Raw genomic sequence first — 230,686 nt, forward strand, 5'->3', positions numbered from 1 at the left:
AAATCAGTGAAGCCAAAAAATACTACACTTGATTGGATAAAATTTAAAAGGCTTGGGATTTCTTTTGATATTCAGAAGGAGTTATTCCCATTAGGTTCTTAAATTGCCTATTGAAGTTGGTGATGGTATTAAATCCGCATTGATAACAGATGGTGGTGATTTGTAATTTTCCTTCAATTAGAAGTTTGCAGGCATTAACGATTCTGATTTCGTTTAAATATTGTGAAAATGATTTATGAGTTTGTTTTTTGAAATATCTGCAAAATGAATTTGGGGTCATATGAGCTATTGAAGCTATTTCTTTAAGCTCTATTTTTTTGTCATAATTGCTGGTCAAATACGTAATGATTTTGGCAATTTTTTGCTTTTCTTCTCTTCTGAAAAAAGCAGCTTGTGTCTCTCCACATAAAAATTGAAAATTTTCATTCTGGGATAAAGTATGAAGTATTTCAAGTATTTTAATAATTCTTAGAGCACCATTGTCCTTTACCAGATCAATAAAGAGATTATGGATAAGGCTCTTTTTGGGGACAGAAAATTTTATTCCCCTATTAGATTGATATAAAAGGGATTTGATTTTTTTCATTTCACTCAGTTTCATGAAACCCTCTCCTAAAAAATCTGGCTCAAATTTAACTACAATAACATCGACACTTTCTGTAATCGAATTTTTCAAATAATATTCGCTATTATTTTTGAATAGGTGCGGTAAATTGCTTCCTATCAAATATAAATCTCCAGGATTAAAATGATGTATCGAGTTACCCACATATCTGGTACCAGAACTCTTTAAAAAATAAATAAGCTCCAGTTCTTTATGAAAATGCCAATCTTCCTCAATACAAGGAATAGTATCTCTCCTAACTAGGAAAGACTTATCGGGTATCGGATCATTTTCTTTATATGTAAGTCTCATTATTAATTAGGAGTTAAGAATTGGGGTAAAATGAAGGACTACATTATGAGGATAGTGTATTTAACCTTTATTTAATGCTAAAAAATACAAATTTACGTACTCATCAAAATTTCTGGTTTCAAAATTTCAATAATTTTTGTTAAAAATGGTACAAATAATTCATAAAACTACCTTCAAAATTGTAAAAACAGGAACAAGGTTAAGATAATGTATATGTGAGGTAAAAAAAGTTCACCATTTTTTCATTTAATGATTTAATCTTGTCTTGATTTTAAAAAAAAGTAAAATTTTGGTAAAAAAATGATGACTTTAAGTTGATGCAATTTATGATGATCTCATTTTGCATATTTTAAGTACATCAAAACCCGAAGGACACAAGAATTAATTGATAGTAACACATACATTATGAATGCTAAACCTAATGCATCACCTAAGAGTACTTTTTTAAGTTTTATTTTTATATTTTTATTAGGGGTGTTAAACATATCTGCTCAAGAATTAATTGAGGGAAAAATAGTAGACGAAGGAAATATTCCTGTTCCAGGAGTTAATATTCTTATCCAAGATACAACAAACGGAGTAGTGTCAGACTTTGATGGTAATTTTAGTATTACCGCTTCACCCAATGATATATTAATTGTTTCTTATTTAGGATACGAAACTCAGAGTATTTTGGTGGAGGATCAGAAAAGTATTACCATAGAATTAATAGCCGATTCTGAGGAACTTGAAGATGTTATTGTTGTGGGTTACGGTTCTGCCAAAAGAAAAGATTTATCAGGATCTTTTTCTACTTTGAAATCGAAGTCTTTTGAAAATCAACCGTTATCAAGGCCTGAAGAAGCATTACAAGGTAGAGTCTCTGGTGTTTCCATTCAAAAATCTAGTGGAATTCCAGGTTCACAAATAAAAGTAAGAGTTCGAGGAGTGAATTCTGTAACAGGAAACAATGCTCCTTTGGTAGTGATCGATGGTGTTTTTGGAGGCAATTTACAAAGCCTTAATCCTGCAGATATAGAGTCTATTAATGTATTAAAAGATGCTTCGGCTTTGGCGATTTATGGTTCTAGAGGTTCTAATGGTGTAATATTAGTGACGACCAAAAGAGGAAAAGGAAAAACCAAAGTAAGTGTCGAAACATTTACAACCATTTCTGAAGTGTCTAGGTCCATTGACAGGTTAAATTCAGAACAATTTGCACATTTCAAAAATGAAGAAAGAATCAATAATGGTAACGCTCCAATCTTTAGTGATGCAGAAGTAACAAATTTTGCCACCAATCCAATTGATTATGAAGACGCAATTCTTAGAGACGCTTTTGGTACGAATACACAATTATCAATTAGTGGCGGATCGGATGACTTTAATTATTTTTTGTCTGGCAATTATGTAAATCAGGACGGTGTTGTTATAACAAATGATTATGAGAGATATTCATTACGATCTAATATCAAAACTAACATTTCTGATCGGTTGTCTTTAGGAGTAAATATTTTTGGAAGCAGGGAAACTGATATAAATAATCCTAATTCTTTTGATAGAGTAACAGGGAGTTTACTAACAAGAGCTATCACTTATGATCCCACTACTCCCATACATAGCGGGAACGAAGGTATAAATGATGGTTTTAATATTGAATCATTAAATTCATTTGCCAATAATAGACCAAATCCCATTGCAGCTTTAAACCGAAGCAAACGAGAATTTATTACCGATAGATTAAACGCAAATATTGATTTTAAATATAAAATCACAGATCGTTTTACATATAATTTAATCGTAGGATTAGCTACGATAAATAACACTTTACAATCTTTTATTATTGACGGTGATAACTCAACTCCAGATGCTGTAGGTCATACTACGGTAAACTTCAATAACACAAGAGTCACTAATCATCAAGTCAGTAATATATTCAATTACAAAAACAATTTTGGTAGTCATGCCTTGGATGCTACAGCGGTATATGAATTCCAAGGATCTCGTTCTGAAAGCAATTCATATAGTACTGCTGATGTAACTATACCTGGTTTTTTTGTAGGAGGAGATGAAGGTAATCCAGACGACCAAAGGTTTACTAATGGAGGAGGACAAACAGCAATCCAATCCTTTTTGGGTAGGATAACCTATAGTTATGACAATAGTCTATATTTAACCACTTCACTTAGAGTTGATCAATCCTCTAGGTTTCTAGAGGATAACAGAACGGGGTATTTCCCTTCTATATCTTTAGCTTATGGATTTGACAAGCTGATAGAAGACAGCAAGTTTGATAATTTGAAACTTCGAGTGAGTTGGGGAGAAGTAGGTAGCCAATTCATATCACCACTTGCGAATCAAGCGGGTGTGCTTAATGTATTTCCGGCAGTTACCTTTGATGGAGTTACAGCAGTAATTGGAAATAGGTTCTCCAGAGCAGCAAATCCCAATATCACTTGGGAAACTACAGAACAATGGAATGCAGGAGTTGATGTTGGTGTATTAAACAGGGTTTCATTATCACTTGATTACTTTATAAAAAACACTAGAGATCTTCTCTTGGTTAGTCAACTCCCAAATTCTAATATAAATTTTTCCAGTAATGTTGGAGAGGTAAAAAATCAAGGATTTGATATCACTTTATCTGGAGATATCATACAAAATGATGATTTTATCTGGAACTCGAGCCTAGCACTTTCATATGTAGAGAATGAGGTTATTGCACTTAATGACGGACAGGAACAAATTGTAGGAAATATCCAATCAATAGATGGAACAACAAACCCCATAAATGTTATACGTGAAGGATTGCCATTAGGACAATTTTATGGATTTGTATTTTTAGGCACCTGGAAGAGCACCGATAATATACCAACAAGACCTAATGGTACACCTTTATTTCGACCAGGTGATGCTAGATATCTTCTTGATGAAAATAACCGTCCAATGTTACAGCCTCTTGGTAGTGGTATCCCTAAAACCACTTGGGGACTTAATAATACAATTACTTACAAGAATTGGGATTTAAATATCTTTATTCAAGGTGCACATGGTTTTAAAGTGTTTAATCTGGTAGAAGGAGCAATCAATGGACAAAGAGGCGCTTTTAGAGACAACTTATCATTCAACGCCCTTAATGCTTGGACTTCAGAAAACGAAACCGACGTTCCAAGATTAGGAAGTAATACTTTACTTAATTCTAGTCAGTTTGTAGAAGACGGAGATTATATAAGATTAAGTAATCTTACCATTGGATACACTATAAAAGATTTGTTTGGGGCACGAACCAAATTCTACATCGGTGGCCAAAATCTAGCAATTATAACAGATTATAGTGGTTATGATCCAGAGGTAACATCCACACCAGGTAACCCTTCGTCGGCCAACGTAGATGTAGCATCCGGTATAAACATTGGAGCAATACCGACTCCAAGATCCTATACGTTAGGAGTGAAATTTGATTTTTAATTCAAAAAAAAGAAAGATGAAAAAAGATAAGAAAAACAAGATCTTTATGAGACTCATTTTCGGAATTGTAGTATTTGTAACAATAGGTACGGTAAATTCCTGTGCAGAACTAGATCCTGATTTAACAGAGTTTAGTGTGCCACCAGAATCTTTTGCTAACCTTGAAGAATTACGTACTAGTGTTTTTGGTTTATATGGATTGGTAAGAACGGCAGCCGTTTTTACTACTTTTTATGCCCCTAGTTGGGCAGGTGATGATATCACAACACATTCAGGATTGAATAAAGGAGATTTTAGAGAATTTGATCAGAGAAATGTAAACGCAACCAACGCAAGGTTGTTAAACAACTGGAGAGGAATGTATAATGTGATTAATAACACAAACATCATTTTGTCCAGAGTAGATGCGTTGCTCAATTTTGATACAGTAGATCAGGATGAGCTTTCCAGATTATTGGGAGAGGTTTACTTTTTAAGAGGAATGGCCTATTATCATCTTTCCAGAACTCATGAAAAATTACCATTGGCTTTATCGAGCCTTCCTGAAGCAAATATAACTGCGTCGTCTCGACTAGATGTTTTTATGCAGATTGAATCTGATTTACTTGAAGCAGAGTTGAGATTACCAATGATTAATGCAGATATTACAGCAGTTGGAGTCGAAGGAGCATCAAGAGTAAATAGAGGTTCTGCAAGGGCATTGTTAGCTCGATTTTATTTGGATTGGGCAGGTTTTCCATTAAATGATAATTCTAAATATAGCGCTGCTGCAGAAATGGCAAAAAAAGTGATGGATGAAAGTGGAGCACATGGTTTCGGATTATTGGAAAATTTCCAAGATTTATGGAAATTAGAAAATAGATTTAATAAAGAATCGTTATTTACTATTGCTTATAACAATAGTGCGAGAATCAGAAACTTAAAATTTAATAGAGTTGGTTATCCCGGAGAAACCCCATTTAGAGGTTGGGATGAAACATATGGTGAAATAAAGTTCTTTGAAGATTTTCCAGAAGGAACCAGAAAAGAAGCAACATATAGAATGGATATAGATTGGAAGAACCTGAGCCTTCAAAAAAGCCCAATTTTAGCAAAAATAACAGGCCCTCCAGGAGATTTACCGATGACTGGTGCTTGGCATTTTACAGAGCGCAATGATTTTTATATGAGATATGCAGAAATTCTTTTAACATATGCAGAAGCTTCTGGTCGATCGGGAAATATAACGACTGATGCCTGGGAAGCTCTGAATATGGTGCGCAGGAGAGCTGCAGGTTTACCATATAATACACCTGTTACAAGTCCTGTTCCGCAACTGGATTTAGAAGGAAATGAAATACCGGGATTAGTCTATGTAGATATAACCAGTGGAGATTTAGCTGAATTAGCTTTTACTGAACGAAAATGGGAATTTGCGGGAGAATATTTAAGATGGAACGACTTGGTAAGAACACAAAGGGTGGAACAGGCTTTAAACAACAGAACTCCTGCAACTTCTATGAGCAATGACGGAACCTTACTTCAGGAGATTAACTTAATAGAAGGTAGTTTGGGTATCGATAATTATTTTTCTCCTTTGCCACAGGTGATTGTAGATGAGAACCCCAATTTAATAAACTAAACTCTCTTTTTTTATAGATTGTAGTTATAAAGGATCTAAAATAATAAACAGAGGGCTACTTTATTCCTCTGTTTATGTTTTAGAAATAGAATTAATTAATCAATCTTATGACCAACAGGTCACTTTTGTAAGTGATGTATAATATTAGAAAAACATTGTTTTTGGCAATAACAGTACAACAACCAATATTTATCGAAAAAAAATGTCTCGACTTTTTATAAAATACCCTTTACTTATTTTACTTATCTGTTTTTTTACTAACTGTAATCAAGAAGAAAATAGTTATAACAAAGATGCTTTACACAAAATTGAAGTATTGCAAGGGTTAATACAAAAAGCTCAAAATAAATCATTGGATGTAACCCGAGAAGAAACTACGTTGTGGTTTGCCAAAGAGTTTCTAAAGTTCGCTAATTGGGATGAAACGAATAGAGATGCAGTCGAGAAATTATTCGGATATTATCAAAAATATGAAGAGGATAAAGTAAAATTAGCAAACGAATTACCGGATTTTGAAAGAAAAAAAGTCATTGAAATTTTAGACGTAGCGATTAAGAATTTAAAAGATCTTATAGATGACAATATTACAAGAAGGGCTGCTCAAAAAATAGATTGGCAAAATATTGAGGTAGAAGACAATACTTTGACAAACAATGGGAGGCCGGTTTTTTTACATGATTATTTCTCCAAAACTGTTGGAGCTCCGTTAACAGATAACAATGTCTATAATGATCATTTGGGAGCAATTTATCATACAGGAAGCCATTTATACGAAGTAAATCAAGATAGGCCCAGTAACCCATATATGCTTAATGAAGATGGTACTTTTGATGAAAAACTTTTGAGCTATATCACAGAAGTACCTGATACCAATATTGGTTTTCTATTGTTTTGGAATATGGGAGTGCCGGATTGGATGAAAAAGAAAGAGCCCGAAATTGGCAAGGGGAGATCCTTATTTACCGGATTTGATATAGATAACCCTTTGGTAAGAGACGTATGGAGTAAAGTAATCAAAAAAACAGGAGAGGTAACAAAAGATAAAAAAGTAACACAATTAGGATATATTTTATCAAACGAACCCCATTGGTTTTCAGAAAAAGGACATTGGACCTATAATTTTCTGGAGATGAATTCAATTTCATCTTATACTTTAAACAAATTTAGAGTTTGGCTTTCCAAAAAATATGATGACGAGATTAATACATTAAATAAAAATTGGCAAAGCAATTTTAAAGATTTTGATGGTATCGATATTGAGATCCCAATGGACAAAGCCAAGCGAGGAACTCCAATCTGGTATGACTGGTGCAGATATAATATGGATAGAGGTACAGAGTGGTTCACCTTTTTGCAAAACGAATTAAGATCTGTAAACCCAGATGCAGATACCCATATAAAAATAATGGCAAAATTATTTGTAGATGATTATCGGTCGCACGGGGTGGATTATGAAGCACTAACAGAATTGACTTCGATGATAGGGGATGATGCAAAAATAACAGGAGGTAGAAACTACCGTTCCCAAAAACCAGAAAAATGGGAAGAAAATTATGCGTTTTATTGGAATGAATTAGCGCATTCTTATGATTTCCAAGAATCTGTTTCTCCTCAAAAAATACACATTAATTCTGAAGGTCATTTTTTATCTACTTCCGGATGGAGGGAGTTGGATACACCCGTGGATTATGTGAGGAGTAGTTTTTGGTTGGCGACTTTACATGGTATGGATGTAAGTTTGTCTTGGTTTTGGGCAAGAGACCCTGATGGTTCTCCAGAAGATCGATTGGAAGGAGAATTAAACTTTTTTGATCCTGCATTAGCGGGTTCTTATGCCGGTTCGGTCAATATGCAACCGCATGTGGTCAACGAAGTTTCACAGGTTATGTATGATTTGAATAGCTTCTCTGAAGAAATTCTAGCACTTCGTGATCAGCGAAGACCGTTGAGGTTATTTCATTCAGAGACATCAGCTATCAATAAAAAGTATCACATGACAGAACATTCAGAACTATATGAATCGCTATACTTTGAAGGATTAACTCTTGGATTTGCAACGGAAAAAATTATCCAAAAACAAGACCACAGTAATTGGGATGTCATTGCGATTTATAAGACCGAGTATGTAACGGATAGTGAATTTTTGGCATTACAATCTTACTTGGATCAGGGCGGAACTATTATTATTGATAGTACAAATAGTTTGTCTAAAAATGAATATGGACAAATACGTGAGGAACGGTTAACATCAGGTAACGGAAATTTAATCTACCCCAAAGAAAGTAACCTGAATGCTTTTAAGGAATTAACCCTATCAAGTGTTACCAATAATATATCCAATATTAAAATTAAGGAAAATAACAGTTCTGGTCATAAAAGCTGTACTTGGCGAATAAGTGAGGATCCAAAGGGTAAGGGGTATATTATGACTATTATTAATTTGGGAAAAACTACAGCTGATTTGAAAATTAGTTGCAATGATAGTAGAGAGTTGAGAGTGGTTAATATGCTAAATGGTAGTGAACTGGAGTCAAGTTTTAAATTAGAGTCCAAAGGAGTTTTGCTTATAAATATTACCAAAGGAATATAAAATTCAATGAAAAAACTATGCTTTTTCCTGATCATACTCGATATAGTTTTGATAAGTAGTTGTCAAAATAAAAAAGTGAAACATCCGTCTTCTGAAGTGATAAATAATCAGGTACTACCACTATCCGATCAAGAAAATAATGGGAATTGGTTATTGAATGAAGAGGTCAGCGATGAATTTAATGATTCGGAAATTGACGAAGAAAAATGGTACATAGTAGGTAAGTTTAAAAATGGAAAACCGTTTTATAAGCACCCGGATAAACCCCAAAAAAAAGTTTGGAAAGGAAGAGCACCTTCACAGTTTTCTGGTCGAAATTATCGTTTGGAAGATGGAATTTTAAATCTTGAAGTGCGATGGGAACCTGATTTTCCTTTCAGTAAAGAAATTAGAGTGCCTGTTTTAGGAGAAGCAATGCCTTATGAAAATATAACAACAGCTTGTTTTATTGGTAGAAGAGAATTCAAATATGGATATGTCGAGATACGTAGCAAATCTGCCGATACACAAGTTACCAGCGCTTTTTGGTCTACTGGTAAGGGTATTGAAATGGATTTTTTTGAATCTTTTGGCGATGGAGTGGGTCCAGATAAACAACATCTGGATAGCGAGTTATGGTGGTCTATAAGAGATTGGAAACAGCTAAGAGGGAAACCTACTTACACAGAACGAAAAGACATTGGTTTTAGAATGGCAGAAGATTTTCATGTATATGGTTTCGAATGGAATGAAAAAGGAGTAAAATACTATGTTGATGGAAAATTATTATCTGTGATAAGTGCAGAACAAGTGACCAAATGGGCCAAACAGAATAGAGATGTGGACGAAAATTATAATGGTTATGTAGCCAAAGTTCCAATTCATCTATGGTTAGATATGGAAATTTTTCATTGGAATGGATATCCAAAAAGTAAAGAAGAATTAGAAGTAAATAGCCCAGATGATCAAAAAGAGGATGGAGTTGTAGATTATCAAATAGATTATGTTCGGGTCTGGCAAAAACAAGTATAAATAACCTATTTTACTAGGATTAATATGAGTAGAGAAAAAAGAAATGCATACATATATGCAACAATTGTAGCGTTAGGAGGCTTTGTGTTTGGTCTTGATGCGGCATTAATTTCTGGCGGATTTAAGTTCATTACCTCCGAGTTTAACTTGAATGATTGGGAAGTTGGGGCTATAGGTTTCGGTCCTGGGTTGGGGGTACTCATTGCGTTACCATTATCAGCTTGGTCCAGTAACCAGCATGGTAGAAAAAAAACACTGCAAGTCATAGCCTTACTTTATATCGTTTCTGCGGTTGGGTCTGCTTTGGCGACATCGTTTATAACGCTTTTTGTAGCACGTTTTTTAGGAGGATTAGCTTTTAGTTCTATTACATTGGCTTCTATGTATATGGGTGAAATTGCTCCAGCTAATGAGAGAGGTAAGCTGGTTTCTATGTTACAAATTAATATTGGAATAGGATTTTCGGCAGCATACTTTATCAACTATTGGATTTTACAACAAATGTCATCTGATGCGCAATGGGTACAAGTCATAAATTTGACTCATACCGGGTGGCGGTGGATGCTGGGGATAGAGATTGTTCCTGCTTTGATATGGTATATTCTATTATTTAAAATCCCTAAAAGTCCGGCTTGGCTTATTTATAAAAACAAGGTCGATGAAGCTAAAAAATCCTTGTTAAAAGTTTATGCACTAAGTGAAGTCGAAGGACATGTTTTGGAGATGAAAGAAAGTGTAGAAAACTCAAACAGCAATAGATCAATAGGTTCCCAATTGTCAGAGATTTTTGGTAAACCTATGAGGATAGTACTAATTGTTGGACTTACTTTGGCTATAGTGCAACAATCTACAGGTATAAATGCTATTATGACCTATGCTTCTACGATGTTTGAGCAACTGGGGCTGGGTACAGATGGTGCTTTTGCAAGTGCGATATGGTTAGGTGTTATTGGATTAATAGCGACAATTTTATCCTTGGTTTTGATTGATAGAATAGGAAGACGTCCTTTGGTGATCGGAGGGCTAACCTGGATAATTTTAAGTTTAGCAATATGTGCATATGGTTTTAATACGGCAACCTATACAATTACCAAAGAGGCTATTGCCAAAATGGACACTATTCCTGAGGTTGAAAAACTGAATATCTTGGTAGGAAAAGAATACGGCAATGATATTGAATTCAAAAAAGCAGTTAAAGCCATAATGGGAAACAAGTCTGCACGAGATAATTCAAGCGTCTTTTTGAAGGAGTCTGCAAATATCAATGCGCTTTTGATTTTATTAGGAATCTTGAGTTTTGTTGCAGCATTTAATTTTTCAATTGGGCCTATTATGTGGGTGTTGTTTTCAGAAATTTTTCCGATCTCCTTACGTGGGATAGCAATACCTTTATTCGCCTTAGTTTCAAGCTCAGTAAGTGCTTTGGTGCAATTCTTTTTTCCCTGGCAACTGAGTAATATGGGAGCAAGTACAATCTTTATTTTCTATTCGGGTATTGTATTTCTAGGTTTGATTATTCTTTATAAGTTCTTACCAGAGACCAAAAATTTAACAATAGAAGAGATTCAATTAAAACTTCAACGAAAACAATAAAACCAATGCTAATTACTGGTGTAGAAAAGGTTACAGGGTGTTAGCGATCTAAATAATAGTATAGTAAAGCAGCAAAAAGCCTTGTTTAAAGGATTTTCTAATCTGAAATGGAAACAAAAATAGAAAAGCGATTATAGATTTAAGAAGATAGTTTTGATCCTGTTAGTATATTAAAGAACAGCCTCTATAACCAAGAGGCTGTTTGTCTTTTGTAAAGGAAAGAATATATAGTTAATTACAGTTTGGATAGCTGCCAGAAACTTGTTGAATACTATTCGGGCTATTGCTGCATTTTGGTTGTGTGTTATCTGTTATGTTTTGAATAAATCCACTTGGGAAATTGTTCCATCTTTGATTGGTGATTCTTACTCCATCTCCAATGCTTATACCTCCAGAGGGACCTATATATTCAAATCCTCTAAACAAACCAAAACTTGATCCTGGATCCGTCATTTTATTCCACTGATTACAAGGAACAAATTTCAGATGTTTTTGTTTTAACTTAGCTTTAGTCCCATACTTAGCTTCTACATTGGTAGCTGTTGGATTAACAAATTTTCCAGCTCTCAAATTTCCAATTTGACTTCTTATATACTGAGATCTATTCGGATGATCCAAAATTTCTGGAGATAGATTTACGGCCCATTGAGTACCGTTATTTCGTTTAAAGGCATTTTCTCTAAATGCATTGCCAGAAAATCCTGAAAATTGAGATTTCACAAAATTTTGAAACTGTATTTTACCTGCATCAGTAAGAGGAAAAGCTCTTTGTGCATCAAATATAGACAGGGTTCCCTCATCATATCTAATAGTAAAGCCTGAGCTATTACTGGTAATTCTTCTTGCAGTCACTTTTCCGTTTTGTGCAAAATGAGGAGATAACATCAACGAGGATAAACCTCTTGTATTATGAATGCCGTCTGCAAAAATATCCTTAACACCTCCATCTTTGGTTCCATTTTTCACATCGTTTTTCATAGACCTATCATCGGTCTCTAATCGCAAGGTAATCCCACCTTCGCATCTGAGGTTTTTAAACAAAACATTACTGCAATTATAAGTTTGAACTAAACCATATCCTGTATGGGAACCAGTTTGACTTATATTTTCTATGATCCCATTTTTGGCTCCTGGCTTTCTTTCGGATGCTCCAGAAACATGAATCATCAGTATTGAGTTTAATATACTTCTGCGATCTTTGATATCAAAATTTGCCAATCTAAAGTTGTCAACACGTCCTACACGGGCAGCGGCAATAAATTGATTAGTAAATCTGGAATCACACATGTCTATTGTAAACCGGCCATCTTTACTAATGATACTAACATTTTGCAATCGTTCTCCATTTCCACTCGCACCAATATTAAATATAGCCCCTCTATTCAAATCAGGTTGAATAATGGTACCTGCAGCTATTTCTAAATGAATGTTAGATTTTAAAACAACTTTCCCCCATGTATATGTGTTCTGAGGAATTTCTATGATGGCGCCATCTCTTTTGTTCTGATTAATGAAAAGATTCAGATCGGCGCTCGTAGATCCAGTAAATACTACTCTTTTTATGTTGGAAGGAGGAGGAGTGTAAAAGTTGTTTCTCCTAAAAACAGACCCCATTTTCCCTTCATCAAAGGTTTCTGAAGATATATTTTGAGTGTCTATTTCTTCAATTTGATCAGGTGAACAACTGATAATTGTCAAAAAAATGAGTAATAAACATGTGTTTTTTATAATTGATTTGGTATTCATAATATCAAAATTTTTGATCGTAAATTTTAAATTATGGCACAATGCATCCCTTGTTAGTATGTTTTAATACACTGATTAATAGTTTGTTAAAATTTGAGTAAATTATGGAATAGAACAGTTTAGATATAGAGTGAGACTCTATTCTAATTTAACATGGGTGCATTATACCTGTTCAGTATTTACGGTTTTAATTAATATAAGTTTGTGTTAAATTAAGTTTTGAGCAAGTCGACATTGCAATTAATAATTGTGTAAAATTATTTTAAAAAAGTAATGATCTATAAAATTCTATTAACCCTGATAAGCACTATTTTAACCTTCTTTATAGGGGCTTTATTTTAATTGTTAATTGACAATTAAAAATGTTATCAAAATCTAAAAAAACAATGTTTTTGATACAGAATTGTTTGTCATAATGAAGTAATGTGTTCTTGTTAATATTTAAAAAGAACTGTTACAAAAAATTGAATTTCCTAATTACTAGTTTTGGATAACAATTGATCTATACTCACTACTGTCCGAAATCCAATATGATCTGTAGAGGAGTCTGGAGAAGCATTCATTCTGGCCGAAGACCTATAGCTTGCACAGTATGTATCACTGCATAAAAAAGATCCTCCTTTAATAATTTTTTCGGTTGCATATGGATTAGATGGGTTTAAAGGCTTTGATGCACCTTTTGGGTTTACTGTAACATCCTGTTGGCTGATTTCTTTGTAATAATCAACATTATACCAATCTGTTGTCCATTCCCAAACATTCCCTGCCATATCATAAAGACCATATGAATTAGAAGAGTAAGAACCAACATCTGCCAGGTACTCTGTACCATCTTTTTGATCATTGTATACGGGAAACTCACCTGTCCAAGTATTTGCATTCTCTGTTAGTGTAGTGTGATCATTTCCCCAGAAAAATATGTCGTTCTCTATTCCTCCACGTGCTGCATATTCCCACTCGGCTTCTGTTGGTAACCTTTTTTTAGCCCATTTGCAATAGGCCAAAGCATCTTCAAATGCAATATGGACTACGGGTTGGTTGTCTTTACCCTCTATAGAACTTTTGGGACCAGAAGGATGTTTCCAGTTAGCTCCTATGGTCCAATTCCACCATTGCGCATAATTTCTAAAATTAGTTACCGAAGATTTGGTTTTATGAAACACAAGGGAACCGGGTTGCAAAATAGAATTGTGCGGACGAGGAGTATTGGGCGGTAGTTGTAGTTTTAGTACTTCCCAATTCACCGGTCTTTCGGCAAGGGTTATATAACCAGTTGCCTCCACAAATTTCTTGAATTGCGCATTGGTTACTTCTACAGTGTCCATAAAAAATCCCTTTACGGCAACTTTATGTCTTGGCTTTTCATGATTCATAGCCATAGTATCATGATCCACGGCGCCTTGATAGAACTCTCCGCCTGGAATCCATTGCATTCCATCAGGAATAGATGTCCCTTCAGGGATTTTGGTAATTAAGTCAAAGCTTTTAGAAGTGGTTTTTTCTTTTTTATTAAAATCTTTTGGAGAGAATGTTTTTATTTCTTTTTTACAACTAAATAGTGCGCAAATTCCCAATAAATAGAACCAGATCAGTTTAATATTAAATATGTATATTTTAGATTTAAATATCGAAGTAGATATTCTTTCCGATTGTGATTGGTTATACATGAAATTATTAATGTTGAGTTTTGCGTAGCAAAATTAGAGTTCTCTTTCTAATCATTGCTTCCATTATATAAAAATTAGCAATACTTTGATTTTTTTTTTATTGATTGCATAAGTTAAGTACTCGAATTGCAGTGGTTTTTAAAACTGCTAAGATCCTATTCCATTTGGGATAATGGGCATCTATATTATTTCAGGTGTGACATATTTATTTACTAGCCATGTTTCCTTTCCATCCTCTATTAAATTGTTCTAATAATTTTGTAACTATTTCGGGTTTTTCATTTGCTATATTAACAGATTCTTCAGGATCACTAATGTGATCGTAAAGTTCTAAAAACACCGGAGGCTTTTCTTTATCTGTATAATCTTTCCAAACAATTAATCGATGGGTTTTGGTTCGCATTGCATATCCCATCAGGTTGTTTTCAAATAGGACTCTATCCCATTTTTCTTGTTGTTGGTTTTTAATCTTTTCTTCCACCTCGACAATAAGAGGGCCGAAATAAGTTTCACGCATTCCTTGTGAAAGAGGATTTGCTGCCCATTCTCGAAGTGCCGGAGAAGGGAATTGGCTAAACGCTGCTTTTTTCCATTCCATATTTGGGTTTTCTAGAAGTGGAACAAAACTTTGCCCTTCCAAATGTTCTGGTGGATGTAAACCAGCTAACTCTACCAGAGTAGGATACATATCGACCAACTCTACCAGTGCTTCTGTGGAAGTACCTTTATTGCTTTTATGCATATTAGGTGTATTTATTATCATAGGTACACGAGTAGAAATTTCGTAGTTGGTAGCTTTACCCCAAATTCCCATTTCTCCTAAATGCCAACCATGATCGCTCCAAAGTAAAATAATAGTATTTTCCCTTAGGTCAAGTTCTTCTAAAGTTTGTATTACTTTACCTATTTGCGCATCGATATAGGTAACCGAACTTAGATAGGCATGTTTTAATATTCGGGCAAGGGAGTCATTGATTTTTCCTTTTTTGGGAATACCACTTCGTACGCGCAATTCAAAAGAAGGGTGCAACCCCATGGCAGCTCCATTTTCTGGACCTTTCGTTTGAGAAGATAATTTTATGTTTTCTGGAACATACATATCCCAATATTTTTTGGGAGCTAACCAATCCAAATGAGGTTTTTTGAAACCTACTCCAAGGAAAAATGGTTTGCCAGAATTTTTTTCTTTAAGTTCTTTTAAAGTTTCTCTGGCTAGTAGTGCATTATATCCATCTTCGTAAAAGTAATCAGCAACATCTGCTTTTTCGTACGCGGGACCTTTCCCTAATCCTTTGCTCGCAGCATCCTTTCCATATTTGGCAATCATATCGGCTTTATTCTCTTTGTACATCTTTTGATTTTCTGGAAGAGCAAATCCACCCGGAGTTGTTTCTCTGGTAAATTTCATTCTCTCCAAAGCGGGCTCTCTACTCCAAGAAAGCTCAGGATCACTAAAAGATGGTTTATGATATATTTTTCCTATTTGAATGGTTTCATATCCGTTGTTTTTGAAATGTTGGGGTAAGGTGATAATATCAGGGTTAACATCTCTGAAATAGGCATAATTCTCGACTACTTTAATCGTTTCTGGTCTTGAACCGGTCATTAAACTTGCTCGAGATGGACTACAAATAGCCTGTTGTGTATAAGCCTTATTAAATAATAAACCGTTCGCCGCCAACGAATCAATGTTTGGAGTAATTGCAATTTCAGAACCATAACAACCCAACTCAGGGCGTAAATCATCTACGGCAATAAATAAAATATTAGGTTTAGTTTCTTCTTGTATATCCTTTTTTGAAAGTTCCTTTTGCTTGCAACCTCCAATGAGTAATAATAAGAATGCAAAATGAAATAATTTCATCAATGATTGATTTATGTAATTAATTGTTTCAGCACATGAGTACTACAAAGAATGTATCAAGCGAAAATAGGTAATGATGATCAATCTTAGAATTCATGAATTACCTTATGTATACACTAAATTAACTTTCCTTATGGCATCCATTATGATTTCATATTAATTTTAACGAAACAAAAACTTCAATCTATATAAAAAGAGGTATGCATATAGAAAAAAGAAAGGTAGGCTATAATAATGAAAAAGAGCTTTTACTATTTGAACTATCGAATGATAATAACATAAAGGTTAAAATAACCAACTATGGGGCAACAATAACTTCTATAGTGACTCCTGATTGCAACGGGAAGTTGGAAGGAATTACTTGTGGTTTTGATAATATAGAGACCTATTTTTCGGAAAACTATTTGAAACACAACCCCTATTTTGGAGCCACAATAGGAAGATGTGCATCGCGCATATATAGAGGAGTGTTTGAGATAGAGGGACAAAAATATCGATTACCAAAGAATGATAGAGGAAATCATCTGCATGGTGGATGGAAAGGGTTTGATAAAAAAATGTGGGAAGCAACTTGCAGAGAAGAAGATGGTCAAACGTATCTTGTTATGATATTACAAAGTTCTCATATGGAAGAAGGTTATCCAGGTAATGTTTCTATTGCCGTAGAATTTCATTTGAACAATGCTAACGAACTAAGCATTTCATATCATGCGGGGACTGATATGGTTACACCAATATCGTTGACAAATCATACGTATTTTAACTTATCTGGTTTTGCCGAAAATGTAGAGCATCACCAGGCAATTATTTATTTGGATCACTTATTAGAATTGAGTGACTTGGGTATAGCTAATGGCACTATCGTCTCATTAGATCAAAAAGATGAAGATTTTAGAATAGGAAAAGCAATTGGGACTATGATGAAAGCTTTGGAAAAAGGATGTTATCATTATTATTTATTCGATAATAATTTTGAATTGACTAAAATGGCTTCGTTTTTTCATCCCACTAGTAAACGAGCTCTAGATGTTTCTACAACAGAACCAGGAATGCTTTTTTACACCGGATATTTTATTTCTGACCAATTAAGTCGTGAAAATGGTGACCAAATATGATAAATTTAAAGGTTTTTGCTGCGAAACCCATAGATATCCTAATGCACCAAACCTAGAAAATACACCAAAAGGAATTACGTATCCAAATACTCCATATACAAGTAAGACCGTTTTTAGGTTTTACGTGGGTTAAAGGTTTTTCAATATTTTCTATTAGATTTCTTCACAGCTTGTTATACACTATTTATATAATTTTAATGCTCTAAAACGCTCTTGTATCTGATTAGCAGGAGCATCTTGATTTTTAGCAAATAGGTAAAATAGTGCTATAGTAAGTTAATTTTCAGCTCATTAGAATGTGATTGTCACCCTAGTTTTGCTCGCAATATTTAACATAAACTCAATTACTTATGAAAAAAAATGTTGCAATAGCATTGTTGTTGTTTCTTATGATTATCGAACTACGAGGACAACAACCTGTAGAAACTATTAATCCTGATGACACCTTTGTTTTGGTGGGTGATATGTCGGATGAATTTGATAACGGTGGAATTAATTGGTCTCAAAAATGGGAACAAACTAATAATTTGCCCAATATCGCGGCTTGGAATTTAACCAATCAGGCCAACGTTGCCAGAGGAGAATATTTTAACAGAGGTTCTGCAAAAATTACCGCCAGATATAATGGTGTAAATCCTGACGGAACTTCTATCGCTGTAAATGGGAAATATTACAACTCGGGATGTCTCCAATCCAAAAAAGTACTACCTGTAAATTTTGAGGGATATATTGAAGCTGTTATCAGAGGGGCAGACATCGACAATCCAAACCCACATCCTTTTAATGGTGGTGTTGACCGCTCAAGAGGATTGTGTCCTGCTTTTTGGTTATACAGTAAGTTTTTTGATAACAATCCAGCAGATGGAGGTGTGATCTACACCGAAATTGATATTCAGGAACTACAACAGCATGATTTCTACAATGGAGTTCAGGATGGGGTAGAAGATACAGAATCAAATCTGCATATTGCTTTTAAAAACGGTAATGGAAGAAGATGGGTGAGACCTAAACAAAATCCAGATGAACAATTAAATAAGTATCCTCTTGGTTTTGATCCTAGAAAAAATTGGCATACCTATGGGTGTGAGATTACTCGTGATGAGATTCATTTCTTTGTTGATGGTAAAAAAATAGGGAAGACTTTAAAAAATACACATTGGGGAAAATTACCAATGCGTGTTATTATGTCCTTAGGTATGAGAGTACCCTTTGTTGATTTTGGAGGCAACGCTTTTACATCATTCGATCCACAAGGTGATTATCCTAATAATCAGCGATTACAAACATTGGCAGAGAGAGCGAGGCAACAATTAGGAGAACTGCCAGAGTCTATGTATGTAGATTATATAAGAGTTTGGAATAAAACTACCACAGGAGCAAATATTCCACCTCAACTAGTAATTACTAATCCTAAGTCTAACGAACAATTTGATGCTGGGCAAGAAATTTTAATACAAGCAAATGTTTCTGATACGGATGGAAGTATTTCTAAAGTAGAGTTTTTCGATGGAACTCAACTTTTAGGAACACGAGCAAGTTCTCCGTATCAATTTGGGTATACATCCGCTCCAAATGGAAATAGAACGATTAGAGTTGTAGCTTTTGACGACAAAGGAGTACAAACCGAGAAAACGGTAACTGTTATTGTTAATTCTTCAAATCCTGACCCTAACCCTGGCGGTGAATTTTATATTGTAAATAGAATGTCTGGAAGAAAACTTCGTCCTGCTAATGATAAAAATGGAGCAAGTATCAAACTTTCACCAGCTCGTAATATCAGTAATTGGGTAAAATGGAGAAAGATAAATACGGATAATGGTTGGTTTTATTTGCAAAATGTAAAAACAGGAAAATACTTTATACCTCAAGCAGCAAATGGATCAGATGGTACTACCTTGGAGCAGCAGCCTAATACATTTGTTGGAGCTTGGACACAATGGAAAGAAATGCCTTCCAATTCAGGATATGTGTTTTTAAGAAATAGAGCTTCAGGGAAATATATAAGGCCTAAAACGAACAAGATAAATAGTTTGATTGAATTAAGACCTAGTTCAGAGATTACTAATGCGACTCAATGGAAACTACAAGCTGTAGGTAAGACAAATCAAAAACTTAGTACAAGCCTTGCAAATTTGGATTATATGATCAAGGTGTATCCTAATCCTACTGAAGATTACGTGACTCTGACACTCAACAATTTCAAAAGTGATGATGTAGAAGTTACGGTCGTCGATATCTTAGGAAGTGAGATTTCTATACCACAATCAATTGTAGACAACAGAATGATGCTTGACGTTAGTAATTTGAGTGGACTATACGTATTAAAAATACAAGCGGGTACTCATACCTTTTCAAAACAATTAGTCATAAAATAATTGATTATGAGTTCGGTATATGATATAGAAATGTGGTGAAAACAATCTTTTTTCATTGTGAAGCTTCATCTTACTCAAATTATTCTCAACAAAACAATGAAAATTGCTTGTTTACTATCTTACAACCTTAAAAATTATACCGAACTCTTTTGATTTGTTGTTACTATAGTTTATTAAATTAGAAAGAGAACAAAGTAGGAAGTAATGATTAACAAAAATGTAATGAAATACAAATTTATTTTTACCAGTATTTTTTTAGTGACACAACTAATTATTGGTCAACAAAAACCTAATATCGTATTACTTTTTGCTGATGATGCAGGGTATTCAGATTTTGGTTTTCAAGGAAGTAAAATTATGAAAACACCTAATCTGGATAAGTTGGCTCGTACAGGTGTAATTTTTTCTCAAGGGTACGTTACCGATGCGACTTGTGGACCATCCAGAGCTGGACTGATAACTGGTCGGTATCAACAAAGATTTGGATATGAAGAAATTAATGTCCCAGGATATATGAGCAAGAACTCTGCTTTATTAGGTGATGATATGGGATTACCATTGAATCAGGTGACTATGGCAGATTATTTAAAGAAACTTGGATATACCAATGCTTTGTTTGGGAAATGGCATTTGGGTGATGCGGATAGGTATCACCCGTTAAAAAGAGGTTTTGATGTATTTTATGGTTTTAGAGGAGGAGATAGGAGCTATTTTGAATATTCAGATCCTTCAAAAATTCATCATGATAAAAGAATGGAACGCGGTTTTGGGAATTATGAAGAACCGAAATCCTATGTGACAGATTTGTTAGCCGATGAAGCTGTCAATTTCATAGAAAATAATAAGCATACCCCTTTTTTTGTAATGCTATCTTTTAATGCTGTTCATACACCTATGGAAGCTAGAAAAGAAGATTTGGAAAAATTTCCAAATCTTAACGGAAAGCGAAAAGAACTTGCAGCCATGACTCTTGCTATGGATAGGGCTTGTGGAAAAGTTTTGGATAAACTTAAAGAACTTGGATTAGACAAAAATACTATTGTTGTATTTTCTAATGATAATGGAGGGCCCACAGACAAGAATGCCTCGGATAACAGACCATTGAGTGGTACCAAATCCAATCATTTGGAAGGAGGACTAAGAGTTCCTTTTATCCTGAGCTGGCCTGATAAAATTGATAAAGAGATATTATATAATCATCCTGTTAGTACACTGGATTTGTTACCTACCTTTTATAGTGCCGCGGGTGGAAATCTTGGGGATCTAACCAGAATAGACGGTGTAGATTTGTTACCATTCTTGATTCACAAAAATACAACAGGTCGGCCGCATCAAGAATTATTTTGGAAAAAAGACGTAAGAGCTGTTTTAAGGGAGGGAGATATGAAATTGATCCGTTTTCCGGATAGGCCAGCAGAATTATATGATTTGTCAAAAGACATTTCTGAACAATACAATTTAGCACATCAATACCCAGAAAAAGTTAAGGAGATGTTCAAAAAGATATTTGAATGGGAGCTAACCCTAGAACGACCTCTTTGGCTTTTAAAAAGGAAATTTGAAAAATATGATATTGATCGTATGGACGTCTATAGAAATGGTAGTTTAAAAGATTGAAGAAGTTTTAAAAGTAGATTATTTTTATCAAGCATTATTGGCTATTGTTTTTACTATTTTTTCTCAATTTTTCTTACAAAATGAAGAGCCCACGACGATAGTTGTGGGTTTCTTTTTAGATAAAAAGAGGAACCATCTGATTTTATGTAAATATCTTTTTTTAGGGACTCTTATTTTTTTTGATTTTCTACACACCGATTCATACATCATTGTTCTTGAGTATTGGACAGCTTAAAATTCGTAACAACTAATTACTGATATTATAAATTGATTAATAATATTCTAAAGGTAATAAATTAACCTGGAAAACTAAATTATACCCTAAAAACATTATTGATATTGTTATGGTGAAATAAATGCTTTGTCAAAGGTAAAATAGTTTGGTCTTATGATAATTTGATGCATGCTGTGTGTTTTTTTTGAGACTACTTTTGTTTCGTTCCCTATAATAAACTTAACAATGCGAATTATTTTATTGTCCCCCCAAATCTATCTGAAAAGAGTAGTTGAATATTGTTTCTACTCAAAACTTGAATTAAGCTTGAAAAATTCTGGTATATGCTTGAATATGGTTCTAAATTCAAAACCCTGTCATCACATTACTAAAATTGTAGAATAGAGCTTTATTCCTCTTACATTTTTTGGAATTTAGAATACTTCACAAACAAAATTAAAGGACCAAAAAATACAAGGTGCTTCTTTGCCTTTAAAAATGTAAACATGTGGTCTTTTTTAGTCTTGATACAATTAAACTTTAATAATTCTTAAAACCTAATTAACTATTTAAAATGAAAAAAAAATATTTTTTAAACCTTTTTGCGATTTTATTTATTATTAGTAATTCCATCGGTCAAACTTTTAATGAAAAAACTTTGGAAGAAAGAACTCGTCCATATGGAGAAGCAGACAAACCTAATATATCTTGGAGAATACGTTGGGATAGATCAGATTTATTCAATAATGATCATTTCCCTGATTCCAACTTTAAATACGATACAAGGAAATGGGCAAAGACCCCCGAAAATGTTCAAAGTTGGGTTTGGCGTAATAACCAAAATATTGAACAGAAAAATGGGTCTTTGTATATAACAGCGAGGTATAACGAGTCTGGTTTTCCAGAAAATAGAGTTCCATCAGGCTGTGTAGATGGAAGTCCATCATCTACTTTAGTTCCAGTTAGGTTTTCTTCTGGTATGTTGAGAAGTACTACTCCTGATTTTATCTATGGGTATTATGAGGCAGCTATAAAAGGGAGCGATGGTTTTCCTGGGGTTTCACCAGCATTTTGGTTATATAATTCCATAAAATCGAACTCAACTGTAGGTAGGGTTCGTTATTCTGAAATCGACATTGTAGAACTTACTCAAGAGGGGATAAATGAGGAAACAAGAAAAGTAATGGATCACAACTTACATGCTATTACTACGGCATCTACAAGGCAAAAATTTGATACTTCTCTTAATCCACCGGTTGGAGCTTTTATTCCAGCAGTAGATCAAAATGGAGGATTGGCAGTAGGCCCTATTGGTAGTACAACAGGTAGAAGGTGGTGGAGACCAAAACAAAACACTGCAGCACAAAGAAATGAAACACACGAATTCGAACCTAGGGATATAAATATATTTGGTTGTTTGGTTACTTCTCAGGAAATAGTCTGGTATGTAAATGGAAAAGAGATTGGGAGAAAGCCAAATATATTGTGGCAAAAAGAATCTGATTTGTCAAATCCGATGAGAATTACATTGTCTTTAGGAATCAGAGCACCTTATAACCAATTTTGCAGTAATAGATTTGTAATGCCGGATCCTTCAATTTTAGAAAGAGCGAAGAATTTTTTTCCGCAGACTATGCAAGTTTTATATGTTAAAGTGTTTGAACCAATTAGCGATCTCTCCCCCAAAGTTTCGGTAACCGATGTGGTTATAAAGCAATCAGAGGTACCTTTACGAGTTGGTGGAAATACCATACTAACACCTGTGATCAGTCCTAAAGAAGCTACGAATAAAAACTTTACATTTTATAGTGTTTCAGGTATGGATGTTGCGAGAATAGATGCCCATACAGGAATTGTGACAGCTTTAAAAAAAGGTTCTGCAACTTTTAGGGTTATTACAGAAGACGGAAATTTCTTTAACGACATTACCGTTACAGTTGAGGGAAATCCAAATCAAACTAGAAATGTAAATATACCTATACCACCTGGTTCAGCTGGTTTAGCACCTTCTGATCCGGATAACATGGATAATTTTAATTGTACGGATGTATCTGTTTGGAAAAAGTCTGATATATATGCAATAGGTGATAGGGTAAAGTTAGAAGGTACACTATATGAATTAGTGTCAAGTAATGGTAAATGTAGACCGGGTGGAAACTCTCAATGTTCAATAGCTCAATGGAAAGAAATTGGTCATTGTGAGCAACAAAGAACAGAAACATTATCAATATTGCATAAGCAAAATGAAATAGAGGTATATCCAAACCCTACTATTAATATCGTTAACATCACCTCCAGAAAGGGGTCCTTTGTTTCAATTCTTAATTCAAGTGGAAAAGAGGTGTTCAAAGAAGTAAACAAAGGTGAAATCAATTCTTTTAATACTTATGGTCTACCTAAAGGTTTATATATGGTTAAGATCGAAAATGAAAACGAAGTTGTAACTAAAAAACTTATCATAAAATAAAATGTAATTTTAGAGATTCAATAAAACATATATTTACTTCTAACAGATTTAGGTAGTTTAATTGTATAGAAAAATATCTTCACGATCTTTTGAATTGTGAAGATATTTTTATTATTACAGTTTTAGGTAATTCGGTATTAAATCTATTGAAGTTATTATTATGGAAATAACAATAGTGGCATATCGGCTCACGAAACATTTAAAAAACGATTGTCTTCTATTAAGGTAGTGATGCAAAGTCAGGACAATAGATAGTATGATATTTTAGATTCTGATGATTATTATCAATTTCAGGGAGGAATGACAACTGCTGTAAGTACAATAAAATGTAGTCAACCAGAAACGTATTTTGAATATCATTCTAGACCTGAAAATCCAAAAGTAAAATCTTTAAAAGAAGAATTACTAAAAGTGTTTAGATCTCGAGTAGTGAATCCGAAGTGGATAAAAGGGATGCGAAAGCATGGCTATAAAGGAGCTTTTGAAATGGCTGCTACTATGGACTATCTTTTTGCTTATGATGCCACTACCAATTTATAAGATTCAGGTATTAATAAAAGTAAATAAGAGTATAACTTTTATGAAGCTACTATTAATGTTGAGTAGGTTTTTATAAATGTTTCTAATTCGAGTAAATTGTCAATAGAAAGGTTAAATATTTCAATCTCTCCCGATAATGTCACTCATCATTTACTATTAGGAACTTCATATCAACAATTTTAATCTTTATAAAATTTGATTCATCAAAATTCTTTTTATTATAAATTAAGATATAAGACTATAAGCTTCTTTCTGTATTATATTACTCATAGTCTTATTTATTAACATAATAATTTAACAATGAGTAATATAATAACATATTGTAGAGTCTCTACAGATGAACAGAAAATGCAGAGATTTAGTCTTTACTAGTCAGAAAGAACGCTTATTGGACTTTGCCAAAAAAGCAAAACACAAAATTTTGAAACATTATGAAGAAGATTATTCAGCAAAAACATTTAATCGCCCTATATGGAAAAAGCTAAAAGAGTATTGTAATACACATCATACCATTGTTGATAAAATAGTCTTTACAAAATGGGATAGATTTTCCCGTAATGCAAAACAAGCTTATCAAGAAATAGATTGGTTTGAAAAACATGAAATTGAAATATATTCAGTTGATAATCCATTGGATTTAAGTTTGCCAGAGAGCAAAATCATGCTTGCAGTCTATCTAACTTTATCTGAAATAGAAAATGATAGATTATCAATACGAGTAAAAGAAGGCTTAAAAAAGGCAAATAAAGAAGAATGTTGGACCGGAAAATCTCCATATGGATATACCTAATTATCGTTTACCAAATAATCAATCCACTTTGATACCAGATGAAAATGCTCGTCATGTTTTAGATATATTTTTGTTACTATCAACTGAAAATATAAGCATAAAAAAGGCTTGGCTACAGATGAGAGAAAAAGGTATGACAATATCTTCTTCACAGTTTTATGAGTTGATAAAAAAACCTGTATATATAGGAAAGGTTATGCTGAAATCAAATAACAATCAAAAAATTGAAAGTATTGAAGGACTGCATCCTCCAATAATACTAACTTCTTTATTTGAAAAAGTTCAAGAAAAATTAAGTTCTATATCAAATGATGATTTAATTAAAAAAGGCTCAAAAAACTATCTATATCCTCTTCGTGGATACATCAAGTGTTCTCAATGCGGTAAAGTTTTGACAGCAAGTGCTTCAACAGGAAGTAATCCTAATAGAAAATATCATCATTATCATTGCAGAAAAGGTTGTAAAGAAAGATTCTCCGTTAAAATAGCTCACGATCTTTTTGACAATTATTTAAAAAAGATCAGTATTGATCTAAAACAGTTTGATAATGCTAAAAAGAAAATAAAGAGAGAAATTCAAGAACAAGAACAATCTTTGGAGGAGGATAGGCTAAAAATACAAAAGCAAATAACCAGGATTCGAGATATAATATCTCAAGCAGAAGATAGATTTTTTGAAGGATTTATGGATCAAGAAACGTTCAAAAATTCAAAGATAAGATATCTACAAAAAATCAAAAATCTTGAAGACGAAATACTAAGATTAGATAATTTTGATTGAGTATTTGAATTTCAAAATAGAATAGAAAAAATAAAAACATTCATCGATCTGCCTAAAAGATTTAAGGAAGCTGATTTTAAAGAAAAAATAAGTCTTCTTAAATCAGTCCTAAGCGAGAAAGTTACATTATTTTCTTAAATAAATATAAATTACATATTTTCTAACCCAAATCGGAGGGTTTGAATTTTTATACATTGAAAATTAGATAGTTATATAATTTAAAAAAATATAACTTAACTGGATTGAGTTCGAACCAAAATAGAGGTAAGTGATTGATTTTTATATAAATAAAAAAGAGATAAATGTTAAATTTATCTCTTTAAGTGACCTCGGTAGAATTCAAATCTGCAACTGATATATCAATATTTACAAAGGTTATGCTAAATTCTATATTTTATGTTGACGATTTGTGAACTAGAACCTATTCAGGTATTTTGATAAAGCCTTTCGTTTTATAAAAGTAAAAATTTATTTATTCAAATTTAATAACAATCTCTATTTGAAATAGAATTCTTCTATAAATTGTATCGATCGCCTTTTCATATTAATAACAAAAATCAAACGAGATTGTATTTTTGTTTAACTTTTTTGTTTTTTATTTAAACAATTTTTATATTTATTTACGATTAGTATTTGTTGTACAATTTAAACATGTATGAAATTATGAAACTAATAGAAAATGCAATAGAGTTCGAAAATAGAAAAATGTCCAACATGACGACAAGTGATAGAGTTGCTGCTTCTAGGGAAGCTAAATCTTTAATATTAAGTATTAATGAGATTTATAAAAAAACAAAAGATTCAAACTTAATGGATCTTATGAAGCGTCTTACCGAAAAGAAAAGGAAGATAGAGAAACGACTGAAAGGTGTTCCTAGTTTAACTTAAAACAGTTATATTATTTGACTAAAATCCATATATTCATATATAGATTTTTTTAGATTTATTATATTTCCAGTCTGTATTGACCTAATTTCTGGTTTATGTAAGTCTCATAACCATTTCTTTCGTTTAAAAAAATATAGTAATCCAAAGAATATTATTATCATTACTCCCCAGAGTATATGATAGCTATATTTATAACGGAGCTCTGGCATGTGATCAAAGTTCATACCATAAACACCGGCAATAAATGTTAGAGGTATAAAAATCGTTGCTATTATAGTTAAGGTCTTCATGACTTCATTCATTTTGTTATTAATATTTGTCATATACATTTCTGTAAGCCCCCACAACATCTCTCTATATATTTCTATGTTCTCTAGTACTTGTAATGTATGATCTAATAAATCATTTAAATAATCTTTAGTTTTGGAGGTAATTTGGATATTTATTTTTTCTAATTTACTGATCACTTCTCGAAGCGGAAGGATAGATCTCCTGATTTTTAATATCTCTTTCTTTAGATTTTGTATTTCAAGAGGCAAATCTTTTGCACTAATATTATTGAAAAGTTGTTCTTCAAGATATTCAATTTTTTCTCCTAATGCTTCAATAATTAAGAAATATTGATCAACTATGGCATCCATAAGTGCATATAACAAGTAATCAGCTCCTTGAGACCTAATAATACCTTTATTATTTCTGATCCTTTCTCTTATAGTATCAAAAACATCTCCTTCTGCTTCTTGAAAAGAAATTACGTATTCATCTCCAAGAATTAAACTTAGATGTTCTATTTTAAGTTTTTTGTCTTTATCATAATATAGCATTTTGAAAACAACAAATATGTATTCTTCGTACTCATCTAATTTTGGTCTTTGATTAATATTTGCAATATCTTCCATGATCAGTGGATGTAACGAATAGTGTAGCCCAATATTTTTGAGTGCTTCTGTGTCATTTAATCCATTAATGTTTATCCATGTAACAGAAGTATTTTTTTTATGTTTGAAACTATCTTCGATAAGATTAAGGTTAATTTCTTCAATTTCTGTTTTTGTATAATTAAAAACATCAATATTAATCTCTTCAATAGTTTTGTTACCTGTATACACAATAGTTCCAGGAGTTAATCCTATATTTTTTTTAACTCTAGATTTTCTTGACATTTTTTAAATTTTATTAATTGTTACGAAGAGCACTGATTAGTTCTTTTTTATTCATTTTAGATCTGTTAGGGATTCCTATTTTTTTTGCTTGTTGATAAAGTTCTTTTTTGGTTCTAGTTTCATAACTAGAAGCTTTTCCTCCTCTCTTGCCACTATCAGGTGTATTTGCAATTCGGGCTGCTTTTTCTTTACTATATCCTTTATTTACCAAAGCTTCATACTGGTCTTCATTTTTAATATTAGATCTTCCCATATTTCTTGTTTTATGATTTTGTATAAATATGAACTTCTCGTTGGGGAAAAGGTATAGAAATATCATTTGATTCTAATCTTTTCTTTGCTTCTTCTATAGTGTAAAAGTGAATTGACCAAAAATCTTCATTATTTGCCCAATACCTGATTGATAATGTAACAGCACTTTCTCCTAATTCAGCTACTAAAATTTCTGGAGGGGGATCATTGAGAACACTTTCTTGATTATTAATAAGATCAGAAAGAATTTTTTTTGCTTTATAAATATCACTAGAATATGATATACCAATATCTATTTTATCACGTCTCTTTCCTTCTACAGAGTAATTAATAATATTATCGTTTGATAGCTTACCGTTGGGAATGATAGCTAATTGATTTCCAAATGTTGTGACTTTTGTGGTAAAGATGGAAATTTCTTTGACAGTACCTGATATTCCCTGTGCCTCAATAAAATCTCCTATTTTAAAAGGTTTAAAGAAGAGGATAAGTACACCTCCTGCAAAATTAGCCAGAGAACCTTGTAATGCTAGTCCAACAGCTAATCCTGCCGCACCTAGTATAGCTACCAACGAAGAAGTTTGTACACCAAGTTGCGTGATCACTAAAATGATTAGTAATACCTTTAATCCAATATTGATCAAATCATATAAGAATTGTTCTAGAGTTTCGTCATAGTCTTTTTTTTGGAAAAATTTACGTAACAGCCTACTGATAATTTTAATTACCCAAATCCCTATAATAAAGATAATAATCGCAGAAATGAGACCAGGAATAAAATCCCATAACCATTTTAAAAATAGTTCCCAATTTTCTTTTGTCAATCCAAAGTTTTCCATGAAATTGTATATAATTATTGATAACAAGAATTCTATTAAAATACCAATTTGGATTCAAATGTTTCAGACCATTTTGATACTCTGCTAATTGCAGGCTGCAAAGTAGCAAAAACTTCGAATTGTCGACCATACAAAGAAGTATTGTTTTGTAAATTACCTAATTGTATAGTGATCTGTGTTTTGAAGGTTACGATTTCTTTTTGTATTTCATCAGATTTTATTAAAATATTTTCTTTACTCAAAAAATCATCTTTTCTCTTACCATTTACTACTCTCAAAATTGTAGTCTCATCCCAATTGTAAATGACCACTGGTACATCTTTTTCACCATTTATATCGTAAATGAAGAGATGCAACATATATTCCATATTATTTAAAATATCAAGAGGATGAAATTGTACTTTGGTATTCACTAAAATTTTATTTTTTTTATTGTCATCTACCTTGATATACTCTGGTACTTTGTCTAAAGTGACTTCTATAATTTTTGCCATTACAATATTTTATTTTTAGTTAAATTTTATGTTGTTGATTTATTGTCTTATTAGTAAAGGTTAAATATGATTTTAATCATTTTTAACAAAAGAGGGAAACAATGTTCCCTCTTTGTTTGATATTACCTTATAGGTTGTAATTTATTTTCTCATCACGATAGATCCACCGAGAGTTTTATCTTTTTTTATAGTTTCAGGATTTCCAAAAACTTCTACAGTTCCTCCTGCTGTTACATTAGCATCTACGTATTCTTTTGTGTTTACGAAAGCTTTTCCTCCTGCGAAAACGGTTACTTCGGCCCGGTTTGATTGTAAATCTTTTGCATTGTATTGCCCTCCGGTTCGTATTATAACTTCTTGATTTGGAGCAGAGCCAGAGATTTTTATTTCTCCACCGGAAACAGCTTTAGAATTAAGGTTTTTTGTATCTATCTTCAGATTTACTTCTGCACCCTCTTGTGCTTTTACAGTTAAATATTTTGATTCTATAGTATCTTCAGATGAAATTTTAGCTTTTTCATTAGCGTCTACCAGATTTAATGTTTCAGAGTGATAGATTTTTACATTTGTTTCTTTTCCATCTAGCATATTATCGATTTTCATTCTCACTTTTAAGAGTCCATCATTATTTACTATTGAAACTTTATCAGTGTCTTTTCCAGAAATTATAGCTTTGTTTTCTGAAGATTTAATAAGTGTTACGTTGATGGCATCAAATACTTTAATTTCATCAAAAGATCTTAACTCTTGTGTTCTTTTTTGTGCTGAAAGTATTATAGGTAAGCATAATACAAAGGTTAATATTGTCTTTATCATTTTCATTTATTTTTAATTATACATTATTTATTGTTACTCAAAATTAGGATAGATTAATATTATATAGTATCGCTATTCATAGTAATATTAATCCATTTCATGATTGTATCATTTAAAAAATTCTGAGATAGATTCCCGATATAATTACACCAATGATCAGTAGGATAAGAGTTATAATAATAAATCGCGCTCCTACTTTTGTTTTTGTGTTATCTTGTAAAATGTAATCCTCTCTTTCTTCATTTTTCTTTTTTATAAATTTCATTTTTCAATTTTATTTATTTTAATATTCATGGCATAGCAATTAGAATTGCTATATTTTTCTTTCTTTAGAATTTAGTTTTGAAAACAAGTGATTTGTTTTTGATTATTTTAACTATACAGGGGTATACATAATCAAGTAAAACAGTGAATTTCTGTTTCGTTTTTAGTGTTTGTAAAATAGTTCTAACGAACGTATACTGTTTTTTTATTTACAAACTCTAGTATACCTTCTTTAGAGAGTTCTCTTCCGTACCCAGAGTTTTTTGTGCCTCCAAAGGGTAATCTAGGATCTGACTTTACCATTTCATTAATGAAAAAAGCACCATCTTCGATCTTATCGATTTGTTTTCTGGCGTTTTCTATGTCTTCTGTAAATAGCATTGTTCCTAATCCAAATTTGGATTGAGAAGCTAATTGTATAGAATGTTCTCGATCCTCTGCCTTTGTAAAAGCGGCAACAGGACCAAAAACTTCTTCGTCGAATACGGGCATACCGGGAGTGACGTTTTCTATTATTGTAGGCTCAAAAAATGCTTTTTTATATTTATTACCTATTACTACTTTTGCACCCATTTTTAAGGACTCATTTATTTGTTCCTGTAATTCTTTTACAAAATCTTCTTTTGCAAGAGTGCTGATCTCTGTTTTGGGATCAGTAGGTGCTCCAAATCGTAGTTTTTGTAATTCAGATTTGAATTTTTCTACAAACTCATCATAAATTTCTTCAACAATAATGAAGCGTTTTGCAGCAATACAACTTTGACCAGCATTTTGCATTCTGGCATTTACTATTGTTTTTATATATTTATCTAAATCAGCATCTTCCCATATTATACAGGCATTGTTTCCACCGAGTTCTAAAACTGTTTTTTTTAAGTGTTCTCCTGTGATTTTTGAGATCGCTTTTCCTGCCTTTTCGCTACCCGTAAGGGTTACTGCTTTTATATTTTTATTTTCAATTATACTTCTAACTTGTTTGTGTGATACTAGAACTGTCTGGAAGCAACCTTCTTGATATCCTGCGGTTTCAAATACTCTTTGGATCGCAAGAGCACATCCTGTTACATTATCAGCATGTTTTACTAATACCGTATTTCCTGCTGTAAGTGTTGGAATTGCAAACCTCAATACTTGCCAAAAAGGATAGTTCCAAGGCATTATTGCCAAAATAACGCCCATTGGATCGTAACTGATAAAACTTTCTTGTGCTTCGGTTTTAATTATATCATCAGAAAGAAATTGTATGGCATTTTCTTTATAAAATTCGATTAACCAAATACATTTTTCAATTTCAGCAATACTCTCCTTATAAGGTTTACCCATTTCATGAGTTATAAAATTGGCACATTGCTCTTTTTGTTCTTCCAGAGTTTTTTTGAGATTATTTAATTTATTAATCCTTTTATCCAAGGAAATACTTTTCCAGGTTTGAAATATTTCTGCAGATTTGTTGATCGTCTCTATAACCTGTTCTTCGGTAAATCGCTTATATTCTTTTAATATTTCTCCTGTAAATGGATATATAGTTCTTATTATATTAGACATGTTATCTTTCTTTTTGTTTTCTTAAAATTATGAGTTCTCTTAGGACTGGATTAACGCTTTTAATACAATTTTTGATTCTTTTACTCGGTAATCATTTACGTTAATATCCTTATGATTTGAGTTAAATAGAATGCTTGATTTTCAAGAAATTTGAGTAAGAATCATAAAAAAATAAAAAAATGAGTAACAATAGTAATACAGTATTAGGAATATTAGCAGGAACAGCAATTGGGGCTACTCTTGGAATTTTATTTGCGCCAGACAAAGGAGTAAACACTCGTAGGAAAATAGTTGATGAAGCAGCCAATACAAGAGATAGGATCGCTGATGGAGCGTCTGACATAAAACATCAAGTAGTAGATACATTATCAACAAAAAAAGAAACTCTTGATGACCAATTAGAACACATAGTTTCTGATGCAAGCCATAAGGCCGAAGATTTGATAACTTCTCTTGAGAGTAAGTTGGAAAGATTGAGAGCAAAAACTAAAAAATTACAAAAGTCATAATGGGAGTTCTAAAGGCGATACAAGAAACATCTGATAAAGCTCTTAATTCTGGAGAAGCTTATATAAAAGTTTCTCAAGAATATTACAGACTTAAAGCTTTTCAGCAACTGGCAAGAGCATTCTCTTTTTTGAGCAAATTGGCCGTAATTGGCGGCCTTTTTTTTCTTGCCTTAATATTTTTGACGGTATCAACGGCAATTTGGTTGGGTGAACTTATCGGAAGTGTTTCTTTAGCCTGTATGTTGATCTCTACAGGACTGTTTTTGTGTACTCTATTATTATACTTTACTCGAAAACAAATTGATAAAATTATAATTCGCAAAATGTCTAAAGAGTTTTTTGATTAATCATGAAAAAAACATATTCATCATTCAAAGAGATTGAAAGAGATTTACAAGCTCTTAATCTTCAACGTAAAATATCATTTGAAGAAATCAAAGTATTAAAATACGAATTGAAGGAGGATTTACAACCTTATCAATGGCTTTCTACTATAATGAATTTGATAAAAAAATATGGTGTTCTTTACCTTCTAAAGCGACTTTTTAAATCATAAAATTTGATTTAGAATTTATGCTTGATGAGAAACTTCTTCTACCGGCAATTCAGCTCTGTTTTTAAATTCATTAGGACTGATGTCGTATTTTTCTTTGAATATTTTAGAAAAATAACTTCTACTACTAAATCCGATTGAATATACGATCTCAGAAATATTCATTTCTGTCGTAGCTATTAGATCTCTAGCTACTTCTAATCGAACATGTCTAATATATTCTGTTACCGTTTTTGCATATAGCAACTTAAATCCTTCTTGCAATTTGGCTTGAGGTAATCCTGATTCTGAGGATAATTGCTCTAAAGAATAATCTTTTGCCACATTGTTTATTATTTTTTTAGCAAGGTTTCTTATTATTTTAAGTTCACGTTTCAATAGGGTAGTGGGGAGCACTTCTTCTTTCATAGCACGATCATGCTGTTGTATATGCATTGATAAAATTTGATATATCATACCTTCTATCTGCAAAATACGGATCATACCTTTTTGCTTTACTTTGCGCAAGGCTGCGATTTTGTCTGCCAATTTAAGATTAAAGGTTCCAAAATAAGCAAAGGTATTTTCATGATCAGTATCCATAAAAACTTCGTAAAGCTTTTTATTGAGTTGAGATACATTATTAAGTCTTTTCTTGAGGTATTGTTTCCTGGCAATTTGAATAACATTAATTTCTAGTTTTTCATCTTTTGGTAAGTATCCATAGTTATGACCACCATCTCTACTGGTAATAATTACAGATTGAAATTGTTCAAGTTTTCTAATTTCAGATTGATAACCAAATCGATGTCCACAATATCCGGTAAGGCAATATGCAAAATGTATTGGATTATATTCTGAAGCATCCATAATGAGAATAAAGTTCTTGTGAAATCTAATATCATATTCCAGAAGATTTACACCCCAATCAAAAGTTATAAAACGAATACTACCATGAGCATTCAAATTGTTTACTGTAAGTGTATATTCTCCCCATCGTTCTTGTATAGTTCCACCGATTACCTCTTGTATTTGTCTTACAGTGCCTTCGGTACTTTTAGCATTTATTGGGATCTCTATTGCTTCTTCTAGCGTTGTCATCATGGATAATAGAATTTTTGGTTGCTAATGTTTTGTTTATTTCTTTTGTAAAAATACTAAACAAAAAGAAGATTTGTTTTAATAGTACCTATAAATGTTTGTTAATCACATAATATTCTTTATTTGCAAAATACTGTTTTTTAAGTTTTTATAAGCACAAAAAAAGATTCTTCTGATTAAGAAGAATCTTTTCACAAAAACAAATTAAATATCAATCATTATAATCCTAGATAGAGTCAAATTCGTCTACATAGAAAAAATCTTTGTCCTCGTTATTCACAAAGTAAACACCTTCTCCAAAAATATATTCCATATTTTTATCATCAACTAAAACCATAAAACCTCTTTCTGTTGGTTTTAGTTCAAAACTATCTTTGGCGTCTTTGATATACCTTAATACTATATATTTGTCATAATCATCATACTCATCACTATCTACATATATAAGTTTTGTTACCTGTTGAGTTGATGGTATACGTTCTTGATTTACTTTTTTCTTATCTTCTTCATTTAATTTTACATTAGATTCAGCAGTTTTATAGATCGTGATTTTGTATGGAACTGTATTGCCATCCTTTTTAAAATTAAAAATCTTCGTAGTTTTTGTTTTTTCTATTTGTTTATTGTTTTGTGCTACAATACCTGTGATTGTAAATACCAATAATGTCGTAAATAATATTTTTAACTTTTTCATTTTTCTAATTTTTTTAATTAATACTACTTATGCCTGTTTAATCATTGATGTACCCAATTGATCTGCCGTATTTTTATACCAGGCATTAAGCATCCAACTTAATTTTTCTAATTCTCTTATATAAGCTCCTATCATATCTATAGTACCCTCATCACCTGCTGTTTCTGCATGTTTTAAAATTACTCGCATTTGTGATAATAGTTTTTTATGATCTTCTAATAATTCCTTTACCATTTCTGTATCTTTCAGTAAAGGAGAAATTTCTTTTACAGTCGCCATGTTAATATATTCCTGAAATTGACTAACCGGGTGATGCTGTAATGTTAAAACGCGCTCTGCTATCTCATCAATCTTTACTTTTGCATCGTTATACAGTTCTTCAAATTTTTCATGAAGGTCAAAAAAATTCTTACCTAAAATGTTCCAATGAAATCCTCTCAGTTTTTGGTAGTATAGATTGTAATCTGCCAAAAGTATATTTAGTTCTAATACTACAGGTAAAAGTTTTTTCTCGTTCATATTCAAATAATTCATGATTCTGTTTTTAGGTTTATGTATAAGAAACGATTTCTTATTTGTCTGATACAAAGATATAATGAGGTGTAATTTCCCTTTTGCTCATATGCCATTAATCTTAACTCTATTATAAATAGTATTGATATCTACCTTTATATAGCAGCTATCTATATTCCGGATTCTCAAAGTTCCAGCGAGTACCATCATCCCATTCTGTTCTAGAATTACCGTAAGCAGGATATCCTTGATACGTTTTGAGCATTTTTGCTAAATGAAGTAGGTTATAAGTAGTAAATGTTGTATTTCTGTTGGTAAATTCATTGTTTTTTGCGTTGGATTCTTTATCCAAATAGCTTGGTCCCGGACCTACTTCTCCTATCCATCCACAGTCTGCTTGTGGCGGGATGCTAAAACCCAAATGTTGTAGTGAATATAATATACCCATTGCCGAATGCTTGATCCCATCCTCGTTACCGGTTATAATACATCCCCCGGCCTTGCCATAATATATGTATTGTCCTTTGCTATTGGTTTTGTCACTCATCCCATATAACCTTTCTATAAGTTTTGTCGCTATAGAAGATTTTTCTCCTAACCAGATGGGAGTTCCAATAACTAGTATATCGGCATCTATTATTTTACTGTAGATTTTATGCCATTCGTCTTTTTTTTTGCCTTGTTCAGTCATATCCGGTAGTAGCCCATGTGCTATATCATAATCTGCAAATCTTAGGTATTCTACTGTAACGTTTTCTGATTTCATGATTTGCATAGAAACCTTCATCAATCCTTCTGTATGGCTTGTTGTGCCTGATGTTTTAAGGGTGCAATTGATATATAACGCTTTTAATCCTGAAAAATCATTCTTTTCTTTCTTATCCATTTGTATTACGATTTGTGATATAAAAAATGATTTTAAAATTGTTTAATTTGAAAACAATAAAAGAGTGCTATCGATGCAAATGTGTGCTGTATTGCTATTTGATTATTGAATTATAAATACGATAAAGCCAACTTCTTAATTTTATATGATCTACACTTAATAATATGTTGTGAGCTTACCTTAAAAAGAGTGATTTTCTTAAAGTGTTTTTCAATATTATACTTGTATTTTATGTTAAAAAAAAGTTCTTAGATCAAATATTTTTCTATGTTTGTCAATTGTTAAAATTAAGTTAAATAAATAAAGTGTTTTACGTATGAGTATTAGAAATCAAATTAGTATTGAAATCGCAGAAGAAGTTATCGAATCTGTATTAGAAAAATTACAAGAGTGCAAAAACGAACTTGCTCCCTTTTTGCAAGCGCTTACCGATGCCGATCGAAGAGGAATGCTCAAACTTGGTGATAGATCTATCCCTACGGTACAAAAAGTAAAATCGTATGTAGATACTAATCCAGAGTTTTTACCGGGGTACATGAGTAAAGAAGAATTCTTGAAGGATGAAAAAGTAGTTACACAATTATCACCGGTTGTAAATATCCTTAGACAACTTACCTCTGATGTAAGTGATACCCAAATGTTGGCGGGTAGCGAAGCTTTTCAGGCAGCATTATTGTATTATGGACAAGTACGCGAAGCAGATCAAAAAGGGGTAACTAGTGCAAAACCTATCTATCAGGATTTAAAGCAACGTTTTTCTAAAAAGAAATAACAATTAGAGTTGTATGATTATCAAAAAAGCCACTTGATAGTGGCTTTTTCTCCTTTTTACCTAAAACAACATACTAATTAAGTACGTTCACCTACTTTATAACTACTTCTTTCAACTTATTAAGTATTATGATCATCTTTATGTATTAATTTTTTAACTTATGAAGTACTAATTACTCCTTAATAAGTTAAAAAATTAACAAAATAAGAACTTCTATATACTTATTTTGTTTGTCAATACTTTCTTGGATCTGTACCTTGATCTTTATTACATGTCGTTTTCTTATCTAATTCTGAGTATAGATCTCTCAAATTGATCTTACTCTATATCGTTAGGAACATCTCTTCCATTCCTCTTTTGGTGCTTACTTCTGCAATTTGTATAATGTGGTTATGTTCATCCAGCAAAAATGTAGTTGGGGTGCTATCGATTTGATATTCTGCAAATGTTTGTAAATCGCCAGAGGTAAGCGTAAAGTGGTAATTTTTGTCTTCTTGTGTTTTTTTGATGTCTTGCACAGTGGTATTAGCTTTGACTACAATAACCTCAAAGGCACCATATGCTTTTGCAAAAGCGTCTAGTTCTGGGTAAAAAGCCTCACAATGCTCACAACTATTTTCTGCAAATACCAATATTTTTTTCTTCTTAGACAATTGTGCTAATCCAAAGGTATTACCATTTTTATCTTTGGCCTTGATTTCAGGAGCGGGGATTTGAGGTTCTTGACTATTAGTATCTAAATGATCTATAGGATTGTGCTCTTTTGTAGACAATTTGTGTAGTTGAGCTTTTGTATCTTTTAGAGAAAGACTTAAATCGACAATTGTATATATAGACAATATGATAACTATAGTGAAGGCAATGCTTATACCATAAATACCTTTATTTTTATTCTTTATCATGATTGATGATAATTTAAAATTTAAAAACTCACCTTTAATATACTGCTCTGGTAGATGTAGATGATCAAACCAGAGCAGCTTTTATGTGTTTTATTAAGCTATTGACAATTTTTTATTTATCAGATCTTTGTCACTAGAGATCAGTACAATTTTCTCTTTCTATTTCATATTTCCAGAAGTTACTTTTTACATTAAAGGTAAAAAACTTCCTCTTTTCTTTGAATGCAGGAGGAAATAGTTCCATAGCTTTTCCTTTAGCTTCAGAAAAAATACGTCTTCTAGAATTACCATTTCCAACCGTTTGATCTCGAACTATATCACCCTCTACAGTTGTTGTGATTTTATAGGTAATATCTTCAATAAAATTAGTTGCCAAAATTCTGAAATCACAACGCTTACCTTTAGGAATAATATCACCTGCAGTAAATATGATATTATCGGTCTTAGTTTCTGCAGTGGTTTTGATCGTTGTTTTGCTTTCTCCTAAGGTTTGTCCCTGAGTAATTTCACCTGATATTCCGAAAAAAGTTCCGATCCCACTAGCACCAAGTGTGGTCTCAATAGTTAAATCTTTGGATTCAGATTTTTCTATAGATGTTTGTACAGTTACTGCTCTATTAAACGCGTCTTGACCATCCAAGTTTATATTTCTGTCAGGTCTTCCATTTTTGTTTAGTATTGTTACAGTAATAGGGCCTCTTACTCGCTTTCTGTCGGTATTTGTTTTGCTACGTGTCAATACCCATTTTGCTGAGGGTCTACTAATAGGTGATACAGCAGGAGAAGTATTAGATGAGAATTGTCTATTAGCAACTCTAATACTTGTGTAATTGTTGGCTCCACTACCCGGAGCACCAAAAGCCTGAGTTACTTTAAAATTAATATTTCTACTTCTATTTAATACTGCGGATAACGCATCTCTGCCCATCCCATTTTTATTAAGGTCTTTTTCAGTAATAGGAAGTGTTCTCGTAATTCTCTGTTTTGCTTCGTTCTCAGCTTCTGCATCACGCATTGCTATGTAATCATCAAAAGGTATTTGCTTACCATCTTTGATGACAAATCCGTTTTCAAAAGAAGAGTCTGCAGGAATTTCGATAGATTCTCCACTTTCCTCTAAAGGAACTTGATCAGTCGTTTCTTCATTTTCACAAGAGACTATGCTCAAAGCAGCGAGCGATAGCATTATGAAACAATGTTTTGGTTTTAAGTTAATCATTATGATTTGTGTTTAATTAATTACTTCTTACTCTATTACATAGGGTTTTCAGATTCGCACCTTTTGTGTTGATCAACAGTATAAAATTATTGCACATTGGTAAAACATTATGATAAAGTGGGTTGACAAAAGGTATACATATTAGGTATGCAATGAGTAAGCATTAAAAAAGCAGTATATTTAATACACTGATAAATAGATGTTTAAGATTGAAAAGGATTGTTTTGTTTAAATTTAATAGAGCGATAAAGGGGATTTATACAAAGTAAAACGTTATACTAATAACTAATGTTAACAAAATTATATCTTAAAACCATGCACTCACTTTATCTAATAAAATGTAATACAGTTTTTTTTTCTTCTACCTCTACAATATTTGTATCACGACATATTAAATAGTTTTTATAATACAATAGCTCGTATAAAAAATTAGATCATTTTTAATAAAACCAACTGTTTTTATTCACATAGGTGAATCATAAATACATATACAAATCATATTTTAGGACATCATTATATGATTGTCAAAAAATAATTCAATACTCTTCTTTTGACGTCTAAGGTGTGTACCGTGGGCTAATACTACCTGTATATGTATATATAATTACTCGATGTTGAATACTTATTTTTTCAATTTTAAAACACATTTATTACACAAAACCTTAGACTTTATGAGAGATCTTTTTTTAATACTATTTATTTTTTATTGTTTTTTTTCGAGTATTGCTCAAACTAAGAAAGATACTACTCTTTTGGGGAAACAATTAGATAGTTTGTTACAGCTTGATTATAATGCGTATAGTATTGAGGATTATCAATTGTATCAGGATATTTTTAGCAATTCTAAAAAAATACATTACAAAAGAGGTGTTCTAACTTCACTATTAAGTATCATTTGGTATCAAAGTAACCAAAAGAGCATTGATAGTGTTCTCTATTATAGTGAACAATTTGAAAAATATGAGGCCATTCTACCTGATCATAATTTATATCTTGACTATTTAATAAATAATGGTAATTTATTTTTATATGCATATGGGTTGCCTGAGCTTGCTTTGCCTTATTTTATAAAAGCTTATGAAAAAATTGATAAAGATGATGTAGGAGAAAAAGCTGATTTAACCACAAAAATAGCAGATTGTTATATCCAAAAAGGGCAATACGACCTTGCCATCTCAGAAGTAAAAAATATCTTGGCCGATACGATATATCTTGACTTTCGTTTTAAATTAAAAATTAATGCCACATTAGCTATGGCCTATCAACACAAAAAGCAACCAAAACTGAGCACACCCCTATTAGCCGATATTCTTAACATTGCAACAAAAAATGGAGACAGTGCCTACTATACATATGCTAAATTGTATCAAGCATACGATTACTATCTTAATGAACAATACCAAAAAGCTATAGATTCACTACATGCTAATTATAAATTACTACAACACTATTTTCAGCCCGGAGTTCCTACCCATCATGAATTCTTGTCAAATGCTTATGGTAAACTAAAAAATTATACTCATGCTGCGCAATCTATGCAGAGAGCAATTAAACAGGAACGATTATTAAATGATCTCCCTAAGTATTACACAGATTTGGCAACATATTATCAAAAACTGGGTAAAAAAGATTCGGTTTGGTTAGCACTACAACAAAAAAATGAGATTGTTGATAGCATTAGACAGTTAGAAAAAAAAGTATTTACGGATTATTATGATACCAGAATTGAGTTGATAGAAGAATCACATGAAAAAGTAAAAATAGAAGCATCTCAATCACAATTATACTCAAAGAATACAGCACAAAAGCAGTACATTATTATTTTGATTATAAGTATTTTACTTCTTACTGTGGTAGTTGTGGCCTTAATGCTGTATAAAAAATATGATCAGTCTAAAGAAAAGATAAATCTTCTCGAAGAAAATGAAAAGAAGTTATTAAAACAGCATATAAAAACAAAAGAAGATGAGCTATCTGCTACATTAATGATACAAGCTAAGCAAATACAAAAATTGAAAGCCGCAAAAAAGGAGTTATATACCAATATTGAAACTAATAATCCCGAACAACTTAAGAAGTCTAAAAAATCTTTTGATAAGCTTATTAAAAATATGACTTGCGAAGATGTTTTTTCTGATCGTCTAGAGTCTCAATATCCGGGTTTGGTATTAGAACTTAAAGAATACTGCCCCGAGCTTTCAAAGAATAATATCAGGCATTGTTTATTGGTAAAACTAGGGCTTTCTCTAAAAGAATCTGCTAATTTATTGAACGTAGCCACAAATACTGTAAAAACAGCTAGATATCGTGCAAAATTAAAGTTAGGGTTACCAGAAGAAGTTTCTTTAGAAGAGTTTCTAAAAAAAATTGAAAGTAAAGAACCTCGGAGCCTTTAAATCTCGATTATCGAGTGAAAAATATTCTAATTATCAGTATCATAATAATCCATAAATACTTGTTTTTAACTAGTTAATAGATCAATATCAAAACAGTCAATATAAATTGTAAATGCGCACTATATATATCCAAATCCATTATACTTTTGAAACATAATACAAAAAGAGCTGCCTATCATTACTGTGAAAAAACTTGAACATTAACGTTAGAGCAAATGTAATATAAGTTAACAAGCAGCTCTTTTTTGAAGTTTAATTTTATTAAAATCAAATACAATGAAAAAAATTATAGGATTAGTATGTATAGCATTAGTAATGAGTAATTGCGATGTGCAGCAAAAAAAAGAAGCAAAATTGCCTGAGGTAGATGTAGATGTTGATACAGAGGCTGGTCAACTCCCTACTTTTGATATCGATTGGGCAGATGTAAATGTAGGGACAAAAACAAAGACGGTAAAAATACCCAAAGTTGTTGTGGTCATGGAAGAAGAAGAGGTGGAGGTTCCATATTTGGACGTAGATATGCCAAACTCGGGAGAAAAAGAAGAGCTTACCCTTACTGTAGAAGCAGAGGTAATAGATAAAGAACATACTATAGAAATAGAAGAAATTATAGCTACCAATGATAAGCTATATGTAGTTTCAGAACTCAAAGAAAAAACTCAAAGCCTCGGTGATAAAAAAATGAGAGTCTCAGACAGAGTGATATTAAATGCCCCTGATCTAAATGTGAAACACATCATTAAGGGAGAGAAGCCTAATCGCGTATTTAACGATCAATATAAATATGTACAAGATATAGACGCTTTTAAATCAGGCTTAGCAAACTCTAAAGTTATTTATAAAAAATAGAAATTCCATTTCATAAATAGGTGTAGTTAACTTTAATTGTCAAAAATGGCCTCAGTCTTCATACGAGTGGGGTCATTTTGTTTTAACATGTTATAAAAATGGTTGAGAGTAATCTTAATTTACAATTCTTATCGAGTATAATAAAAACTCCGGAGACGGTCATCGATCATTTTGATTTGATCTATACCAATACACATCAACTTGCAATCAAACGGTGCAAAGTCAAAAAAGGATTTAAATATGTTGTCAACAATAAACCACTACAAAATAAAAATGACCTTAAAAGAATACAGGAATTGTCCATTCCACCAGCTTGGGAAAATGTAAAAATATCAACGGTTGCAAACGGTCATTTGCAAGCTGTTGGCTTTGATGCTAAAAAAAGAAAGCAATACAAATATCATTCGCTATGGCATGCGATAAGAAATCAAACTAAATTTTATAAGATGGTTGCCTTTGGTAAAAGGTTACCTATCATAAGACAACAAGTTGATATTGATTTGGAACAGAAGGGTTGGCCCAAATCAAAAGTTTTGGCTTTGATTATAAGATTAATGGAAGAAACTCATATTCGAATAGGCAATGATCAATATGCAAAGCGCAATAAAACATATGGATTAACAACGATGCGAAACCGACATGTAAGATTATTTAAAAATACTTTAAAATTTGAGTTCACCGGTAAAAAAGGGAAGAAGCATTCTGTTACATTACGCAATAAAAAACTTGTGCATCTTGTAAATAAATGTGAAGAAATCCCTGGTTGGGAGTTATTTCAATATTATGATGAATATGGAGAAAAACATAATGTAGAAAGTGCTATGGTCAATGATTATATTCATAATACCTGTGGAGAGATTTTTACCGCTAAAGATTTCAGGACATGGGCTGCTACCGTAATCTTTTTTGAGTATCTAAGAGATGTAGGTATAGCAAAAACTCAAAATGAAAGGGATAAGAACATCTTGAGAGGATATGATACGGAAGCAAAGGAGTTGGGGAATACAAGAAATGTTTGTCGTAAATATTATGTACATCCTGCAGTTATGCATGCTTACAAAACGGGAGTCATAAAAACTACATTCGATATCGCAGACTCTTTATATAAGAATGGGTCTTTTTATTCGGTTTCTGAAAATGCAATGTTAAAGCTATTAGAGGAGTATACTCCCAATTTTTTAAAATAAGTAGTAATTAAGAAAAAATAAATATGATGAAAGAGAAATTAATCAATGCATGGAATAAAATGACAGAAAAATTAGAATCTTGGTTGGATGCTATAATTATGCACCTACCCAACATTCTGATTGCAATATTTGTCTTTTGTATTGCACTTTTTGCATCAAAATATATTAGTAGGTTGGTAGTGAGGTTATTAGATAAAAGTAAATTGCAAAAGTCGATGAAGAATCTAATAGCCAAATTAATATCAATATTGGTCATACTAATTGGGTTGTTTTTGGTTTTAGGAATTTTGAATCTAAGCAAGGCACTTAATACTATTTTGGCAGGAGCCGGTGTTGCCGGTTTAGCTGTTGGTCTTGCTCTGCAAGGGGCATTGGCAAATACATATTCTGGAATTATTTTGTCATATATCAAAAATCTAAAGTTTGGGGACTGGATAGAAACTAATGATTATGAAGGAGAAGTGGTAGATATTGATCTTAGAGTAGTTACTATAAAACAAGTTGATAATAATTTGGTATATATCCCTAACAAGTTGGTTGTAGAAAACCCTATTAAAAATTATTCTACCACATCTCAATCAAGGGTAATTTTAAAATGTGGTGTTGGATATGGTTCTGATTTGAGATTTGTAAAAAAGCTGACGATCGATACAATCGTTTCAAATTTTGAAGCTGTCAAAGAAAAAGATGAGGTTCTGTTTTTATGGAGAGAATTTGGAGATAGTGCTATAAACTATGAACTTCGATTTTGGATTAATTCTACTTCAGCCTTAGAAGTAGCCAAAGCAAAAAGCGAAACAATAATGCTCATGAAAGAAGCATATGATGCTAATGATATTAATATCCCTTTTCCTATTCGAACTTTGGACTTACCTGAAAATCTTAGTGTTCAAGTAGACAAATAGAGATACATAGCTTATTCGGTAATTTAATTTTTTAGTATAAAATTATAGCAATCATGTTGTGATGAAAGAGAAAAAAATTAGCCCTACAGTCATACGACAAATTTTTATGTTACTATTAATCTTTGTAATAGGTGGACTCATTTTTAAAGAAATGAGTCCCTATTTATCAGGGATTTTGGGAGCTATAACAATTTATGTCCTTTTAAGAAAATGGATGGCTAAATTAATTTCAAAAGGTTGGCATCCAGACTTGTCAGCTGCCCTTTTACTAATAGGATCATTCGTAGGAATTTTAATGCCTGTTGCAGGAATTATCTTTATGTTAGGTAATAAAATAGGAGAAGTAGCACAAAATCTAGAAAAAATTATTGATGTTATAAAAGAAAGATTAGACTCATGGCAAACACAAGTAGGATATGATTTGAGTTCGCAGATGGATGCAAATGCTGTTTCAAATTGGTTAACTGAGAATTTACAAAATTTTGCAGGAGATACATTTGACATTATGATATCAATAGGGATCATGTATTTCTTATTGTATTATATGTTGACAAATAGAAGGATGCTAAGAGAGTCATTATTTGAGTATATACCTATAAACGATACTAATCTAAAAATTATAGGTGATGAGAGCCAAAAAATGGTGCGATCTAACGCAATTGGGATTCCGCTAGTAGCTCTTGTACAAGGTGTAGTGGCACTTATCGGTTTTTTGATTTTCAAAATAGAAAATCCTTTGTTCTGGTTTGTCATAGTAACTATTGGTTCTATGATTCCCTTTGTAGGAACTTTGATTGGCATTTTACCTGTTTTTATTATTACACATGCAACAGGAAATACGTTTCAAGCATGGGGTATTTTAATATATGGGATACTTGTTGTCGGTTCTTCTGACAATCTAGTGAGACTATTTGTGTTAAAAAAATTAGATAATGTTCACCCAATAATTACAATGATAGGTGTCATTGTAGGTGTACCTTTATTTGGGTTTATAGGCCTAATTTTTGGCCCTTTATTGATAAGTCTTTTTTTGATTGTTGTAAAGATTTACAAATCAGAATATGGTAAAAACATGATAGAAGGAGAAGAAAAACTATAACAAATTCTTTTGAGCTACATCTCGTAGCAAATGTGTCACTCATCATTAAAAAGTTCCCTTATTTTTATTGTATTAATTATTTATATTATGGGTAAAAAAGAAATTATAGAAGCGTTTGTCGAGTGTGCTGCTCATTGTAGAAATTGTGCATATTCATGCCTTAAAGAAGAAGAGATAGATGATCTTAAAAACTGTATTACTATTAATACGCTTACAGCTGAGATCGTTGAGAAGATGGCATTAGGGATTTCTACTTCTTCTGATGCTGAAGAAATGGTTATCAGACATTGTAGGAGTCAAATTTTGGCATGTGCAGAAGAGTGTGAAATTCATGATTATGCATATTGTAAAGAATGTGCAATAGCGTGTAAAAAGGCGGTAACTGTTTGTGATAGTTATCTTTCGAAATAATATAATAAATACTACTTTAGTTAATTTGATAAGTAGTCCAAAGTACGATACTCTTGTGATCCATTTATGTTTTTTATGGGAGTCTTTTTTGTTGATAGTATATTTAAGATTTTATTTCCTTTTATACTCTGAAAAATTAAAAAAGTCATTATTCTTACTACTACCTCTAAGACATCAATAGGATATAGCCTTTCTTCTAGTATGATCAAACACTTATCAATCATTAATTGATCTTTTGACAAGCAGATTTGTAATATAGCGGTGTCATTATTTGATCTTAAATTTTGATTTGATTCTTCAAAAATCTCATTTATATTACAATTACTTGATGCATTGTAGGATTGATCAGTTTCTACAACTTCTAAAAATTCATTTTTAAATCTATTGCGTTGAGTACTTTGGTAATTTAAGAATCTGGATAATTCGGCTTTGTCCAGTTTTTCTGCTCCTAAACAACAAAATTGTTCTGAAACATAAATCATTTGCAAAAGTTCCTTTATTTCTGCCCGGTATTTCATATTTAATTTGGTGACGGTAATTGCTGCAAGTTTCAAAAACTCGTCGACTTTTTTTTGCTCTATCAGAGTAAGTTTTAACTTTAAAAAAAGCACCTTATTTATATAATATTTAAGGTTTTGTTAAAAGTGTAAATGAGTTAACTTTTACTTTTTTTGAACTAAAAATGATGCTGCTGTCTGTATACTTTTATAGTGTAATTATAAATTAGATTCATGGAGCTTCAATATCTACTAATTTTTGTTTGTGGTTTTGCTGTAGGAATTATTATTTCAGTTACTTCAAACACTTTCAAAAATCGTTTTAATAAAAAGTGAGGTATCTTATTTATAATTATGCAGATGTAAAATGGTAGGCATCCATAAAAAAACTACTTAATAATTTTCAAAAAAAGATTATGAAAACGTACACTGAAAAAGTTGGAACAAAATTAAATGATTTACTTGAAAAAACATATGACGCAGAGAAAGGATATCGGAAAGCTGCAGAAAACGTAAAACACACGGCACTCAAAAACTACTTTAATAATAAAGCTCAAATGAGAGAAAAGTTTGGTTACGAACTCAAAAGCGAGATCGTATCATTTGGACAAGAACCAGAACAGAGTGGTAGTGTTACAGGAAACTTTCATAGAGCATGGATGGATGTTAAATCATTTTTATCTAGTGATAATGAAGAATCTATGTTAGAAGAGGCAATAAGAGGTGAAAAAGCATCTGTAGAAGAATATGACGAAGTTCTTGCTGAGACGTCTTTACCACCAAGTACTCAAACGATCTTGTCACAACAAAAAAATAAGATCGAAGAAGATCTTTCAGAAATAAAAACTTTAGAAGATTTGAAATAATTTAAAAGGATTAAAAAGACGCATTTTATTTAAAAAGGTGAGAGGTTTTTAATTATTGATTAGTTGTAGAGAAGGTTTGAATAGAATATATTAATTTTATAAACAAAGAGGTCGTAATTGGGGGTCAATTGAAAAACCTTACTATTCCGACCTTCTCTTTTTTATTTATTTTGCTTTTTAGCCTTTTTTTGAACCTCTTCAAAGTCAATTTCATTATCAGCTGTTCCTTTAAAAGCTTTTATCCATGCATTTTTTATTATATTTTTTGTCGTAATCCAAACACTGGTATTTATATCATCTAAATTTCCTTCGAATGGAATTTTGGTGGCAAGAGTATTGTTACCATGATTTTTCAGAACGAATTTGAAAAAACCTACAAAGCCTTCCCATAAAACCTCTAGAAAACTATCTTCTTTGCTTATAATTTTAGAGTCTTTCAGCATTGGTTTAATATACCCTTTTAGATAACTATCTGCAATGGCTATTTCACTATAGACATCATAAGTACCTTCTTTGAAGTCGATGCCAGCATAATGATTTGTAAGATCGTTTAAAGATGTTGCATCCGCATTTTCTAAAGAAAATGTAATATCAATATCAGGAACTTTTTTTACCAAATCCATGCTGCCCTCCAGTTTCACGTCACCTTTTCCTATAGATTTAGCTTCGGCATAAATAGAAGAAGGAAGTTCTCTTTCTGTACGTAATACATTTCGAAGATTCTTAGCATTAAAATTGATTTTATAGAGTTGTAAATCTATATTTGGATTTGCAGCTAATTGTACAAAAGCAATTTTTCCATTCGATACTTGTAATGTGTTGATATTTATTGGTACGAGTTCTGTTAAAGCTTTAGTCCAGTCTTCAAGCTCTGGATCTTCTGTGTTTTCTTTATTTTGATCTTCAAATACATATATGATTTCTGGGTTTGTTAATGCAATTTCACTAACGATTTTACCTTTAAAAAGGGATTTCCACTCTATTGATATATCCGTTTTATGAAAATTGAGAAAAGGAACCTGGGATCCGGCGTCAACTTTATTTAGATATAAATTATTTATCACATAAGCTCCTCTAATTAGTGAAATATCTATGTCTTCTACTTGGCCATAATAACCCGGGATATCCTCTAGTACCTGATTGACATAATTTTTTACAAAATAAGGTAACAGTAACCTAACAGTTATCAGTAAGACTACTATAAATAATAAAGCAATGTATTTTTTTTTAAACGGCATATTAGTTTAATCTTATGTATTAATATAAATATATAGGCGGGGACAGTCCCTATATTTTGAAAATATAATACTACCTATCTAAGTATAATACAGTAAATGATAGTAATGTTGACTCATTTGCTAGATATTTAGCATTTGATAATTTAAATTATCATAATTTTTTAATAGCGGCAATGATTAGATGAATACAGTTATTACAATGTCTTAAGTTGAATTATTTTTGAATCAGTTAGTTAAAATAAAATCATATAATTAAACTTTTAGTATGAAAATGAAATTAGAAAGAGATGTGCTAGAAAAACTAAAAATTGTCTTGAGTAATACTATACGTATGGTCGAAATATACAAACTCGCGAGAGATCTCTCTGATCAGGTCGATATACATGCATTTTTTGATAGAAAAGTGAAACAAAGATTGAAATTCTTGAAAAAATTTAAACTAGAATCATATAAATACTTTAGTGTAAATGATTATTTCTTTAAGTCAAGTTTGGATAACAGTAATCAAATCAACAAAAAAAACTTTTTCACAAAAAAAGGGCAAACAAATGCAATCAAAAGATGTATAGTTTTTGAGAAAGAAATAGCCGAAGAATACGAAGATCTATTGAGAGAAAAGAAAATACCTCCTATTCTAGATACGATGCTTATTCTTCAATATCAAGAAATACAAAATTCTATAAATAGGTGTGTCCTTTTTTATAATCGCTTATGTAATAGTGAAAGTGAAGTCTAGAACTTATGTATTAGTAGTTTTAGATTTATACTCCTTTGGACTAAACCTGTATTTTTTCTTGAAAATTTTACAAAAATAGCTTCGACTTGTAAGACCTACGGAATATACAATTTCTGAAATTGTCAAATCTGTTGTTTGGATTAATTTTTCGGCTTTTTCTAAGCGTATATTCCGTACATAGTCTGATACTGTTCTATCGAACATAAATCTAAAGCCTTCTTGTAGCTTTGCAGGAGACAATCCTGAAGCTGCACAAAGTGTTTGTATGCTATGTTGTATTTCTGGATGTTTTTTGATGAATTCACTAACTTTTGAAATTCTTTTTAACTCATCTTTTAATAATCCGCTAGTATTTGAATTATTTTCTATGTCGGCGTAAAATTGCTCTATATGCTTAGCTAAGACCAAATAATACCTACCTTTAAGAGATAATAATTTTGAAATTTCATTATTGTATTCTGCGTTTACAATTAATTTGAGTTGTTCGGCAATTTTAAAATTATAGCTGCCTAAATGAATATATTTTGGCTTTTTACTAATACATTGTAAGAATATTTGAAATTTTTTACCAAAATGATTTTCCTTAGTCTTAAACTCATTGAAATATTCGTTTACATTGACACAAATTAGATTAAAAACGACGTGAAGCCCTTTTTTAATGATAATACTACTGTTTGATTCTTTATGACTTCGTACTACTACTGTTTGAAATTGGTCTATAAAACTTACTTCTTCAGGATTCTTAAAGATATGAGAACATTTACCGTTTAAGCAATATAAAAATTGTAAGGAGTCTTCGGCAATTGGATCAATCGATATTTCTATATCTTGACTAAGCAGAATATCAAAATTTATAACCTGTAATCCATATTGTAATCTTGTGTACTTAATTTTACCATCTCCTATTCGATGATCTAAACTTATATTATGATTAGTTTGATTATCATTGTCATCACTTTGCCATATGTTTAGCAATGGGTGCAATATGACAGGAATACTCTTTGAACTAACAGCCAAATTCTTCATGATATCTTTATAGAGTATTAATTATTAAGTGATTGTAAAATGATTTTTACAAAAGTAGTTGTTAATGTAACCTTTGTTTAACTTTTTTGAGATTTTCTATGACTCAATCGAACTAATCGTCAGACAATTGTTATTTTTTAAAATATTAGATTATCAAATGCATTATTATTTAATGTAAACAAGACAATGTTTTTGAGATATATTTATTTTCTTGCACATAGATAAATAATATGTACAAAAAGCTTTCAAATATTGCAAATAGAAAGACCATAGAACGAGAAATGGGAGTTAATTTCAAATTTCCTCGTCTATATTCTCCTAGTCATATTATCGACGGTGAAAAAGAATCTACGTTGTCTATAATTACTATGGATGATCCTGACTCATTATCTTTTGGTATTTGGGGGTTATTGCCTGATCAATATGAGGATGATTGGGAGGATTTTCAGAAGGTACATAATACTTTGAAAGTATCTAGAAAAAAATTGGAAGTCAATAAAATATTTCAGGAGCCTTTTGAAGAAAGAAGATGTTTAATTGTAATTACCGGTTTTTTTATCTACCATCTCTATTCGGGATCTTTATACCCTTATTATGTGTATTCAAAAGAAGAAAAACCTTTTTGTCTGGCAGGAGTTTATAATGTTTTAGAGGATGGTTTTATTACTGTTTCTCTAATTACGAAAGAGTCTAACGGGATTATAAAGAAAATTCAAAACCTTAATACAGATATGCCTGTTGTAATTTCTAAAAGATTTTATAATACTTGGCTCAATAATAATGTAGACAAATTAGAATTAGATAATATTATTGAAACATCTAGCACAGAAAATTTAATTGCACATCCTATAGCTAAAGAATTTTTTAAAAATGATATTTTGTACGAATCTATGTTAGATCCTGTACTTTATAAAAATATACCAAAGGTTTAGATTCTGGAACCATGATTTAACCCCTTTATTTCTTCTTTTAATGAGCTTATTTCAATATTGAGGGTATTTGCTATGATTCCGTACCTTAAACCTAATCCTATCATCAAAAAATCAGATAAATAATTTTGTGCTGATTGTAGATCATTAAATATAAACAATCCCCCAATATATTCTGTCTCTTCATTATAGTGACAGAATAAAGAAACCAACCCTTGTATAGATGCTATTTCTTTATGTCTTTGTTTTTTAACATAATTGAATTCTTTTGCATTTAATGAAGATTTGAATTTAATATTAATCAACGTTTTCTCTTTCAATATATGATAACTGATTTTTATTTTTTAAGAAACAAAAAGTTTGAATCTTATGTTTTAAGTACTTTATTTATTTTTCAGGGTAATTGTTCGTTTTTAGTTTTTTACGATACTCTGTGGGTAGCATTCCATAACGTTCAAAAAAGATTTTAGAAAAATAGCTCCTACTTTTGAAACCTATATTATACACTATTTCTGAAATAGAATCATTTGTATTTTTGATGTAGTCTCTAGAAATTTCTAATTTTAATTGTCTAATATATTCATTAACTGATTTAGAATATAAAACTTTAAAACCTAACTGAAGTTTTTTGGGAGTTAGCCCCGCTTTCAAGGCGAGAGATGCTATAGATAGTGGTTCTGATATGTTATCTATTATATAACCGGATAAATCGTTTATTTTTTTGATATCTGATTTTGATAGAGACTCGGGCAATGTTGATCCTTTTTCATGGTTATGGTGCTCCAACATCTGCATTGCCATGATCAAGTTAAGTTGCCCTTCTATAGATAGCGTTCTAACAATTCCGCTATCATTATTTTCTTGTAACTGTTTTATCTGATCAGCAATTTTCAAATTATAATTTCCGAAATGATTAAATGTAGAATTAGAACTATCTTTAAAAGCAGATAAAAGAGCTTTATTTAAGAAAGACAAGTTGTTGTTTTTCTTTCTAAAGTATTGTTCTTTCAAAATGTAAATGAAGTTAACTTTAATTGCAATTCTTTTAGGAAACATATAAGTTTCTTTAGAATTTTTGGTTGATGATATTATGATGTTTTGGTAACGATCAAGAATGATTTGTTTATCGTGTTCTGAGTTACTATAATTAAGGTTTCCTTCTGACACAAATATAAATTCTATTGGGTTTGTATCTGTCAACTTGAACGTAATTTTGATATCTTCCCTAAAGTTTACGTCATAATCGATAAGAGAAACGCCCCAATCAAATCCTATACTGCGAATCGTTCCTTTTCCAAAACTATTTTCAAACTCCAATTCATATTCTCCCCAGCGCTCTGTTAATTGACCACCAAGATGTATATTAAGCTGTTTTAGAATGTCTACATTATCAATACTACCAATCGTGATTTCGTACATACTAAAAAATTAATTCTAAATTTTATGATTTGTACAAAGAAATTAGATTTGTAATAAACAGATTAACAATATTGAAATTTATAATAACACTTTTGATCGCCTTTTTATCTTATTAAGAAGATTCTCTTTTTATAATAAGTGATAGAAATTATTATATTCATAATGAAGATATTTGTATCAGGCTGATTTAGAATCACCTTTTTGATTGCGGACTTGATCCAGATACTGTTTAGGATTTACACCATATTTTTTTTTAAATAATTTTGCAAAATAACTTCTCGAATTAATACCCACCTTGTAAGTGATTTCTGTAATATTAAGATCTGAGGACTCTAATAACTCTTTTGCTCTTTCAATTCTATGATTTCTAATAAACTCGTTTACAGAAGATTTAAATAATTGTCTAAAACCATTTTGTAATGTGTTTTGATTCAATCCAACACGTTTTGCTATGTTTGCTATATTGTCTGTTTTTTCAATCTCATTTTTAATGATCGATACTGCTTCTTCAATACGTTCTATAGTAGCTTGTCTTAAAATGATCCGTTTGTCAGGATCATTTAAATCATCTAGATACTGTTGCAATTGATGGGTTAATATTTCATAAGCTTTACCTTCAAGATAAACTTGACGCATAAAACCAGATAATTCACAGTCTATAAATTCTGAGATGAATTTAGAAATTTCTAAACTATAATAATTTTTGTAAAAGAAATCATTTACACCATTGACATCTCTAAAGAGTTCAATCAAGTCCGTATTCATATTAGGAAGAAAGGACTCAATTTTTTCCTCAAATAATTTTCGATTAATTTCCAAACTAAAAATACAAATAGGTGTGTTTGCGGGGATTTTAAAAAAATGATGATTCCCAAATTTATTTGATATGATTGTGTTTTCTAATCTTTTAATTTCTTGAAATTCGAGATCTTTGGAAAATCGATGGTAAAAAGAAGATTCCCTATTAAAAATAATTTTCAACGGGTTTAAAACATCTTTTTCTAATTCAAAATAGAAATCTTTTTCAAGCAAATAATCTGTCTCTAGGACTCCAACTCCAAAATCAAACTCGTAAGCTTTTACATAACCTTTTCCTAATTCTTCCGGCAATCTAATGCAATATTCATGGGGGTTTTGTTCATAATCAATATCTAAATTTTGAGCCATATCTACTATTACTCTTTTTACGTCAGAATCGTGGATATTAATTTTTCGTTTCATTGGACTTGATATTACATGTTACAAGATACTTTATTATTACAAAATGACAGAATAATATCGATTCAAAAGCAAAGGAGTTAATATTATTAGTGATATGGTCAAAGACTAAACTCATATTTACTGAATTTTGTTGCATAATGATTTGAGAAACAAATCCCTCTAGAAGAGGTTTTTACTAATTAAATAAACACATTATGTTACGTTACACAATTATTTTTATAGTTTTAGCCATAATAGCTGCTTTCTTTGGATTCGGAGGTATTGCAGCAGGGGCAGCAAGTATAGCAAAAATATTATTTTTTATATTTATAATATTGTTTGTATTATCTCTAATTTTTGGTAAAAGATTTAAAGCATAAATAAAAAAATCATGAAAAGAAAATTTATTACAGTTCTATCTATAGTATTTATATCAATAATAACATTAAGCTGTAGAGAAAAGAAAACTACCGGTGAAAAAATTGAAGACGCAGTAGAAGACGTAGGAGAGGGCATAGAAGACGGAGCCGAAGAAGTAAAAGACGCAGTAGAAGATGCGACTGATGATAATTAATTGAAAAAGAAAAATCTATGATTACAAATCGGACAATGATATATTATTTATTGTCCGATTTTTAGTATATAATAAAAGGTTGAAAATGAAAAAATACAAACTCACTCCATCAAAATTTTTTACAAATAAGAAAGTATTAAAACTCATTATATCCTTATTTATAGCTCTATTTATGGCAATGTGTGTTTACATTATTATTATACTTGAAAGAGTTTGATTTAGGTTCAGCGTAAAGTACTTGAAGCATTGGAACATTAATTAGAGAATTAATCTTCCTGATCTTTTGTAAATTTGAGAAAATCAGAAGGTGTATCCAAAATATAAAAACTATTTTTTATTATTAAAATAGAAAATTTAATCAACTCTGGATTATTGACAATTATTTTTAACCAATCTTGATTTTCTAACTTAATTTCTTTATTGAAATTCTTTTTAAAATCAGGATCTTCTTTGTTAATTAATTGGTTAATTTCCAGACCTAGTTCTTTTGAAATTTCTACCCATTGAGTAGGAGTGATAGAAGTTTTTGAAGAATCAATTGTTCTAACTTCTCTTTTTGAATCAACTACATAGCTGTAAATTTGTTTTCCAACGGAAGTTTCAGAATTATATATTAATGTGATTTGATTTTTATTTGTAGCAAAAATTCCCATAATAGTTATATTTTAAATATCAACCATAAAATTAAATTGTTATAATGTCATAGAGTAATTCAATTCAAATAGATGTTTGCTTATTTACTAATACGTTAATCAAAACAATGATTTTTTTTCTAGTAGTCTACACAGTTCTAACGTCAATATCGATTTTACATATTATTTTATATGGCTCAAGACCTGTTAAATCACTTAGTTGGTTGCTGATTGTCTTAATTTTTCCGTTTGTTGGAATTTTGCTTTATATCGTTTTTGGGATTAATCGTAGACGGTTTAAGTTTTTTAAGCTTAAACAAACGATGCGAAGAAGAATGTATAAAGAAAGATTTAGTGATTACGACAATAATGAAGCAACTGCTATTCGCTTAACAAATAAAAGAGATAAAAAACTAGCAAAATTATTGAGTAAAAGCTCTGAATTTTCTGTTAAATCAAATAATCAAATTGAAGTATTACACAATGGAGTAGATACCTTCAAGAGAATCTTTAAAGAACTCGAAAAAGCTCAAAAATTTATTCATCTGCAGTATTATATATTTGAAAAAGGTGAATTACTTGATCAGTTGTTTGCACTATTTAAAAGAAAAATAAAGGAAGGGGTAGAGGTACGAATTTTATATGATGCAATAGGTAGTTATTCTCTTAGGAAAAAGGAGATTGAGAAATTTAAAAATATTGGTGCAAAAGTATATCCTATCTTGCCTTTACACTTCGGGAGTGTTTTGTATACTTTAAATTATAGAAATCATAGAAAAATTATTGTCATTGACGGAATAGTTGGGTTTACAGGAGGAGTTAATATTTCTGACAAATATATAAAACCTCATTCAGAGCTTGGTATTTGGGACGACACCCATTTATATCTAAAGGGACCTGTGGTAGATAGTTTGCACAGAGTATTTATAAAAGATTATTATTTTGCAAGTGACAAAGAGTTATTACTAAAAAACAAGTACCTACCAAATATTGAAAATTGTGGTGATATCAATGTACAAATTGTTGCGGGAGGACCAGACTCTGACCATCCCTCAATAATGCAACAGTATATAAGCATGATTAATTTAGCAGAAGAATATATTTACATTTCAAACCCTTATTTTATACCCAACAATGCCATGTTAGAATCACTTAGAATAGCAGCTTTGAGTGGTATTAATATTAAACTATTAGTACCTCTAAAGTCTGATTCTTGGTTAGCCAAGTATAGTATGCTTTCTTTTTTTGAAGAATTGTTATCTCTAGGTATAGAAATATATCAGCAAAAAAATGATTTTTTGCACAGTAAAGTTATAGTAATGGATGGAAAAGTGGCTTCGGTTGGTTCAGGTAATTTTGACCATAGAAGTTTTGAGCATAATTTTGAAACCAATGCACTTATTTACAGTGAAAAAGTAGCAAGAAAGATTTGTGAAGATTTTATTAATGATTGTAATAGTAGTGAGTTATTGCAATATGAAACCTATAGAACAAGATCATTAAGAATGAAATTGTCAGAGGGGATAGCTAGATTTTTTAGTCCCCTTTTGTAATTTGTAATGATTTATATTATTTCAAAATTGGATTATCATATCTTAATTTTTGTTAAATAAGATTTATCCTTTTTTTTTGAGTTAAAAACTCTGCTATTCGAGTTCATACCTATGGTTTTCCTCAAGTAATTTTGGAGCATTAAACTTATAAATTATATTACAAATGAGGAATTTTATCTTATTAGCATTAGCTTTTTGTTCAACATTTATTTACGCACAAGAGAGTTTAGAAAAAACAACAAGATTTGGTGTGCGTGGGGGACTTAATTTTTCTACGATCACAGGGGATGATTTTGAAGATCCAAAGTCCAGAACTAGTTTTTATGCAGGATTAGTAGCAGAAACCTTCATCTCAGAAAAATTTGCATTACAGGGAGAGGTGTTTTATTCTGGTCAAGGTTTTGATATTGAAGAAACATCTATAGCCGGAGTTACTGTAACACCAGATGCAGAGTTTCAAATCGATTATATTCAAGTACCATTACTAGCAAAAATTTATATTGTAGAAGGACTTAATATTCACGCAGGGCCACAGTTTGGTTTCAAAATAAACGAAGAATTTGATACAGATCCAACAGCAGATGGAGGAGATTTTGATACAGATCGTATCAAAGACTTTGATTTTCAATTGGCAGCAGGAGCAGAGTTCAAATTGTTGAGTAATTTCTTTATTCAGGCACGATACACATATGGACTTTCAGAAGTAATCGAAGATACCGATGCACACAACTCAACCTTCTCTGCGGGTATAGGTTTTATGTTTTAACACACGCTCAGCAATACATATCAAAAAAGAGACTACCTTTTTGGATTGTCTCTTTTTTTGATATGGATTTTACGTTTATAAAACGTGCATAAGCCTGAGAAACTAATCATCAGGATGAATTGAATGTACAATCTCTTGGATATATAATGATTTAATTACGTTGCATCATTTGGAAGGTTTAGAAAAGTAAAGAATCATATATTCTTCAAGTATTACTGTGATCACAAGAGAAAGCGTTATGATTTTTCTAAAAATTGATTGCTCCAGAAAATACTTTTCCAGAGCAATCTTCAATTGTTTAAAAAATTAAGTGATTATAATTTTCTACAATTAACTTTTTCTACTTTATAACTAAAGAATTGATTCTTAGCTTGAAAAGTTTTAATAACTTTATTATTTCTAAATTTCTCAGGTAGAGCAAACCATTCTGCAGCATTATCATATCCAGGTCTATTGAAAAAGAAAACATTAAAAAATTGAAATGCCGGAGCTCTATTACCAAAAATAGTTCCTTCTCTATCTGGATAAATACTAATTCTACCTGCAACATTCATTCTAAGATCATATGTAGTAACCGTTTCAATTTTTTCTTCTAGAAGCCTGAAATCACATACAGAGCCAGGCGGAATCGTTTTGTTGCTTTCGAAATTAATTTCTACCGATTCTGTTTGTGAACTTATTGTTGTAGTTTCATTTTCTTTACTGTAATCAAAAGTTTTACTCGCTGAGCCTCCAAGATTAAATATTCTTATTGGAAAGCCAACAGATACTTCTACTGATGCTGAACCACCAGATGACCTTGTATTTGAAACACTTTTTTCTATAGTTTGTGATCGCGTTCTTTTTCCTAGATTTCCTGCTTCTCTGGGTTGATTTCCTGGATTAACTTTTTCTACTTGCGCTATAACACTTGGAGGACCTAAACTAACTCTTCTTACATCTCCAACACGTCTTCGAGTAAGTCTCCAATTAAGTTTTGTATTTTCATTTGATCTTCTTCCTCCTTGACCAAATGTCTGTTCATTAATTTCTGCGGTGAGTATTCGCCCACTAAGCGCTGTTCCTGCTGTACGTTGTAATCTGAAAAAAAGTTCATCACGTACAGGAAGAATGTTCTCTTTTAAAAGTTTGTTTAAATCAGACTCTGGCATTTTTTTAAGAAAAACATTAGACTGCTTTGATAAATTCGTATTATTAATATCCATCAAGTAGTCACTTTCTAATACTTTTTTTCCTTTTTCATTTATTACAAAAGCTTCTTCTTCTTCAATTAATTCTAGATTTTCACTTTCTTCTGTAACTTCCCCTTTTTCACAAGAGATGACTCCAATTGCTAGAATTAAAAGCCATAAGTACATTTTCGGTTTTAAAATATTCATAATGATTTGTATTAGTTAATTCTGCCTACTCTTTTTAAAGGTTTTCGGCTTGCCCTATTTTAAGTTGATCAACACTTCTAAATTAGTTGGGATTTTTTGATTTGAATAAAAAATGAGGTAGTCAAGAGGTAAGCATATGAGGTTAGCAAAAGGTTAGCAATGAGGTAAATAATACACACAAACAAAGAATAAGTTATTCATTTTCAGAGGTTATTACAATAATCTCATTTTTGTTTAGAAATATATGAGAGGTTTTAAAAATAAAAACGTTTCTATGATTTGTACTTTTAAACCTTACACTTAAAACCTTAGTGAAATCAATTTTTATTTTTACAAGCCTATTCTTCATTTTTGGCCAAGCCGTATTGTACTCCCAGAACACATTTTATCAGAAAAATCTGAGAGATTGATAGTATACAAAAACTATTTGTATAAGATTCTATTTCATCGGGAACCGAAATTCAAAAAAAACAATTGGAAAGATCTATTAAATTATAATATCCGGAAGGAATGTCCAGAGCATAATTAGATTTAATCTGGAAGGTTTAGGAAAGTAAAGAATCATATATTCCGCAAGTGTTACTGTGATCACAAAACTGTTCAGACATTTTAGAAAGAAGCCATTCCTTATGAGATCATTATTAAACGATTTGAATCAAATATAATAAAAGAAAAAAATGAACTTTACCTCTCAAAAACTAAATATTATGGAAAACGTATTAATTGCAGGAGCCAATGGAGGCGTAGGAAAAAGAATTGTAGATCTTTTGGAAATCTCAGAACACTACAAACCTGTTGCAATGATTAGAAGAAAGGATCAAAAGAAACAGTTCGAAAGTAGAAATATAGCTACAGTAGTTGCAGATTTAGAAAAAGACATTTCTGGTATTACTGAAGGAATTGATAAGGTAATTTTTGCTGCTGGTTCCGGAGGCAAAAAAGTTGTAACTGTGGATCAGGAAGGAGCAAAAAAACTAATAGATTTAGCCGCCAAAACTCAAATTAAAAAATTTGTCATGCTTAGTTCGATGGGAGCAGATTCACCCGAAGATGTTGATAAATTAAAAGAGTATTTGAGAGCAAAGCACAATGCTGATGAATACTTAAAAAGGAGTAATCTAAATTTTACGATTGTAAGACCAGGAAGTCTAACGGATAAACCGGGAACAGGTAAAATAATTTTAGATTCAAAATTGGAGAATTCTGGTGAGATAAGCAGAGATGATGTAGCAGAAACCTTAGTGAAATCACTACAAGATGAAAATGCTCATAATTCTATTTTTGAAATTTTGGAGGGAGATCGCTTAATTTCTGATGAAATACAAAAAGTATCATCAATTTAATTTAAAGACCAGGTCGTTCTAAAATCAAAAGTACCGCGATATTGATAATTTCTTAGATTTTTAATTTAATCCCCCCTCTTATATATAAACTATTTTGATCGTTTACCGTTAAAATATCTTCTTGATTATCATTGCGTAATCTAATATCGTTAATGATAGTAAAACCGCTATATATATAAAACACTAAATTTTCGGTTATATAATACTCATATCCTAAACCTGCTAATGCAATCGTCATAGAAATGTTGTTAGCAGTCCTAGATTGTTGCGTATCAGGTGATGTAAAAGTTCGATTATTTTGGATATTTGCAAAAAAGCCATCAAGAGTAACAAAACTTTGAAAAATACTTTTTTTGCTCAAATAGTATTTAATATTTGTTTTGGGAACACCTAGTACAAAAGACCAATTTGTATGAAATCTACGATAATAATTTACAAAGGGAAGCGGAAAGGGTCTCCCGGCTGTAGTCGAATATCTTAATCCTAAAATGAGTCTCCATGGTTTAGCAAGGTTTTTCTCAGTAACATCTTTAACAAAATAAAAGGAACCTGTAAACAGTAGATCATCATTTTTTAATCCTTCTCCTTCAAAATTTGACGCGACAATTGTTCCTAATTGAGCCGCAAATCTCCAGTTGTTTTTCAGTTTAAAAGTATATCCCAGACTTGCCTCAAAAGAACTAAAACGTTCTAAATTACTAGTATCAAAAGAAGTACTATCCCTATATATAAAATTTACATTTCTATATTCTATGCCAGGGACTATGTAACTATCATTGTCATTTAGTTTTATAGGGACCTGTATAAACGTCCGAAATCTTCTGAAGGAGTTATCACTATTTTTTTGTGGAAAAAAAGTATACTCTACGCGTGCAAGATCAGATAACTGAGAAAAGACAATTGTATTTTTTAGAAAAATTAAAATAATGATATATCTCATACAGATTTAAAATTTAAACATAAACGCAAAAGAGAATCGAGCTCCATCTTCTCCTGTAAATAGATTTAAAGTACCACTAATGGCATCTGCACTATTAATCCAAAGTCCGCCTCCTATATTATTGTGCCATTTATCATTATCTCGATTGCGATTACTTTTGAGCCATACTCTACCGGTATCGGCACCAGCAAAAAGTCCAATTTGTATTGGTAATACCCTTGTTTTGAACTGATCGAAACTATATCTTATATCTAGACTTCCTGCTAATGATGACTGTCCAGAGAAACGTTGATTTCGATATCCACGTAATAAGTTTTCTCCTCCGAGTTGTGCAGATTGATAAAATTCATATAAACGACCAATGTTAAATTGACTTTGCGCAGCAGTTTTTAATACCCATTTTCTGTTTCTTGATAAAGAATTGTAGAATCCTAAGTAAGATTTAATATATCCAAAAGATCTTTCTGTATGATCAATATTCATTCTTCCTCCAATATTAAAATCAAATTTCATCCCACGAGTTGGATTTATAGTTATATCATAACTCTCATATTGATATATTGCATCTAAACCAGTAAACCACTTTCTATTAAAAAACTCTGGATCATCAGAACTTACCTCATTTGAAATAAAGCGATTAGCTGTGTTATCTGCTTGTATTCCTTCAACAGACAGATGATATTTAAAAAGGCTACCAAATCTTCCATTTTTTATTGCTCCAATGGCAATGCTATAAGTACTCAATTTTACACGATTATAATCAAAGCCTAATTTATCTTGGTTATTTTCTGAAGCGTTACCGAATCCAAAAAAATTAACTGCAAAATTAGGACTAGTATATTTACCTTCTAAGAGTAGATTATAGTTTCCTAAAATACCTGCAAATTCACCTTTGTATCCTACATCGAATCCCTGAGTAGCAAAATAAAATCCTGTGTTGATTTTATGCTGTGTTGTAAACGGATTTTGATAGAAACCCTTAGAAGTAATAATTGTTGAGGCTCCTATCTTCACCCCATCATCTGGGTTAAATCCTATAGTTGGAAGAACAGAAGTCGTCGTGATAATATTCTCATCTTTGTTAAACAGATTAATATTATATCTATTGGTTAATTTTATACCAGCACCTCCTTTCCTTTTAAAGGTATTAGGTTTACTTTTATGATCATAAATCTTTACTTTTCTACCTTTTTTGATATCATAGACGTCATTGTTCTGTCCTCCTATAATTCTGATTTTAATTGGTCTCTTTGGAGTTCCGTAGACTTTAAATTGGTCATCATCATCTAATCCATAAATCCATATTTCCTTGGTATCTTTTTTATTATAAATTTGACTACTAATAGTGTCTGCTTTTTTCCCATCTTTTATTCTAGAAATTGTAATTTTAGTATTTCCATCATTTTGACGTTCGATATCAATAAAATCATCTTTATCAGTCCCGGTAAGGATAATAAGATCTGATAAATAATCATAATAGCGATTTGCAATATTTTTAAGGTTATCTCTTCGTCCCTTTAAGTTTTCTTTTATTATTTTTAAATCTCTTCCTTTAGCTTTGGGTGGAATGTTCTGAAAAGCTTTTTCAATGTTTTCATCAGAAAGATTTTTTTGAATATATTCTGCTTGTTTTGTCCATTCTTCTCTCTTACTATTTCTGATGAGTGTTCGGTCTAACCTAGTAGCAGCAATATTCATCCATTTTACATTTTTTAGTTCTTTGTCGTATACTTGAAACTGATTGGCAAAGCCTAATATCCCTCGTAGTGCTCCCATAAAACCACCATCAAAATTCGAAAATGCCTGATCTCGATCTCTCGGGATTGGTTTGAAAATATGATCTCCATTACCCAATTTAAACTCTGCCCAACGCCATTGATCTTGATGACGATCCCAATCGCCGATCAACATATCAAACAACCTTGCTCTTATATAAGCAGATTCATCAATTTTGTATTTTTCATCCCTTCGTAATCTTTCATAAACATCTGAAGTACTTTCTATATCATCTGGTTTGCCAAAAGAAGAAAGGTTTTTGTGGTGTTCTTCGGGTCGCTCAACAATCATGTATAATTCATTTCCATGATCTAGGTTGTATTTTCCCAGGGCTCTTTGTTTGGGAACATAGTAAATTTTGGGATTGGTATGATATACACCTATAGCATCCGATAATTCAGGAATTACCGTGAAAATATATGGATGAGAAGCAGTATAAAAATCTTTCAGAATATCCTCTGATATAGTGTTCTCAAGAGATTCTTCGATGTAGTTATCTTTGAACATTGTTGATTGCAAGAATTTGACCCCACTTTTTTTCAGGGCTCTCATGTTAAATTCTCTTCCGTCTTTGGTTTTGAGCCTTACAGACCTTGTTTGATGTCCCCCTCCTTTACGGACTACTTCCATACCACCATATAAAGTATCTAACATAGCAACTTTGGCTTTAATTTTTGTACCATAAAGATCACGATAATGATCTCCCCAGATGCTTTCGTAAAATTCTGTTCTTTCGGTAGATTCAGAATTATATACAGATGCATCTACCACATTTTGCTTTATAAGGGGAAGGTCTTCCAGATCGTAACGGCTTTCGGGTTTAAATACTTCTTTTTTGTAAATCAGTTGGGGCTCATTGTTATTATTACCAAAGTAGGATACCCAGGATGAACCATCTTTATAGATATCAAGTTTGGCAAAGCCTTGACCTGTATAAGCAAAAAGTCCGTCATTGCCCAATGTTGCATACGAACTTTTAGAACCTGCTCCCGAAACAATTTGTTTAATGCCTTCATGTTCTATATATTGTAATGAGTGTTCATGACCTGAAGCAAATATGACTTTTTCTGCTCCTTTAGCTAGTGTTTCTAACCTTTTGACTAACGATTTGTACTGTTTATTTTGATTGTCTTGTATAGAAATAGCGCCTGAAGTTCTTATTTGCATTGCTATCGAACCTAAGACTGGCAAAGGAACTTTTTTTTGAGATGGGAACAGATGTTTTGCAAGCCTGTATTGCCCACCATGAGATCCATTAGTATATAGCGGGTGATGTAATGCAAAGAGAATGGTTTTATTTTGATTTTTTTTGAACTCACTTTCTACCTCTAAAAACATAGCTTCTCTTGTTTTAATCTCAGGACAATTATCATTGATTGTCGGATGCTTGTCCCAATCTTGTAGATACCATTGTGAATCTAAAATTATTAGTTGAATGTTTTTTGTAATGCTTATACTTTCTAGAGCACATCCTACTTTAGGTCTGAAAAGCTTTTTGTCATCTAGTTTATTTTCTACATACTTTTTTTCTCTTTCTAGGCCTTTTATTCCTTCATTATACCAATCATGATTACCAGGGATAAAGTAAGTTTGTCCTTCAAATGTCTCTACAGATTTAATCTGGGCATCTAATCGATGTTCTGCAATAGCTCTATCTTTTTCTACTTTTTTGGGCATGCCATCAGGATAAATATTATCACCCAAAAAGATTACATGATCATTCTTTTGTTGGTTTCTCTCTAAATATTTCTCCAACATAAGTAACCCCGGAGCACTTTTACCAGGTTTAGAATAGCCAGCGTCACCGATAAGATAAAATGTCCTTTCGATTTCACTATCCTGTTTTGACAAAGTCTGATCAAATGGTTCTTTATATTTTGGTTTGTAGGTCGCACAGCCACCTAGTAATACTATTAATAATATGAACGAGAAATATTTATAATTCATTAATTTTTTTATTTTTAAATCGTTTGAGAAACAAAATGTTCCCATTCGGCAAATTTTTCTTCAGACATTACTCTCTCCATTTTTACTTGTCCACCTTTTTTCTTTTGTGTACCATTCCATTCAGAGAAGATATGTACAGGAATTTTAGTAACAATAAGTCCTTTTAAAGCTTTACCTCTAGCTACTTTATAATTTTTGTTTGCACTTTTTAGGTTTTCATCCAGAGTTTTAGCCAATAGTTGATCGCTAACATCGCTATCTGTTCCCAAATACCAATGATGATAAAATTCATTATCTATTTTGGTAGCGGCTAGTGTAAATTCTGGGATTTCTATATCAAATTTTTCTTCAACTTCTTGCAGTGCAGTATTCATTTTATGAACAGAAAGTTGTGATCCAACAACATTGAGAAAAAATTTTGTTCTTCCTGTGATTCTAATTTCTGCTCTTTTTATATCTGTAAATTCAATTGTATCACCGATGACATATCTCCATGCACCAGAAACTGTACTTATTATGAGTACATAATCTTGATCTGTTTCTACATCAGCCAAAGTAATACATGGAGCGCTTTGTTTTAATGAACCATCAGAATTGATATATTCTGGTTTGAAAGGAACAAATTCAAAATATATTCCATTATCAGTTATTAGTTTCATAGCATCAGTATCTGGACGTTCCTGATAGGCTATAAATCCTTCTGAAGCTAAATAAGTGTCTATAACAGTAATTGGATGTGCTAACAGTTTATTAAAACTTTTTTCATATGGGGAAAAAGCAACTCCACCAGATGTATATACTTGTAGATTAGGCCATATGTCATGGATATTGTCAACATTATGGTAATCAATTACTTTTTGTAACATCAATTCCATCCATGAAGGGATCCCACTTAGTGCTCCAATATCCCAATCTTTGGCTTTCTCTGCAATACGTTGAATACGGAGGTCCCAATCATCAATTTTAGCAATTTCTTTTCCTGGTTTGTAGTACCCTTCAAACCAGAAGGGAATATTACTAGCACTAATGCCACTGATTTCTCCCTCTAAATGATCATCATTTTCTTTTAAATCAGTAGAACTTCCTAGCATCATAATTTCTTTCTCAAAAAAAGAAGCGGGGAGATCAAAATTTGACAGTGCTTCTACTTGCTTAATACCTGCTCTTTGGATAGCATTTAACATATCATCCGTTACAGGTATTCTTTTACTTTTTTTTCCTGTTGTTCCTGAACTAAGTGCAAAATAGTCTGGTGTTCCTGGCCAAGTGACATTTTCTTCTCCATCGATTACTTTATGCCACCATTGATCATACAATTGATGATAATCAAAATAAGGTACTTCTTTTGCAAAATCTTCTTGAATCTCATCTGATTGAAGAATGAGTTCGAAACTATATCGTTTACCGAATCTAGTATTAGATGCTTTTTTTAATATATTATAAAGTGTTTTTTGTTGTGCTTCGACATGATTAGGTTCGGTCGATAAAGCTCCTTTTAGTTCGATAGCACCTTTTATGATTGATCCAATTATTTTCATATTATTTTATTTTGAAATGATGGGGTTAGCTACTTTTTCTGCAAGATCTATTTCTGCAAATGCCAAAATAAATGCAACTACTGAAAGGATAATTCCCGCAGTAAAAACTACATATGTAATCTTAAGTAGTGCATATTTTTTTTTAAGTACTAAACCTAAGAGATAGAGATCCTTAGTCAACATTTTGTAAACATATTTTTTGTCATTAATAACTTCGTCAATAGCTTCTTGGTAAAGATCATAAGGCATTTTAAAAAAGTTTCCGAAGAATAATAAGTTTACATTTTGTTTTTTTATTTGCTTTTTAGTGAATTCTCTTCCTGTCACTTTGGGCTGAGTAGACATTATAGAAAGTATTATAGATGCAACACTAAACAAAACTAATATTAGACTTGGAATCATTAAATGTTTGTTTGAAGGCGCATCTAATTTTGGAATCAAATTAGCTAATGCCAAAGAAATAATGATAGCATTAATAGAAAGTAATATATTGGCTTTGGTATCTGCAATATCACTTAACTTAATATGGTTTCTTAGTGTTACTCTAAATAAGGTTTGTATTCCTCTTTCAGGACTTTCATCTTTGTATTTTACTTTTAACTTAGCTTTTAAATTTTCTTTTTGTTGTTTCTTTTTTTGTTTTTCTTTTTTTGAGAGAATATTTAGTAAGTTTTTATGTTTTTTAGGTTCCCAATTTTCTACTGCATATCTAGTATAGTAGCGATGGTTTTTTGAAAGTAATTCTATATTTTCTTCCCTCCATTCGCTAGACGAATAGATTTTTTTTTCGCAAAATTTTAATTCATTACGTAGAAGCTCACTTACTTCATCAAAATAGTCTTTAGCTAGATGTGAATTGTCTGCATCTTTAATGATTTCCTCTAATAGGTTATTAGGTTTTGAGTTAAATTTAGTTGCAAGGATGCAATTTTTTATGCTAATTATTTTCTCTTCATTAACGTTATGTTTTCGTAAAAAAATTTCAGCGATTTTTACACTTTCTTGTTCATGTTCATTTGCATTTTCAACATATCCTGTATCATGAAACCAAGATGCTAATAAAATAATTTCCTTTTCTTCTTCAGTAATTTCTATATTACTTATTATTTCCTTTGAGGAGGTTATAACTCTTTTAGTATGTACATAATTATGGTACAAATATGTCTTTGGAAGATTATTTTTTAAAAAATCAAATACGTAATGTTCTGTCTTTTCTAATAATGATTCCATTTTCATTCTTTTTAAAATAATTTTTAAAGGCTGCTTAATAAATTATAGGCTTTCTTCTTTTTTTACTATTTGTAAGATTTCGTCTGGGGATAGGTATAGCCTTTTGATACGCTTTCTGTATATTTCAGGAAAATTTCCATTATCCAGTATAAATTTCTTAGTAGAGAGTATATAATTACCCATTTGATGAGTGATAGCATATGTATCAGCAGTTCTTTCAGCTCTCTTAGTATATCTACTAGATAGTACATAGCATATTCCAAAAATTATAAGATTAAAACTATTTCGATTTGTATAATCTATAATATGGCCAAGTTCATGTCCCACCCAACCAATAATAACTTCTTTTGGGAGTTCTTGTATAGGCAATCTCTGTCCATTTATATCAAAAACTGAACTAATTATGATTACATATTTTCTTTTTTGTTTTGGAGAAAAAAGAGATGAAATCTTTGGTTGAGCTTTCATAAAGGATTTTCTTAAAAAAGGTTTTAATTCAAATTGTATTTCAACATCTTTTAACTCTGGATAATGAGATAGAGCAATTTTTATTTCTTCCGAAATTATATTTGGAATCTTCTTATTGTTCATCATTTTGATACTATCTAGGTTTTTTCAGTATTTACCATTAAAGTAAATACTCTATTTGGTTGTGAATAATTAGTTTTAGAAATATCACATTTGCAATATAGTTTGCTGCATCAAGTAGTATTGATTCATTTGGTAAAAAGACTAACTCTTTTAGAAGATTAAAGCTATACAAGATGTTTTTATAATTTCTTTTCTTTTGTAAGTAGCTTTGAAGTTTGATCTAAGATTATATTATCATCAAAAACGATATGTCCTAATGAACTTATAAAAACTTTTAGTTTTTATTAACATTTTTGTTTTGAGTCAAAAAATAAATTATAAAATGCTTAAAATTAAAATATTATAATGGCTGAAATCAATTTTTTATGGTTTAAGCATATATTTATTGTTTGTTAAGCGTATGTTTTATTGTTTTAGATTTCATAATTTTATGTTAATAAATTACCCCATAACTTATGAAAGCGATTAAATGTATCAAAACATTGGTAAAACTTCTATCATTCTTGCAAAAGAAGGGGAATATTTAAAGGAAGAGTTCTATGAATTGATTAAGAAAAAAAACTTCATTTTTAATCTTATTCAGGATAATGAATTAGACGGAATATGGTTCTGGGATTTAGAAAATCCTAAGAATGTTTGGTGTAATTCAAAATTTTGGAACACAGTTGGATATCATCAAGAAAGCCATTCAAACTGTTTACCCATTTGGAGTAATATTCTCACAAAAAAAGATTATAAATTTTTCCGGAAACAATTGCATAATCCAACAAAGGATTCTGATTTCATATATGATCATATTGTAAGCTATATTCATCTAAATAAAAGTCTGATTTACAGATGTGTAAAATTAGTTTTTATTATGGATGAAAAAACTAATTTGCCTATTAGGTTACTAGGGATTAATACTTACGGAAATCATAAAACTTTAGATAATAGATCAAAATCTGAACCAGCTCATCCAACAAAACTATATACAGAAGTTATAAAATATACTAAGATTGGTTTTTGGGAATGGAATATGGATACAAGCAAAGTCCAAATTGATGAAAATTGGGCTCAAATTTTGGGATACTCGCTTACAGAATTAGAGCCATATTCAATTAATACCTTACAAGAATATATACATCCAGAGGATTTACAAAAATCTAATCGACTATTAGAAGAACATTTTGAAAATAAGAGTTTGATCTACGAATGTGAAATGAGAGTAAAACACAAAAATGGTAATTGGATTCGTATTTTGGATAGAGGAAAAAAGATTGATAGAAATCATAGAGATATTTCTAACTCTATAATAGGATCTCGTCAACAAATACTAAATAATCAAAGCGAACTTGATCAACATAAATTGTTTATAGAACAATCTCCAAGTGCTATTGCAATGTTTGATAATCAAATGAGATACATTTCATATTCCAGAAAATGGATAACTGATTATGAGATAAAAATAGACAATATTACTGGGATGAGTCATTATGACGTATTTCCTGAAATTGAAGAACGTTGGGTAAAAGATCATAAAAAATGCCTTAGAGGAAATGTCTTAAAATGTGAAGAAGATCGTTTTGAAAGAGTTGATGGATCAGTACAATGGCTAAGTTGGGAGTTACACCCATGGTATACAGATGATCTAGAAATTGGTGGGATCATAATGTTAACCGCTGATATAACAAAAACTAAAGAAGCAGAAATAAGGCTCAAATTAAGTGAAAGAAAATTTAGAGAAAACTTTAAGAACGCTGCCATTGGAATGGCCATTCTTGATCTTGATGGAAAATGGCTGGAGGTTAATAAATCTCTTTGTAAAATGTTGGGTTATTCTGTAAAAGAGTTAGAAAAGTTGACCTTTCAGGACATAACTCATCCAGATGATTTAGAAGTAGATTTAGGGTTTGTAGATGAATTACTAAAAGGTAAAAGATCTTTTTGTCATATAGAGAAACGATATTTTCATAAAAGTGGTAAAGTCGTTCATATAATTTTATCTGTGTCTTTAATGAGAGATGAGTCAAAAAAGCCTTTGTATTTTATGGCTCAAATTACTAATATATCTCCGAGAATTCTAGCTGAAAATAAACTTCATAAAACACTTTCTAAACTAGAAGGGATCCTTGATGCAAGTACCCAAGTAAGTATAATAGGAACCAACAAAAATGGATTAATTACAACCTTTAATAAAGGAGCAGAAAATCTTTTAGGTTATTCAAGACAAGAAATAATTGGTAAAAAGACTCCATTATTCGTTCATATCCAAAGTGAAGTAGATGATAGATCAAAAGAATTGTCTACATTATTTAATAAAAGAATTGAGGGTTTTGAAGTATTCACTACTCTGCCGAAAAATCAGAAATATGATACAAAAGAGTGGACATATGTAAAAAAAGATGGCACAAGGTTTCCTGTACAATTAACAATTACTGCGATTAAAAATAATAATAAAATTGTGGGATATCTTGGAGTAGCAGCAGACATAAGTCAGATCAAAAATGTTGAAAAAGAAATCAAGTCATTACTAAAAGTGGCTAATGGTCAAAACAAAAGACTTAAAAATTTTGCTCATATTGTCTCACATAATTTGAAATCTCATTCCAGTAACTTTAGCATGCTCTTGGATTTATATTTAGAAGAAAAACCAGATGAAGCTCAGAATGAGATAATGCAACTTTTTCAATCTGCTTCAGATAATTTAAACGATACTATACAGCATCTCAACGAAGTTGTGCTAATAAATACATCTGTAGACGAAAACTTAAAAGATTTGAATCTTAACAACATTATAGAGAGGGTTATTAATGGGGTAGGGATTATGGCTAATTCAGCTAAAGTAAAAATAATTAATAAAGTAGATGTATCAATATCAGTTAAAGGTATTCTTGCATACTTAGAGAGTATTGTACTTAATTTTATTACCAATAGTATCAAATATCGTTCATTAGATAGAAGTAGTTTTGTATTACTGAATACTCATGAAGAGGATAATTATATCGTTCTAACAATAGAAGATAACGGATTGGGTATTGATTTAAAAAAGCATCATGCTAAATTATTTGGGATGTATAAGACCTTTCATCATAACAAGGATGCTAGAGGGATAGGCTTATTCATAACCAAAAATCAAGTTGAAGCTATCGGAGGGAAGATAGAAGTTGAGAGTGAGGTTAATCAGGGAACAATATTTAAAATTTTTATGAAAAAATGAGAAAAATTAATTTAACATGTATCGTTGATGATGATGCTATATTCATTTTTGGTGTTAAAAAAGTTATGGAACTCAATAATATGTGTGATGATTTTTTAATCTACAGGAATGGTCAGGAAGCTTTAGAGTCATTATTAATGATAATTTCAAAGAATAAAACTTTACCCGAGGTGATTCTTTTGGATTTAAATATGCCAATATTAGATGGATGGCAATTTTTGGATGAATTTATTAAAGTTAATGTTTCTAGTACTATAACCATATATATTGTATCGTCTTCTGTAGATCCTGCAGATGTTTTGAGAGCAAAATCATACGAAATTGTCAATAATTATATAGTGAAACCGATTACAAAAAAGAAACTAGTCTCTATTTTAGAAAATCTATGAGTTGATAACTAATTATCAGCTTCTTTTGTTTTAATATTATTGAATGTAATGGTATAATGTCATTTTATATCTTTTTTGGCTTATTTTTATTTCTAATCTTTTTCATCAAATTTCTTAGATGTGCTTTACTACCAAAAAATCTTTTTTTTAGACCAGGACTTTGTATTTTATTATTTTTTTTCATAAAATTTCAGGGAATATAACCATTGTACATAATGCAAAACTATATAGTAGAATAGACGCAATAACCAAAATTAATAACGATTTAAATGCTTTTTTCTCTATATTATTATGTTTTTTATTGTTTTTCATTTCTAACTTTTAAATTCTACTTCGTTTTTTGTTGAAAATTTAAGTGTAGATTTTAATAGTAAGCCTATTTATAAATAATGATTTGTGAGTATGTATAGTATTGATTTGAACACAGAAAGATGGAGAGAAAATTAATAGAACTGTCCTCAAATTTTATAAATTCTGTCTGTTTATTAATTTTCTACTCAATCAATAAAGCTGATACTCAGTTTCTGTGCTAAACACTACGTAACTTTATAGTGTCAGAAATTAATTTATCCAAGAAGTAAACATCCAATTTCTCTTTTCTAAACGTTTTATGATACTTACGGCTAATTCTTCTGTAGCAGAATCCCCAGTGTCTAATGCGGCATTGATAACATCTAGTAGAGAATTGTGGAGAATTTGAAAATCGCTAATAATCTCTTCTACCATTGATATTGAACTTATATCCAATTGAACTTCTTTTATCTTAGAGAATTCTATATGCTGCTTTAATGTATTTTTAGGTTTGACTCCGAAAACTCTTATTCTTTCTGTAATACTATCGATTTGTAATTTTACCTGATCACATTCAATATTAAATTGTTTTTGCAATTCAAAAAAGTTATTTCCCTCAACATTCCATTGAAAACTATATAATTTGTGATAGTGTATTGTATAATTGGATAAAAGTTGATTAAGAGTTACCAATATTTCAGCTGTGTCCAAATAAGTAAATCCTAACTTTTTATATTCTTTTTGATGTTTTGTTTGTTGCTTCATTTTACTCCTGATTTAAATACATTCACAAGTAAGCAAAATGATGTTGTTTTCTTTGACGCTTTTCCTATAATCCTTAATACAAATCATAAATTAATACTTTTTTAAGTAATTCTTAATAATAATGAATGAGGACTAAAGGTGTTCTAACTAAATAATCATGTGTTTATGAAGATAGAAAAACAGAAATAGGATAATTTTTATTCAGAAATAACAATACTTTCTGTAGTAAATGCAAAACCTTGCTGACCAGATACGCCAATCATTACTCCCTGAAATAAAGGAGTAATTTCGTTATTAGCTCCCCAAGTTATCAAGAAATTTGCTCCACTACCACCAGTCGTATCTTTTTCTTCAATAACATATTCGATAGATTGTAAAGGTTTTAAGTAAATAGGTTGTTGTATATACTTTCTTATAAATTTTCCTTCTGTATTATAGTAATCTACATTTTTTATAAATAAGGAGTCTACAGGACTAGTGTTTCTGATACTCAAAGTAGCAGTTAGTTGAAATCTAAAATCTTTTGTCTTGTTGTAAATGTCTGAATAAATAGGGACGTATATCTGTTTTTTGATAGGATAATGAAACTTATTATTATCCGTTATTATATTATGTGTTAGTTTTTCTTGCTCTGCTTTTTCATTTATATATGGATTATTCTGTACACATCCATATATGAAAACTACAAATATTATAAATACAATTTTATGATTTAAAATCATGATGATTTAAAAATTTTTAGAAATAAAAATTTGTTATCTAGAAAAATGACACTGTACATTTTTGAAAATAAAAAAAATTACTTTCTAACGTTAACCAAAAACTTAAAAATAAGAAAACTCAAATTCGAAAAAAGTCTTGATAGCCTAATATATTCTTATAATTGATAAAAATATATATTTATTTTCGATCTTATAAAAGATTATTTTGAATGTACTCAGTTTTTAGAATAAATAGTGAGGTTTTATGATTGTTTTCAATTTACTTTCTATTAATGCGTCGACATTTTTTCTTTTCGTTTTTCTAATTGGTCATTTAGATCTCTAATTGTTTCTGCAATTGCTTCTTCAAAGCTACTCTCATCAGAAGATGCAAATAACCTAGAACCAGGAGCACTAATTCTGATGCTACATAAATGGCCTGTTTTATCACTTCTATTTTCTTTTTTTAAAAATATATCGCCTCTTAAAATAAAAGGGTATTTGTTAGCTAGATTACTTAATTTCTCTTCGATTAACGATTCTAATCTGTCGCTCGCATTTATATTGGTGTATTCAAAAACTGTTTTCATTTATCTTTAATTTGATATTTTTTTATTGATTTTATTTAATCCAAATCATTGATTTTTTTCATGATTTGCTTCTTGTGAGAGTCTATCTTGTCCTTAGATGACTTTAATTCCTCTTTTTGAATGTAATTGCCATTAAAGGTAAATTCTTGCTGTACTAATCTCGTTCTATTTTCAGGATTCTCTTCTTCTCTTAAATCAATAGGTAGATTTTTCTTGTCACCTCCATAGTAACCTATTGCTACAGAAGTTGCTATATGATACTCATCTGGGAAATTAAAGTCTTTTTTTGCTTTATCATAAAGTACACCTGCCATTTGGTGAAGTGCAATTCCGAGATGTTGTGCCTGAACTGTGACATTTCCCATGAACAACCCCAAATCGTGTAATGCATGGAAGTTTTCCTGTCCATCATCAGTGACCTTCTTAAAAGCACTAAGTAATAAAACAGGGGCATTTTTAGCCCAAGATTGATTAAACTCACTTAAGCACTCAAATATTCGATCATAAGTTTTACTACCTTTTAACCCCCAAATAATTCTCCAAGGTTGTCTATTATAAGAACTAGGAGCCCATCTTCCTGCTTCAAAAAGTGTCCTTAGTTCTAGTTCAGAGACTGGAGTATCTGAGAAAACTCTAGGTGAATATCGTTCTTTTAAGATAGGTAATATCTTATATTTTGTTTCTTTTTCTGCAATAATTGTATTTTTCATAGTAAACTCTTTACTTTATTATTTCCTAGTTTTAAGATGAAGTTTATTTTGTTTCACTTTAATTACTTTAAATGATTTTATAATCTTATTGTTCAAATTTTTAATTTTTAGGATACGATTTTTAGAATCATATACCCAAATTCCTTGCCTCATCTTATGAGCGTCAGTTGCAGACATTGAAAGATATTCACAAGTTCTATTTTTATGTAGTTCCATCTTAAAGCGAAATCTTCTACTCGGAGCTAAAGAATTATCATTGCAGGATTTAAATATTCTAATTGATCGTTTTTTTATATCCTCATTTTTGAAAGATTCAATCCAGCACCCATGAAAATCTATTTTAGGATACTGTATTGTATAAAAAGAGTATGCAAAGGCAAGTGTACATGAAATACCAAGTAAAATATTCTTATTTACTTGCTCTTTTCTCATCTTTTTGTTTAATCTTAAGGTTTTGCATGTAAAGATATTACAAGGAGAAAGAGAATAAGTGCTACAATAATAGATTGATTAACTCATTTACTATTTGATGTATTTACATTATACATTTTATCTTTTTAGATTATACACCTTAATATTTTATGAATTTTGGATATCAATTTTTAGACAACTAGTTCTAAAAGTTATACACAATTAAACATAGTAATTCATTTAGCTTTTTTGAATTTGAAAAGTGACATTGAGCTTTTTTTCATCTTATTTGTTTTTAAGGTCTGATATTTTATTTGAGTTATTTTTTATATCATATAGAGTAATAATACTACTAGAGACTAAATAATTTTGAAAAAAAATAATCATGAAAATTCAACCTTATTTAGTATTTGAAGGAAACTGTCAAGAGGCACTGAACTTCTATCAAAAGACTTTTGGTGGTCAAATCATTAATAGAGAAACTTACGAAAACAAAGAAATAGATATACCAGAACATTATAGGGGCAAACTACAACATGCAGAACTCAAAGGAGAAGGATTTCATTTTATGGGTTATGATGCTTCACCTGATACACCATTAACTTCTGGTAGTACTATCCAAATGAGTATCGATCTAAATTCAAGAGAAGAAGTCAATAAAATTTTTGATAAACTTTCTAATTCAGGAATTGTTCATACACCTTTACAAGAAACTTCATGGAAAGCTTATTATGGAAGATGTTCTGATCAATTTAATATTAACTGGATGATAAATTGCAAATTATAGTTTTTAGCTGATTTGAAATATTTGATCGCTTGCAGAAATTAAAATCTTTAGTTTAAAAGATTGATAAAATAATAATAATAAGATTCCAATAGTCAAAAATCTGAAAGTAGTTCGTTGAGCATGTTTCTAGTATCAAAAAGATAAAAAACTAAAGACTATAATTGTTTCGTGCTAAAATTTTATGCATTGATATTAATTAAAATAGAATAATCATACAAGTTAAAATAAATAAAAATATTAAATATGGATTTAAACGATAAAGTAATAATAATTACAGGAGCTTCTAGTGGTATTGGTGAAGCGACAGCTAAAAAGTTAGCAACCTATGGAGCAAAGGTTGTTTTAATGTCTCGAAATGAAGAAAAGTTAAAGACACTCAAAGATAATATAATTCAAGAAGGAGGAGAAGCCTTAATTGTTCCAGGTGATGTGACTAAGTCTACAGATTTTGAAAATGTAATTTCTAAAACAATAGATGAGTTCGGAACTGTAAATGGTCTTGTAAATAATGCCGGCTTAATGCCTCTTTCATTTGTTGAGAAATTAAAAACAGACGAATGGGATAAAATGGTAGATGTAAATATTAAAGGGGTTCTTAATGGTGTAGCTGCTATATTACCAAAACTAATTGAGAACAAAGGAGGTGATATAATTAATGTATCTTCGATGGCAGCATATCGCTATTTTCCTGGAGGGGCAGTGTATTGTGCAACAAAGTCTGCTGTTCAAATGTTTTCAGAAGGTTTACGACAAGAACTAACGCCGGCATATGGCATTAACGTTACATCTATAGAGCCTGGAGCAGTGGCTACTAATCTCACAGATACAATCACTGATGAAGATATTAAAGAAAAAATATCAAAGTTAGAAGAGATGACTACTTTGGAATCCGAAGATATTGCAAATGCAATTTGCTATGTTTTTTTACAACCCAAACGTGTAAATATTAACAACATGTATATTGTTCCTAGTGAGCAGCAATAAAATGAATGTATATGGAAGCGAAAACATTTAGTACTGAAAATCCCACAACAGAAGAAACATTACATTCATATAAATATATGACTGATGATGAGGTTGAAACAGTTATTCAAAATTCTCATGATGCATTTTTAAAATGGAAAAAAAGAAATTTTAGAGAGCGTGGAAATTTTATAAAAGCTATAGGTAAAGCACTTCAAAATCATAAAAATAAATTAGCGGAACTCATGACTGATGAGATGGGTAAGCTTTTGAAACAAAGTAAACAAGAAGTTGATTTATGTACCGAAATTTGTAATTTCTCCGCAGAGAATGCAGAACAGTTCTTAAAAAACGAACAACGAGAACTGTTAAATGGTGGAAAAGGAATTATAACGTATACGCCCATCGGTATTGTATATGGGATTCAGCCTTGGAACTATCCATGCTACCAAGTCATACGTTATGCTATTTCTAATCTTATGGCCGGGAATAGTGTTTTGTTAAAACATGCTTCAAATGTTACAGGTACTGCACTTTTTTTAGAATCTATTTTTGAAGATGCGGGTTTACCAAAAGATTTATTTAAAGTGTTAATTATAGAGCACGAACAGTCTGATGTAATTATTAAACATAAACTTGTGAGAGGAATAACACTAACAGGAAGTTCTGATGCAGGAAAAATTATAGCAGAAAAGGCAGGCGCAGAACTCAAAAAAACTGTATTAGAACTTGGTAGTAATGATGCTTATGTTATCCTTGAGGATGCTGATATTAAGATTGCTGTAGAAAAGTGCGTTCAGGGACGTATTTATAACAATGGAGAAACCTGTATAGCAGCAAAACGATTTATAGCGGTCGAAAGTGTGTATGACGAATTCAAAAGTGCTTTTGTGCAAGAGATGAAGCAATTAGTGATGGACGATCCTAAAAAGGAATCATCTGATCTTGGTCCAATGGCACGAAAAGACCTTCGAGATACCTTACACCAACAAGTGATTAATAGTGTAGAAAAAGGAGCTAAAATTCTTTGCGGTGGCAATATACCAGAAGGTAAGGGGTACTACTATCCGCCAACTGTTTTGGAGTGTGTAAGTTCTGGACAACCAGCGTATGATGATGAACTATTTGGACCCGTTGCAGCTCTTATCAAAGCTAATGATGATGATGATGCTATGAAAATTGCTAATGATAGCCGTTATGGACTTGGGGGCGCCATATTCTCTAAAAATACAGAACGAGCTATAGCATTGGCAGAAAATAATTTTGATACTGGAATGGTTTTTATTAATTCTTTTGGACTGGCAGAGCCTAATATGCCTTTTGGAGGCGTGAAAAACTCTGGATTTGGTAGAGAACATGGAGGGTTTGGTATCAAAGAATTTGTAAATGTCAAGTCTATTTTGATTTCAGAAGATTAGGTTAAGAAAAGATTTCTATAAAAGCACCAAACGTTTGATTTGATGCTTTTATAGAAAAAGATTTATAAAAAGATATTTAAAACTGTTATTGATCTGATTTGTAAGTTGAAGTCTCAAAATAAGTATCTAAATAAAGCTGTATTTATTAATCAGTTGATGTTTTGAAATAAATTTCAAGATAGCTAAAGATATTTTTAAGTGTTGAATCAAATTGTGAGACGTTTATTCGATAAAAGATGCTTGTTAAATATGGAGAAATTAGTTTATATCGAATCAAATTAAATGTATTAGCGTATTAATTTGGATATACACATCAATGAATTATGATCTTTTTCACCTACTTATTTTTAGGCTTTATAATTGCGGCTTCAGGCAGTATTGTTCCTAGTTTTTTAAATCTTACTGTTGTGAAATTTAGTTTAAGAAGCGGACGAAAATCCGCTTTATATCTCATAGGAGGTTTTGCTACTGTTCTTTTTTTTCAAGCAAATATAGGTGCTTATCTTTCAAATATTTTAATGAAAAACTCAGAGTATATGACTACCATTCACAAAGTTGGAACAGGAATTCTTATTGTATTATCTATCAATTTTTTCAGATTGTATTTTACTTCAAATAAACAAAAAGTTAAAGAAGAAATTGATAAATCTAAAGCATATTTGCATGGCGTCGGGATGTCTTTATTGAATACTTTTGCTATTCCATTTTATTTTACCTCAATTTCCCTATTAATAGGACTAAAGTTTTTCGAATACTCTTTATTAAATAGTTTATATTTTTCAATAGGCTCAACTATTGGTTCCTTTTCTTTGTATACCACCTACGCAATGATTGCCGATAAAATTGAACATAAACTCACTTTTGTTTCTACCAAAATTGATTTTATTTTAGGCAGTTTAACCGGTATAGTTGGTATTAGTAATTTGATTTATCTATTGTAAGTGTAAGTTCTCAACGATCTTTTTGGTATGTAATTATATATATGTATTATATTCATGTGAATTTTGCTAAAAAGTTATTAAGCAACATATTTTACATTTATTATTTTCTTCAAATTACCAATAGGTTTTTTAAATTTCTGTATTAAAATAGGAGTAGGGGCATTTACTAAAAAGGGTAACCAATCGCAAAATTCAGGATAGGGTTTTCAAAATCAAAATCCTTTGAGGTTTCAGAAGGATCTAATAATGGAGCAGCAAGGTCAAAACGAATTACAAAATTTTGAATATCGACTCTAATTCCAATTCCTGAACCGATTCCGAGTTCATTAATAAAATTGGAAGAAAATTCACCTCCCGGAAGATCAGGATTTTGATCTAATAACCAGACGTTTCCTGCATCCGCAAAAATAGCCCCGTAAACATAAGGGAACAAAGGAAATCTATATTCCAGATTAGCTTCTAAGCGGATATCACCAGCTCTATCAAAAAAATCCCCGATGTCATCATTGGGAGGAGTATACGTTCCCGGTCCTAAAGAACGGATTCTAAATGCTCGAACACTATAGGGTCCACCAGAAAAAAATTGCTTTATAAACGGAAGTGTATTAGAATTTCCATAAGGTTTACCGATTCCGGCAAACAAACGACTTACGAGTTTATGCTCATTACCAAAACTAAAGTAATATCTAAAATCCGCATCGATTTTGGCATACTGGGCATATTGTAATCCTAGAAATGTATTTGGTTCTTGATTATTATCTGAAGAATTACGGGCTATAAGGTCTACGAGATTTCCGGCAATATCAAAATTAATTTTGGTGAAAAATTGATTCTTAATAGAGCTTTCGTTTATCTCATTATAAATAAAGGTGTAGGTAAGTCCAGCAATAAATTGTTGATCAAAGCTACTTCTTAAAAATTCATTTTCTTCCAAGATAGTTTCGAATTCTGGTGTGGTATTCGATAAGTTTGTGTAATTAATGTTGATAGGGGTCAATCCATGAAATACAAAACGATTGGCATTCCACTCATATCCAAAAGTGGTAGAAAAAGAAGTTAAGTTATAGAGTTGACTACGATTCAAAAGCTCTGCTTGTACACCTATTTTAGTACTGGGAATAGCATATTTAAATGGACGATTTATTTTGATGGGAGACAAAAGCCTTGGAAATATAAGATCTATACCTCCTCCTAATTGTATACTACTTAATCCTTGATTGTTTTTACCTCCAATTTGTGTTTCATAACCTAAAGTTGTTGTAACATTTAATGTTTCTGCTCCTTTGAATACATTTCGATTGCTATATCTTGCTTGCAAAGTAGGGCCTGCAAAATTGTTTGATTTGCTTACCGCCTGTAATTCTAGTCGTAAAGATCGTTTTGCTAACGGAGACAAGAAAATTTTGGCTCCTAGTTTTTTCGGAGTGATTCCATCATTAATACTATCTAGTGCATCAAACTGAACATTAATAAATTTATAGGCTCCAATAGAAGAAAGCCTTTTGCTGGTTCTTTTAGAAATTTCGGGGTTATATAATTGTCCTTCTTCAAATAAGATATAAGGAGATAATCTTTTGGGTTTGAAGAATGTTCCCTCTTGTATAAATTGAATTTCATTTATTACTACAGTATCTTTCTTTTTTTGGTCAAACTTTCCGGTATAATTTGGGTATACTTTGATATCATGAATTGTATATGGAACTATTGATTTTCTTGGTATGTCTTTCTTTAATCGTAGAAATAGGTCAAATCTTTTACTGGCATATTGATTTGTATCTGCTTCAAAGATCATAAAGTCTGCGTTGAAATTATAATATCCCTTCTTTTTAAGTAGTATATCAATCCGCTCTCGTTCTCGTTTTAGCAATGCCAAATCAAATCGATCGCCTTTTTCCAGTAAAGTATTAGACATTGTTTTCTTGATTTCTTCTTGTATAGGAGATGGCAATGTATCCAATTGATAAGTTTCTATACGATATGGTTTTTTTGTATCAATATTATATTTAATATTCCCTTTATTATCCTTTCGTGTAATTTCAGAAGTAATGGTATTTTCAAAAAAACCTCTATTTTTCAATCGATTATCTATGAGTTCTATAGTTTTAGAAATATCGATCTCCGAAAGATAAACAGGCTCTTCTCCTAATTTTTTATTTAGAAATTTAGATAAAAATCCTGGCTTTTCTTTCTGTGCTTTGTAATGTGACCATAGTCCTAGGCGAATTCCTAAAATCTTTGTATTAGGTTTTGGTTGCAACAATGTTTCTAACTCTGTTTCAATCCTATTAAGATTTTTGATGGTATCTGATGTTTGCAGATCTAGTGTTGCTCCTGTGTATAATTTTTCTCCTTCAGGAATGTATTTCTCTACACTACAAGCTCCTAATAGGATACTAAATAGAATAATTTGTATATAGAAATAAAAAGTCTTCAAAATTTAGTTTTTGTTTTTTGTAGTTTTCTTTTTTTTGATCATTGGCTTTTTAGTTTGGCTCTCAATTTCTTTAGCAGTATCACTCCATAATTCTCGGAATTTGTTGAACTCTTTGTTAAAAATAAAACCAATACCTGTAACAATTAATTGGCCATCGATAACGCTTTCAAACTCATTTTTTCTAAAAGCAACCAGACGATACTTTCCATTTTCATCTATCAAATATTGTAGGCTAACATTACCAATAACGGGTGTTGTTCCTTCATCGGCTTGATTTGTGCCTTCAACGTTAACAGAACTTCCAACTCTTACGATCAATCGATCATTAAAGAGTTTTTTTTGTGCATTAATTTCTAAATCAGTTTGTGTTGTAGTTCCATCTGTAGTGTTTGTATTATAACTATCTAGTTCAAAATCGAGCTCTAGTCCAGTTTTGCCAATCAATTTATCAGAGAAATTGTTTAATTGACTAGACAACACTTTATTAACATTATCTCTTGCAATAGAAGCAGGACCACCGTTACTTCCGTTACTCCCTGATAAGGCTGAGAATCTATTAAAAACCAATAGAGAAAATACTTGCTTGTTAAGTTCAGATTCTTGTTTGTTTAACTGTTGAACCCTGCCATAAATATCTCCTCCAGAAAAGGCTTGTTGGTCTTCTGGAAGATCCATAGCAAATGATATCTCAGGTTCTAAAAGTTCACCTTCTACATTTAGGAAGACTAAAAAATCTAAATCTCTGCTATATTGGTTGGTATTATTAGAGATCATTATCGGTGAAGGGTTTGTTTCTACTTTATAAATAGCTTTAATATCCATCTCCGCATCTAAAGGATCACCATTCCATTTAATAAAACTATTAGGGGCTATATTAAACTCTCTTTTGACTAAATTATATAAACTAACTTTATATTGCCCATCTGTTATATCATAACGTCCAGAGAGTTGAATTCTTCCATTAGGTTCCATTCCAAATACAAAATCTCCGATTCCTCTTACTTGTATGTAATCTCTAGTTCGCTTATCAATCACGATTTTAAATAAAGAACCTTTACCTACAGATAAGTCAGTTTCAATATCAAAACCTTTAATCTTTGCGATTTGTGATTGATTCTCTTCTACTCTTGTAAGAATGGTATTTGGATTTTCTCTATTTACGAATAATACTACTCCTTCACGTTCTTTAATTTCTAATTCCGACTCAGGGATAACCAATGTAAAATTTGAGTTTTCACTAACTTTTAGGTTGCCTTTGATTTTTGGAATTTTTAAGTCTCCTGCAACTGTTAAATTAGTACTGGCATTTACTGTACCATAGAAAAGTTCATTATTTTCTTGATTAGCATTAATTAGGGTGAAATTATCAGCTCTAACAGTAAGATTAAAAGCAGGATTTGTAAATTCTTCGGTATTGATACTTCCATCTACTATAAAAGTATGCTTCTCCGGATCTCTAATAGTAAATTGATCTAAATAGATTCCTTGATTATCAAAGCGTATACTTTCTTCAGGCAAGAAAAAAGTAGTATTCAACATATTGACCAAAAAAGCGGCTTTGTTGAAATGAAATGTTCCTTTGTAATCGGGATTATTAAGTGTTCCTTGAATTCTAGCATTTCCAGACAAATTTCCAGATAGGTTTGATATGGAACTTTTTGTAAATTCTTCAATTAACGTCATCTCTAATCGATCTAGATTCAAACTCATATCTACATTGGAACCTTCTTTTTGGGCTAAGTAAGAACCTTTGATGCTCATATCTAGATTTTTGCCCTTAACCCCTATATTCAGATTATAAGTACTACCTCCTTTATTGGATGCTTCTAGCATTAAATCTCCAAGTGAGGTATTGGCTATCGAAAGTTGATTTATTTTCAAATTTGCAGATACTCCGATGTTTTGTAGGGGATCTTCAATTGTAATGAATCCATTTACCAAACCATTCGCCAAAATTTCTTCAGGATTTAAAAAACTAGTAAGGCTTGCGAGATCAAAAGAAGTAAAATCAAAATGAACATGCTTTTTTTGTATTTCAGGTTTATCCGATCTAATAACGATAGCTTGCTTATTCTTACGGATTTCAAAATCATCAAAATATATATCATCGCTAGAAAGAATAATTTGATTACTTTTTTTAATACTCCAAGGAGTTCGATCTAACAATAAAGATTCTGGATTGATATGGATATATATAGAGTCTTTTTGGAAATTTAACTCTGATTGAATTTGGGCAATTGATCCGTTAGTATCGAAACAATCAAAATTGAGATATAACTTTTTGTCTTTTACCTTTCCGTTGATTTTAGTTTTATTGATCATTAAGGGGGCGAATTGGATAGAATTCCAATCTAGGGTAAAATCGAGCTTAGTATGATTTCCATCAAAACGTAATAAAAGACTATCTATTTTTCCGTCTTGATACGTTATCAGTGGAGCACGAAGGCTTGCGAATAGCTTTTGTTTAGAAGAGTCAAACATTGCTTTTAAAAACAACGTGTCTGAATCCTTGAGTTCTGGGATAAAAACTTCACTCAATACAGGAACACCCTGAAATGTGAAATTGGCATCTACTACAATAGAATCTGTCTTGTTTTCAGAAACTTCTTCTTCAGAGATATACTGTTTCAACTGATTCTGTATTGCAATAAGAGCAGAGTTTAGTTTAGAATTGGTACTAAAATCACCTTTTAAAAAACTACTATCTATTTTAAATCTGGTGCTTGTACTATCGGAATGACTAATAAACCGAATTGGATCAATTGAATAAGGTTCTTGAACATGAACTACTGTGGCATTATCAATTGTAGCGTCAAAATCAAAGGTTTCTGTATTTCCTTGAAATGTTGTCTCAAGATCAAACTGTGTTTTGATAATTTTCTTGGTTATTCCTAAACTATTAAGATCTGCTCCTATGACTTGCATTGAGATATCAAATTTTGGAGAAACAGAATCTAGCTCTATCTCAGAATTCAGCTTTAGATTTAAGTTATCATCTTTATAGTTTCCTTTTATTCTTCCTGCTCCATTGTTGAGTTTACCGTCTAGTGTCAAAGACGAAAAATCATAACCGTTGAACTCTAATTTTTTAATATCTGTAATAAATGTAGCATTCAAAGTTTTTATAGAAGTACTATTTCCCTCAGCTTTTGCAATAAAACTGACTTTTCCTAATTTATTGTTTTTAAGAAGTTTGTTAAGAAGTAAATTGTCTACATTTAATTCTGTATCAAATACAATTTGGTTTGTATTTTGGTAACTACCGTTAAGTTGAATATCCCCAAAAGAAGAAGTAAGCTCAATATTTCCTTTTATATCAGTTAAGAAACCCTTAGCTTTTCCAGAGATAGTTATAGAGTCTGGAAGAGAAATAGATAAGTCTTTTTCATCTATGAAATTAATTAAATCATTTCGTTTTGTTTGTGCATATATTGTCTGAAGACTAATATTTGTAGAATTTATGTTTAATATGTTCTGTACTTTACCTTCAATTGCTAATTTTGTATTGTTACCCCAATGAATGTCAGTTTTTTTTACAGTAAAATCATCCAACGTTCCTGTTAGGAATAATTGACCTGTAATATCTTTTTTCGATATTGATTGTAGATATTGATTTTCTCGAAGTGAAGATTGAAAATAAAGTATGTCCTCTGCTGATAATTTAATATCTGGAACTTCTAGTGATATATTAGTGTTTTTTGGAGTATCTAAAAGGCTTTGGATGTTGTTAAAAGATGCTTTTGCTCTTCCTGAAAGCTTACTATCGTTAATTTTAACGTGTAAATCTTTTACTAAAAAGCTTTGTCTTGTTGCTTTTAAATCTGTTTGAAATTGGTAAAGGTTAATCCCACTACGTTCTTTAAAAGTACATCGGTCAAGATGCAATATGGCTTGCTCTTCATCAAGGAGAGCTTTATTAATCCGTAGGGTAATATCGTTTAGTTGAATATGATTAGGATCAAATTCATTTATTTTGGGTGTGGTTTTGGATAATTGTATTCGAAAATCTGAATTAATGATCTGGAGATCGCCAGAAGTCACTTTCCAATCCGGCCATTGTAAATTAGCAGATTTATTTTTGAGAACAGTATCAGTGTCTTTCAGATTTTCTTTTAGGTTTTTGAAATCTACTTTAGAATCTTTTAAAACAAAACTTTCTAAAGAAACTTTTTGTGTTTCTGGATTAAAATTTGGTGAAGCGACAGTCATGTCTTTGATATAAATCTTAGAGAATAACTGATCTTCAGGTATAGTATATGTTGTTTTCAAATTTTCAAACTCAACAGCATTTATTCTAATTTTTGGCAAAATACCTTCTTCAGTCTGTTTTTCAGAAATAGAAGGTTTATTTTGATCATATTGGACATCTACATTTGCTAAGGATAGTTTGTCAATCTCAAAATACATTTCTTCAAGATTGAAAGTCTCAACTTGTGTTTCTAGGTTTCCCAGAAAAATAGAAGTGTCAATACCTGCAATTTCATCTTTAAAACGAACCTGAATATTAGACAGATCAAAATCTCCCAATTGTATTTGAAACGTACTATTTTCTTTTGTCGCAATAGTACTATCTTCATTGGCGAAAGCATCGATTAAAAATTGAAAATTATAGTTTTTAGTTATATTTTTTCTATAAATATTAGCCTTGGCCCCTGACCAGTTTAAAGATTTTAGATGGAATGACTCTCCTTTAATCAAAGGTATGATTGCTACAGAAGCTTCCAAAGTATTCGAATATAACAGCGTGTCTTTTGCTTGATCCTCTATATACAAACCTTCGAGATATATATTACCGTCAAAAGTTATATACAATTGTTTGATATCAATATCGGTTTTGGTTGTCTCTCTTAAATAGTTAATAGTATGATTGACAATGATTTCCTGTCCCCAACGACTTCGAATGAATAAAATCGAGCATACAAAAAGTAGCAAAAGGCTACCCAAAATTATAAGTAGTCTTTTGATCCATTTTCTTTTTATGTTTGATATACTTCCCTTATTCATTAATTGTTTTGCTATTAACTTTATAACTTGCTAAAATACATTATAGGTGTGAGAACGATTCGAATATTTTACTAATTATTAAATAAACAACTAAATCCCAATCATATTTTAATGATCAGGATTTAGCGTCTTTAAATCGCACTGAAACTCCTTTATGTTTTAAGCGTTTACAACTTGATTTTTGTGTTTTCCTTCTTTTACTTCTTCAATTATCTTATCTACAAAAGAAGGTAAATCATCAGGTTTTCTACTAGTGACTAACCCATTGTCTACTACAACTTCCTGATCTACCCAGTTAGCTCCTGCATTTTTGATATCATCTTTAATACTTTTATAAGATGTAACTTTTCTATTTTCAATAACTTTTGCGCTCACCAGTAACCACGGAGCATGGCAAATAGCAGCTACAGGTTTTCCACTTTCAAAGAAATCCCTTATGAATGATAATACATCTTCATTAACACGTAGTAAATCTGGATTGATAACACCACCAGGGAGTACTAAGGCATGATAGTCAGACTCATTAATATCTGTTACCAGATGATCAACAGTTATTGTTTCTTCCCAGTTGCCATCGTTCCAACTTTTAATTTCTCCTTCTTTAATAGAAATAATATGTACTTCTGCATTTTCGTTTTTCAATGCTTCATATGGTTGAAATAATTCTGATTTTTCAAACCCATCAGTTGCCAAAATTGCAATTTTTTTATCTTTCAGTTTCATGATATATTTTTTTTAGATTAGACAGTTGGTAAAAAGTCAAGGACATATCCTTGTCTTTAGTGTCATAAAAGTAGCTCAAGATAATAGTAGAGGTGTGCTGAAAAGCTAGTTTGCTTTGCTCTGATGATATATCAATCAAAGCTTAACAATATCTTAAGTTAGATTTTAGATTGATGAATAAAAATTAAGAAAACCCTACTTTATGAATTGCTTTTGAGAGATAATATACTTCTTAGATTATATGAATTAAGAAAATTAGACTTGTTATGATAGATTCTTTTCTTATGTATTAAATTGATTGTTTATACTTATTACTTATAAAATAATTTTGGATTTCTCAATCTTTTATTAGGTCAATTTATGAGATAATATTTTGACTCTATTTTGTAGTTAGCACATAGTCATTCAAAAAATAAGTGAAAGAATAATTAATTTTATTTTCTGCGTAACCCGTTGTATAAATGTAAATCTCACTTAGAAGAATTACTATTTTAAATGACATTTAGTAGGTGCAAATTTTAATAATGATATTAAGAGCAACAAATGTGAATAAAAATTAAAAGCATAATCTAATTTTTAAAAACTTATCTGTTTTTTTGTTGAAATCCAGTTTTAGTCTGAAATTTTAGCGGAATCATCTTTTGTTATAATTATTTCATCCTTATCTAAAATTTGAATTCCTTTTTGGATAACCATAGAGGTAGGGAAGTAAATTTTTTCGCCACTATCAGTAATCATAAAGAAGTAAAAACCTGTAATATCTCTTACTTCTCCTATCCAATTATAATCTTTATCAATAATTTTTATCCTATCACCAATTCTAATGGGATGGCTAAAGAAAAGTATCACACTAGCAGTAATGTTAGATAATATTGACCAATTTGCAAAAAAACCAACACCTAAAACAGCTAATATAGAAGAGATAAATACTGTGAATTGTTTTAGGTCAACACCCCAGATCAAAGCCAATATAGAACCAGTTATTATATAAATAACAAGATAGCTAGTATTAAAAATGACTTTTCTACGGTTGATTTCAATTGATTTGACAAAGCTAAACTTTTTTATTGCTCTTTTTATGATAAGAGTTATAAAAAACATTATCGCTATCAGAATGATACTAAAAAATACTTCTTGTTTATAGATTAACATAAGTTTATTTTTAAAAACAAAAGTATCTTAATATTAAAATATAGTAAAATGTTTTAGGAAGATTATGTCTTTAAAAGAAGTGTCTGTTTTACTAAATTTATAATTGAAATTAAATATTAATTCATATTTTAAACAAGAAAATCAAAGATCGCAAATGAATAAAATTGATATTATAAATTAGACTTGGAGAAACTTTAAAGCGATTAAAATGATGTTGTATATAAAGATCAATAGTCGCTAAATTTTTGTAAATAGTGCTACTCGATTTACTTTAAATTTGAAAGTAACTTATATAATTATTGTTTTAGGAAAACATTCATTTTAGTTTAATTTAGGTAGTATCAAAAGAGGAACAGCACTATTAAAACTTATCTTATCTACGACATCCTCTTTTACTAGTCTTTGCAAGAAATTATACTTATGATGTATTAAAGTTATTAAATCACTTTCAGTGTTTTTGGCAAAATCTTTAAGAGCGTTAGTCTCCGAAGTTTCGACATCAATTTTACAAAAAATATAATCTATATTTTTTAATAGTTTCTTTAACATTTTTCTATTCTCTTTTTGGATATCTGTGAGAAATTCCTCCTGCATAATTCTGGCAATATTTATTTTCGCATTATTAGCTATTGCAATCTCAATTAATGGTTCTAATTCTTCGTTAAAAAAGGCTCTTTTAAAATTTGTAGAAAAAGTAATCAAAGAAGGTTTTGTTACAGAATAATCTTTTGGTACTACAATAATTGGACAATTATCTACAGCATTGATAACTTTTACTGCGTTACTACCAAGAAAAATCTCTTTAGCTCCTTTCGCACCTTTAGTACCCATTATAACATATTCTATCTTTTTAGATGCAATTGTAGAGTTAATAGTTTTTACTAGTGTATTGGCTTTAGATACTGTCTCATAATAATGCTCAACATTGTTATTTTCTTTATTTACTTTCTTCGCTAATTTTTTTAATTCTATTTCAGATTCATTTGCCATTTCTGTTAGCATAGAATCGCTATAATTTTCATTCAGTAAATTTGATGGATTACTCAAATAAACATTGAGTAAGAAAAATGTACACTCTTCATTATTGAATAATACTTTTGCATATTGAAGAGCATTAAAAGAATTATCTGAAAAATCAGTAGGAATTAAAACTCGTTTCATGTTTTTTTTGACTTATAGGTAAGACTTTTATTTCGAATAATTAAAAATAATGAAATAATACCTTAAAAATTATTAAGTAACTTTTTTTAATTTGAATAAGTTATTTTCTAAAATGAACGAATCAACTATTTTAAATTGATTTTTTAATATTAAAATAGATATCTTCAAACAATTAATTTAATAATTCTAATGAAAGATAAAGAACCTATAAAAATAGAAGAACCCTTACAGTATTCTGATAGCAATCAGGTCATTGATGATAAGAAATTTCAGAAACAATTGATTAAAAAACAAGAAGCAAATACAAAAGAATTTACTAAAATGTTATCGACAACTAGTAGAAATCACTATACGTTGAATCAAATGGTGGATAGAAAAGCAAGAATATTACTCTCAATGAACGCTTTAATTTTATCTTTTATTATTGGTAAAATAATTGTTAACAATGATATGTTAGATTTAAAATTTATATTGTTGTTTGTTTCAGGAGTTGCCGTTTTGATTTCAATAATTTATGCAATGTTAGCGATGATGCCAGAGAAAACGAATAAAAACTTAACTGTTGAAAAAATTAGAGATAATGAAGGAAACCCATTGTATTATGGAAATTATATAAATATGACAGCCAAGATTTATGAAAATACTATGATGGAGATGAGCGATAATATTAATTTTATAAATAGATCATTGCTACAAGATATCTATCAATTAGGTATTTTATTAGAAAAAAAAAGAAAATATCTTAGAAGCGCACTTTATGTATTGTTAATAGGAATTTTAATTTCATTTCTAATGGCATTTCTTTTTAGAGTTATTTATGGAGATGATTTAGGAATTAAATAGTTTTTTATTTTAATAGATAGATCTTTCTTAAGTATTAAATTTTTAAAAAAAGGAAAGCCCTTATTTATTAATCTTGAAAAGAAATAGAATATAAGTTTATGATTTTTAGATATCATGATTCGTGATATGAAATTTTGAATTAGCTTTAGAAAAACAAAAAACTATCATGAAAAATATAATGCTAATTAGTAAGGGTTTAGAACCTAATACAAAGAAGTAAAACGTAGTACTTTAATCAATTTAAAATAATAATCAATCGTCTATGTTTTTAGTTTCTTCTTTAGATCCTGTTATTATTCTGGTGGCAGTTCTCGCTCTATTAGTCATAGGAATTAGTATTGTGCTCAAAAAGCTAAATCAAACCTATATTGTAGGTTATATTCTTGTAGGAGTTATTCTTGGGGAATATGGTTTGAATGTTGTTAAAGATGCAGAATCAATTCATTTACTCGGAGAACTAGGAGTAATCTTACTTTTGTTCTTTATCGGTATGGAAATAAATATTGTTGATTTTTTAAAACGTTGGAAATTGGCAGTTATCGGAACACTATCCCAAATAGGGTTAAGTGTGGCTTTGATACTTTTAATAGGATATTATTTTGATTGGAGTTTTGCCAGATCTGTAGTAATAGGATTTGTTATTGCCCTAAGTAGTTCTGCAATAGTCATAAAATTACTGCAAGACAAAAAAATAATTGAAACTAAAATTGGTAAAAATGTTTTAAGTATTCTTTTGGCTCAAGATGTAGCATTAGTACCTTTACTTATTATTATTTCTCAATTAGGAGGAAAATCCGAATCGCTTGAACACATAATTTTAATGAGTATTGGAGCAATATTAATAATTGGGATACTCATTTATATTTATATTAAAGGAGCTATAAGTCTTCCTTTTTCTAAAAGAATTGAAAGAGATCACGAGCTACAAGTTTTTATGGCAATATTTCTTTGTTTTGGAGGGGCATTAACAACATTAATTTTTGGCTTATCAGCGGCGCTAGGAGCTTTTGTTGGAGGAATAATTATCAATGCAGCAAAAGAGGCAGATTGGATACATGATACTTTACACTCATTTCGAGTACTCTTTGTTTCTTTCTTTTTTATAAGTGTAGGATTACAGATTGATCTTACCTTTATTTATAACAATCTTTGGTCTATAATGACAACAATTTTTGTAGTTTATATAACCAATCATTTATTGAATTCTTTAATTCTTAAAGTTTTTTCATGTAATTGGAAAGAGGCATTGCTTGGTGGAGCATTACTGGCACAAATTGGAGAATTAAGTTTTCTATTAAGTTCTACCGCTTTTGGTTTAGGTATTATCGAGGCTTTTGGTTATAATTTTACAATAAGTCTAATCTCATTAACCCTAGTTATTAGTCCATTTTGGATTACTTTAACCGAAAAATTAACTGGTTTTAAGCAAAAAAATAATACTGATTTATCCTAAGATTATTTTCTATAACATTGTATAATTTTTTTATTTAAGTAGTCTTAGGAAAATCATTAACATAGAATAACCATTAAAATAAAAAAAACTCTAAAGTGAAAGATATAAAAGTAATAGGAAGCGAAGAATGGTGCATATTTGAAGAATTTGGTATTCCTGCTATAAAAGCTAGAATAGACTCTGGCGCAAAAACCTCTTCTATACAAGCTAATAATATCCAATTGATTACTAAAGGTACAGAAGAATGGGCACGTTTTGAGGTAAATCCTATACAAGAAAATCGTAGTATCACAATTACTTGTGAAACTAAAATATTTGACAAAAGAATTGTAAAAAGCTCTTCGGGAATTTCAGAACAACGTTATGTGGTCAAAACACCAGTTACCGTTGGAGAGGATACTTTTGATATAGAAATGACCCTTGCGAATCGAGATACGATGGAATTTAGAATGCTTTTAGGTCGCGAAGCATTAATTGACCGTTACATGGTTAATCCATCAGTAGCCTTTATTCAAACAGATTTTACCAGCGAGCAAATCACTAAGAAATATAAATCTTTTATAAGGGAAAAAACGGGGCTGAAGATTGCTCTTTTAGCAAGTAACCCAGAATTATATAGTAATAAACGAATTATTGAGTCTGGTATTGCCAGGGGTCATGAAATGGTCTTCTTGAATGTAGAACAATCTTATATGAAATTGGATGCTACACGCCCTGAAATAAGATACCGAGGAGGTAATATTATTGATGCGTTTGATGCAATTATCCCGAGAATTAAACCGTCTGTAACTTTTTATGCCTGTGCTTTGATTCGGCAATTTGATTCTATGGGGGCATATTGTTTAAATAGTGCCGAAGCGATTACACAATCTAGAGATAAGCTATTAGCAACACAATTATTTGCAAAACATGAGATACAAATTCCTATTACAGGATTTGCAAAATCTCCTTTGGACACTAAAGATCTAATTAAAATGGTCAATGGAGCACCTTTAATTATTAAATTATTAGAGAGTACGCAAGGTAAAGGAGTAGTGTTAGCAGAAACTAATAAGGCAGCAGAAAGTGTTATTAATGCCTTTAAAAGTGTGCAAACTAATATTTTAGTACAAGAATTTATTAAAGAAGCTAATGGACAAGATATTCGTTGTTTTGTAGTAAACGGTAAAGTAGTCGCATCAATGCAAAGACAAGCAGTGAAAGGTGAATTTCGAGCAAATATTCATCAGGGAGGATCTGCTTCTAAGATTAAAATTACTACCGAAGAACGGAAACTTGCAATTAAAGCAGCTAAGATTTTAGACCTTCCAGTTGCTGGAGTAGATATCATAAGATCTAATAAAGGTCCATTGTTACTCGAAGTCAATTCTTCTCCCGGTTTAGAAGGTATAGAAAATGCTACGGGGCTAGATATTGCAAATATTATGATTGAGTCTATCGAAAAAAAGTTAAAATTTCAGGTATGAAACTATTGAATTCTGAACAAGATCAAGAATATATAAACTTGCAAACAGAACTAGTATGGTTACAGCAATATATTAAAGAAACTAATCAGCGAATCATGATCTTATTTGAAGGCAGAGATACTGCCGGTAAAGGAGGGGCTATTATGAGATTTATAAGATTTCTTAATCCTAGATTGTTTAAGGTAGTTGCATTATCAAAACCAACCGAAAAAGAAAATGGTCAATGGTATTTTCAACGCTATATAGAGCATCTTCCTGGTCCAGGAGAAATTGTGTTTTTTGATCGAAGCTGGTATAATAGAGCCGTTGTAGAACCGGTAATGGGTTTCTGTAGTGAAGCACAACATGAACTATTCAATAATCAAGTAGTGCAGTTAGAAAATATGCTGATTGATGATGGTTTACATCTTTTTAAGTTTTGGTTTTCTATAAGTTCCGAAGAACAAAAGAAACGTCTTGAAGAAAGGGTCCATAACCCATTAAAACAATGGAAATTAAGTGGAGTTGATGTACAAGCACAATCCAAATGGTCATCGTTTACAGAATATAAAGAAAAGATGTTTAATAATACTTCTACAAAGAAATCACCTTGGATTGTCATTAATGGTAATGATAAGGATCGTGCTCGAAAGGAAGCCATGAGATATATCATTCATAATTTAGAATATGATAAAAAAGGTAACACTAAAGAAAAACTAATTCCAGATAGTAGTATAGTCAAAATTGTATAGTGACAATAAAAGTAATAAGTTAGAATTTTTCTTTTAGATATAGGAGATTTCTAATTTCAATATTTATCTTAAAATTTTAATGATGCTTAAACAATATATAACATCTTTTCTATTATTCATATGTTTTTCTTTTGTCTTTGGACAAGAAGTCACTCAAGTTATTGCAAGAAAAGAGAGTTTTGGGATCGATCAAAAGAATAAAATTATTATTTGGAATTTCAAAGTGACTGACTCTACAAAACGAGCTCACAAAAAATATACTCAAGTATTATTTAGTAAGTTATGTCAAAAAACAATTTTAACTGATAGTTTGTCTTATAAAAATAGCTATCTTATTCAGAATAATAATGAAGTTTATAAATTATATATTTCGAGGCTGCCAATAATATCAATAAGTATAGATGACACTATAAAAGATATTCCAAAAAAAGCTGCTCGTTTTCGATATTCAAGTTATAAGAAAATTATAGATACATTGGCAGGCATAGAACTGAGAGGTAATTTGTCTTTAACATTTCCTAAAAAATCATATGATCTTGAATTTTGGAGTGATTCCACAAAAAAAAATCCACTCAGAATTAAACTCCCAAAATTAGGTACAAACGATGATTGGATTCTTGATGGATTGTATAATGAACCATTGCGATTGAGGTCTTTTCTTAGTCAAAAATTATGGTTGTCTATTCATAAATCTCATTATGTGAATAAAGAACCTAAGGCTAAAAGTGGAGCAGATCTAAGATTCGTAGAGTTATTTTTGAATTCTGAATACAAAGGATTTTATGCATTATCTCAACAAGTAGATCGTGATCTCCTAAAATTAAAGAGATTTGAAAATGAAGTGGTTAAAGGAGAATTGTTTAAAGCTACAAGTTATGAAGGTGCGCCAGCTTATAAAAAACTTCCTCAATTTAATAACCTTTTTCCTCATTGGGGGGGATATCAAATAAAATATCCTTTTATTGAATATAAAGCCTATTGGGACAATTTATATAAATTTACAGATTTTGTTATGAACTCTAATGCTTCTGATTTTAATGAAAAGATAGCAGAGTATTTTAATATTCCTAATGCCATAGATTATTTTTTATTGATAAATTTACTTAGGGCAACAGACAATCTTGGCAAGAATGTTTTTGTAGCACGATATGACCAAAACACTCCTTATTTTAATGTGCCTTGGGATTTAGATGGAGTTTTAGGAACAATTCAGGATGGAAAGAGGATTCCAACAACTGATGATATTTTAAGTAATGGATTATTTGATAGATTATTGAACGAGAATCCTGCTAACTATAAGACCAGAGTGAAAAATAGGTGGTTAGAATTAAGAAATAACCAATTTAATAAGGATTCATTATTTAAGACTATTGATCAAACTTATAACAGACTTGAAAAAAATAAGATTTATGAAAGAGAGAATCTAGTTTGGGAATCGAACATTTCTTATAAAGACCATTTAGAGTATTTAAAAAATTGGGTTATTAAGAGATTGATATATTTAGATACTTATTTTAATTCATTATGAGAGATGAATTATATATATCGACTCGTGCTATTCTTTGTATACGTTGTTAGCAACTGCAATTATTCTGTTTTTTATTTATCTCCAATGAATAAAAAAGAGCTTTTCATTGATTTTTTAATTCCGTCATAAACTAATTCTAAAACTTTTTCTTCAGTAATTCCCTCAAGATTATCAAAAAGAAAAAGTTCGATGCTATTACTGTTTTTATCTATAATATAAATGGACTATATAAAGTATATAATTCTGAATTTTATACTTCATGTTTTGCAAAACACCAAGTTTGGAATTCTAACTGTACTAGATTTAAAGGTACTCACATTTCCAAATGAAGCACCTTTTTATGGTTTTGTATCTGAAAGACGATTGTTTTGTTTCATATGTTTATTCAACAAACCTTATTTGATTGTCAAGAGAAATTGTTGAATTGAACCATAAAATATAATTAAGGACATCGTACAATCATCATAACACGAAAGCATCAAAAGTTTAATTAAAATTGTCGCTGTAGAGGCTAGGTGTACTATTTGTTAATTACAAACTTTATTAGCATTACCTCGATTGGTTATTTTGGGAATACAAGAAGGGAATCCTATTATTTCTTCCATACTGGGGTCATAAACAAAATCATAATATCCTTCATCATTTCTTCCTAGATTATTGTTTGTAAGTCTAGCTCCGTGAAATATTGGTGTTATAGCCTTACCATACCTTGCATCTCCTTTGGTTCTTTTGAGTGGTGCTAAAGATTGATAAGGATGTTTTTCTCTAAAATCCTTTGGATAATACTTGTAGTGTTTTTTCTTGATCTGAGCGACAAAATCTACATCAGAAGCTTGGATTTTGATTTTCCCTCCTATATAAGGTTTTGGAGAATAATATCCGTTTTTGGGTCCAAACCCTTTATCAATGCGTATACCTATACCACAATTAATAGCTGTAATATCACGAACTACAACTTTTCCATGTTCTTTGGCATGGGGAGACAACATTAATACTGCATTACCATTTGTACAACTCACATTTTGCGCATAAATATTTTCTTGAATCCCAATTTTGAATCCAGCTTCTACCAGTCCTTTAGCAGATCCTTCTAATCTTAAAGTAACACCACCATGTCCGCTAATATCTTTGAGCAATAAATTCTTACCTCCCGCCAGTTGAATCAATCCATAACCATAATCCGCATTTTGGATATGACAATTTTTAATGATCCCATTTTCAGAAATTCTATTAAATGAAGTAGTATTCCTTCTAGTTCCATTGGGACCTATTCTAAAAGCAGAAAACATCGTTTCATTATCTAAAATTTCTGCACCATTAATTTCGAAACCGTTGGCATAACCAATAGAAACAAAATAAATAGCTTTGTTTGGAGAATCAATCTCTGAATAATTAATTTGATATCTTTTGTTGATATCAGAAGAATAAATTTTTACGTTTTTTACGGCACTTGGATAATTATTGGTTCCAATAGTAAAAATTGCCCCTCTAAAAGATTGAGCTACTTTGATTACTGCTTCTTTATTGATTTCTATATGCACATTAGATTTTAAAGAAATACTTTGATTTAAAGTATGTGTTCCCTTTGGAATTTTAAGTACCCCTCCCTCAGGTCTATTGTTTAAAACATCAATTGCATTCTGTATTTTTGAACCTGTTATAGGTGTTGATATAGTAATTGGATTATCCATAGATACATTCCCATTAAAAAATGTACTTTCTTCTGGAATATCATTTGAAGTGGAATCCGAGGGCGTAAATTTTTCTTTCTTGGATAGAGTTGGTTTTACATCTACTACCATAGTTTTAGAACAGCTTTTACTAGGAAGCAAAGTAAACATTACAAATACAACTAAAAAATATTTTAAATTATTCATTTTGTTTATTTAGATTTTTATTTATTAAAACTCTTCTTCAGGATTATATTTTAGATAATACACTTCTCTAAGACTAAAAATAATAGCGAAGGTTTAATTTAAAATAGATTGAAATTCTTATAAATTGAAGTCATCTTGACGTTTTCTATTTCCTAAAAAAGGCTAAAATCACCCCATATATGGTTATTTTTTTTATCCATATCGCTGCTATTTGCTTCAAAAAGAGCCTTGTATGTACAAATCTTATCTCATTTTCGGTTAAAAACAAAAAGTCAAGATGACTTCATCATAAATCAAACTTTCTTTAAATCTATTTCCAAATTAATTTGATAAAGGAAAAGAGTAAAAAAATTGTCGGTGTGGGAATTATTCTTTTGTGGTATGAAATAGACAGTCATAATCCTGTAATACAAAAGATTTGTTCTGGAAATAAGAATATAAATTGTAATGCTGTATTAGGATCGAAACAGGCTAAATTTTTATTTGAAACACTTAGTTGGAGTGAGGTCGGGTTCTCTTATTTTAGTGGAACTTTACTCTTTTTATTCATTCACAATTTTTCAACTTCCTCATTATCTTTGATAAGTTGGCTTACATTATTTTCTATATCCTTTGTGTTTTTTTTCTTTGTATATCAAGGACTAATTTTGAAACAATGGTGCCGATTATGTATTTCAATCCAAGCGATATTGCTTATAGAAGTAAGTATCGTTTTTTATACAAATTGGTATAAGATAGCAATAGATTTCATTTTAATCCCTTCTCTAATTGCAATACTATTTTTTCCAATACTTGTTTGGAAAACTATAAAATTTGCAATACAAAAAGATAAGGATAGTCGTTTTAATAGAAGAAATTTTTTGAGATTAAAAAATAATACAAGTGTGTTCTTTGGACTTTTGAAAGAATCTAAAAAAATCGAATACAATACCGAAAATATAGGTCTTGTCTTTGATAATGAAAAAACCAAATACTCTGTGGTTAAAGTATGTAACCCTTATTGTAATCCTTGTGCAGAAGCTCATCCAGTGTTAAAAGAACTTTTAGAAAGAGAGTTAATTGAATTACAAATTATTTTTACATCTAGTCCGGAGAAAGATAACGAAGAGGCGTTACCTACCAGACATTTAATGGCTTTAGCCGAGAAACAAAATAGTAAATTACTACATCAAGCTCTAGACGATTGGTATTTAGCAAATGAAAAGGATTATGAAGAGTACGCTAAAAAACATCCCTTGAAGGATGAGATAAAAACACAAACCAAAAAATTAAAAGTCATGAAAGATTGGTGTGATCTTGAAAAAATACAACATACACCAACAATATTTATAAATGGTTACCAATTACCAGCAGAATATGAAATCAGTGATTTAAAAAATATATTGGTTTAGTAAATTAAAATAATCCAAAGAAGATATTCCCTCGCGAGGAGTAGACATATGTCCTCAAGTGTCTATAAATGTTTGAGGAAAAACAAACACTTTTAAAACCTATTAAAATGAAAAAAAGAAGTTTTAATAAATTAAGATTTAACGAAATCGAAATGCTAGAAAGAGACCAACTAAAAAATGTTTTAGGTGGAAATAATAGAAACTTTATAAGTTGCAGATGTTCAGGCTCTAGTTTTACTTTTCCTTCAAGGTCTTGTAGCAATTGTAAAAATATTTGTAATATACAAGGTAGACAGTATTCCTGTAGTTAATCAATAATTAAATTAGCGATAGAGAGAGGAGAGAAAATTTCTCTCCTCTAATGTTAAGTTTTCGCAAAGTTAGTTTTTCTACATTTTTGATAGTTATATTATTGTATTCATTTTATTGGTAAATTCAATTCACTAAAGTAAAAAGTATCATTTTTTTAAGATGATATTTTTAAAGCAGTTTTTGCGATAAAAGAATATGACTATATCCATTTCTATTTAGAGAGTTAGTAAAAAGATTGTTTTTATCCAAAATGCTAGACAGTTCTATAAAAAATACACGGTTACTACAATTGCACATTTAGAGTTCTCTTCATATTTAGTAATATATGGTCTTTCCTATAAATTTGCTTATTTAGTAAAACTATATATCTATAAAAGATGTGTTCCTCTATTCAATTAGAGCAGGATCATACCAGTAATGTTTAATTAATTTGTTTACTATATGATTTGACCCCTAACCACAATACTCAATGATTATATTTTTTAACATAAAAATAATCCAATAATAGATATAATTTCAATTAAAGATTAATGTATGCGATACTCTTCTTTGGAGTACCTTTTTAAGGTGCCGATTTATAACCGTTTGTAGCCATTTGTAAGATGATGAAAATATAAAGCTATAATAAACAGAAGGGTAGCTTAGGTTTATTTTAGACTCATACCCCGAAGGTCGCAGGTTCGAGTCCTGCTCTCGCTACTAAAAATAACCTCTTGATTTTCAAGAGGTTATTTTAGTTTATAAGGGGAAATTTCTCTTTGTATATACGTTATTAAATCATAAAAGCATGGTTAAAAAGCATGGTTTTCCTTAAATTATCCGCCGAATATCCTCAATTTTTTAACTGCTGTACTTATTATTTTTTTTATCGATATAATGTTTTTGCAATACTTCGTCAGTAGTATGTGAAGATAACGGTTTTGTATCTCCTTTTGATCGCAATATTCAAGTGGACTTGTAAGAGAAATTCGGATAATTTTTCCAAGACATTTGTTTGAATATAAACTGTCTTAAATATCTGTTTGAATAAATGTAGCAACTCCAGTTTTCACTTGCCTATTTGTGTGTATTTTGCATGTATTTGTGTGCTTAAAATTTTCAATCTCCTTTTTTGAAATTCTTTTTGTATTATAAATTACTTCTCATGCAAAGCAATATCATAATTCTAGAAGCAAAATTGATGACAACGCATTATATTTTGTGAAGGACTTTGTTTTTTGTTTATCATGTGATTTACTGTTAGGATATGTAGTATATTGCCTGAAATTAAAATGAGTTGATCCATGAAGTATATTGAGATTTTAGTTAAACTGCGCAAAATTATACGTTCTATTAATCTGGAGAGCAAAAAAATAGAGAAAGAATTAGGAGTTAGTATTCCTCAGCTTCTAGTACTTCAATATTTATCAGATCAGCAAGATTATCGAGCGTTTGCTAAGGATATCAAATCGTACATTAATCTAAATGCCAGTACAGTTTCAGGCATTATTACCAGACTGGAGAGTAAAGGATTTGTTGCGCGCTTACCGGAACCTAATGACAAACGCGCTACTTATATTACATTAACAGCCAAAGGTGCGGATTTGTTACAGAAGTCACCAACAACCTTACAAGAAAAATTATCGTTAAAGTTAAAAAAATTAACTCCTGAACAGATTAATGAGTTAGATAGAAATATAGAATTATTAACAACTATAATGGATGTTGAGGATGTCGATGCAGCTCCATTATTAACGATTAAGGAAATTACTCATGTAAAAGAAGAATGATTCTAAATTTAGAGTTTTAACATAACTTTTTCTTTTTCTCAAATAGCCCATAGACCCTACGGTAATAAATTATTAACTACTATAGTGGTAGTACATTTTATATGCTCAACATTCTAATAGTTTCTATAAGAACTATTTTTAGTTATCTTTGTGAAAACCTTTTGTATAAAAGAGTTTTTTAAATTGTTTCACTAAAAATAAAAGTATGGAAAAAGAAAAGTACTTGGAAAAGGCTGTTGCATGGGCAGAGAGAAAACCTACAATTTCTCTAAAAGCTACAATCGAAGGTTATGAAGACCCCAAAACCTATAAGAGTAAATCTACTGATGAAGTAGTACAAGCCGATCTCTCCTTTATTACCAATGGAGGGGCTAAGCATTATACAGAAGTGGCTTTAAAAAAAGATAATCCTAAAGATCTTGTTGTGAAATGGAAAGTACTGAGCTTTATGGCATCTATGAAGAGAGGAAAACTACATCTTTTGGCTCCGAAAGGTCATAAGGCTTTTACTTTAAAACTAGTAAGACGCCACAATATCAATGCTGTAGTTCATCCCATTTAAATATCTGACACGATCTGCAAAATTAATAGCTACAATTATAATAAAATATGTTAAAAAATATGCCTCCAAAAAACGGAATACCGGGGAAAAGTCAAGATTCTCAAGAGATAAGAAATGAAATCAACTATTGGAAACAACAAAATATACAAAGAAAATGTTCTGATTTTTCGGATATGGCTTACTGGGAAGTAATGTGTACAAATAATGCACTTTAAATTTTTATCCTAAAAAAGAAGTAGTGTATCCACCTATGAATTTTATCACTTATGATGCATTTAATCGCATGACACGTCTTCATATCGAAAAGGTTACAAACTTTATTTTTAAATATTCTCGAGGATATGGCGATTCGAAATTGTCCATTCGAAGGGTTATTGAATATTCAGCAAAAGAAATTCCCGGGTTTGGTGGAAAAGTTTTTGTTGCAGAGGAACAAGACGAAATTATTGGTGCTGAGGTTGTTAACAACACGGGTATGAATGGTTATATCCCAGAAAACATTCTGGTACACATTGCTACAGATAAAAATCACACCGACAGGAATTTGAGAAAGAAATTGATAGCAGCTGCCTAGCAAAATTGTGTTGGAGAAGTGGCTTTGTACATGAAACCTATCAGTACTACAAAATTTCACTACGAAATCCTCTAAGTTTATTACCACTTATCATTTATAAAGTGTTCGAATGGAAACAATCGAGTGCTTCTTCTATGTCTAAAAGCAAATTAAATTTATGAGACAATTAAAAATAACAAAACAAGTAACAAATAGAGCGTCAAAGTCTTTAGATAAATATTTACAGGATGTAAATAAATTACCTATGATTACTGCGGAAGAAGAAGTAGCGTTAGCGCAGCGAATCAAAAAGGGAGATCAGATGGCACTTAATAAGTTGGTAACAGCTAATCTACGGTTTGTAATTTCGGTAGCGAAACAATATCAAAACCAAGGATTAAAGCTTGGAGATCTTATTAATGAAGGGAATTTAGGGTTGATAAAAGCGGCGCAGCGTTTTGATGAGACCAAAGGATTTAAATTTATTTCATACGCTGTTTGGTGGGTGCGACAATCTATATTAAAATCAATTGCAGAGCAATCTCGTTTGGTAAGACTTCCTCTAAATAAGATAAATCATATAAGTAAAATAAATAAAGCACATGCAAATTTAGAACTAAACTACCAACGATCTCCTAGTGAAGAAGAAATAGCACAAGAATTAGGAGTTTCGGTAAATGTGATAAGGCAATCTTTGAAACACTCAAGAAGGCCGATTTCATTAGATGCTCCATTAAAAGAAGATGAAACCTCAACTCTTTATGAGGTCATTAGAGCTACCGAATCCCCAATGCCAGATAGATTAATGATAAAGGTTTCTTTGCAGACAGAGGTTGAGCGAGCTTTAAAAAAATTATCACCAAAAGAAGCAGATATCCTACGATCATATTTTGGGATCGGTTCATATGATGCAAAAAGCCTATCAGAAATAGCAGAAATTTTTGACCTTACTAGAGAACGTGTTCGTCAGGTGAAGGGAAGAGCCGTGAAACGCCTACGATATTCTTCTAAAAGTAAAATTTTAATGACCTACCTTGGGTAAGCAAGAAGGACAAAATGCTAAGAATGGAAGTAAGAGAAGGAGAATGCATTAATATAACACTAAAGTATTACAAGCGATATCTAAATGGAAAGCAAATGAACGCAATTGAGGAACAGCAATACTACACCAAAAGGCCTACTAAAATTCGTTAACAATTGTAAAAAAACAAAATATAAGAATAAGCTTTTAAGGAGATATAATGAGTTTCTGTACAAGGGTTTACTTTGTTTTTAATTACTTAAATATCTACCAAAAATAAATACATAAAACAAAAATGAGAATTATAAAAATTAAAAGAAAAACTAAAACAGAAAAGCGATACAGTCAAAAAATGGGTGAATTAACTACTAAAGTGACTTATATTAAAAGATACTTATTAGGCTTACCTATAAAAACACTGTATAAGTATCGTGAAACCTATTATGGCGAAGTAAAGGATTGTGATGATTGTATTTTGTATGTATAACTTGTCTATTATCAATTTTGTTAGTAAAATAATTTTTCCATTTTTATGAAAATACTAGTTATCGGAGTAGGTAATATGGGGCTTACCTATGCTGAAGGTATGTCTAAATCAAAACTGCTCAAGAAGAAAAATATTATGGTCTTAGATAAGTCTGATGAAAAATTAGAGGAACTGGATCAAATCTCATATTTTGATGCCTACAGCGAATTAGACGAATGTGTTCCTGAAGCAGACATCATTTTTATTGCTGTTAAACCCTTTCATGCAGAACAATTATTTGAAAAAATAAGACCATTAGTGATTCCTGATCAAATCGTGGTTTCGATCATGGCCGGAGTTACCGTAGATACAATTAAAAATGCATTATCTATCGACAAAATAGTTAGGGCAATGCCGAATTTACCGGCAAAAGTTGGTGAAGGGTTGACCTCGTATGTGACATCAGAGCAAGTATCCAAGATAGAATTACTAACTATTGAAAATCTTTTAAATACTACAGGAACATCTATTCGTGTGAGTAATGAAAATCTCATAGATGCTTCTACGGGTATTTCTGGTAGCGGTCCTGCATATGTGTTTTATTTTATGCAGAGTATGATGGAGGCAGCTCAACAAATGGGATTTACGAGAAATGAGTCAAAAGTTTTGGTTAGTCAAACATTCACAGGAGCTGTTGAATTATTTAACCAATCCGATCTATCTCCTAATTCTTGGATGAAGAAAGTAGCGTCCAAAGGAGGAACTACTCAAGCTGCACTTGATTCTATGGAGGATAATAATATAAATGAATTGATAAAAGAGGCAGCGTTTGCAGCCTTTAACAGAGCAATTGAATTAGGAAAAGAACATTAATTATGTATAAAGAAGTTATTGTTGTAAAAGTTGGTACAAATGTAATGACTAATAAAGACAATAGAATAGTGCGACCAATTTTAAAAAATTTAGTAAGGCAAATTGCAGAATTATATGAGCGAGATATTATTACTCTTCTGGTGTCATCAGGATCTGTTATTGCTGGAAAAGAAGTTATAGGGATATCTAAAATAAAAGAAAAAACAAAGCGAAGACAGGTGTATTCTGCCATTGGGCAACCCAGAATGATGCGTTTGTACTATAGTATTTTTCATGATTATGGAATGAAGTGTGCACAAGTATTACCTACAAAACGAGATTTTAGTCCAGGAATGCACCGTGAGAATATGATTAATTGTTGTGAAGGGTTGCTGTCAGAAGGTGTTATTCCAATTGCTAATGAAGATGATGCTGTTTCTGTTACTATGTCAATGTTTTCGGATAATGATGAACTGGCAAGTCTTATTGCTCAATTGATCAATGCAGACCGATTGATCATTCTTACTGATATAGATGGACTCTATAATGGGCATCCTGATTCAGAGAAGAGTGATGTCATAAAAAATGTAAATCCCGAAGATAATCTTGAAAGATATATCAAAGACAGTGGTAAAAGAGAAGAAGAAGGTCGTGGTGGCATGGGATCAAAACTAGAGCATGCCCAAGAGACAGCGTCTAAAAACATTCCAACCTTTATTGCAAACGGAAAAAGAAAGAATACGCTAATCGAGATTATAGAAGGTAAAAATATTGGGACGAAAGTATCGCTTTAATAAAAAGGAATATAATGAAATTATTATCAACAGAAACAAAAAACAATGTGCTTACAAGTATGATACGTGTTTTAGATGAAAATCGTTTGCGGTTACTTGAAGCAAATAAAATAGATTTAAAGCTCTTCAATAGAGAAGATCAGGCAATGTATGATAGGTTAATCATCAATAATCAAAAAATTAATGCTATGATACAAGCTATTGAATCGGTCAGGACTCAGGAAGATCCAGTTAATAAGAAAATAACTGAAACTATTCTAGAGAATGATTTGAAAGTTGTGAATAAAACTTCCCCGTTTGGAGTCATTATGATTATTTATGAATCAAGGCCTGATGTGACCATAGAAGCTGCTGTACTGGCATTTAAAGCAAATAATAAAATCCTACTGAAAGGAGGTAAAGAAGCTTTGCATAGTAATACAGTGCTTGTTGATTTCTGGCATCAAGCGCTGCTTGAAAACAACCTAAATACTGATTACATTCAATTACTTACAATGAACAGGGAAGAAACTCAAATTTTTCTAAAGAACCCGACCCAGAAGTTAGATCTTATCGTGCCTAGAGGAGGAGAGAAATTAATATCCTTTGTGAAAGAACATGCTCAATGTTCTGTACTAGTAAGTGGGCGAGGAAACAATTTTTTATATATTGACCAGAATGTAGATTGGCAAAAAAGCTTGAATGTTATTATCAATGCTAAAACAGATAAGATATCTGCATGTAATGCACTTGATAAGATTTTAGTGAATACTCAAATCCCAAACTATCATCAAAAACTAATAGAATTAAAAAACATCTTAAAAGAGAATGAGGTGTCTATATGGGTTGATAGGACTTCTAAAGAAATTTTAAGAGAAGAAACCTTAATAACAAATGAATCTATTTGGGAAGAAGAGTTTCTGGCGATGAAATGTTGTATTGGCTCAGTGGATTCAGTAACAGATGCGATACAGAAAATTAACCAATATTCAGGAGGGCATTCTGCAACTATAATGACTACAGATGATACAACGGCTTCTGTCTTTATGGAGGAAATAGATTGTGCAGCAGTATATCAAAATGCGTCTACGCGATTTACAGATGGAGGACAAATGGGGGTTGGTGCTGAATTAGCTATAAGTACCGATAAACTGCATCACCGAGGACCATTAGGGCTTAAAGAACTGGTGACAAATAAATATTATGTTTTTGGAGACGGGCATATTAGAAATTAACACTGTTAGTAACGAGATAATTTTACATTTTAATGCAATATTAGTACATGAACGGAAACGCAAAATCATTCTGTTGTGCAACTAAAATAGCTATTAACTTGAATTAATAAGTAGGGATTTCTATTACGCTATCAGCTGATTCTGCCATTTCTTCTTTCTCTACCACTATAGTTAATGATAAAGAAATTAGAAATATACAAATTGAAACTATAGTTATAATTATAAAAAAAATCTTGTGGTTTTGGGGTTTCATGTTTTTAAAGATTTGCAATGGCTTTAGTGCAATACACACAATTTTGAATATTAAAAATCAAAAATTATTTATTTTTGTAAGAAGTAATTTAATATATGTTTGTAAAGCTTTTATTTTTAGTATTTTATTTAAATTTTACATCAAATATATAGATAAATAGTTTCTATAGAAACTATTTATCAAAACTTTAGCTTTTATAACACTGTTTAGTATTACTATAAGCTTCTCGATAATAAATGAGAATTCTTCAAAAATTGTCTGATTGAACACTAACGTTATTTTTGAAGGTTTTGTCCTTATAGTACTTCTCATTTTTAAGACGGTGAGTTAAGATGCTATTTCAACGCTGTACTTATGAAAAGTTGAAAAGAAAACTCAGTCTATCTTTTAAAGTAAAATTTACTTTGGAAGTAGTTAAAAAGATCAATTAACTCTACAAGAGATCACCTCAAAATTTGATACTACCTTTCTTAGATACTCATTTGAATTAGAAGCACTTGTAGGAAATTCATTTAAAGCCTTTGAATCTGATTTAAAAGCTGACGATACAGACATGAAAAAAGCTTTTTTACAGTAAAAAAGTTAGATATTTAATTTTTTAGAGCATCAGATAAGAAAATTCTATTATTTACAATCCTGTTTTGATTTTTTCTCCATCAAACACGTCTATAAAAAATGTTAAAAAACTTAAAGAGCACATTTATAAAAAAATAATTTACGTACTTTATTTTAACAATTGTTAAATATTATTATTGGAATAATAAAACAGTGTATATGAGGATATCTAATTTATGATCCTCCATATTTTTAACAATTAATACCCCACTTTAAATAGTATTTAGATCATCGTCAAAGAGCATGAATTTTAATATTTGATCTATGCCCGTAAACGAAGACAATTACAAGGAGAATTATCTATCATTTAGCCTTACTGCTGATAATTGTGGAGAAGAACCCATCCATCGTCCAATAGTCATACATAATCACGGAGCAATTTTAGCCTGGGATAAAGATAACCCTAATATTCCTGTTTTTATTAGCGACAACATTACAAGTGTTTCTCCTAAATTCAAGGTTGAAGAGTACTTTAATCTGTTCTCTAAGGATTGGATGGTTAAAGATATGTATCATGCTTTTGAAGAGATGGAAGATCCTTTTTCTTGGAATTCTATAGATCCTGTTCCAATACACATTGAGGGAAAGCCTTGGAATATTATTAGACATATACATGGCAACACTCGTTTTATCGAACTAGAACCTGTTTATAGTGAAAAGAATCTTTTAGGTAGAAAATTGTCCTCCTTCCATGAGATTAGAATGGTTACCGAGCCGCTACAATATATCGATAATATACCTGAACTTTTTAGAGTATTTACAGAGAAATATCGTCAAGTTACAGGTTATGATCGTGTCATGATATACCGTTTTGATGAAGATTTTCATGGCTCGGTTGAAGGTGAAAGTAAAAAGGATGAAATAGAATCGTTTTTCGGTTTGCATTACCCTGCAACTGATATTCCTCCTGTCGCAAGAGAGTTGTTTTTAAAAAATAGAAGTAGAATTATACCTGATGTGAACGCCAAGACAAGTAAAGTTATTTTTAATCCCAAAGTAAAAAAGCCAATGGATTACTTAGACTTAACTTATACACAACTTAGAGGAACTTCTCCTATCCATATTGAATATTTACAGAACATGCAGGTACAGGCAACTTATACCTTGGCCTTAATTATAGATAATAAATTATGGGGATTGATTGCATGTCATCACTACTCTCCATTCTTTTTGAATTACGAAACAAGAAAAACCGGAGAACTAATAGCAGATAACCTATGTCGACGAATTTCAGAAATTCAATTCGCCAAAGAACAAAAAAAGAGAATACGGTTCAGAAAAAAAGAAGAAGATTTCAATAAACATTTAGTCTCTTCATGGGAAGTATTATTGCAACTTATTAATAATAAAATTGATCTTGTAGATCTTTTAGAAGTAGACGGTGCGGCAATAATTACATCTTCTTTAGGAATATATCATCAGGGACTTGCTCCAGAAAAAGATACTTTACTTAAAATTTATGGATGTTTTGAAAAGAATCCAGATCTTTTTGAGAATGATGTTTGCATTACCAAAGATATTCGTAGTCTTCTAGAAAATAAAATAAACCTAAAAGATTTATCAGAAGAGATAGGTGGTGCAGCAATAATCCAGTTAAAAGAATTAGATAATTGTATGATCGTTTGGTTTAAAAAATCTGAGCGTACAATTCATGAATGGGCAGGGGATCCTAGGCGACCTTATGAGATCAATTATTCGAAAAATGGCGATATACGGTTAAGCCCTAGAAAATCTTTTGAAAAATGGAAAAATGAAGTCAACTTCAAATGTTCTCCTTGGGATATAGTTTCTGTTGAGATGATAAAACGTATAAAGGACATTATTATAAAGCGTAATAGAGATTGGAATCCTTTTCAATCTGAACATTATAAAAGAGAGTTAGAACAAATCACTTATACCGCTTCTCACGACTTACAGGAACCTCTTAGAACAATAGATAATTATTTGATGTTAATCGATGAGGAATTAGAAGTAAAAGATAGCAGTTTTAATGAATATCTTGATAAAACTCGGAGCTCTGCAAAGCGCATGAGTAAATTAATTGATCAAATGCTGGTGTATTCTAAAGTAGGTAGTTCTGGAAGAATGAGGGAAAATACGGATATAAATATTGTAATAAATCAAATAAAAGAAGATTTTAATTTGAAAATAGATGAGCTTAAAGCTGTAATTAATTGTAAAGAGCTACCTATCATTTATTGTGATCCAATAGATATAAAGAAACTATTTCAAAATCTCATTTCAAATAGTCTAAAATATTCTAAAGCAAATATTCCTCCACTAATAGAGATTTATGCAGAAGAAACAAGTTCTGGCTGGATGTTTTCTGTAACAGATAATGGTATAGGCATTGATAAGAAAAATTTTGAAAAAGTATTCTCTTTATTTCAAAGATTACATCATCAAGATGATATTCCGGGAACAGGAATTGGTTTACCTACGTGCAGAAAAATTGTAGAAAGTATGAATGGTAGAATTTGGTTGACATCGGAGGTTGGTGTAGGAAGTACTTTTTGGTTTACTCTGAAAAGTGAACAATTAAATCACAAACTAAAAAATAAAAAATATGTTTAAAAGTGCTTTATTAATAGATGACAATAAGTGTGACAACTTTATTCATCGTAAGATCATAAAAAGATTTCAATTTGCAGAATATATTTATGATTGTCGTGACGGGCAAGATGCTTTAGATTTTTTAAATCGCGAAGGGAAATACCACAATCTTGATTCAAGCATTATAGACCCTGAAATCATTTTTTTGGATATTAACATGCCAATTATGAATGGTTGGGAGTTTTTAGAAGAATATAAAGAATTACAATATAGTTCAAAGCAAAGACATATAATAGTTATGCTTTCAACTTCTTCGAACCCGACAGATAGGTATGAAGCTAAAAATAACTCCTTAATATTAGATTTTATGTCAAAACCCTTAAATGAAGCCAAACTAAAAAAAATAAAAACAGTTTTAGAATATGAAAGATAAATACAATTATTTATTGAAATTAAGAAATGCAACTAAGGTAGCCCATAACCAAGTTGAAAAACTTACAGAAGGGAATGATTTAATAAAAAACCCAAGTAAAGATAAATACATCTACTTTTTGATTACCCATTATTTATTTCGTGAAGAAATTTTTCACCATATCATTTCAGCAGAAAAAACTGAGGGGTTTAAAATAGGGTGTTTAGAACGGGAAAAAGCAACGATGGAGGCTATTATAAAAGACTTAAATATATTAGGGGTAGAAACTCAAAAACCACAAAAAAAACTTGAATCTCAATCTGCATTATTTTCCTTAGGTATGTATTATGTAATGAAGGGGGCGTCTATGGGAAATAATTTAATATTTAATGAATTAAAAAACAATCTTGATTTTTTATCTTGGAATGCCACAAACTTTCTGGAAACTTCACAACAAGATTTTTTGAATAGCTGGAAATCTTTCAGGAAAGAACTTTTAATTCAATTACATAATAATTATGATGAGATAGAAAAAGGTAGCCTTAAAGGATTTCAATTGTACGGACAACTCTACTCTCAATCTAAAGAAATAATGAAGTTTGTTTGAATTATTTACAAGTTTGAAATAAATTATTATTAGTAATAATATTTATAAACCTCATTTTTTTGATAAACCTAAAGAAATTGTAATTCAATTTGATAAAACCAAATCAATAGCAAAGATTTTGCATACTTTTAATTACTCTTATGAGTCTATTAATATTGCAGAATGCGTTTTTATAAATACCTCAATTTCAAATAAATTGTTAATAGAATGGTTAGATATTTCAACCTTTTCCGCTACTGAAAATAACCTCTTGATTTTTCAATGATTTATTTTGATTCAAAAGGGGGAATTTCTCTTTGCATATGCGTTACTAAATCATAAAAGCACGGTTAAAAGCATGATTATTTATCCGCCGACTATCCTCAATTTTTTAACTGCGGTACTCACTATTTTTTTTATCAATATAATATTTTTGCAGTACTTCATCAGTGATATGTAAAGATAAAGATTTTGTATCTCCTTAGATCACAATATCAAAGTGGAATTGCAAGAGAAATTCGTATAATTTTTCTAAGATGTTTATTTAATATAAACTGTCTTAAATATTTGTCGGAATAAAGGTAACAACTCCAAGAAATGAAGACCTAATTTATGATATAGACGGAGTTTGAGATAATTATATTTCTTCAAAAAAAAATGAATTTTAATTCTTAAAACATTGTTTGAATAAAGTTAGTAGTTATGGTAAATTAGTAATAGTCTTACCTGATAATTTTTTATTCTCTAATGACTTGAAAAAAATTAAAGAAAAATTATTACAGATAATAATATCAAAAAAATCATTCTTTTATCAAAGGTATTTTATGGGACAAGTGTTTACACTTGCATAGTAATATTTAGTTTTAAAAGTTCAATTAATGATACTGTTGAAGTCATCGATCTAAGAGAGGGGCCTAAAAAAGAGAAATAGAGAAGTTATTTCAAGTGAGATTATTCAAGAAGTAAATAATCATAATTTTCAAAAGAGTAACAATAAGAAACGGTATAGGGTTTTTAATTATAAAGATTTCAGTAAAAATGATTTTGATTTTTATTTTATAAAAGAGGTTCCTGAAATAACTCAAGATGTAGATTTTGATAAAGAAATAGAAACACTTATTAAAGATAGAAAGCAAATCACCAAGAAATTAAAGGAATAGCAATCTAAACTGAACAAAATACTATAATCTATAATTTTTTTCTTTATTTAAAAAAAATATAAATAAACAATTATATCAATATTTACCACTAAGGTAAACGTCACAAAATTTATGTCGGAAAAGGGACGGCATAAAACCGTTTGCACTATTTATTCCGTTTCCTTTCCTCTCCAAAATTTTGTTTTTGGTTTAAGTCTGTTCAAAATATTGTTTAATCTAAATTTCTTTACAATGGAAACAAAAACAAAACAAGCAGCTAAAACAAGAAACGAAGTTATCACAACAAAAAAAGATGTGAAAGCTAAATTGACAACAGAAGCAAAGTCAGCAACTGTAAGTGGTAGTGTTATCAAACCAAAAGCTCCTCAACAAACAAAACCAATCAAAACTTTGGTAAACTTGGACGACCGTATCCAAAACTTTGAAAAGCTACGAGGCCTCGCCAATAATCGAGAACAGTTGGTAGGTAAACTAAATGAACTCACAAAGTTCAATTATAATCACGATGGTTCAAGTCAGTTTACGTTGAGGGATTCTACAGGGTTAGAATTCAAAACGACCAATACCAATTTTATCCATTTAGTTACTTCACAGCTTCAGTCTACTCTGGAGAAACGTAAGCAGGAAATCGAAGCACAAATAGTTCAATTTGAACTGTAATGATTTTGATTTCTATTTCAAAAAGTCTACTGGAACACAGTAGGCTTTTTCTTTTTTAAACAATTTCATTTAAAACTTCTATGTTATGTATTTAGACAGATTACAACAAGACGAGATCTTCGTCCCTTCAGAAATTAAGCCCTTAAAAACTTTAACTGGAATTGATCCGAGAAGCGGGCTGGAAAACGTCATCATATCCAATGGAAAAATTATAAATGTGGTTTCAGCACGCTATGGCCATATCCTAAATGAACTATTCTTTAAACAAGCAGAACAGAAACTATTGGATGCCGGATTAAATTTTCATAAAAGAACTATAAACAGGGATGACCGTTCCTTTATCATGGATTTTATTATTGAGGATCATAATCAGTTTACCATAAAGAATGATAAAGATACCATACTCCCAATGTTACGTTTTAAGAACTCCTATGATGGACGGGAGAAAACATCAGGTCATTTTGGGTTTTACAGAAAAATATGTTCCAATGGTTTACACATTGCCCAAGCTGAAGTTGCCTTTTCAATGAATTAATATTTCTTTTACCAACTGAAACCCAATCAACAAAAAAGTAAATTAAGAGTAAGAATTATGTGGTTAAACCGTATTAAAAATTGAAAAAATCTTGTCATATTGCAACAGAACGAACTTAAATATTCATTTAATAAAATTCTTGTTGATTTATTATCATTTTCACCCCTAGTTATCAACTTGACATGATTTATTTTTTTTAAACGAGTCTTTGATTTTTAGATAAAATTGGTGAAGAAAACTGAAAGAATAATAAATAAAGAAATAGTAATAGGATTACTAATACTATTATGCTCTATCTTACCATATATACATGATGCAATACCGAAAGAAAAAACCTTTCCTGGGTATTCTAGTTTGAGAGTTTTTCTATATGTAACAATGATTAATTTTTTTGGGTTAATCGGTTGGTTGATTGCCTATTTTGAATCTAAAGGGAAGCGGTATAGATTTATAATGATTATACCAGTAATCAATATTTTATATCAACTCTTTGTCTATATTTTTAATCTTAAGAAAACTTCATTTAATGATCTAAATTTAAAAATAATCTTAACTTTTATTGTTAGCTTTTTTGTTTTTGCCTTTTATTTTAAACGGAAAATAAAACAGAAAAATAAAAAACTAAAGACGAAGAATAGGTCTAGGGTATCTGATGATGATATCTCAAATAAAAATCAACCTAATGAAGAAAAAGAGTATTTAAGAACTCAAATTTATTAATCAATAATTTATTAGATAAATTTGAAGACTCAATCGATAACTTAAATAAAACTGAATATTTTTCACAAAAAAGTATAGAATTAAAACAAATTTTGTTGTCTGATGAAGTAACTCAAAAGATACTTATTAGTCTTGATAAGTTTGAGCGTAATCAAAAATTTTGTGATTCTAATTTGACACTGACATCTTTGGCAAAAGAACTCAATACAAATAATAAATACCTTTCAAAAATAATAAATCTACATAAACAAAAATCATTTACTCAATATATCCATGATCTTAGAATTAATTATTTCATTGACCATTTAAAAGAAGAAAAATCAAAATATCGAAGTTACAATATTAAAGGAATAGCAGACGATTTAGGTTTTAAAACATCAAGATCATTTTCTACTGCATTTCATAAAAAAATGAATAGATACCCATCGGATTACATTAAAGAAATCAAGATCAAAAAGGAATCCTCTTTTGATCAAATTTAGAGGTGCACTTTCACGGAATCGTACCCACTACTTTTTGTTTTTCTGCTATGCCTAAGCATAGATTTGCCAAAATTTTAAAAAGCAAAGATAATGGCATTAGAAAACCTAATTAGTATCAATTTTACAGAAGAAGAATTAACTGCCTTAGATGGTCATCTTAGCGAAATAAGAAATATTCTAGAAGGCAAAACGATCAACTTAACTCCTGACAAAAGACAACAATATGGTCGTATTGCCAATCAAAACAAACTGATTGTAGATAAAGCCAAAAATTACATGGAGCAGCACCCCACTTGGATACCAAATTTTTTAGACAAAGAAGAATTTGATAGAGATTATGTTGCTAGAAAACAAATAGAAGATCGAGTGCAATTATTAGAAAATCTAGCACAACAATTACTTGATACCAAAACATTGCTAGATCATGATAATTACACTAATTCGCTTACTTTTTACAGAATGGTTCGCTTTTTGGCAGGAGAAAATGAGCCAGGCGCTAAAACTGTTTATGAAGATATGAAAGTACTATTTAAGAAAGCTACTCCTACTACAGATACGCAGGACAGTACAGAGTAAATTTCTAAGAACAATAAACATGAAGATCAAAAGCCGCTTATAGCGGCTTTTTATGTTTAATGCATTTGGTATATACAATAAGCGTTAACATAATACTGCTAAGTATTTCTTTTACGCTTTTGATGCCTAATGGTATTCTTTTTATCCCTGAGTAGAATGTTTTTTGGCACTTACATAATGTTTATGTCCTATTACTTTATCTATCGGAGGTGTTATGTAAGTGGTGCGAAGCATTACTTAAGTAGTTCGAATGATTACATAAGTACTTGCAAATAGTTTTTACAGGCATCGTACCCCTTAAGGTAAGGGGTAAAAGCCATTAATAAATACTTAGAAGCAGTACAAAAAGGCTTTTTAGTACTTCTTTTTGGCATCGCAAGGTGTACTTAACTACTTCGAAGTACTAATATCATTCTCAGTAATAGTTTTTACAGGGGTTGAGTACTTATTTTATTTGGTATGATTTCGTTAAAATGCAGTGCACATTCACGGAATCGTACCCACTACTTTTTGCTTTTAGACGTCTATATCGTTTACATTTGAATCCCCAAACAAAACAAAAGAATTTTGAGTAATAACGAATTACAAAGAGAGCAAGAACGACATATCTATTTACAATTTATTGTACAGAGATTGCATATGAGTATGGAAGATTTTATGGACTGCGTAGTGGTGGAGGATAGATGTTATGAAAAGATGATTTATAAATGGGTATATCAATTATTTGATAAAAACATACAAAAAGACAAAGCATTGCAGATCATTTATAGAATCAGAATGAGAATGTTATTTCAAACTCAAAATGAACTTTAGAGATTTTACACTACAATACTAATAAAACCTAAAAAACCACGACAACAATAATGAGTATTACAATCAGATTACGAGTAGATGACAAAGAATATATTGTTGATCATCTCGATATGGGATTTACTCAAAATAGTGACGATAATGGCAGGCCTTGTGGTAAACCAAAAAATAAGTTGTTTACTATTGAGGTTCCTGTAACTAATACAGATGTTACTTTTTTTGAATGGTCAGTAGACCGTATCATGCAAAAAAATGCATACCTCGATTTTATCCCGATACAAGGTAAGACCAAAACCAGAAAGTTAGAACTACATGAGTGCTATTGTGTAAAATGTACTTATCTTTTTAATGCCTCCAACAAAGAACCTTTTAAAATAAGAGTACAACTAAGCCCTTCTAGGATTGTACACAATGGCAAAAGTGATTTTGAACAATGGTGGGCAACCCCGCAACTACCCGAAGCAGAGGAGCAAGAAGAAGAAAGCCGAGATCCAAGAATTGTAGATGGCTATTGGGTATATGATGAGGCAGGGCAAGATGTGTATCGATATTATGAAGAAAAAGAAAACCGTTTACACTTAGGTGATACCATGTACTTTTGTGTAAAAACTAGAGATATTGATGCAGGTACACAGATCAAATTACAATTATTTGATTATGATCAGATTTTTTGGTCTGATTATCTTGATCGTGACACTGATAAATTTCCTAATGATCCTGTAATCAAAACAGTTACTGTAAATGATACGGGTATGGCAATCTTAGAAATGGAACTCAAACACAGTTGGGAGCCTGTTATCAAACAAGAAGACAAAGTAACTTTGGGTGTAGAGGATATAGAACTCTATTGCAAAGCTACCTACAATGGCACTGTTACAGAACTGGCTAATACTGATAAGTACCGATTAAAAGTAACCTATAGTAATCAAGACCTATTTATAAAACCTGCGGTAGAGGGAGTAAAGATGCCCGTGATGTATACTAGTGAAGGCAAACTTGTTTTGTTTGCATTAGGAGCTGCAAAAGATATTGCAGAAGCATATGGTATTACAGGCAAAGTTTCTCACTTCTTGGCTACAAAAATAAAGATAACTACAAAAACCATGATGCTATCAGAGGTTAATATGATCAAAAAACATATCTATACCGAGCGGATTGATCTTAAAACCAATATAAGCAAGGGGTTTGGATATGAGGTTACAGAAGCCAGTAATTATGTGATCAAAGATTCGTTTAGCTATATTGATATAGAAGAAAGGATAGAACATACCAAAAAAGCATTTTCAGATTATTTTAATCCTGTAGATATAGCGAATGGTGCAGTAGCAGTTTTCAATAAAATAAATGATGTACTTAAGTTCTTAGATTATCTAGAGATGCCAAAAAAAGTACTTGATTTATTACCTGATGAAGGTATGAGTTTAAATATTCCTAATCCCGGCACAGTATATAGCATCTCTAGCACAGCATTATCAACCTCTGCAAAAGTAATACCCGGTCTATCAAGTGCTTTAACAGGTTTTGGAGCGTTATTGTTTGCAACTGATATGATAGCAAATAAAGTAGCGAGTGAAATATTAGGAGACACCAAAGAATTTATCCAAGTTGCATTAGAGAAAGCAAAACAAAATGGCTTATCTTCCGTTAGAACTTTTATGTAGACTGATGGAGCGAAAATTGAGGGTTGTTTTTTAATTGAAGACATTCCAAAGGAAGTACATGAACAGGTAATGAAAGGTCGAATAAAGACAATAGATAAACTGCAAAAACATACTGGTAAAGCTTCTAGTAGTCATTATTCTTATATAATAATTTCTAAAGAAGATGACAGAGGCGAACGTATAATAATTGATTCTATATTTATGGAATAATCAAATTACTATGAATAATTTTAAGCATTTTTTATTTATAATTTTAATTTCATTAAGTTTTTTTTCTTGTCATTCACAGAAAGAAGAATTAAGAATAACAAGTAAAGTTTCAGAACTCCCTGTTAAAATTTTAGAAATTAAAAAGTTTAAAGATAGTTCTGAAGTTTATTTAATGATACCACAAGAGTTTAGTATCATTAATTCTCTAAAAAGTGATTTGAGATTGTCAAGATCACATCTTGGAAAATTCAGCAATATTATAAGCCTAAAAGATTATCATTTGTACAGTTTCGATGGAGAGTTAAAAGACGCACCATATAAAATGAAAATAGATAAGGGTGAAACAAAGAATTTTAGACTATATGCAGGATATAGGATGATTATATCTGATCAAAAAATCCTTAATCAACTAAATAAAACTAATTTAGTTCAAACCAAACAGAACTTTCAAGTATATGATATAGGTGGAATCAAAAAAAACGAAGAGTTTTTGAATCAAAAAGTACCTGATAGCCTAGAAGGTTCGATTTACTTGCAGTTTTATAATTTTTCTTCAAAGCAAAGATTTTTTAAGGATACTCCTGTAGAGTTTTAGTCTGTAACTTTTAGTAGAAGAAAAAGACTACTACATAATTACCCCTAATACCTATCTGTTGAACAACCACATTTTTTAAGTTTGAGTTTGTGCGGTTAATTGAATGGCTGACCCCCTGTGAAGATACCAGATACTTATACTAAAGCATTGTACTCTTGAATTCTCTATTTTGGCTCGCCAAACTGTCCTCTGATAGAGTTGCATTTTTCCTGTTGTTTCAAGATATGATCCCCAACCTTTAGAAAGTATCTGGTGGTCTTCCAAACTAATAATCATAATAAAAGTATAAAATAATATGCTAACCTATCAGGATAAAATCATACAAAAAGTAGTAAAACACTTTGAAGGCTTGCACAATATCGAAATCCTTGATATACTGCAAAAGATAGAGACACTTTTAGTAGGTGGAAACTCTCCATTTCAAGCAGCAAATTTTAAAAAACGATTAACCGCTGATACGATTAAACGAAGTGTTTTTCCTATTTCTAATAAAGGATACTACCAACTGGAAGATCATTGTCATTTTATAAGTGTGTATAGATTGGTCACTTTTACCCCTATCATAAATTTTGAAACCTTATGTTTTACAAAGGCAAATGATATAAATACTTATGAGCTAACCAATGACAATATCATCAAAGCTTTTACAGCTACTGCCCTTGAAAAAGAAATAAATTCCTTTATTCAGGGTAACAAAGTGACCAGAAGAAACACTAATACAAAGAGGCTGTTGTTATTGGAATATTTAGAACAGTTTGATCCGGTCAACATTTGGACACAATGAATTAACAGTTATATTTGTAGAAGTTATGTTTTTTTTAACATTTCACAGGGGAAAAACACCCCCCAGTAGCTATTTGTAATTTAAAAACATGATTGTACATTTGAAATCCTTTTAACATAATATGTTAGAAAACAAAAAAGTAACCTCAAAAACCCACTCTCTATGGCATTAGAAACTACTACACAAATATTTATCTCAGGTACGCCCATTAGTTCGTATAGCAGTATCAAGTTAAATCAGGAGATCGATGCTCACCATGACCTTACATTGGTCTGCCGTGCAGATGTTGTTGAAGGGCTATCTGATCAATTGATTGGAGACAGCAAAGACCACTTAGGAGAAACCATTACCATTCGTATTGCTCCGACACTAGAGGTAGGAAGTTATCGAGAATTAGAGTTTAAAGGAATCATTATTAAAGTTGAGGGAGCAAAAGGATCAGAGTATGGTAAAAGTGATATGGTTATCTTTCATGCTAAAAGTACTTCTATCCTTGCTGATGACGGAGCACACTATGCTTCGTTTACTGATGTTGGGCTTGCAGAGATCTTAGAAGATACTTTTAGTGAATATGACAGGGGGAAGTTAGAAACCCGATTTTCGCCTACATCCTCAGATACGATACATTATGCAGTACAACACAATCAAAGTGCTTTTGATTTTGCCAGTCGATTAGCAGCGTATTATAACCAATGGTTTTACTATGATGGTAAAAAATTAGTTTTTGGAGCACCAAGTGAAGAGGAAACCGAATTGAGTTATGGAACCGATTTACAAAACTTCTCAGTAGAACTTAGTTCTGTGCCCAATGCATTCAAATATTTTACCAATGATTACCTTACTGATGAGCTACACCAAAAAAGTAGTAACGAAGTGACCATTCCTTCTGAAGGGTATCATGGGTTTACTAATCAAAAATCTAAGGAGGTATTTACCAAACAAACACAGGTATATCACAATTTATATAACGATGAGAATGTAAGACCGAGGTTAGACGAGCAAATAGAAGCATACACCAAAGCCAAAGCATTAAAGCAGGTGGTTGCCAAAGGAGAGAGTGACAATCCCGGAGTGAATCTTGGCGAGGTGATCTTTATACAAGGATATGGACGATATCGGGTAACCAAAGTTAGCCATACCAATACAGAAGGAGGGATTTATAAAAATACTTTTGAAGCTGTAGCAGCAGACTTTACTGTATATCCAAACATGGATATCAATAAATTTCCAAAGAGTGGGATACAAATTGCTACAGTAGTTGAGAACAATGATCCCGATGGATTAAGCAGAATTAAGGTACAATTCCCTTGGCAGAGAATGAGCGGTCAAACGACACCTTGGTTACGTATGATGACCCCGCATGCAGGAGCAGACAAGGGATTTCATTTTATCCCTGAGCTTGGGGAGGAAGTCGTTGTCAATTTTGAAATGGATAATGCAGAACGACCTTTTATAGCAGGGACTTTATATCATGGTTCAGCACAACCAAGCAGTTGGCAAAGTGATAACAATGATATTAAAGCAATACGATCCAGGTCAGGACATACCATTACATTAGATGACACACAAGGATCAGAAATGATTACCATTACGGATAAGAACCAAAATATCATTCAAATTGATACCGTTGGAGAAAGTATCCTCATTTCTGCTCCTGAAAGCATAAGCATTGCTGCCAAGAATATAGATATTTCTGCCAGTGAAAGCCTTACTATGGCTGCATCAGAAAATATGAGTGTCTCTGCAGGGGAAGAGTATTCTGTAACCTCTCAGAATATGATCCAACAGGCAGAAGAAGATATTTCAATAGAATCCAGAAGTATAGAAGCTAATGCACAACGGGTAAGGGTAGACAGTACTGATGAAAATTTAGAACTAGCCAGTGGTAAACAGGTAGATGTACAAAGTAATGAAAAAGTAAAACTCTTTTAAACCGCCCTATGCGCTTATCCTTTTTGAACGAAGAAGAGCAATTGCACCAGATCTCCCCAACATCATGGGTAGAAGCGATATGGTATAGAGTGAGGTTAAAAGAAACCACATATTTTCCTGTTAAGAAATCCCATACGATCACTTACAAAATAAAAGTAGATTGTCAGAAAGATGTAGAACGTCCTATATACACCTATCGTTTAGAAAAACAGGATATAAAAATCAACAATGTTCAATCTAATCAGGTATTTGATCAAATCAACCTACGGATAGCAGCTATTTTTAATACGTTAGAATATCAAACAGGGCACTCAGCAATTTTGGAAAGATTGTTGAACTTTAAAGAAATCAAACAAAAATGGGAGGCGGAGAAGAAAAAACTGCTGGCAGAATTTCAAGGTAAGGCGATACAACAGTACATAACACTTGTCGATGTATCCATGACAGAAGAGCTTGTATCGTTACGACTTAAGAAAGACCCTTTTTTAATGAGTTATTTCGGTCCTTATTACACCGATATCAGTAATTCAGAACAGGAACTTATCGCAAAGGATTATTTTGCAGGGCACACGATTCGCTATCCTCTTGTGCAAAAGCAACTTCAAGAAATCGATACCCTTTTAACCTTAAAAGGAACAGGCAATGGTGTGATTACAACAACACAGCAACAAGCTCTTTTTGACCATCTGATAAAAAGAGGGTATTTGCCTGAAGGCACACAAAACAAAAAAACAGTTGCAACGTTAGAAAATAAAGTCGTTCTTGATACGCTAACAGGACAAATCCAACATTGTGTGACCAAGCAAGCGCTACAGATAGCTTCTCAAAACGTTAAAACATCAATAACCACTATAGAAAAGGAATAAGTATGTTTTCAGCCTTAAAAAAAATATTCACTACAGACCCAAACCCTAATACAGGTGAAAATGGAAGTTCGTCCAATGATACTGCGAACACAGAAGAGGAAAACAATGAGACAGGGTCTAATACATCAGCAGCAAAAACTATTGTTTGCCAAGGAGGAAAGTGTAGTTGTAACCAAAGTGAGACACCAACACAAATTCCTTTAAAGGTAACCACCCAATCAAAATTCTATGTCAATGATGAAAACGGTAGTGAAAAACTAATTGCCAGTACTATGGAACTAGGGCAACCTTTTGATGCCCCATTCTTTGGAAAATGCAAAATGCAGCCCAGTGGGAGTTCCTTTTTACCTTGTCAACCTGCTATTACCGGGTGGCAGAAGCCTTATGAAGGGGTAGAGTTGGCAAACGGGGGTAAAATTCTAACTGAAGAATCAACAGCGATGTGTAGCTTTGGGGGGATGATCAAAATAGAAGATCATGGTCAAGCTCCGGCACAAGTAAATGAAGCCCAGATACAAAATGGAACATTGGCGGTAACAACTTTACTGAATCCTATGATTACCGAAGCTGATTTAGAAATACTTGCAGGAGGAGGGTTTGATGGTGATAATACAGAAGAAAAAGGGGCTTCTGTAAAAAAGATCACGACTACGGATAGCAAAACAAAATATGTAAAAGACCAATGGATCAGTTTTAAGGTCTTGAAATGGTATAATGAAAATGCAGCTAATAAGGATAAAGTAAACTGGGTAGTGTATGATGATGCAGGAGAAACGCTATATACCTATCAAGACAAAGGCGAACTATTGGATATCCGTTTTTCAGAATATGGAACGTACAAAGTAGAAGCCTATGGAGGGAGTGCCGGAGGAAGCAAAGCGGCGACTTATACTGTAACGATCAAAAAACCGGAGTTAAACCGTATTGATAAAAACGTAGCAGCAAAGATACGTCCGGGAGAACAAGCCACCTTTACCCTTGCTGTCGATATGCCCGAAGTATTAGATATTGCAACAGTACAGGATATACAGTGGGCAGTATATAAATCTACCAATCGAGGAAGAACGTATACAGAAATCATTGAAAATGCGGTTGAAGGAAATACACATACAGAAACTGTAACTTTTGCTGAAAAAGGGTATTACAAAATCAAAGCTACCCGAGAAGAAAAAACAGTAGAAACCACCTTACGGGTTGGAGCTAATGGGGTTACTTCCATACAACTGGATAAAACTTCTATGCGTACCCATAATGATACTATCAAATTCAAAGTGCCGGAGAGTGCTTACAGTATTAAACCACCTACAGCAGAAGAAAAGCAAGCTGTCAAATGGGTAGTTTATGACAGTGCTTTTAATGAAGTAACAGCATTAAGTGGTACTACGGGAGAAACATTTGAGTTTTCAAATCATAAAACAGAAGGTGTTTATTATGTAGAAGCTTATATGAACAGTAGTGAGATTGGTCGTATCAAAAAAGGGAAATCTTCAAACTGTATCAAAAAAGTAACTGTTACTACTCCTAGTGTTAAAAGAATGGAATGGACAGACAGCAAGGGGTGGTACAAAACAACCTGTGGTTTTGATGAAGAAGTATATGTAAAACTCAAACTAGATGCTTTTAACGAACAAAAAATAAAGCTAAAGTTTTATAACATCCAAAAAGACAGCAGTAAAACCGCCATTGCAGAAACAGGGGCGATAATGGTAGGTAGTAATGGAGAAGTAAACTACAAAGTTGCTTTTCCTAAGGACAGGTATACCTCAAAACTAACCAATGGTTCGCAAAAAGGAACAGGATATGTAGTGTATGAGATATTGCCTGATGATGATCAAGAAGTGATAAAGGGAGCCAAGGCAGGGATGCAGCATTTTGAACATGGGATGAAGATCAATGTAAAATCAAAAGCTGCCATTGCAGGGGTATTTTATGAAAAATCAGGAAAAAGGGTGCGTAATGTGCTTTATGGCGATACTATTGTATGCAATATCAAAAGCTATAATCTAATAGGTAAGACAGTAACAGTTAAAGTATTTAGATTTGATAAAGCCTTATGGGTAGATTTTCTGAATCCTGACGATGAAGTTAGTAGTTTTACAGCTATAATAGACAACGAAGGAAAAGCCTCTTTTGACTTTTGTATTGAAAAGAAATGGAATGGTTGGGTAGGAACAAGAGAAACTTTTTATATAGAAGTAGACGAAGTGTCTTGGTATAGTAAGGCAATACGGAGTCAGGGTGTTATCATTGGGTTTACAAAAAAAGACAAACTACAAAATCAGGTAAATCCTGTAGTAGTTGAGCAAGCATCTGGAACTACTAAAAAGAACAAGGGAAGATGTGATAACTGTGATAAAGATATTACATTAGAAGAAATCAAGGCAATATGTTCTATTGAGGATGATACAATAATTAAAGAAGCACTTCCATATCTAAATCAATATAGGAAAAAAGTAGGTATAGATACATGCACCCGAAAAGCACATTTTCTTGGTCAAATAGCACAAGAAAGTGGTTTTGAAACATTACAAGAAAATTTTAATTGGTATTGGGAATCATTATTAAGTGAGTTTAAAAGTTATTTTAAACAATTTAATAGCCAGACAGCAAAAGAAAATAAAGCTAAAGAATTAGGAAGAGAAGAACAAAATGGCTCAGCATTAACACTAGAAGAGCAAAAAACACTTGCAAATGCCATTTATGGTAAAACACATCCTATAGGAAAAAAAGCAGGACATGGAGATGGAGACGGATGGCGGTATAGTGGTAAAGGGTTTAAACAGATTACTTGGAAAAGTAACTACGAGATTCTACAAAAGAGATTTAATAATAGGATGAAAATTGATGATGAAGCTGATGTAGTTTGGTTAGATGGAGACAATCCCTATAAATTAAAAAACAATGCTAAGGATGCAATGGTTTCCGCCTTGGCATTTTGGGATTGGAAATACTTAAATGCTAGAGCTGATATGGGAGATAGCTTAGATGCTGTTACAGCGGTTAGTAAAAAGATTAATGCAAGTGATGATAGTATTCCCGATAGATACGATTTTTTTCAAAAAGCGATTGATGCTTTAAAAGCTAAGGATTGTGTTGATTACAAGAGGCGTGATGGGCAGATAGGAACAGTGATTGTCATAGATGGTAAAGCTTATGATAAATTTGATTATAAAAATAGTGAAGGAGTAGTCGCACTTAAGGATGTAATACGATACAAAACTTCTGTATATCGTAGTATGGAACTAGATAAATATAAAAAATTAAAAGAAGAGGATGAATTACCAATACCAGACTATGTTACCTATCTTTCTAGGGATGCTCATGGAGATAAGGTAAAGTATGGTGTTCACTCAGATAAAAGATATGGGACTAATAATGAATGCCCGCCAGGAGAGTACTATTTAATTCCTAAACAAAAAAATAGTAGTCAAAGTCATTCTATGTATGTAAGTGAAGATGGTAAGGAACCAACTATTCCTAACGGGCCAGATGGTTATCGAGATGGCATAGCTATTCATAACTGGAATCCCAAATTTACAATAGGGTGTCTCTCAACAGTTCAATATTCTGATGTTTTAGAAAAAGAATTACGAGAAAATATTGTAGATCTGGATATAAAAAATAGAGATGTTCGTATTATTATAGAGGAAAGAGAAGTGACTGAGGAACCTTGGACAGGTAGTGTTGTTGATTCACCAACGAAATGGACAGGAGTTTTAGATGATGAATAATAAAACAGTAATTATGAAAAAAAATAAAGTATTAATTTTTCTGTGTTTTACACTATTGTTCTTTAGCTGTAAAAAAAATCAAGAACAATCTAGAAATCAAGTAGAATCTAACTCTACAATAAAGTTAGTAAGTGAAAATATACCTAAGGTTATGGATACCACTAAAAAGAAAATATTTGATCCTAAAAATGAGAGTTTAAAGGATATCGAAACATCTTTAATTCCTGTTGCAGAAAAGTTTTTAAAGCAATGTGATGACTTTAAACCTTTACCATATCCTGAATTTCGTAAACAGATACAAAAAATATATGGGATTGATATAGATGAATACTCCAGCACTATTTTTCCTATGTCTTATCGCTTTATTCCGGATATTATTTTAAAAGAGCAACGAATTGTAATTGATGAAATGATGATCGAAGATAATACACCAAGCTATTTTTGCGATTATAATAACTTAATCTTTTATGAGGATCAAAAGATTATTCATAAATTTAAAACAAAAAGGAAAGAGGATTTAAGGCATTTGGTACAACGATATGGATATTCAGGAAATAAAACTATTTTATCTTCTGCTTTTAGCCAAATTGATTTTTATAGCAAGCCAGATCTAGATGAACTACTATTTGATGTAGTGAAAATAGATGGTGAAAAAGAAGTGAAAAGTTCATTGAGAAAAGAATTGTTCAAAAAAGTATACGAATACACTGATGGAGATTTTCCTATTGAGACATATATGGAAGACATGATTTTAAATCCAAAATCATATGTTGAAGCTGATAAAACCCTTGCTTTTATTATGAATACGGGTATCGATAGAGAACTCCCTAAATGGGGACTTCCTGAGTATATTTATGATTTATTTCCAGAATACCTAGAAAAAATGGAGAAAGCTAATTATTATGGTTTTGAAACATTAAGAGAATATAGTAAAATCAGTTATGGTAACAAGCCAAAGGATGATAAGCACCCAAAACCAGTTTATAGTAAAGCTTTAATTAACGACCCTGATGGTTATACCAATGTTAGAAACATAAAAGGTGAAATTTTATTTAAGATACAAGATGGAGAAGAATTTATGGTTTCTAAAGACGGAAAGAATCGAATTGGCGATTCTTATAAAAAAGATTGGTGGTTCGTTGCTTTTAAAGGAAAAAATGGTTGGATACATAAAAGTAGGGTGGAAATTATAAATGAGTAATTTATACAATTGAACATGCAAAAATATTATATAACGATTTTTATTTTTTGGTTTTGTTTTTCTATTAATGCTCAAAAAACACATCAAGAATTAGGTGAAATAATTTTTAAACATATTCAATCAAAAAATATTGATAGCTTAATAGGTAGAATTCCCCAAAAGCAAAAAGCTTTAGAAATTGCGGTAGCCAAAGGGATTATTGATGATAAACAAAAAGTTGATGAGTCTATTATAGATGATTTAGATTCAGATGAATGGCAAAGAGATCAGTATGAAGGAATGATAGATTATTTGACTAATGAAGAAAAGATAGTTTTTGATCAAATGGTTTTGGAGAATGTTGAATTAGGAGAAAAAAAATGGTTGCCAAATCCTCAAAAGTTAAGAATACTTATACATTTCCTACTCTAAAGCTGATTGTATCATACAAAAAGAAAAAGCTAAAACTACTACTCGGTGGAATTTTTGAACATGAAGGAATATGGTATTTTGGGGGAGGGCGAGTTGACTTAGAGAAATAGTGTTAATACAATTACATAATATGCATTTAAATTCTATCAAAGGTCATAAATAGATTTAAGTAAATAAACTTGAAAAGCGTAGTAATAGAAGATATCTTTCATTCAATTTTACATCCAGAATTTAGATGTAAGCTAGGTGTTCATCCACGCAGAAAAGAACCGTTTGCATTTATAGATTTTACAACAAAAAGACTTACTAAAAAGATTAAAGGTGGCAAAGACGCTTGTTTGTTGAATATAGGAGAACGATTAAGCCAACTGTATATCAAAAATACTTCTATATTAATTTTTGATCAGTTTGATAATATCGTTTGTAATCATAGTTTTACAGTAAACGTATTTAAGACACCCCCTCATCCCAGTCAGCCTAATTTTATATCTGATATATCCTTCCATTTTTATAAAGACAAGCAATCACCAAAGTTTTTCTACTCGATATGGTTAAAACATATAGATAAAAAAGTAACAGGATTTGGTCAAACTGAAGAAAATGGACCTCAATTAGTACAATTAAATCTTAAAGATAAATACTGGATATGTGTTAATCTTATTAAAATATTACGTCTTAATCTCGGCAAAAAACTAGTTCCTAATATGCAAATCAGAATACATGAAGTAGATTTTGATAACGGTATTTGGAACATTTACAACGATTAAATTAAATTGTACTAGCCAATATTAAATTGATAATTTCTAGTCAATTTACCACCTGAATTCGTTTTTTGTGGGTTAATTTGATAGGACTTATTTGAATTAGGCTTTTTAAATATTCAGTTTTATCTTTCTGGTCTCTAGAGTAATAATTAAAGCCTTCTTCTAATTCTGATTTCTTTTTTAAAATTTGTTTAAACTCTCGTTCATTTTTTTTATCGTTCTTATCAAATTTATGTGTATAAGTTGTCGTGCTACCATTAATAGATTTGATAGTATATTTGGTAAGTTGCTTTTCTATTTTTTGTATTTCTTTTCTATGTTTTTTTTCTCTTTGCTTAAAATTGTTCAGCGTATTTTTATAGTTCTTTTCTGCATTTTTTTTATTTAAATTACAAGTATTGTATACAGCACGAATTTGAACAAATTTTGGGATAGAGCCTTGTATTTTTTTTAAAATGTAAATACTTTTTTTTGCTTTTGGAGGTATTTTGGTCAAACCATCGCTTAGATTTATAACTACAGATGTTTTATGATAATCAACCAATACTTCCTCAATATCTATATTTTCCTCAATGTCTTCAGTCGAAGTATTATCGTAAAATTCATCTATTTTGATAGTAAAATATGGTTCATTAATATTTTCTAAAAATAAACTATTAATAAAATCATTAGACCATGTGTCTAATATTCCTAAACTTGGCATTATTAAGGTGTCATTTGATTTATTATTTATCTCTAATACGTAATTTATGTAATTACCATTTAGGTTTTCATTAGACCCGGTAAAGTCTTGTTTATTGATTACTTTACAATATTCAGTTTGTATATTTATATCTTGAGATTGTGTTTTAATAAAAGTTAGAATAACTATGACACTTAAAAATACTTTCATTAAGTACTATTTTAGTTGTTAGTATTTGTCTCTGTAATTTATTTATAGTAGTGCAATAGTAACCAATTTTTCTTTAAGCAGTTATTATGAGTCCTATCATAATTATAAAACCATTTAAAAAAATTGAATTATTTTAGTTAAGTTGAACTGATATAGAACATCTTTTTTTTATTTTTATTCTGTAGAACATTCTCTCTCTTATGACTACAAATAGAAAGCAAAAATACTATCAAGACCGTTTTGATGAAAAGTATAAAGTGATCAAAACGAGTCTAGAATTTGATCATCCTTTAACAACCACACAAAAACAATGGTTACGCTTACAAAGGCTCAGTCATCAAAAAGAAGGCGGTATAGATCCAATAACCCCTTATAAAATTGAAAAATTAGATGAACTTATACCTTTATTGGGGTATGATTGGAGAAGCTTTAAAAAAAGTAATGGTAAAAAATTACCGAGTTTTAAAAAAGGGATAGAAGAAATTAAGCTGACCATTTTTAATAACAGTGCTCCTGATTCAAACCAATTTGAATGGTTAAAATCCAAAAAACGTATTTTTAAAAGAAGTCCTAAGAGTTTAAGTATTCAACAACAAAGGCAGTTAGATGACCTTACAGAACTTCTTGGTTTTAGTTGGCGGGATATAATAATCAAGAAAGGAAACAGCATTTTTAATTACTACTATTATAACATTAAAAATGCAATTCTTAAGGGAGAGGATATATCTGACTCAGATAAAGATTGGTTGATTTCGCAAGGAGGCAGATATGCAGCACAAGAATATATCTCTATTCCCGAGCATCAATTAGAACGACTAGAAGAACTAAAGGAACTCTTAAATCTCCCTTGGGAAGTATCAAACACAAACCAGAACCCTTATACTAATAAGGAGTATCAATCCACAGCCCAATGGTTTAAGGAAATGGCTCTTTTTCTTAATATTACCCAAATAGAGCGTAAGTATAATATGCCCAAGGGATTAATCCAAAAATTCTGTAAATACAACACTCCTATTGATCATAGATGGGTTTTAGTATTAGAAGAATTTAGAAAGAAATTTTGTGAGTTCTAATATATTGGATACTACCTAATAGGATCACTATTTTTGTATCATCATTTTCTTTTATCTCTGGCATTAACATCAAAAGCTACTAAGTTGAAAAGTTGTCGCATTCTACTTCTGACGCGAATACCATATAGTTCTTCCAATTCCTGAGCATTAAGGTTTGTAGTAGCATGAGTTTTAATTTGAGCTTTCAGAAACAGTTCGTGACGAGAGATTAAAATTTCTCCCATCACATTACAATCTTTGCCATAATGCCTCCCCATAGGTTCTACACCTAAATCGTCAAAACAAAAAGATTGCGTGTTTCCATAATCTTCTATAATCTTATGCCCAATATGGTTAAACCCGAAGACAATATTTCGACATGGCATTACCACATAGGGTTTTCGGTGAGGAACAATATATTTTAACAATTTCATAAAACTGGTTTTGCCGCAACCCACAGGACCGGATAATAATAAGCCTTTATCAGGATCTATATTATGCTTGGCACAATTCTCAGGATCTCTAATAAAGTAATTCGTCAATTTCCAGAGAATGCTATAATCTTCTTCACAAATTTTAAAGTGTTTGCCAAAAAGCAATTTCCCTTTGGCGTTTAGGTAAATGAGAATCCTGTCAAAGTCATAAGACATAGTTTTTCCATTAAATTTTCCAATGGAGTATTCTACACCACCTTCCTTTATTTTAGAGGGGTTCATCATAGTTTTTAATTGTAGTAGTTTTCAAGTTGTCCCGTTTTTGAGATAGTAGCGTTTTATCTGTTTGTAGCCTTTTTGACTTGAGCATCCAACTGTTGGCTATTGCTTGCCAGTCAGTAATTTTCACTTTACCACCTATTTTCCATCCAATGGATTGATAGTGGTTGAAAAACTTTAATCCCTCAAGAGCTGGCCATTTTTTTGTTTTAAAGAACTTTATAACTTCAATTTCTGTTTTTGGTAACTTACGTTTTATAATAGTTTCTTTAGGTTTATTATTGTTTATATAAGGTATTAATGCTTGTTTGGTGCCTGTTTCATGGTCGTTTACCTCTTGTTTATTAGTTGTCCCAAAAGTGAACATCTTTATTTGGCTTCCCTTATATGGATTGTGTGATGGAGTGTAAATAACATATTCCCAATAACTTAATTCTTTAATGCATCTGTGGTAAGTGGCTTTAGAACCGATCTTTGAAAGCTGCATAACTTCTTCCCTATTGATAAAAAACATAGGTGGAAAACGATTGATATTCCAAATTTGGAATAATGCCATGTATAGGCTTATATGGGTAGGATTTAATCGTGAATCTTTTGTAAATGTTTGAAAAACACTATTTAGGTGCTTAATATAGTTCATGTATCCAGTTAAAACTTGTTATGTATTCTATTGTCAATCATTACTTTTTGAATTTCTTCAGAATCATAGAAAATGATACCGCCGACTTTAGTGTAAGGCAACGTTCCATTGATACGAAGGTTTTGCAAAGTGCCGGGGCTTATCTGCAAAAGTTCCATCACTTTTGATGATTTTAAATATCTTTTTAAATTTCCTTGAGTTTGTTTTACCAAAAGGGTTTTTAATTCATCTAGTAATTCTCTTTTGAACACCCTAAGATCATCTGTTGTTACAATACTTGCTGGCATAAGAAAAATGTGTGTTTATAAAAAAGAGGCATCTCGCTGCTGTCACCCAATTTGATGCCTCTTCCTACTGATTTGACTTTCTGGAAACAAAGTTGATATACTTTGAAAGACTTTTTTCACAATAGAAACACAACTTGTGAAAGATTATTTATTTCATTGTTAATGCATAAAATTTTTATTATTTGTAGTCTTCGTAAGTTTATCTATCTATTTCTATATAAGAAATCTCATATATTTAGGAATACTCACAATACGAACACAACTTGTGATTTTTTTATGTTTACAATAAATACTTTATGTGAAAAATATTTTATTGATCGGCTTCTTCTATTCTTTGAATAAGTTTGTCTCTTAAAGTATCGATAAACCGAGTACGCTCGATAAGTTTACGGTTTCTTAACTCGATGAATTTTCTGTAGTAGTTTCCAAGATCGATCTCAAAAAGTTCTTCATAAGCTTTTGCAACTTCTTTTATCCCTTTGGCTTTTATTGATCCTGATGCATGAAGAGCGTAAATTAGTTCGATTAAGTCGATTTTGTTCCCTGTCCATTTTAAGTTTGATTGTTCAATAAGGGTTTTCTCTGATCTATTTGATAGTGTAGTTAATTTTTTTCTTAAGTATATAACAAACTCCCTGTAAGCTTTGAATTGGGCGAATAGTGTGTCTTTTGGAGTATAAAAATTCGAATCGATTTCAAAAATTGTACAATTATGAAATGAAGAATATTCGTTAAACTTTCTTGTGAAATAATGTTCATCTAAGAAGGTTGCTTCCATTTCGATGTATTGTCCAAAATCTATATTACTGCTAAAAAAATAATTAATCCTTTTTAAGTGATGTTTTATACATTTCTTTTGTTCAGACTCGTCTTCTTTTGGCAGATAATATTCTAGATTGCTTAATTCTTTAAAATAAATAAGTTTGGATAAAGGTAAAGACTTGATGTTTTTGAAAAAATCAATTTCCTCCTCTCTGGTTTTAAATCCTTTAAGATGTACTTGTTTCCTCATTTTGTCAAGGGTTGTATTACATAGTTGGATACTTAAATGAATACGCATTAGATTTTTAGTAACAGTACGTTCGATGATATCTAAATCAACTAGACATTTCTGAGACAGTTTTTTGAAATTCATAACCCTTTATCAAATCAGTTTTTCAATAGTATTTAAAAATCTAGGCAGAATTAAGCTACTGGGGAAGATTAGATATTCTAAATACGGTTGAATAAGAAAATCTTATATTTTATAAGAATATATTTTCTAAGGTGTTGTTTAGTGAATGAAAACAAATTTATAATAGTTTTTTTCTTTTACTCAATATCATGATCTTATTTCAGGAAAAACAATGGTGTTTTTCTGGAAACTCGTCCTAAAATTTGGTTAAATAGTTTTTTGTTTCAAGATTAGAAAAGACATTTTTTTACATTTATAATGTTATCCAATTGCCTTCCCCTCTAAATATTATTTAATTTTATCTAGACAGTGATTTCTGGAACACAAAACGATCGAAAGAGGATTATTGATATTATTGCAAATTCATTTGATAGTAATAAATCTACCAATTATACAATTAAGCAAGATAAGAAACGTCAGGAAAGACTACGATTCTTGGTAGAGTATTCTGTCTTTCAAGGAGAGAAATTTGGGGAAATTCTGATGAGTAGGGATAAGAATGCTGCTTGTATTATTATCTTCCCCTGGTTTAAAAGTTTTTCTTTGCTATCATTAATTTGGGATATTAAATTAATATTTAAAGCAGTTGGGTTGAGAAATTTGAATGCAGTTCTAAAAAGAGAAAGACTACTTAAGAAAAATCATCCTGCAACCCCATTTTACCATCTTTGGTACATAGGTGTTGATCCCGATCATCAAAATAAGGGAACAGGGAGCAAATTACTCGAAGAAGTATTGGAAAACTTTTCTGATAAACCAATTTATCTTGAAACATCCGTTACTGAAAATTTGAGATGGTATCACAAATATGGTTTTGAAATCATTGATGTTTTAGATTTAGGGTACAAGCTCTACATACTTAGAAAACAATAATTAGTATGTTTGGAACTGAAATGCATTTAGTAACCTTTGCAATTTTGGTATTTCAAATACAAGTGCTCTTTGCACAAACCTTATTTTTCTTTTCAAGACCAAGAGATAGATCGCGATTAAGGTTTTTGATATTGATCATTACTTATATCTTGTATAATTTATTTTCCGGGATTTATCCAGATGAACAATATTCATTGTCATTATTTTCTCAGAATATTATAGCTTATATTGTGGGTATTATTGTTGCTGTTTATTTTATTTATTACATATACAAAGAATTTGACCTTTATCCGTTTAAATATTTTAATGTAAGAATACTTTTTTTTGTTCTAATATTAGCTTTTCTGACACTTTTTGTTATTCCATATTATTTTTCCGGAAATCTTTCGCTTTCGAGAAAAATCTTTATTTCCGTCCCTTTGGTAGTATCCTTTGCCTTTTTATATCAAATAGTCAATGAACTAATAAAACTGTATAAAAAAGCATCAGGCAGTTTGAAATCCAAATATTATAAATATAGAATCATTTCAGGGTATTTGGGGTTATTTACATTATCATTAATGCCGGTAATTGTGGCAACTGGCGATTATCAAAGTATAGAACAACCTGTTGTAAACTTCGGTTTTATGATTATGATGACCGTTTATATTGTAGATTTTGTTTATCAAGCACGACAAGAAACAAAGATTTTACTGGAAATTAATGACAAGTCAAATAAAACTTTAAAGAATGACTATAGTCCTTTCGAAATCTCAGATAAGATTGTAATTAACATTCTTAATAAACTTAAAAAATTTGAAGATAATGAAGAGTACTTAAAAAGAAAGATAACCACAATTACTTTGGCTAAAAAGTTTAATACAAATACAAAATACCTTTCAAGAATTGTAAATACATATAAACAAAAAACATTTACTGAATATATTAATGAACTTAGAATAAATTATGTTTTGAAAGGTTACAGGTAGATAAAAAATTTAGAAACTATAAATTAAAAGCAATGGCTAATGAAATAGGCTTTAATAGTATAGATGCCTTTACTCAAGCCTTTTTAAAAAAAGAAAAGGTTAAATTTTCTGAGTACCTGAAGCAGATAAGAAACAAAAAAAATAACCTTTGACTTTTTATCTCGACTTTGAGTGAATATTAGTTTTGATTAGCTAGCTTCTTTTTTAGCATTAAAACATCTTCACTAATTTTTTTATCAAGGACTCTTGCGTAAATCTGAGTTGTTGCAAGCTTTGTATGACCAAGTAATTTTGAAACAGTTTCTATTGGAACTCCGTTAGAGAGTGTAACAGTAGTAGCAAATGTGTGCCGAGCCATATGAAAAGTTAGATTTTTTCTGATTCCAACTGCGTCTGCTATTTCTTTTAGATAAAGATTTATTTTTTCATTAGTTATTACGGGAAGCAGAGTTTCTGAAACCATTGTTACAGGATGATTAGTATATTTTTCTAAAATATATTCAGCTTGTTGAAGTAATGGAACTTTTATTGGAGTATTGGTTTTTTGTCTTTTGGAAATGATCCATTTATTTCCATCGATTCCCAAAACAATATTATCAGAGGTTAACTTGATGATATCCGTATAGCTAATTCCGGTATAACAGCTAAAAACAAACAAATCACGAACACGGTCAAGACGTTCTAACGGGAATTTGTAGTTTTCAAGATTAAACAGTTCATGCGTACTTAAAAATTCGCGTTGAGTGGATTCAAAAGATGGTTTCCATCTTACAAAAGGATCTTTATCTATCCATTCAATATGATACGCTAATGTAATAATCTTACGCAACCGCTGAATATGTTTCATAACCGTATTATTGCCCATTGCTTTTGGGTGTCCTTTTGGATAATAGGTTATCAGAAAAGTTTCAAAATCTGAAAGAAATTTATAGTTTAATTGTTTTAGATAAATATCATTAGTTTTTAAATTTTTCCTTAAATAAGAATTGATATATTTTTCTGTTACACCAAAGTTTTTAACAGTTCCAAGGGTTAAGGTTTTCTCTATTTTTCTTTTGTGATATTTAAGAGCTTCCTGGAGGGTTTTTGAATTGTCACCTTCTCCTAAAAATTTTGATTTGATAAGTTCTGCAGTTACTAGTTGAGAGCTAAATTTTATTTCCTGATAACACTGTATTAGTTGAGCATGAATTTGGTCTAAATAATGATTTAATACTCTGGATGTTTCGTTGTTACCCTTTGCTCGTTGTCGTTGAGAATCCCAGGTACGTATATCAGCTTTACGCTTTAAACTAATATTTGCTTTTTCACCATTGATTGTGATACGAGCATAAATTCTGGTTTCATTGTTTTTAGCACGTGAAGTGTATATCCAAAATAGGATGGAGAAAGTTTTTGATGAACGCATAGTTGTCGTCTTTTTTAATTAAACAATAATCAGACGAAAGCCAAATCAACTATACTATAAAGGTAATGTTCTGTAAATCAAACTGTCAACATTGTTGACAACTAAAAATTTTGTTGACGATTTGTGAACATTTTAAATCAAATTATATCAAATAATATGATAGTCCAAAAACAACAAAACCTTGCAAATCATAGAATTTGCAAGGTTTTGATACTCTTTGTAAGTAATTTTTGTGACCTCGGCAGGATTCAAACCTGCAACCTCTTGAGCCGTAATCAAGTGCACTATTCAGTTATGCTACGAGGCCTTTATCGCTTTTAGGCGGGTGCAAATATAAATTCTTTTTTTTGTTCCGCAAAATAATAATTGTGTATATTTTTACAAATAAAGAAACAAACACAATGAACTTTGAAAAATATATTCGAGATATAAATGATTTTCCAAAAAAAGGAATTGTTTTTAAAGATATTACACCCTTGCTTGGTGATGCCAAAGCTTTTGAAGCCTGTGCAGACCATTTGTCTTCTCTCGTGCATACTCCAATTGACAAAGTAGTTGCAATAGAATCTAGAGGCTTTTTCTTTGGTGGTATAATAGCTCAAAAGTTAAATGCAGGCTTTGTACCGGTTCGCAAAAAAGGAAAACTACCATATGACGTTTTAGAAGTAACATATGAGCTAGAATATGGCAAAGATGTCCTTCAAATCCATAAAGATGCTATACAAAAAGGAGAAAAAGTAGTAATCCATGATGATATATTGGCTACTGGAGGAACAGCAAAAGCTGTATGTGAACTAGTTGAGAGTTTGGGAGGAGAAATTATTCAATGTAATTTTATTGCAATTTTAGAATTTTTGAAAGGAAGAGAAAAAATTGAATACCCTATAAAAAGTCTTTTGAGTTATTGATTCTCGTGAGATGATATTTAGCTGCTTAACATCTTTATTATACTAAATTTCTATACAAAATCAGCCCAATTGGGTATCGGGCTGATAGTTATTGGATTTGTATCTTATCTAATTTATTTTCTTGTAGTAGCAATTATGGCGCCATCTTTTGCCTTTTCCCCATAAATGCTAACAGCTGTTGATGGTTTTAAAAAATCGACATCTACAAGTTTGTCGGATTTTGCATAATTATCTAAAGTTTTAAAATCAGCTTCTTTACCATCGATAATGATTAGTTTTTCAATATCAGGATTGTCGACAAAATTATATTTTTGGTTTTTGAGATTTTGAGAACCTATTGGTTGCCCATTAAAGAAGAAGTTACTATCCTCATTTTCATCAAAAGAAAAAGACTTCATAATCTGATCTTTTAATTTTTGAATATCAAAACTACCTGCTACTGACAACGAATCATTTTCTTCATTAAAATCAAAGATAAAATTATGCTGTTTCATAATGCTATCTAAACTAAAATTAGAAGCACTGAATGCAGCAATATTTCCTAATGCTGAGATATCCGAAGTGCCTTTATTTTTGATGTAAAGATTTCCTCCTTTTGAACCCAATTCTACTTCTGCGATAGGTTGACTTGAGTGCGAAGAATACTGACTTTTAGAATTACCTTGTTTAAGAATAATACTTAATCCCGTAATTTCATTTTTATCATTGTAATTTATTTTTCTAATAATGAGCTCAATGTCATTTTCTGCAAAAAAAGATTTAAGATCTTCTAATTCTTTTTCCGTTGTGTTTTTATTTATAACCGCTTTTATTTCGTTTGATTGAATTCGATTATTCAAAAACTTATAAGAAATATTAGTATATGCTGATGAAAAATATACGTTAAGTATACAAATCCCTAAAATAATCCACCTTTTCATATTGTAATTAAGTTTTGATAATAATAATTTAATTCTAATTACTGAATTGATTGTATAATGTTGCAAAATTGTATGGTTGTTAATCAAGTTAGCCTTGTTTTAGTACATGATATTTTGTAGATATAAGTTTTTGAGTATGATTAACGAGTTTTTAAAACATATTTACTCGTTACGATTTGCTTTCTAAATCTTCTTATTTAATATGATTTTTATTATTAAAAAAGTATTGATATAGTAGTATATTCGCGAACAAATATTTGTTTATGTTTTATAGTATACTATACGTTGTTATTGGGTTTATACTTCTAGTAATAGGAGGGGAGTTTTTGGTTAGGTCTTCTGTTGCTTTATCTTTTAAACTTAAGTTATCTCGAATGGTAATCGGTTTAACTGTGGTTTCTTTTGCTACTTCAGCACCAGAGTTATTGGTTAGTATACAAGCAGCCTTGAATGGCTTGTCGGATATATCTTTAGGAAATGTAGTAGGGTCTAATATCGCCAATATAGGGTTGGTGTTAGGTATGACAGCTATTATTAGCCCTTTGTTGATCGATAAAGATTTTTATAAATTTAATTGGCCGGTAATGGTAGTGTTGTCTTTTACGTTGTATTTGATGTTAAAAAATGATGGGATATTAAATCGAGTAGAAGGTCTGATTCTTTTTTTAGCATTATCGTTATACCTTATCATATTAATTAGAAGGTCGCATAAAGATGGAGACACATCAAAAGAAGTCGATGACTCTTTACAAAAAACATCTAATTTTAAGATCGTAATGTGGCTAATTATTGGTGGTTTATCTTTATATTTTGGATCTGAATTATTGGTTAATGGGGCAGAGGATATTGCCTTACGAATGGGGGTTAGCGAAGGGGTCATTGCGGTAACGCTTATTGCTATCGGAACAAGTGTTCCTGAACTTGCCGCATCGATTATTGCTGCACTAAAACAAGAAAAAGCTATTTCTTTAGGGAATCTTATAGGATCAAATATCTTTAACATCGCATCTGTTTTAGGGATAACTTCTATGATTCAACCAATTACAGTAAAAGATGAAACTCTAATGGAAGTGAATATTTATTGGATGCTGGCTTTTGCAGTTGTGTTATTGCCATTAGCTTTTATTCCTAAAAAAATGATTTTAAGTCGTGTCAAAGGATTATTTATTTTTGGAGCATATTGTATTTTTATAGCCTTAATTTTCTTAAAATAATTTTGAGAAAAAGCATTTAAAAGTATCAGAAACATTCAGTATAGAAAATAAGTTATAAAAAAACCTTTGAGAAATTTCTCAAAGGTTTTTTTGCGTTTAACCAACTTAAGTTTGGTATATTGATTTTTGATTTTATGCTAAAAGTGCCTCAACATCGGCTGTTTTTACAGTTTTAATAATTCTTGCTGCAATTTTATAAGGATCTCCATTTGAAGCTGGACGACGGTCTTCTAACCAACCTTTCCATCCTTTTTCAACTGTAATAATAGGAATTCTTATAGATGCACCTCTATCTGATACTCCATAAGAGAATTCGTTAATAGACTGTGTTTCGTGTTCTCCTGTAAGTCTTTGATCGTTAAACTCACCGTATACTTCGATATGTTCTTTTGTCACAGGCCTGAAAGCTTCACATATCGTTTCATAAACTTCTTTTGATCCGCAAGTTCTCAAGACAGAATTAGAAAAGTTAGCATGCATTCCTGATCCGTTCCAGTCTCCTTTGATTGGTTTTGGATGATATTCTATGTAATATCCATATTTTTCTGTAAGACGATCTAGTAAGTATCTAGCTATCCAAATTTCATCACCGGCTTTTTTCGCTCCTTTTGCAAATAATTGAAACTCCCACTGTCCACTTGCAACTTCTTGATTGATACCTTCAAAATTAAGACCTGCATCGATACATAAATCAGCATGTTCTTCTACAAAAGTTCTACCGTGAGTATTTCTACCTCCAACAGAACAATAATATAGACCCTGTGGTCCAGGATAACCTCCTACCGGAAAGCCTAAAGGTAATTGAGTAGCGCTGTCCATAATGAAGTATTCTTGTTCAAAACCAAACCAAAAATCATTATCATCATCATCAATTGTAGCTCTGGCATTAGATTCATGAGGTGTTCCATCAGCATTTAAAACTTCTGTCATTACCAAATAACCATTTTTTCGAGTTGGATCAGGGTAGATAGCAACAGGCTTTAATAAACAATCAGAAGATCCGCCTTCTGCTTGTTTTGTAGAACTACCATCAAAAGACCACATAGGGCAGTCCTCAAGCTTTCCACTAAAATCCTCCTCGATTTTTGTTTTACTTCTAAGATTAGCAGTTGGTTTGTAACCGTCTAACCAGATATATTCTAATTTAGCTTTACTCATAATTAACACTTTATAAATTGGACTTTTAAAAGAGCTCAAAATTAATTTATCTTTTTATATAACCAAAAAAAATAGGGGTTTTAAAATAATTTTTGAATATATTTTTGTTAACACCCTATTTTTTTAAGGGGTATTTTTAATTTTTATTAAAATGAATAGTAGATATTTTTCAAATTTACAATAGAAACTTCTTTTATCTTTGTAATAAAATTTACTCATAATTATGTCAACACTAAGATTTCAAGCGCTAAAAGAGACGTTAAATCGTCAACCGATTATAGCTACAAATACAGAACGTAGATCTACATTGTTTGGTGAAAATGTGTTTAATCAAACAACGATGTTACAATATCTTACCAAAGATGCCTATACCAGTGTTATTGATGCAATAGAAAATGGTTCTAAAATCGATCGTAGAATTGCTGATCAGATCGCATCAGCAATGAAAGAATGGGCATTGTCAAAAGGAGTAACACATTATACTCATTGGTTTCAGCCTCTTACAGGAGCAACAGCAGAAAAACATGATGCTTTTTTTGAAACTATTGGCAATGGACAAGGAATTGAAAAGTTTGGAGGAGGACAATTGGTACAACAAGAACCGGATGCTTCTTCTTTTCCGAATGGTGGAATCCGAAACACTTTTGAAGCAAGAGGATATACTGCTTGGGATCCAACGTCTCCTGCATTTATTTATGGTACAACATTATGTATTCCTACTGTTTTTGTGGCATATACAGGAGAAGCGTTAGACTATAAAACACCGTTATTAAGAGCATTACAAGCTGTTGATTACGCTGCAACCGCTATTGCAAAATATTTTGATAAGAATGTAAAGAAGGTAAATGCTTCATTGGGATGGGAACAAGAGTATTTTTTGATAGACAATGCTTTAGCGAATTCAAGGCCAGACATTGTTATGACAGGTAGAACACTTTTAGGACATTCTTCTGCCAAAGGACAACAATTGGATGATCATTATTTTGGAAGTATTCCTACACGTGCCTTAGAATATATGAAAGATCTTGAATCAGAATGTATGCTCTTGGGGATTCCTGTAAAAACAAGGCATAATGAAGTAGCCCCTAATCAGTTTGAATTAGCACCTATTTATGAAGAAACTAACTTGGCTGTAGATCATAATTCATTACTTATGGATATTATGAGCAAAGTAGCATCTAGGCATAATCTTAGAGTTTTACTTCATGAAAAACCATTTGCAGGAGTGAATGGATCAGGAAAACACAATAATTGGTCACTTGGCACAAATACAGGGGTTAATTTACTAAGCCCGGGCAAAACTCCAATGAGTAATCTTCAATTCTTAACCTTTTTTATTAATACTATAAAAGCAATAAATGATAATGAAGAATTGATGCGAGCGGGTATAGCTTCTGCTAGTAATGATCATAGATTAGGAGCAAACGAAGCACCACCTGCAATCATGTCTGTTTTTATAGGTAAACAACTCACAGCAGTACTCAAAGAATTAGAAGGAGTTTCTGACGGAAAATTGTCTCCTCAAGAAAAAACCGATCTCAAATTAAATGTAGTAGGAAAAATACCGGAAATATTACTTGATAATACCGATCGTAATAGAACTTCTCCTTTTGCTTTTACCGGAAATAAGTTTGAATTTAGGGCTGTTGGGTCTAAAGCAAATTGTGCTAATCCAATGACGATCCTTAATACAATCGTAGCAAAACAACTCGTAGATTTTAAGATAGAAGTAGATGCTTTGATAGATAAAAAAGGTTTGAAAAAAGATGAGGCAATATTTAATGTGCTGAGAGAATACATCAAACAGTCAAAAGATATCCTTTTTGAAGGCAATGGATATAGTGAAGAATGGGAAAAAGAGGCCAAAAAGAGAGGGCTTAGCAACAATAAAACTACACCAGAAGCACTTAAAGCAAAGGTGGCTCCAAAAAACTTGGAACTTTTTGAGGAAATGAAGGTGATGAACAAAATTGAAGCAGAAGCTCGTTATGAAATAGAAATAGAAGAGTATGTGATGCGTATCCAGATAGAAGGAAGAGTACTTGGAGATATAGCAAGAAATCATGTGATTCCAACAGCGATAAGATATCAAAATATGCTGATAACCAATGTGGCTGGCTTAAAAGATCTGTATGGGAAAGACTTTAAAAAATATACAAAAGAACAGATGGAAATTATTGAAGAAATCTCAGAACATATAGGTAAAATTAATACTAAGGTTAATGAGATGACAGAAAAACGAAGAAAGGCTAATAAACTAGATGATCTAGAGAAGAAAGCATCAGACTACTGTAATAAAGTTAAACCAATGTTTGATGAAATAAGATATAGTTGTGATAAACTAGAACTTTTGGTTGATGATGAATTATGGCCTTTAACAAAATATAGAGAACTTCTTTTTACTAGATAGGTAAGAAATAACTTACAAGTATTATTAGCTGAAAGAATAGGCCAAGAAAGCAATATCTTACAAACCCTTTAAAAGCCATAGAAAGTCCTTTTTCTATGGCTTTTTTACATGTATTTCATCGAATAATTGAATAAATCTCAATAATAGCCTTAATATTTTCCTAAATTTGATTTAATCAAATGATAAATTATTGTTTGATTGTACCCCTTAAACTCAACGTATTTCTATACATAAACCAAAAATAATTGCATTAAGTTTTATTTATAAAACTCTTTTATTTTATATCATGTTTTTTAGAAAAATAAATTCATTCATTCATTATCATTTTAATTTATATTACATATGAAAATAGCAATTTTTAGCTTAACAGCTTTATTGAGTGCAACTGTAGCTGTTGCACAATCAAATAACAGTACAGTTAATCAGACGGGGCAAGACAATATATCTAGTGTTTCGCAATTAGGGGATACTAATGCCTCATTAGTAAATCAAGAAGGTTTAGCAAACAGATCAGAAGTGATTCAAGGTAGTGATGCAGCGGCGTCTTCAGGAGGAGTAGCAGAGCAGACACAAATCGGAGGAAAAAACACAGCATTTATCCATCATGAAGAAATTAATAATCAGGCTCTTCAAAATCAAAACGGTGATGGAAACTCTGCTAGTATTGAACAAAGTCTTCAGTTTTTAGGGTCAGATAATCAAGCACAACAAATTCAGATAGGTAATAATAATGAAGCCACAATAACTCAAGAAGGAGAAAGAAATCTTGCACAGCAATCTCAATCTGGTGATGGTAATAACGGATCTGCAAACCAACAAGGTTTTGATAATGTTAGTGAACTTGTTCAAGTAGGTACTTCTAATATGGCTTCTATAGAGCAAATAGGAACAAATAATATTGGTTCTCAATCACAAGAAGGAGATTCAAACATTGTAACTGCAGAGCAATTTGGCTTAAATAATTCTGTAAGACAAGATCAGCAAGGAGGAGGAAACTCTGCTACTTCTATACAAGGTAGTAGTTTATTCGATTCTAGAGGAGGAAGTATACAACAAATACAGACTGGTGATGAAAATACTGCATTTGCTAACCATGAAGAAGATAACAATATCATTCTTCAAGGACAAAATGGTGATGCCAATATTGCAAGAGCATCTCAAAATTTAGGTTCTCTTGGTGGAGACAATTTTGCTACTCAACTTCAAGAAGGAAATGGGAACACTGCCGAAGTATCTCAAAATAGAGATGAGAATAATTCTGAGCAGATTCAAATAGGAAACGAAAATTTAGCTACAGCTTTACAGAATGGACTAAGTAATGTACTATCACAAACACAATCAGGTGATGGTAATATCGCAGATGCAAATCAGTTTGGTTCAAGTAATTTAGTGAATCAAAATCAAACAGGAAATGGTAATACTGCTAATTCTCAGCAAGGGAGCGGGCTTTTTGATTCAAGAAATGGTATAGTTGATCAACTTCAAGTAGGTAACGAAAACGAAGCTTCAGCTAGACACGAAGAAGATAATAACTCTATAATCCAATCACAATTAGGTGATGGTAACACTGCTTCTGCTACTCAAAATATTGCTTTTTTCGGAGGTCAGAATTCTGTAAGACAATTTCAATCAGGAAATGGTAATACTGCAGAAGCTGTTCAAGAAGGACAAACTGGTGTTCGTGGTGAAAATAATTTAATTACTCAACTTCAATTTGGTGATGAGAATACTGCAGTTTCATTACAAAATGGTATGGGTAATGTAAGCAATATCACACAAAACGGTGTTTTAAACATAGCAAATGATACTCAATCAGGAATGAATAATGTAACTCTTGTAAACCAAGCAGGAAATATGAATATGAGTAACATTATTCAATCAGGAACTAATAATGCTGCTTCAGTTATCCAAAATGGAGGTAACTAGATTTTTAGTAGCATTGATCAAACAATGATCTATTTAGAGTTGTGCTTAATCTTTATTAAGTACGACTCTTTTCTAATTTTTTTAAACCAAAAGAGATGCACGATATAAGACAAATATTATTACTTTTAGTTCTGATTTCTTCTTCACTTAGTTATGCACAAAATACAAATACAGAAGAAAGCTTGATTTTGGATACTGATCAAGATAGATTTATTGCGTTATCTCAAGTCAATAATCTTTTCAATCAGAATGACGCTCAAAGTAATGCTTTGATAAATGATGGTATTAACGCTGTTTTTATTCAACAAATAGGAAATAATAATCTTGTTTTTTCAAACATAACAGCAGAATCCTCAAACGTAAGAATTGTACAAAATGGTGATGAAAATAGAGTCACTATCAATGAGTCGGCCAGAGAGGTTACCAAAACAATTACTCAGCTAGGAACCAATAATGCGATATTAGACGTTTCTTTTAATCCAGAAATATCTACAAATTTAGAACTAACCCAAGAAGGTAATAATTTGAACTTTGAACGATTTGGAAGTAATGAACTTTCAAATAATCTTAAATTTAAGATGTCTGGCGAATCTAGAACCATTATAATTAGAAGTTTCTAGTTTACCACAAAAAAAGAAAAAAGAATGAAACTTCTGTTTTTTATATTAAATATTCTTCTTTGCCAAACTATAACAGCTCAGTTTACTAATACAGAAGTAATAGCTAAGATTAAAACAGAACCATTAGATGATGTCATTTCTATGATTGGCACTGCAACAAATACGACAGAAATCTATAAAAGCTTAACATACAAAATGTCTGTTTTTAGAACAGATGTAAACAATAATGTATCGACTACTAACCAAGAAGGTAGGTTTACTTTAGAGACTAATGAAACAAAAGAGCTTTCGACAACCACAATCAATACAAACGAGCAATATAAAATAGTAATATTACTTTTGATCTATGAAGATGAAAAGATAGTAGGAAAAGATAGAGTATCTTTCAATGAAAAAATAATAGAAAAACAAAAAACAAAAGCTGTAGAGGAAGACGCTGATGATGGTATTGAACTTAAAGGAATAGTAATAGAAGAGACCAAAACTAAACCCGGAAAAGATTTTTACGATTTTTTTTACAACTCATATACGCTAAATCAAATTAATGGAAACAAAATTGTTGCTGTTTATGAAAAATTAAGTTTTGGGCGTAGCACAATCATACAGGTAAAAATAGAAGATAATCTAATACACGAGTTTTTAGGCAAACCCGATTTGGAATATTTAGAACAAATGTCGAAAATTGCAATACGTAAAGTATATAAATATTTTAAGGACCAAAAGAAACAGAAAAAAGATATTTTTCAGTATTAAAAGATGATTATACAGTTTAGAAGATCATCAACAAATTATAGCATACAAGTTTACACATATGAAGTCAATATTAATTACCCTTTTCTTTATATTCTTTGTATTTGACCAATCTTTTGGACAAGATTTGGTGTATAGGCCCAAAAATCCTGCATTTGGAGGTGATACATTCAATTACCAATGGTTATTAAGTTCTGCAGAAGCACAAAACACATTTACAGATGAGTCTGAGCAATCAAGAGATCAAAGATCTGATGTAGAGCGATTTACAGAAAATTTAAATAATCAATTATTAAATAGAATATCTCGTACCCTTTTTAGTGAGCAATTTGGCGAAGAGGGATTAAGAGAAGGAACATTTAGTTTTGGGACCCTTTTTGTAGAAATTTTTCCATCGGGAGAAGGGTTGGTTATTAATATTTTGGATACCAGTAATGGTGATCAGTCTCAAGTAATAATTCCTAATTAATTTTTTAATGTACTATAAAGTTTATAAAGCAATTACAATTATACTTTGTGTGTTTTTGTTATCAAGTTGTGGAACTTATTTTAATCAACCTATTGTCAAAGAAGATGCAAGGATAGGTGAAGACACAAAAATAACACCAGCATTAAGAAATTTACCTTCACCAGTAGAACCAGTTGTTGTAGGGGTATATAAATTTAGAGATCAAACAGGACAATATAAACCCACAGAAAGCGGTAATACATTTAGTACTGCAGTAACTCAAGGGGCTACAACAATCCTCATAAAAGCTCTTGAAGATTCAAAATGGTTTGTACCAATAGAAAGAGAAAACCTAAGTAACTTATTGAATGAGCGTAATATTATAAGATCTACTCGCAAAGAATATAGAAAAACAACAAACCCAAACGAACCGCAATTACCACCATTACTATACGCAGGTGTAATTCTTGAAGGTGGTATCGTGTCATATGATTCAAATATTATAACTGGTGGATTAGGAGCCCGGTATTTTGGAATAGGAGCATCAACACAATATAGACAAGATAGGATTACTATTTATTTGAGAGCTGTTTCGACATCCAGTGGTAAGATTTTAAAAACGGTTTATGTATCCAAAACGATTTTATCTCAAGCACTCGATGCTAATTTCTTTAGATACGTAAGATTTAGAAGATTACTAGAAGCAGAAACAGGTTTTACCAAGAATGAACCTGCTCAAATGGCAGTTTCTGAAGCAATCGAAAAAGCAGTAGAGTCACTTGTTATAGAAGGTATAGAAGATAAACTATGGGCGGCAAAAGCAGATACAAATGTTATAAATACTTTGCTCAAAACATATAATGATGAGAAAAATGAGGCTCAAAGTACTAAATTGTATGATAGGTATTTCAAAGAACGAAGGTCAAAAGTTTCTGCTTTTGTAAAAGGAGGAACGGCTTTAATTAGTGGAGATTTTAATAATCCAGAATTTACATACGCCGCACAGATAGGAGGTAGATGGTACTTTAATCCTTATATTAATGTGAATGCAAGTTTACATAAGTTTGAACTCACAAACGAAATTTCATTTTCGCAAGGGTTTAATGCTTTTGATCTGAATGCAGAACTTAATTTTTTACCATTTGAAAAATTATCTCCTTTCCTTTATGGAGGAGCAGGAGTAGTTAACGATGATGATTTTGATAACTCATTATTTAAGTTTCAATATGGAGGAGGTATCGAATATTTGGTTTCTGATAAAATCGGATTATCCCTAAATGCTACACATAATTTGGTATTAAGTGATAAATTAGATACTGTAGAGCAAGGAAAAAGAGATGATCAATATTTTAATTTTTCTTTAGGGATCAATTGGTATTTTGGTAATCCTATTAAAAAGAAAAAGAAGTAATAGCATAAAATAGAATAGAAAATAAATGAAACCAATACTCAAAATAATAACGATTTTTTTTACTCTTCTATTTGTTTTTTCTTGTAGTGAAGACACAATTGATCAAGAAGGATTTGGGGCAGTAAGTGGGAGAGTAGTTAAAACAGGGACTAATGAACCTTTAGAAAACGTAAAAATCTCTACAAATCCTTCGTCTAGTACAGTTTTTACAGATGAAGATGGATTTTATCGTTTAGAGAATATCCCTGTAGGAGATTATTCTTTGTCAGCCCAAAAAGATGGTCTATTAGCAGCGTTTGAGCCTATCACAATATTAGTAGATATAGAATTGGAGAAGGTTTTTGAAATGGAAGTGTCTACTGCAAATAATAGATCTCCAGAACCTCCAACATTAATAGAGCCTGTTGACAATGCAGAAAATATCCCTATAGAAGTTAAATTATTGTGGACATCAAAAGACCCTGACGAAGATGATACTCTAACCTATACTGTCACATTACGTAATGATCAAGATAGTAATGTAGAACGTTTTGAGAGTATTACAGATACGACCTTTACTTTATCTAACCTTTCTTTTGGTAGAAAATACTTCTGGCAAGTAAGTGCTAGTGACGGAATTAACAGTCCAGTAAATAGTGAGACATTTGTTTTTGAAACGACCAATGTGACTAATAATAGAGTAATCTATACCAGGATTGTAAATGGTAATAGTGTTATTTATTCTGCAAATGAAAGTGGAGAGACAGAAATCCCTTTAACATCGGTATCAAAAAATAGTTTTAGGCCAAGGCGTAACATAGCAACAAGAAAAATAGCTTTTTTACAGTCAGTTGGATCTCAAACACATCTTTTTACGATGAATGAAGATGGTTCAGACATCAAGCAAGTAACATCATCAATTGGTGTTTCTGGTTTTAATCTAGAGGAAATTGATTTTTCGTGGTCAGAAGGAGGAGCACAACTGTTGTTTCCAAATCAAGATAGATTATATGCTATTAATGTTGATGGAAGCGGTCAAACTGAAATTTACAGAACATCTGGAAATTTAATTACCGAAGTTGATAAAAACGATAATGCAGGAATTATAGCATTAAAAACAAATGATCTTGATGGCTATTCGGTAGAAATTATTACTATTAATGAATCCGGAGTACTACAAAATACAATCCTTACCGGAGAAAACGGTGCAGCAGGAGGGATCAACCTATCTGCAGATGGTAATCAATTGTTATACACGCGAGATGTATCGGGAACAGAAGATCCTACAACATATCGACAGTTAGATTCGCAGTTATTCATTTATAATATTAGTGGAACTTCTCTTACAAACATATCAACAGATAAACCTTTAGGGACAAATGATCTGGATCCTCGATTTTCGCCTAATGAAGCAAGTGTTATTTTTGTAAATACATCAAATGATGGGATTTCTATAAAAAATATAGTGACTGTGCCTCTTGATGATCTTGATGCTAGAGTAACACTAATAGAAAATGCTTCAATGCCGGATTGGGAATAAGATAATTTTAAAATCTGAATTCTGAATTCTGAAATTCAATTATCTTTGCGTTTTAATTTTTAATACAATGAGTGAAGAAGTAAGTAAACGCTACGCCCAACGTGGTGTTTCTGCATCCAAAGAAGATGTACATAGTGCAATTAAGAATATAGACAAAGGGCTTTTTCCAAAAGCATTCTGTAAAATTGTCCCCGATTATCTTACAGGAGACAAAGATCATTGCCTAATTATGCATGCAGATGGTGCAGGTACAAAATCTTCTCTCGCCTATATGTATTGGAAAGAAACTGGAGACTTATCTGTATGGAAAGGTATCGCGCAAGATGCATTAATTATGAATATTGATGATCTCTTATGTGTCGGGGCAACAGACAATATTATGTTATCTTCTACAATTGGTAGAAATAAAAACCTGATTCCCGGCGAGGTGATTTCTGCAATTATTAATGGTACAGAAGAGTTAATTAAAGAACTTAGTGAATATGGAGTAGAAATTCATTCTACAGGAGGCGAAACGGCTGATGTTGGAGATTTAGTAAGAACAATAATAGTGGATTCTACAGTTACTGCCCGAATGAAACGTGAAGACGTTATCGATAATGCTAATATACAAGAAGGAGACGTAATAGTTGGTCTATCTTCTTTTGGTCAAGCTACTTATGAGAAAGAGTATAATGGTGGTATGGGTAGTAATGGGCTTACATCTGCGCGTCATGATGTTTTTGCAAAAGATCTTGCAAATAAATATCCCGAAAGTTTTGATCCTTCTGTACCATCAGACTTAGTTTATTCAGGAAAAACAGGTTTGCAAGATGAGGTTCTAGACTCACCAATAGATGCGGGTAAACTTGTACTATCGCCTACACGTACTTATGCTCCAATTATAAAGAAAATATTGTCAAAGTTCGATAGCACAACAATTCATGGAATGGTACACTGTAGTGGTGGAGCACAAACCAAAATCCTACACTTTATAGATAACTTACATATTATCAAAGATAATTTATTTGATGTACCCCCACTTTTTAGATTAATACAGGAAAACTCTGGTACAGACTGGAAAGAAATGTATCAAGTATTTAATATGGGACATCGTATGGAATTGTATGTATCTCAAGAAACTGCAGAAGAGATTATTTCAATTTCCAAAAGTTTTAACGTAGATGCACAGATCGTTGGTAGAGTAGAGACTTCTAAAGAAAAGAAGTTAACGATACAAAGTCAGTTCGGGACATATACATATCAGTAGCATTATTTGAGCTTTTTTGAGTATTTGTTTTTTAGAAATTCAAGTTTTGGAGTTATATATTTTTTACAAAAAGGTTTTTCTGGATTCTGCTCATGATAATTGATAAGTTCTTTTCTAGATGCTGAAAAGCCATTATATGGTAGGATCCGAGTAATTATTTTGTCGTCAAAATCCTGCTGTAATTCTTCGAGGTATACTTTGATATTACTTTCGTTCATCGTATCAAAATAATAGATAGCGCTACGATACTTTTTTCTAAAACTATGATTAGATGTACTATGATGAGTGTGTAAGTGGATAGTGATGAGGTCTTTTAATGAAATGATGTAAGGTGTAAAAGTAACAATTACAGCTTCAGAAAAAGTTGAATTTTCGTTAGTGCTTTTGATATATCCTTGTTCTACATGCGTTATTCCTTTTAAAGACTGAAAAACAGCTTCAGTACACCAATGGCAACCTCCGCCAAAACCTATTTTTAGAGTATCTTTTTGCATTTTTAATTTGTTATAAAAATATTAGAATATAGCACATTTAATGTAAAACATTATGATGGTTAAGTTTATTAACTAATAGGCATTTATTTTTAAAAGATATATGTACATTAGAAACGTGTAATTTTTCAATATTAAATGTCAGATATCATTAAGTTTTACAGTTTAGCCCACATATATATATCTTTGATAGGGGGAATATTATTATTGGCGATCTGGTATAATATAAGAAAACGTTTCAGACAGTTTTTAGAAGAAGATGATTCACAAAAAAGAATAGATAAAGGCTTATTATATTTGAGTATAGCTCTTTTTGTATGGGTGTTTTCAGGAACCTGGATTTATTTAGCAAATCTATTTTTATTTGAAAAAACTATTGTTTATGATATCGGATATAGTCTTTTTTCAGTTTTGAATACGTTAGCATTGTTATTGGCATTATTTTATTTTGATTTTGCACCAAGGTTTTTATATAAGAATAAGAAAAATACCATTGTATTGATGTTATTAGTGATTATAGTTTCTGCAATAACATTTATTTTAATTCAAAAGTTTAAAGAAAATCCTGTCATCGAAGGAGTTCGATTAAGCGGAATACCTGATTTAGTACTTTCTTGTTTTTTGATGTATCTACTAATTGTATCTTTTTACAAGACCTTTATGAATAGGGGGCTTAAGTTGGTGGCTGTTATTTCTGTATTAACGTTTTTATTGATGTTGATATCACAATTGCCTGATGTGTTTTTGTTTATAGATGACACGCTTTATGAACATTTGATTAAAATCATCGCAAAAACTTCATTTATTTCGATATTTCTGGTATTAGCGACAAGTTGGGTGATTCAATTAGCATTAACCCCTAAGCCAAGCGAAATGACGATTAAATTTTTGGATTGGTCATTGGTTAAAATGACAATTCCATCAAAAGAAATCTATGATCAAACGATTGATTTTGGTTCAAAAACTACTCAATATAAAAACTTGTTGAAGTTTGCCATAAAACGAAAATATGAAAATGGCGAAATGCAATATGTACTCGTAAATTCTGGAGGTGAAATAAAAAGTCAGACCTATTTAACCAGAATCATTGATAATATCAATACGATTTTACAATTACAAAATACTTCTCAGCTAGAACGAAAAGACTTGTTTACATTTATGGGGCAAGGAAAATATCGTTTACGGGTGATTCCTGAAAATATTGATATTGATCCGATGCTTCTAGACGAATTCTCTCAAAAATAATCTTAAAAATAAAATTTGTAACTATTTGTAACCGATTGTTAATAATAACAATTAAGTATAAATTACTATTTTTTGACACACTTCTTTTTATTGTATTTAAACTATTCCTGTTTTGTGTTTTAATCATGTAAACACATCATATGGAATCAAATTATGCCAATGTAGAGACTCAAGAAATATTCGGTCACCCAAAAGGATTATTGTATCTTTTTTTTGCAGAATTATGGGAAAGATTTTCTTTTTATGGTATGAAAGCACTCTTGGTGCTATATATGACCAAGAGTTTATTATATTCAGATGATAAGTCATTTGGTATTATGGCGGCATATATGTCTTTGGTATATGTAACACCTATGATCGGGGGAATGATAGCGGATAAATATTTAGGATATAGAAAATCAATTATACTAGGAGGTGTATTGATGGCGGCGGGTCATTTTTTTCTTACCATAGAGTACCCTGTCTTTTTTTATGGATCACTGGCTTTGATCATTGTCGGAAATGGATTTTTTAAGCCTAATATTTCTACAATGGTCGGAACTTTGTATACAGAAGGGGATAAACGAAGAGATTCAGGATTTACTATTTTTTATCTAGGAATTAACTTAGGAGGAGCTATTGCTCCATTGGTTTGCGCTTGGATCGCAGAAATATACGGTTGGCATTATGGGTTTCTACTTGCCGGGATAGGAATGCTGGCGGGTCTATTTGTGTTTAAAAAAGGTACACAATCTTCAGTTTTTGGAAACAAAGGGTTAGTGCCTAATATAGATCATTACAAGAAAAAGACATTCGGACTCAATAGAGGAGGGTTAATTTGGTTGCTGTCTTGGGGTTCAGTGCCTTTATTTGCTTTGATTATAAAATTTAATGAATTTGAACATTATTTGGTATGGATTGCGTCTATATTTTTGATTACCTACATTGGTTATATTATGATCAAGGTCACAACTAAAGAGCGAAAAAGATTACTGGTAGCAGTCTATTTTACAGGTCTATACGCACTTTTTGCTGCAGTTTTTGAACAAGCAGGCAGTTCAATTACATTATTTGCGGATAGAAATATAAATCTAATCGGGATCAATGCAGCGCAAACCAATAGCATTAATTCTATTTGGATTGTTCTATTAGCCTTTCCTTTTGCAGGTTTATGGACATTTTTAAATAAGAAAAGAATAAATCCAAATTCTGCTGTCAAATTTGGCTTAGGAATGTTGTTTCTAGGTCTCGGTTTTGTAATCTTCGGGTTCTCTGCACAAGGAGTAGATGAATTTGCTAAAACGCCAATGTTTTATTTAGTTTTTGGGTATTTTATAGTGACCGTAGGTGAATTGTTTTTATCACCTATAGGACTTTCTAAAATTACAGAATTATCTCCCTTACAATACGTTACGTTTATAATGGGAGTTTGGTTTTCTGCTAATTTTTACGGTCATTTTTTTGCTGGGAAAATAGCGAAGCTTACTACTGTAAAAGTAGGGGAAACAAATCCGTTTTCGCAAGGAGTATTAGGTAAAATAACTGAAATCATAACAGGGATGTCTGAATCTGTATTGTATGAAAATACAAATGAAACATTCCTGCAATTATATTCTTATGTATCGGTATATTCAAATTTTGGCGTGATCACTATGGGCATAGGGGTTTTTGCGCTAATGATTTCACCTTTTATAAAAAGATTGATGGAAGGAGTACATTAGAAAAACATCCTTAGATTCTCACAGATCATATGTAATTTGGACAAAAAAGCTTATTTTTGTAGCTATCCACAGACAGGACTGATTTACTATGATTGATAAATTAAATATTGTAAAGCAACGATTTGATGAAGTGAGTGATTTAATCATTCAACCAGATATCATTGCTGATCAAAAAAGATACATTAAATTAAATAAAGAGTACAAAGATCTCAAAGCCATTATGGACGAGAGAGATCGATATATCGAGCTAACAGATAATCTTAAAGAAGCTGAAGAAATTATTTCTGATGGAAGCGATGCAGAAATGGTAGAAATGGCCAAAATGCAGTTAGAAGAGGCTAAAGAAGAATTACCGGCCTTAGAAGAAAAGATTCGATTTATGTTAGTGCCGAAAGACCCCGAAGATGCTAAAAATTGCGTGGTCGAAATTCGTGCTGGTACTGGTGGTGATGAAGCTAGTATTTTTGCAGGAGACCTTTTTAGAATGTATACCAAATATTGCGAAGGTAAAGGATGGAATACAAGTGTTGTGGATCTTAATGAAGGAACAAGCGGTGGTTACAAAGAAATTATTTTTGAAGTCAACGGAGAAGACGCTTATGGTACTATGAAGTTTGAAGCAGGAGTACACCGTGTACAAAGAGTACCTCAGACAGAAACACAAGGTCGTGTGCATACTAGTGCTGCAACTGTTATGGTGCTTCCTGAGGCAGAAGAATTTGATGTAGAATTGGATATGAATGAAGTTCGTATTGAGAGAACTACTTCTACAGGACCGGGAGGACAATCTGTAAATACAACATATTCTGCAATCAAGTTACATCATGAACCTACTGGAATGATCGTAAGTTGTCAGGATCAAAAGTCCTCGCATAAAAATTTAGAAAAAGCACTTAAAGTACTTCGATCTAGATTATATGAGTTGGAGTTGGCAAAAAAGCAAGCAGCTGATTCTGAAAAACGTAAAAGTATGGTTTCCTCAGGAGATCGATCAGCAAAGATTAGAACCTATAATTATCCGCAAGGTCGTGTTACAGATCATAGAATTGGTCTTACACTATATGATTTAGGAAATATTATCGATGGTGATATACAAAAGATAATAGATGAGCTTCAATTAGTAGAAAACACAGAAAAACTCAAAGAATCAAACGAGGTTTTCTAACGGATTAGAAAGATTATCTATCAAAAACAAAAAAAGCATCATAATTTTTTTATGATGCTTTTTTTGTTTTTAAAATCTAAGAATTAATATTCAGGATTCTTAGTTTTAATTTCATTTCGTACCATTTTGCCGGATTCTGTAATTTGATTTTCTGACCAATCTCCTGTTCCGCTTGCGCCAGGTTCAAGAGCAGAAGCTGTTTCTTGTTTGTCAGCAATAGACCAGTTACACCAGGAAATTTTATTCTGATCTAAAAAATTCCACCAAACCAATGCTTCATCTTTGTCAAGAAAACCATTTCCGCTAGCTTCTGTAGTGCCATATTCTGTAACAAAAAGTGGAATATCTGCATCGAGTGCTCTTTGGGCTTTATCTCTAAGGAATTGTTTGTGCGTAGCTGCATAATAATGTAAGGTATAAGCAACATTTTTATCATTAATTTCATTTCCGATCACTTCATCTACATCTTGAGACCAAGTGCGTGTACCGCAAATAATTAGATTATCAGGATCATATTTTCTAATCTCTGCAATTACCTGTTCATGATAAGGTTTTAAAACACTGTTCCATGATGGAGCTTGTAAAGGTTCGTTATAAGGTTCGTAAATTATGTTGGGCTGGTCACCATATTTCTGAGCAACTTCAGCAAAAAATGCTTTAGCTTCTTCTAAATGGTCTTCTGCATGATGACTATGCCAATCTATAATAACATAAATACCTTCTTGTATTGCAGCATCGATAACAGTAAAAACTTTTTGTTTTTCGACTTCTCTATTAGATAAATATCCATCGGCATCTTCAACACCCATTGCAGCTCTTATGACATTACACTCCCAGTCTTTTTTTAACCAACTTACTGCTTCTTTGGTATAATATTGTCCCATCCATTGACTCCAGAACAAAGACATTCCTCTAAGTTGAACTGCTTCTTGATTTTTGTCTAAAATTTTATTTCCTGATACTTGTAACAGTCCATGTTTTTCGACTGCAGATGTAGCATTTTCAGATGTTTCTTCTCCATTTTCGTCATCACCGTCTTCATCAGCATTATCACTACTATTTTCTCCTTGTTCATCTGTTTCTGGTGTAGCAGCGTCAGATTCACAAGAAGTAGTTGTTATCATCGAAATGATCAAAAATAGTGCTATAATTTTTGTGATTTTTTCCATTTTTTTCTTTGTGAGTTATGTGTACGTATATCTCAGTAAACGGCCATTGCATCTTTTTAGTATAGGTGTAATCATAAACAATAAGTGCTTTTATAAAGAAGCATTTATAAGCTAAAGAGTTACAATTTTTTTGAAAAAAAATGATTATGAAGGGATGTCTTTCTTTTTAAGCGATCGAATAATAAAATAAATTCCCGCTGCTATAAAAGGTATGCTGAGCCATTGCCCTGTTGATAGTACTCCCAATGAATCTTCAAAGCCTCCTTGGCTCTTTTTAACAAACTCAACCAAGAATCTAACTGTCCACAAAAGAATTAAAAATACTCCAAAAATAAAGCCTTGATTATTGCGGCGATCTGTTTTCCAGTAAATAATCCATAAAATGATAGCTACAAAAATATATCCAAAAGCTTCATACAACTGTGCAGGATGTCTGTAAGGTACAGACTCTAATAAGGTGGAAAACTTTGGGTTGTCTACAACAGCAGTATAAGCATCATTTACATTTTTGATGCCTGTCTCTTTGACTACTTGATATTTACTAATCCCTTCACGGATAAACTTTACACCAAAAGCAGAATCACCTGACTCTTTCCCGATAATTTCAGAATTAAAGAAATTGCCTAAACGAACAAATATGCCTCCAAATGCTACAGGAACTACTATTCTGTCTAATATCCATAAAATATGTTTGTGTACTACTTTTTTAGAGTAATAATACATGGCTATGATAACCCCTATTGCGGCACCATGACTTGCCAATCCTTGAAAACCAATAAATTCAAACTCTGGCTTGAATTTAAAAGGAAGTATGATTTCTAAAAGATTATTTTTATAATAGTCCCAATCATAGAAAAATACATGTCCTAAACGAGCACCAACAAGTGTGGCAACAACAGCATATATAAATATAGAATCTAATTTTTCCATAGATATATTTTCTCGTATGTAAATTCTTTTCATTAAGTACCATCCTAGCGAAAATGCTACTACAAACATTAAACTGTAAAAACGAATAACGAAGAAGCCAAGATCTATGCCTTCTACCGGGTTCCATACAAGTTTTGAGAGTATCATAAATAAATTTTAAATTTTTAAAAAAGTAAATATAGGTATTTAAAAGAAACAACTTGTATTACAAAAACTTTAAGTATAAGACATTTTATTTTTCTTTTGGATCTGTATTTGAATCAGGTACCGGATCATAGCCGCTGCCTCCCCAAGGATGACAACTAAAAATTCTTTTGATTGATAAAATTCCTCCTTTTATAAGTCCATGTTTTTGTAATGCTTCAATAGTATAGTGAGAGCAAGTAGGTTGATACCTGCATGTAGCCGGTGTTAATGGTGATATCAGGTTTTGATATAATTTTACCAGAATAACAAAAGGGAATATCAGAATTTTTTTTATGCTTATTTTAGAAAACAAAATATTAGTTTAATGAAAATGTAGTTCCTTCTCTACCGTCTTTAAGTTGAATCCCTATCTCGAGGAGTTTGTCTCTAATTTTATCACTTGTAGCAAAATCTTTGTTTGCTCTTGCTTCCGCTCTAAGATTGATGAGTAATTCTATTGTGCCAGATAGTTTGTCACTTGCATCAGAAGATGTTTCGTTACTATTTACAAGACCAAGTACATCAAAAACAAAATCATGGATAGTTTGTTTTAAGATATCTAAATCACTTTCTGAAATTGAAGCTTTGTTTTCCTTAACAGTATTAATAAACTTAACAGCATCAAACAATTTGGCAATAAGGATAGGGCTATTAAAATCATCATTCATAGCTTGATAGCATTCCTTTCTCCATGCTGCTGCATCAAATCCTTTGCTGTCATTACTAGTCGGTAAATTTTCTAACGATTGTATAGCATCCATTAATCGATAATATCCTTTTTCTGAAGCTTCCAGCGCATCATTAGAAAAGTCTAAAATGCTTCTATAATGTGCTTGCATCATAAAAAACCGAACAATAGATGGTTCAAAAGCTTTATTTAGAATACTGTTGTTTCCTGAAAATAGTTCGTCTGGTGATATTGTGTTCCCTGTTGATTTAGACATTTTTTTACCGTTGAGAGTAAGCATATTAGCGTGCATCCAATAATTTACGGGTGTATGACCACATGCTGCTTCTCCTTGCGCAATTTCACATTCATGATGCGGAAACTTTAAATCCATTCCTCCACCATGTATATCAAATCTTTCGCCCAGATATTTTGTACTCATTACAGTACATTCTAAATGCCATCCCGGAAAGCCATCACTCCATGGAGCAGGCCATCGCATGATATGTTGTGGTTCTGCTTTTTTCCAAAGGGCAAAATCCTGAGGATTTTTTTTATCACTTTGTGCAGATAATTCTCGTGTGTTCGCAATCATATCTTCTAGATTGCGACCACTTAATTTACCATAATGGTTAGTTTCGTTGAATTTTTGAACATCAAAATATACAGATCCATTAGATTCGTAAGCAAAACCATTATCAATTATTGTTTTTATGATCTCTATCTGTTCAACAATATGCCCTGTAGCAGTTGGTTCTATACTTGGTGGTATAGCGTTGAATTTAGACATTACATTATGAAAATCAAGAGTGTACTTTTGCACGATCTCCATAGGTTCGAGTTGTTCTAATCGTGCTTTTTTCGCCACTTTATCTTCACCTTCATCAGCATCATTTTCCAAATGCCCGGCATCTGTTATGTTTCTTACATACCTAACTTTATAACCTAAATGTTTTAGATATCTGAAAACTAAATCAAATGAAATAAAAGTACGACAATTACCAAGATGTACATTGCTATAAACAGTGGGCCCACAAACATACATTCCTATATTACCTTCGGTAATTGGTGTAAATGTTTCTTTTTGTCCCGAAATAGAATTATATAGTTTTAATTCTTGAGTTTTGTACAAAGGATTGGCTGTCATTTTTTACGATGCTTATATGAAAATAATGGTTAATGATGTATTAAAAGGTAGTGTCTAATTTGATATAATCCAAAAATTCTCTTCTTACAGATTCTTCTTTGAATTTACCACCAAACTCACTGGTTACAGTACTGCTTTCGATATCTCTAATTCCTCTTGAGTTCACACATAAGTGTTTTGCATCGATCACGCAGGCAACATCCTTGGTTCCAAGAACTACTTGTAAATCTTGTACAATTTGCATTGTCATTCTTTCTTGTACCTGAGGTCGTTTTGCATAATAATCAACAATGCGATTCATTTTGGATAAACCAACGACTGTTCCATTAGAAATATAAGCAACGTGAGCTCTACCAACGATAGGAAGCAAGTGGTGCTCACAAGTAGAATATACAGTAATATTTTTTTCAACCAGCATCTCACCATATTTATAATGGTTTTCAAAGGTAGAAGCGTCTGGTTTTCTTTCTGGATGAAGACCAGAAAAGATTTCATTTACAAACATTTTGGCAACTCTTTGTGGAGTACCTTTTAAACTATCATCTGTAAGATCTAGTCCTAATGTTTCCATAATGTGCTTTACATCTTCTTTGATTAAAGCAATTTTTTCTTTGTCACTTAGCTTAAAAGCATCTTCTCTTAAAGGGGTAGTAGCACTTGTTGCTACATGATTATCGCCTATTGCTTCAATAGCCTTAAGGGCCTTATCAATTTTCACACTAATTTTTTTTAGATTTATTTTAAAATTCTGATACTAAGAGTAAAAGTATATCTTTGTCTCAATTCTTTATAAACCCTTACTTTCAGAAATATTTATATACATATCAAAATGTAAATGATATTACCCTCTATGATATGGGTTGCAAAGATACGATTTTGTTGTTTTAGTTGGTAAGTCCAATGTAAAACAATTATATATATTAGTTTTGTTAAAGAAGTTATGTATATTTAAATCCCAAATTGAACTATAACATACAAAAAACAAAGATTAAACGTTATAAGAAAATGTTGAAAGTTTTACCTCAAATTACTGTATTGATGCTCTTTTTGTGCTTTGGCAGTGCTCTAAAAGCTCAAGATTTTGATATTGCTTGTAGAACATCAAGACCTTTTTGTTCTGATGCTTCTCAAGAACTTACAATACCCAATACTATAGGAGATTTAGATGGTCTTGGTGAAGTAGGTTGTTTAAATACTACTCCTAATCCTACATGGTTTTTTATTCGTATTGACGAGCCTGGTGAGTTGGTTTTTGATATTCAGCAATGGGTTGATGGTAATGAAAATAGTACTTTGGATAGAGGAGAAAGACAATTGGATGTTGATTTTGTAGCGTGGGGTCCTTTTCCAACTTCTTTTGTAAGTTGTGATATACTGTCAAGAGGATGTGATAATAATGCCGATGGAGAAAATATAAGGCCTGCAGAATGTGTAAACAATGTTGACGATCCACTTTATTATATAGAAAATAGAGATAATACTAATATCGTTGATTGTAGTTATGCCAGAACTCCCGAAGATGATATTTTTACTGAAACATTTACAATTCCTGATGCAGAGTCTGGTGAGTATTATATTGTATTGATTACTAATTTTGCAAATGAGTCTGGAGTAATCCAATTAGTACAAACTAATTTAGATGAGACAAATGCCGGAACTACGGATTGTAGTATTCTAGAACCGGGAGTAGGGCAGGATGTAGCTGTGTGTGGTCCATCAGAATTTCCAGTAACGATAGAAGGGAGATTTCCTGATGCAATAGCATATCGTTGGGAAAGAGCTAATACCGGAACAACGAGTTTTACTCCTGTACCGGGACCAGAAGGAGATGTCCCTTTCTTAGAAGTAAATTCACCTGGTGTATATCAACTTATAGGGTATTCTGATCTTGCAAGAACTGTAGAAGTAGGCAGAGATGATTTGGTGGTCTTAGATGTTTCTAATGCTGTTGTTTCAGTTGGATATAGTATTGCAGAAGAATCATTTGCTGGGAGCTATACTATAACGGCAGAGGTTGAGGCTACTGATGAAGTTGCTGCAGCTAATTTTGAAAATTTTGAATATAGATTGGATCGAGATTTGGGGAATGGTTTTATTGAGTTTAGGCCTTTTCAATCTTCTCCTGTGTTTTCAGATGTGCCTCCGGGAGATTATTTTATCGTAGCGAGATATGCTAATTGTCCGGATAGTGAACAAAGATCCGATGTAATTATGATTTTGGGGTATCCAAAATATTTCACTCCTAATGGAGATGGTTTTCATGACACCTGGAGTTTAATCAATATTGAAGACCAGTCATCTGCCCAAATATACATATTTGATAGGTTTGGGAAACTTCTTAAACAACTTAGACCCGGAGGCCCCGGATGGGATGGTACTTATAATGGAAGGAATATGCCTTCTTCTGATTATTGGTTTAGAGTTGAATTTAATGAACCAAGAGATCCTAACAGAAGAAGAAGGGTGTTTGCCGGGAATTTCTCTTTGATTAGATAATAGAGATTTTATAATATAGCAACACAACGGATATTTTTTTATCCGTTGTGCTTAGATTTTAATATGCATCTTAGATTGATAAAGGAAAGTTGCTTAAAAGTTAATACTAAGTGTAAAAGTTAAGTTTTCTCTTTCTCTGTCGATTGCGGCAGCATTATCAAATCCTGAACCGGGAAAAAACTCTTCATTCAATTCTTGTTCTAAATAATCGTAAGCAACATCAAATCTAAATTTACCGAAGTTATATCCTGTTCCTAAAGAAAATCCTGTTTGCTCTCCTTGAATTCTATCATCGGTATAAGGGCTTTCTTGTAGACTGTATCCTCCTCTGATACTCCAATTTTCTATTTTCCATTCTGTACCTATTCTAAAGGTAGAAGCTTCTTGAAAGATTCGATCTATTTCTTGATTTGTAGCAGAGAAATCAATTCCTTCATCAGAACTGAATTTCATGGTTGTATAGTCTTTGTATGAATAGTCCATACTTATTAATCCGTATTGCCCAAATACAAAAGCTACACTACCCGTAAGTTTAGAAGGAGTTCTAAGTTGATACTCAGGAAATATATTGATAATATTAGGGTTCGCAATTGCTCTTCCTTCATTTCCTGTTGTTTCTAGTCTTTGTATTGTTTCTTCTTCAATATAATACCATGTTGGAGATTCATAAGAAGCACCAACCCTTATTGTTCTTGATATTTTGGCTATCGCACCTGCCTGAAGAGAAAAACCAGCTCCAATTGTAGACAGCTCATTTGAAAAGACAACATTATTTACAGTACTTCCATCATTATTGTTGTCTTCAAAAAAGTCTGTAATTCTATCATAATTGATAAAATGCGAATTTAAATTTACTCCCAAATAAAAATCCTGATTAATTTGTGCAGCTGCATTAAGAGTAAATTTTCCGTTTAGACCTCTAGTCTCATAAAAATATCTTTGATCAAAATTTCCCGGAGCTATATTAGAAATATAAGATGTGCCATTAGTATTGTCGGGATCACTAGCTTCTAAAATAAAAGTTTCATACCCCAAAAATGCCTGTTGAGCACCATAACCTTCATTTTCTCCTAAAAATCCATATAACTCACTCACAGATTCTCCTTGTCTTCTAGAAATTAAATTTAAAGGTATGCCTTGCGCTTCTTCTAAAAAGAAACTATCTATTGAATTAGAACTTCTTCCGGAAACAAAAAAATCATTTGCATTATCTGCGGTCTGATCGTATGCAATACCAAAAGAAAATCTATTGATCCCAGAGGATTCGCTATCAAAGTTATCATAAACTAATACTGTACCAATTTGATTTAAATTGACATTTCTTGTATCTGTATTAGTAAGTGTGCCAAAATAATTTGCATTATTTTCAATTTGCCCGGTAGATATTGTTACTGAACCATGTGAGGTTAAAAACAGAGCAGACCCAGCAGGGTTAATTTGTATGGCAGAAAGATCAGCTCCCAGTGCACCAAATGCTCCACTCATTCCTCTAAAACGAGCAGTACCAAGAATTTCTTGTTGAGAATAACGTAATGCGTCAGTAATGTCCTGTGCATTAAGTAAAGACATAGATAATATGCTTAGTGACATTAATAATGTTCTCATTTTACTTTTAAGTTTAATAATTAAGAAAGATGATGATATCTAATAGGCATCACGCCTAAAAAATAATCAATATACTTAAGGCTTAATTAATAAGTATTTTTAATTTTTTCTAAGAAAATAAAAGAAGTTTCTATCCTCTTCCTCGACTTCGGCTACTTCCACCACGACTATAGCTTCTACTGCCTCCAGAAGATCTTGAACCGCTACTGCGATATGATCCACTGCTTCTTCCTCTGGAGTATCCCGAACTTCTACTTCTTGATCCAGAGGAGTATGATCTACCTCTACTAGACGAGCTATTTGAAGGAGAATATGATCTACTTCGTGAAGAAGAGCTTGACCTTGCAGTAGGAGAAGATCCTGAACTTCTACTTACTGACGATCTTGAACGTGAACTATTGTAGTTGTTATTACTATAACTAGATGATCTGCTTCTACTTCTAGAGTCTGCAGAAATTCTTCGTTGGTTGGTATAACTACTTCTGCTTCTTGCTCTGTATGCATTACTGCTTCTTCCGCTATAAGCTGATCTTCTTGATCTGTAATTAGAGTTGTTATAATAGGCTCTGTTTCTTGTAGAATATCTACCTTCTCTGTTATAAGCATATCCATAACCTCTTCCATATCTGTGATAAGGGCGATTCCATCCAAAGCGATTGCCGTAGAATCCTCCCCATCCCCATCCGGCATTCCAACCTAATCCCCATCCAGGACCATAAAAACCATTCCATCCCCATCCGGCAGCATTCCATCCAGGACCCCATCCAATACGCCATGCTCCGGGACCATACCATCCATTCCATCCAGCATTCCAGCCAAATCCCCATCCGGCATTCCAACCTAATCCCCATCCGGGACCCCAATTGTTCCATCCCCAACCATTGTCATAAACATTTATATTGACCTCGGTAGGGTTGCTGCCCCATGAAGGTTGTCCTTCAGAGTAGTTTAATGCAACTGCAGTAGTATCTGAACCGCTGTAGTTATCATTAGAATATGACTCAACATCTGTAAAGATTGCTTCTTGTTCTACAGCATTGTCTATCTGTGCAGATTTTTCAGAAAAATAACTTGAATAGTAATTCGTTTTCTTTTTCTTTTCTTGTCTAGGTGGAGCCTCAACATTTCTTCTAGTTCTTACCTCACCATAAACACCATCATTATAAGGAACATAATCATAAGAGCCACAAGAAGTCAAGATAAGCAGGGTGGCGAGAAATAAGAGTCCGATACTCCCATTTTTCTGAAAATAATTTTTAAGTCGCATATCTTCTCATTTTATTGTTGAACATTACAAATTTAGTTAGTTTTGCGCTAAATAAATTTTATTTAACAAAGCCACAACATTTGTGCCAAATAATAGCATATGAGCAAAAAATTAACTAAAAGAAGTGAAGATTACTCGAAATGGTATAATGAGTTAGTAGTTAAAGCCGACTTAGCAGAGAATTCTGCAGTAAGAGGATGTATGGTTATTAAACCCTATGGGTATGCAATTTGGGAAAAAATGCAGGCTGAATTAGATAAAAAATTTAAACAAACTGGTCATCAAAATGCGTATTTTCCTCTTTTTGTACCTAAAAGTCTTTTTGAAGCTGAGGAAAAAAATGCAGAAGGGTTTGCAAAAGAGTGTGCAGTAGTTACTCATTATCGATTAAAAACAGATCCAAATGATGATGCTAAACTTATTGTAGATCCAAATGCAAAATTAGAAGAAGAGCTTATTGTAAGGCCAACTTCTGAGGCTATAATTTGGAATACGTATAAAGGGTGGATTCAATCTTATAGAGATTTGCCAATCCTTGTAAATCAGTGGGCAAATGTTGTCCGTTGGGAGATGCGAACACGTTTGTTTCTTCGTACAGCAGAATTTTTATGGCAAGAAGGTCATACCGCTCATGAAACAAGAAATGAAGCGCTGGCAGAAACAGAACAGATGAATAATGTATATGCCGATTTTGTAGAGAATTTTATGGCAATTCCGGTTATCAAAGGTAGAAAAACAGAAAGTGAACGTTTTGCAGGAGCCGAAGATACATACTGTATAGAGGCCCTTATGCAAGATGGTAAAGCTTTGCAAGCGGGAACTTCTCATTTTCTTGGACAAAACTTTGCAAAAGCGTTTGATGTAAAATTTACTTCTAAAGAAGGTAAATTAGATCATGTTTGGGCTACATCCTGGGGGGTGTCTACAAGATTAATGGGAGCTTTGATTATGACTCATAGTGATGATAATGGGTTAGTACTTCCTCCAAATCTAGCACCAATACAAGTTGTTATTGTACCTATTTATAAAGGAGAAGAACAATTAACACAAATCTCTGAGGTAGCGAACGATTTGGTGGCGAAATTTTTAGACAGAGGAATTTCTGTAAAATTTGATAATAGAGATACACATAGACCAGGAGCAAAATTTGCTCAATATGAGTTACAGGGTGTTCCTCTTAGGATTGCTATTGGGCCAAAAGATCTTGAAAAAGGCACTGTTGAATTGGCGCGTAGAGATACGTTAACTAAACAATTTGTAGAAAAAGATACTGTTGTAGATACTGTTGCTGTTTTGTTAAAAGAAATACAAAAGGATTTACATCAAAAAGCAACCCAGTTTAGAGATGAACATATTACAGAAGTAAATACTTTTGAAGAGTTTAAAGAGGTTTTAGAAGATAAAGGAGGATTTATTGCTGCACATTGGGATGGTTCTATAGAAACAGAGCAAAAAATAAAAGAACTTACCAAAGCAACAATACGCTGTATACCTTTTGATATAAAACCAGAAGATGGGGTTTGTGTATATAGTGGTAAACCTTCAAAAACCAGAGTTTTATTTGCGAAAGCGTATTAAGATTCAAAAAAAATACAATAAGTCTTGCAGCATTAAAAAATAGTTGTATTTTTGCATCCGCAATTAAGAAATGATGGCCCGTTCGTCTATCGGCTAGGACGCCAGGTTTTCATCCTGGTAAGAGGGGTTCGATTCCCCTACGGGCTACTACAATTTAGATTGTTTATTTGAATTGAATAGTATAAATTAGCAGTCTGGATCAAATTTTTAATGGCCCGTTCGTCTATCGGCTAGGACGCCAGGTTTTCATCCTGGTAAGAGGGGTTCGATTCCCCTACGGGCTACAAATCTTTAGAATAAGAAACGTATTAATAGAAGAGAGAGATGGCAAATCATAAGTCAGCATTAAAAAGAATCAGAAGTAGTGAGACAAAGCGTCTTAGAAACAGATATCAGCATAAAACTACGCGTAATGCTATAAAGAAATTACGTGAAGCTGATAAGAAAGAAGCAGAAACTTTGTTACCTACAGTAGTTTCTATGCTTGATAAATTAGCTAAGCGAAATATTATTCACAAGAATAAAGCAGCTAATTTAAAATCTAAATTGACTAAACACGTAGCTGCACTTGCTTAAATAGCAGTTACCCTATAGATATAAGAAGCTTTCCGGTTTAGGAAAGCTTTTTTTATTAGTAATACTTATATCTTTTTTTACTCTTTTTTGTTTTTGGCTTCTATCCATCTGGCCATAAACTCTGTACTTCTGAGGGTGTGAAACTGCAACATTTTACCTATAAAGTTTGTGTTGCGATGTTTTTTAAGATTGCTACTAATTTTTTGGATATGCTGGAATAGTTTGTCAGAAAATTGTTTTTTCTGAAATTTTGCGTTTATAATTCTAATACCGTTTTGTTGGGACTGTAACCATAAATTTTTATTATTGTATAGCTTTATGGCTGCTTTTGCAAAGCGTATCGGATTGTCTACTATAAATCCATTCCAATCAATATCATCATGTATCATTCCTTCTGCTCCAATGCTAGTAGTAATACTTGGGGTTCCGCAAAGCATGGACTCTGCTAATTTGCCTTTTATGCCTGCGCCAAACCGCAAAGGAGCGATACAAATTTTAGCTTGTGATAATACAGTTTTTGAATTTTGTGCCCAACCTTTGATATGAAATCCTAGACTAGAATTTTGGAGTTGTGTAGCTTTTGGGGGAGGGTAGGCACCATAGATATGTAATTCTATTTCTTTTGAAATTTCTTCTTTGATAAGAGGCCAGATTGTTTTTTTTAAGTACAAAATACTATCCCAATTAGGTTCGTGTCTGAAGTTTCCAATTGTGATAAAGTGTTTTCTTTGTTCAAATGGTAGCCATTGTTTTTTTATTTCTTCTGTAATAGGATCTAAGAGGAAAGGGATATAAAATAGAAGTTGAGAAGGTATGTTGAATGTGTTTGTTAATATTTCAAGTTCAAAATCTGATATAATTAGGGATAAATCACATCTATAGATGCTTGCAATTTCTCTTTTGGTATGGTCATTATCTAAAAGTTGTTCTAGAGTAAATTCCTTATCATTTTTAAGAGCCTGATGCCTCGTTTTTCTTAAACAATGAAGATCTTCTGTATTAAGTATTTTTATGGTATTAGGGCAATGTTGTGTTACTCTCCAGCCAAATTGTTCTTCTATTATAAATCGATCAAATAGCACAACTTCTGGATTTTCTTCTTTGATAAAGATGTCAAAACTAGAGTCGTTAACTTTTATATTAACAGTAGAAATTCCTAATTTTTCTAAATCGGTCATGTGCTGGGTTTCTAGTGCAGGACTAGCAAATGTAATTTTCCAGTTTTGATCCAGAAATAAGTTTATAAGTTGTAACATTCTGCTTCCTGCTGCAGAAGAATTGGGTTCTGGCCAAACAAAACCTATGATAAGTATATGATTCATTACTACAAAAATCTTAAATTATTTTTGTTTGGTTATGTAATGTGAGTGATTTTATTGTTTTGTGTAATTCTTTAATTGTATTATCTGTATTTCTAGAGGTTATTTGGAAATAGATTTTTTTATTCCTATAACTGAAGAAATTTGGAATCGTTTATTATAAAGTAATAAGGTGATGTTTGTGGAGAATGAAGTTACTACTAAAATATTACCTCTAATTAGTAAAAAAAAAGCCTCAGTAAAAAACCGAGGCAAAATCTATATAAGTTTAGAATACTCTTTTTTATAATTTAGCAAAAAATGCATTCATTTTTTCTTTTTCTTCTTGAGCAAGTTCTTGATCTACTAAAATTCTACCACTATGTTCATCTGTAATAATCTTTTTTCGAGATGCTATTTCCATCTGTACTTGTGGTGGTATTGTAAAGAAAGAACCTCCTGAAGCACCGCGTTCAATTGGTACTACTGCTAATCCGTTTTTTACATTATTACGAATTCTTTTGTATGCTTTTACGAGACGTTCTTCAATTTCTTTTTGGAAATCTTCTGATTTTGCAATAAGAGATTGCTCTTCTTTTTCTGTTTCAGCTAGTATAGCGTCTAATTCACCTTTTTTATGATTTAAATGCTCATTTCGCTCTGATAATTTGCCTTTTGTCTGATCAATGATCTCGTTTTTTTGAACGATTTGAGCTTTAAATTCTTTAATGTGCTTTTCTGCTAATTGTATTTCTAGTTCTTGAAATTCAATTTCTTTACTTAAAGAATTGTATTCTCTATTGTTACGAACATTTTTTTGTTGTTCTGTATACTTTTTGATAAGCGTCTTGGCTTCTTCGATTAGATTTTTTTTGTTTTTGATACCTTCGTCTATACTTTCTAGATCGGTATTTAATTTTTCTAATCTTTTATTTAATCCAGCTACTTCATCTTCTAGATCTTCAACCTCTAAAGGTAATTCTCCGCGTACGTTTCTGATCTCATCAACTCTTGAGTCTATTAATTGCAAATCATATAATGCTCTTAATTTCTGCTCGACAGTAACTTCTTTCTTTGCCATTTCTATATATATTGAATAGGATTAGTGTTTTTATCCGATAAAATGATTGCAAAATTACTGATTTTTTTTCTAAGATAGCTAACAATTAGGTTTTTTGTGTATTGTTCGCTTTCATAATGTCCAATATCGGCCAAAATAATTCTGCCTTCTGCTTCATAAAATTGATGATATTTTAAGTCTGATGTAATAAAAATATCTGCGCCGGCTTTTTGAGCGTTGCGTATAGCAAAACTACCGCTACCCCCAAGAACTGCTACTTTTTTTATTGGTTTATCTAACATAGCAGAGTGTTTAACGCATCCGGTTTTAAATACTTTTTTGATATGATGCAAAAATTCTAAAGGTGCTATAGCATTTGGTAAATCACCTATCATACCCATCCCTATATTTTGATTTTTATTTTCTAAAGTTGTGATTTCATAAGCTATTTCTTCATAAGAATGGTTTGCAAAAAGAGCATTCATGATTTTTCTCTCATTGTGTTTTGGAAAAGTGACTTGAATCTGAGTTTCTTTTTCAGCATGTGTTTTACCAATCTCTCCGATGGATGGATTTGCTTTTTCTGATGCTCTAAAGGTTCCAATTCCTTCAGAAGAAAAACTACAGTTGTCATAATTGCCAATAGTACCGGCGCCAGCTTCAAAAAGAGCATTCTTGAGGTTGTTTGCCTCTTGTACGGGAGCAAAAGTGATTAGTTTTTTTATAGTTGAACTTTGTGGGATAAGTATTTTACGATTAAGTAGTCCTAACTGTTCACACATCATATCGTTTACTCCATATAAAGCGTTGTCTAAAGCAGTATGTATTGCATATATAGCAATATCGTTTTTGATAGCTTTCATTACTACTCTTTCTACATAATTGGATCCGTTAAACTTTTTTATGCCTTTGAATACGATGGGATGAAAACTAACAATGAGATTGCAATCTTTTTCGATAGCTTCGTCTACAACACTTTCTAATGTGTCTAGGGTTACCAAAATACCCTTTAATTCAGTATTTGGTTGTCCAACTAACAATCCTACGTTGTCAAAATCTTCTGCATATGTTGTTGGAGCCATATTTTCAAGATGTTCTATAACTTCTTTTATTTGCATCAATAAATATTTTAAAGAAAAATTGAATAAAAACTTTCTATAATTTTCAAAGTTACGTTTTATACTTTTGTGATATGAATTTATTCAGAAAAATACTATTTCCAATTGTACCTATTTACTACTTGATAACATGGTTTAGAAATGTATTGTACGATATAGGTTTTAAAAAATCTCAAGAGTATAATTTTCCTATTATAGCCGTTGGTAATCTAAGTGTTGGAGGAACGGGTAAATCTCCCATGATAGAGTATTTGATTATGTTGTTGAAAGAAAAACTATTATTGGCAACGCTGAGTAGGGGGTATAAGAGAGAAACCAAAGGTTTTCAGATTGTAAACAGAAATGCTACCGCAAAAGAAATAGGAGATGAACCTTTACAATTTAAAAAAAAGTTTGAAGATATTGTTGTGGCTGTAGACGCAGACAGGCGTAATGGTATTGCAAATCTAAGAGCTTTAGAGCAAAAACCTGAACTTATCCTATTAGATGATGCCTATCAGCATCGTAAAGTAAAAGCCGGGCTTTATATTTTACTTACTGCATATTATGATCTTTATAGTGATGATATCATGTTGCCTACGGGAAACTTAAGAGAGCCGATAAGAGGAGCAAAGCGAGCAAAAATAGTTGTGGTTACAAAATGCCCAGAAGATTTATCAAATGAAGAAAAACAAAAGATTGAACGAAAACTGAATTTAGAATCGGATCAAACATTATATTTTTCATCAATTGCTTATAGTAGCTATGTATCAAACACTGTGGATACAAAATCGATAGAAAGTTTACAGAATGTATCTTTTACTTTGGTTACAGGAATAGCTAATCCCAAGCCATTACTGGATCATTACCAAAGTTTAGGATTAAAATTTGATCACTTGAACTATAAAGACCACCATAATTTTACAGCTAAGGAAATTGAAGAGTTGAATCAAAAAACAATTATTATAACTACAGAGAAGGATTATGTTAGATTAGTAAGTTCTAAGGTTTCAAAAGATAAGTTGTGGTATCAACCAATAGAAACAAATATTCTTGAAAACAAGAGCAAATTTGATGAACAAATTCTAGAATACATCGCTAGTTATTAGCGATTTTAACTGTTAATTATGTCTTGATATTATGTTGTTTGCTTTTTTGTAAGTGCTTTATGTAGCTTGCTAAAAAACTCTTCTGTTTTATATGGTTTTGGTATAATATCATTAAAACCATTATCATAGAACTCATCGAGGTTGTTATCCAAAGTAACAGCTGTAAGTGCAATCACAGGAATTTCAGTATTAAATTCTCTGATTTGTTTAGTAGCTTCTATACCACTGATTCCAGGCATATGTATATCCATTAAGATCAAATCATAGGTATTGTCTTTTACTTTTTGTACAGCGATATCACCGTTGTCTGCTACATCACAAATGATTTTATTCTTTTCAAGAATTTTTCTCGTAATAAGTTGATTTATTTTATTGTCTTCTACAACTAATATCCTTTTATTAGCCATAGCGTTGTAATTTATCTTTTTTGCTTCTTCAAAATAGTCAGTACTATTATCTTCAAAAATTTCAAATTTTAAATCAAATAAAAATTTAGATCCTTTTCCAAGTTCACTTTCGAGTTTTATTTCACTGTTCATTAAAGCCAATAGGTTTTTTACAATTGAGAGTCCAAGACCTGTACCTCCAAATTTTCTATTAATTTGAACTGATCCTTGTGTGAAATTTTCAAAAATGCTTTGTTGTTTTTTCTGAGATATTCCTACTCCGCTATCCTCAATTTCAAAACTTAAGAAAACTTTATTTTCAATACGATTTATAAGGTTAACTCTAATCCATATATCTCCATTTTGAGTAAACTTTATAGAGTTTCCGATTAGGTTTATCAAAATCTGAGATACTTTTAAAGGATCTCCCTTTAATTTAGATGGTATAGATTCATCAAAGTTGTAATGTAGTTGGTTGTTTCTATCTTTTGCAGATTTTGATAATGCTATAAGAACATCATTGATACGCTTTTTTAAATTAAAAGATACGCTTTCTAATTCTACTTTATTGGCTTCGAGTTTATTTAGGTCTAAAATATTATTGATCAGTGAAAGCAGATATTCTCCAGAAAATTTTAGAGAATTAAGATGTTCTTTTTGGTTAGGGGTTGGGCTTTCTTCTAATAACAAATGAGTTAATCCGGTAACAGCGTATAAAGGTGTTCTAAGTTCGTGAGTTATAGTTGATAAAAATTGCACTTTTGCTTCGCTTGCTCTTTCTGCATTTTCTTTTGCAAGTAAAAGTTCTGTGTTTTTATTTTGAAGTAATTCGTTAGCTCTAGCTCTTAAATTGTTGTTTTTATAAAGAGATAACGTTAATAAAGAAAGGATTGTGATTAGCGCTATACTTAGTATAGTTGTTAATCTTCCTAATTTCAAAGATTTTTGTTGTTGTATGTTTTCTTCGGTAAGTTCTTCAATTAGCACATTGCTTTCATCAAGGTTCAGTTTTGCACTGGCTTCTTGTACGATAATTTCTTTATTTGTATTGAAAAGAGAATCTTTGATTTTTTCGTGCGCTCTTAAACTTTTTAATGAGGATAAATAATCTTCCTTTTTTTCATAAATTCTACTATACAATTCATAACACTCAGATCTAATTTCTGCATAATCGAACTCTTCACCAATTTGCATAGCTAAATCATTGGTGACTATTGCTTCATTAATTTTATTAAGTAGTAATAACGCATTTGCTTTATTGGTGTATAATTTTGCTTTGGAATAAGATTGATCAAAAGAGTCTATTATTGGTAAACTACTATTAAAATGTTTTATCGCTAATTCAGGGTTGTTTTTTGCTAAAGCTAAAAGCCCCATGTCTAATTTTATTGTCCCTTCTTGATCTTTTCGTTCATATTTTTCTGTTAGGGCAAGTGCTTCTTTCAAAGTTTCTTCGGCAGCAGTATATTCTTTTAGTTCTGTTAATATAGATCCATAAATAGTCAATGAATAAGCAAGTTCTACTTTGTCTTCATGCTCTTTCTGAAATTCTATAGCATCTAATATCTGTTCTTTTGCTTTGTTAATGTCCCCAAGCTCCTGATGCAGTTTTGCAAGTACCATATTGGTTTTAGCAATATAAAATCTATCACTATTTTGTAAAGCAAGCTCTTTTGCATGAACAATACTTGATAGTGCTTGTTCTAATCTTGCCTGGTCTATTGCTTGCGAAGCTTTGGTTAGATATTTATTTATAGAATCATTTATTTTGTAGTTTGCATTAAGTTCTATTTTTTGCGAATAGCCAAAGCAACAACAAATAATTAATAATATTGGTAGTATCTTTTTTAATGGGGTCGGCATTTTCCTTTTGAAATATCTTGTCTAATATAGTTATTTCTTATAAATGTTAATAATTAAATCAATGATTCTATTACTATACCCTATCTCATTGTCATACCAACCAATGATTTTTACCATTTTACCGATTACAGATGTCATAAGTGAGTCAAATACACATGAATGAGGATTGCCAATAATATCAATTGATACAATAGGGTCTTCTGTATATGATAAAATACCTTTTAGGTATGTTTCTGAGGCTTTTTTGAATTGGTTATTGATTTCTTCTATTGATGTTTCTTTTTTTACATTAAATGTAATATCTGTTAGCGAACCATTTGGGACAGGAACCCGAATACCACACCCTCCAATAACATTGCTCAAGTCAGGAAAAACTCTAGTCAATGCTTTTGCTGCTCCGGTAGTAGTTGGAACTATAGATTGACCAGCCGCTCTTGCTCTTCTTAAATCTTTGTGAGGTTGATCGTGTAAACTTTGATCTGTTGTATAACTATGTACAGTTGTTATGTAGGCTTGTTCAATACCACAAAACTCATTAATAACTTTGATCATAGGAGCAGCATTATTAGTCGTACAAGAAGCATTTGATATTATTTTCTCTGTACCATCAATACTACTTTCATTTACTCCTAAAACAATAGTTTTTATTTCGTCGTCTATTGGAGGAGCAGATAGAATAACTTTTTTTGCACCTGCTGTTAAATGTTTTTGTGCCCCTTGCTTTGTTTTAAATTTACCAGTAGCTTCGACAACGATATCTACATTATAATTATCCCAATTACAGTGCTCAGGGTTTTTTATATTAAGAAGCGGTATTTGTTTTTCTTGAACAATGATATGATTCTCATCGTATGTTACTTTATATGGTAGAACACCATGAATACTATCATATTTTAATAAATGACTAAGTGTTTTTGAGTCTGCAAGATCATTTATGACTACAACTTCTATATCGTTACGGTGAACTAATAGCCTAAAGAGATTTCGACCAATCCTACCAAAACCATTGATAGCAATTTTTATAGGTTTATTCATTAAAAATTTTCCTTCTTTTTGTAAATCAAAAATTAAGTTAAGTGTTTTTGAGCTTTATAAGAAGATCTTACTAATGCACCGCTTTCAACATGTCTGAATCCCATTTCTAAACCAATTTGTTCATATTTTTTGAACTGATCAGGAGTAATGAATTGTTTTACAGGTAAATGTTTTTTGGTTGGCTGTAGGTATTGTCCAATAGTCACTATATCTAGATTTACAGCTCTCAAATCTTCTAAGGTTTGTATAACTTCTTCTTCTTTTTCACCAAGACCAAGCATTATTCCACTTTTGGTTCTATTGATACCTTGATCTTTAAGATATTTTAAAACTTGTAGGCTCTGCTCATATTTTGCTTGGATTCTTACTTCTCTAGTCAATCGTTTTACGGTTTCCATATTATGAGAAACAACTTCTGGTCCTACTTTTACGATTCGGTCTATATTTTTAGTTTTACCTTGGAAATCAGGAATTAATGTTTCTAAAGTAGTGCTTGGATTCATTCTGCGAATAGCTTGAATTGTCTCAGCCCATATAATAGAACCTCCGTCAAAAAGATCATCTCTATCTACAGATGTGATTACCGCATGTTTTATATTCATGATTTTTATAGAGCGTGCTACTTTTTCAGGCTCTTCCCAATCAACCGTTTCTGGTCTACCGGTTTTTACTCCACAAAATCCACATGATCGGGTACATATATTTCCTAATATCATGAAAGTAGCTGTTCCTTCGCTCCAACATTCACCCATATTTGGACAGCTCCCAGAGGTACAAATTGTATGTAGGTTATATTTATCTACTAATCCTCTAAGTTCTGTATATTTTTTCCCTGTTGGTAATTTTACTCGTAACCATTTTGGTTTTCCCTTTGGGGGCGCTACTGTAGCAACTTCATTATTCATACAAGCAATGTTTTTTACAAAAATACAAAGAAAGCTTATAATTTACTGCTAGGATTTTATGAAAATTACAAAGTATACATATGATCATATGTATTGAATGATGAAGGAGAATAGGGAGGTATTATCCTTGAAAACGTGATTTTATATACTAAAATTACATCTTTGGAATTATAGGAAAACCTTAATAGATTAAAGTCTTAACATCAGGTTAAAATTGCGTTAACATAAAATTTTTTTTCATTTTGATAGTTATCATGACTAAAAAAGAAAACATTATTGTCATGCCTGAAGAGTTAGTAAGCTTGAAAAAACAAAAGAATAATAGGAAAAGAGTAGAGAAGTGGTTGATTAAAAATCAAAGATATATCAATATAACTGCAATAGAAAAAGAAATTTCTGCTCCCAAAGGGCTGGTTCAAAAGTTTGTTAAATATGATAAAAAGATAAATGATAAGTGGATCGATCCCTTATATGGTGTTATAAAGAGATTTACTACTTTTACTCTTAGATAATTTTTATAATGAGCTTTTGTTTTCGCTATTATTTGTGATAATCTCAAGTAATAGTTTTCTCGCTCTTAATAGTTTTACCTTAACATTATTGATAGGCTCGTTAAGATATTCTGCGATTTCTTTATAGCTTAATTCTTGAAAATACCTTAAATTAATTACTTTCTGATAATTCGGTTTTAACTGCTTAATATATGATAGCAATCTTGCCAGATTTTGTTCTGTAATTAATTTGTCTTCTGGAGTGGGATTATCATCTATGATTTTATAAACAGCGTCGTCAACTTGAGTAGTTGTTTGTGATTGTATCGAAGATTTTTTCTTACGTAGTAAATCAATATGTATATTTTTAGAAATCTGTGTTAGCCATGTTTTAAAATTGTACTCTTCTTTAAAGGTGTCAATTTTATCAAATGCTTTAGAAAAGCTTTGAATGGTAATATCCTCTGCTTCATATTCATCATTAGTCCTTTTTAGTTGAAAATTATAGATATCGTTCCAAAAAGTATCTAGTAAGAAGTTAAAAGATATTTGTTTGCCTTCTTTGGCTCCTTTAATATGATTTTGTATTGAAATTACGTTTTTACTCTCTTTCAAAGATTTGGTTTTGGCTAATAATAGTGAGATTTTTATTTGTTCTCATTACAAGTAGAATATTGATCAGGAGTTTTTCCACATAAAGAACAAGATTCTCCCTCTTTGTTTAAGAAAGGACTTTGGCTTGCACAAGTACCGGCAAACTTACCATCTTTTTTTGCCCATAGTTTGATAGCAATACCTGCAAAGGCGAGTAAGAGTAGTCCAACTGTTAGTAATAAAATTCCCATGTATTCCGAGTTAAAAATATATATTGATATTAAAAATAATTTTTACAAAGATACAAAGAAAGTAATGCTTTGTAGAGAATAAGATAATTTTTAGTATAAAATTATAGTTGTTAGTTTATATAATATTAACTTCTGTTTCTAGATTGATATTGAATCTGTTTTTGATCTCTGTTTTTATTTTCTCGGATACTTCTCGTATTTCTTTTCCTGTTGCATTATCATAATTTACAAGAACTAAAGCTTGTTTTTTATGCACACCAGCATCTCCCCATCTTTTCCCTTTAAAACCGCAAGTCTCTACCAGCCATCCTGCCGGAACTTTGATATAGTTTTCGTCAATTTTGTAAAAAGGGATATCATGATATTCTTTTTGAAGTTTTTCAAAATGTTCTTTTTTGATGATAGGGTTTTTAAAAAAACTTCCACTATTGCCAATTTCTTTTGGATCCGGAAGTTTACTTTTTCGGATTTCAATTACCGCATTTGCAATATCTTTAATTGTAGGAGTTGTCGTGATATTATTTTTTTTAAGAGCATCTTTAATTGCTCCATAATCTGTGCGTAATGCATGATTATTCGTAGTTAACTTAAAAGTTACTTTGGTAATTATATATTCTCCTTTAGCTTCATTTTTGAATATTGAGTCTCTATATCCAAAATTACAATCTTTGTTATCAAAAATTTTGTGCTCTTTGGTAGCTATCTGTATAGCTTCGCAACGTATCATACTGTCTTTTAATTCTACTCCATATGCTCCAATATTTTGGATAGGAGCACTACCTACATAGCCAGGAATTAGAGATAAGTTTTCTAAACCTCCAAAGTCATGGTCAATACAAAATTGAACAAAATCATGCCAGTTTTCTCCAGCGTTTGCTGATAGTATCACATGGTTTTTAGTTGTTTCTATAATTTCAATTCCTTTTATTGCAATATGGATTACCAGAGCGTCAACGTTTTTGGTGAGTAACATATTACTACCACCACTCAAAACAAATATTTCTTTTTCTTTATTTTGATGTAAAACTTCTTTGAGTTGATCTTGTGATGTAACTTCAACAAACTCACGAGCAGTCACATGAATACCAAATGTATTATAGTTTTGTAAGGATTTATGATGTTCAATTTTCATTGATTGTTGTATTTTTTGAGAGCAAATTTTATAATTTCAGCAGATTTTTTCAAATCCTTTGTATTGAGAACATATGCGATTCTCACTTGATTTTTACCTTGGTCAGGACTAGAATAGAAACCAGAAGCAGGAGCTAACATTACTGTTTGATTATTTAAGTCAAATTTATCGAGCATCCATTGTGCAAAGTGATCAGCATCCTTTACAGGTAACTCTGCTATGCAATAAAAAGCACCTTTTGGAGTAGCAACTTTTACTCCTTCAATTTTGTTAAGTTCTGTAATAAGAGTATCTCTTCGTTCTTTATACTTTTTGACAGTTTCTTTATAATAAGATTCTGGAGCTTCTAAGGCAGCTTCACTAGCAATTTGGGCTATTGTAGGAGGGCTCAATCTTGCTTGAGCAAATTTCATAGCTGTTTCGATTACACTTTTATTTTTACTAACCAAGCATCCTATTCTTGCGCCGCACATACTATATCTTTTAGAAACAGAATCTACGATAATTGCATGATCATCTAGTGTTCTCTCTTGTAATATTGAATAATGTTGAGAGTCATCATAAACAAATTCTCTGTAAACTTCATCAGAGATAAGAAACAAGTCATATTTTTTTGCAAGTGCGGCTAGTTGTTTTATTTCTTCTTTACTGTACAAGTATCCTGTAGGGTTACCTGGATTACAAATTAAAATGGCCTTAGTTTTCTCAGAAATAAGTTTTTCAAATTCGCTTATTTTGGGAAGAGCGAATCCATCTTCTAGTTTAGATATAACTGGAATTACTTTTATATTTGATTGTGTAGAAAAACTATAATAATTGGCGTAAAATGGTTCTGGTACAATAATTTCGTCACCTGGATCTGTGATACTACCCATTGTAAAAATTAAGGCTTCACTACCACCTGTGGTTACTAAAATATCATCCGAAGAAATGGTGATGTCATGTTTTGCGTAATAGCCAGCAAGTTTTTTTCTAAAACTCTCAAAGCCTGCAGAATGGCTATAAGCAAGAACTTCTATATTGTTATTTCTAATAGCATGCAAAGCTTCAATAGGTGTTTTTATGTCAGGTTGACCTATATTTAAATGAAAAATATGCTTACCTTCTTTCACAGCTTTTTCCGCAAAAGGTGCCAATTTTCTAATTGGTGACTCTGGCATTGCCTTGCCTTTATGAGATACTACAGGCATTTTATTTGACTTTTAGAATAAAATAGCGGTAAATTTCTTAAATATTTTAAGAAATAGATGTATAATTACTGTGATTTTTCAACTATTTCTTTATATTTATTATAATGAAAGTTTTACTATCAAATTTTTATTGTATTTCTAAAAATAGGTTATTAATAGTATTCCTGCTTTTTAGTTGTGTTGTTGTTGCACAACAAAGCTTCCAGCTTCCAAAAGGAAAAAAAAGTGATAAAATTCGATTTCAACTTGCTAATAATCTTATTGTTATTCCCGTTACAATTAACGGTATAGAGTTGTCTTTTATTTTAGATACCGGTGTAGGATCTACAATTATTTTTAGTGTTGATAATAAAGAATCATTAGAACTAAAAAATGCTTCAAAAATTCGTTTGAAAGGCCTTGGGAATAACGAACCGGTAGAAGCTATTAGATCCATAAACAATGAGGTTAGGATTGGGAGGTCGACAAGTTTTAATCATAAAGTATATCTTATACTCGATGAGTCTGTGAATTTTTCACCACGTATGGGGTTTCCTATACATGGGATTATAGGTTACGATTTTTTTAAAGACTTCATTTTAGAAATAAATTATGCTCAAAAAGTGATTCGAGTAAATGACCCTGATCAGTATGTTTACAAAAAATGCAAGAATTGTTATCAAACGAAAATAGGGTTTAGAAATCAGAGAAAAAGGCCTTTTCTAAAAGCAAAATATAAATCAGGCGAAAAACTTATAGATATTAACTTACTATTGGATTCTGGATCAGGATCTTCTTTATGGTTATTTGAAAATAAAAATAAAGGAATTGTTGTAACAAAAGGTTCTTTTAGAGATTTTTTGGGTAAAGGCTTCAATGGAGATATTTATGGACAAAAAACAAAAATTGAAGAGTTGCATATTGGAGATTTTAAGCTTAAGGAGGTTACAACTTCATTTCCTGATTCGGTATATATACAAGGGATATCTTCAGAAAAACGTCAAGGTTCTTTAGGTGGTAATGTGTTACGTAGGTTTAATTTGATTGTTGATTATCCTAATGAAAGAATTTCTTTTAAAAAGAATGGCTTTTTTAGTAAACCATTTCATTATAATATGAGTGGATTAACAATTCAACATACTGGATTTACAGCAGTAACTGACTATAGTGAAAAAGATAGGGTGTATCTTGGAATTAATAAGAAAATAAGCAAAAAAACTCTTGAGTTGTCTAATTTGTTTGTATTAAGACCTAATTACGAAATTTCTGATGTAAGGCCTAATTCTCCAGCAGATTTGGCAGGTCTCAAAAAAGGGGATGTTATCTTAGAAATTAATGGAAAAAAAGGATATGAGTATAAGCTTTCTGATCTAAATGAATTGTTTTATTATGAAGAAGGCAAAAAAATAAAAATGAAAATAAGACGATTGGGGATAGAGATTAGATATCAGTTTATCCTTAAAAAAGTTATTTAACAAAAAAAGGTAGAGAAAATAAACTCTACCTTTCTAACTATTTTATTTTTTCTTTTTTTTAGTTCTCCAAAACACTTTTGTCCAATACTGTTCCTTTAATTTTTACAGCCATTGTGGGACTATCACCAGCATTAGAAGTAACTGTTATGGTTTTTCTAATAGGTCCAACTCTTTTGGTATCATACTTTACTTCTATAACTCCAGTTTTACCAGGAGCGATAGGTCCTTCTGGTTTCTTAGGAATTGTACATCCGCAGCTAGAATATACCTTAGAGATGACTAGTGGCGCATTTCCTGTGTTTGTAAATTCAAATTGGCGAACACCATTACTTCCTTTAGCAATTTCGCCATAATCAATAATTTCAGTTTTAAATTTTATTTGGGCTTTGTCTTGAGCATTAATCGTAATACTCATAAGACCAACACATAAAATTAATATTAATTTTCTCATAGTGTAGGTTTTTATATGGTGTAAAAGTAACTACTTTTTATTCAAAAGCAAAACTTAACACAAACCATAAAATTGTTAAAAAAAAATCTTAATATGTATTTTATAAGTAATTATAAGGCTTAACAGTATCATTTACTCTATTTTTTTACAGCCATATAAAACATTATAATAGCATAAGGTTTTTAAAATTTCATCTCAATAACGTTATATATTCTTCACTTTAAATAATTACTTTTGCACTTCAAATTTCAAAAACCAGACCAAATATGACTTTAGCTGGAAAATACGATGCAAAATCGATAGAAGAAAAATGGTATTCTTATTGGATGGAAAATAGATATTTTCATTCAGAAGTAGATGAAAGAGAACCATATACTATAGTAATTCCTCCTCCAAATGTTACAGGAGTGTTACATATGGGTCATATGTTAAACAACACTATTCAAGATGTATTGATTAGAAGAGCTCGCCTCAAAGGATATAATGCTTGTTGGGTACCGGGAACTGACCATGCTTCTATAGCTACAGAAGCAAAAGTTGTTGCTAAGTTGAAAAGTGAGGGAATAAATAAAAATGACCTTACTAGAGAAGAGTTTTTAAAACATGCCTGGGATTGGACTCATAAACATGGCGGAATCATTCTGGAGCAATTGAAAAAACTGGGAGCCTCATGCGATTGGGATCGAACTGCGTTTACCATGGATGACAACCTGTCATCTTCTGTTATAAAAGTTTTTGTTGACCTGTACAACAAAGGACTGATCTATAGAGGATATCGAATGGTAAATTGGGATCCGGAAGCAAAAACAACTTTATCTGATGAAGAAGTTATTTATGAAGAAAAACAAGGAAACCTATATTACCTAAAATATAAAATAGAAGGAAGTAAAGATCATCTTGTCATAGCTACTACGCGACCAGAAACCATAATGGGGGATACAGCTATTTGTATCAACCCAAATGACGAACGGTTTACACATCTTAAAGGCAAAAAAGCTATTGTACCCATTGCGAATCGTACGATTCCTATTATCGAAGACGAATATGTTGATGTAGAGTTTGGTACAGGATGTCTTAAAGTTACCCCAGCCCACGATCCTAATGATAAAGTTCTTGGTGATAAACACAAATTAGAAGTTATAGATATCTTCAATGATGATGCTACTTTGAATTCGTATGGACTTCATTACGAAGGAAAAGATCGTTTTGTGGTAAGAAAAGAGATTGTAAAAGAGTTAGAAAGCATTGGAGCTTTAGAAAAAATAGAAACACATCTCAATAAAGTAGGTACCAGTGAGCGTACCAAAGCTGTGATAGAACCAAAATTAAGTGATCAATGGTTTCTTAAAATGGAAGGGTTGGCAAAGCCCGCTTTAGAAGCAGTGTTAGAAAAAGATGTGAATCTGGTTCCAGAAAAGTTTATCAATACCTATCGCCATTGGATGGAGAACGTAAGGGATTGGAATATTTCTAGACAGCTTTGGTGGGGGCATCAAATCCCTGCATATTTCTATGGTGATAAAAAAGAAGACTTTGTAGTAGCAGAGGGTAGGGAAGAGGCACTTAAGCTAGCAAAAGAGAAAACGGGTAACACTGACCTAACAGATGCCGATCTAACTCAAGACCCCGATGCATTAGATACTTGGTTTTCGTCATGGTTATGGCCAATGAGTGTGTTTAACGGGATTTTAGAGCCAGATAATCCAGAGATCAACTATTATTATCCTACAAACGATTTGGTTACCGCACCAGAGATTCTATTCTTCTGGGTGGCAAGAATGATCATTGCCGGATATGAGTATAGAAAAGAAAAACCATTTACTAATGTTTATCTTACAGGAATTGTTCGAGATAAACAAAGACGTAAAATGTCTAAATCTTTAGGGAATTCTCCTGATCCATTAGATCTTATAGATACATATGGAGCTGATGGGATAAGAGTAGGGATGTTATTGAGTTCTCCGGCAGGTAATGATTTGATGTTTGACGAAGATTTATGTAAACAAGGTAGCGCATTTGTAAATAAAATCTGGAATGCATTTCGATTGATCAAAGGTTGGGAGGTTGACGAAAGTATAGAGCAACCAGATGCGTCAAAAATAGCGATAGAATGGTATGCTTCAAAATTTCAGAAAGCATTGATAGAGCTTGAAGAAAATTATGAAAAGTATAGAATAAGCGACGCTTTGATGACCACTTATAAATTGATCTGGGATGATTTTTGTAGTTGGTTGTTGGAAATGATAAAACCGTCTTATGGAAGTCCGATCGATGCAAAAACATATGCTCAAGTAATTAGATTGCTAGAAGATAACCTCAAAATTTTACATCCTTTTGTGCCATTTATATCAGAAGAAATTTGGCAACAAATTTCAAAAAGGACAAAAGAAGAAGCGTTAATTGTTTCTCCTTGGCCTAAAACATCTTCTGTTGATGAAAATTTGATTAATGATTTTGAAATTGCGGCTGATGTTATCTCTGGAATTAGAACAATAAGAAAAGAAAAAAATATTTCATTTAAAGATACAATAGCATTATCGGTACTTAACAATGAAAAAATAGAGGCTACATTTGATAGTGTGATCAGTAAACTAGGAAATATAGCTGCATTGCAATATGTAGAAGAAAAAGTTGATGGCGCACTTTCTTTTAGAGTAAAGTCCAATGAATATTTTATCCCGGTTTCTGGAGCTATTAATGTAGAAGAAGAAATCAAAAAACTTACTTCAGAGCTGACTTATACCGAAGGTTTTCTTAAATCGGTTCAAAAGAAACTTCAAAATGAACGTTTTGTGAATAATGCACCAGAACAAGTAATTGCTAACGAAAGAAAGAAACAGGCTGATGCAGAAGCAAAAATTGCAACCTTGAAATCTAGTTTAGAAAGTTTGCAATAAACTTCTTTAAGTTTTACCAGTATTAAAATAGAGAAACCCCTAAAATTTTTTAGGGGTTTTTTACTGCTTATACATAAACAAAAAATATCTATGTCTATGATTTGTGTGTTAAACAGTCAACAGGTTTGAGTAATGGTTAAGATCTTTGCAACTAATTTTTAACATAGATTCGTTTAGTTATGATCTTAGAGATTGATTGGTTAAGCGTAATATAAGTGTGTGTAAGTTTTGATTAGTAGCTAACAATTTTAATTATAGATATATTCATGATAACAGAATAGTTATCGTAGGATCGATAAAAATTTAAATAACTATAGAAAATAGAGAGTTATTTATTTTTTGATAAAAATCAAATATGGATTTACTATTATTGAAGAGTTCATAAGGTTTAGGTTTATAGAGTATGTGTATTTAATAATATATTAAATGCAAAAGTAATTATGTTATTCTGTAAAAAAGTTAAATAAAAGTAAAGAAATCGCCTGAAAAATTTTTTTAACTTTTTTCAGAACTCCAATTTGTTGCTGATTAGGTAAGATTTTAATTATTCGGGATCAGTAATATGCTTATTTACAAGTTCTATATACTTTAATTTTGCTTCTCTTGGAGTAAGATTTTTGACTTGAAAAAGAGCATTAAGTTTAAAGGCATTTCGTAATTGATTATTCCCAGAAGGGGTATAAAAGCCATCTATATACGTTGCTTGTTTATAGTAAGCATAAAAGTAGAGCATAATATCCGGTGGCAAAATTATTGTTGTATTGCAAGCGCGTTTATATGCTTCTTCGAAGGCAATATTTAATTCTTCTTCGGTCATTTTTTTGCAAAAATGTTTAATATATAGTTTTGTGTCTAGATGGATGGATTATAAATGAATCCTACAAATTATTAATGTCGTTATAATTTAGCAATTATAGTTTCTCCTCCTCTTACTTTTTGATTTAGAGTAACATCTAATTTTGTGCCTACGGGTAAAAATATATCTACCCTAGAACCAAATTTAATAAATCCGCTATCAGACCCTTGTGATACTTGTTCTCCTTTTGTAGCATAATTTACAATTCTTTTGGCTAATGCACCTGCTATTTGTCTGTACAGTATTTCTATAAGACTGTTTTTTACAACTACAGTTGTTCTTTCGTTTTCTTCAGAAGCTTTTGGGTGCCATGCTACAAGATATTTTCCAGGATGATATTTGCTGAATGCAACTTCACCATTGATAGGGTGTCTGGTAACATGAACGTTTATAGGTGACATAAAAACCGAAACTTGTAATCTATTTTCCTTAAAATATTCCTTTTCATATACCTCTTCTATTACAACGACTTTTCCATCTACAGGAGCAACTACAGTTGTATCACTAACTTGTGTGTTTCTTTTGGGGTTTCTGAAAAATTGTAAAATTAAAGCCAGGAATACTAAGGTTGTTACAAATATGGAGATTTGTAATTCTTTACTTTGTAAAGCTACGTAGGAAGCAACATTGATACCTAGAAAAAGTACCAGTGTAATCGATATTATTTTAAATCCTTCTTTATGGAACATATTTTAAAATTTGTAAAAATGCATATAGAAATGGGCTTGCAAATATAACACTATCTAATCGATCGTAAATACCACCATGACCAGGCATTATAGTACCACTATCTTTAACTCCTGCTTGTCTTTTGAACTTGGATTGTATTAAATCACCAAGTGTACCAAAAATACTCATAATTATGCTTATAATCAACCAAATAGTTATTGATAAAGAATCTGATAGTATCGCTATTAGGTAGCCTGTAATCATAGAAAATATAAAACCACCGACAAAACCTTCAATAGTTTTTTTTGGGGAAATACGCTCTAATAGTTTATGTTTCCCGAAGTTTTTGCCTACTAGATATGCAAAAGTATCATTCGCCCATGTGATTAAAAATGCTCCTAAAATAATGTAAGGGTTATAGTCTCCATCATAATTAGGAATCAATGTTAAAAATACAATTGAAGATATAAGATAGAAAATACTAGTTCTATATTTTCTTTTTTCGAACATTGGTATAATTCTTATGGTAACCAAATCTTTTACTAAAAAGATCTCTGTAATGATCGTGAGAACCAATATAGGAAGAACCGCATAGAGATATAGCTCTTCATGGTATAGATTAAGAATTACAAAAAATAAGACAAAAATGATGTATAATCTTTTGTTTGTAAGGTGTATGAGTTTCTGGAATTCATAAATTGAAATTATTCCAAAAATGAAGAATACACCAACAAATGTATATCTTGAAACAAATATTGATACTAATAATATTGAGACGTATAAAAATCCCGATAGCCCCCTTGTAAGTAGTTCTTTCATATTATAAATCTTCGAGCAGGAGCAAATATAGATTTTTTGAACTACTTCCGTAACTTAAGAAATCCTTTTCTTTTTGTGGTTCAAAATCTTTTATAGTGGTTATGTTTGAAGGAATAGAATTTTTGTTTTTATTTTTAATCCCTTTTAATCCTTCGCTTATACTTTTAACTAGTTGACTTGTAGCCGCAAGAATGATAAAATTATCAGGTAACTCAATCAGTTTCTTTTCACGAAGTTGATTTGAAGAGATTAATATAGCACCACTATCTGCTATTAAATATTCACAAGTGGCAAAAAAGAAAGATGCAGATGAATTCTTTACATAATTCAGATTAAAATTTGAAAACTTTTTTTCTAAGGAAGTATCGAAGCAGCACACTTCTTTTTCATACCAATCATTTTCAAGAAGTATTTTATCAAAAGAATCCAGAACTTCGTCGTCATTGTCGCAATACAGAAATTTACCGCCATTTCTTTTAAAGTTCATCATAAAACTTTCATCAATTGGCAAATCGATTTCGGGCATATACTTGCTGCGATCATCTATATGTCGTTCATTACTCTTTTGGTCTGATTTAGATTTTGAGAAAAATAATTTTCTAAATAGACTCATATTTTATATTACGATTGGGATAATTACAATTTTTACAGTTAAATCCAAAGATAAAAAAAATCTTAACCTTATATTCTAATGAGGTTAAGATTTTTCTTATTACAAGTAAAAATAATACCTTAAGAGGGTTCTACTATTATTTCTTCCTCTTTTTTTCCAAAAGGACGTTCTCCAAAGATTTTCTCTAAATTGTCTTTAAAGATTACTTCTTTTTCTAATAGAACCTCTGCTAATTCGGTAAGTTTATCTTTATGTTTTTCTAATAAATCGATTGCTCTCTGATATTGTGTTTCTACAATATTAGATATCTCTTTATCGATTAATTCGCTTGTTTGTTCACTATATGGTTTTGTGAAATTATATTCACTCTGACCAGAAGAGTCATAATAGGTCAGGTTTCCTACTTTGTCATTTAAACCATAAATTGTGACCATTGCCCTAGCTTGTTTGGTTACTTTTTCAAGATCACTAAGGGCTCCAGTAGAAATCTCGTCAAATATTACTTTTTCTGCAGCTCTGCCTCCTAATGCAGCACACATTTCGTCTAGCATTTGGTTAGGTCTTACGATAAGTCTTTCTTCTGGTAGGTACCATGCAGCTCCTAGTGATTGACCTCTTGGAACAATTGTAACTTTTACTAGTGGAGCAGCATGCTCTAACATCCAACTTACAGTAGCATGACCTGCTTCATGAAACGCTATTGCTCTTTTTTCCTGAGGAGTAATTATTTTATTTTTCTTTTCTAATCCACCTACTATTCTATCTACAGCATCAAGAAAATCTTGTTTACCCACTGCTTTATTACCTTTTCTAGCTGCAATCAATGCGGCTTCATTACAAACATTAGCAATATCAGCGCCAGAAAAACCTGGCGTTTGCTTTGCTAAAAAGTCTGTGTCTAATTCATTTTCTACTTTTTTAAGAGGTTTTAAATGCACCTCAAATATCGCTTTACGCTCACGTATATCTGGTAAGTCTACATAAATTTGTCGATCAAATCTACCCGCACGCATAAGTGCTTTGTCTAATACGTCGGCTCTGTTGGTAGCAGCAATAACGATTACATTGGTGTTAGTACCAAAACCATCCATTTCTGTAAGAAGCTGGTTTAATGTATTTTCTCTTTCGTCATTAGAACCTGAGAAATTGCTTTTTCCTCGAGCACGACCTATAGCATCGATCTCATCTATAAAAATAATAGCAGGAGATTTTTCTTTTGCTTGTTTGAAAAGGTCTCTTACTCTAGAAGCACCTACTCCTACAAACATTTCTACAAAATCAGAACCAGATAGTGAAAAGAAAGGTACTTTTGCCTCTCCGGCAACGGCTTTTGCAAGTAAGGTTTTACCTGTACCCGGTGGTCCTACAAGTAAAGCACCTTTAGGAATTTTTCCTCCTAGTGAAGTGTATTTTTCAGGGTTTTTTAAGAAATCTACAATTTCTTGAACTTCTTCTTTGGCACCTTCAAGACCAGCAACATTTTCAAAAGAAACTTTTACATCAGTATTTTGATCAAATAATTTAGCTTTAGATTTTCCAATATTAAAAATTTGCCCTCCGGCACCTCCTCCGGCACCTCCACTCATTCTTCGCATGATGAATATCCATACTCCTATAATAAGCGCAAATGGTAATAAGGTAATAAAGATTTCTCCCCAGATATTATTTTCAGTATCATAATTTACTTGGGTGTCCAATCCTCGCTCTTTCTTTATCGTAGCGATTTTATTTTCAAAATTTTGAAGATCTCCAAATTCGAATTGATAATCGGGATCATTAGGACTTACAGGAAGAATAGATTTGCCTCTACTTTTCTTATGTTTTTCCAAGGCTTTTGCCTCACCAGTAAGAAAGACTTTGGCTTTTCTTCTATTGATAATTACTATTTTTTCAACTTCTCCATTACTTAAGAAATCTTGAAATTCTGAAGGAGAAGTGTTGGGAGCAGATCCTATACCACTACCACCCATAAAATTTAATACTAAAAAACCAATAATAATTACTGCATAAATCCAGTATGCGCTAAATTTTGGTTTCTTATTTGGTTCTGTTTTTCTATTGTCTTTCGCCATTTACGGTGTTCTTTTTAATAATTTGTTTCGATAACTGTTGTTTTTGCATCTCCCCAAAGGCCTTCTATATCATAGAATTCTCTGATATGTTTTTGAAAAACATGAACAACTACATGCACATAATCAATCAATACCCACTCGGCATTGTCACTACCTTCTACATGCCAGGGTTTATCTTTTAATTCTTTACTTACTGTTTTTTGAATAGAACTAACGATTGCGTTAACCTGTGTATTAGAGGTTCCATTACAGATGATGAAGTAATTACAAACTGTATTTTCAATGTCTCTAAGGTCTAGAATATTAATATCACTGCCTTTTACTTCTTCAATACCTTTTAATATTTGAGCAATTAATTGATCGTTACCGATTTCTTTTTTAGTCATGCACTTTTTTTAATTTGTGTAAAGTTATTACTTTTTATGATTTTAATGTCTGAATTAATACGACATTTGCAAAACTTTTACACCTAATATAATGCATATTATCAAAGTTGATGCCATTGCGTCTACAAATACTTTTTTAAGAGACCTGATTAGAGAAAAGAATTTTGCTGATCCTGTGTGTGTAATGGCAAAAGAACAACTCGCCGGAAAAGGCCAGATGGGTACAACATGGCAAAGTAATCCGGGCGAAAACCTTACATGTAGTGTGTTTATGAAGATAAATGGGATAGAATTAAATCATCAATTTTTTATTTCTATTGCTACATCGCTAGCGGTTTATGATGCACTTAATGCTTTTGTCGTCCCTAAATTATCCATAAAATGGCCAAACGACATTCTGTCAGATCGACAGAAAATTTGTGGTATTTTGATAGAAAATGTAGTAAAGAATGGCAGTTTGATTGGTGTTATTGTGGGTATTGGTCTTAATGTAAATCAAACTACTTTTAACAATCTTCCACAAGCAGGTTCTCTAAAACAAATACTGGGAAAACATTTTGAAATCGAAGAAATCTTGCAAACTATTTTAATAAACTTAGAATGTAGGTTTGAAGGATTAACAACTTCTAATTTTGATACGATAAAAAAACAATATGAAGATTTACTTTTTAGAAAAAATAAACCTTCTACATTTTTGGATATAGAAGGTGATTCTTTTGTTGGGATTATTCAAGCAATTACAAATGAAGGAAAACTTCAAGTACTTTTAGAAGACGAAATCATCTCAGATTTTGATTTAAAAGAAATTAAACTGCTCTACTAAAAAGAGTTATATTTTTGAAATATTCTCACTTAGTGTATTTATAAAATTTTGGATGGGATTTTTGATCATCATCGCCATCATTGCATTGAATTGTCCGTCAAATGTAAGCTTTGTAGTACTTTTTCCTCCTTCTGTATCATCAATATCAGCAGTCAAAGTAAAAGGAAGCTTTTCACTAGCTCCGCCTAAAACAACTTTATTAGGAGCAGTACTATCTTTTTGTTCAAGAACTAATTCTGGCATTCCTTTTAATTGAAAAAGAAATCTTGAATCATTTATTTTTTCAAACTTTTGTTTGCTTTCTGGCATGAGTTGCTCAAAGTTTTCAACTTTGGTTAAAAAATCAAATACATCTTGCGCCGTTTTATTAACTGTAACAGTAGGGCTTTCTAAATTCATAGTGCTTTTTAAAAATTATTTATTTATTCCACTCTGCAGGATTAATCCTCCAGGTTTGTAGTGTTTGCTGTTGATCTTTAGTTATATAATCGGTATCTAGAGCTTGTTCTAAAAGATTTTCGTAATTACTGAGCGTGTGAAGTGAAAGATTTTCGTTTTCAAAATTTTCTACAGCAATATCAAAACCGTAATTGAAGATAGCCACCATGCCTTTTACATTAGCATCTGATTCTTTCAAGGCTTTTACAGCGTTGAGGCTACTTTTACCTGTACTTATCAAATCTTCAACAACAACTACATTTTTTTTTGTAGGAACGATACCTTCGATTTGATTTTTTCTACCATGTTTTTTAGCTTCTGGCCTGACATAGATAAATGGCAAATTTAATTGTTGTGCAACCAACATACCTATACCAATTGCTCCGGTTGCTACTCCTGCAATAACATCTGGTTTTCCATATTCTTTCTGTATAAAATCAGAAAGATGTTTACTAAGAAAATTTCTTACTTCTGGAAAAGAAAGCGTAATACGGTTATCACAATAAATTGGAGATTTCCAACCTGATGCCCATGTAAAAGGTTCTTGCGGTTGTAATTTAATTGCATTAATTTGCAGCAGTAATTCAGCAGTCTTTTTTGCTGTATCTTTATCAAAAATCATAGTTGCAAATGTATAAAGTTTTTGTGAATAATACACCTATTATTCTGTCTACAAAAAAGACTATAGAAGGGTATGAGACTATTTCTGTAAAGGAAGTTGACTTTCCCATGATTATAAGAGATATTTTACAAAAAGAGTCTAAAAATGAAGAGGCAAAATATCACTTGTACAGTAAAACTGAAGAAAAGCTTCTTGAACATTTGTATACTAAATTACCGGTTGTGATTGCAGGAGGCGGAAAAGTATATAATGCAAATAAGCAGATATTATTTATTCGTCGTAATGGTAAATGGGATTTGCCTAAAGGTAAAGCAGAAAAAAAAGAAGACATGGAAACTGCTGCAATAAGAGAGGTAGAAGAAGAAACAGGTGTTAAAGGTTTAGAAATTACAAAATTTCTCTATAGAACATATCATGTTTTTAAACGTAATGGAGAATTTAGATTAAAAGTCACGTATTGGTTCGAAATGACAACAGATTACGATGGAGAGTTGATACCTCAGACAAATGAGGGGATAACCAAAGTAAAATGGAAAAATAAAAGGAAAGCTAAAAAAGCATTGTTAGATTCGTATGCAAATATTAGGCAATTATTTCCTTACGATTATTTATCTTAATTCTTTATGTAAACCTTTTTGAACTTATTCGATGATTGAGATCAAAAATCAGTTCTCTGCAAATACCTCATAGACTTTGCATCAAGGCTTTTTATTTCAAAATTCTAAAAACAGGGTATCTTAAATGTGCTTTTTCATAATGATCTGATTGTTTGTGTATCCAACCAAGTTGCGCATACCAATTATTAGCAAAAGCAGTATCTTTTTTCTTTTGTTCAAATTTTGATTTTAACTCAGTATTTTTATTCAACAACTCTAGTGCTTTGTCTTCCCATACATATGGAGAAAAACCTTCTTTTTGTTGTAAAATAGTATCAAAAAAGTTCCAATTAAAAAACGAATCGACAGCTTCTGGTTCTAAAACTTCAATTAAGTATCTAAAACCTTCTTGATCTGTTGGAACAATAATGTCTCCTTTCTTAAAAGTAATTTTATCATTTTTCTTACTTAAGGTTACATCATAATGTAAATAATGTCCTTCAAAAGGAGCATTTCGAGTCTTGTACTCTTCTATTTTGTAGGTCTCTACAGTAATTGTAGAATCATTTTTTAGCAAAGAAAATTCAATATCATTCTGCTTTAGCATCGTAATAATATTCCACCATCCTTTTGGGATCACATAAGCCTTGGGAACAGTAATTGCCTTTGAAGAAATACAATAATTTTGATAATTTACTTCTTTTACAAAAGGAGCATTTTGATTGTATTTTAATCGTTTTGCACCAGTGATTTTGCTATCAATAATGTTTCCTTCAAATCCTTTAAATTTAAACTTAGAAACCCGTGTTGTATCAATTTTCCATTGTATAGGATAGGTTTCAGAAGCAGCTTGAGATGCAAAAGCATTATTTCTTAATGTTCTAATCTTTGTACCGTCTTTCTCCACAACATCGATCATAGATTTTAAGAGTTCATAAGTGCCGGTTACTCTTTTTTTGTAAGGTTTTAGCATATGAGTTTCTACCATCAATCCCAATGTATTCCATAATGTTGTGTATCCTGTAGAATATCGAGGTGTGTCTATAAATTGACTCCATCCTTCGTCGGGTGTTGTACCCCATACGTTCACATAAGGCGTAATATCCCAATCCTTATTTTGTAGAGATGTTTCTAATTGAGGGCGTAGTTCACTATTTAAGTACTTTCCCAACTTACCACCAAGTTTATTATGTTGTGTGAGTAAGTGAGTAAGTGTGTATTGATAGTCTGCTCCATTGCTTACATGATTATCAATAAAAACATCTGGTTTTACAAGGTGAAAAATCTTTGCAAAAGTTTGAGCATTTTTGGTGTCGTTTTTTATAAAATCCCGATTCAAATCATAATTGCGTGAGTTTCCTCGAAAACCATATGCTGCCGGGCCATTTTGATTTGTGCGGGTACTTGAGTTTCTATTTAATGCTCCACCAATATTGTATATAGGTATAGTGACTAGAGTAGTTTGTGTCGGTACTTTGATTTTTTTCTGTACAATATCTCTAAAGAGCATCATAGTGGCATCTATTCCATCGCTCTCTCCGGGATGGATACCATTATTGATTAATATGATCCTTTTGTTTGCTCTTATTTGATCAAAATCAAACTCTTGATCAGGGTTTAATGTAACAATATGCAAAGGTAAACCACTATCTGTGATCCCTATATCTTTTATATCGATTGCATCAAATGTCTGTGCTAGATGTTGATAAAACGCAATGGTTTCTTCGTATGTTGAGGTTTTAGTACCTTCGCTTTTTTCAAAAGGAATTACAAAATTGTAGTCAGGAATATTGTTTTTTTTAGTTTGGGTACAGGAAATAAAACATAAAAAACTGATAATGAGTATGTATTTTTGCATATTGATTAATGTAAAGGCTAAATATACTAAGATTTTGAAATGTAAAATCTCCTATAACGTTTTAGTTTAACACAATATTTACATATCATGTCATTTTACTTGTTTGCCTGTAAAATAAGCTTATTTTTGCACCCTTTAAAAAAACCACTATCATGACAGAATTTGTTCAAAAGAGAGTTGCTAATGCTAAGAACGATATTTTATCAGGATTAACAGTAGCATTAGCTTTGGTGCCAGAAGCAGTAGCATTTGCTTTTGTAGCAGGAGTAGATCCTTTAGTAGGATTATATGCTGCTTTTATGATTGGACTGATTACTTCTATTTTTGGAGGAAGACCAGGAATGATCTCTGGAGCAACAGGTGCATTAGCTGTAGTAATGGTGCATCTGGTAGCAGAAGGTAATGAAATGGGAAGCCCGGAAGAAGGATTAGGGTTGTACTATCTTTTTGTAACAGTGATTCTCATGGGAATTATCCAAATGCTGGCTGGTGTTTTTAAACTAGGTAAATTTGTGCGTTTGATACCACATCCTGTTATGATGGGATTTGTAAATGGACTAGCAATTGTTATTTTTCTATCTCAGTTAGGAATGTTTAAAGAAGGGGTAAAAGATCTCTTTGGTAATGATAAATATGTAACGGCCTCTGTTGATAAAAAATTTGAAGTTCGAGAGGATAATATGGTCTATGATATATTTACAGGGCAAGCAATATTCGGTATTGAAGACAATAGATTCACGGATTTAGATACTAAAGAAGGAAGATATATAATTCATGACGATCAAGTATATGATCTGGAATCAAAAGAGGTAGTTTTTAATTTTGAGAAAAATATCATCTATAGTATTACAAAGAAAGGGAAAGAAAAGTCTTGGATAGCTACCAATGAGCTTTTGCTAATGCTAGGTTTGGTTTTATTGACAATGTTGATTATGTGGGGATTGCCAAAACTAACAAATAAATTACCAGAAGCATTGTTAGCGATATTAGTAGTGTCTGCAATCGTGATATTTGGGAAATTAGATGTATCTACTGTAGGTAGTTTTATTAAAGACGGAGGAGGAGAAGGTCTTAAAGGCGGGTTGCCACAATTTCAAATGAATATATTTTCTAGGATCCCAATGACCTGGGAAACATTAAAATTTATAGGACCTTATGCACTTATATTAGCAGCTATTGGGTTGATCGAATCCTTGATGACCTTAAATCTTGTTGACGAGTTAACAGAGACTAGAGGAAACTCTAATCGCGAATGCCTTGCGCAAGGTGGAGCAAATATCATTACAGGACTTTTTGGTGGTATGGGTGGTTGTGCTATGATTGGTCAATCTATTATTAATATTAAAGGGGGAGGGCGAACACGTCTATCCGGCATAGTTGCCGCAGTAACATTATTACTTTTTATATTATTTGGATCACAGTTGATAGAACAAGTACCTATTGCAGCATTGGTAGGTGTTATGTTTATGGTGGTAATAGGTACATTTGCCTGGTCTAGTTTTAGAATTTTGTCAAAAATTCCTTTGGCAGATGCTATTGTACTTATTATGGTTTCAGGATTAACAGTTGTTTTCGATTTAGCAGTAGCCGTAATCTCAGGAGTAATTATGTCTGCCTTGGTATTCGCTTGGGAAAATGCAAAACGTATTCGAGCCAGAAAACATATCAAAGAAGATGGTACCAAAGTATATGAAATATGGGGACCTCTTTTCTTTGGAAGTATTCAAGAGTTTAATAGTAAATTTGATATAGCAAATGATCCCGATAATGTAGAAATTGATTTTATAGAATCAAGAGTAAGCGATCATTCTGCACTAGAGGCAATCTTTAATTTGGTAGGAAAATACGAAGAAGTAGGTAAAAAAGTAAAAGTAAAACACCTTAGTGAAGAATGTCAGGTATTAATGATCAAAGCATCACCAAAATTGGCAAGTGTCATTGAGCATGACGTAGATGATCCCAGATATCATGTTATGGCTAAAGTGATGGAGTAAAAAAAGTAGTAAACTAAGAAATATGAATATTCCTTTTGAACCTGTAGTTTTTGGAATAAAAATGAATATTCATTTGATTTTAGAATATGCAGCTTTTTTTATAGGGTTTCGCTATTATGTATATCTCAAAAAACGTACCCGCGACGTGATCACAAGTTCTAATCGTTTGTCGATTATAATTGGAGCTGTATTTGGTGCTTTTTTAGGATCAAGAATTTTCGGATTTTTAGAGCATCCTGTTTTTGCTTCCGGTCCAGAATATCTTTTATCCATTCTCAATTCAAAAACGATTATGGGAGGACTCTTTGGAGGACTACTTGGAGTTGAATTCGCAAAAAAAATTATAAAAGAAAAACACTCTTCCGGAGATCTATTCACATTTCCAATCATATTAGGGATTATGATCGGTAGAATCGGTTGCTTTTTTTCCGGAGTCAAAGAGTTTACTTATGGTAAAGAAACCACTTCTTTTTTAGGAATGGATTTGGGGGATGGGATATTACGATATCCTATAACATTATTCGAAGTTGTTTTTTTACTTTTTTTGTGGGTGTTTTTAAGGTTTCTTCAAAGAAAGGGTACACTTGAGAATGGTATGTTATTTAAGTATTTTATGATCACATACTTTTTATTTCGTTTTCTGATAGAATTTATTAAACCCAATACTTTTTTAACATTTGGATTAAGTAGTATTCAGTTTTTATGTATTTTGTGTTTTATTTATTATTGGAAAATTATACGAAATATACTTTATGCCTACAAGAAATTACACTTATTATGATCATACACTTAGCTTGTGTCCAACTTGCCTGAAACGGGTTGATGCAAAAATTGTTTTTGAAGAAGGAAAGGTGTATATGCTGAAGAGGTGCCCTGATCATGGGCGATCTAAAGTTCTGATTGCTGATGATATAGAATATTATAAAAACATAAGAAATTACAATAAACCTTCAGAGTTTCCGTACAAATTTAATACAACTACAGATTATGGATGTCCTTATGATTGTGGATTGTGTCCTGATCATGAACAACATTCATGTCTAACTATAATAGAAGTTACTGATCGTTGTAACCTTACTTGTCCCACCTGTTATGCATCTTCTTCTCCACATTACGGGAGACACCGTACTTTGGATGAAATAAAGAAAATGTTGGATACTATTGTTGAGAATGAAAAAGAACCTGATGTTGTTCAAATCAGTGGAGGAGAGCCCACTGTACATCCTCAGTTTTTTGAAATTTTAGATTATGCAAAACAATTACCTATTAGACACCTTATGGTTAATACAAATGGGATTCGTATTGCGAAGGATATTAAATTTACGGAACAATTAGCAAGATATATGCCTGATTTTGAAATTTATCTTCAATTTGACTCTTTGCAGGCAAATGTTTTACAAAAATTAAGGGGCGAAGATCTGACTAAAGTAAGAAAACAAGCCATAGCAAATCTTAATCAATTTAACCTCTCGACTACCCTTGTAGTTACCTTGGAAAAAGGGCTTAATGATGATCAAATGGGAGACATTATTACATTTGCTACTAAGCAAAGATGTGTGAGAGGAGTAACTTTTCAACCTACACAAATAGCAGGTAGATTAGAAGATTTTGATACTCAAACCGATAGAATTACGCTTACGGAAGTTAGAAGAAAAATTTTAGAGCAATTCCCGGTTTTTGAGGCTGATGATTTAATTCCTGTTCCTTGTAATCCAGATGCTTTGGTTATGGGGTATGCATTAAAAAATGAGAATGGTATTTTGCCACTTACTCGCTATATTAATCCGGCAGATTTATTGGATAATGGAAAGAATACCATTGTTTATGAACAAGATCATGAATTGCATGGTAAGGTTCTCGAATTATTTAGCACAGGAAATTCTGTTGAAACCGCTTCAGAAAATCTAAAATCGATTATGTGTTGTCTGCCGGAGATCGAAGCACCTGACTTAGGGTACGATAATTTATTTAGAATTATTATCATGCAATTTATAGACGCGTACAATTTTGATGTGCGTGCAATTAAAAAATCATGTGTGCATATAGTAGATAAAGATTATAAGATTATTCCTTTTGAAACTATGAACTTATTTTATAGAGATGATAAAAAAGAATATTTAGAACAATTAAGAAAGGAAACCATATGATACCAAATTTATTGTTTTTAGAAGGTAATTATGCCGGAATTGTATATTTGATACTTTTGATTTTATTAGGTCCACCAATACTTATTGCTATTATTGGGTTGATTTTGTTTTTTACCAATTATCGTAAAATCGGAAAGATACTGCTGATACTTTCTGGCGTATATTTGGTGGTAGGTTTAGGAATTTGTGGAGCCATGCTGATGGGATTTTAAAGCTTTTCTAATACATACATATTCTCATTTAAGATATGGTCTTTGCTTATGATGCTGTGCTCTTTAGCATATATCTTGGCAAGTTCAAACTCATCAATATGATTTTTTAGGGTGTACTCTTTTATTTTGCCATAAAATGAATTAGGTATTGTTTGATGATTAAAGCTATCATTGGTGTCATTATTGCTGTCAAAATAATGTAACAGCCGTTTGTATACTTCTGTATTTTCAATTTCTGGCAAATAGCTTACGCTACCAATCCTATCACCTTTATTTTGAAGTGTATTAAAAATTCGAAATAATTTGAGAGAAGTCTCTTTGTTTAGAAAAAAAAGTACTCCTTCTAGTAGTATAAAAGTAGGTTGTTTCTTTACTAAGGGTTTTATGATGTTGGTAACCTCTTCAACAGAACAAGTATTAAAGTCTATAGAAATGTATTGTATGTCCCGATCCGGAAGTTTGCCAAGTTTAGTCCAATATTCTACTTTTTCTTTTTTGTAAGTGATGATATCTTTTTTATCAATTTCTATTGTAGTTACATTTTTGTCTAAAGCAAATTGATACATGCTGAATCCTGATCCAAAATTGATTAGAGTACCACCATTATTTTTTTTGAAAAAAGTAGATAATTGCTCATAAAAAAAACGATTCCTCAAGCTATGTAAAACAGCCTCATCTTGAGATACAGATTCTAGAATTTCTGGAATTAAAGCTTCGGTAGCATCATTGTTCCATAGTTTTGAATAGAAATCTTGACTTATTTCTTCGTGATAAGATCTATATGTTGATATAATAAAAGCAGTTTCGTGTACTTGCATGATTAGTCATTTAGATATTATAAATGTATTATTTTTTTTAAAAAACAGTCAATAATTATTCTTTTTTTAAAGTTTATGTGATAATTAATTCATTTTGAATGATATTTGTAAAAATGATCAGGTTTATAATCATAATAAAAATTAAATTGGGGAATTTATTCTGATCACGATCAATTTATTTAAGATTTATTCAATTTCAACACAAAAAGTTTTACTTATGGGGGGTATTAGTACGACATTGGGGATTGTTTTTTTATTGTTTTTTAATTCTATTTCAGGACAATCCATTTCAAACAACAAGATTATTGCAAAAATTAAAACAAATCATGAAGAAGGGGTTCTTTCTATAACCGGTATTGTTACAAATAAGGGTAATATCTCTGTTCAAGATTTGTATTATCGGTTATCAGTTGTGAAAATTGATACCGAAGAAAATCTTTCTAGAAGCAATCAAAAAGGTAGATTTGGCTTAAATGGGAATGAAAATAAACATTTAACAGAATTGTCTTTAAATTCTGACAAAGATGATACTATTGTAGCTAGACTTTTTATTTATAATCAAGATAAGGTTATATGTAAAGATCATCTTGTAATATAAATAATTCTTGAAATTATATGATATTATAAATACAGCCTTAAAATGAGATATAATTGTTAAGGCTGTATTGTTTTTTTATATAATATTTAATCACCTATGATTTATTGTATACCTACATAAATAGGAACTTTTGCATTAGAATGATCTTTTGCTTCGGGGCCATAAATTTCAAAATCTGTTTTATAAGTTCTGTCCAAAGATGTATCATTCCATATTTTTTGCCATTCATGTACGACAACGTTTTGATAGAGATCGCCTGTAGCAACAAATTCTGAGTAATTACCATGTTGTATAGTAGTTGTTACCATACCTTCTGGTACAACATCTGTATGTTCAACTTTACATCCTAATATTGTAGTATACGGTTTTGTGTAGTCGCTTTCGTACTCTGTGTAGATGGCGTAAATGCTTTCGTCAACTTTATTAGGGATCTTAGAAATAATTTCTTGTGACATAAATGTGTTCCAAAGTGCAGGGATATCTTTTGCTGCCTGATTATTTTCGTTGGTAGTTCGTATAGCGATACCAATTACTTTGAAAGAGTCTAACTTTTTTGTTATCATAATTTTATTTTTTTGATTTGTACGAAAACAAAATTAGATAGGGGAGGTGACAGATGTATGTCAGGGGTTAAAACTATTTTTAGCACATTCTTCAAAATACTCTTGCAGTGTTATTGAATGAGGCTCAAATTGTTTGTGTAAACTCTTTAGCTCTTGTATTCTGTCTAGCCTAAATGCTCTAAAGTTTTTACGTAAACGACAAAAAGCTATGAGGATCCAATTGTCCTGAGTGCTATAAAGTGCAAATGGTTCTAGTATTCTTGTAGTAGCTTGATTTTGTAAGGAATAATATTTGATTTCTACTAGGTAGAAATTGGTGATAGCAGACTGTAATGTCATTAAGTAATTACTAGTTTTTTCATTTTGAGTATTGTTTCTAAAAACAACTCGTTCTGCCAGCAATTCGGTTTTTTCTTTTTGTGTGTATCGTAATACAGCTTTCATTTTTAGAATTGCATTTTTATAATGCTCAACAAAAGAATTATCTTTATTTTTCAATACAAGCTGTTCTGCGGTAATTAAAGCATTGGCTTCATCTTCGGTAAACATTACGGGTGGAAGTGTAAAACCTTCCATCAAAGAGTAACCTTTGCCCTCTTCTGTGATTATAGGAACTCCAGAACTCTCTAATGCTCTAATATCTCGGTAAACTGTTCGAATACTGATATCGTGCTTTTCTGCTATTTCTCGTGCAGTGAGAATTCTTTTGGATTGTAATTGAGTTAGAATAGCGGTTAAACGTGAAAGTCTTGGTTTCTCTGTGCCCATGTAATCGTGTGTATGTTTAGCAACAGTTCTAAATTAATATTAAAGCCCAATAAAATTAAATGCTAGGTGTTTTTTGATATTTTTTTAGAGAAAGCTTTAATAGGAGTGTCCGAACATCCGTTTTTTTTTGCATTTGAACAGCTTATAAATATACTAGTGTAATACATGTAATCGTGTTTTCGATTATAAGAAAAAGCTATTGTATTAAAGAATGCGTAAAAAGATAAAAAGTATTAAAATCTACTTCTCCTTTTCCCAAAAAAGCCTCCTTTGATTTTTTCACTATAAGGTTTTGTAGCTTTTATATTATCTTCTCCTGCGTTGGATGAGCCTTCGGTATCTTCAATATTACCTTTGCTTTTATCGATTTCTAATATGTTATCTGCAATGTAATTTTGAGTTTTTGTGTCATCAATAGTTTCTTCAGTAATAAAGTTTTTCAGCTTAGAGACTTTGCCATTAGATATTCTATAAGAATCAAATTCTCTTTTTCGATGATCAAGTTCTATCTTTAATTCGATTAAATTTTTCAAAGGATTATGGTGTTGATTGTCTATTGTAAAAATATAAAAAATAAGAATATTCTGTATAATGAAATGTTAAAAAAATACATAACCTCATATTTTAACTTAAAATGTATATTTTAGTTTGGTAAAGGAATCTAAAAGGGAAACAAATATATATTATCAAAAGAGATAACCGACCATACCAATAATATTTTAAACATTAATTTATGATTTCACAAAGCCCCTTAATGCTAGAAAAAATAATTGAATTTGTTGGCTCCGAAGCAGTTATAGTCGCAGATATCAATGGGAATTTGATTGATTCTGCAAACATTGATTTTGAAGATAATATAGCGGCAATGACTGGAATGGCATTTACTATGTGTAAAGATTTGTCAGAGGATTTGAATATTGGATCTTTAGAGCAGCTTATGGCAAAAACATCAGATGGTTTTTGGGTTGCAAATAGAATACAATCAGATCATATAGTTATTGCATTATGCAAAGATCATTCAAAATTAGGCCTCTTCTTAAAAAAGATGAATTCATTAAAAACTACTATTTAACTTTAAATCTATATTTATCATGTCAAACTTTTTAAATCAATTTACTGAGGATATTAAATCTAATGTTCCCGGGTATGTAGCCGTATCTGTAACTGAAGTTAGTACAGGCGTATGCTACGTATCTCATTCTAATAAAGATGATTTTGATCCTGAGATAGCCTCTGCTTATAACCTAGAGGTTGTAAAAGCAAAGTACAAGGCTATTGATGCTTTGGGATTAAGTTCTAAAATACAAGATATCATCATTACGCTAACAGATCAAATACATATTATTGATGTATCTGAAAATGGTGAATATTTTATTTATCTCGCTGTAGATACTTCAAATGCAAATCTTGGAATGACTAGAGCTCTTTTGAAAAAGTATAAAAAAGATGTAGTTTCAAATATGTAACACCTACCAATTGTTATTTGCATTTAGTACAACACTTTTTGTGAAAATCTGTTTATAAGAAAACAAACCAAGATGTAAATGAATTAAAAGCCTTGTATTAAATACAAGGCTTTTTTAATTTTATTTTTTTAAATAAAATCTAATTTTTTGAAATTATTATTTAGAACTGTTTTGTCATTTACTTGTAACCAATTTCCAAGAATGGTAGCGTATATGCTTCTAAAATCTACCGTGTATTTAAGATCTCCACTTTTGTCCAAATCAGCGAGATTTGGAAGTTCATTGTAGACTCCTTGTTTTTTTAGGCTCCCCCCAATTAACAATACATTATTTGCAGTACCATGATCTGTGCCTCTACTTGCATTTTGCTTTACTCGTCTTCCAAATTCTGAAAAAGTAAGAATGAGTGTATCCTTAAATCGATTATTTTTTTTGAGGTCTTCTACAAGAGCACCGATACCTTCTGCATAAATCTTTAATAATCTGTCTTGAGTATTCATTTGATTAACATGACTATCAAATCCACCAAGAGAGCTATAAAAAACTCTGGATTTTAATCCTGAAATAATAAAATTAGCAATTCCCTTTAGATTGTTACCAAATGCTGTATTTGGATATTCGGTATTTGTTGTGTAAATCTTTGATGTTTCATAAATATATGAGGCAGAAGAATACGTCTCTAGCATAGTTTTGTAGAGATATCCTTGATTGTCTTCATCAAGCATCTCTTTTTGAGCATTTACAGCGATATCCTTGAAGAAAGGTTCTCTTGTGCTTTGGTACAAAAGATTAGGATTAGATACCGCTATACCATTCATTTTTTTTCCTTTTAAGGTCAGAGAGAGTGCTTTGTCTACTTCTATCGCTTCGTAGGGGTTTTGACAATTTGCATCTAGATATCTGCCAATCCATCCGGTAGTTAGGTATTGGTCTGATCCACTTGCAGTTTGCCATATGTCAGTACTCCTAAAATGAGATCTGTTGGGGTTAGGGTATCCTACATTGTTTACAATGCATACTTCACCTTTATCGTATAGTGATTTTATAGGTTTTAAACTGTCGTTAAAAGCTAAATCGTCTGTAATCTTGAGTGTTTCTTCCTTCTTTTTTGCTAAGACAGGTCTTACGCTGTGATAAATATCATTACTAATGGGAATTATAGAATTAAGTCCATCATTACCACCAGAAAGTTGAATGATAATTACATTACGGTATCCGGATAATTGTTCTGGGGTTAAAAATTCCATACCTTTCAAAAAGGAGGGAACTAATGTAATACCAGAAGCAAATACTGATTGTTTTAAGAAGTCTCTACGTTTCATAGTATTAGGTTTTTAACAAAGCTGGTATTCAGGTAAGCTTAGTAATTCTACAATAAATTCTTGGGTATTATCGTTTTTTGATGCTGCTATAATTTTTTGAGCTGTTTCAGATAGTTGAGGCTGTATTAAAAAATCAACTAAATCTTTTTTGTTAGTATTGTTTAGATGTGGTAAAAATGCATTCCAATCGCCGGTTGCTCTTATTCGTTTTGCAAGGCCTGTTTTTTTTGATTTTTTTTGAATCATTCTATTTTCAGGCATATCATCTTTAATGTCAATATCTATAACTCCATTATTAAGAATAATCGAACCTAATTTTAATCGTATCATCAAAGTAGAGCTGTCAACCCAGTATCGTCCCCCCGGCCAACCGGCTACATTTGGGGGATAAAATAGCATTTGGTTAAGTTTTCGCTGTATAAAAAATAGCGCTTTTGGTTTCTCGTATGTTGTATTAAATTGCCTGCCAAGTCCCGTGATAAGATCCACAGGAGATTTAATTTTTACACCAATATTTTTTTGGTCATAAAACCATTTACTCATAAAAATATCTCGCAATAAGCTTTCTATATCATAGTTGGATTCATAAAAAGCCTTTGCTAATGTTTTGATATTTTTGGGATCGGGTGAATCATTAACAATAAATCTATATATTTTTTCGGTAATATAATTGGCTGTTTGTTGTTCTTTGAGAAGTATTGTGATAATATCTTCTCCATTGAAGTTTCCTGTTTTGCCTAATACAGTTTTTACACCAGTATCGTGTCTGTTTTTGCGAAATACAAACTCAAATTGTTTGTCAAAATCCCACCCTGTAAATGCTCTTGCAGCTTCTTTTATATCTGTTTCTGTATATTTATTATCACGCCCCAGTGTAAACAACTCCATTACTTCGCGAGCAAAATTCTCGTTGGGACTTCCTTTACGATTTTGTCTATTATTAAGATATCTAATCATTGCAGGAGATTTAGAAACTTCCATAAGCATTTCGCCAAAATTACCTAATGCATGTTTCCTAATTGTATTATGAAAATGCAGCATAATTTGTGGCATTCTCAATCGAACAGAAAAGTGGTTCTGAAAAAAAAGAGTCATTTTTTCTCGCAAAATTCCTTCTGTTTTTTGCATTTGCTGGAACCAAAGTGTATTCATTTCGAGTACTTTTTGGTTTTGTAATTTTCTAAATTCCTTTTTTTCGTCCTTTGTAAGCTGTTCAGGATTTTTTTTCAGGATACCTAAATCCACATACAGTGGTTTGACTGCATTACTTTGCTCAAAAAGATGATCTATGAGTTTCTTTTTAGAATAAGATTGTACCTTTTTTAATTCTTTTGGAGTGATGCCAAAACCAGCTCTCCAGTACAAGTGCTGTATTTGTTTATCTGTTAAAGAAGCTACCATAATAAGCGGGATTTATAGGTTGGACTATAAAAAACGTAAAAAGTTTAATCCTTATGATACCTTTTTTTTAAATCTTGTGTTAAGATTTTTTATATATCGTTAATGAATTGATAATTTGGAATCGAATATGGTAAAAGAAATACTATTTGTGTTGTATCAAATCCCATTTATTTCCATAAAGGTCTTCAAAAACAACTACAATACCGTATGCTTCATTTCTAGGTTCTTCTAAAAAAATTACATTTTTAGATTTCATTTGGTTGTAATCTCTCCAGAAATCATCGGTATTTAAAAATAAAAAAACAGGGCCACCAGTTTGATTACCAACAGCCTCTGTTTGCTTTTTATTATTAGTTTCAGTTAATATAATTTGAGTAGCGGCATTTTCCAAAGGAGCAATAACTACCCATCTTTTGTGCTGATCAAGTCTTATATCCTTAATGAGAACGAAGTTGAGTTTATCAACATAATAAGCAATAGCCTTATCATAATTGTCAATCATCAAAGTGATAGCGCCTATACTTCGTTCCATTTTCAATTACTCACATGAGATTTGACTTAGTTCGGCATCGTCTTTTGTTGCATCTTGTTTAGAAACACTTTCGTTAAACAAAACAAATCTGTCTAATGCATGATAAGTAGAACGAGCAGATACTTCCATTAGATAAGTTCCTGGATTATCAAAAACAACAAAAATGTCGTGAGCATCATTATCACTTGTTTTTGATTGCCATTTCCAAGATTCGTTTCCGCTTCTGTAAATCTTAAACCATCCGTCTTTACTACTTCCTCTTGGTGTAGGAGTTTTTCCTCTATCGGCAGGGTATACGATGCTTGTATTTTTTTGACCAAAAAACTGATCGGCATCATCAAAACGTAACCAGGAGTCATTATGCTCAGACCCTTGATTACCTTTATTGAATCTAGATCGCCATAAGAATTGATAAGTTCCTGGATTGGTAATTTGGATCTTGAATGTAAGAAGACCATTACCAGGATTACCTAAAAATTGATCTCCTTTCCAAATAATATAGTCTGTTCCCAAAAATCCATCGACATCTCTTTCTACAGTCCATCCATTTGCTTCTTTGATGCTTTCGAATTCTACAACGACAAGACCATCTTTTTCTTGATAAATGAGATTGTTTTTGCCTTCACATTGATTATTGCCTGTATCAGTATCAGTGTCGGTGTCGGTGTCGGTATCAGTGTCGGTATCTGTATCGGTGTCGTCGGTATCTGTATCTCCGCCTGTTTCTTCTTGAGGATCAGAATCATCATCACTACAAGAATTGAGTAAAGGAGTAGATACAAATAATAGCATAAGTATTATAAATAAAATAGGTTGAGTTTGTTTTTTCATAATAAGTAGATTGATTTAGGTTTTCTTAACGGAATATTTATAGAGATATTATATACGTACAGTGTCGGGTACTAGTCCTGTATAATCTCCACCGTGTCTTATTACATCTCTAACAATAGAAGAAGATATGTAACTTTTACCAGATGAGGTCAATAGAAAAACGGTTTCAATTTCTGACATTTTTCTATTGGTATGTGCGATAGCTTTTTCAAATTCAAAATCAGCAGGATTTCTTAACCCTCTAAGTATAAAATTGGCTTTTTGTTGCTTGCAAAAATCAACAGTTAATCCTTTGTAAGTCATAACTTTTATTTTAGGCTCATCCTTGAATGCTTCTTCGATAAAGTTTTTTCGTTGCTCGAGCGAGAACATATATTTTTTTTCTGAATTGACTCCGATAGCGAGAATAATTTCGTCAAATAGTGTTAGGCCTCGCGCAATAATATCATAGTGTCCTAAAGTTATAGGATCAAATGATCCGGGAAAAACAGCTCTTCTCATGACTGGTTTTGATTGGTGTATGTACAAATATAATTTAAATTACGTACTTTTCTTTTTTATCATACAAGCTTCTATAGCACCAGAGAATAATTCTTTTAGCGTTATGCCATATGCGATAGCTTGTTGAGGTAAGATGCTTGCCTCACTGAGTCCTGGTGTAGTATTCATTTCAATAAAATGTGGTTCTCCATTATGAAAAATATATTCACTTCTAGAAAAACCTTTCATTTTAAGAGTTTTATACACTTTTAATGCTAAATTTTCAACTTTTTCAGTATCTTTTTTAGAAAGTCGAGCAGGAGTTATTTCTTGTGATTTCCCTTCATACTTAGCTTCATAATCAAAAAAATCATTCTCAGAAACGATCTCAGTTATAGGTAAAACAATGTCTTTTCCATTGTGCTGAATAACCCCAACAGACACTTCTGTACCACTTAAAAAAGATTCGATAATGATTTCGTCATCTTCTTTATAAGCATGTTCTATGGCAGGTAGAAGCTCTTCTTCTTGATTAACTTTGGAAACACCATAACTGCTTCCGGCTTTATTTGCTTTTACAAAACAAGGCAACCCTACGGTATCGATAATAGCTTTATTATTTATCACATCACCTTTGTTCAAAAAGTAATTGGTAGCAGTAGGAATCCCATAAGGTTTTAATGTACTAATACAATCACGTTTGTTAAAAGTAAGTGTAGCCTGATAAAAATCACAAGCTGTTTGCGGAATATCAACAAGTTCAAAATATGCTTGTAATAACCCATCTTCTCCAGGTGTACCATGAATGGTATTGAATGCTGCATCAAAAATAATTTTGTTTCCGTTTATTGTTAACGAAAAATCATTTTTATCTATACTGTGTTTTTTTTCTGAATTATCTATATGAAACCAGCGATTATCTGTGATATGTACGAGATAAGGAGTGTAAAATTCTCTATCTAAATGTTTGTATACTACATTTCCACTTTGAATGGAAATATCAAATTCACTAGAATATCCTCCCACAAGGACAGCGATATTTTTTTTCATTTTTAGTAAGATTTTACAAACAAAAATATCATTTATCTAATAAGAAAAGCGTAAAACTTTCCGTTTTTATATATTTGTTCAAATTATAAGCATAATTAGATAAGTATGTAGTTGTATTTATAAAAAATAATCAAAATGCAAAACGTTATCTTGTCATTAAACAACAATATATAAATGAAATTCTTTAAGGATCTTTTCAGGTTTATTTATAGTAAAATATTCTTGATCCAACTGGTTATAGCAATTGCGATGGTTGTTATTTTATCATATGTAACACTACAGTGGCTTGAGAGTACTACTAATCATGATCAAAGAATAGTCGTACCTAGTCTAAGTAAGAAAAACTTAGACGAAGTAGCACAAATACTTGAAGAAAAAAAATTAAGATACGAGATACAGGACTCTGCAAGTTTTAACCCTGACTATCCTAAATTTTCGGTTATAGAGCAAAATCCTCTGGCTGGTAGTGAAGTAAAAGAAAACCGTAAGATCTATGTTACTCTTAATCCATCGGGGTATCGTAAGGTCGAAGTTCCTAATGTAGTACAAAAAACAAGAAGACAAGCAGAGCCTAAATTAATAGCACTTGGTTTTAAGATTGGAAAAATTACCTATCAACCTAATATTGCAAAAGATATGGTGCTAGAAATTTGGCATAAAGGCAAAAAACTAAAACCCGGTACCAAAATCATGAAAACTTCTGCTATTGATTTGGTATTAGGAGATGGAGAAGGAAATACAATAAACCTTTCTAACTAATTTTTTTGGAAGATCATTTAAATACAAACGATTTTGATGCAAACGAAGATGATCTATATGAGCATTATCGTTTTGTCGCTGGTGCAGGTCAAGTTCCATTGCGAGTAGATAAATTTTTGATGAATTTTGTAGAAAATGCTACACGAAATAAGATACAACAAGCTGCAAAAGCAGGTAGTGTATTCGTAAATGACGTAGCAGTAAAATCAAATCATAAAGTCAAACCTAATGATGTTGTAAAAGTTTTATTTTCTCATCCACCTTACGAAAATTTACTAACGCCAGAAAATATACCACTCGATATAGTGTATGAAGACGATGTTTTGCTAGTTGTTAATAAACCCGCAGGAATGGTTGTACACCCCGGTCATGGTAATTATTCGGGAACACTTATCAATGCTTTGATTTATCATTTTGACAATTTGCCTAATAATAGTAGTGATCGTCCGGGCCTTGTGCATCGAATAGATAAGGATACTAGTGGGCTTTTGGTTATAGCAAAAACAGAAGAAGCTATGACACATTTGGCAAAGCAATTTTTTGATAAAACAAGTGAAAGGGAATATTTGGCTATTGTATGGGGGAATATTGAAGAAGATGAAGGTACTATTGAAGGAAATATAGGTCGACATCCTAAAAATAGATTACAAAATACAGTTTTTGAGGGTGATGAAGAGTTTAAAGGAAAACCAGCTGTTACTCATTATAAAGTTATTGAACGATTAGGATATGTAACTCTTGTATCGTGTAAATTAGAAACAGGTAGAACACATCAAATCAGAGTACATATGAAATATGTGGGTCACACGTTGTTTAACGATGAAAGATATGGCGGTGAAAAAATCTTGAAAGGAACAACTTTTACCAAATACAAACAATTTGTAGAAAACTGTTTCAAAATATTACCTAGACAAGCTTTGCATGCCCGTACTCTTGGGTTTGAACACCCGATTACAAAACAACAAATGCACTTTGAAAGTACAATACCTGAGGATATGCAACAGTGTATTGAACGTTGGAGAAATTATACCAAAAATCAATTATTATAAAGCCGTAATTTTTATATTATTAAGATATTTCTATTCCATTAAATAAAGGTTACTAAAAACTTTATTCTGAAATAAATAGGGATTACTAATTAAATAATCTTACCTTCGTGTTTTAATATTTAATAATGAATAAAGGAACAGTAAAATTTTTTAATGACTCCAAAGGATTTGGATTCATAACAGAAGAAGGAACAAACAAAGATCATTTTGTACACATTTCAGGGCTTATCGATGAAATTCGTGAAGGAGATGAGGTAGAGTTTGACCTGAAAGAAGGTAAAAAAGGAATGAACGCGGTAAACGTGAAAGTATTATAAATACATCTTATTTTTTACACAGCCTGTCTATATTAGACAGGCTTTTTTTATGCAAAAAATTATATTTTTTAAAAAAGAGTAAATAGTACTCTTAAAAAAATCTATTTATAGCGACTAATAATTTATTAGCACGTTTTAATTTGAGTAGTTTTATATACTTATAGGTTCGGTTTAAATATTTTGTTACTTTTTCATTATTATCATATTTCTTTCTTGCTCTGTATAAATCTAAAGCAATTTGTAGGTCATTTGAGGTGAATTCTACACCTGTATAAGATTGAAGAATCTGAAGATACATAAAACCAAACTCTAGAGTAGGCTCAATCATTGTACCTTCTCCAAAATCATTCCAGGTAATGATTTGTATAAAGTCTGATTGTTCATGATGTGTATAATTTAATGTTTCTACAAAAGTATTTCCATTGTCGGTATTGATTTCCCATTCATTGATACCTTCTGTCCAACCTCCTTCTTGATAAAAACTTTTGAATCCCGGGTAAGAAGAACCTACAGTAATTTTATTTTGTAAAAGATTAGTGCCGTAATAATGTTCATGAGCTAACAGATGATCCTTATCTACCCACAAAAACTCTCCAGAGGCATTCAGTCCAACACGATCACTAGCAGCCCACAAAGTCAAAAAGTCAGGTTTATTTTCAGGAGGTAAAATACTAAATATTTGATCCCATTGCGATTCTTCTGTGAGATAATGAGGGCCAAATACAAACAGCATATTTTTATCATTAAACTTCATGTAATTGGGGCTAGAAAAATATTGTTCGTTGATATATTCAAAATCTTCTTGGGCAGCTTCAATTGTTCTTGAAGAAAGTGATTGTGCTACAGCATGTGCTGCGGCTCTATCTTCATACATGATAGAAAATGTTAATCCTAGATCCTCGAGAGTGTGAATAAATGTTTCTGTAGACTTTTTGATCATTCCATAATCATAAAGATCTTTACTACCATACCAGTCAAATATTACTCCGTCGATTCCAGATAATTTCATTAATAATAAATGGTATTCATGAAGATCTGGATCATTTGAAGAGTATGGTCCTATCGTCGGGTAATAATAAGAAGCTATTTGCCTTTTTCCTTCATTATCAATAATTTCAGGATTTTGAGAATTCATTGTCCAATGTTGACCCCAGTAGCCATCAAAAGACTTATTTTGAAACCATGGCATGTAGTGAACATAGACTTTTTTAGGGTTTTCTTTTGTAATATCCATATGAGAAATATCAGTAAAAAAACCTTTTTTTTCATTAGATATTAATTCCCACTCTTCATCAAGTAATTCTGATAATTCCTCGTCTGTGTAAGTTGTGTCTTGAACAATATATTTTTCAAATTGTTCTGAAGTTTCTCTTGTATCGGGCAAAACTAATTCTTCCCTCTCACATGAAAACAGGAAAGAAATAATCGCGACGATAAAAATAATCGGGACTTTGTTCTGTAGCATTTCGTCAAAAAAATTAAGTTGGTTATTATCAATAATTGATTGAGAATGCCAATAAACAAGAGAATTTGTGCACAAAGAGAATGTTGCAAAATAAAATGAAACAACATCCACACATTTTGACGAAAATTGAGGGGAATCCCTCGATGTGCTACGTTATTGATGTTAAAAATATATAAAAACTTTAGTATAAGAAAGTTTTTTTGAGATTTCTTTAACATTTGTTGGAAAGAACAAGTATAATACTAATGTCGATATATAGGGATAACTGATGCTTCAATAGATAAGAAATACAGATATAGATTTTAATTATCCATATGCTATTGTATTTTTGAAGAACAAAAAGTAATTAATATGAAAATCGTTATATCTCCAGCTAAATCTTTGGATTTTGATACTACATTACCAACCAAAACATATACTCAACCTTCTTTTTTAAAAGAGGCAGAAAAATTGAACACTGTATTACAAAAGAAGTCACCAAAAGTGCTTTCTGAATTGATGAGTATAAGTGATAAGCTTGCAGAGCTTAATTGGCAAAGAAATCAAGAATGGAGTTTGCCTTTTACTTCCGAAAATGCAAGACCTGCTGTTTATGCATTCAATGGAGATGTGTATACAGGATTAGATGCATACTCGATTCCTGAAGAAAAATTAGAAAAACTTCAAACTACGCTTAGAATATTATCAGGTTTATATGGGGTTCTAAAACCTCTTGATCTTATGCAACCTTATCGACTGGAAATGGGAACAAAACTCAAGGTTGGACGGAATAATAACTTATATGAATTTTGGAAAAAAACAGTTACAAAAGAACTTAATGATGAATTAGGTGATCATGAACTTTTTATCAATCTTGCCAGTAATGAGTATTTTAACGCCGTCGATGCAAAAGCATTAAAAGTTCCGGTGATTACACCTCAGTTCAAAGATTGGAAAGGAGACAAATTAAAAGTGATTAGTTTTTATGCAAAAAAAGCTAGAGGAATGATGGTTCGCTACATTATAGATACAAATGCTAAAACAATAGATGATCTAAAAGGTTTTGATTATGAAGGATATGGTTTTAGTGAAGAATTTACAACAAAATCAAATGAATTGGTTTTTGTGAGATAAATTAAACAGTAAATAATAATAAAAATCCTGCTTTCATAGCAGGATTTTTTATTTGATAACAATTTAGTCGATCGACTAAAAAGGTGATCGTTATATGTAAATATTTGCATATATTAATATTTGTAATTATTTTCGTAAAAAATTAACACAAAAAATATCTAATCAATAGTTAATACAAGATTTTTAAATGTTTTTATGAAGGTAGCCTTTTGAAATTAGAATTCATAATCTGATACCAATTTATATCACAAATAAAAATGCTTAATTATGGGAGTAAGAAAAAACTGTAATATTTGTTATTTTTAATTTGTAAATAGTTAAATTACTAATAAAGAAATCAGTAAACTCATCATCTTAGTTGTCTCCAAGATTACTATTTATAATAAGATCAAAAAATGCAAAAAATAATTAGATTTTTAGATTGGCTAAGTGAAAAAGCAGGAGCCTTTGTGAGTTGGATTTCAGTTTTATTAGCTATTATTATAGGTATAGATGTTGTTGTGAGGCACATATTCAAGTTTACTTATGTTTGGATGATTGAGCTGGAGGTATATTTGTTTGGGATGTTATTTTTACTAGCATCTGGGTATACATTCAAATATGAAAAACATGTTAGAGTAGATGTTTTTTACACAAAACTCTCAGAAAAAGGAAAAGCTTGGGTGAATTTTTTAGGAGGTATATGTTTATTAATACCCTGGTGTTACGTTGTTATTGTATCTTCTTGGTACTACGGTTTAGCGTCATTTATGATAAAAGAGAGTTCTCCACAACCGGGAGGCTTGCCGGCTTTATATGTGCTTAAATTTTGTGTTACATTAGGATTTACTCTTTTACTTCTACAGGGAGTATCCCATATTTTGAAATCTTTACAAACTATTATTACCAAAAAATAAGAATGGAATATCTAGCTATTATATTATTTGTTATCATATTTATTCTCATTCTTAGAGGATACCCTGTGGCTTTTACATTAGGAGGTATTTCAGTAGCTTTTGCTTTTGGAGTATCTATTTTCGCCCCTGAGCAGTTTCAGATGTCTACATTTTATTTGCTTCCATCAAGAATTATGGGAGTTGTAAATAATTATGTGCTGATGGCTGTTCCTTTATTTATTTTTATGGGGATTATGCTCGAAAAATCAGGTTTAGCCCAAGATCTGCTAGAGACAATGGCAATGATGTTTGGTAGAGTAAGAGGAGGGCTTGCTATTTCAGTCGTTATTGTAGGGGCATTACTGGCTGCTTCAACTGGGATAGTAGGGGCAACTGTAGTAACTATGGGGTTGATAAGCCTTCCTACCATGTTAAAAAGAGGATATAAAACAGAACTGGCAACCGGGGTTATTGCTTCTTCGGGAACTTTAGGACAAATTATACCACCTTCTATTGTGTTGGTTTTATTGGCAGACACTATAAATAGTTCTTCTCGTGGATCTGCATCAGTAGATGTAGGTGCTTTATTTTCTGCGGCATTATTACCGGGGCTTATTTTAGTTGGTTTATATATTGTTTATATTCTTATCAAATCATCGATTCATAAAGATGATGCCCCAAGTATTCCTGCAGAAGAAATTGCAGCTTTCAAAGGAGATAATTTTATTTTTAAAATTCTTAAAGTATTATTTCTGCCGGTATTATTGATTTTGTTAGTGCTGGGGTCAATATTTACAGGATTAGCGTCTCCTACAGAAGCTTCTGCTATTGGTGCTATTGGCGCTACGATACTTACCATAATTCAAAATAAGTTTTCTTTCCGTATTTTAAAAGATGTAGCGCAAGAGACAACACGGTTAACCACTATGGTGTTTTTTATTTTATTAGGAGCAACTACTTTTACTTTGGTATTTAGAACTCTGGGAGGAGATTCGTACTTACAAGAATTAATAATATCGTCTAATCTTTCTCCATTAATGTTTCTTCTGCTAGTGATGATCGTAATTTTCATCGCTGGATTTTTTATAGATTTTATAGAGATTGTATTTATAATAGTTCCTGTAGTAACACCAATTTTTAATGCCTTGGATATGAATATGCTGTGGGTTGGAGTTCTGATTGCACTTAATTTGCAAACTTCTTTTTTAACTCCACCTTTTGGATTTGCATTGTTTTATTTGAAAGGTGTTGCACCAGAAAATGTAAAAACAAGTCAGATATATCGAGGGATTATTCCATTTATATGTATTCAATTGATTATTGTTGGAATAGTAGTTTTCTTCCCTGAGATAATTTTTATAAGTAAATAGAAAAATCTTTTAGACTGTAGTAAAGAATACATTGAATAGAATTTAAGAAATTAACAAATAAATGTCCAAATGAGTATACATATTTCTAATGTTATGAAAAAAGGAATTAAAAAAACGATAGGAGTACTTAGTATGCTATTTCTATTTTCATGTTTGGGAGACCCTCCGGCAAGTATGAGTACTACTAGTTATGACACTACAAAACCTGACAAAGTGTTTTATTGGAAAATGACAACAACTTGGCCTCCTAATTTTCCTGTTGTAGGAGAAGTAGCTGAAAAATATTCAGAATGGGTTGATGAGATGTCAAATGGACAAATTAAAATAAAAGTATACGGGGGAGGAGAATTAGTGCCACCATTAGAAGCTTTTGATGCTGTTTCTCAAGGAACAATAGAAATGGGATGTGGAGCATCATATTACTGGGCAGGAAAAACTCCGGCAGCACAATTTTTTGCGGCAGTACCTTTTGGTATGAATAGTCAGCAGATTACTTCATGGATTGAAGTAGGAGGGGGGTATGAACTATGGAGAAAAACATATGCTAAATTTAATCTCGTCCCTTTTTTAGGAGGAAATACCGGGGTACAAATGGGAGGATGGTTTAATCGGGAAATTAACTCAATAGACGATTTTAAAGGACTTAAAATGAGACTTCCGGGGATAGGAGGCAAAGTACTTGAAAAAGCTGGCGGTGCAGCAGTATTGGTTGCAGGTAGCGAGGTGTATACCAGCCTCGAAAGAGGAGTAATAGATGCGACAGAATGGATTGGGCCTTATCATGACTATAAAATGGGGTTTCATAAAATTGCCAAATATTATTACACACCGGGATGGCATGAGCCCGGAACTCAATTAGAGTTCTTTATCAATAAAAATTTATACGATGGTCTACCAAAGCATTTGCAAGGAGTATTAGACGCTGCTTCAAAAAGGGCACAAACATGGGTTCTTGCAGAATTTGACAAGCAAAATGGAATCTATTTGGATAAATTGGTAAACGAAGAGGGAGTAGAGATCAGAGAATTTTCACAAGAAACACTAGAAGCACTCAGATTACATACAGATGAAGCACTCAAAGAGATGATAGGAGATGACCCATTATCAAAAGAAGTGTATGAGAGTTATTCTAAATTTCAAAAGAAAATAAGCCCTTGGTCAGAAGTTACTGAAAAAGCATATTACAATAAAATTCAAAAATAAGAGATCAAAGAATGTCACATTTTACGATAACGATCTTTATAGAAGTATAACATACTGATATTATAAAATATCTATAGATAACTTGAATAAGGTTGTTGATAGATAAAATTGCAAAGAAGATTATGAATGTATATCTTCGCAGCGAATGTTCGCTAAATAACTTATTAACTCAAAAAACACAACATGCAAATTAAAAAGGTTTTAGTCGCTAATCGAGGAGAAATTGCCATCCGTATCTTCAGAGCTTGTACAGAAATCGGTCTGCAAACAGTGGGTATATATACATACGAAGATCGATATTCGCTACATAGATACAAAGCGGATGAAGCCTATCAAATTGGTAAAAACAATGAACCTTTAAAACCGTATCTCGACATTCAGGCAATTATAAAAGTGGCCAAAAAAAATAATGTAGATGCAATACATCCCGGATATGGATTTTTGTCAGAAAATGCAGATTTTGCTCAGCAATGTCTCGAAAATGATATCATATTTATAGGTCCAAAAGTATCTGTACTTAGAGCATTAGGGGATAAGATAACAGCAAAGAAGGTCGCGATTGAAAATGATATTCCGATTATTCAAAGTAATAAAGAAGATCTTGTAGATGTTTCTATTGCTATAAAAGAAGCAAAAAGAATTGGTTTTCCGGTGATGCTAAAAGCTGCCTCCGGAGGAGGGGGTCGTGGTATGCGAGTGATCAGAACAGTAGAAGAATTAGAAAAAGCATATCCTGAATCTCAACGTGAAGCATTAAACGCTTTTGGAGACGACACTGTATTTCTCGAAAAATTTGTCGAAAATCCAAAACATATAGAAATACAAATTGTTGCCGATCATCACGGTAATATGGTACATCTGTTTGAAAGAGACTGCTCCGTACAAAGACGTTATCAAAAAGTAATAGAATATGCTCCTTCTTTTGGGGTGTCAGATCAAATTAAACAAGATTTATATCAATATGCACTCACCATTTGCAAAGCAGTAGATTATAATAATATTGGTACCGTAGAGTTTCTTGTTGATGATGATGGTAGTATTTATTTTATTGAAGTAAATCCACGCGTTCAGGTAGAACACACCGTTACAGAAATTGTTACGGGTGTTGATTTGATTAAAGCTCAGATTTTTATAGCAGGTGGGTACAAACTTTCAGATAAACAAATCAAAATAGAGAGTCAAGAAAGCCTATCTACAAACGGATATGCATTACAATGTAGAATTACTACAGAAGATCCTGAAAATGATTTTAAACCGGATTATGGAACGATAACAACATATAGAAGTGCTTCAGGATTTGGAATAAGACTAGATGCAGGAAGTGTGTATCAAGGGGTAACCATATCACCATTTTTTGATTCTATGCTGGTAAAGATTTCTGCAAATAGCAGAACACTAGACGGAGCATGCCGAAAAATGAGGAGAGCCCTTTCAGAGTTTAGAATACGAGGCGTAAAAACAAATATGCCTTTTTTGGATAATATTCTTCAACACGAAACATTTAGAAAAGGTGCAGTTACTGTAAACTTTATTAGAGATACAAAATCCTTATTTAAAATCAAGGAATCTCGTAACAGAGCCACAAAAATGGTGAATTTTCTGGGAGAAGTTATTGTAAACGGAAATTCTGATGTTAAAAAAATAGACCCTAATAAAACATTTGTAACACCAACGATACCTCATTTCGAGCCAACTGAAGCCTATCCCAAAGGAACCAAAGATATTCTAACCGAATTGGGACCAGAAAAGTTCTCTGAGTGGTTAAAGAATGAAAAGAAAATACATTTTACAGATACAACGATGAGAGATGCTCATCAAAGTTTGCTGGCAACAAGAATGCGTACTTATGATATGCTAAAAGTAGCAGAAGGGTTTGCAAAAAATCATCCTGAAGTCTTTAGTATGGAAGTTTGGGGAGGAGCTACCTTTGATGTTTGCTTGCGATTTTTGAAAGAAAACCCTTGGGAGAGACTACGTGCCCTTAGAGCAGCGATGCCGAATCTTTTATTACAAATGCTGATTAGGGGGTCAAATGGTGTTGGTTATACTGCTTACCCTGATAATCTGATAGGAAAATTTGTAGAGCAATCTTGGGAGAATGGAGTCGATGTTTTTAGAATTTTTGATTCACTTAATTGGATGCAATCTATTGCTCCATGTATTGAACATGTTCGTACAAAAACAAAAGGTCTTGCAGAGGGATCACTGTGTTATACAGGAGATATTTTAGATCCTAAAAGAACCAAATACACACTAGAATATTATATACAACTCGCCAAAGATATTGAAAATGCCGGAGCGCATATTCTTGGGATTAAAGATATGGCAGGGTTATTAAAGCCTTATGCAGCAAGTGAATTGATATCAGCTTTAAAATCTGAAATTAAAATTCCTATCCATTTACATACGCATGATACATCATCAATACAATCAGCAACATATCTGAAAGCTGTAGAAGCTGGTGTAGATGTTATAGATGTTGCTCTAGGAGGACTTTCGGGATTGACAGCACAACCCAATTTTAATGCAGTTGTAGAGATGCTGAAGTTTCACGAAAGAGAAAATTCAATTGATATCACGAAGCTTAATGAATACTCAAACTATTGGGAAGCTGTACGAGAATACTACTATGTATTTGAATCAGGATTAAAAGCAGGAACGGGAGAAGTATATCAACATGAGATCCCGGGTGGGCAATACTCAAACCTAAAACCACAAGCTCAGGCATTGGGATTATTAGATCGTTTTCATGAAATTACAAAGATGTACGGAGAGGTAAATCAACTTTTTGGTGATATTGTAAAGGTGACTCCAAGTTCTAAAGTGGTAGGAGATATGGCACAATATTTAGTAAGTAATAATCTCACTATTGAAGATGTAAAAGAAAGAGGAGAAACAATTTCATTTCCACAATCTGTAGTAAGTCTTTTCAAAGGAGAATTAGGACAACCTGTTGGGGAATTCCCACAAAAGCTTCAGAAATCAATACTAAAAGATCAAGAACCATTTACGAATCGACCTAACGCGCATCTAGAACCTGTAGATTTTGAAACTGAGTTCAAAGAGTTTGTAAAGGTATTCAAAAAAGGAATGGGAAGAGAACTAGACATTACCGATTTCCTTTCATATAAATTATATCCAAAAGTCTTTACAGGAGCTTATAATCACCATTTAAAATATGGTAATTTAATGAAGCTGCCGACTAAAAATTTCTTCTATGGAATGACTCCTGGAGAAGAAATTATTGTTGAATTGGATAAGGGTAAAATACTCCTTATAGAATTAATATCAGTAGGAGATCCTAATGAAGAAGGAAAAGTAACAGTTTTCTTTAAAATCAACGGGCAAACACGTAATGTTGAGATACAAGACAGTTCTGTAAAAGTAGATAAAGTTGCCAATGCCAAAGTAGATAAAGGAGATGCCAAACAGGTAGGAGCCCCGCTACAAGGAGCTTTATCATCGATTTTAGTCAAAAATGGCCAGCAGGTAAAAAAGAATGATCCATTATTTATTATAGAAGCTATGAAAATGGAAACAACTATTACTGCCAATGAAGACGCGATTATTAAAAAAGTAGTACTTAAATCAGGAACAATGGTTGAAGCTGACGATTTGGTGATTACTTTAAAATAACAAACATTATATCATACAATTTTAAAATAGAAAAAGGGCTTTATATAAAGCCCTTTTTATCAACCAATTTCATTTCATGCTTTAGCAGATATGACAAGGAATAGTAATTTCAACACTAGCATCTTCACAACGACTTCCTTCTGTTAATTCTCCTCCTTTAATTGTTTTTTGTTGTAAACGAGAAATCACATTTTTTTTCAATGATAACTTTGTTAATTTTTGTTTTTTCATGATTTAATATATTAAGTTGATATTTAGTAGAAAATACAAGAACTTCATGATAATTTTTAAAATTAAGATAGGATTAACCAAAGATTAACTAAGCTCGGTTTATATATTAAAGTTATAATTATTTCAATTTATAATTGAGAAGTTACTACTCTTCTGATAGTACAAAAAAAGCTTGAACTACTATAATAAGCATGATAACCGTTTACAAAGCCTTTGCGGTTTAGAAAATCTTTCTATTTTTACAGAGTACTAAATATTTATTATACGTATTGAAGATAAAACCTATTCAAATATCATTATTCATTTTGCTAGTGTTAGCAATTTTATTTGGACTCATGTTTTTAAGTGAAAAAGATGGTGTACAAAAAAAACAAGTACAAGATGATGGTTTCTCTTATCAAGGAATATCCGTTAAATACCCAACCTATAAAACATTTCTTGGTCTAGAAAAAGATTCTTCATTAACTCGGCAAGACATCCTGAAGGTTACAGAGATTGTAAATCCTTTGGAGATTGAAACTTCAGAAAATGATAGCAGTACAACAATAGCAAAGCAAATCAAAAAGCTACCTGATTTTTCTAAAATTGATACTACACAATTAGTAAGAATTCGATATCCTGATAGTAATCCTGATTTTGCTAGTGAATTAAGAAAAAAGCTATCTTCAAAATCTTGTAGGGTAATACATTATGGAGATTCTCAAATAGAAGGAGACCGTATCACCGCATATCTTAGAAATCGATTACAAAATATGTATGGGGGCAGTGGACCCGGATTTATTCCCGTACTGCCTGTTTATACACAAATCAGTGCAGTTGTAGAGCCTAGCCAAAACTGGCAAAGACATGCGATTTTTGATCCTACACAAAAGAAATTTGAGCATAGAAAATATGGAGCATTTATGTCTGCCTCTCGTTTTACACCATATAGACAGTCAGTGCCGGATAGCACTACTATTGATTCTTTACCTTTGGTAAAAGCTTCAATAGTAGTGGGTAAATCTAAAAAGTCTTATGCCAAGTTCAGGAGATTTACAAATATTGGATTACATTATGGTAACTGTACTTTACCAATTAAAGTTTCTGTTTATAATGATGGTGCTCTAATACAACAAGATAGTTTGATTGCAGACGGAAAATATCATAACTATAAAATTAGAACAGCTACAACCCCTAGTAATCTCAAGATTGAGGTTGAAGGTAAAGTTAGTGCTGATTTTTATGGTCTTACACTTGATGGAGGTAGAAATGTACAGATTGATAACGTAGCTATGCGAGGAGCATCGGGAACAGTCTTTACAGGTTCAAATGCAGGAACATATGCTAGAATGATGGCACAGCTAAAGCCTAAAGTAATCATTATGCAATATGGAGGTAATACAATGCCATACCTCAAAGATTCAACAGATGTAGAAAAATATACAAAGCGTATAAAAAGTCAGGTAAACTGGATACGAAGACGTACCAAAAATGCAAGCTTTATATTCATTGGCCCAACAGATATGTGCCTTCCTATCAATGGTAAAATGGAGACTTATCCTTTGTTGCCTTATCTTAATACAAAACTCATGGAAACTTGTCTGGAAAATGATGTTGCCTACTGGAGTATGTATGATGCGATGGGTGGAAAAGGAGCTATGGAATTATGGGTTGAAGAAAAATTGACCGCCAAAGATTATATGCATTTTACCTATAAAGGAACCAAAATTATTTCAGAATTATTCTTTACAGCCCTATACCTTGACCTTAAACAACCCGACGATAATGAAAGTACATAAAAAATTATTTTTTGTTCTGTGGTTTTTGTGCCTATCTGTTCAAGCACAAACATATGTTATAGATAGCATTCAAGAAAAGTATTCTTTCATAAACTGGAAAGCTAATACTATTAAAATGGCAGAAAATTCTCCTGCTTTCAAAAAACTATACCATAAATTAGATACTATCCTTAAAGGAGGAGATGAAAAACTTCATGTTTTTCATATCGGGGGGTCTCATATACAAGCAGATATTTATTCTAACCGTTTACGATCATATCTTCAAACGATGAGTCCTAAATCAATGGGACAAAGAGGTTTTATATACCCTTATAAAATTGCAAAAACAAATAATCCTGGGAATTACAGAGTAGAATATGATGGCGAATGGAAAGGATATCGTTGTTCTGTGAGAAAAGATAGTATTGCATGGGGATTATCAGGCGTAACAGCTGTTTTTAAAGATTCTATTGCCAATATAAAAATCAAAGCCAACGGAAATACTTATCATGAAGATATGTATGATTTTAATAAAATGAGAATTTTTTATGATGATTGGAGTAATGATTATGAAATAGCTTTTAAACAAGATTCACTGGTATCTCAGGTAACTAAAAATAAAGAAGCTCATTTTATAGAATTCGCATTCAATAACACAGTAGATGAGATAGAGTTTTGTGTTCGCAAAATAGAAAATATAGATAATGCAGAATTCTTGATGATGGGTATAGAACTTATGAATGATAACACAGGAGTAGAATATACTTCTATAGGAGTTAATGGAGCTAGTTTTGCATATTATGACAGATGTCGATATTTTGAAGATCAATTATTAGTATATAAGCCGGATCTGTTTATTATTTCTATCGGAACAAATGATACTTATCATCCTGATTTTGATTCAGATTCATATAAAAAGAATTATACCGAAATGATTGAGATGATTCAAAAAGCTAATCCGGATTGTGCAATTTTACTCACAGTTCCTAATGATTCGTATTATAAAAGACAGTTTCCGAATCCTAGAACAAGAGTTGCTCAGAAGATTATTTATGAAATTGCCGAAGAGAAAAAAATGGCAGTATGGGATTTTTATGAAATCATGGGTGGATTTAACTCTTCTAGAGATTGGTATAATAATAAACTAATGCCTAGAGATCGTATCCATTTTACTGTAAAAGGATATCGAATCAAAGCAGACCTTTTATTACAAGCTTTAGCTAATTCTTGGGAAAAAACATTACAGCTAGCCCCCAATTCTATTTTGAACCAAATTATTAATGAATAGATTCATAGACATATTTTCATTTTCTGAAGATTTTCCTTTAATTTTTACTCAGGCAAATTTTTGGATATTCTTTGCTGCGATATACTTTATTTATGCCGTAGTATATAGTAAAAAAAGTCTTCGTAGTGCTTATCTCTTTGCTATCAGTTTACTCTTTTATTATAAGACTAGTGGTTTATTTATTGGGATTTTAATTTTTAGTACAATTAATGATTTCTTTTTAGGTAAAGCGATTTACAGAAGCAAGTCGGTCATAATTCAAAAATTATTAGTAGCAATTAGTGTGATTATCAACTTAGGAACTCTTTGTTACTTTAAATATGCTTACTTTTTTACAGATTCGTATAATTATCTTTTTCATACCGATCATGAAGTGATTAATTATCTTGCCAAATGGACAAATGTTTGGGCAGGATCAGATTATTTTACAGTAGATAAGATTATTCTTCCCGTAGGAATATCTTTTTATACTTTTCAGACCATTAGCTATAGTGTAGATATATACAGAAAACAGATTGCTCCCTTAAAATCTATTATAGATTTTGGTTTTTTTGTTAGTTTTTTTCCTCAACTAGTGGCAGGGCCGATTGTACGTGCGGCAGACTTTGTACCTCAAATAAGAAAAGAGATCTCTATCACCAAAGAGGATTTTGGCAAAGCTACTTTTATGATACTAAAAGGTTTGATCAAAAAGATGTTGTTTGCCGATTACATAGCAGCAAATTTTATGGATCGTGTTTTTGATGTACCAGAGATGTTTTCCGGATTTACCAATATCATGGCAATGTTTGGATATTCGCTCCAGATTTATGGAGACTTTTCAGGGTACACTGATATCGCAATTGGTTTAGCATTGCTTATGGGATATAAACTCCCTGTTAATTTTAATTCACCATACAAGGCAATACATTGTGGCGATTTCTGGAAAAGATGGCATATATCTTTGTCAAGCTGGCTCAAAGATTATCTTTATATCCCGATAGGAGGAAATCGCAAAGGCAGTATTTTTTCTTATGCCTTTGTGTTGGTATTTACATTTTTAGGTGTTTTTGCTGCGACCGATTATTCTATTGCGCTTATTGCGACATCGGGTGTAGGTTTTTTCTTGATTGCTACCTTGTTTTCTTCTGCTTTGGCAAAACATTTTAATACCAATGTCAATATTATGATTACGATGTTGATTGGTGGATTATGGCATGGCGCATCATGGAAATTTGTCATTTGGGGAGGGCTCAATGGTATAGGAATCGTAACCTACAAGTATTGGCGCAAAATCAGCCCTTATGAAAACTCAAAAGCGTGGTATGCGCTATTGTGGCGAATTGCATTAACTTTTGTATTTATAACTTTTACCCGTATCTATTTTAGAGGGAACAGTATGGATCACATTGCTCGTTTTTATCAACAAGTTACGACCAATATGGATTGGGGTAATGCACTAGCCGTACTTTGGGAATATCGTATTGTTTTTATTGTAATGGTTCTGGGATACATTACACATTGGCTACCTTATAAAACCAAAGATTGGGTAGAAGCGCTTTTTGTAAAAAGTAATATGGTAATCAAAGCCGCTGTAGTCATTGTAGTTGCTATTATTTGTTATCAAACATATGCTGCCGACTTTCAGCCTTTTATTTACTTCCAGTTTTAATCCATTTTATAGAGTTTAATGCTCCAATGGCTTACTTCAGAGCAAGTACTTTAAATTATATCTTTTGTGAAATAATTAGGGCGTGCCCCTACGGGTCAGGCTATTCGCGCTACACGGTAGCCAGCTACTATCCTTCACGCAAAAAATACTTTAAAACAATCTATTTTATCAACACATTCTATAGTTTCTCACAGATGTTAACTATTTTTTACTTTTTCTTCCACCAACCATTATGTTTTCGTTTGTAGATGATTTGTCCCGTATGATAAGCGCTATGTGCTGCCATATTTGCAATTTCTGAACCCCATTCTACTAACTGCTCGTCTGTAGCTTTTTCGGTTAGTTGTTCCCATTCAGTTTGAATGCTATCTAATTTGTTTACGAGGTTTTTCCATTCTGTATCCATATATTTTTTAAAGGTGGTTTCGTTGTCAACTTCAAAATTAGACATATCTTCTCCTTTAAACGCCCTCAAATTCATTTCATTCCAAAAAATTAAATGCGATACCAATTCTCCTATTGAATGGTTGTTTGTATTGTCTTTCCAATTTGATTACTGTGAAGAAATCCCCTCGATAGCTTTTCAACATAACCTGTAAGAAGTTTACTCAATAATCTAGATATAAATATTTCAAGATTTCCTGCAAAATCAAAAATTGGCTTACTATGAATCCATTGCGGAATCACTTTGAGCTCTTTTACTCTAATTTATCTTGTCATCATATCATTTGGGATTTCTATCTTAATTTGTTTTCTTTTCGATTAAATTTTTTTCCATTACTAAGCCGATTAAGGGAAATTGAACCCAAAATGAAAAGTAGAAAAATGTCAAAAACCAATATTTGGGTATAAACTTCAAGCCTTCGCCACCAACAATGCCAATAAAAATAGTATCATAAATAAACAAAGGAATTGTTAAATAGAAAGCCAGCCAAATTGAATTTTTAAAATATTCTTTGTCAGGAAACATTTTCTTTGTCAATAATTTTCCAAGAGGGATATATACTATCGTTACTGCAATTACAATCAAGACCTTTGCTTCATAAGTCCAGCTTAGATAATAATCTGGAAGTCCTACTAATACAAAAAATCCCCAGGTCAGAAAACTCATTAGTAAAAGTAATACGTGATTCTTCAGTGGTAGTGTATTCATATCGTTTGTTTTTTAATTTTTGACTGTTTGATAGCTCTTTATTTGACACTTTGTAAATAAAAGAGGGTAAATAAATTCAACTATTTATATTATATACTATTCATTATTCCATTAAACACATTAGATTTTTTGCTGCAGCTATGGCAATGTAGATCTCCATTAAAATATATAATCAATGGTTTCAGAGAATTGATATTCAATGTATTAATTAGATTTTCTAACCACTCAAGATTTTCAGCTGATGTATTGAAGTCAATTTGTATCTTTTTTCGGCTTTTATTAGTAACAGGATCTTCACTATACGCATTCAAAACTCCTTCTTCGTTCCACAAAAACGTTTCTATTTCACAATTAGGGCATACAAAAACATATTCATCATTTGTACTGAATGTTTTAAATATTTCAGCTTCTTTATGCCTTTTTATAGTAGTTAAAAATGTTATTAAATAAAATCGTTTGGACTCTTCGTCTAAGATTTCAGTATTCTTAGCATGAGTATTTACCAGATATTTAAACTTTTCTATTGACTTTATAAATGCTATCTGAATCCTGTTTTTTTCTTGTTTATTAAGATTATTTTCTTCAAATATTTGTTCTATATATGATTTGTTGTCAAGATCAATTAGAACAACACCCAGAGAAGCAATTACATCCAGATTGAATTCAATGTTATTTGATTCTTCAACTATTTTTAGTAAATGAAGAATTGTGGCAAGCGTATTTTCATATACTGATCCTTGATGATAAATATATTCCCAGATCAACTCATCTGCATCTTTTTTATCTAAAGTTTTTGAAAGTTTGAGAATTAGTGATGGTATTTCTTCTGAGTTTCCATAAGGGCTGCTTAGGTTTTTCCAAATATGTATTTCATCTAATCCTATCATTGTTTGCAAGAGTTTGTGTGATTATTGTTATTAAATGAATATAGTTAATATAGCGTATCTCTCAAATAGATGTACTGGTTTTTATGTGTATTTTAAATGATTCAATCTTTAAATAGTACTCTTGATCATATTTTCTTTATTGAATAGCAAGTAATCTTTTAATTTATAAAGAGAAAGTAATATTTATTACATTCGTATGCTATTATTTATAACAGATCATTTGTTTCTACATACACATCCATACGAACCATTTTTCCCAAAAGGTGCTACAAAATTAATAGTAGGAACATTACCACCACCAAGATTTACAACACGAGAATTGAATGACAGAGATGTAGATTTTTGTTATGGGAGTAGTAATGGTTTATTATGGCCAGTATTAGACAGGATTTTTGATCTCAACCTTAAGTACGAAACAACAGATATAGCAGCTAATCAACGTAGAGATTTTTTAACCACCAAAGGAATTGGAGTTTGCGATATTGTACATAGTTGTGAACGAGAAAAAATAGATGCTTCAGATTTGGGGATGAAAAATATTAAGTTAAGAGACTTGATAGGATATTTGCGACAATATCCCAAAATAGATACCCTTATCTTCACTGGTGGAAATAGTAAAAACGGACCTGAGTACTTTTTTAGAAAACATATTAAGGAGTATGATTTAAAATTAGAAATAGTATCTAATATTGTTCCTAGAATACATCAATTTGTAGATCAAAAACGAATCATCAAAACGATCTCACTTACAGCTCCCTCGGGAGCAGCTAATCGTGCTATCGGAAGTATGCAAGTATATAAAGATTTAAAAGACAAAAATCCGAAGTTTACAACTATGGATTTTCGAGTACTACAGTATAAAAAGTTTTTTTTATAAAATTATTACCCTCATAGATTTCAAATATTTATGAGGGTAACAGTTTGTTGGATCTTAAGATTATTATTCAAATATTATGTTGCCACAATCTCCATTGCCAAGAGTTAATGGTTCTTGTCCTCTACCAAACATATAACCTTCTGCTTGCCCTCTTCTAAATTCTGTGGAAAGGTCATTAAATAAATTATTAAAATAGGCAAAGTTATCATTTTGAGCTCTTTGGACTATATCTCCAGAACCACCTCCTTGTGTTATAATCTGTACCGTAGGAGGTAAATTATTACGTTCTACAACACGAATAGTTATTTGTGAACATGAATCAAAGCCTAAAGCTACCGCGGCAGTATTATAATGAGCCACCCAATCAGAATATCCTACAGAATATCCACAATCATAATCAGGATTATCAAAAATTCCAAAACCGCAAGTTGATTTAGCTTCTAATGCTTCTAATTGCTCATCATTTTCTTCACTAGAACATGCTACCAATGCGAATAATACTGATACTAAAAATAATTTTTTCATTGTAATTTGATTTTAAGATTATAAAAAATTTAGTTTATGTATTCATCTATGTTCTTAAGACCAAATTAGTTTCATAAAAAGAAGTTAAACTAAACCTAAAGAATTGAAAACTTATATTATTAATTGTGTAAGTTTTAAAGTTTTGCTTCTATAAAATGTTAGTGAGCATTTTTTTTAAGTTAAAATTTTAATATATAATTAAAGAGAGTAGATTTAAAAAAGTTCTTTCTTATAGAAGCGTTTTATTCATTTTAAAAGGCTTAATCTATATTATTAATCACTATTTAAAAAATAAAAGCTGAATGTTATAAAACATTCAGCTTTTTTATACTATTGAGACTTAGATTTTAATTATCCCAAGTGTTTAATGCATGTACAGCTTCGTCTGTATAGTCGGTAAATAGTCCATCTACACCAGCATCAAAAAATAAATGATATTCGCTTTCTGGATTACCACCACTCCATTGTGTATTTTCGTTTCTAAATGTATATGGGTGAACCAATAGATTGTTCTTGTGTGCTAACTCAATAAAATCTGTTGGCGGTAATAATGTAAATTCTCCTGAATCTTCAGTTTTATAAGAAATAATAAAAGGCTTCCATGGGCCAATACCATCAGCATATGTGGCTGTAAATTCCATTCCTTCTTCTGTAGTAAAGAACTCATATGTTCTTGAGTCTCCATTGGCATAAAAATCAAAAGGAGAACCATACGAGATAAAATCACCTTGGGGAACATTATAATCTAAAGATCCATCTTTATTAATGTTATATGTAGAGATAAGTTGTACTAGTTTTACCGGAGACTTAGAATTGATGTATTGTAGGGATTCTACTTCAAAACATTGTACAAATATAGGTGCGCTTTTACGGTTTAACCCAGCTTTTTTAATACTACGGATAAGTTTATCTTCCATAGTATGTGCTTCAAAAAACTCATTGTGAAATAAAGGGTGTTTGATTTCTGGATAAATACCAACCGTTCTACCAGTTTTGATTGATTGCTTTTTGGCAAGTAAGATTACTTCATCAAATGTAGGAATCTCGAACATATCGTCAAAATCCTTTGGTCTACTATTGAATGCTTGTCGAGCCTTTAGCTTTTTGATCTGTGCTAAAGTAAAGTCAATAGCAAACCAGTCTGTCACCATTTTGCCATCAAGCTCTTTAGTTGTTTTTAAACTAGCGAATTCCGGAAGGTCAGCTACATTTGTTGTTCCAGATAGCATAGGTTCGTGCCGCACAACTAAGTGACCATCTTTGGTAAGTACTAGATCAGGTTCTATAAAATCTGCTCCCAATTCTACAGCCTTTGTATATGCCTCTAAAGTATGTTCTGGTAAAACAGACTGAGCACCACGATGTGCGATAATTAATGGTTTTTTATCATCAGGATTTGGTCCACTAGAATGATCATCGATGTATTCGCATGAAGAAAAAGTTACAAGGGCTATAATAAATAGCATCATAGATTTTAGTAGTTTCATTTTTTTGATTTTAAGTTTCCGTGAAGGAACAAAACCAAGGTTAGCACAATGTAAAGTTGATATTATACTATCATAACGCAAATGTTAACAAGATTAATTTTTTTGTTAATCCTATTGCAAATACAACGTCATAAAAAAAGGATCAATCATGATCCTCTTCTTAACATATTTATCGTATTTCTTTCACAAAATCCTCAATACTATCAACACCATTATGGGTTAAGTGTTTAATAAACGCCGAACCGATAATAGCTCCTTTTGCTGTTTTTGTAGATTGTTGAAATGTTTGAGCATCTTTGATACCAAAACCTACAATTTGAGGAGCTTTGAGATTCATGTTTGCAATACGTTCAAAATAAGATTCCTGCTCATT

Annotated in this window: 210 protein-coding genes, 3 tRNA genes and 1 pseudogene (1 of these 214 running past the window's edge); 118 read left to right on the forward strand and 96 right to left on the reverse strand. The window is 31.5% G+C overall.

The window, feature by feature from the left end:
• Positions 1-43: 43 nt before the first annotated feature.
• Positions 44-916 carry an AraC family transcriptional regulator gene (locus tag FHK87_RS15905; protein WP_140594753.1) on the reverse strand — a complete coding sequence of 291 codons (873 nt, stop codon included), beginning with the start codon at positions 914-916 and terminating at the stop codon, positions 44-46.
• A 405-nt stretch (positions 917-1,321) separates the two neighbouring features.
• Here FHK87_RS15905 and FHK87_RS15910 point away from each other — a divergent pair, with 405 nt between their 5' ends.
• From FHK87_RS15910 to FHK87_RS15930, 5 genes are all read left to right on the forward strand, one after another.
• Positions 1,322-4,363: a SusC/RagA family TonB-linked outer membrane protein gene (locus FHK87_RS15910; RefSeq protein ID WP_140594754.1), complete on the forward strand. Its 3,042-nt coding sequence runs from the start codon at positions 1,322-1,324 to the stop codon at positions 4,361-4,363.
• 46 nt (positions 4,364-4,409) lie between these two features.
• Positions 4,410-5,984: a RagB/SusD family nutrient uptake outer membrane protein gene (locus FHK87_RS15915; protein WP_226294283.1), complete on the forward strand. Its 1,575-nt coding sequence runs from the start codon at positions 4,410-4,412 to the stop codon at positions 5,982-5,984.
• A gap of 202 nt (positions 5,985-6,186) precedes the next feature.
• Entirely contained in the window at positions 6,187-8,574 is a 2,388-nt protein-coding gene (locus FHK87_RS15920; protein WP_140594756.1) for an alpha-amylase family protein, read from the forward strand.
• Between the two features lie 75 nt (positions 8,575-8,649).
• Positions 8,650-9,585, forward strand: coding sequence for a family 16 glycosylhydrolase (locus FHK87_RS15925; protein WP_226294284.1), 936 nt, complete (start codon positions 8,650-8,652; stop codon positions 9,583-9,585).
• 24 nt (positions 9,586-9,609) lie between these two features.
• Entirely contained in the window at positions 9,610-11,178 is a 1,569-nt protein-coding gene (locus tag FHK87_RS15930; RefSeq protein ID WP_140594758.1) for an MFS transporter, read from the forward strand.
• 231 nt (positions 11,179-11,409) lie between these two features.
• Here the strand turns inward: FHK87_RS15930 and FHK87_RS15935 are convergent, their stop codons facing one another.
• From FHK87_RS15935 to FHK87_RS15945, 3 genes are all read right to left on the reverse strand, one after another.
• Positions 11,410-12,924 carry a hypothetical protein gene (locus tag FHK87_RS15935; RefSeq protein WP_140594759.1) on the reverse strand — a complete coding sequence of 505 codons (1,515 nt, stop codon included), beginning with the start codon at positions 12,922-12,924 and terminating at the stop codon, positions 11,410-11,412.
• A gap of 473 nt (positions 12,925-13,397) precedes the next feature.
• Positions 13,398-14,591: a formylglycine-generating enzyme family protein gene (locus FHK87_RS15940; protein WP_140594760.1), complete on the reverse strand. Its 1,194-nt coding sequence runs from the start codon at positions 14,589-14,591 to the stop codon at positions 13,398-13,400.
• 205 nt (positions 14,592-14,796) lie between these two features.
• Positions 14,797-16,455, reverse strand: a complete 1,659-nt coding sequence (locus FHK87_RS15945) for a sulfatase (RefSeq protein ID WP_140594761.1) — start codon at positions 16,453-16,455, stop codon at positions 14,797-14,799.
• Positions 16,456-16,655: 200 nt separating this feature from the next.
• On the opposite strand from FHK87_RS15945, the gene FHK87_RS15950 reads away from it, so the two are divergent.
• From FHK87_RS15950 to FHK87_RS15985, 8 genes are all read left to right on the forward strand, one after another.
• Positions 16,656-17,570, forward strand: coding sequence for an aldose epimerase family protein (locus FHK87_RS15950; RefSeq protein WP_226294285.1), 915 nt, complete (start codon positions 16,656-16,658; stop codon positions 17,568-17,570).
• A 350-nt stretch (positions 17,571-17,920) separates the two neighbouring features.
• Positions 17,921-19,945: an Ig-like domain-containing protein gene (locus FHK87_RS15955; RefSeq protein WP_140594762.1), complete on the forward strand. Its 2,025-nt coding sequence runs from the start codon at positions 17,921-17,923 to the stop codon at positions 19,943-19,945.
• A 222-nt stretch (positions 19,946-20,167) separates the two neighbouring features.
• On the forward strand, positions 20,168-21,562 hold the full coding sequence (locus FHK87_RS15960) for a sulfatase-like hydrolase/transferase (RefSeq protein WP_140594763.1): 1,395 nt from the start codon (positions 20,168-20,170) through the stop codon (positions 21,560-21,562).
• A gap of 788 nt (positions 21,563-22,350) precedes the next feature.
• Positions 22,351-24,243 carry a T9SS type A sorting domain-containing protein gene (locus tag FHK87_RS15965; RefSeq protein ID WP_140594764.1) on the forward strand — a complete coding sequence of 631 codons (1,893 nt, stop codon included), beginning with the start codon at positions 22,351-22,353 and terminating at the stop codon, positions 24,241-24,243.
• Between the two features lie 261 nt (positions 24,244-24,504).
• Positions 24,505-24,783 carry a cobaltochelatase subunit CobN gene (locus FHK87_RS15970; RefSeq protein ID WP_226294309.1) on the forward strand — a complete coding sequence of 93 codons (279 nt, stop codon included), beginning with the start codon at positions 24,505-24,507 and terminating at the stop codon, positions 24,781-24,783.
• Positions 24,784-25,120: 337 nt separating this feature from the next.
• Positions 25,121-25,573 carry a recombinase family protein gene (locus FHK87_RS15975; RefSeq protein WP_140594765.1) on the forward strand — a complete coding sequence of 151 codons (453 nt, stop codon included), beginning with the start codon at positions 25,121-25,123 and terminating at the stop codon, positions 25,571-25,573.
• Positions 25,560-26,354 carry a recombinase family protein gene (locus FHK87_RS15980; RefSeq protein WP_140594766.1) on the forward strand — a complete coding sequence of 265 codons (795 nt, stop codon included), beginning with the start codon at positions 25,560-25,562 and terminating at the stop codon, positions 26,352-26,354. The genes FHK87_RS15975 and FHK87_RS15980 overlap by 14 nt, the downstream gene beginning before the upstream one ends.
• Positions 26,355-27,017: 663 nt before the next feature.
• Positions 27,018-27,242 carry a hypothetical protein gene (locus FHK87_RS15985; RefSeq protein WP_140594767.1) on the forward strand — a complete coding sequence of 75 codons (225 nt, stop codon included), beginning with the start codon at positions 27,018-27,020 and terminating at the stop codon, positions 27,240-27,242.
• 104 nt (positions 27,243-27,346) lie between these two features.
• Here FHK87_RS15985 and corA read toward each other — a convergent pair whose 3' ends face one another.
• From corA to FHK87_RS16015, 7 genes are all read right to left on the reverse strand, one after another.
• A complete protein-coding gene (corA, locus tag FHK87_RS15990; protein WP_140594768.1) occupies positions 27,347-28,405 on the reverse strand; it encodes a magnesium/cobalt transporter CorA in 1,059 nt (352 codons plus the stop codon).
• 13 nt (positions 28,406-28,418) lie between these two features.
• The gene (locus tag FHK87_RS15995) at positions 28,419-28,658 is read right to left on the reverse strand and encodes a DUF7218 family protein (RefSeq protein ID WP_140594769.1); all 240 of its coding nucleotides are present in this window, start codon (positions 28,656-28,658) and stop codon (positions 28,419-28,421) included.
• 10 nt (positions 28,659-28,668) lie between these two features.
• Positions 28,669-29,496, reverse strand: coding sequence for a mechanosensitive ion channel family protein (locus FHK87_RS16000; protein ID WP_140594770.1), 828 nt, complete (start codon positions 29,494-29,496; stop codon positions 28,669-28,671).
• A 35-nt stretch (positions 29,497-29,531) separates the two neighbouring features.
• Entirely contained in the window at positions 29,532-29,990 is a 459-nt protein-coding gene (locus FHK87_RS16005) for a hypothetical protein (protein WP_140594771.1), read from the reverse strand.
• Positions 29,991-30,131: 141 nt separating this feature from the next.
• On the reverse strand, positions 30,132-30,806 hold the full coding sequence (locus FHK87_RS16010; protein WP_226294286.1) for a head GIN domain-containing protein: 675 nt from the start codon (positions 30,804-30,806) through the stop codon (positions 30,132-30,134).
• 112 nt (positions 30,807-30,918) lie between these two features.
• Positions 30,919-31,071: a hypothetical protein gene (locus tag FHK87_RS26315; protein ID WP_226294287.1), complete on the reverse strand. Its 153-nt coding sequence runs from the start codon at positions 31,069-31,071 to the stop codon at positions 30,919-30,921.
• Positions 31,072-31,253: 182 nt separating this feature from the next.
• Positions 31,254-32,615, reverse strand: a complete 1,362-nt coding sequence (locus tag FHK87_RS16015; RefSeq protein WP_140594773.1) for an NAD-dependent succinate-semialdehyde dehydrogenase — start codon at positions 32,613-32,615, stop codon at positions 31,254-31,256.
• A gap of 179 nt (positions 32,616-32,794) precedes the next feature.
• Between FHK87_RS16015 and FHK87_RS16020 the strand changes: the two genes are divergently transcribed.
• Genes FHK87_RS16020 through FHK87_RS16030 form a run of 3 tightly spaced genes read left to right on the forward strand, consistent with a single transcriptional unit; the run spans position 32,795 to position 33,680 of the window.
• Positions 32,795-33,124 (forward strand): YtxH domain-containing protein, encoded by a 330-nt coding sequence (locus FHK87_RS16020; RefSeq protein WP_140594774.1) that lies wholly within the window; start codon positions 32,795-32,797, stop codon positions 33,122-33,124.
• Entirely contained in the window at positions 33,124-33,471 is a 348-nt protein-coding gene (locus FHK87_RS16025) for a hypothetical protein (protein WP_140594775.1), read from the forward strand. The genes FHK87_RS16020 and FHK87_RS16025 overlap by 1 nt, the downstream gene beginning before the upstream one ends.
• 2 nt (positions 33,472-33,473) lie before the next feature.
• Entirely contained in the window at positions 33,474-33,680 is a 207-nt protein-coding gene (locus FHK87_RS16030; RefSeq protein ID WP_140594776.1) for a DUF6327 family protein, read from the forward strand.
• Between the two features lie 15 nt (positions 33,681-33,695).
• Here FHK87_RS16030 and FHK87_RS16035 read toward each other — a convergent pair whose 3' ends face one another.
• The 4 genes from FHK87_RS16035 to FHK87_RS16050 form a co-directional block, all read right to left on the reverse strand.
• Positions 33,696-34,760, reverse strand: a complete 1,065-nt coding sequence (locus FHK87_RS16035) for a helix-turn-helix domain-containing protein (RefSeq protein ID WP_317133552.1) — start codon at positions 34,758-34,760, stop codon at positions 33,696-33,698.
• A 223-nt stretch (positions 34,761-34,983) separates the two neighbouring features.
• Positions 34,984-35,451 carry a hypothetical protein gene (locus FHK87_RS16040; protein ID WP_140594777.1) on the reverse strand — a complete coding sequence of 156 codons (468 nt, stop codon included), beginning with the start codon at positions 35,449-35,451 and terminating at the stop codon, positions 34,984-34,986.
• Positions 35,452-35,478: 27 nt separating this feature from the next.
• Positions 35,479-35,985: a Dps family protein gene (locus tag FHK87_RS16045; protein ID WP_140594778.1), complete on the reverse strand. Its 507-nt coding sequence runs from the start codon at positions 35,983-35,985 to the stop codon at positions 35,479-35,481.
• Positions 35,986-36,130: 145 nt separating this feature from the next.
• Positions 36,131-36,850 (reverse strand): flavodoxin family protein, encoded by a 720-nt coding sequence (locus FHK87_RS16050; protein ID WP_140594779.1) that lies wholly within the window; start codon positions 36,848-36,850, stop codon positions 36,131-36,133.
• A gap of 316 nt (positions 36,851-37,166) precedes the next feature.
• On the opposite strand from FHK87_RS16050, the gene FHK87_RS16055 reads away from it, so the two are divergent.
• Positions 37,167-37,622 (forward strand): hypothetical protein, encoded by a 456-nt coding sequence (locus FHK87_RS16055; RefSeq protein ID WP_140594780.1) that lies wholly within the window; start codon positions 37,167-37,169, stop codon positions 37,620-37,622.
• A gap of 323 nt (positions 37,623-37,945) precedes the next feature.
• Here FHK87_RS16055 and FHK87_RS16060 read toward each other — a convergent pair whose 3' ends face one another.
• Together FHK87_RS16060 and FHK87_RS16065 are read right to left on the reverse strand one after the other, a co-directional pair.
• Positions 37,946-38,524: a TlpA family protein disulfide reductase gene (locus tag FHK87_RS16060; protein WP_140594781.1), complete on the reverse strand. Its 579-nt coding sequence runs from the start codon at positions 38,522-38,524 to the stop codon at positions 37,946-37,948.
• A 133-nt stretch (positions 38,525-38,657) separates the two neighbouring features.
• Positions 38,658-39,743 carry a hypothetical protein gene (locus FHK87_RS16065; RefSeq protein ID WP_140594782.1) on the reverse strand — a complete coding sequence of 362 codons (1,086 nt, stop codon included), beginning with the start codon at positions 39,741-39,743 and terminating at the stop codon, positions 38,658-38,660.
• A gap of 671 nt (positions 39,744-40,414) precedes the next feature.
• Between FHK87_RS16065 and FHK87_RS16070 the strand changes: the two genes are divergently transcribed.
• From FHK87_RS16070 to FHK87_RS16095, 6 genes are all read left to right on the forward strand, one after another.
• On the forward strand, positions 40,415-42,139 hold the full coding sequence (locus FHK87_RS16070; RefSeq protein WP_140594783.1) for a tetratricopeptide repeat protein: 1,725 nt from the start codon (positions 40,415-40,417) through the stop codon (positions 42,137-42,139).
• A 276-nt stretch (positions 42,140-42,415) separates the two neighbouring features.
• Positions 42,416-42,991, forward strand: coding sequence for a hypothetical protein (locus FHK87_RS16075; protein ID WP_140594784.1), 576 nt, complete (start codon positions 42,416-42,418; stop codon positions 42,989-42,991).
• A gap of 98 nt (positions 42,992-43,089) precedes the next feature.
• Entirely contained in the window at positions 43,090-44,178 is a 1,089-nt protein-coding gene (locus tag FHK87_RS16080) for a DNA topoisomerase IB (protein WP_140594785.1), read from the forward strand.
• 26 nt (positions 44,179-44,204) lie between these two features.
• Complete coding sequence (locus FHK87_RS16085) at positions 44,205-45,083, forward strand: mechanosensitive ion channel family protein (protein ID WP_140595153.1); 879 nt, start codon at positions 44,205-44,207, stop codon at positions 45,081-45,083.
• Between the two features lie 61 nt (positions 45,084-45,144).
• Positions 45,145-46,182 carry an AI-2E family transporter gene (locus FHK87_RS16090; protein ID WP_140594786.1) on the forward strand — a complete coding sequence of 346 codons (1,038 nt, stop codon included), beginning with the start codon at positions 45,145-45,147 and terminating at the stop codon, positions 46,180-46,182.
• Positions 46,183-46,269: 87 nt separating this feature from the next.
• Positions 46,270-46,593 carry a four-helix bundle copper-binding protein gene (locus tag FHK87_RS16095; RefSeq protein WP_140594787.1) on the forward strand — a complete coding sequence of 108 codons (324 nt, stop codon included), beginning with the start codon at positions 46,270-46,272 and terminating at the stop codon, positions 46,591-46,593.
• Between the two features lie 20 nt (positions 46,594-46,613).
• Here FHK87_RS16095 and FHK87_RS16100 read toward each other — a convergent pair whose 3' ends face one another.
• Positions 46,614-47,111: a hypothetical protein gene (locus tag FHK87_RS16100; RefSeq protein ID WP_140594788.1), complete on the reverse strand. Its 498-nt coding sequence runs from the start codon at positions 47,109-47,111 to the stop codon at positions 46,614-46,616.
• A 395-nt stretch (positions 47,112-47,506) separates the two neighbouring features.
• On the opposite strand from FHK87_RS16100, the gene FHK87_RS16105 reads away from it, so the two are divergent.
• Positions 47,507-47,956: a ferritin-like domain-containing protein gene (locus tag FHK87_RS16105; RefSeq protein WP_140594789.1), complete on the forward strand. Its 450-nt coding sequence runs from the start codon at positions 47,507-47,509 to the stop codon at positions 47,954-47,956.
• A 161-nt stretch (positions 47,957-48,117) separates the two neighbouring features.
• Here the strand turns inward: FHK87_RS16105 and FHK87_RS16110 are convergent, their stop codons facing one another.
• Positions 48,118-49,194: a DUF748 domain-containing protein gene (locus tag FHK87_RS16110; protein WP_140594790.1), complete on the reverse strand. Its 1,077-nt coding sequence runs from the start codon at positions 49,192-49,194 to the stop codon at positions 48,118-48,120.
• Between the two features lie 271 nt (positions 49,195-49,465).
• Between FHK87_RS16110 and FHK87_RS16115 the strand changes: the two genes are divergently transcribed.
• On the forward strand, positions 49,466-49,930 hold the full coding sequence (locus FHK87_RS16115; protein WP_140594791.1) for a hypothetical protein: 465 nt from the start codon (positions 49,466-49,468) through the stop codon (positions 49,928-49,930).
• A 3-nt stretch (positions 49,931-49,933) separates the two neighbouring features.
• Here FHK87_RS16115 and FHK87_RS16120 read toward each other — a convergent pair whose 3' ends face one another.
• Positions 49,934-50,956: a helix-turn-helix transcriptional regulator gene (locus FHK87_RS16120; RefSeq protein ID WP_140594792.1), complete on the reverse strand. Its 1,023-nt coding sequence runs from the start codon at positions 50,954-50,956 to the stop codon at positions 49,934-49,936.
• Positions 50,957-51,186: 230 nt separating this feature from the next.
• Here FHK87_RS16120 and FHK87_RS16125 point away from each other — a divergent pair, with 230 nt between their 5' ends.
• Positions 51,187-51,888, forward strand: a complete 702-nt coding sequence (locus FHK87_RS16125; RefSeq protein WP_140594793.1) for an SOS response-associated peptidase — start codon at positions 51,187-51,189, stop codon at positions 51,886-51,888.
• Here the strand turns inward: FHK87_RS16125 and FHK87_RS16130 are convergent.
• The 3 genes from FHK87_RS16130 to FHK87_RS16140 form a co-directional block, all read right to left on the reverse strand.
• Positions 51,885-52,205, reverse strand: coding sequence for a YdhR family protein (locus FHK87_RS16130; protein WP_226294288.1), 321 nt, complete (start codon positions 52,203-52,205; stop codon positions 51,885-51,887). The genes FHK87_RS16125 and FHK87_RS16130 overlap by 4 nt on opposite strands.
• 67 nt (positions 52,206-52,272) lie before the next feature.
• Positions 52,273-53,304, reverse strand: coding sequence for an AraC family transcriptional regulator (locus FHK87_RS16135; protein ID WP_140594795.1), 1,032 nt, complete (start codon positions 53,302-53,304; stop codon positions 52,273-52,275).
• Between the two features lie 177 nt (positions 53,305-53,481).
• Positions 53,482-54,525 (reverse strand): helix-turn-helix domain-containing protein, encoded by a 1,044-nt coding sequence (locus FHK87_RS16140; RefSeq protein WP_140594796.1) that lies wholly within the window; start codon positions 54,523-54,525, stop codon positions 53,482-53,484.
• A 194-nt stretch (positions 54,526-54,719) separates the two neighbouring features.
• Between FHK87_RS16140 and FHK87_RS16145 the strand changes: the two genes are divergently transcribed.
• Both FHK87_RS16145 and FHK87_RS16150 read left to right on the forward strand, forming a co-directional pair.
• Positions 54,720-54,884: a DUF1328 family protein gene (locus FHK87_RS16145; RefSeq protein ID WP_140594797.1), complete on the forward strand. Its 165-nt coding sequence runs from the start codon at positions 54,720-54,722 to the stop codon at positions 54,882-54,884.
• A gap of 11 nt (positions 54,885-54,895) precedes the next feature.
• On the forward strand, positions 54,896-55,078 hold the full coding sequence (locus FHK87_RS16150) for a hypothetical protein (protein WP_140594798.1): 183 nt from the start codon (positions 54,896-54,898) through the stop codon (positions 55,076-55,078).
• Between the two features lie 266 nt (positions 55,079-55,344).
• On the opposite strand, the gene FHK87_RS16155 is transcribed toward FHK87_RS16150, so the two are convergent.
• Positions 55,345-55,731, reverse strand: a complete 387-nt coding sequence (locus FHK87_RS16155) for an arsenate reductase family protein (protein WP_140594799.1) — start codon at positions 55,729-55,731, stop codon at positions 55,345-55,347.
• A 107-nt stretch (positions 55,732-55,838) separates the two neighbouring features.
• Between FHK87_RS16155 and cls the strand changes: the two genes are divergently transcribed.
• Together cls and FHK87_RS16165 are read left to right on the forward strand one after the other, a co-directional pair.
• Positions 55,839-57,263, forward strand: coding sequence for a cardiolipin synthase (gene cls, locus FHK87_RS16160; RefSeq protein WP_140594800.1), 1,425 nt, complete (start codon positions 55,839-55,841; stop codon positions 57,261-57,263).
• A 163-nt stretch (positions 57,264-57,426) separates the two neighbouring features.
• Entirely contained in the window at positions 57,427-58,029 is a 603-nt protein-coding gene (locus FHK87_RS16165) for a porin family protein (RefSeq protein WP_140594801.1), read from the forward strand.
• Positions 58,030-58,343: 314 nt separating this feature from the next.
• On the opposite strand, the gene FHK87_RS16170 is transcribed toward FHK87_RS16165, so the two are convergent.
• A complete protein-coding gene (locus tag FHK87_RS16170; RefSeq protein WP_140594802.1) occupies positions 58,344-59,408 on the reverse strand; it encodes a hypothetical protein in 1,065 nt (354 codons plus the stop codon).
• 707 nt (positions 59,409-60,115) lie between these two features.
• On the opposite strand from FHK87_RS16170, the gene FHK87_RS16175 reads away from it, so the two are divergent.
• Entirely contained in the window at positions 60,116-60,751 is a 636-nt protein-coding gene (locus FHK87_RS16175; protein ID WP_140594803.1) for an SDR family oxidoreductase, read from the forward strand.
• Between the two features lie 52 nt (positions 60,752-60,803).
• Here the strand turns inward: FHK87_RS16175 and FHK87_RS16180 are convergent, their stop codons facing one another.
• Genes FHK87_RS16180 through FHK87_RS16200 form a run of 5 tightly spaced genes read right to left on the reverse strand, consistent with a single transcriptional unit; the run spans position 60,804 to position 68,776 of the window.
• The gene (locus FHK87_RS16180; RefSeq protein ID WP_140594804.1) at positions 60,804-61,691 is read right to left on the reverse strand and encodes a DUF6268 family outer membrane beta-barrel protein; all 888 of its coding nucleotides are present in this window, start codon (positions 61,689-61,691) and stop codon (positions 60,804-60,806) included.
• Between the two features lie 6 nt (positions 61,692-61,697).
• Complete coding sequence (locus tag FHK87_RS16185; protein ID WP_226294289.1) at positions 61,698-65,414, reverse strand: metallophosphoesterase; 3,717 nt, start codon at positions 65,412-65,414, stop codon at positions 61,698-61,700.
• Between the two features lie 14 nt (positions 65,415-65,428).
• Positions 65,429-66,952 (reverse strand): GH3 family domain-containing protein, encoded by a 1,524-nt coding sequence (locus FHK87_RS16190; RefSeq protein WP_140594806.1) that lies wholly within the window; start codon positions 66,950-66,952, stop codon positions 65,429-65,431.
• Between the two features lie 6 nt (positions 66,953-66,958).
• Positions 66,959-68,182: a Pycsar system effector family protein gene (locus FHK87_RS16195; RefSeq protein WP_140594807.1), complete on the reverse strand. Its 1,224-nt coding sequence runs from the start codon at positions 68,180-68,182 to the stop codon at positions 66,959-66,961.
• A 42-nt stretch (positions 68,183-68,224) separates the two neighbouring features.
• Entirely contained in the window at positions 68,225-68,776 is a 552-nt protein-coding gene (locus FHK87_RS16200; RefSeq protein WP_140594808.1) for a hypothetical protein, read from the reverse strand.
• A 466-nt stretch (positions 68,777-69,242) separates the two neighbouring features.
• Here FHK87_RS16200 and FHK87_RS16205 point away from each other — a divergent pair, with 466 nt between their 5' ends.
• Positions 69,243-71,972 (forward strand): PAS domain S-box protein, encoded by a 2,730-nt coding sequence (locus tag FHK87_RS16205; protein WP_140594809.1) that lies wholly within the window; start codon positions 69,243-69,245, stop codon positions 71,970-71,972.
• Positions 71,969-72,361, forward strand: coding sequence for a response regulator (locus tag FHK87_RS16210; RefSeq protein WP_140594810.1), 393 nt, complete (start codon positions 71,969-71,971; stop codon positions 72,359-72,361). The genes FHK87_RS16205 and FHK87_RS16210 overlap by 4 nt, the downstream gene beginning before the upstream one ends.
• 561 nt (positions 72,362-72,922) lie before the next feature.
• Here the strand turns inward: FHK87_RS16210 and FHK87_RS16215 are convergent.
• The 5 genes from FHK87_RS16215 to FHK87_RS16235 form a co-directional block, all read right to left on the reverse strand.
• Positions 72,923-73,417 (reverse strand): Dps family protein, encoded by a 495-nt coding sequence (locus FHK87_RS16215; RefSeq protein WP_140594811.1) that lies wholly within the window; start codon positions 73,415-73,417, stop codon positions 72,923-72,925.
• 197 nt (positions 73,418-73,614) lie between these two features.
• Positions 73,615-74,139, reverse strand: a complete 525-nt coding sequence (locus FHK87_RS16220) for a DUF3124 domain-containing protein (protein WP_140594812.1) — start codon at positions 74,137-74,139, stop codon at positions 73,615-73,617.
• Positions 74,140-74,408: 269 nt separating this feature from the next.
• A complete protein-coding gene (locus FHK87_RS16225; RefSeq protein ID WP_140594813.1) occupies positions 74,409-74,708 on the reverse strand; it encodes an HPF/RaiA family ribosome-associated protein in 300 nt (99 codons plus the stop codon).
• A gap of 35 nt (positions 74,709-74,743) precedes the next feature.
• The gene (locus FHK87_RS16230; RefSeq protein ID WP_140594814.1) at positions 74,744-75,418 is read right to left on the reverse strand and encodes a nitroreductase family protein; all 675 of its coding nucleotides are present in this window, start codon (positions 75,416-75,418) and stop codon (positions 74,744-74,746) included.
• An 18-nt stretch (positions 75,419-75,436) separates the two neighbouring features.
• Positions 75,437-75,850, reverse strand: a complete 414-nt coding sequence (locus FHK87_RS16235; RefSeq protein WP_140594815.1) for a hypothetical protein — start codon at positions 75,848-75,850, stop codon at positions 75,437-75,439.
• 364 nt (positions 75,851-76,214) lie between these two features.
• Here FHK87_RS16235 and FHK87_RS16240 point away from each other — a divergent pair, with 364 nt between their 5' ends.
• From FHK87_RS16240 to FHK87_RS16255, 4 genes are all read left to right on the forward strand, one after another.
• Complete coding sequence (locus FHK87_RS16240; protein WP_140594816.1) at positions 76,215-76,616, forward strand: VOC family protein; 402 nt, start codon at positions 76,215-76,217, stop codon at positions 76,614-76,616.
• Positions 76,617-76,859: 243 nt separating this feature from the next.
• Positions 76,860-77,600 carry an SDR family oxidoreductase gene (locus FHK87_RS16245; protein WP_140594817.1) on the forward strand — a complete coding sequence of 247 codons (741 nt, stop codon included), beginning with the start codon at positions 76,860-76,862 and terminating at the stop codon, positions 77,598-77,600.
• A gap of 11 nt (positions 77,601-77,611) precedes the next feature.
• Positions 77,612-78,997 carry an NAD-dependent succinate-semialdehyde dehydrogenase gene (locus tag FHK87_RS16250; RefSeq protein WP_140594818.1) on the forward strand — a complete coding sequence of 462 codons (1,386 nt, stop codon included), beginning with the start codon at positions 77,612-77,614 and terminating at the stop codon, positions 78,995-78,997.
• Between the two features lie 323 nt (positions 78,998-79,320).
• Entirely contained in the window at positions 79,321-79,938 is a 618-nt protein-coding gene (locus FHK87_RS16255) for a LysE family translocator (protein ID WP_140594819.1), read from the forward strand.
• A 166-nt stretch (positions 79,939-80,104) separates the two neighbouring features.
• Here the strand turns inward: FHK87_RS16255 and tamL are convergent, their stop codons facing one another.
• From tamL to FHK87_RS16280, 5 genes are all read right to left on the reverse strand, one after another.
• Positions 80,105-82,372 carry a translocation and assembly module lipoprotein TamL gene (gene tamL / locus FHK87_RS16260; RefSeq protein ID WP_140594820.1) on the reverse strand — a complete coding sequence of 756 codons (2,268 nt, stop codon included), beginning with the start codon at positions 82,370-82,372 and terminating at the stop codon, positions 80,105-80,107.
• Between the two features lie 3 nt (positions 82,373-82,375).
• The gene (locus FHK87_RS16265; RefSeq protein ID WP_140594821.1) at positions 82,376-87,376 is read right to left on the reverse strand and encodes a translocation/assembly module TamB domain-containing protein; all 5,001 of its coding nucleotides are present in this window, start codon (positions 87,374-87,376) and stop codon (positions 82,376-82,378) included.
• Between the two features lie 159 nt (positions 87,377-87,535).
• Positions 87,536-88,099, reverse strand: coding sequence for a type 1 glutamine amidotransferase domain-containing protein (locus tag FHK87_RS16270; RefSeq protein WP_140594822.1), 564 nt, complete (start codon positions 88,097-88,099; stop codon positions 87,536-87,538).
• A gap of 612 nt (positions 88,100-88,711) precedes the next feature.
• On the reverse strand, positions 88,712-89,251 hold the full coding sequence (locus tag FHK87_RS16275; RefSeq protein ID WP_140594823.1) for a mechanosensitive ion channel domain-containing protein: 540 nt from the start codon (positions 89,249-89,251) through the stop codon (positions 88,712-88,714).
• A gap of 321 nt (positions 89,252-89,572) precedes the next feature.
• Positions 89,573-90,412 carry a universal stress protein gene (locus FHK87_RS16280; RefSeq protein WP_140594824.1) on the reverse strand — a complete coding sequence of 280 codons (840 nt, stop codon included), beginning with the start codon at positions 90,410-90,412 and terminating at the stop codon, positions 89,573-89,575.
• A 189-nt stretch (positions 90,413-90,601) separates the two neighbouring features.
• Here FHK87_RS16280 and FHK87_RS16285 point away from each other — a divergent pair, with 189 nt between their 5' ends.
• The 5 genes from FHK87_RS16285 to FHK87_RS16305 all read left to right on the forward strand — a co-directional run bounded on the left by FHK87_RS16285 (position 90,602) and on the right by FHK87_RS16305 (position 96,433).
• The gene (locus tag FHK87_RS16285) at positions 90,602-91,255 is read left to right on the forward strand and encodes a Pycsar system effector family protein (RefSeq protein WP_140594825.1); all 654 of its coding nucleotides are present in this window, start codon (positions 90,602-90,604) and stop codon (positions 91,253-91,255) included.
• Positions 91,256-91,517: 262 nt separating this feature from the next.
• Positions 91,518-92,708 carry a cation:proton antiporter gene (locus FHK87_RS16290; protein ID WP_140594826.1) on the forward strand — a complete coding sequence of 397 codons (1,191 nt, stop codon included), beginning with the start codon at positions 91,518-91,520 and terminating at the stop codon, positions 92,706-92,708.
• A gap of 95 nt (positions 92,709-92,803) precedes the next feature.
• Positions 92,804-94,174 carry a 30S ribosomal protein S6--L-glutamate ligase gene (gene rimK, locus FHK87_RS16295; protein WP_140594827.1) on the forward strand — a complete coding sequence of 457 codons (1,371 nt, stop codon included), beginning with the start codon at positions 92,804-92,806 and terminating at the stop codon, positions 94,172-94,174.
• Positions 94,171-94,905, forward strand: coding sequence for a polyphosphate kinase 2 (ppk2, locus tag FHK87_RS16300; RefSeq protein ID WP_140594828.1), 735 nt, complete (start codon positions 94,171-94,173; stop codon positions 94,903-94,905). Before rimK ends, ppk2 begins: the two co-directional genes overlap by 4 nt.
• Positions 94,906-94,987: 82 nt before the next feature.
• Positions 94,988-96,433, forward strand: coding sequence for a CotH kinase family protein (locus tag FHK87_RS16305; protein WP_226294290.1), 1,446 nt, complete (start codon positions 94,988-94,990; stop codon positions 96,431-96,433).
• A gap of 527 nt (positions 96,434-96,960) precedes the next feature.
• Here the strand turns inward: FHK87_RS16305 and FHK87_RS16310 are convergent.
• Complete coding sequence (locus tag FHK87_RS16310; RefSeq protein WP_140594830.1) at positions 96,961-98,310, reverse strand: pectate lyase family protein; 1,350 nt, start codon at positions 98,308-98,310, stop codon at positions 96,961-96,963.
• Between the two features lie 359 nt (positions 98,311-98,669).
• On the opposite strand from FHK87_RS16310, the gene FHK87_RS16315 reads away from it, so the two are divergent.
• From FHK87_RS16315 to FHK87_RS16415, 23 genes are all read left to right on the forward strand, one after another.
• Positions 98,670-99,701: a vitamin K epoxide reductase family protein gene (locus FHK87_RS16315; protein WP_140594831.1), complete on the forward strand. Its 1,032-nt coding sequence runs from the start codon at positions 98,670-98,672 to the stop codon at positions 99,699-99,701.
• Positions 99,702-101,296: 1,595 nt separating this feature from the next.
• Entirely contained in the window at positions 101,297-101,782 is a 486-nt protein-coding gene (locus FHK87_RS16320; protein ID WP_140594832.1) for a MarR family winged helix-turn-helix transcriptional regulator, read from the forward strand.
• Positions 101,783-101,987: 205 nt separating this feature from the next.
• Complete coding sequence (locus FHK87_RS16325) at positions 101,988-102,344, forward strand: hypothetical protein (RefSeq protein WP_140594833.1); 357 nt, start codon at positions 101,988-101,990, stop codon at positions 102,342-102,344.
• A 59-nt stretch (positions 102,345-102,403) separates the two neighbouring features.
• The gene (locus tag FHK87_RS26320; protein WP_226294291.1) at positions 102,404-102,559 is read left to right on the forward strand and encodes a hypothetical protein; all 156 of its coding nucleotides are present in this window, start codon (positions 102,404-102,406) and stop codon (positions 102,557-102,559) included.
• Positions 102,560-102,627: 68 nt separating this feature from the next.
• Positions 102,628-102,918, forward strand: coding sequence for a hypothetical protein (locus FHK87_RS16330; protein ID WP_140594834.1), 291 nt, complete (start codon positions 102,628-102,630; stop codon positions 102,916-102,918).
• Positions 102,919-103,075: 157 nt separating this feature from the next.
• Complete coding sequence (locus tag FHK87_RS16335) at positions 103,076-103,939, forward strand: sigma-70 family RNA polymerase sigma factor (RefSeq protein WP_140594835.1); 864 nt, start codon at positions 103,076-103,078, stop codon at positions 103,937-103,939.
• 23 nt (positions 103,940-103,962) lie between these two features.
• Positions 103,963-104,091, forward strand: a complete 129-nt coding sequence (locus FHK87_RS26550; protein WP_262711266.1) for a hypothetical protein — start codon at positions 103,963-103,965, stop codon at positions 104,089-104,091.
• A gap of 122 nt (positions 104,092-104,213) precedes the next feature.
• Entirely contained in the window at positions 104,214-104,405 is a 192-nt protein-coding gene (locus FHK87_RS16340; protein ID WP_140594836.1) for a hypothetical protein, read from the forward strand.
• A gap of 45 nt (positions 104,406-104,450) precedes the next feature.
• Positions 104,451-105,257, forward strand: a complete 807-nt coding sequence (gene proC, locus FHK87_RS16345; RefSeq protein WP_140594837.1) for a pyrroline-5-carboxylate reductase — start codon at positions 104,451-104,453, stop codon at positions 105,255-105,257.
• Between the two features lie 2 nt (positions 105,258-105,259).
• Complete coding sequence (gene proB, locus FHK87_RS16350; protein WP_140594838.1) at positions 105,260-106,030, forward strand: glutamate 5-kinase; 771 nt, start codon at positions 105,260-105,262, stop codon at positions 106,028-106,030.
• Between the two features lie 14 nt (positions 106,031-106,044).
• Entirely contained in the window at positions 106,045-107,244 is a 1,200-nt protein-coding gene (locus tag FHK87_RS16355; RefSeq protein ID WP_140594839.1) for a glutamate-5-semialdehyde dehydrogenase, read from the forward strand.
• 1,132 nt (positions 107,245-108,376) lie between these two features.
• Positions 108,377-110,686 (forward strand): ATP-binding protein, encoded by a 2,310-nt coding sequence (locus tag FHK87_RS16360; protein ID WP_140594840.1) that lies wholly within the window; start codon positions 108,377-108,379, stop codon positions 110,684-110,686.
• Positions 110,679-111,098, forward strand: a complete 420-nt coding sequence (locus FHK87_RS16365) for a response regulator (protein WP_140594841.1) — start codon at positions 110,679-110,681, stop codon at positions 111,096-111,098. The genes FHK87_RS16360 and FHK87_RS16365 overlap by 8 nt, the downstream gene beginning before the upstream one ends.
• Positions 111,088-111,684, forward strand: a complete 597-nt coding sequence (locus tag FHK87_RS16370) for a biliverdin-producing heme oxygenase (protein WP_140594842.1) — start codon at positions 111,088-111,090, stop codon at positions 111,682-111,684. Before FHK87_RS16365 ends, FHK87_RS16370 begins: the two co-directional genes overlap by 11 nt.
• A gap of 754 nt (positions 111,685-112,438) precedes the next feature.
• On the forward strand, positions 112,439-112,594 hold the full coding sequence (locus FHK87_RS26595) for an N-6 DNA methylase (protein ID WP_226294310.1): 156 nt from the start codon (positions 112,439-112,441) through the stop codon (positions 112,592-112,594).
• A gap of 460 nt (positions 112,595-113,054) precedes the next feature.
• Positions 113,055-113,483, forward strand: coding sequence for a hypothetical protein (locus FHK87_RS16380; RefSeq protein WP_140594843.1), 429 nt, complete (start codon positions 113,055-113,057; stop codon positions 113,481-113,483).
• Between the two features lie 85 nt (positions 113,484-113,568).
• A complete protein-coding gene (locus FHK87_RS16385; RefSeq protein ID WP_140594844.1) occupies positions 113,569-114,018 on the forward strand; it encodes a DUF932 domain-containing protein in 450 nt (149 codons plus the stop codon).
• A 228-nt stretch (positions 114,019-114,246) separates the two neighbouring features.
• Complete coding sequence (locus FHK87_RS16390) at positions 114,247-114,738, forward strand: MARVEL/CASP family protein (protein WP_140594845.1); 492 nt, start codon at positions 114,247-114,249, stop codon at positions 114,736-114,738.
• 95 nt (positions 114,739-114,833) lie between these two features.
• Entirely contained in the window at positions 114,834-115,220 is a 387-nt protein-coding gene (locus tag FHK87_RS16395; RefSeq protein WP_226294292.1) for a helix-turn-helix domain-containing protein, read from the forward strand.
• Positions 115,221-115,310: 90 nt separating this feature from the next.
• Positions 115,311-115,796: a hypothetical protein gene (locus FHK87_RS16400; RefSeq protein WP_140594847.1), complete on the forward strand. Its 486-nt coding sequence runs from the start codon at positions 115,311-115,313 to the stop codon at positions 115,794-115,796.
• Positions 115,797-116,363: 567 nt separating this feature from the next.
• On the forward strand, positions 116,364-116,609 hold the full coding sequence (locus tag FHK87_RS16405) for a hypothetical protein (protein ID WP_140594848.1): 246 nt from the start codon (positions 116,364-116,366) through the stop codon (positions 116,607-116,609).
• Between the two features lie 50 nt (positions 116,610-116,659).
• Positions 116,660-118,267, forward strand: coding sequence for a type VI secretion system tube protein TssD (gene tssD / locus FHK87_RS16410; protein WP_140594849.1), 1,608 nt, complete (start codon positions 116,660-116,662; stop codon positions 118,265-118,267).
• 220 nt (positions 118,268-118,487) lie between these two features.
• Complete coding sequence (locus FHK87_RS16415) at positions 118,488-119,072, forward strand: hypothetical protein (protein WP_140594850.1); 585 nt, start codon at positions 118,488-118,490, stop codon at positions 119,070-119,072.
• A gap of 75 nt (positions 119,073-119,147) precedes the next feature.
• Here the strand turns inward: FHK87_RS16415 and FHK87_RS16420 are convergent, their stop codons facing one another.
• Positions 119,148-119,348 carry a hypothetical protein gene (locus FHK87_RS16420; protein ID WP_140594851.1) on the reverse strand — a complete coding sequence of 67 codons (201 nt, stop codon included), beginning with the start codon at positions 119,346-119,348 and terminating at the stop codon, positions 119,148-119,150.
• A 19-nt stretch (positions 119,349-119,367) separates the two neighbouring features.
• On the opposite strand from FHK87_RS16420, the gene FHK87_RS16425 reads away from it, so the two are divergent.
• From FHK87_RS16425 to FHK87_RS16455, 7 genes are all read left to right on the forward strand, one after another.
• On the forward strand, positions 119,368-119,856 hold the full coding sequence (locus FHK87_RS16425; RefSeq protein WP_140594852.1) for a hypothetical protein: 489 nt from the start codon (positions 119,368-119,370) through the stop codon (positions 119,854-119,856).
• Positions 119,857-120,018: 162 nt separating this feature from the next.
• Positions 120,019-121,788 carry a type VI secretion system Vgr family protein gene (locus FHK87_RS16430; protein WP_140594853.1) on the forward strand — a complete coding sequence of 590 codons (1,770 nt, stop codon included), beginning with the start codon at positions 120,019-120,021 and terminating at the stop codon, positions 121,786-121,788.
• An 8-nt stretch (positions 121,789-121,796) separates the two neighbouring features.
• Positions 121,797-122,654, forward strand: coding sequence for a hypothetical protein (locus tag FHK87_RS16435; protein WP_140594854.1), 858 nt, complete (start codon positions 121,797-121,799; stop codon positions 122,652-122,654).
• Positions 122,655-122,656: 2 nt separating this feature from the next.
• Positions 122,657-126,385 (forward strand): PAAR-like protein, encoded by a 3,729-nt coding sequence (locus FHK87_RS16440; protein WP_140594855.1) that lies wholly within the window; start codon positions 122,657-122,659, stop codon positions 126,383-126,385.
• A 13-nt stretch (positions 126,386-126,398) separates the two neighbouring features.
• Complete coding sequence (locus FHK87_RS16445; RefSeq protein ID WP_140594856.1) at positions 126,399-127,586, forward strand: hypothetical protein; 1,188 nt, start codon at positions 126,399-126,401, stop codon at positions 127,584-127,586.
• A 15-nt stretch (positions 127,587-127,601) separates the two neighbouring features.
• The gene (locus tag FHK87_RS16450) at positions 127,602-127,997 is read left to right on the forward strand and encodes a hypothetical protein (protein ID WP_140594857.1); all 396 of its coding nucleotides are present in this window, start codon (positions 127,602-127,604) and stop codon (positions 127,995-127,997) included.
• A 179-nt stretch (positions 127,998-128,176) separates the two neighbouring features.
• Positions 128,177-128,764 carry a hypothetical protein gene (locus FHK87_RS16455; protein ID WP_140594858.1) on the forward strand — a complete coding sequence of 196 codons (588 nt, stop codon included), beginning with the start codon at positions 128,177-128,179 and terminating at the stop codon, positions 128,762-128,764.
• Positions 128,765-128,804: 40 nt separating this feature from the next.
• Here FHK87_RS16455 and FHK87_RS16460 read toward each other — a convergent pair whose 3' ends face one another.
• Positions 128,805-129,653 (reverse strand): hypothetical protein, encoded by an 849-nt coding sequence (locus FHK87_RS16460; RefSeq protein ID WP_140594859.1) that lies wholly within the window; start codon positions 129,651-129,653, stop codon positions 128,805-128,807.
• 200 nt (positions 129,654-129,853) lie between these two features.
• Between FHK87_RS16460 and FHK87_RS16465 the strand changes: the two genes are divergently transcribed.
• Complete coding sequence (locus FHK87_RS16465; RefSeq protein ID WP_140594860.1) at positions 129,854-130,726, forward strand: hypothetical protein; 873 nt, start codon at positions 129,854-129,856, stop codon at positions 130,724-130,726.
• Between the two features lie 41 nt (positions 130,727-130,767).
• On the opposite strand, the gene FHK87_RS16470 is transcribed toward FHK87_RS16465, so the two are convergent.
• The 4 genes from FHK87_RS16470 to FHK87_RS16485 form a co-directional block, all read right to left on the reverse strand.
• Positions 130,768-131,424, reverse strand: a complete 657-nt coding sequence (locus FHK87_RS16470; protein WP_140594861.1) for an ATPase — start codon at positions 131,422-131,424, stop codon at positions 130,768-130,770.
• Positions 131,408-132,058, reverse strand: coding sequence for a hypothetical protein (locus FHK87_RS16475; protein WP_140594862.1), 651 nt, complete (start codon positions 132,056-132,058; stop codon positions 131,408-131,410). Before FHK87_RS16475 ends, FHK87_RS16470 begins: the two co-directional genes overlap by 17 nt.
• An 8-nt stretch (positions 132,059-132,066) precedes the next feature.
• A complete protein-coding gene (locus tag FHK87_RS16480; protein WP_140594863.1) occupies positions 132,067-132,345 on the reverse strand; it encodes a helix-turn-helix domain-containing protein in 279 nt (92 codons plus the stop codon).
• 310 nt (positions 132,346-132,655) lie between these two features.
• Positions 132,656-133,357: an RteC domain-containing protein gene (locus FHK87_RS16485; RefSeq protein ID WP_226294293.1), complete on the reverse strand. Its 702-nt coding sequence runs from the start codon at positions 133,355-133,357 to the stop codon at positions 132,656-132,658.
• Between the two features lie 471 nt (positions 133,358-133,828).
• Here FHK87_RS16485 and FHK87_RS16490 point away from each other — a divergent pair, with 471 nt between their 5' ends.
• Entirely contained in the window at positions 133,829-134,392 is a 564-nt protein-coding gene (locus FHK87_RS16490) for a GNAT family N-acetyltransferase (protein WP_140594865.1), read from the forward strand.
• Between the two features lie 5 nt (positions 134,393-134,397).
• Complete coding sequence (locus FHK87_RS16495; protein WP_140594866.1) at positions 134,398-135,360, forward strand: hypothetical protein; 963 nt, start codon at positions 134,398-134,400, stop codon at positions 135,358-135,360.
• 178 nt (positions 135,361-135,538) lie between these two features.
• On the opposite strand, the gene FHK87_RS16500 is transcribed toward FHK87_RS16495, so the two are convergent.
• On the reverse strand, positions 135,539-136,768 hold the full coding sequence (locus tag FHK87_RS16500) for a site-specific integrase (RefSeq protein WP_140594867.1): 1,230 nt from the start codon (positions 136,766-136,768) through the stop codon (positions 135,539-135,541).
• A gap of 233 nt (positions 136,769-137,001) precedes the next feature.
• A tRNA-Arg gene (locus FHK87_RS16505) sits at positions 137,002-137,075 on the reverse strand.
• A gap of 94 nt (positions 137,076-137,169) precedes the next feature.
• On the opposite strand from FHK87_RS16505, the gene FHK87_RS16510 reads away from it, so the two are divergent.
• On the forward strand, positions 137,170-137,676 hold the full coding sequence (locus FHK87_RS16510; RefSeq protein ID WP_140594868.1) for an adenine phosphoribosyltransferase: 507 nt from the start codon (positions 137,170-137,172) through the stop codon (positions 137,674-137,676).
• Positions 137,677-137,789: 113 nt separating this feature from the next.
• Here FHK87_RS16510 and FHK87_RS16515 read toward each other — a convergent pair whose 3' ends face one another.
• Positions 137,790-138,596, reverse strand: a complete 807-nt coding sequence (locus FHK87_RS16515) for a hypothetical protein (RefSeq protein ID WP_140594869.1) — start codon at positions 138,594-138,596, stop codon at positions 137,790-137,792.
• Positions 138,597-138,859: 263 nt separating this feature from the next.
• Here FHK87_RS16515 and FHK87_RS16520 point away from each other — a divergent pair, with 263 nt between their 5' ends.
• The gene (locus FHK87_RS16520; protein ID WP_140594870.1) at positions 138,860-139,810 is read left to right on the forward strand and encodes a calcium/sodium antiporter; all 951 of its coding nucleotides are present in this window, start codon (positions 138,860-138,862) and stop codon (positions 139,808-139,810) included.
• A gap of 132 nt (positions 139,811-139,942) precedes the next feature.
• On the opposite strand, the gene FHK87_RS16525 is transcribed toward FHK87_RS16520, so the two are convergent.
• Positions 139,943-140,968 carry a glutamine synthetase beta-grasp domain-containing protein gene (locus FHK87_RS16525; protein ID WP_140594871.1) on the reverse strand — a complete coding sequence of 342 codons (1,026 nt, stop codon included), beginning with the start codon at positions 140,966-140,968 and terminating at the stop codon, positions 139,943-139,945.
• Between the two features lie 223 nt (positions 140,969-141,191).
• On the opposite strand from FHK87_RS16525, the gene FHK87_RS16530 reads away from it, so the two are divergent.
• The 8 genes from FHK87_RS16530 (at position 141,192) to FHK87_RS16565 (ending at position 151,301) form a co-directional block, all read left to right on the forward strand.
• Entirely contained in the window at positions 141,192-143,378 is a 2,187-nt protein-coding gene (locus FHK87_RS16530) for a glutamine synthetase III family protein (protein ID WP_140594872.1), read from the forward strand.
• Positions 143,379-143,720: 342 nt separating this feature from the next.
• Entirely contained in the window at positions 143,721-145,304 is a 1,584-nt protein-coding gene (locus FHK87_RS16535) for a hypothetical protein (RefSeq protein ID WP_140594873.1), read from the forward strand.
• 95 nt (positions 145,305-145,399) lie between these two features.
• Complete coding sequence (locus FHK87_RS16540) at positions 145,400-145,924, forward strand: hypothetical protein (protein WP_140594874.1); 525 nt, start codon at positions 145,400-145,402, stop codon at positions 145,922-145,924.
• A gap of 24 nt (positions 145,925-145,948) precedes the next feature.
• Entirely contained in the window at positions 145,949-146,677 is a 729-nt protein-coding gene (locus FHK87_RS16545) for a CsgE family curli-type amyloid fiber assembly protein (protein ID WP_140594875.1), read from the forward strand.
• Between the two features lie 58 nt (positions 146,678-146,735).
• The gene (locus FHK87_RS16550; protein WP_140594876.1) at positions 146,736-147,143 is read left to right on the forward strand and encodes a curli production assembly/transport component CsgF; all 408 of its coding nucleotides are present in this window, start codon (positions 146,736-146,738) and stop codon (positions 147,141-147,143) included.
• 7 nt (positions 147,144-147,150) lie between these two features.
• The gene (locus FHK87_RS16555) at positions 147,151-148,533 is read left to right on the forward strand and encodes a CsgG/HfaB family protein (RefSeq protein WP_140594877.1); all 1,383 of its coding nucleotides are present in this window, start codon (positions 147,151-147,153) and stop codon (positions 148,531-148,533) included.
• Positions 148,534-148,558: 25 nt separating this feature from the next.
• Entirely contained in the window at positions 148,559-150,052 is a 1,494-nt protein-coding gene (locus FHK87_RS16560; protein ID WP_140594878.1) for a carboxypeptidase regulatory-like domain-containing protein, read from the forward strand.
• 67 nt (positions 150,053-150,119) lie between these two features.
• A complete protein-coding gene (locus FHK87_RS16565; protein WP_140594879.1) occupies positions 150,120-151,301 on the forward strand; it encodes an AIR synthase related protein in 1,182 nt (393 codons plus the stop codon).
• Between the two features lie 2 nt (positions 151,302-151,303).
• On the opposite strand, the gene FHK87_RS16570 is transcribed toward FHK87_RS16565, so the two are convergent.
• A complete protein-coding gene (locus tag FHK87_RS16570; protein ID WP_140594880.1) occupies positions 151,304-151,795 on the reverse strand; it encodes a peptide-methionine (S)-S-oxide reductase in 492 nt (163 codons plus the stop codon).
• A gap of 135 nt (positions 151,796-151,930) precedes the next feature.
• On the opposite strand from FHK87_RS16570, the gene FHK87_RS16575 reads away from it, so the two are divergent.
• The 3 genes from FHK87_RS16575 (at position 151,931) to prfA (ending at position 155,902) form a co-directional block, all read left to right on the forward strand.
• Positions 151,931-153,037 carry a hypothetical protein gene (locus tag FHK87_RS16575; protein ID WP_140594881.1) on the forward strand — a complete coding sequence of 369 codons (1,107 nt, stop codon included), beginning with the start codon at positions 151,931-151,933 and terminating at the stop codon, positions 153,035-153,037.
• Between the two features lie 140 nt (positions 153,038-153,177).
• Complete coding sequence (locus FHK87_RS16580) at positions 153,178-154,737, forward strand: peptide MFS transporter (protein ID WP_140594882.1); 1,560 nt, start codon at positions 153,178-153,180, stop codon at positions 154,735-154,737.
• Positions 154,738-154,825: 88 nt separating this feature from the next.
• On the forward strand, positions 154,826-155,902 hold the full coding sequence (prfA, locus tag FHK87_RS16585; RefSeq protein WP_140594883.1) for a peptide chain release factor 1: 1,077 nt from the start codon (positions 154,826-154,828) through the stop codon (positions 155,900-155,902).
• Positions 155,903-155,985: 83 nt separating this feature from the next.
• Here the strand turns inward: prfA and FHK87_RS16590 are convergent, their stop codons facing one another.
• From FHK87_RS16590 to folE, 5 genes are all read right to left on the reverse strand, one after another.
• Positions 155,986-157,071, reverse strand: coding sequence for a glycoside hydrolase family 5 protein (locus FHK87_RS16590; RefSeq protein ID WP_140594884.1), 1,086 nt, complete (start codon positions 157,069-157,071; stop codon positions 155,986-155,988).
• A 144-nt stretch (positions 157,072-157,215) separates the two neighbouring features.
• The gene (gene lgt / locus FHK87_RS16595) at positions 157,216-158,148 is read right to left on the reverse strand and encodes a prolipoprotein diacylglyceryl transferase (protein WP_140594885.1); all 933 of its coding nucleotides are present in this window, start codon (positions 158,146-158,148) and stop codon (positions 157,216-157,218) included.
• 85 nt (positions 158,149-158,233) lie between these two features.
• On the reverse strand, positions 158,234-158,500 hold the full coding sequence (yidD, locus tag FHK87_RS16600; RefSeq protein ID WP_226294294.1) for a membrane protein insertion efficiency factor YidD: 267 nt from the start codon (positions 158,498-158,500) through the stop codon (positions 158,234-158,236).
• 4 nt (positions 158,501-158,504) lie between these two features.
• On the reverse strand, positions 158,505-160,001 hold the full coding sequence (cysS, locus tag FHK87_RS16605; protein WP_140594886.1) for a cysteine--tRNA ligase: 1,497 nt from the start codon (positions 159,999-160,001) through the stop codon (positions 158,505-158,507).
• A gap of 40 nt (positions 160,002-160,041) precedes the next feature.
• Positions 160,042-160,719 (reverse strand): GTP cyclohydrolase I FolE, encoded by a 678-nt coding sequence (gene folE / locus FHK87_RS16610; RefSeq protein WP_140594887.1) that lies wholly within the window; start codon positions 160,717-160,719, stop codon positions 160,042-160,044.
• A gap of 287 nt (positions 160,720-161,006) precedes the next feature.
• Here folE and FHK87_RS16615 point away from each other — a divergent pair, with 287 nt between their 5' ends.
• Complete coding sequence (locus tag FHK87_RS16615; RefSeq protein WP_140594888.1) at positions 161,007-162,497, forward strand: T9SS type B sorting domain-containing protein; 1,491 nt, start codon at positions 161,007-161,009, stop codon at positions 162,495-162,497.
• A gap of 93 nt (positions 162,498-162,590) precedes the next feature.
• Here the strand turns inward: FHK87_RS16615 and FHK87_RS16620 are convergent, their stop codons facing one another.
• Together FHK87_RS16620 and FHK87_RS16625 are read right to left on the reverse strand one after the other, a co-directional pair.
• Complete coding sequence (locus tag FHK87_RS16620) at positions 162,591-164,102, reverse strand: OmpP1/FadL family transporter (RefSeq protein WP_140594889.1); 1,512 nt, start codon at positions 164,100-164,102, stop codon at positions 162,591-162,593.
• 130 nt (positions 164,103-164,232) lie between these two features.
• Complete coding sequence (locus FHK87_RS16625; RefSeq protein ID WP_140594890.1) at positions 164,233-165,369, reverse strand: hypothetical protein; 1,137 nt, start codon at positions 165,367-165,369, stop codon at positions 164,233-164,235.
• A gap of 99 nt (positions 165,370-165,468) precedes the next feature.
• Here FHK87_RS16625 and proS point away from each other — a divergent pair, with 99 nt between their 5' ends.
• The 4 genes from proS (at position 165,469) to rpsT (ending at position 167,523) form a co-directional block, all read left to right on the forward strand.
• Positions 165,469-166,947, forward strand: a complete 1,479-nt coding sequence (gene proS, locus FHK87_RS16630; RefSeq protein WP_140594891.1) for a proline--tRNA ligase — start codon at positions 165,469-165,471, stop codon at positions 166,945-166,947.
• Positions 166,948-167,022: 75 nt separating this feature from the next.
• Positions 167,023-167,094: transfer RNA gene (locus FHK87_RS16635), tRNA-Glu, on the forward strand.
• Between the two features lie 65 nt (positions 167,095-167,159).
• A tRNA-Glu gene (locus FHK87_RS16640) sits at positions 167,160-167,231 on the forward strand.
• Between the two features lie 40 nt (positions 167,232-167,271).
• Positions 167,272-167,523: a 30S ribosomal protein S20 gene (gene rpsT, locus FHK87_RS16645; RefSeq protein WP_140594892.1), complete on the forward strand. Its 252-nt coding sequence runs from the start codon at positions 167,272-167,274 to the stop codon at positions 167,521-167,523.
• 77 nt (positions 167,524-167,600) lie between these two features.
• On the opposite strand, the gene FHK87_RS16650 is transcribed toward rpsT, so the two are convergent.
• The 3 genes from FHK87_RS16650 to FHK87_RS16660 all read right to left on the reverse strand — a co-directional run bounded on the left by FHK87_RS16650 (position 167,601) and on the right by FHK87_RS16660 (position 170,999).
• Positions 167,601-168,845 (reverse strand): glycosyltransferase family 4 protein, encoded by a 1,245-nt coding sequence (locus FHK87_RS16650; RefSeq protein ID WP_140594893.1) that lies wholly within the window; start codon positions 168,843-168,845, stop codon positions 167,601-167,603.
• Positions 168,846-169,125: 280 nt separating this feature from the next.
• Positions 169,126-169,902 carry a zinc ribbon domain-containing protein gene (locus FHK87_RS16655; protein WP_140594894.1) on the reverse strand — a complete coding sequence of 259 codons (777 nt, stop codon included), beginning with the start codon at positions 169,900-169,902 and terminating at the stop codon, positions 169,126-169,128.
• 2 nt (positions 169,903-169,904) lie between these two features.
• Positions 169,905-170,999 carry a Nif3-like dinuclear metal center hexameric protein gene (locus FHK87_RS16660; RefSeq protein ID WP_140594895.1) on the reverse strand — a complete coding sequence of 365 codons (1,095 nt, stop codon included), beginning with the start codon at positions 170,997-170,999 and terminating at the stop codon, positions 169,905-169,907.
• A 74-nt stretch (positions 171,000-171,073) separates the two neighbouring features.
• Here FHK87_RS16660 and lpxK point away from each other — a divergent pair, with 74 nt between their 5' ends.
• Positions 171,074-172,087 (forward strand): tetraacyldisaccharide 4'-kinase, encoded by a 1,014-nt coding sequence (lpxK, locus tag FHK87_RS16665; RefSeq protein ID WP_140594896.1) that lies wholly within the window; start codon positions 171,074-171,076, stop codon positions 172,085-172,087.
• A gap of 29 nt (positions 172,088-172,116) precedes the next feature.
• On the opposite strand, the gene FHK87_RS16670 is transcribed toward lpxK, so the two are convergent.
• From FHK87_RS16670 to lipA, 3 genes are read right to left on the reverse strand one after another with little or no spacing between them, the layout of a single operon-like run.
• The gene (locus tag FHK87_RS16670) at positions 172,117-174,336 is read right to left on the reverse strand and encodes a tetratricopeptide repeat-containing hybrid sensor histidine kinase/response regulator (protein WP_140594897.1); all 2,220 of its coding nucleotides are present in this window, start codon (positions 174,334-174,336) and stop codon (positions 172,117-172,119) included.
• 30 nt (positions 174,337-174,366) lie between these two features.
• Positions 174,367-175,371 (reverse strand): type I glyceraldehyde-3-phosphate dehydrogenase, encoded by a 1,005-nt coding sequence (gap, locus tag FHK87_RS16675; protein WP_140594898.1) that lies wholly within the window; start codon positions 175,369-175,371, stop codon positions 174,367-174,369.
• 32 nt (positions 175,372-175,403) lie between these two features.
• On the reverse strand, positions 175,404-176,276 hold the full coding sequence (gene lipA, locus FHK87_RS16680; protein ID WP_140594899.1) for a lipoyl synthase: 873 nt from the start codon (positions 176,274-176,276) through the stop codon (positions 175,404-175,406).
• A 254-nt stretch (positions 176,277-176,530) separates the two neighbouring features.
• Here lipA and FHK87_RS16685 point away from each other — a divergent pair, with 254 nt between their 5' ends.
• Positions 176,531-176,788 (forward strand): hypothetical protein, encoded by a 258-nt coding sequence (locus tag FHK87_RS16685; RefSeq protein ID WP_140594900.1) that lies wholly within the window; start codon positions 176,531-176,533, stop codon positions 176,786-176,788.
• Positions 176,789-176,791: 3 nt separating this feature from the next.
• Here FHK87_RS16685 and FHK87_RS16690 read toward each other — a convergent pair whose 3' ends face one another.
• From FHK87_RS16690 to FHK87_RS16705, 4 genes are all read right to left on the reverse strand, one after another.
• The gene (locus FHK87_RS16690; RefSeq protein WP_226294295.1) at positions 176,792-177,382 is read right to left on the reverse strand and encodes an RNA polymerase sigma factor; all 591 of its coding nucleotides are present in this window, start codon (positions 177,380-177,382) and stop codon (positions 176,792-176,794) included.
• A 32-nt stretch (positions 177,383-177,414) separates the two neighbouring features.
• Positions 177,415-177,612, reverse strand: a complete 198-nt coding sequence (locus tag FHK87_RS16695) for a membrane or secreted protein (protein WP_140594902.1) — start codon at positions 177,610-177,612, stop codon at positions 177,415-177,417.
• 115 nt (positions 177,613-177,727) lie between these two features.
• On the reverse strand, positions 177,728-178,744 hold the full coding sequence (gene murB / locus FHK87_RS16700; protein WP_140594903.1) for a UDP-N-acetylmuramate dehydrogenase: 1,017 nt from the start codon (positions 178,742-178,744) through the stop codon (positions 177,728-177,730).
• Positions 178,741-179,934 carry a pyridoxal phosphate-dependent aminotransferase gene (locus FHK87_RS16705; protein ID WP_140594904.1) on the reverse strand — a complete coding sequence of 398 codons (1,194 nt, stop codon included), beginning with the start codon at positions 179,932-179,934 and terminating at the stop codon, positions 178,741-178,743. The genes murB and FHK87_RS16705 overlap by 4 nt, the downstream gene beginning before the upstream one ends.
• Positions 179,935-180,038: 104 nt before the next feature.
• On the opposite strand from FHK87_RS16705, the gene FHK87_RS16710 reads away from it, so the two are divergent.
• A complete protein-coding gene (locus FHK87_RS16710; RefSeq protein ID WP_140594905.1) occupies positions 180,039-181,388 on the forward strand; it encodes an aspartyl protease family protein in 1,350 nt (449 codons plus the stop codon).
• Between the two features lie 58 nt (positions 181,389-181,446).
• Here FHK87_RS16710 and FHK87_RS16715 read toward each other — a convergent pair whose 3' ends face one another.
• Positions 181,447-181,839, reverse strand: coding sequence for a DUF1573 domain-containing protein (locus FHK87_RS16715; RefSeq protein ID WP_140594906.1), 393 nt, complete (start codon positions 181,837-181,839; stop codon positions 181,447-181,449).
• A 266-nt stretch (positions 181,840-182,105) separates the two neighbouring features.
• Here FHK87_RS16715 and FHK87_RS16720 point away from each other — a divergent pair, with 266 nt between their 5' ends.
• A complete protein-coding gene (locus FHK87_RS16720; RefSeq protein WP_140594907.1) occupies positions 182,106-184,736 on the forward strand; it encodes a valine--tRNA ligase in 2,631 nt (876 codons plus the stop codon).
• Positions 184,737-185,280: 544 nt separating this feature from the next.
• Here the strand turns inward: FHK87_RS16720 and FHK87_RS16725 are convergent.
• The 6 genes from FHK87_RS16725 to rsfS all read right to left on the reverse strand — a co-directional run bounded on the left by FHK87_RS16725 (position 185,281) and on the right by rsfS (position 190,151).
• On the reverse strand, positions 185,281-185,553 hold the full coding sequence (locus FHK87_RS16725; RefSeq protein ID WP_140594908.1) for an acyl-CoA-binding protein: 273 nt from the start codon (positions 185,551-185,553) through the stop codon (positions 185,281-185,283).
• An 80-nt stretch (positions 185,554-185,633) separates the two neighbouring features.
• Positions 185,634-186,281: a phosphatidylserine decarboxylase family protein gene (locus FHK87_RS16730; RefSeq protein WP_140594909.1), complete on the reverse strand. Its 648-nt coding sequence runs from the start codon at positions 186,279-186,281 to the stop codon at positions 185,634-185,636.
• On the reverse strand, positions 186,271-187,080 hold the full coding sequence (locus tag FHK87_RS16735; protein ID WP_140594910.1) for a phosphatidate cytidylyltransferase: 810 nt from the start codon (positions 187,078-187,080) through the stop codon (positions 186,271-186,273). The genes FHK87_RS16730 and FHK87_RS16735 overlap by 11 nt, the downstream gene beginning before the upstream one ends.
• Before the next feature lies 1 nt (position 187,081).
• Positions 187,082-187,693 carry an LUD domain-containing protein gene (locus tag FHK87_RS16740; RefSeq protein WP_140594911.1) on the reverse strand — a complete coding sequence of 204 codons (612 nt, stop codon included), beginning with the start codon at positions 187,691-187,693 and terminating at the stop codon, positions 187,082-187,084.
• A 119-nt stretch (positions 187,694-187,812) separates the two neighbouring features.
• The gene (ftsH, locus tag FHK87_RS16745; RefSeq protein WP_140594912.1) at positions 187,813-189,765 is read right to left on the reverse strand and encodes an ATP-dependent zinc metalloprotease FtsH; all 1,953 of its coding nucleotides are present in this window, start codon (positions 189,763-189,765) and stop codon (positions 187,813-187,815) included.
• A 14-nt stretch (positions 189,766-189,779) separates the two neighbouring features.
• Positions 189,780-190,151, reverse strand: coding sequence for a ribosome silencing factor (rsfS, locus tag FHK87_RS16750; RefSeq protein WP_140594913.1), 372 nt, complete (start codon positions 190,149-190,151; stop codon positions 189,780-189,782).
• A gap of 91 nt (positions 190,152-190,242) precedes the next feature.
• On the opposite strand from rsfS, the gene FHK87_RS16755 reads away from it, so the two are divergent.
• Entirely contained in the window at positions 190,243-190,974 is a 732-nt protein-coding gene (locus tag FHK87_RS16755) for a biotin--[acetyl-CoA-carboxylase] ligase (protein WP_140594914.1), read from the forward strand.
• Positions 190,975-190,980: 6 nt separating this feature from the next.
• Here FHK87_RS16755 and FHK87_RS16760 read toward each other — a convergent pair whose 3' ends face one another.
• Together FHK87_RS16760 and pyrE are read right to left on the reverse strand one after the other, a co-directional pair.
• Complete coding sequence (locus tag FHK87_RS16760; protein ID WP_140594915.1) at positions 190,981-191,373, reverse strand: SRPBCC family protein; 393 nt, start codon at positions 191,371-191,373, stop codon at positions 190,981-190,983.
• Positions 191,374-191,392: 19 nt separating this feature from the next.
• Positions 191,393-192,034 (reverse strand): orotate phosphoribosyltransferase, encoded by a 642-nt coding sequence (gene pyrE, locus FHK87_RS16765; protein ID WP_140594916.1) that lies wholly within the window; start codon positions 192,032-192,034, stop codon positions 191,393-191,395.
• An 8-nt stretch (positions 192,035-192,042) separates the two neighbouring features.
• On the opposite strand from pyrE, the gene FHK87_RS16770 reads away from it, so the two are divergent.
• The gene (locus FHK87_RS16770; RefSeq protein ID WP_140594917.1) at positions 192,043-192,651 is read left to right on the forward strand and encodes an NUDIX hydrolase; all 609 of its coding nucleotides are present in this window, start codon (positions 192,043-192,045) and stop codon (positions 192,649-192,651) included.
• Between the two features lie 91 nt (positions 192,652-192,742).
• On the opposite strand, the gene FHK87_RS16775 is transcribed toward FHK87_RS16770, so the two are convergent.
• Positions 192,743-194,488, reverse strand: a complete 1,746-nt coding sequence (locus FHK87_RS16775) for a M14 family metallopeptidase (protein ID WP_140594918.1) — start codon at positions 194,486-194,488, stop codon at positions 192,743-192,745.
• 152 nt (positions 194,489-194,640) lie between these two features.
• Here FHK87_RS16775 and FHK87_RS16780 point away from each other — a divergent pair, with 152 nt between their 5' ends.
• From FHK87_RS16780 to FHK87_RS16795, 4 genes are read left to right on the forward strand one after another with little or no spacing between them, the layout of a single operon-like run.
• Complete coding sequence (locus tag FHK87_RS16780; RefSeq protein ID WP_140594919.1) at positions 194,641-196,482, forward strand: SulP family inorganic anion transporter; 1,842 nt, start codon at positions 194,641-194,643, stop codon at positions 196,480-196,482.
• Positions 196,483-196,504: 22 nt separating this feature from the next.
• Positions 196,505-197,263, forward strand: a complete 759-nt coding sequence (locus tag FHK87_RS16785) for a prolipoprotein diacylglyceryl transferase (RefSeq protein WP_140594920.1) — start codon at positions 196,505-196,507, stop codon at positions 197,261-197,263.
• Entirely contained in the window at positions 197,235-198,629 is a 1,395-nt protein-coding gene (locus tag FHK87_RS16790) for a radical SAM protein (protein WP_140594921.1), read from the forward strand. Before FHK87_RS16785 ends, FHK87_RS16790 begins: the two co-directional genes overlap by 29 nt.
• On the forward strand, positions 198,626-198,841 hold the full coding sequence (locus tag FHK87_RS16795; RefSeq protein WP_140594922.1) for a hypothetical protein: 216 nt from the start codon (positions 198,626-198,628) through the stop codon (positions 198,839-198,841). The genes FHK87_RS16790 and FHK87_RS16795 overlap by 4 nt, the downstream gene beginning before the upstream one ends.
• On the opposite strand, the gene FHK87_RS16800 is transcribed toward FHK87_RS16795, so the two are convergent.
• Positions 198,838-199,659, reverse strand: coding sequence for a class I SAM-dependent methyltransferase (locus FHK87_RS16800; protein ID WP_140594923.1), 822 nt, complete (start codon positions 199,657-199,659; stop codon positions 198,838-198,840). The two genes, FHK87_RS16795 and FHK87_RS16800, sit on opposite strands and share 4 nt — an antisense overlap.
• Positions 199,660-199,876: 217 nt before the next feature.
• On the opposite strand from FHK87_RS16800, the gene FHK87_RS16805 reads away from it, so the two are divergent.
• Positions 199,877-200,257: a hypothetical protein gene (locus FHK87_RS16805; RefSeq protein WP_140594924.1), complete on the forward strand. Its 381-nt coding sequence runs from the start codon at positions 199,877-199,879 to the stop codon at positions 200,255-200,257.
• Between the two features lie 101 nt (positions 200,258-200,358).
• On the opposite strand, the gene FHK87_RS16810 is transcribed toward FHK87_RS16805, so the two are convergent.
• From FHK87_RS16810 to FHK87_RS16820, 3 genes are all read right to left on the reverse strand, one after another.
• A complete protein-coding gene (locus tag FHK87_RS16810; RefSeq protein WP_140594925.1) occupies positions 200,359-200,820 on the reverse strand; it encodes a GyrI-like domain-containing protein in 462 nt (153 codons plus the stop codon).
• A gap of 60 nt (positions 200,821-200,880) precedes the next feature.
• Positions 200,881-201,588 carry a helix-turn-helix transcriptional regulator gene (locus FHK87_RS16815; protein WP_140594926.1) on the reverse strand — a complete coding sequence of 236 codons (708 nt, stop codon included), beginning with the start codon at positions 201,586-201,588 and terminating at the stop codon, positions 200,881-200,883.
• Positions 201,589-201,821: 233 nt separating this feature from the next.
• Complete coding sequence (locus FHK87_RS16820; protein ID WP_140594927.1) at positions 201,822-202,121, reverse strand: hypothetical protein; 300 nt, start codon at positions 202,119-202,121, stop codon at positions 201,822-201,824.
• A 200-nt stretch (positions 202,122-202,321) separates the two neighbouring features.
• Here FHK87_RS16820 and FHK87_RS16825 point away from each other — a divergent pair, with 200 nt between their 5' ends.
• Both FHK87_RS16825 and FHK87_RS16830 read left to right on the forward strand, forming a co-directional pair.
• Positions 202,322-202,660 (forward strand): roadblock/LC7 domain-containing protein, encoded by a 339-nt coding sequence (locus FHK87_RS16825; protein ID WP_140594928.1) that lies wholly within the window; start codon positions 202,322-202,324, stop codon positions 202,658-202,660.
• A 19-nt stretch (positions 202,661-202,679) separates the two neighbouring features.
• Positions 202,680-203,054, forward strand: coding sequence for a hypothetical protein (locus FHK87_RS16830; protein WP_140594929.1), 375 nt, complete (start codon positions 202,680-202,682; stop codon positions 203,052-203,054).
• A gap of 128 nt (positions 203,055-203,182) precedes the next feature.
• On the opposite strand, the gene FHK87_RS16835 is transcribed toward FHK87_RS16830, so the two are convergent.
• From FHK87_RS16835 to FHK87_RS16860, 6 genes are all read right to left on the reverse strand, one after another.
• Positions 203,183-204,376 carry a DUF1501 domain-containing protein gene (locus tag FHK87_RS16835; RefSeq protein WP_140594930.1) on the reverse strand — a complete coding sequence of 398 codons (1,194 nt, stop codon included), beginning with the start codon at positions 204,374-204,376 and terminating at the stop codon, positions 203,183-203,185.
• A 12-nt stretch (positions 204,377-204,388) separates the two neighbouring features.
• Positions 204,389-205,777: a DUF1800 domain-containing protein gene (locus FHK87_RS16840; RefSeq protein ID WP_140594931.1), complete on the reverse strand. Its 1,389-nt coding sequence runs from the start codon at positions 205,775-205,777 to the stop codon at positions 204,389-204,391.
• Positions 205,778-205,919: 142 nt separating this feature from the next.
• The gene (locus tag FHK87_RS16845) at positions 205,920-206,309 is read right to left on the reverse strand and encodes a VOC family protein (protein WP_140594932.1); all 390 of its coding nucleotides are present in this window, start codon (positions 206,307-206,309) and stop codon (positions 205,920-205,922) included.
• A 6-nt stretch (positions 206,310-206,315) separates the two neighbouring features.
• Positions 206,316-207,140: a hypothetical protein gene (locus tag FHK87_RS16850; protein ID WP_226294296.1), complete on the reverse strand. Its 825-nt coding sequence runs from the start codon at positions 207,138-207,140 to the stop codon at positions 206,316-206,318.
• A gap of 48 nt (positions 207,141-207,188) precedes the next feature.
• A complete protein-coding gene (gene coaD, locus FHK87_RS16855; RefSeq protein WP_140594933.1) occupies positions 207,189-207,641 on the reverse strand; it encodes a pantetheine-phosphate adenylyltransferase in 453 nt (150 codons plus the stop codon).
• 39 nt (positions 207,642-207,680) lie between these two features.
• Positions 207,681-208,670, reverse strand: coding sequence for a D-alanine--D-alanine ligase (locus FHK87_RS16860; protein WP_140594934.1), 990 nt, complete (start codon positions 208,668-208,670; stop codon positions 207,681-207,683).
• Between the two features lie 174 nt (positions 208,671-208,844).
• Between FHK87_RS16860 and FHK87_RS16865 the strand changes: the two genes are divergently transcribed.
• The 3 genes from FHK87_RS16865 (at position 208,845) to FHK87_RS16875 (ending at position 210,795) form a co-directional block, all read left to right on the forward strand.
• Complete coding sequence (locus tag FHK87_RS16865) at positions 208,845-209,429, forward strand: PASTA domain-containing protein (RefSeq protein ID WP_140594935.1); 585 nt, start codon at positions 208,845-208,847, stop codon at positions 209,427-209,429.
• 5 nt (positions 209,430-209,434) lie between these two features.
• Positions 209,435-210,478, forward strand: a complete 1,044-nt coding sequence (locus FHK87_RS16870) for an RluA family pseudouridine synthase (protein ID WP_140594936.1) — start codon at positions 209,435-209,437, stop codon at positions 210,476-210,478.
• A 125-nt stretch (positions 210,479-210,603) separates the two neighbouring features.
• Positions 210,604-210,795: a cold-shock protein gene (locus tag FHK87_RS16875; protein WP_140594937.1), complete on the forward strand. Its 192-nt coding sequence runs from the start codon at positions 210,604-210,606 to the stop codon at positions 210,793-210,795.
• 91 nt (positions 210,796-210,886) lie between these two features.
• Here FHK87_RS16875 and FHK87_RS16880 read toward each other — a convergent pair whose 3' ends face one another.
• Positions 210,887-212,260 (reverse strand): glycoside hydrolase family 71/99-like protein, encoded by a 1,374-nt coding sequence (locus FHK87_RS16880; protein WP_140594938.1) that lies wholly within the window; start codon positions 212,258-212,260, stop codon positions 210,887-210,889.
• A 351-nt stretch (positions 212,261-212,611) separates the two neighbouring features.
• Between FHK87_RS16880 and yaaA the strand changes: the two genes are divergently transcribed.
• The 8 genes from yaaA to FHK87_RS16920 all read left to right on the forward strand — a co-directional run bounded on the left by yaaA (position 212,612) and on the right by FHK87_RS16920 (position 225,384).
• Positions 212,612-213,373 (forward strand): peroxide stress protein YaaA, encoded by a 762-nt coding sequence (gene yaaA, locus FHK87_RS16885; RefSeq protein WP_140594939.1) that lies wholly within the window; start codon positions 212,612-212,614, stop codon positions 213,371-213,373.
• Positions 213,374-213,768: 395 nt separating this feature from the next.
• Positions 213,769-214,269, forward strand: a complete 501-nt coding sequence (locus FHK87_RS16890) for a TRAP transporter small permease subunit (protein WP_140594940.1) — start codon at positions 213,769-213,771, stop codon at positions 214,267-214,269.
• A 2-nt stretch (positions 214,270-214,271) separates the two neighbouring features.
• Complete coding sequence (locus FHK87_RS16895) at positions 214,272-215,618, forward strand: TRAP transporter large permease (protein WP_140594941.1); 1,347 nt, start codon at positions 214,272-214,274, stop codon at positions 215,616-215,618.
• 69 nt (positions 215,619-215,687) lie between these two features.
• Positions 215,688-216,821, forward strand: coding sequence for a TRAP transporter substrate-binding protein (locus tag FHK87_RS16900; protein WP_140594942.1), 1,134 nt, complete (start codon positions 215,688-215,690; stop codon positions 216,819-216,821).
• A gap of 183 nt (positions 216,822-217,004) precedes the next feature.
• The gene (locus tag FHK87_RS16905) at positions 217,005-220,457 is read left to right on the forward strand and encodes a pyruvate carboxylase (RefSeq protein WP_140594943.1); all 3,453 of its coding nucleotides are present in this window, start codon (positions 217,005-217,007) and stop codon (positions 220,455-220,457) included.
• A 542-nt stretch (positions 220,458-220,999) separates the two neighbouring features.
• Complete coding sequence (locus tag FHK87_RS16910; protein ID WP_140594944.1) at positions 221,000-222,466, forward strand: SGNH/GDSL hydrolase family protein; 1,467 nt, start codon at positions 221,000-221,002, stop codon at positions 222,464-222,466.
• On the forward strand, positions 222,453-223,733 hold the full coding sequence (locus tag FHK87_RS16915) for a GDSL-type esterase/lipase family protein (protein WP_140594945.1): 1,281 nt from the start codon (positions 222,453-222,455) through the stop codon (positions 223,731-223,733). The genes FHK87_RS16910 and FHK87_RS16915 overlap by 14 nt, the downstream gene beginning before the upstream one ends.
• Positions 223,726-225,384 (forward strand): MBOAT family O-acyltransferase, encoded by a 1,659-nt coding sequence (locus FHK87_RS16920; protein WP_140594946.1) that lies wholly within the window; start codon positions 223,726-223,728, stop codon positions 225,382-225,384. Before FHK87_RS16915 ends, FHK87_RS16920 begins: the two co-directional genes overlap by 8 nt.
• 208 nt (positions 225,385-225,592) lie before the next feature.
• Here the strand turns inward: FHK87_RS16920 and FHK87_RS16925 are convergent.
• The 3 genes and pseudogenes from FHK87_RS16925 to FHK87_RS16935 all read right to left on the reverse strand — a co-directional run.
• A pseudogene (locus FHK87_RS16925) lies at positions 225,593-225,922 on the reverse strand (DinB family protein); the annotation flags it as partial.
• A gap of 204 nt (positions 225,923-226,126) precedes the next feature.
• Complete coding sequence (locus FHK87_RS16930) at positions 226,127-226,537, reverse strand: hypothetical protein (RefSeq protein ID WP_140594948.1); 411 nt, start codon at positions 226,535-226,537, stop codon at positions 226,127-226,129.
• Between the two features lie 89 nt (positions 226,538-226,626).
• Positions 226,627-227,424: a hypothetical protein gene (locus tag FHK87_RS16935; RefSeq protein ID WP_140594949.1), complete on the reverse strand. Its 798-nt coding sequence runs from the start codon at positions 227,422-227,424 to the stop codon at positions 226,627-226,629.
• A gap of 196 nt (positions 227,425-227,620) precedes the next feature.
• Between FHK87_RS16935 and FHK87_RS16940 the strand changes: the two genes are divergently transcribed.
• The gene (locus tag FHK87_RS16940) at positions 227,621-228,301 is read left to right on the forward strand and encodes a uracil-DNA glycosylase family protein (protein WP_140594950.1); all 681 of its coding nucleotides are present in this window, start codon (positions 227,621-227,623) and stop codon (positions 228,299-228,301) included.
• Between the two features lie 63 nt (positions 228,302-228,364).
• On the opposite strand, the gene FHK87_RS16945 is transcribed toward FHK87_RS16940, so the two are convergent.
• From FHK87_RS16945 to trpA, 3 genes are all read right to left on the reverse strand, one after another.
• Positions 228,365-228,826 (reverse strand): hypothetical protein, encoded by a 462-nt coding sequence (locus tag FHK87_RS16945; protein WP_140594951.1) that lies wholly within the window; start codon positions 228,824-228,826, stop codon positions 228,365-228,367.
• Positions 228,827-229,173: 347 nt separating this feature from the next.
• The gene (locus tag FHK87_RS16950; protein WP_140594952.1) at positions 229,174-230,313 is read right to left on the reverse strand and encodes a glycerophosphodiester phosphodiesterase; all 1,140 of its coding nucleotides are present in this window, start codon (positions 230,311-230,313) and stop codon (positions 229,174-229,176) included.
• A 169-nt stretch (positions 230,314-230,482) separates the two neighbouring features.
• A protein-coding gene (gene trpA, locus FHK87_RS16955) for a tryptophan synthase subunit alpha (RefSeq protein ID WP_140594953.1) crosses the window boundary here: on the reverse strand, positions 230,483-230,686 show its 3' end. 558 nt of this gene lie beyond the right edge of the window; only the last 204 of its 762 coding nucleotides appear in the window; its start codon lies beyond the right edge, outside the window; its stop codon occupies positions 230,483-230,485.

The organism is Aquimarina algicola, assembly GCF_006443095.1.
GTDB lineage: Bacteria > Bacteroidota > Bacteroidia > Flavobacteriales > Flavobacteriaceae > Aquimarina > Aquimarina algicola.

Coding starts and splice junctions, on each gene's coding strand:
- FHK87_RS15905 (WP_140594753.1), bottom strand. CDS start 916: ATGAGACTTACATATAAAGAAAATGATCCGATACCCGATAAGTCTTTC.
- FHK87_RS15910 (WP_140594754.1), top strand. CDS start 1,322: ATGAATGCTAAACCTAATGCATCACCTAAGAGTACTTTTTTAAGTTTT.
- FHK87_RS15915 (WP_226294283.1), top strand. CDS start 4,410: ATGAGACTCATTTTCGGAATTGTAGTATTTGTAACAATAGGTACGGTA.
- FHK87_RS15920 (WP_140594756.1), top strand. CDS start 6,187: ATGTCTCGACTTTTTATAAAATACCCTTTACTTATTTTACTTATCTGT.
- FHK87_RS15930 (WP_140594758.1), top strand. CDS start 9,610: ATGAGTAGAGAAAAAAGAAATGCATACATATATGCAACAATTGTAGCG.
- FHK87_RS15935 (WP_140594759.1), bottom strand. CDS start 12,924: ATGAATACCAAATCAATTATAAAAAACACATGTTTATTACTCATTTTT.
- FHK87_RS15940 (WP_140594760.1), bottom strand. CDS start 14,591: ATGTATAACCAATCACAATCGGAAAGAATATCTACTTCGATATTTAAA.
- FHK87_RS15945 (WP_140594761.1), bottom strand. CDS start 16,455: ATGAAATTATTTCATTTTGCATTCTTATTATTACTCATTGGAGGTTGC.
- FHK87_RS15950 (WP_226294285.1), top strand. CDS start 16,656: ATGCATATAGAAAAAAGAAAGGTAGGCTATAATAATGAAAAAGAGCTT.
- FHK87_RS15955 (WP_140594762.1), top strand. CDS start 17,921: ATGAAAAAAAATGTTGCAATAGCATTGTTGTTGTTTCTTATGATTATC.
- FHK87_RS15960 (WP_140594763.1), top strand. CDS start 20,168: ATGAAATACAAATTTATTTTTACCAGTATTTTTTTAGTGACACAACTA.
- FHK87_RS15965 (WP_140594764.1), top strand. CDS start 22,351: ATGAAAAAAAAATATTTTTTAAACCTTTTTGCGATTTTATTTATTATT.
- FHK87_RS15975 (WP_140594765.1), top strand. CDS start 25,121: ATGAACAGAAAATGCAGAGATTTAGTCTTTACTAGTCAGAAAGAACGC.
- FHK87_RS15980 (WP_140594766.1), top strand. CDS start 25,560: ATGGATATACCTAATTATCGTTTACCAAATAATCAATCCACTTTGATA.
- FHK87_RS15985 (WP_140594767.1), top strand. CDS start 27,018: ATGAAACTAATAGAAAATGCAATAGAGTTCGAAAATAGAAAAATGTCC.
- corA (WP_140594768.1), bottom strand. CDS start 28,405: ATGTCAAGAAAATCTAGAGTTAAAAAAAATATAGGATTAACTCCTGGA.
- FHK87_RS15995 (WP_140594769.1), bottom strand. CDS start 28,658: ATGGGAAGATCTAATATTAAAAATGAAGACCAGTATGAAGCTTTGGTA.
- FHK87_RS16000 (WP_140594770.1), bottom strand. CDS start 29,496: ATGGAAAACTTTGGATTGACAAAAGAAAATTGGGAACTATTTTTAAAA.
- FHK87_RS16005 (WP_140594771.1), bottom strand. CDS start 29,990: ATGGCAAAAATTATAGAAGTCACTTTAGACAAAGTACCAGAGTATATC.
- FHK87_RS16010 (WP_226294286.1), bottom strand. CDS start 30,806: ATGATAAAGACAATATTAACCTTTGTATTATGCTTACCTATAATACTT.
- FHK87_RS26315 (WP_226294287.1), bottom strand. CDS start 31,071: ATGAAATTTATAAAAAAGAAAAATGAAGAAAGAGAGGATTACATTTTA.
- FHK87_RS16015 (WP_140594773.1), bottom strand. CDS start 32,615: ATGTCTAATATAATAAGAACTATATATCCATTTACAGGAGAAATATTA.
- FHK87_RS16020 (WP_140594774.1), top strand. CDS start 32,795: ATGAGTAACAATAGTAATACAGTATTAGGAATATTAGCAGGAACAGCA.
- FHK87_RS16025 (WP_140594775.1), top strand. CDS start 33,124: ATGGGAGTTCTAAAGGCGATACAAGAAACATCTGATAAAGCTCTTAAT.
- FHK87_RS16030 (WP_140594776.1), top strand. CDS start 33,474: ATGAAAAAAACATATTCATCATTCAAAGAGATTGAAAGAGATTTACAA.
- FHK87_RS16035 (WP_317133552.1), bottom strand. CDS start 34,760: ATGATGACAACGCTAGAAGAAGCAATAGAGATCCCAATAAATGCTAAA.
- FHK87_RS16040 (WP_140594777.1), bottom strand. CDS start 35,451: ATGAAAAAGTTAAAAATATTATTTACGACATTATTGGTATTTACAATC.
- FHK87_RS16045 (WP_140594778.1), bottom strand. CDS start 35,985: ATGAATTATTTGAATATGAACGAGAAAAAACTTTTACCTGTAGTATTA.
- FHK87_RS16050 (WP_140594779.1), bottom strand. CDS start 36,850: ATGGATAAGAAAGAAAAGAATGATTTTTCAGGATTAAAAGCGTTATAT.
- FHK87_RS16055 (WP_140594780.1), top strand. CDS start 37,167: ATGAGTATTAGAAATCAAATTAGTATTGAAATCGCAGAAGAAGTTATC.
- FHK87_RS16060 (WP_140594781.1), bottom strand. CDS start 38,524: ATGATAAAGAATAAAAATAAAGGTATTTATGGTATAAGCATTGCCTTC.
- FHK87_RS16065 (WP_140594782.1), bottom strand. CDS start 39,743: ATGATTAACTTAAAACCAAAACATTGTTTCATAATGCTATCGCTCGCT.
- FHK87_RS16070 (WP_140594783.1), top strand. CDS start 40,415: ATGAGAGATCTTTTTTTAATACTATTTATTTTTTATTGTTTTTTTTCG.
- FHK87_RS16075 (WP_140594784.1), top strand. CDS start 42,416: ATGAAAAAAATTATAGGATTAGTATGTATAGCATTAGTAATGAGTAAT.
- FHK87_RS16080 (WP_140594785.1), top strand. CDS start 43,090: ATGGTTGAGAGTAATCTTAATTTACAATTCTTATCGAGTATAATAAAA.
- FHK87_RS16085 (WP_140595153.1), top strand. CDS start 44,205: ATGAAAGAGAAATTAATCAATGCATGGAATAAAATGACAGAAAAATTA.
- FHK87_RS16090 (WP_140594786.1), top strand. CDS start 45,145: ATGAAAGAGAAAAAAATTAGCCCTACAGTCATACGACAAATTTTTATG.
- FHK87_RS16095 (WP_140594787.1), top strand. CDS start 46,270: ATGGGTAAAAAAGAAATTATAGAAGCGTTTGTCGAGTGTGCTGCTCAT.
- FHK87_RS16100 (WP_140594788.1), bottom strand. CDS start 47,111: ATGAAATACCGGGCAGAAATAAAGGAACTTTTGCAAATGATTTATGTT.
- FHK87_RS16105 (WP_140594789.1), top strand. CDS start 47,507: ATGAAAACGTACACTGAAAAAGTTGGAACAAAATTAAATGATTTACTT.
- FHK87_RS16110 (WP_140594790.1), bottom strand. CDS start 49,194: ATGCCGTTTAAAAAAAAATACATTGCTTTATTATTTATAGTAGTCTTA.
- FHK87_RS16115 (WP_140594791.1), top strand. CDS start 49,466: ATGAAATTAGAAAGAGATGTGCTAGAAAAACTAAAAATTGTCTTGAGT.
- FHK87_RS16120 (WP_140594792.1), bottom strand. CDS start 50,956: ATGAAGAATTTGGCTGTTAGTTCAAAGAGTATTCCTGTCATATTGCAC.
- FHK87_RS16125 (WP_140594793.1), top strand. CDS start 51,187: ATGTACAAAAAGCTTTCAAATATTGCAAATAGAAAGACCATAGAACGA.
- FHK87_RS16135 (WP_140594795.1), bottom strand. CDS start 53,304: ATGTACGAAATCACGATTGGTAGTATTGATAATGTAGACATTCTAAAA.
- FHK87_RS16140 (WP_140594796.1), bottom strand. CDS start 54,525: ATGAAACGAAAAATTAATATCCACGATTCTGACGTAAAAAGAGTAATA.
- FHK87_RS16145 (WP_140594797.1), top strand. CDS start 54,720: ATGTTACGTTACACAATTATTTTTATAGTTTTAGCCATAATAGCTGCT.
- FHK87_RS16150 (WP_140594798.1), top strand. CDS start 54,896: ATGAAAAGAAAATTTATTACAGTTCTATCTATAGTATTTATATCAATA.
- FHK87_RS16155 (WP_140594799.1), bottom strand. CDS start 55,731: ATGGGAATTTTTGCTACAAATAAAAATCAAATCACATTAATATATAAT.
- cls (WP_140594800.1), top strand. CDS start 55,839: ATGATTTTTTTTCTAGTAGTCTACACAGTTCTAACGTCAATATCGATT.
- FHK87_RS16165 (WP_140594801.1), top strand. CDS start 57,427: ATGAGGAATTTTATCTTATTAGCATTAGCTTTTTGTTCAACATTTATT.
- FHK87_RS16170 (WP_140594802.1), bottom strand. CDS start 59,408: ATGAATATTTTAAAACCGAAAATGTACTTATGGCTTTTAATTCTAGCA.
- FHK87_RS16175 (WP_140594803.1), top strand. CDS start 60,116: ATGGAAAACGTATTAATTGCAGGAGCCAATGGAGGCGTAGGAAAAAGA.
- FHK87_RS16180 (WP_140594804.1), bottom strand. CDS start 61,691: ATGAGATATATCATTATTTTAATTTTTCTAAAAAATACAATTGTCTTT.
- FHK87_RS16185 (WP_226294289.1), bottom strand. CDS start 65,414: ATGAATTATAAATATTTCTCGTTCATATTATTAATAGTATTACTAGGT.
- FHK87_RS16190 (WP_140594806.1), bottom strand. CDS start 66,952: ATGAAAATAATTGGATCAATCATAAAAGGTGCTATCGAACTAAAAGGA.
- FHK87_RS16195 (WP_140594807.1), bottom strand. CDS start 68,182: ATGGAATCATTATTAGAAAAGACAGAACATTACGTATTTGATTTTTTA.
- FHK87_RS16200 (WP_140594808.1), bottom strand. CDS start 68,776: ATGATGAACAATAAGAAGATTCCAAATATAATTTCGGAAGAAATAAAA.
- FHK87_RS16205 (WP_140594809.1), top strand. CDS start 69,243: ATGTATCAAAACATTGGTAAAACTTCTATCATTCTTGCAAAAGAAGGG.
- FHK87_RS16210 (WP_140594810.1), top strand. CDS start 71,969: ATGAGAAAAATTAATTTAACATGTATCGTTGATGATGATGCTATATTC.
- FHK87_RS16215 (WP_140594811.1), bottom strand. CDS start 73,417: ATGAAGCAACAAACAAAACATCAAAAAGAATATAAAAAGTTAGGATTT.
- FHK87_RS16220 (WP_140594812.1), bottom strand. CDS start 74,139: ATGATTTTAAATCATAAAATTGTATTTATAATATTTGTAGTTTTCATA.
- FHK87_RS16225 (WP_140594813.1), bottom strand. CDS start 74,708: ATGAAAACAGTTTTTGAATACACCAATATAAATGCGAGCGACAGATTA.
- FHK87_RS16230 (WP_140594814.1), bottom strand. CDS start 75,418: ATGAAAAATACAATTATTGCAGAAAAAGAAACAAAATATAAGATATTA.
- FHK87_RS16235 (WP_140594815.1), bottom strand. CDS start 75,850: ATGAGAAAAGAGCAAGTAAATAAGAATATTTTACTTGGTATTTCATGT.
- FHK87_RS16240 (WP_140594816.1), top strand. CDS start 76,215: ATGAAAATTCAACCTTATTTAGTATTTGAAGGAAACTGTCAAGAGGCA.
- FHK87_RS16245 (WP_140594817.1), top strand. CDS start 76,860: ATGGATTTAAACGATAAAGTAATAATAATTACAGGAGCTTCTAGTGGT.
- FHK87_RS16250 (WP_140594818.1), top strand. CDS start 77,612: ATGGAAGCGAAAACATTTAGTACTGAAAATCCCACAACAGAAGAAACA.
- FHK87_RS16255 (WP_140594819.1), top strand. CDS start 79,321: ATGATCTTTTTCACCTACTTATTTTTAGGCTTTATAATTGCGGCTTCA.
- FHK87_RS16265 (WP_140594821.1), bottom strand. CDS start 87,376: ATGAATAAGGGAAGTATATCAAACATAAAAAGAAAATGGATCAAAAGA.
- FHK87_RS16270 (WP_140594822.1), bottom strand. CDS start 88,099: ATGAAACTGAAAGATAAAAAAATTGCAATTTTGGCAACTGATGGGTTT.
- FHK87_RS16275 (WP_140594823.1), bottom strand. CDS start 89,251: ATGTTAATCTATAAACAAGAAGTATTTTTTAGTATCATTCTGATAGCG.
- FHK87_RS16280 (WP_140594824.1), bottom strand. CDS start 90,412: ATGAAACGAGTTTTAATTCCTACTGATTTTTCAGATAATTCTTTTAAT.
- FHK87_RS16285 (WP_140594825.1), top strand. CDS start 90,602: ATGAAAGATAAAGAACCTATAAAAATAGAAGAACCCTTACAGTATTCT.
- FHK87_RS16290 (WP_140594826.1), top strand. CDS start 91,518: ATGTTTTTAGTTTCTTCTTTAGATCCTGTTATTATTCTGGTGGCAGTT.
- ppk2 (WP_140594828.1), top strand. CDS start 94,171: ATGAAACTATTGAATTCTGAACAAGATCAAGAATATATAAACTTGCAA.
- FHK87_RS16305 (WP_226294290.1), top strand. CDS start 94,988: ATGCTTAAACAATATATAACATCTTTTCTATTATTCATATGTTTTTCT.
- FHK87_RS16310 (WP_140594830.1), bottom strand. CDS start 98,310: ATGAATAATTTAAAATATTTTTTAGTTGTATTTGTAATGTTTACTTTG.
- FHK87_RS16320 (WP_140594832.1), top strand. CDS start 101,297: ATGAAGTATATTGAGATTTTAGTTAAACTGCGCAAAATTATACGTTCT.
- FHK87_RS16325 (WP_140594833.1), top strand. CDS start 101,988: ATGGAAAAAGAAAAGTACTTGGAAAAGGCTGTTGCATGGGCAGAGAGA.
- FHK87_RS26320 (WP_226294291.1), top strand. CDS start 102,404: ATGCCTCCAAAAAACGGAATACCGGGGAAAAGTCAAGATTCTCAAGAG.
- FHK87_RS16330 (WP_140594834.1), top strand. CDS start 102,628: ATGACACGTCTTCATATCGAAAAGGTTACAAACTTTATTTTTAAATAT.
- FHK87_RS16335 (WP_140594835.1), top strand. CDS start 103,076: ATGAGACAATTAAAAATAACAAAACAAGTAACAAATAGAGCGTCAAAG.
- FHK87_RS26550 (WP_262711266.1), top strand. CDS start 103,963: ATGGAAGTAAGAGAAGGAGAATGCATTAATATAACACTAAAGTATTAC.
- FHK87_RS16340 (WP_140594836.1), top strand. CDS start 104,214: ATGAGAATTATAAAAATTAAAAGAAAAACTAAAACAGAAAAGCGATAC.
- proC (WP_140594837.1), top strand. CDS start 104,451: ATGAAAATACTAGTTATCGGAGTAGGTAATATGGGGCTTACCTATGCT.
- proB (WP_140594838.1), top strand. CDS start 105,260: ATGTATAAAGAAGTTATTGTTGTAAAAGTTGGTACAAATGTAATGACT.
- FHK87_RS16355 (WP_140594839.1), top strand. CDS start 106,045: ATGAAATTATTATCAACAGAAACAAAAAACAATGTGCTTACAAGTATG.
- FHK87_RS16360 (WP_140594840.1), top strand. CDS start 108,377: ATGCCCGTAAACGAAGACAATTACAAGGAGAATTATCTATCATTTAGC.
- FHK87_RS16365 (WP_140594841.1), top strand. CDS start 110,679: ATGTTTAAAAGTGCTTTATTAATAGATGACAATAAGTGTGACAACTTT.
- FHK87_RS16370 (WP_140594842.1), top strand. CDS start 111,088: ATGAAAGATAAATACAATTATTTATTGAAATTAAGAAATGCAACTAAG.
- FHK87_RS16380 (WP_140594843.1), top strand. CDS start 113,055: ATGGAAACAAAAACAAAACAAGCAGCTAAAACAAGAAACGAAGTTATC.
- FHK87_RS16385 (WP_140594844.1), top strand. CDS start 113,569: ATGTATTTAGACAGATTACAACAAGACGAGATCTTCGTCCCTTCAGAA.
- FHK87_RS16400 (WP_140594847.1), top strand. CDS start 115,311: ATGGCATTAGAAAACCTAATTAGTATCAATTTTACAGAAGAAGAATTA.
- tssD (WP_140594849.1), top strand. CDS start 116,660: ATGAGTATTACAATCAGATTACGAGTAGATGACAAAGAATATATTGTT.
- FHK87_RS16415 (WP_140594850.1), top strand. CDS start 118,488: ATGAATAATTTTAAGCATTTTTTATTTATAATTTTAATTTCATTAAGT.
- FHK87_RS16420 (WP_140594851.1), bottom strand. CDS start 119,348: ATGATTATTAGTTTGGAAGACCACCAGATACTTTCTAAAGGTTGGGGA.
- FHK87_RS16425 (WP_140594852.1), top strand. CDS start 119,368: ATGCTAACCTATCAGGATAAAATCATACAAAAAGTAGTAAAACACTTT.
- FHK87_RS16430 (WP_140594853.1), top strand. CDS start 120,019: ATGGCATTAGAAACTACTACACAAATATTTATCTCAGGTACGCCCATT.
- FHK87_RS16435 (WP_140594854.1), top strand. CDS start 121,797: ATGCGCTTATCCTTTTTGAACGAAGAAGAGCAATTGCACCAGATCTCC.
- FHK87_RS16440 (WP_140594855.1), top strand. CDS start 122,657: ATGTTTTCAGCCTTAAAAAAAATATTCACTACAGACCCAAACCCTAAT.
- FHK87_RS16445 (WP_140594856.1), top strand. CDS start 126,399: ATGAAAAAAAATAAAGTATTAATTTTTCTGTGTTTTACACTATTGTTC.
- FHK87_RS16450 (WP_140594857.1), top strand. CDS start 127,602: ATGCAAAAATATTATATAACGATTTTTATTTTTTGGTTTTGTTTTTCT.
- FHK87_RS16460 (WP_140594859.1), bottom strand. CDS start 129,653: ATGAAAGTATTTTTAAGTGTCATAGTTATTCTAACTTTTATTAAAACA.
- FHK87_RS16465 (WP_140594860.1), top strand. CDS start 129,854: ATGACTACAAATAGAAAGCAAAAATACTATCAAGACCGTTTTGATGAA.
- FHK87_RS16470 (WP_140594861.1), bottom strand. CDS start 131,424: ATGATGAACCCCTCTAAAATAAAGGAAGGTGGTGTAGAATACTCCATT.
- FHK87_RS16475 (WP_140594862.1), bottom strand. CDS start 132,058: ATGAACTATATTAAGCACCTAAATAGTGTTTTTCAAACATTTACAAAA.
- FHK87_RS16480 (WP_140594863.1), bottom strand. CDS start 132,345: ATGCCAGCAAGTATTGTAACAACAGATGATCTTAGGGTGTTCAAAAGA.
- FHK87_RS16485 (WP_226294293.1), bottom strand. CDS start 133,357: ATGAGGAAACAAGTACATCTTAAAGGATTTAAAACCAGAGAGGAGGAA.
- FHK87_RS16495 (WP_140594866.1), top strand. CDS start 134,398: ATGTTTGGAACTGAAATGCATTTAGTAACCTTTGCAATTTTGGTATTT.
- FHK87_RS16500 (WP_140594867.1), bottom strand. CDS start 136,768: ATGCGTTCATCAAAAACTTTCTCCATCCTATTTTGGATATACACTTCA.
- FHK87_RS16510 (WP_140594868.1), top strand. CDS start 137,170: ATGAACTTTGAAAAATATATTCGAGATATAAATGATTTTCCAAAAAAA.
- FHK87_RS16515 (WP_140594869.1), bottom strand. CDS start 138,596: ATGAAAAGGTGGATTATTTTAGGGATTTGTATACTTAACGTATATTTT.
- FHK87_RS16520 (WP_140594870.1), top strand. CDS start 138,860: ATGTTTTATAGTATACTATACGTTGTTATTGGGTTTATACTTCTAGTA.
- FHK87_RS16525 (WP_140594871.1), bottom strand. CDS start 140,968: ATGAGTAAAGCTAAATTAGAATATATCTGGTTAGACGGTTACAAACCA.
- FHK87_RS16530 (WP_140594872.1), top strand. CDS start 141,192: ATGTCAACACTAAGATTTCAAGCGCTAAAAGAGACGTTAAATCGTCAA.
- FHK87_RS16535 (WP_140594873.1), top strand. CDS start 143,721: ATGAAAATAGCAATTTTTAGCTTAACAGCTTTATTGAGTGCAACTGTA.
- FHK87_RS16540 (WP_140594874.1), top strand. CDS start 145,400: ATGCACGATATAAGACAAATATTATTACTTTTAGTTCTGATTTCTTCT.
- FHK87_RS16545 (WP_140594875.1), top strand. CDS start 145,949: ATGAAACTTCTGTTTTTTATATTAAATATTCTTCTTTGCCAAACTATA.
- FHK87_RS16550 (WP_140594876.1), top strand. CDS start 146,736: ATGAAGTCAATATTAATTACCCTTTTCTTTATATTCTTTGTATTTGAC.
- FHK87_RS16555 (WP_140594877.1), top strand. CDS start 147,151: ATGTACTATAAAGTTTATAAAGCAATTACAATTATACTTTGTGTGTTT.
- FHK87_RS16560 (WP_140594878.1), top strand. CDS start 148,559: ATGAAACCAATACTCAAAATAATAACGATTTTTTTTACTCTTCTATTT.
- FHK87_RS16565 (WP_140594879.1), top strand. CDS start 150,120: ATGAGTGAAGAAGTAAGTAAACGCTACGCCCAACGTGGTGTTTCTGCA.
- FHK87_RS16570 (WP_140594880.1), bottom strand. CDS start 151,795: ATGCAAAAAGATACTCTAAAAATAGGTTTTGGCGGAGGTTGCCATTGG.
- FHK87_RS16575 (WP_140594881.1), top strand. CDS start 151,931: ATGTCAGATATCATTAAGTTTTACAGTTTAGCCCACATATATATATCT.
- FHK87_RS16580 (WP_140594882.1), top strand. CDS start 153,178: ATGGAATCAAATTATGCCAATGTAGAGACTCAAGAAATATTCGGTCAC.
- prfA (WP_140594883.1), top strand. CDS start 154,826: ATGATTGATAAATTAAATATTGTAAAGCAACGATTTGATGAAGTGAGT.
- FHK87_RS16590 (WP_140594884.1), bottom strand. CDS start 157,071: ATGGAAAAAATCACAAAAATTATAGCACTATTTTTGATCATTTCGATG.
- lgt (WP_140594885.1), bottom strand. CDS start 158,148: ATGATACTCTCAAAACTTGTATGGAACCCGGTAGAAGGCATAGATCTT.
- cysS (WP_140594886.1), bottom strand. CDS start 160,001: ATGACAGCCAATCCTTTGTACAAAACTCAAGAATTAAAACTATATAAT.
- FHK87_RS16615 (WP_140594888.1), top strand. CDS start 161,007: ATGTTGAAAGTTTTACCTCAAATTACTGTATTGATGCTCTTTTTGTGC.
- FHK87_RS16620 (WP_140594889.1), bottom strand. CDS start 164,102: ATGAGAACATTATTAATGTCACTAAGCATATTATCTATGTCTTTACTT.
- FHK87_RS16625 (WP_140594890.1), bottom strand. CDS start 165,369: ATGCGACTTAAAAATTATTTTCAGAAAAATGGGAGTATCGGACTCTTA.
- proS (WP_140594891.1), top strand. CDS start 165,469: ATGAGCAAAAAATTAACTAAAAGAAGTGAAGATTACTCGAAATGGTAT.
- rpsT (WP_140594892.1), top strand. CDS start 167,272: ATGGCAAATCATAAGTCAGCATTAAAAAGAATCAGAAGTAGTGAGACA.
- FHK87_RS16650 (WP_140594893.1), bottom strand. CDS start 168,845: ATGAATCATATACTTATCATAGGTTTTGTTTGGCCAGAACCCAATTCT.
- FHK87_RS16655 (WP_140594894.1), bottom strand. CDS start 169,902: ATGGCAAAGAAAGAAGTTACTGTCGAGCAGAAATTAAGAGCATTATAT.
- FHK87_RS16660 (WP_140594895.1), bottom strand. CDS start 170,999: ATGCAAATAAAAGAAGTTATAGAACATCTTGAAAATATGGCTCCAACA.
- lpxK (WP_140594896.1), top strand. CDS start 171,074: ATGAATTTATTCAGAAAAATACTATTTCCAATTGTACCTATTTACTAC.
- FHK87_RS16670 (WP_140594897.1), bottom strand. CDS start 174,336: ATGCCGACCCCATTAAAAAAGATACTACCAATATTATTAATTATTTGT.
- gap (WP_140594898.1), bottom strand. CDS start 175,371: ATGAATAAACCTATAAAAATTGCTATCAATGGTTTTGGTAGGATTGGT.
- lipA (WP_140594899.1), bottom strand. CDS start 176,276: ATGAATAATGAAGTTGCTACAGTAGCGCCCCCAAAGGGAAAACCAAAA.
- FHK87_RS16685 (WP_140594900.1), top strand. CDS start 176,531: ATGACTAAAAAAGAAAACATTATTGTCATGCCTGAAGAGTTAGTAAGC.
- FHK87_RS16695 (WP_140594902.1), bottom strand. CDS start 177,612: ATGGGAATTTTATTACTAACAGTTGGACTACTCTTACTCGCCTTTGCA.
- murB (WP_140594903.1), bottom strand. CDS start 178,744: ATGAAAATTGAACATCATAAATCCTTACAAAACTATAATACATTTGGT.
- FHK87_RS16705 (WP_140594904.1), bottom strand. CDS start 179,934: ATGCCTGTAGTATCTCATAAAGGCAAGGCAATGCCAGAGTCACCAATT.
- FHK87_RS16710 (WP_140594905.1), top strand. CDS start 180,039: ATGAAAGTTTTACTATCAAATTTTTATTGTATTTCTAAAAATAGGTTA.
- FHK87_RS16715 (WP_140594906.1), bottom strand. CDS start 181,839: ATGAGAAAATTAATATTAATTTTATGTGTTGGTCTTATGAGTATTACG.
- FHK87_RS16720 (WP_140594907.1), top strand. CDS start 182,106: ATGACTTTAGCTGGAAAATACGATGCAAAATCGATAGAAGAAAAATGG.
- FHK87_RS16725 (WP_140594908.1), bottom strand. CDS start 185,553: ATGACCGAAGAAGAATTAAATATTGCCTTCGAAGAAGCATATAAACGC.
- FHK87_RS16730 (WP_140594909.1), bottom strand. CDS start 186,281: ATGTTCCATAAAGAAGGATTTAAAATAATATCGATTACACTGGTACTT.
- FHK87_RS16735 (WP_140594910.1), bottom strand. CDS start 187,080: ATGAAAGAACTACTTACAAGGGGGCTATCGGGATTTTTATACGTCTCA.
- FHK87_RS16740 (WP_140594911.1), bottom strand. CDS start 187,693: ATGAGTCTATTTAGAAAATTATTTTTCTCAAAATCTAAATCAGACCAA.
- ftsH (WP_140594912.1), bottom strand. CDS start 189,765: ATGGCGAAAGACAATAGAAAAACAGAACCAAATAAGAAACCAAAATTT.
- rsfS (WP_140594913.1), bottom strand. CDS start 190,151: ATGACTAAAAAAGAAATCGGTAACGATCAATTAATTGCTCAAATATTA.
- FHK87_RS16755 (WP_140594914.1), top strand. CDS start 190,243: ATGCATATTATCAAAGTTGATGCCATTGCGTCTACAAATACTTTTTTA.
- FHK87_RS16760 (WP_140594915.1), bottom strand. CDS start 191,373: ATGAATTTAGAAAGCCCTACTGTTACAGTTAATAAAACGGCGCAAGAT.
- pyrE (WP_140594916.1), bottom strand. CDS start 192,034: ATGATTTTTGATAAAGATACAGCAAAAAAGACTGCTGAATTACTGCTG.
- FHK87_RS16770 (WP_140594917.1), top strand. CDS start 192,043: ATGTATAAAGTTTTTGTGAATAATACACCTATTATTCTGTCTACAAAA.
- FHK87_RS16775 (WP_140594918.1), bottom strand. CDS start 194,488: ATGCAAAAATACATACTCATTATCAGTTTTTTATGTTTTATTTCCTGT.
- FHK87_RS16780 (WP_140594919.1), top strand. CDS start 194,641: ATGACAGAATTTGTTCAAAAGAGAGTTGCTAATGCTAAGAACGATATT.
- FHK87_RS16785 (WP_140594920.1), top strand. CDS start 196,505: ATGAATATTCCTTTTGAACCTGTAGTTTTTGGAATAAAAATGAATATT.
- FHK87_RS16790 (WP_140594921.1), top strand. CDS start 197,235: ATGCCTACAAGAAATTACACTTATTATGATCATACACTTAGCTTGTGT.
- FHK87_RS16795 (WP_140594922.1), top strand. CDS start 198,626: ATGATACCAAATTTATTGTTTTTAGAAGGTAATTATGCCGGAATTGTA.
- FHK87_RS16800 (WP_140594923.1), bottom strand. CDS start 199,659: ATGCAAGTACACGAAACTGCTTTTATTATATCAACATATAGATCTTAT.
- FHK87_RS16805 (WP_140594924.1), top strand. CDS start 199,877: ATGGGGGGTATTAGTACGACATTGGGGATTGTTTTTTTATTGTTTTTT.
- FHK87_RS16810 (WP_140594925.1), bottom strand. CDS start 200,820: ATGATAACAAAAAAGTTAGACTCTTTCAAAGTAATTGGTATCGCTATA.
- FHK87_RS16815 (WP_140594926.1), bottom strand. CDS start 201,588: ATGGGCACAGAGAAACCAAGACTTTCACGTTTAACCGCTATTCTAACT.
- FHK87_RS16825 (WP_140594928.1), top strand. CDS start 202,322: ATGATTTCACAAAGCCCCTTAATGCTAGAAAAAATAATTGAATTTGTT.
- FHK87_RS16830 (WP_140594929.1), top strand. CDS start 202,680: ATGTCAAACTTTTTAAATCAATTTACTGAGGATATTAAATCTAATGTT.
- FHK87_RS16835 (WP_140594930.1), bottom strand. CDS start 204,376: ATGAAACGTAGAGACTTCTTAAAACAATCAGTATTTGCTTCTGGTATT.
- FHK87_RS16840 (WP_140594931.1), bottom strand. CDS start 205,777: ATGGTAGCTTCTTTAACAGATAAACAAATACAGCACTTGTACTGGAGA.
- FHK87_RS16845 (WP_140594932.1), bottom strand. CDS start 206,309: ATGGAACGAAGTATAGGCGCTATCACTTTGATGATTGACAATTATGAT.
- FHK87_RS16850 (WP_226294296.1), bottom strand. CDS start 207,140: ATGAAAAAACAAACTCAACCTATTTTATTTATAATACTTATGCTATTA.
- coaD (WP_140594933.1), bottom strand. CDS start 207,641: ATGAGAAGAGCTGTTTTTCCCGGATCATTTGATCCTATAACTTTAGGA.
- FHK87_RS16860 (WP_140594934.1), bottom strand. CDS start 208,670: ATGAAAAAAAATATCGCTGTCCTTGTGGGAGGATATTCTAGTGAATTT.
- FHK87_RS16865 (WP_140594935.1), top strand. CDS start 208,845: ATGAAATTCTTTAAGGATCTTTTCAGGTTTATTTATAGTAAAATATTC.
- FHK87_RS16875 (WP_140594937.1), top strand. CDS start 210,604: ATGAATAAAGGAACAGTAAAATTTTTTAATGACTCCAAAGGATTTGGA.
- FHK87_RS16880 (WP_140594938.1), bottom strand. CDS start 212,260: ATGCTACAGAACAAAGTCCCGATTATTTTTATCGTCGCGATTATTTCT.
- yaaA (WP_140594939.1), top strand. CDS start 212,612: ATGAAAATCGTTATATCTCCAGCTAAATCTTTGGATTTTGATACTACA.
- FHK87_RS16890 (WP_140594940.1), top strand. CDS start 213,769: ATGCAAAAAATAATTAGATTTTTAGATTGGCTAAGTGAAAAAGCAGGA.
- FHK87_RS16895 (WP_140594941.1), top strand. CDS start 214,272: ATGGAATATCTAGCTATTATATTATTTGTTATCATATTTATTCTCATT.
- FHK87_RS16900 (WP_140594942.1), top strand. CDS start 215,688: ATGAGTATACATATTTCTAATGTTATGAAAAAAGGAATTAAAAAAACG.
- FHK87_RS16905 (WP_140594943.1), top strand. CDS start 217,005: ATGCAAATTAAAAAGGTTTTAGTCGCTAATCGAGGAGAAATTGCCATC.
- FHK87_RS16915 (WP_140594945.1), top strand. CDS start 222,453: ATGAAAGTACATAAAAAATTATTTTTTGTTCTGTGGTTTTTGTGCCTA.
- FHK87_RS16920 (WP_140594946.1), top strand. CDS start 223,726: ATGAATAGATTCATAGACATATTTTCATTTTCTGAAGATTTTCCTTTA.
- FHK87_RS16930 (WP_140594948.1), bottom strand. CDS start 226,537: ATGAATACACTACCACTGAAGAATCACGTATTACTTTTACTAATGAGT.
- FHK87_RS16935 (WP_140594949.1), bottom strand. CDS start 227,424: ATGATAGGATTAGATGAAATACATATTTGGAAAAACCTAAGCAGCCCT.
- FHK87_RS16940 (WP_140594950.1), top strand. CDS start 227,621: ATGCTATTATTTATAACAGATCATTTGTTTCTACATACACATCCATAC.
- FHK87_RS16945 (WP_140594951.1), bottom strand. CDS start 228,826: ATGAAAAAATTATTTTTAGTATCAGTATTATTCGCATTGGTAGCATGT.
- FHK87_RS16950 (WP_140594952.1), bottom strand. CDS start 230,313: ATGAAACTACTAAAATCTATGATGCTATTTATTATAGCCCTTGTAACT.